This is a genomic window from Sphingobacterium lactis, assembly GCF_051951495.1.
Lineage (GTDB): Bacteria > Bacteroidota > Bacteroidia > Sphingobacteriales > Sphingobacteriaceae > Sphingobacterium > Sphingobacterium lactis_A.
In genome coordinates this window covers 1,499,460-1,730,145 of the sequence record NZ_JBNHAS010000001.1, presented here as the reverse complement: position 1 = coordinate 1,730,145, position 230,686 = coordinate 1,499,460, and the positions used below count along the sequence as shown (strand labels likewise).

Annotated in this window: 194 protein-coding genes, 4 tRNA genes, 1 other RNA gene and 3 riboswitches (2 of these 202 only partly in view); of the genes, 93 read left to right on the top strand and 106 right to left on the bottom strand. The window is 37.3% G+C overall.

Annotation, left to right across the window (positions count from 1 at the left end):
* The 3 genes from pyrF to ACP6L2_RS07410 all read left to right on the top strand — a co-directional run.
* Nucleotides 1-756 carry the 3' portion of an orotidine-5'-phosphate decarboxylase gene (pyrF, locus tag ACP6L2_RS07420; RefSeq protein ID WP_440508620.1) on the top strand. Its footprint begins 78 nt before the window's first position, so 756 of the gene's 834 nt are visible here — the last part of the coding sequence; the start codon falls outside the window, past its left edge; it ends in the stop codon at nt 754-756.
* 85 nt (nt 757-841) lie between these two features.
* On the top strand, nt 842-1,594 hold the full coding sequence (locus tag ACP6L2_RS07415; RefSeq protein WP_440508619.1) for a hypothetical protein: 753 nt from the start codon (nt 842-844) through the stop codon (nt 1,592-1,594).
* A gap of 1 nt (nt 1,595) precedes the next feature.
* Complete coding sequence (locus tag ACP6L2_RS07410; protein WP_344673796.1) at nt 1,596-2,198, top strand: hypothetical protein; 603 nt, start codon at nt 1,596-1,598, stop codon at nt 2,196-2,198.
* 110 nt (nt 2,199-2,308) lie between these two features.
* On the opposite strand, the gene ACP6L2_RS07405 is transcribed toward ACP6L2_RS07410, so the two are convergent.
* From ACP6L2_RS07405 to ACP6L2_RS07395, 3 genes are all read right to left on the bottom strand, one after another.
* Nucleotides 2,309-4,552, bottom strand: coding sequence for a TonB-dependent siderophore receptor (locus tag ACP6L2_RS07405; RefSeq protein WP_440508618.1), 2,244 nt, complete (start codon nt 4,550-4,552; stop codon nt 2,309-2,311).
* A 162-nt stretch (nt 4,553-4,714) separates the two neighbouring features.
* Nucleotides 4,715-5,857 carry a PepSY-associated TM helix domain-containing protein gene (locus tag ACP6L2_RS07400; RefSeq protein ID WP_440508617.1) on the bottom strand — a complete coding sequence of 381 codons (1,143 nt, stop codon included), beginning with the start codon at nt 5,855-5,857 and terminating at the stop codon, nt 4,715-4,717.
* 541 nt (nt 5,858-6,398) lie between these two features.
* Complete coding sequence (locus ACP6L2_RS07395) at nt 6,399-7,535, bottom strand: acyloxyacyl hydrolase (protein WP_440508616.1); 1,137 nt, start codon at nt 7,533-7,535, stop codon at nt 6,399-6,401.
* Between the two features lie 110 nt (nt 7,536-7,645).
* Here ACP6L2_RS07395 and ACP6L2_RS07390 point away from each other — a divergent pair, with 110 nt between their 5' ends.
* The 9 genes from ACP6L2_RS07390 to ACP6L2_RS07350 all read left to right on the top strand — a co-directional run bounded on the left by ACP6L2_RS07390 (nt 7,646) and on the right by ACP6L2_RS07350 (nt 18,021).
* Entirely contained in the window at nt 7,646-8,560 is a 915-nt protein-coding gene (locus ACP6L2_RS07390) for an AEC family transporter (RefSeq protein WP_440508615.1), read from the top strand.
* Between the two features lie 101 nt (nt 8,561-8,661).
* Nucleotides 8,662-9,627, top strand: coding sequence for a formylglycine-generating enzyme family protein (locus ACP6L2_RS07385; protein ID WP_440508614.1), 966 nt, complete (start codon nt 8,662-8,664; stop codon nt 9,625-9,627).
* Nucleotides 9,628-9,670: 43 nt separating this feature from the next.
* Nucleotides 9,671-10,984, top strand: coding sequence for a Gfo/Idh/MocA family oxidoreductase (locus tag ACP6L2_RS07380; RefSeq protein ID WP_440508613.1), 1,314 nt, complete (start codon nt 9,671-9,673; stop codon nt 10,982-10,984).
* Nucleotides 10,985-11,108: 124 nt separating this feature from the next.
* Nucleotides 11,109-11,993, top strand: a complete 885-nt coding sequence (locus ACP6L2_RS07375; protein ID WP_440508685.1) for an FAD:protein FMN transferase — start codon at nt 11,109-11,111, stop codon at nt 11,991-11,993.
* 31 nt (nt 11,994-12,024) lie between these two features.
* Nucleotides 12,025-12,948, top strand: a complete 924-nt coding sequence (locus tag ACP6L2_RS07370; protein WP_440508612.1) for a hydroxypyruvate isomerase family protein — start codon at nt 12,025-12,027, stop codon at nt 12,946-12,948.
* Nucleotides 12,949-13,046: 98 nt separating this feature from the next.
* Nucleotides 13,047-14,300 (top strand): nucleoside permease, encoded by a 1,254-nt coding sequence (locus ACP6L2_RS07365; protein ID WP_440508611.1) that lies wholly within the window; start codon nt 13,047-13,049, stop codon nt 14,298-14,300.
* An 11-nt stretch (nt 14,301-14,311) separates the two neighbouring features.
* Nucleotides 14,312-15,997, top strand: coding sequence for a GMC oxidoreductase (locus tag ACP6L2_RS07360; RefSeq protein WP_440508610.1), 1,686 nt, complete (start codon nt 14,312-14,314; stop codon nt 15,995-15,997).
* 18 nt (nt 15,998-16,015) lie between these two features.
* Complete coding sequence (locus tag ACP6L2_RS07355) at nt 16,016-17,440, top strand: Gfo/Idh/MocA family protein (RefSeq protein WP_440508609.1); 1,425 nt, start codon at nt 16,016-16,018, stop codon at nt 17,438-17,440.
* Nucleotides 17,441-17,451: 11 nt separating this feature from the next.
* Nucleotides 17,452-18,021: a gluconate 2-dehydrogenase subunit 3 family protein gene (locus ACP6L2_RS07350; protein WP_440508608.1), complete on the top strand. Its 570-nt coding sequence runs from the start codon at nt 17,452-17,454 to the stop codon at nt 18,019-18,021.
* Nucleotides 18,022-18,110: 89 nt separating this feature from the next.
* Here ACP6L2_RS07350 and ACP6L2_RS07345 read toward each other — a convergent pair whose 3' ends face one another.
* Nucleotides 18,111-18,845 (bottom strand): acyl-[acyl-carrier-protein] thioesterase, encoded by a 735-nt coding sequence (locus tag ACP6L2_RS07345; RefSeq protein WP_440508607.1) that lies wholly within the window; start codon nt 18,843-18,845, stop codon nt 18,111-18,113.
* 108 nt (nt 18,846-18,953) lie between these two features.
* Between ACP6L2_RS07345 and ACP6L2_RS07340 the strand changes: the two genes are divergently transcribed.
* Both ACP6L2_RS07340 and ACP6L2_RS07335 read left to right on the top strand, forming a co-directional pair.
* On the top strand, nt 18,954-19,220 hold the full coding sequence (locus ACP6L2_RS07340) for a hypothetical protein (protein WP_344673810.1): 267 nt from the start codon (nt 18,954-18,956) through the stop codon (nt 19,218-19,220).
* A gap of 67 nt (nt 19,221-19,287) precedes the next feature.
* Nucleotides 19,288-20,790 carry an NAD(P)H-hydrate dehydratase gene (locus ACP6L2_RS07335; RefSeq protein ID WP_440508606.1) on the top strand — a complete coding sequence of 501 codons (1,503 nt, stop codon included), beginning with the start codon at nt 19,288-19,290 and terminating at the stop codon, nt 20,788-20,790.
* Here the strand turns inward: ACP6L2_RS07335 and ACP6L2_RS07330 are convergent.
* The 3 genes from ACP6L2_RS07330 to lon form a co-directional block, all read right to left on the bottom strand.
* The gene (locus ACP6L2_RS07330) at nt 20,787-21,293 is read right to left on the bottom strand and encodes a ribonuclease H family protein (protein WP_440508605.1); all 507 of its coding nucleotides are present in this window, start codon (nt 21,291-21,293) and stop codon (nt 20,787-20,789) included. The two genes, ACP6L2_RS07335 and ACP6L2_RS07330, sit on opposite strands and share 4 nt — an antisense overlap.
* A 99-nt stretch (nt 21,294-21,392) precedes the next feature.
* Nucleotides 21,393-21,920 (bottom strand): FUSC family protein, encoded by a 528-nt coding sequence (locus tag ACP6L2_RS07325; protein WP_440508604.1) that lies wholly within the window; start codon nt 21,918-21,920, stop codon nt 21,393-21,395.
* A 377-nt stretch (nt 21,921-22,297) separates the two neighbouring features.
* Nucleotides 22,298-24,772: an endopeptidase La gene (gene lon / locus ACP6L2_RS07320; protein WP_440508603.1), complete on the bottom strand. Its 2,475-nt coding sequence runs from the start codon at nt 24,770-24,772 to the stop codon at nt 22,298-22,300.
* 333 nt (nt 24,773-25,105) lie between these two features.
* Between lon and ACP6L2_RS07315 the strand changes: the two genes are divergently transcribed.
* Nucleotides 25,106-25,747: a tetratricopeptide repeat protein gene (locus ACP6L2_RS07315; RefSeq protein ID WP_440508602.1), complete on the top strand. Its 642-nt coding sequence runs from the start codon at nt 25,106-25,108 to the stop codon at nt 25,745-25,747.
* 76 nt (nt 25,748-25,823) lie between these two features.
* Here ACP6L2_RS07315 and ACP6L2_RS07310 read toward each other — a convergent pair whose 3' ends face one another.
* Nucleotides 25,824-26,354 (bottom strand): helix-turn-helix domain-containing protein, encoded by a 531-nt coding sequence (locus tag ACP6L2_RS07310; RefSeq protein WP_440508601.1) that lies wholly within the window; start codon nt 26,352-26,354, stop codon nt 25,824-25,826.
* Nucleotides 26,355-26,387: 33 nt separating this feature from the next.
* A complete protein-coding gene (locus tag ACP6L2_RS07305; RefSeq protein ID WP_440508600.1) occupies nt 26,388-28,418 on the bottom strand; it encodes a M3 family metallopeptidase in 2,031 nt (676 codons plus the stop codon).
* A gap of 120 nt (nt 28,419-28,538) precedes the next feature.
* Between ACP6L2_RS07305 and ACP6L2_RS07300 the strand changes: the two genes are divergently transcribed.
* From ACP6L2_RS07300 to ACP6L2_RS07265, 8 genes are all read left to right on the top strand, one after another.
* Nucleotides 28,539-29,003, top strand: coding sequence for a hypothetical protein (locus ACP6L2_RS07300; RefSeq protein WP_440508599.1), 465 nt, complete (start codon nt 28,539-28,541; stop codon nt 29,001-29,003).
* Between the two features lie 268 nt (nt 29,004-29,271).
* On the top strand, nt 29,272-29,910 hold the full coding sequence (locus tag ACP6L2_RS07295) for a TetR/AcrR family transcriptional regulator (protein WP_440508598.1): 639 nt from the start codon (nt 29,272-29,274) through the stop codon (nt 29,908-29,910).
* A gap of 23 nt (nt 29,911-29,933) precedes the next feature.
* Nucleotides 29,934-31,235: a TolC family protein gene (locus ACP6L2_RS07290; RefSeq protein ID WP_440508597.1), complete on the top strand. Its 1,302-nt coding sequence runs from the start codon at nt 29,934-29,936 to the stop codon at nt 31,233-31,235.
* 18 nt (nt 31,236-31,253) lie between these two features.
* Nucleotides 31,254-32,147: an HlyD family secretion protein gene (locus ACP6L2_RS07285; RefSeq protein ID WP_440508596.1), complete on the top strand. Its 894-nt coding sequence runs from the start codon at nt 31,254-31,256 to the stop codon at nt 32,145-32,147.
* A 9-nt stretch (nt 32,148-32,156) separates the two neighbouring features.
* Nucleotides 32,157-33,074, top strand: coding sequence for an ABC transporter ATP-binding protein (locus ACP6L2_RS07280; protein ID WP_440508595.1), 918 nt, complete (start codon nt 32,157-32,159; stop codon nt 33,072-33,074).
* Complete coding sequence (locus ACP6L2_RS07275; RefSeq protein ID WP_440508594.1) at nt 33,067-33,813, top strand: ABC transporter ATP-binding protein; 747 nt, start codon at nt 33,067-33,069, stop codon at nt 33,811-33,813. Before ACP6L2_RS07280 ends, ACP6L2_RS07275 begins: the two co-directional genes overlap by 8 nt.
* A gap of 1 nt (nt 33,814) precedes the next feature.
* Nucleotides 33,815-34,921 (top strand): ABC transporter permease, encoded by a 1,107-nt coding sequence (locus tag ACP6L2_RS07270; RefSeq protein ID WP_440508593.1) that lies wholly within the window; start codon nt 33,815-33,817, stop codon nt 34,919-34,921.
* Nucleotides 34,918-36,039 (top strand): ABC transporter permease, encoded by a 1,122-nt coding sequence (locus ACP6L2_RS07265; RefSeq protein WP_440508592.1) that lies wholly within the window; start codon nt 34,918-34,920, stop codon nt 36,037-36,039. Before ACP6L2_RS07270 ends, ACP6L2_RS07265 begins: the two co-directional genes overlap by 4 nt.
* A gap of 36 nt (nt 36,040-36,075) precedes the next feature.
* On the opposite strand, the gene ACP6L2_RS07260 is transcribed toward ACP6L2_RS07265, so the two are convergent.
* The gene (locus tag ACP6L2_RS07260) at nt 36,076-37,185 is read right to left on the bottom strand and encodes an MBL fold metallo-hydrolase (RefSeq protein WP_440508591.1); all 1,110 of its coding nucleotides are present in this window, start codon (nt 37,183-37,185) and stop codon (nt 36,076-36,078) included.
* 279 nt (nt 37,186-37,464) lie between these two features.
* Between ACP6L2_RS07260 and ACP6L2_RS07255 the strand changes: the two genes are divergently transcribed.
* On the top strand, nt 37,465-37,758 hold the full coding sequence (locus ACP6L2_RS07255; protein ID WP_440508590.1) for a hypothetical protein: 294 nt from the start codon (nt 37,465-37,467) through the stop codon (nt 37,756-37,758).
* A gap of 772 nt (nt 37,759-38,530) precedes the next feature.
* The gene (locus ACP6L2_RS07250; RefSeq protein ID WP_440508589.1) at nt 38,531-38,776 is read left to right on the top strand and encodes a hypothetical protein; all 246 of its coding nucleotides are present in this window, start codon (nt 38,531-38,533) and stop codon (nt 38,774-38,776) included.
* Nucleotides 38,777-39,020: 244 nt separating this feature from the next.
* Here the strand turns inward: ACP6L2_RS07250 and ACP6L2_RS07245 are convergent, their stop codons facing one another.
* Nucleotides 39,021-40,412: an arginine decarboxylase gene (locus ACP6L2_RS07245; RefSeq protein ID WP_344673829.1), complete on the bottom strand. Its 1,392-nt coding sequence runs from the start codon at nt 40,410-40,412 to the stop codon at nt 39,021-39,023.
* 109 nt (nt 40,413-40,521) lie between these two features.
* Here ACP6L2_RS07245 and argS point away from each other — a divergent pair, with 109 nt between their 5' ends.
* From argS to ACP6L2_RS07230, 3 genes are read left to right on the top strand one after another with little or no spacing between them, the layout of a single operon-like run.
* Nucleotides 40,522-42,303: an arginine--tRNA ligase gene (argS, locus tag ACP6L2_RS07240; RefSeq protein ID WP_440508588.1), complete on the top strand. Its 1,782-nt coding sequence runs from the start codon at nt 40,522-40,524 to the stop codon at nt 42,301-42,303.
* Nucleotides 42,304-42,305: 2 nt separating this feature from the next.
* On the top strand, nt 42,306-43,379 hold the full coding sequence (locus ACP6L2_RS07235) for a Gfo/Idh/MocA family protein (RefSeq protein ID WP_440508587.1): 1,074 nt from the start codon (nt 42,306-42,308) through the stop codon (nt 43,377-43,379).
* Entirely contained in the window at nt 43,379-44,575 is a 1,197-nt protein-coding gene (locus ACP6L2_RS07230) for an NAD(P)/FAD-dependent oxidoreductase (RefSeq protein WP_440508586.1), read from the top strand. Before ACP6L2_RS07235 ends, ACP6L2_RS07230 begins: the two co-directional genes overlap by 1 nt.
* Before the next feature lie 10 nt (nt 44,576-44,585).
* On the opposite strand, the gene ACP6L2_RS07225 is transcribed toward ACP6L2_RS07230, so the two are convergent.
* From ACP6L2_RS07225 to ACP6L2_RS07215, 3 genes are read right to left on the bottom strand one after another with little or no spacing between them, the layout of a single operon-like run.
* Nucleotides 44,586-46,163 carry an ArnT family glycosyltransferase gene (locus ACP6L2_RS07225; protein ID WP_440508585.1) on the bottom strand — a complete coding sequence of 526 codons (1,578 nt, stop codon included), beginning with the start codon at nt 46,161-46,163 and terminating at the stop codon, nt 44,586-44,588.
* A gap of 4 nt (nt 46,164-46,167) precedes the next feature.
* On the bottom strand, nt 46,168-46,548 hold the full coding sequence (locus ACP6L2_RS07220; protein ID WP_440508584.1) for a GtrA family protein: 381 nt from the start codon (nt 46,546-46,548) through the stop codon (nt 46,168-46,170).
* A gap of 3 nt (nt 46,549-46,551) precedes the next feature.
* Entirely contained in the window at nt 46,552-47,211 is a 660-nt protein-coding gene (locus tag ACP6L2_RS07215) for a phosphatase PAP2 family protein (RefSeq protein ID WP_440508583.1), read from the bottom strand.
* Between the two features lie 278 nt (nt 47,212-47,489).
* Here ACP6L2_RS07215 and ACP6L2_RS07210 point away from each other — a divergent pair, with 278 nt between their 5' ends.
* From ACP6L2_RS07210 to ACP6L2_RS07200, 3 genes are read left to right on the top strand one after another with little or no spacing between them, the layout of a single operon-like run.
* On the top strand, nt 47,490-48,425 hold the full coding sequence (locus ACP6L2_RS07210) for a ring-cleaving dioxygenase (protein ID WP_440508582.1): 936 nt from the start codon (nt 47,490-47,492) through the stop codon (nt 48,423-48,425).
* Nucleotides 48,426-48,446: 21 nt separating this feature from the next.
* Entirely contained in the window at nt 48,447-49,061 is a 615-nt protein-coding gene (locus tag ACP6L2_RS07205; protein ID WP_440508581.1) for an alpha/beta hydrolase, read from the top strand.
* A gap of 1 nt (nt 49,062) precedes the next feature.
* Complete coding sequence (locus tag ACP6L2_RS07200) at nt 49,063-49,410, top strand: hypothetical protein (RefSeq protein WP_344673838.1); 348 nt, start codon at nt 49,063-49,065, stop codon at nt 49,408-49,410.
* Between the two features lie 84 nt (nt 49,411-49,494).
* On the opposite strand, the gene ACP6L2_RS07195 is transcribed toward ACP6L2_RS07200, so the two are convergent.
* The 6 genes from ACP6L2_RS07195 to ACP6L2_RS07170 form a co-directional block, all read right to left on the bottom strand.
* A complete protein-coding gene (locus ACP6L2_RS07195) occupies nt 49,495-50,175 on the bottom strand; it encodes a YoaK family protein (RefSeq protein ID WP_440508580.1) in 681 nt (226 codons plus the stop codon).
* 2 nt (nt 50,176-50,177) lie between these two features.
* Nucleotides 50,178-50,600 carry a DoxX family protein gene (locus ACP6L2_RS07190; protein WP_440508579.1) on the bottom strand — a complete coding sequence of 141 codons (423 nt, stop codon included), beginning with the start codon at nt 50,598-50,600 and terminating at the stop codon, nt 50,178-50,180.
* Between the two features lie 11 nt (nt 50,601-50,611).
* Nucleotides 50,612-52,528 (bottom strand): amidohydrolase, encoded by a 1,917-nt coding sequence (locus ACP6L2_RS07185; protein WP_344673841.1) that lies wholly within the window; start codon nt 52,526-52,528, stop codon nt 50,612-50,614.
* A gap of 18 nt (nt 52,529-52,546) precedes the next feature.
* Nucleotides 52,547-53,848 carry an alginate export family protein gene (locus tag ACP6L2_RS07180; protein ID WP_440508578.1) on the bottom strand — a complete coding sequence of 434 codons (1,302 nt, stop codon included), beginning with the start codon at nt 53,846-53,848 and terminating at the stop codon, nt 52,547-52,549.
* Between the two features lie 48 nt (nt 53,849-53,896).
* A complete protein-coding gene (locus tag ACP6L2_RS07175) occupies nt 53,897-54,550 on the bottom strand; it encodes a hydrolase (protein ID WP_440508577.1) in 654 nt (217 codons plus the stop codon).
* 393 nt (nt 54,551-54,943) lie between these two features.
* A complete protein-coding gene (locus ACP6L2_RS07170; RefSeq protein WP_440508576.1) occupies nt 54,944-55,345 on the bottom strand; it encodes a hypothetical protein in 402 nt (133 codons plus the stop codon).
* A gap of 199 nt (nt 55,346-55,544) precedes the next feature.
* Between ACP6L2_RS07170 and rnpB the strand changes: the two genes are divergently transcribed.
* Nucleotides 55,545-55,926, top strand: an RNA gene (rnpB, locus tag ACP6L2_RS07165) — RNase P RNA component class A.
* Nucleotides 55,927-55,973: 47 nt separating this feature from the next.
* On the top strand, nt 55,974-57,365 hold the full coding sequence (locus ACP6L2_RS07160) for a sigma-54-dependent transcriptional regulator (protein ID WP_440508575.1): 1,392 nt from the start codon (nt 55,974-55,976) through the stop codon (nt 57,363-57,365).
* A gap of 56 nt (nt 57,366-57,421) precedes the next feature.
* Here the strand turns inward: ACP6L2_RS07160 and ACP6L2_RS07155 are convergent, their stop codons facing one another.
* The 9 genes from ACP6L2_RS07155 to ACP6L2_RS07115 all read right to left on the bottom strand — a co-directional run bounded on the left by ACP6L2_RS07155 (nt 57,422) and on the right by ACP6L2_RS07115 (nt 67,558).
* Nucleotides 57,422-57,604 (bottom strand): hypothetical protein, encoded by a 183-nt coding sequence (locus ACP6L2_RS07155; protein ID WP_344673846.1) that lies wholly within the window; start codon nt 57,602-57,604, stop codon nt 57,422-57,424.
* Nucleotides 57,605-57,876: 272 nt separating this feature from the next.
* Nucleotides 57,877-59,058, bottom strand: coding sequence for a homoserine dehydrogenase (locus tag ACP6L2_RS07150; RefSeq protein ID WP_440508574.1), 1,182 nt, complete (start codon nt 59,056-59,058; stop codon nt 57,877-57,879).
* Nucleotides 59,051-60,115: a homoserine O-acetyltransferase family protein gene (locus tag ACP6L2_RS07145; RefSeq protein WP_440508573.1), complete on the bottom strand. Its 1,065-nt coding sequence runs from the start codon at nt 60,113-60,115 to the stop codon at nt 59,051-59,053. The genes ACP6L2_RS07150 and ACP6L2_RS07145 overlap by 8 nt, the downstream gene beginning before the upstream one ends.
* A 45-nt stretch (nt 60,116-60,160) precedes the next feature.
* Nucleotides 60,161-61,468 (bottom strand): O-acetylhomoserine aminocarboxypropyltransferase/cysteine synthase family protein, encoded by a 1,308-nt coding sequence (locus ACP6L2_RS07140; protein WP_440508572.1) that lies wholly within the window; start codon nt 61,466-61,468, stop codon nt 60,161-60,163.
* Nucleotides 61,469-61,724: 256 nt separating this feature from the next.
* Nucleotides 61,725-61,837, bottom strand: a riboswitch (SAM riboswitch).
* Between the two features lie 180 nt (nt 61,838-62,017).
* Nucleotides 62,018-62,449 (bottom strand): hypothetical protein, encoded by a 432-nt coding sequence (locus ACP6L2_RS07135; protein ID WP_440508571.1) that lies wholly within the window; start codon nt 62,447-62,449, stop codon nt 62,018-62,020.
* Nucleotides 62,450-62,612: 163 nt separating this feature from the next.
* Nucleotides 62,613-63,491: a 4-hydroxy-tetrahydrodipicolinate synthase gene (gene dapA / locus ACP6L2_RS07130; protein WP_440508684.1), complete on the bottom strand. Its 879-nt coding sequence runs from the start codon at nt 63,489-63,491 to the stop codon at nt 62,613-62,615.
* A 26-nt stretch (nt 63,492-63,517) separates the two neighbouring features.
* Nucleotides 63,518-65,536, bottom strand: a complete 2,019-nt coding sequence (ligA, locus tag ACP6L2_RS07125; RefSeq protein WP_440508570.1) for an NAD-dependent DNA ligase LigA — start codon at nt 65,534-65,536, stop codon at nt 63,518-63,520.
* A gap of 123 nt (nt 65,537-65,659) precedes the next feature.
* Nucleotides 65,660-66,691, bottom strand: coding sequence for a glycosyltransferase family 2 protein (locus ACP6L2_RS07120; RefSeq protein WP_344673852.1), 1,032 nt, complete (start codon nt 66,689-66,691; stop codon nt 65,660-65,662).
* On the bottom strand, nt 66,692-67,558 hold the full coding sequence (locus tag ACP6L2_RS07115) for a lysophospholipid acyltransferase family protein (protein ID WP_440508569.1): 867 nt from the start codon (nt 67,556-67,558) through the stop codon (nt 66,692-66,694).
* Nucleotides 67,559-67,633: 75 nt separating this feature from the next.
* Between ACP6L2_RS07115 and ACP6L2_RS07110 the strand changes: the two genes are divergently transcribed.
* The 9 genes from ACP6L2_RS07110 to ACP6L2_RS07070 all read left to right on the top strand — a co-directional run bounded on the left by ACP6L2_RS07110 (nt 67,634) and on the right by ACP6L2_RS07070 (nt 80,173).
* Nucleotides 67,634-68,245 carry a WbqC family protein gene (locus tag ACP6L2_RS07110; protein WP_440508568.1) on the top strand — a complete coding sequence of 204 codons (612 nt, stop codon included), beginning with the start codon at nt 67,634-67,636 and terminating at the stop codon, nt 68,243-68,245.
* A 57-nt stretch (nt 68,246-68,302) separates the two neighbouring features.
* Nucleotides 68,303-68,959 carry a hypothetical protein gene (locus tag ACP6L2_RS07105; RefSeq protein ID WP_440508567.1) on the top strand — a complete coding sequence of 219 codons (657 nt, stop codon included), beginning with the start codon at nt 68,303-68,305 and terminating at the stop codon, nt 68,957-68,959.
* Nucleotides 68,960-69,858: 899 nt separating this feature from the next.
* Nucleotides 69,859-70,416, top strand: coding sequence for an RNA polymerase sigma factor (locus ACP6L2_RS07100; protein WP_440508683.1), 558 nt, complete (start codon nt 69,859-69,861; stop codon nt 70,414-70,416).
* 65 nt (nt 70,417-70,481) lie between these two features.
* Complete coding sequence (locus tag ACP6L2_RS07095) at nt 70,482-71,615, top strand: FecR family protein (protein ID WP_440508566.1); 1,134 nt, start codon at nt 70,482-70,484, stop codon at nt 71,613-71,615.
* A gap of 270 nt (nt 71,616-71,885) precedes the next feature.
* Entirely contained in the window at nt 71,886-75,281 is a 3,396-nt protein-coding gene (locus ACP6L2_RS07090) for a SusC/RagA family TonB-linked outer membrane protein (protein ID WP_440508565.1), read from the top strand.
* 3 nt (nt 75,282-75,284) lie between these two features.
* Nucleotides 75,285-76,778, top strand: a complete 1,494-nt coding sequence (locus ACP6L2_RS07085; RefSeq protein ID WP_440508564.1) for a RagB/SusD family nutrient uptake outer membrane protein — start codon at nt 75,285-75,287, stop codon at nt 76,776-76,778.
* A gap of 7 nt (nt 76,779-76,785) precedes the next feature.
* The gene (locus ACP6L2_RS07080; protein WP_440508563.1) at nt 76,786-77,553 is read left to right on the top strand and encodes a DUF4843 domain-containing protein; all 768 of its coding nucleotides are present in this window, start codon (nt 76,786-76,788) and stop codon (nt 77,551-77,553) included.
* 10 nt (nt 77,554-77,563) lie between these two features.
* Complete coding sequence (locus tag ACP6L2_RS07075; RefSeq protein ID WP_440508562.1) at nt 77,564-79,033, top strand: PKD-like family lipoprotein; 1,470 nt, start codon at nt 77,564-77,566, stop codon at nt 79,031-79,033.
* A gap of 15 nt (nt 79,034-79,048) precedes the next feature.
* Nucleotides 79,049-80,173: a redoxin domain-containing protein gene (locus ACP6L2_RS07070; RefSeq protein ID WP_440508561.1), complete on the top strand. Its 1,125-nt coding sequence runs from the start codon at nt 79,049-79,051 to the stop codon at nt 80,171-80,173.
* A 111-nt stretch (nt 80,174-80,284) separates the two neighbouring features.
* On the opposite strand, the gene ACP6L2_RS07065 is transcribed toward ACP6L2_RS07070, so the two are convergent.
* The 7 genes from ACP6L2_RS07065 to ACP6L2_RS07035 all read right to left on the bottom strand — a co-directional run bounded on the left by ACP6L2_RS07065 (nt 80,285) and on the right by ACP6L2_RS07035 (nt 89,850).
* The gene (locus ACP6L2_RS07065) at nt 80,285-80,896 is read right to left on the bottom strand and encodes a sugar O-acetyltransferase (protein ID WP_440508560.1); all 612 of its coding nucleotides are present in this window, start codon (nt 80,894-80,896) and stop codon (nt 80,285-80,287) included.
* A 139-nt stretch (nt 80,897-81,035) separates the two neighbouring features.
* Complete coding sequence (locus ACP6L2_RS07060; protein WP_440508559.1) at nt 81,036-83,018, bottom strand: RagB/SusD family nutrient uptake outer membrane protein; 1,983 nt, start codon at nt 83,016-83,018, stop codon at nt 81,036-81,038.
* Between the two features lie 10 nt (nt 83,019-83,028).
* Nucleotides 83,029-86,538 carry a TonB-dependent receptor gene (locus ACP6L2_RS07055; protein ID WP_440508558.1) on the bottom strand — a complete coding sequence of 1,170 codons (3,510 nt, stop codon included), beginning with the start codon at nt 86,536-86,538 and terminating at the stop codon, nt 83,029-83,031.
* A gap of 94 nt (nt 86,539-86,632) precedes the next feature.
* A complete protein-coding gene (locus tag ACP6L2_RS07050; RefSeq protein WP_440508557.1) occupies nt 86,633-87,637 on the bottom strand; it encodes a FecR family protein in 1,005 nt (334 codons plus the stop codon).
* Nucleotides 87,638-87,653: 16 nt separating this feature from the next.
* Nucleotides 87,654-88,235: a sigma-70 family RNA polymerase sigma factor gene (locus ACP6L2_RS07045; RefSeq protein WP_440508556.1), complete on the bottom strand. Its 582-nt coding sequence runs from the start codon at nt 88,233-88,235 to the stop codon at nt 87,654-87,656.
* A 342-nt stretch (nt 88,236-88,577) separates the two neighbouring features.
* A complete protein-coding gene (locus ACP6L2_RS07040; RefSeq protein ID WP_440508555.1) occupies nt 88,578-89,210 on the bottom strand; it encodes a nitroreductase family protein in 633 nt (210 codons plus the stop codon).
* A 37-nt stretch (nt 89,211-89,247) separates the two neighbouring features.
* Nucleotides 89,248-89,850, bottom strand: coding sequence for a TetR/AcrR family transcriptional regulator (locus tag ACP6L2_RS07035; protein WP_440508554.1), 603 nt, complete (start codon nt 89,848-89,850; stop codon nt 89,248-89,250).
* Nucleotides 89,851-89,970: 120 nt separating this feature from the next.
* Here ACP6L2_RS07035 and ACP6L2_RS07030 point away from each other — a divergent pair, with 120 nt between their 5' ends.
* Nucleotides 89,971-90,810 carry a patatin-like phospholipase family protein gene (locus ACP6L2_RS07030; protein WP_440508553.1) on the top strand — a complete coding sequence of 280 codons (840 nt, stop codon included), beginning with the start codon at nt 89,971-89,973 and terminating at the stop codon, nt 90,808-90,810.
* A gap of 2 nt (nt 90,811-90,812) precedes the next feature.
* Here ACP6L2_RS07030 and ACP6L2_RS07025 read toward each other — a convergent pair whose 3' ends face one another.
* On the bottom strand, nt 90,813-91,643 hold the full coding sequence (locus ACP6L2_RS07025) for an alpha/beta fold hydrolase (RefSeq protein WP_440508552.1): 831 nt from the start codon (nt 91,641-91,643) through the stop codon (nt 90,813-90,815).
* A gap of 137 nt (nt 91,644-91,780) precedes the next feature.
* Here ACP6L2_RS07025 and ACP6L2_RS07020 point away from each other — a divergent pair.
* The 5 genes from ACP6L2_RS07020 to ACP6L2_RS07000 all read left to right on the top strand — a co-directional run bounded on the left by ACP6L2_RS07020 (nt 91,781) and on the right by ACP6L2_RS07000 (nt 94,621).
* Nucleotides 91,781-91,854, top strand: a tRNA-Arg gene (locus ACP6L2_RS07020).
* A gap of 203 nt (nt 91,855-92,057) precedes the next feature.
* Nucleotides 92,058-92,131 (top strand) — tRNA-Arg (locus ACP6L2_RS07015).
* A 70-nt stretch (nt 92,132-92,201) separates the two neighbouring features.
* Nucleotides 92,202-92,771 carry an adenylate kinase gene (locus ACP6L2_RS07010; RefSeq protein ID WP_440508551.1) on the top strand — a complete coding sequence of 190 codons (570 nt, stop codon included), beginning with the start codon at nt 92,202-92,204 and terminating at the stop codon, nt 92,769-92,771.
* Nucleotides 92,772-92,801: 30 nt separating this feature from the next.
* On the top strand, nt 92,802-93,800 hold the full coding sequence (obgE, locus tag ACP6L2_RS07005; protein WP_440508550.1) for a GTPase ObgE: 999 nt from the start codon (nt 92,802-92,804) through the stop codon (nt 93,798-93,800).
* 47 nt (nt 93,801-93,847) lie between these two features.
* On the top strand, nt 93,848-94,621 hold the full coding sequence (locus tag ACP6L2_RS07000; protein ID WP_440508549.1) for a TIGR02757 family protein: 774 nt from the start codon (nt 93,848-93,850) through the stop codon (nt 94,619-94,621).
* Nucleotides 94,622-94,639: 18 nt separating this feature from the next.
* Here the strand turns inward: ACP6L2_RS07000 and ACP6L2_RS06995 are convergent, their stop codons facing one another.
* The 7 genes from ACP6L2_RS06995 to ACP6L2_RS06965 all read right to left on the bottom strand — a co-directional run bounded on the left by ACP6L2_RS06995 (nt 94,640) and on the right by ACP6L2_RS06965 (nt 103,221).
* The gene (locus ACP6L2_RS06995) at nt 94,640-95,080 is read right to left on the bottom strand and encodes a GNAT family N-acetyltransferase (RefSeq protein ID WP_440508548.1); all 441 of its coding nucleotides are present in this window, start codon (nt 95,078-95,080) and stop codon (nt 94,640-94,642) included.
* Nucleotides 95,077-96,075 (bottom strand): type I glyceraldehyde-3-phosphate dehydrogenase, encoded by a 999-nt coding sequence (gene gap, locus ACP6L2_RS06990; RefSeq protein WP_440508547.1) that lies wholly within the window; start codon nt 96,073-96,075, stop codon nt 95,077-95,079. The genes ACP6L2_RS06995 and gap overlap by 4 nt, the downstream gene beginning before the upstream one ends.
* On the bottom strand, nt 96,075-96,698 hold the full coding sequence (locus ACP6L2_RS06985; protein ID WP_440508546.1) for a peroxiredoxin family protein: 624 nt from the start codon (nt 96,696-96,698) through the stop codon (nt 96,075-96,077). The genes gap and ACP6L2_RS06985 overlap by 1 nt, the downstream gene beginning before the upstream one ends.
* A gap of 183 nt (nt 96,699-96,881) precedes the next feature.
* On the bottom strand, nt 96,882-99,902 hold the full coding sequence (gene secDF / locus ACP6L2_RS06980) for a protein translocase subunit SecDF (RefSeq protein ID WP_440508545.1): 3,021 nt from the start codon (nt 99,900-99,902) through the stop codon (nt 96,882-96,884).
* 249 nt (nt 99,903-100,151) lie between these two features.
* Nucleotides 100,152-101,210 carry a glycosyltransferase family 4 protein gene (locus ACP6L2_RS06975; protein ID WP_440508544.1) on the bottom strand — a complete coding sequence of 353 codons (1,059 nt, stop codon included), beginning with the start codon at nt 101,208-101,210 and terminating at the stop codon, nt 100,152-100,154.
* Between the two features lie 4 nt (nt 101,211-101,214).
* Nucleotides 101,215-102,387 (bottom strand): glycosyltransferase, encoded by a 1,173-nt coding sequence (locus ACP6L2_RS06970; RefSeq protein WP_440508543.1) that lies wholly within the window; start codon nt 102,385-102,387, stop codon nt 101,215-101,217.
* Nucleotides 102,388-102,744: 357 nt separating this feature from the next.
* Entirely contained in the window at nt 102,745-103,221 is a 477-nt protein-coding gene (locus tag ACP6L2_RS06965) for a hypothetical protein (protein ID WP_440508542.1), read from the bottom strand.
* Nucleotides 103,222-103,433: 212 nt separating this feature from the next.
* Between ACP6L2_RS06965 and guaB the strand changes: the two genes are divergently transcribed.
* From guaB to nhaA, 3 genes are all read left to right on the top strand, one after another.
* Nucleotides 103,434-104,909, top strand: a complete 1,476-nt coding sequence (gene guaB / locus ACP6L2_RS06960; RefSeq protein WP_440508541.1) for an IMP dehydrogenase — start codon at nt 103,434-103,436, stop codon at nt 104,907-104,909.
* Nucleotides 104,910-105,092: 183 nt separating this feature from the next.
* Entirely contained in the window at nt 105,093-105,212 is a 120-nt protein-coding gene (locus ACP6L2_RS06955; RefSeq protein WP_440508540.1) for a 30S ribosomal protein THX, read from the top strand.
* A gap of 452 nt (nt 105,213-105,664) precedes the next feature.
* On the top strand, nt 105,665-106,834 hold the full coding sequence (gene nhaA, locus ACP6L2_RS06950; RefSeq protein ID WP_440508539.1) for a Na+/H+ antiporter NhaA: 1,170 nt from the start codon (nt 105,665-105,667) through the stop codon (nt 106,832-106,834).
* A 264-nt stretch (nt 106,835-107,098) separates the two neighbouring features.
* Here nhaA and ACP6L2_RS06945 read toward each other — a convergent pair whose 3' ends face one another.
* The 3 genes from ACP6L2_RS06945 to ACP6L2_RS06935 all read right to left on the bottom strand — a co-directional run bounded on the left by ACP6L2_RS06945 (nt 107,099) and on the right by ACP6L2_RS06935 (nt 111,623).
* A complete protein-coding gene (locus ACP6L2_RS06945; protein ID WP_440508538.1) occupies nt 107,099-108,151 on the bottom strand; it encodes a peroxiredoxin family protein in 1,053 nt (350 codons plus the stop codon).
* A 1,204-nt stretch (nt 108,152-109,355) separates the two neighbouring features.
* Complete coding sequence (locus ACP6L2_RS06940; RefSeq protein WP_440508537.1) at nt 109,356-110,651, bottom strand: DUF389 domain-containing protein; 1,296 nt, start codon at nt 110,649-110,651, stop codon at nt 109,356-109,358.
* 117 nt (nt 110,652-110,768) lie between these two features.
* The gene (locus ACP6L2_RS06935) at nt 110,769-111,623 is read right to left on the bottom strand and encodes an AraC family transcriptional regulator (RefSeq protein WP_440508536.1); all 855 of its coding nucleotides are present in this window, start codon (nt 111,621-111,623) and stop codon (nt 110,769-110,771) included.
* A 133-nt stretch (nt 111,624-111,756) separates the two neighbouring features.
* Here ACP6L2_RS06935 and fucP point away from each other — a divergent pair, with 133 nt between their 5' ends.
* From fucP to ACP6L2_RS06900, 7 genes are all read left to right on the top strand, one after another.
* Complete coding sequence (fucP, locus tag ACP6L2_RS06930; RefSeq protein WP_440508535.1) at nt 111,757-113,004, top strand: L-fucose:H+ symporter permease; 1,248 nt, start codon at nt 111,757-111,759, stop codon at nt 113,002-113,004.
* 16 nt (nt 113,005-113,020) lie between these two features.
* Nucleotides 113,021-113,353: an L-rhamnose mutarotase gene (locus ACP6L2_RS06925; protein WP_440508534.1), complete on the top strand. Its 333-nt coding sequence runs from the start codon at nt 113,021-113,023 to the stop codon at nt 113,351-113,353.
* Nucleotides 113,354-113,359: 6 nt separating this feature from the next.
* Nucleotides 113,360-115,024, top strand: coding sequence for a UxaA family hydrolase (locus tag ACP6L2_RS06920; RefSeq protein WP_440508533.1), 1,665 nt, complete (start codon nt 113,360-113,362; stop codon nt 115,022-115,024).
* Between the two features lie 35 nt (nt 115,025-115,059).
* The gene (locus tag ACP6L2_RS06915; protein ID WP_440508532.1) at nt 115,060-115,824 is read left to right on the top strand and encodes an SDR family NAD(P)-dependent oxidoreductase; all 765 of its coding nucleotides are present in this window, start codon (nt 115,060-115,062) and stop codon (nt 115,822-115,824) included.
* 139 nt (nt 115,825-115,963) lie between these two features.
* On the top strand, nt 115,964-116,821 hold the full coding sequence (locus ACP6L2_RS06910; protein WP_440508531.1) for a fumarylacetoacetate hydrolase family protein: 858 nt from the start codon (nt 115,964-115,966) through the stop codon (nt 116,819-116,821).
* A gap of 13 nt (nt 116,822-116,834) precedes the next feature.
* Nucleotides 116,835-117,665, top strand: coding sequence for an amidohydrolase family protein (locus tag ACP6L2_RS06905; RefSeq protein WP_440508530.1), 831 nt, complete (start codon nt 116,835-116,837; stop codon nt 117,663-117,665).
* A 5-nt stretch (nt 117,666-117,670) separates the two neighbouring features.
* On the top strand, nt 117,671-118,459 hold the full coding sequence (locus ACP6L2_RS06900; RefSeq protein WP_440508529.1) for an SDR family oxidoreductase: 789 nt from the start codon (nt 117,671-117,673) through the stop codon (nt 118,457-118,459).
* Between the two features lie 83 nt (nt 118,460-118,542).
* Here the strand turns inward: ACP6L2_RS06900 and crcB are convergent, their stop codons facing one another.
* Nucleotides 118,543-118,914 (bottom strand): fluoride efflux transporter CrcB, encoded by a 372-nt coding sequence (gene crcB / locus ACP6L2_RS06895; protein ID WP_440508528.1) that lies wholly within the window; start codon nt 118,912-118,914, stop codon nt 118,543-118,545.
* 343 nt (nt 118,915-119,257) lie between these two features.
* Here crcB and ACP6L2_RS06890 point away from each other — a divergent pair, with 343 nt between their 5' ends.
* Entirely contained in the window at nt 119,258-120,124 is an 867-nt protein-coding gene (locus ACP6L2_RS06890) for an AraC family transcriptional regulator (protein WP_440508527.1), read from the top strand.
* A gap of 352 nt (nt 120,125-120,476) precedes the next feature.
* On the opposite strand, the gene ACP6L2_RS06885 is transcribed toward ACP6L2_RS06890, so the two are convergent.
* Nucleotides 120,477-120,986: a DUF6702 family protein gene (locus ACP6L2_RS06885; protein ID WP_440508526.1), complete on the bottom strand. Its 510-nt coding sequence runs from the start codon at nt 120,984-120,986 to the stop codon at nt 120,477-120,479.
* A 167-nt stretch (nt 120,987-121,153) separates the two neighbouring features.
* Here ACP6L2_RS06885 and ACP6L2_RS06880 point away from each other — a divergent pair, with 167 nt between their 5' ends.
* The 3 genes from ACP6L2_RS06880 to ACP6L2_RS06870 all read left to right on the top strand — a co-directional run bounded on the left by ACP6L2_RS06880 (nt 121,154) and on the right by ACP6L2_RS06870 (nt 124,529).
* The gene (locus ACP6L2_RS06880) at nt 121,154-121,462 is read left to right on the top strand and encodes a hypothetical protein (RefSeq protein ID WP_440508525.1); all 309 of its coding nucleotides are present in this window, start codon (nt 121,154-121,156) and stop codon (nt 121,460-121,462) included.
* 134 nt (nt 121,463-121,596) lie between these two features.
* A complete protein-coding gene (locus ACP6L2_RS06875; protein WP_440508524.1) occupies nt 121,597-122,172 on the top strand; it encodes a HupE/UreJ family protein in 576 nt (191 codons plus the stop codon).
* A complete protein-coding gene (locus tag ACP6L2_RS06870; RefSeq protein ID WP_440508523.1) occupies nt 122,169-124,529 on the top strand; it encodes a M1 family metallopeptidase in 2,361 nt (786 codons plus the stop codon). Before ACP6L2_RS06875 ends, ACP6L2_RS06870 begins: the two co-directional genes overlap by 4 nt.
* 38 nt (nt 124,530-124,567) lie before the next feature.
* On the opposite strand, the gene ACP6L2_RS06865 is transcribed toward ACP6L2_RS06870, so the two are convergent.
* From ACP6L2_RS06865 to ACP6L2_RS06855, 3 genes are read right to left on the bottom strand one after another with little or no spacing between them, the layout of a single operon-like run.
* Complete coding sequence (locus ACP6L2_RS06865) at nt 124,568-125,116, bottom strand: GNAT family N-acetyltransferase (RefSeq protein WP_440508522.1); 549 nt, start codon at nt 125,114-125,116, stop codon at nt 124,568-124,570.
* Nucleotides 125,117-125,145: 29 nt separating this feature from the next.
* Entirely contained in the window at nt 125,146-125,790 is a 645-nt protein-coding gene (locus tag ACP6L2_RS06860; RefSeq protein WP_440508521.1) for a TetR/AcrR family transcriptional regulator, read from the bottom strand.
* A 52-nt stretch (nt 125,791-125,842) separates the two neighbouring features.
* A complete protein-coding gene (locus tag ACP6L2_RS06855; RefSeq protein WP_440508520.1) occupies nt 125,843-126,877 on the bottom strand; it encodes a helix-turn-helix transcriptional regulator in 1,035 nt (344 codons plus the stop codon).
* An 860-nt stretch (nt 126,878-127,737) separates the two neighbouring features.
* On the opposite strand from ACP6L2_RS06855, the gene ACP6L2_RS06850 reads away from it, so the two are divergent.
* Nucleotides 127,738-128,823: a slipin family protein gene (locus ACP6L2_RS06850; RefSeq protein WP_440508519.1), complete on the top strand. Its 1,086-nt coding sequence runs from the start codon at nt 127,738-127,740 to the stop codon at nt 128,821-128,823.
* A 72-nt stretch (nt 128,824-128,895) separates the two neighbouring features.
* Here the strand turns inward: ACP6L2_RS06850 and ACP6L2_RS06845 are convergent, their stop codons facing one another.
* Genes ACP6L2_RS06845 through thiS form a run of 7 tightly spaced genes read right to left on the bottom strand, consistent with a single transcriptional unit; the run spans nt 128,896 to nt 134,753 of the window.
* On the bottom strand, nt 128,896-129,609 hold the full coding sequence (locus tag ACP6L2_RS06845) for a HesA/MoeB/ThiF family protein (RefSeq protein ID WP_440508518.1): 714 nt from the start codon (nt 129,607-129,609) through the stop codon (nt 128,896-128,898).
* A 2-nt stretch (nt 129,610-129,611) separates the two neighbouring features.
* Nucleotides 129,612-130,730 (bottom strand): 2-iminoacetate synthase ThiH, encoded by a 1,119-nt coding sequence (gene thiH, locus ACP6L2_RS06840; RefSeq protein WP_440508517.1) that lies wholly within the window; start codon nt 130,728-130,730, stop codon nt 129,612-129,614.
* Between the two features lie 8 nt (nt 130,731-130,738).
* Nucleotides 130,739-131,512 carry a thiazole synthase gene (locus ACP6L2_RS06835; RefSeq protein WP_440508516.1) on the bottom strand — a complete coding sequence of 258 codons (774 nt, stop codon included), beginning with the start codon at nt 131,510-131,512 and terminating at the stop codon, nt 130,739-130,741.
* A gap of 18 nt (nt 131,513-131,530) precedes the next feature.
* Nucleotides 131,531-132,124: a thiamine phosphate synthase gene (locus tag ACP6L2_RS06830; RefSeq protein ID WP_440508515.1), complete on the bottom strand. Its 594-nt coding sequence runs from the start codon at nt 132,122-132,124 to the stop codon at nt 131,531-131,533.
* Nucleotides 132,117-132,707 carry a thiamine phosphate synthase gene (locus tag ACP6L2_RS06825; RefSeq protein ID WP_440508514.1) on the bottom strand — a complete coding sequence of 197 codons (591 nt, stop codon included), beginning with the start codon at nt 132,705-132,707 and terminating at the stop codon, nt 132,117-132,119. Before ACP6L2_RS06825 ends, ACP6L2_RS06830 begins: the two co-directional genes overlap by 8 nt.
* Nucleotides 132,704-134,518 carry a phosphomethylpyrimidine synthase ThiC gene (gene thiC / locus ACP6L2_RS06820; RefSeq protein ID WP_440508513.1) on the bottom strand — a complete coding sequence of 605 codons (1,815 nt, stop codon included), beginning with the start codon at nt 134,516-134,518 and terminating at the stop codon, nt 132,704-132,706. Before thiC ends, ACP6L2_RS06825 begins: the two co-directional genes overlap by 4 nt.
* A gap of 28 nt (nt 134,519-134,546) precedes the next feature.
* On the bottom strand, nt 134,547-134,753 hold the full coding sequence (gene thiS / locus ACP6L2_RS06815; RefSeq protein WP_440508512.1) for a sulfur carrier protein ThiS: 207 nt from the start codon (nt 134,751-134,753) through the stop codon (nt 134,547-134,549).
* 65 nt (nt 134,754-134,818) lie between these two features.
* Nucleotides 134,819-134,917: riboswitch (TPP riboswitch) on the bottom strand.
* 970 nt (nt 134,918-135,887) lie between these two features.
* On the opposite strand from thiS, the gene ACP6L2_RS06810 reads away from it, so the two are divergent.
* The 4 genes from ACP6L2_RS06810 to ACP6L2_RS06795 all read left to right on the top strand — a co-directional run bounded on the left by ACP6L2_RS06810 (nt 135,888) and on the right by ACP6L2_RS06795 (nt 138,487).
* Nucleotides 135,888-136,751, top strand: coding sequence for an EamA family transporter (locus ACP6L2_RS06810; protein WP_440508511.1), 864 nt, complete (start codon nt 135,888-135,890; stop codon nt 136,749-136,751).
* A gap of 51 nt (nt 136,752-136,802) precedes the next feature.
* Nucleotides 136,803-137,378 (top strand): DUF4256 domain-containing protein, encoded by a 576-nt coding sequence (locus ACP6L2_RS06805; protein WP_440508510.1) that lies wholly within the window; start codon nt 136,803-136,805, stop codon nt 137,376-137,378.
* Between the two features lie 96 nt (nt 137,379-137,474).
* Nucleotides 137,475-137,813: a PadR family transcriptional regulator gene (locus ACP6L2_RS06800; RefSeq protein WP_440508509.1), complete on the top strand. Its 339-nt coding sequence runs from the start codon at nt 137,475-137,477 to the stop codon at nt 137,811-137,813.
* A complete protein-coding gene (locus tag ACP6L2_RS06795) occupies nt 137,810-138,487 on the top strand; it encodes a hypothetical protein (protein ID WP_440508508.1) in 678 nt (225 codons plus the stop codon). The genes ACP6L2_RS06800 and ACP6L2_RS06795 overlap by 4 nt, the downstream gene beginning before the upstream one ends.
* 16 nt (nt 138,488-138,503) lie before the next feature.
* On the opposite strand, the gene ACP6L2_RS06790 is transcribed toward ACP6L2_RS06795, so the two are convergent.
* The 11 genes from ACP6L2_RS06790 to ACP6L2_RS06740 form a co-directional block, all read right to left on the bottom strand.
* The gene (locus ACP6L2_RS06790) at nt 138,504-138,977 is read right to left on the bottom strand and encodes a hypothetical protein (protein WP_440508507.1); all 474 of its coding nucleotides are present in this window, start codon (nt 138,975-138,977) and stop codon (nt 138,504-138,506) included.
* Between the two features lie 158 nt (nt 138,978-139,135).
* Nucleotides 139,136-142,408, bottom strand: a complete 3,273-nt coding sequence (locus ACP6L2_RS06785) for a carboxypeptidase regulatory-like domain-containing protein (protein WP_440508506.1) — start codon at nt 142,406-142,408, stop codon at nt 139,136-139,138.
* Between the two features lie 31 nt (nt 142,409-142,439).
* Nucleotides 142,440-143,414 (bottom strand): fasciclin domain-containing protein, encoded by a 975-nt coding sequence (locus tag ACP6L2_RS06780; RefSeq protein WP_440508505.1) that lies wholly within the window; start codon nt 143,412-143,414, stop codon nt 142,440-142,442.
* Nucleotides 143,415-143,420: 6 nt separating this feature from the next.
* Nucleotides 143,421-144,722 (bottom strand): fasciclin domain-containing protein, encoded by a 1,302-nt coding sequence (locus ACP6L2_RS06775; protein WP_440508504.1) that lies wholly within the window; start codon nt 144,720-144,722, stop codon nt 143,421-143,423.
* Nucleotides 144,709-145,806 carry a fasciclin domain-containing protein gene (locus tag ACP6L2_RS06770; RefSeq protein ID WP_440508503.1) on the bottom strand — a complete coding sequence of 366 codons (1,098 nt, stop codon included), beginning with the start codon at nt 145,804-145,806 and terminating at the stop codon, nt 144,709-144,711. Before ACP6L2_RS06770 ends, ACP6L2_RS06775 begins: the two co-directional genes overlap by 14 nt.
* Nucleotides 145,807-145,808: 2 nt before the next feature.
* Entirely contained in the window at nt 145,809-147,080 is a 1,272-nt protein-coding gene (locus ACP6L2_RS06765) for a hypothetical protein (RefSeq protein WP_440508502.1), read from the bottom strand.
* 10 nt (nt 147,081-147,090) lie between these two features.
* The gene (locus tag ACP6L2_RS06760) at nt 147,091-148,842 is read right to left on the bottom strand and encodes a hypothetical protein (protein WP_440508501.1); all 1,752 of its coding nucleotides are present in this window, start codon (nt 148,840-148,842) and stop codon (nt 147,091-147,093) included.
* 1 nt (nt 148,843) lies between these two features.
* Nucleotides 148,844-152,332: a carboxypeptidase-like regulatory domain-containing protein gene (locus ACP6L2_RS06755; protein ID WP_440508500.1), complete on the bottom strand. Its 3,489-nt coding sequence runs from the start codon at nt 152,330-152,332 to the stop codon at nt 148,844-148,846.
* Between the two features lie 120 nt (nt 152,333-152,452).
* Entirely contained in the window at nt 152,453-153,679 is a 1,227-nt protein-coding gene (locus ACP6L2_RS06750) for a FecR family protein (protein WP_440508499.1), read from the bottom strand.
* Nucleotides 153,680-153,820: 141 nt separating this feature from the next.
* Entirely contained in the window at nt 153,821-154,432 is a 612-nt protein-coding gene (locus tag ACP6L2_RS06745; RefSeq protein ID WP_440508498.1) for an RNA polymerase sigma factor, read from the bottom strand.
* A 187-nt stretch (nt 154,433-154,619) separates the two neighbouring features.
* Nucleotides 154,620-155,636: an acyltransferase gene (locus ACP6L2_RS06740; RefSeq protein WP_440508497.1), complete on the bottom strand. Its 1,017-nt coding sequence runs from the start codon at nt 155,634-155,636 to the stop codon at nt 154,620-154,622.
* A gap of 283 nt (nt 155,637-155,919) precedes the next feature.
* Between ACP6L2_RS06740 and ACP6L2_RS06735 the strand changes: the two genes are divergently transcribed.
* Complete coding sequence (locus ACP6L2_RS06735) at nt 155,920-156,504, top strand: hypothetical protein (RefSeq protein WP_440508496.1); 585 nt, start codon at nt 155,920-155,922, stop codon at nt 156,502-156,504.
* A gap of 514 nt (nt 156,505-157,018) precedes the next feature.
* Here the strand turns inward: ACP6L2_RS06735 and ACP6L2_RS06730 are convergent.
* Nucleotides 157,019-157,100: transfer RNA gene (locus ACP6L2_RS06730), tRNA-Leu, on the bottom strand.
* Between the two features lie 329 nt (nt 157,101-157,429).
* Here ACP6L2_RS06730 and ACP6L2_RS06725 point away from each other — a divergent pair.
* A complete protein-coding gene (locus tag ACP6L2_RS06725) occupies nt 157,430-157,942 on the top strand; it encodes a hypothetical protein (protein ID WP_440508495.1) in 513 nt (170 codons plus the stop codon).
* 102 nt (nt 157,943-158,044) lie between these two features.
* On the opposite strand, the gene ACP6L2_RS06720 is transcribed toward ACP6L2_RS06725, so the two are convergent.
* The 4 genes from ACP6L2_RS06720 to ACP6L2_RS06705 all read right to left on the bottom strand — a co-directional run bounded on the left by ACP6L2_RS06720 (nt 158,045) and on the right by ACP6L2_RS06705 (nt 163,103).
* Complete coding sequence (locus ACP6L2_RS06720; protein WP_440508494.1) at nt 158,045-161,086, bottom strand: SbcC/MukB-like Walker B domain-containing protein; 3,042 nt, start codon at nt 161,084-161,086, stop codon at nt 158,045-158,047.
* 3 nt (nt 161,087-161,089) lie between these two features.
* Nucleotides 161,090-162,316: a metallophosphoesterase family protein gene (locus tag ACP6L2_RS06715; RefSeq protein WP_440508493.1), complete on the bottom strand. Its 1,227-nt coding sequence runs from the start codon at nt 162,314-162,316 to the stop codon at nt 161,090-161,092.
* 104 nt (nt 162,317-162,420) lie between these two features.
* On the bottom strand, nt 162,421-162,696 hold the full coding sequence (locus ACP6L2_RS06710; RefSeq protein ID WP_440508492.1) for a SelT/SelW/SelH family protein: 276 nt from the start codon (nt 162,694-162,696) through the stop codon (nt 162,421-162,423).
* 8 nt (nt 162,697-162,704) lie between these two features.
* Nucleotides 162,705-163,103 (bottom strand): c-type cytochrome, encoded by a 399-nt coding sequence (locus ACP6L2_RS06705; protein ID WP_440508491.1) that lies wholly within the window; start codon nt 163,101-163,103, stop codon nt 162,705-162,707.
* Between the two features lie 221 nt (nt 163,104-163,324).
* Here ACP6L2_RS06705 and ACP6L2_RS06700 point away from each other — a divergent pair, with 221 nt between their 5' ends.
* On the top strand, nt 163,325-164,017 hold the full coding sequence (locus tag ACP6L2_RS06700) for a prolyl oligopeptidase family serine peptidase (RefSeq protein WP_440508490.1): 693 nt from the start codon (nt 163,325-163,327) through the stop codon (nt 164,015-164,017).
* A gap of 1,094 nt (nt 164,018-165,111) precedes the next feature.
* Here ACP6L2_RS06700 and ACP6L2_RS06695 read toward each other — a convergent pair.
* A complete protein-coding gene (locus ACP6L2_RS06695) occupies nt 165,112-165,597 on the bottom strand; it encodes a hypothetical protein (RefSeq protein WP_440508489.1) in 486 nt (161 codons plus the stop codon).
* A 192-nt stretch (nt 165,598-165,789) separates the two neighbouring features.
* Here ACP6L2_RS06695 and ACP6L2_RS06690 point away from each other — a divergent pair, with 192 nt between their 5' ends.
* The 5 genes from ACP6L2_RS06690 to ACP6L2_RS06670 all read left to right on the top strand — a co-directional run bounded on the left by ACP6L2_RS06690 (nt 165,790) and on the right by ACP6L2_RS06670 (nt 171,148).
* Nucleotides 165,790-166,290, top strand: a complete 501-nt coding sequence (locus ACP6L2_RS06690) for a hypothetical protein (RefSeq protein WP_440508488.1) — start codon at nt 165,790-165,792, stop codon at nt 166,288-166,290.
* Between the two features lie 16 nt (nt 166,291-166,306).
* On the top strand, nt 166,307-166,981 hold the full coding sequence (locus tag ACP6L2_RS06685; RefSeq protein WP_440508487.1) for a head GIN domain-containing protein: 675 nt from the start codon (nt 166,307-166,309) through the stop codon (nt 166,979-166,981).
* A gap of 187 nt (nt 166,982-167,168) precedes the next feature.
* Nucleotides 167,169-168,719 (top strand): glutamine-hydrolyzing GMP synthase, encoded by a 1,551-nt coding sequence (guaA, locus tag ACP6L2_RS06680; RefSeq protein ID WP_440508486.1) that lies wholly within the window; start codon nt 167,169-167,171, stop codon nt 168,717-168,719.
* On the top strand, nt 168,676-169,962 hold the full coding sequence (locus ACP6L2_RS06675) for an ABC transporter substrate-binding protein (protein WP_440508485.1): 1,287 nt from the start codon (nt 168,676-168,678) through the stop codon (nt 169,960-169,962). Before guaA ends, ACP6L2_RS06675 begins: the two co-directional genes overlap by 44 nt.
* Before the next feature lie 10 nt (nt 169,963-169,972).
* Nucleotides 169,973-171,148 carry an RsmB/NOP family class I SAM-dependent RNA methyltransferase gene (locus ACP6L2_RS06670; protein WP_440508484.1) on the top strand — a complete coding sequence of 392 codons (1,176 nt, stop codon included), beginning with the start codon at nt 169,973-169,975 and terminating at the stop codon, nt 171,146-171,148.
* A gap of 13 nt (nt 171,149-171,161) precedes the next feature.
* On the opposite strand, the gene ACP6L2_RS06665 is transcribed toward ACP6L2_RS06670, so the two are convergent.
* Nucleotides 171,162-171,629: a universal stress protein gene (locus ACP6L2_RS06665; protein ID WP_344673984.1), complete on the bottom strand. Its 468-nt coding sequence runs from the start codon at nt 171,627-171,629 to the stop codon at nt 171,162-171,164.
* Between the two features lie 154 nt (nt 171,630-171,783).
* Nucleotides 171,784-172,884: a redox-regulated ATPase YchF gene (gene ychF, locus ACP6L2_RS06660; RefSeq protein ID WP_440508483.1), complete on the bottom strand. Its 1,101-nt coding sequence runs from the start codon at nt 172,882-172,884 to the stop codon at nt 171,784-171,786.
* A gap of 268 nt (nt 172,885-173,152) precedes the next feature.
* Between ychF and ACP6L2_RS06655 the strand changes: the two genes are divergently transcribed.
* From ACP6L2_RS06655 to ACP6L2_RS06640, 4 genes are all read left to right on the top strand, one after another.
* Entirely contained in the window at nt 173,153-173,650 is a 498-nt protein-coding gene (locus tag ACP6L2_RS06655; protein ID WP_440508482.1) for a hypothetical protein, read from the top strand.
* A gap of 250 nt (nt 173,651-173,900) precedes the next feature.
* Nucleotides 173,901-174,857 carry a polysaccharide deacetylase family protein gene (locus ACP6L2_RS06650; RefSeq protein ID WP_440508481.1) on the top strand — a complete coding sequence of 319 codons (957 nt, stop codon included), beginning with the start codon at nt 173,901-173,903 and terminating at the stop codon, nt 174,855-174,857.
* Between the two features lie 51 nt (nt 174,858-174,908).
* The gene (locus tag ACP6L2_RS06645) at nt 174,909-176,693 is read left to right on the top strand and encodes an ABC transporter ATP-binding protein (protein ID WP_440508480.1); all 1,785 of its coding nucleotides are present in this window, start codon (nt 174,909-174,911) and stop codon (nt 176,691-176,693) included.
* A gap of 66 nt (nt 176,694-176,759) precedes the next feature.
* Nucleotides 176,760-177,734: a 1-acyl-sn-glycerol-3-phosphate acyltransferase gene (locus ACP6L2_RS06640; protein ID WP_440508479.1), complete on the top strand. Its 975-nt coding sequence runs from the start codon at nt 176,760-176,762 to the stop codon at nt 177,732-177,734.
* A 5-nt stretch (nt 177,735-177,739) separates the two neighbouring features.
* On the opposite strand, the gene ACP6L2_RS06635 is transcribed toward ACP6L2_RS06640, so the two are convergent.
* Both ACP6L2_RS06635 and ACP6L2_RS06630 read right to left on the bottom strand, forming a co-directional pair.
* Nucleotides 177,740-178,333, bottom strand: coding sequence for a DUF4126 domain-containing protein (locus ACP6L2_RS06635; protein ID WP_440508478.1), 594 nt, complete (start codon nt 178,331-178,333; stop codon nt 177,740-177,742).
* Between the two features lie 112 nt (nt 178,334-178,445).
* On the bottom strand, nt 178,446-180,356 hold the full coding sequence (locus ACP6L2_RS06630; protein WP_440508682.1) for an ABC-F family ATP-binding cassette domain-containing protein: 1,911 nt from the start codon (nt 180,354-180,356) through the stop codon (nt 178,446-178,448).
* A 52-nt stretch (nt 180,357-180,408) separates the two neighbouring features.
* Here ACP6L2_RS06630 and ACP6L2_RS06625 point away from each other — a divergent pair, with 52 nt between their 5' ends.
* On the top strand, nt 180,409-181,443 hold the full coding sequence (locus ACP6L2_RS06625; RefSeq protein WP_440508477.1) for a quinone-dependent dihydroorotate dehydrogenase: 1,035 nt from the start codon (nt 180,409-180,411) through the stop codon (nt 181,441-181,443).
* 89 nt (nt 181,444-181,532) lie between these two features.
* Here ACP6L2_RS06625 and ACP6L2_RS06620 read toward each other — a convergent pair whose 3' ends face one another.
* From ACP6L2_RS06620 to ACP6L2_RS06585, 8 genes are all read right to left on the bottom strand, one after another.
* A complete protein-coding gene (locus ACP6L2_RS06620) occupies nt 181,533-182,003 on the bottom strand; it encodes a copper resistance protein NlpE (protein ID WP_440508476.1) in 471 nt (156 codons plus the stop codon).
* Between the two features lie 148 nt (nt 182,004-182,151).
* Entirely contained in the window at nt 182,152-182,565 is a 414-nt protein-coding gene (locus tag ACP6L2_RS06615) for a CBS domain-containing protein (protein ID WP_440508475.1), read from the bottom strand.
* A 165-nt stretch (nt 182,566-182,730) separates the two neighbouring features.
* Nucleotides 182,731-183,381 carry a thiaminase II gene (gene tenA, locus ACP6L2_RS06610; RefSeq protein ID WP_440508474.1) on the bottom strand — a complete coding sequence of 217 codons (651 nt, stop codon included), beginning with the start codon at nt 183,379-183,381 and terminating at the stop codon, nt 182,731-182,733.
* Nucleotides 183,368-184,207, bottom strand: a complete 840-nt coding sequence (gene thiD, locus ACP6L2_RS06605) for a bifunctional hydroxymethylpyrimidine kinase/phosphomethylpyrimidine kinase (RefSeq protein WP_440508473.1) — start codon at nt 184,205-184,207, stop codon at nt 183,368-183,370. Before thiD ends, tenA begins: the two co-directional genes overlap by 14 nt.
* Nucleotides 184,204-184,836: a thiamine phosphate synthase gene (gene thiE / locus ACP6L2_RS06600; RefSeq protein WP_440508472.1), complete on the bottom strand. Its 633-nt coding sequence runs from the start codon at nt 184,834-184,836 to the stop codon at nt 184,204-184,206. The genes thiD and thiE overlap by 4 nt, the downstream gene beginning before the upstream one ends.
* Nucleotides 184,820-185,641, bottom strand: a complete 822-nt coding sequence (thiM, locus tag ACP6L2_RS06595) for a hydroxyethylthiazole kinase (protein WP_440508471.1) — start codon at nt 185,639-185,641, stop codon at nt 184,820-184,822. Before thiM ends, thiE begins: the two co-directional genes overlap by 17 nt.
* Nucleotides 185,642-185,699: 58 nt before the next feature.
* Nucleotides 185,700-185,793, bottom strand: a riboswitch (TPP riboswitch).
* A 74-nt stretch (nt 185,794-185,867) separates the two neighbouring features.
* Entirely contained in the window at nt 185,868-187,565 is a 1,698-nt protein-coding gene (locus tag ACP6L2_RS06590; protein WP_440508470.1) for an NAD-binding protein, read from the bottom strand.
* A 3-nt stretch (nt 187,566-187,568) separates the two neighbouring features.
* Complete coding sequence (locus ACP6L2_RS06585) at nt 187,569-190,895, bottom strand: TIR domain-containing protein (protein ID WP_440508469.1); 3,327 nt, start codon at nt 190,893-190,895, stop codon at nt 187,569-187,571.
* 391 nt (nt 190,896-191,286) lie between these two features.
* Between ACP6L2_RS06585 and ACP6L2_RS06580 the strand changes: the two genes are divergently transcribed.
* The gene (locus ACP6L2_RS06580) at nt 191,287-195,138 is read left to right on the top strand and encodes a TIM-barrel domain-containing protein (protein WP_440508468.1); all 3,852 of its coding nucleotides are present in this window, start codon (nt 191,287-191,289) and stop codon (nt 195,136-195,138) included.
* Nucleotides 195,139-195,198: 60 nt separating this feature from the next.
* Here the strand turns inward: ACP6L2_RS06580 and ACP6L2_RS06575 are convergent, their stop codons facing one another.
* From ACP6L2_RS06575 to ACP6L2_RS06565, 3 genes are all read right to left on the bottom strand, one after another.
* Entirely contained in the window at nt 195,199-195,933 is a 735-nt protein-coding gene (locus ACP6L2_RS06575; RefSeq protein WP_440508467.1) for a hypothetical protein, read from the bottom strand.
* A gap of 207 nt (nt 195,934-196,140) precedes the next feature.
* Nucleotides 196,141-196,686, bottom strand: a complete 546-nt coding sequence (locus ACP6L2_RS06570) for a hypothetical protein (RefSeq protein WP_440508466.1) — start codon at nt 196,684-196,686, stop codon at nt 196,141-196,143.
* Nucleotides 196,687-197,327: 641 nt separating this feature from the next.
* Complete coding sequence (locus ACP6L2_RS06565) at nt 197,328-197,852, bottom strand: YceI family protein (protein WP_440508465.1); 525 nt, start codon at nt 197,850-197,852, stop codon at nt 197,328-197,330.
* A 334-nt stretch (nt 197,853-198,186) separates the two neighbouring features.
* Between ACP6L2_RS06565 and ACP6L2_RS06560 the strand changes: the two genes are divergently transcribed.
* The 5 genes from ACP6L2_RS06560 (at nt 198,187) to ACP6L2_RS06540 (ending at nt 205,203) form a co-directional block, all read left to right on the top strand.
* Nucleotides 198,187-198,726 (top strand): DUF5025 domain-containing protein, encoded by a 540-nt coding sequence (locus ACP6L2_RS06560; RefSeq protein ID WP_440508464.1) that lies wholly within the window; start codon nt 198,187-198,189, stop codon nt 198,724-198,726.
* Between the two features lie 199 nt (nt 198,727-198,925).
* Complete coding sequence (locus ACP6L2_RS06555) at nt 198,926-199,330, top strand: hypothetical protein (protein ID WP_440508463.1); 405 nt, start codon at nt 198,926-198,928, stop codon at nt 199,328-199,330.
* A 162-nt stretch (nt 199,331-199,492) separates the two neighbouring features.
* Nucleotides 199,493-200,575 (top strand): efflux RND transporter periplasmic adaptor subunit, encoded by a 1,083-nt coding sequence (locus tag ACP6L2_RS06550; protein WP_440508462.1) that lies wholly within the window; start codon nt 199,493-199,495, stop codon nt 200,573-200,575.
* Between the two features lie 28 nt (nt 200,576-200,603).
* A complete protein-coding gene (locus tag ACP6L2_RS06545) occupies nt 200,604-203,765 on the top strand; it encodes an efflux RND transporter permease subunit (RefSeq protein WP_440508461.1) in 3,162 nt (1,053 codons plus the stop codon).
* Nucleotides 203,755-205,203 (top strand): TolC family protein, encoded by a 1,449-nt coding sequence (locus ACP6L2_RS06540; RefSeq protein ID WP_440508460.1) that lies wholly within the window; start codon nt 203,755-203,757, stop codon nt 205,201-205,203. The genes ACP6L2_RS06545 and ACP6L2_RS06540 overlap by 11 nt, the downstream gene beginning before the upstream one ends.
* A 90-nt stretch (nt 205,204-205,293) precedes the next feature.
* Here ACP6L2_RS06540 and ACP6L2_RS06535 read toward each other — a convergent pair whose 3' ends face one another.
* Nucleotides 205,294-206,076: a hypothetical protein gene (locus ACP6L2_RS06535; protein WP_440508459.1), complete on the bottom strand. Its 783-nt coding sequence runs from the start codon at nt 206,074-206,076 to the stop codon at nt 205,294-205,296.
* Nucleotides 206,077-206,594: 518 nt separating this feature from the next.
* Between ACP6L2_RS06535 and ACP6L2_RS06530 the strand changes: the two genes are divergently transcribed.
* The gene (locus tag ACP6L2_RS06530) at nt 206,595-207,257 is read left to right on the top strand and encodes an NAD-dependent epimerase/dehydratase family protein (RefSeq protein WP_440508458.1); all 663 of its coding nucleotides are present in this window, start codon (nt 206,595-206,597) and stop codon (nt 207,255-207,257) included.
* A 470-nt stretch (nt 207,258-207,727) separates the two neighbouring features.
* Here the strand turns inward: ACP6L2_RS06530 and ACP6L2_RS06525 are convergent, their stop codons facing one another.
* The 5 genes from ACP6L2_RS06525 to ACP6L2_RS06505 form a co-directional block, all read right to left on the bottom strand.
* On the bottom strand, nt 207,728-210,400 hold the full coding sequence (locus tag ACP6L2_RS06525) for a carboxypeptidase-like regulatory domain-containing protein (RefSeq protein WP_440508457.1): 2,673 nt from the start codon (nt 210,398-210,400) through the stop codon (nt 207,728-207,730).
* A 9-nt stretch (nt 210,401-210,409) separates the two neighbouring features.
* Nucleotides 210,410-211,288, bottom strand: coding sequence for a GLPGLI family protein (locus ACP6L2_RS06520; RefSeq protein ID WP_440508456.1), 879 nt, complete (start codon nt 211,286-211,288; stop codon nt 210,410-210,412).
* 88 nt (nt 211,289-211,376) lie between these two features.
* Nucleotides 211,377-211,730 carry a hypothetical protein gene (locus ACP6L2_RS06515; protein ID WP_440508455.1) on the bottom strand — a complete coding sequence of 118 codons (354 nt, stop codon included), beginning with the start codon at nt 211,728-211,730 and terminating at the stop codon, nt 211,377-211,379.
* Complete coding sequence (locus ACP6L2_RS06510; protein ID WP_440508454.1) at nt 211,723-212,271, bottom strand: RNA polymerase sigma factor; 549 nt, start codon at nt 212,269-212,271, stop codon at nt 211,723-211,725. Before ACP6L2_RS06510 ends, ACP6L2_RS06515 begins: the two co-directional genes overlap by 8 nt.
* Nucleotides 212,264-212,605, bottom strand: coding sequence for a hypothetical protein (locus ACP6L2_RS06505; protein WP_344674010.1), 342 nt, complete (start codon nt 212,603-212,605; stop codon nt 212,264-212,266). Before ACP6L2_RS06505 ends, ACP6L2_RS06510 begins: the two co-directional genes overlap by 8 nt.
* A gap of 179 nt (nt 212,606-212,784) precedes the next feature.
* Here ACP6L2_RS06505 and ACP6L2_RS06500 point away from each other — a divergent pair, with 179 nt between their 5' ends.
* Both ACP6L2_RS06500 and ACP6L2_RS06495 read left to right on the top strand, forming a co-directional pair.
* On the top strand, nt 212,785-214,917 hold the full coding sequence (locus tag ACP6L2_RS06500; RefSeq protein ID WP_440508453.1) for an HD family phosphohydrolase: 2,133 nt from the start codon (nt 212,785-212,787) through the stop codon (nt 214,915-214,917).
* Between the two features lie 113 nt (nt 214,918-215,030).
* Nucleotides 215,031-215,117, top strand: a tRNA-Ser gene (locus ACP6L2_RS06495).
* Between the two features lie 231 nt (nt 215,118-215,348).
* On the opposite strand, the gene ACP6L2_RS06490 is transcribed toward ACP6L2_RS06495, so the two are convergent.
* The 3 genes from ACP6L2_RS06490 to ACP6L2_RS06480 all read right to left on the bottom strand — a co-directional run bounded on the left by ACP6L2_RS06490 (nt 215,349) and on the right by ACP6L2_RS06480 (nt 218,558).
* Nucleotides 215,349-216,935: a DUF6119 family protein gene (locus tag ACP6L2_RS06490; protein WP_440508452.1), complete on the bottom strand. Its 1,587-nt coding sequence runs from the start codon at nt 216,933-216,935 to the stop codon at nt 215,349-215,351.
* 24 nt (nt 216,936-216,959) lie between these two features.
* Nucleotides 216,960-217,769, bottom strand: a complete 810-nt coding sequence (locus ACP6L2_RS06485) for a DUF5655 domain-containing protein (protein ID WP_440508451.1) — start codon at nt 217,767-217,769, stop codon at nt 216,960-216,962.
* A gap of 102 nt (nt 217,770-217,871) precedes the next feature.
* A complete protein-coding gene (locus ACP6L2_RS06480; protein ID WP_440508450.1) occupies nt 217,872-218,558 on the bottom strand; it encodes a RipA family octameric membrane protein in 687 nt (228 codons plus the stop codon).
* 496 nt (nt 218,559-219,054) lie between these two features.
* Between ACP6L2_RS06480 and ACP6L2_RS06475 the strand changes: the two genes are divergently transcribed.
* Together ACP6L2_RS06475 and ACP6L2_RS06470 are read left to right on the top strand one after the other, a co-directional pair.
* The gene (locus tag ACP6L2_RS06475; RefSeq protein ID WP_440508449.1) at nt 219,055-219,435 is read left to right on the top strand and encodes a PH domain-containing protein; all 381 of its coding nucleotides are present in this window, start codon (nt 219,055-219,057) and stop codon (nt 219,433-219,435) included.
* A gap of 313 nt (nt 219,436-219,748) precedes the next feature.
* Entirely contained in the window at nt 219,749-220,552 is an 804-nt protein-coding gene (locus ACP6L2_RS06470) for a sterol desaturase family protein (protein WP_440508448.1), read from the top strand.
* Between the two features lie 41 nt (nt 220,553-220,593).
* Here the strand turns inward: ACP6L2_RS06470 and catB are convergent, their stop codons facing one another.
* Nucleotides 220,594-221,241, bottom strand: a complete 648-nt coding sequence (gene catB, locus ACP6L2_RS06465; protein ID WP_440508447.1) for a type B chloramphenicol O-acetyltransferase — start codon at nt 221,239-221,241, stop codon at nt 220,594-220,596.
* Nucleotides 221,242-221,478: 237 nt separating this feature from the next.
* Here catB and ACP6L2_RS06460 point away from each other — a divergent pair, with 237 nt between their 5' ends.
* Complete coding sequence (locus ACP6L2_RS06460; RefSeq protein WP_440508446.1) at nt 221,479-222,009, top strand: hypothetical protein; 531 nt, start codon at nt 221,479-221,481, stop codon at nt 222,007-222,009.
* A 231-nt stretch (nt 222,010-222,240) separates the two neighbouring features.
* Nucleotides 222,241-223,221 (top strand): deoxyhypusine synthase family protein, encoded by a 981-nt coding sequence (locus ACP6L2_RS06455; RefSeq protein WP_440508445.1) that lies wholly within the window; start codon nt 222,241-222,243, stop codon nt 223,219-223,221.
* Between the two features lie 189 nt (nt 223,222-223,410).
* Here ACP6L2_RS06455 and ACP6L2_RS06450 read toward each other — a convergent pair whose 3' ends face one another.
* The 5 genes in view from ACP6L2_RS06450 to ACP6L2_RS06430 are tightly spaced (at most 24 nt apart) and all read right to left on the bottom strand, a layout consistent with a single transcriptional unit that may run on beyond the window.
* Nucleotides 223,411-224,973 (bottom strand): hypothetical protein, encoded by a 1,563-nt coding sequence (locus ACP6L2_RS06450; protein WP_440508444.1) that lies wholly within the window; start codon nt 224,971-224,973, stop codon nt 223,411-223,413.
* Between the two features lie 18 nt (nt 224,974-224,991).
* Complete coding sequence (locus tag ACP6L2_RS06445; protein WP_440508443.1) at nt 224,992-226,449, bottom strand: DUF4302 domain-containing protein; 1,458 nt, start codon at nt 226,447-226,449, stop codon at nt 224,992-224,994.
* Between the two features lie 24 nt (nt 226,450-226,473).
* On the bottom strand, nt 226,474-227,364 hold the full coding sequence (locus ACP6L2_RS06440) for a substrate import-associated zinc metallohydrolase lipoprotein (RefSeq protein WP_440508442.1): 891 nt from the start codon (nt 227,362-227,364) through the stop codon (nt 226,474-226,476).
* Nucleotides 227,365-227,388: 24 nt separating this feature from the next.
* Nucleotides 227,389-228,846: a RagB/SusD family nutrient uptake outer membrane protein gene (locus ACP6L2_RS06435; protein WP_440508441.1), complete on the bottom strand. Its 1,458-nt coding sequence runs from the start codon at nt 228,844-228,846 to the stop codon at nt 227,389-227,391.
* A gap of 17 nt (nt 228,847-228,863) precedes the next feature.
* On the bottom strand, nt 228,864-230,686 hold the final stretch of the coding sequence (locus ACP6L2_RS06430) for a SusC/RagA family TonB-linked outer membrane protein (protein ID WP_440508440.1). 1,849 nt of this gene lie beyond the right edge of the window; only the last 1,823 of its 3,672 coding nucleotides appear in the window; its start codon lies off the right edge, out of view — the gene reads right to left on this strand; its stop codon occupies nt 228,864-228,866.

Below are 230,686 nucleotides of genomic sequence, written 5' to 3'. Positions count from 1 at the left end.
AAGATCCCTGAACATTTATTAGATGAGGAAGATCCTATCTTCGCCTTTAATAAAGCCATTATAGAAGCGACTTCTGACCTATGTGTTGCCTATAAACCCAATATCGCTTTCTATGAAAGCTATGGTGTAAAAGGTTGGGAAGCACTTCGTAAAACTTCTGAAATCCTTCCTAAGGACTGTTTTAGCATTGCCGATGCAAAGCGTGGGGATATTGGTAATACCTCCAAAATGTATGCACAAGCGTTTTTTAATCCTGAAGTATCCGGTTTGGATTTTGATTCCATTACCATTGCACCTTATATGGGTGAAGATTCGGTAACACCATTCTTAGAATTTCCAGGTAAATGGGCAATTGTCTTGGCATTGACTTCTAATCAGGGAAGTTTGGACTTCCAGAATTTCAGTAATGCTTCAGGAAAGCAGTTATTTGAAGAAGTTATCGACAAAGTGAATACTTGGGGAACATCCGAGAACATCATGTATGTAGTGGGAGCGACCCGTGGGGATGCTTTCTTAAAGATTAGAGAACATGCGCCAGATAGTTTCTTATTAGTGCCTGGTGTTGGTGCTCAAGGCGGTTCCTTAGCCGATGTTTGTCAATATGGAATGAATAAGGATTGTGGTCTTTTGGTCAATAGTACTCGGGGTATTATCTACGCTTCCAAGGGCAAAGACTTTGCAGAGAAGGCTAGGGAAGAGGCTTTGGTCTTGCAGAAAGAAATGCAAGTAGAGCTTGAAAAGCATGCTGTTATTTAATTATTTCTAAAAGAAAATCTTACTTTTTGTTAAAATCTACAGGTTTGGCATAATAATTTGTAGGTAATTGCTGACTAATATCAACATGAAGAAAGTAAGCAGAATATATTATTGGGCTGGTTTATTAATAGGTGTAGGTATCATGAGCAGTTGTAGCTCTGTTTATTTACCAAATGTACCAGCCACCCCCATGTTCAATAATAAAGGTGAAGGCTATTTAGGAGCCCATGTTAATCCTAAAGGTAATCTGAGCGGAAATGCCGGTATTGCCTTTACCGATAATTTGGCATTGATAGCCAATGGTTCATATATGGACTATAAGTCCGATAACCACGATTTTAAACAATACCTCTACGAAGGAGGTCTTGGTTACTACACCTTAGTGGGTAAGAACAAACGTAGTGTCCTGGAATTTTATGCCGGTTATGGTCTAGGGGCAACCCAAGATGCCGATAAACGCGCTAGTACTACAGGTTCCGATCCTGTAGAATCCAGAGATGTGGAATTCAACAAAATATTTGTGCAAGCGAATTTCTCTTCCACCCGTAAAAACAAGATTAATCTTTTTGGAAAGAAACGTACCTTAAATTATGGTACAGCCATTCGATTAAGCCGTATTAAGATGGATAAATTCGAGTTAGACAACGAAGTTCATCCATTGGAAGAGAATTTATTTATTGAGCCGATCTTCTTTACTCGACTGGAAATGAGTAAAGGTTTACAATTACAATTGACAAATGGATGGAATATCGGTCTAATGGATAATCAGTATTTGAAGCCAGGAAATGCTGTATTTACACTTGGCTTGGTTTATAATTTTGGAAGAAAGAATAAATAATATGAAAAAACTATTGGGATTAGTAGCTGTATGTACCGTATTGCTACTTTCAGGATGTCAAATCAATAAAAAAGCACAGATTAAAGCTTTAGCAGACTGTGAATACGATGTGGAATCCGTTGAACAAGTGAGATTCAATGGTAAGAAAATTGAATCCTACAAGGGTGCAGATGGCAATTATAACATCTCCTCATTAGCTGGTTTAGCAGTTGCTTTATTTAGCAAAGAGCTTCCGTTGGAGGGAAAGGTGAACTTAAAGATTACGAATCCGGAAATTAAAAAGGCTGCTTTTAATTCTTTCAAGTACATCATTGAGATTCAAGGATCACCATTGTTTGAGGGAAAAGTAGACCAAAACGTGAATCTTTCACAAGGCGAAAGTGTTATTGTTCCCATGACATTTAAAGCTAATATATTCAATAAGGCTAAAGAAAATGGGTTTGAGCGGTTCTTCGACGAGATGTTTAATAAGAAATCTGAAGGATTCTTAGCTTTAAAGATTAAGCCTTCTATCAATATCGCTGGACAGAATATTTATTACCCATCCTACATTACAGTAGATAAAAACTTTGGTAAGAAGCTTTTTGATTTATTCGGGAAATAGAATCTGAAAACAATTAAAAAATCTTGATATATAAAAAACGCCGATAATTGCTATCGGCGTTTTTTATTTGTAACCAATTTTAAGTGAATTCCGCTTTAAAATAGAGCTTATTAAAATTTATAAGTTACTGTTGCAAGTCCATTCATCAGCTTCTGAGGATTGGCTGTTGTATAACCAATCCAAGACTTCTGATTCGTTAAGTTATCTAATTTAATTCCAAAGCGGTAATGACGAGTTTCGTAATAAGCATTAGCATTTACAATGAAATACTTAGGTAGAATGAATATGTTTTCTGATGAAGTCACAGCATTCCATTCGTTCATAATTTTATTGTCACTTGCATAGTTTCCTCCGATTCCAAAACCTAGACCATTTAATTTACCAGTCGAGAACAGGTAGCTAGCATAAAAGTTTGCCTGAAAGGGTGCTGCTGCGATATTTGGTCTTCTACCTTCCACATTCGCTGCTGCTTTCAAGTATTTGCTGTCATTATAGGATAACCCACCTAAAACTGAAAATCCTTTAACCAGGTACGCGTTTATTTCTAGCTCGACCCCTGTGCTCCTAAGTTTTCCAGTTTGATCTTGAATAGCAATGGTCGTGTTAGGTACAAGGGCGCCGGTATTCAATAGTGTGTTTTTTACTTGAATATGGTAATAGTTTATGGTGGCACTTAAGCGATCAGCGAACAGAATGGATTTTATTCCACCCTCAAACTGATTGGCCGTTTCCGGATCTGATAATTTGGTGTTGCCTAAGTTATCCGATACATAATAACCATTGCTCTTGAAGCTGTTTTGGAAATTTCCAAAAACTGATAATTTATCTTTTATGAATTCATAAGTTGCACCTAACTTAGGGGACCATGCCGATTGGGTATAACCTTGCACCTCATTTGTTCCGAGAGTAGATTTATCTGCTTGATTACTTTCATATCGAAGCGCGGTTAAGATGTTCAAATTTGCTATTGGGCTAATAACATTTGATACGTATGCGCTATAGGTATTCTTGATTCCAATCTGGTTCCATCTATTCATTTTGTCAAAATCGTAACCTGGTTTGTTTTTTAGCGTTTCATAAATGTTCGTAATAGCAGTAGCATTCATGGAGCTGTAATCTCCATTTTTTAAGGGCTGCCAATCAAATATTGTAGAGATAAAATGTAGGTCATTGTCCAAACGCATATAGTCAAAGCCCAATACCGTGCGGTTTTGGACTGATCCCCACTGATAGTCGAGATTAAAGTTTTGCTGGACTTGGAAGATATTCTGTTTGCTGTACTCTGTAGATTGATCCCCACGGGCAATTCCAATTTCTGTATCCGCTTGGTTTCCGCTAAACATTCCTTTTGGTGCCAGAGAAAAATAGGGGTTGTAACCTTTTGATGAGGAAATGGAATTATTAATGTGTGTATTTGATTTAATTCGATCAGAAATGTCATATGTCATGTGGCCAAAAACATTGTGAATGTTTGCTGTGGTATATAAGCCATCACCCGTATACGATTGACGGTAGTCGACCCCTAATAGCTTATATAATTCTTTCATGTTATTTGCGCCAAGCTGCGGACTCAGGTAAAAGAACAATTGTTCAGGCTGTGCTTTATTGGCATAAGCTTCGTAATCAAATGCCAATTTTAGTTTTTCATTTGCTTGATAGGTGAGGGAAGGGGCAATTGCTAAATAGCTGTTTTTAGCATCCGGTTTCTGAAATAGACCTTCATTTGTATACGCCGCATTTAATCGGAACAATAAGGAATTGTTTTTGCTGATTGGGCTATTAAAATCGATTTGTCCTCTATAGTAATTGTTATTTCCACCAATGATGGAGATCTGCGTGGCTAAACTGTCGAAGGGTTGTTTGGTAACCCGATTTATAACGCCTCCATATGACCCTGCATTACTACCAAACAAGGTAGCAGAGGGGCCTTTTAACACTTCAAGTTTCTCCAGATTAATCGCATCTATATTAGAAGTAACTGGTGCGATCAGGCCATTTCTCAATGGATTATTAATAAGGAATCCGCGTAGGGAAAGATAGGTGCCCCCATCTCCGGCTCGATGTGTGGAGTTCCATAGCTTTTGAAGACCAGGAATGTTACGGTAGCCATCGTCCACAGTGTATACCTGTTGGTTTTGTAGAAAGATCTTATCGATAGTAGAATATACCTGTGGGTTTTCAATGGCACGTAAAGGCATTTTATTGCTGAATTCACTATCCTTTTTTATGAATGTTCGGATCTGTACTTCATCTATTTTTTTTGTTTTTAAGGTGTCTGCAGTAGTGATTTCTGCTTGTTGTGCATAGCTCAATTGAAGAGCTAAAACAAAGAATAAGGTTATTTTAATTTTCACGATGTGTGTTTGGTTTTGAAATATTTATAAAATAGAATTATCAGCGGAATGCCTAGAGAAATCCAACTTAGTGCATCCCAAATAATCTCAGTTCCAGCTAATGCGGCGATTAAGCCAAACAAAGAGATTATTCCTAAAAGTATGGGCATTCCCCAGACTTGTTTAAATTTCTTTAAGTTCATTTTCTAGGGGGCTTTTTTCTTTAAATTGAAGTTTTGCTTTTCGTCTTGCCAGCCAGAGGTAAACTCCGGTAATTAAAATAACAATAGATGCGAGGTCAAAAATTGTCCAGATAATTTTCAAGGGTAGTCCGCCGTAATCGCCAAAATGTAAAGGTTGACTTAAAAAGAGGGCATTCACATACCAGGGCATAGGTCTGGCATCCGTGAATTTTCCTTTTTCAGCATCTATTAATACCGGTTTTAAAAGCTTTGATGTCATTTCTGTTGTTCCTCGCATAAAAACCGCATAATGATGTTTGCTGGAAAACATAGTGCCCGGAAAGGCTACTAATACCACTTTCATAGAAGGATCCTTCTCTTCTGAAATTTTTAGAGCTTGATCAACTGAGCTGTATTTAGTTTTAATGGCTGGCAAATCTTTATATGGAGCGGTCATTTCAGCCAATTGCCCTTGCTGCCATAGCCCAATAACGACATCTGAAAGGGTGTTAATTACTCCCGTGAATCCAACGACGACAAGCCAAGCTAAGGTGATAATACCTACGATGTTATGTGTGTCTAGCCACTTGAGTCTCTTGGATTTGTGTTTACGAACCATCCCAAATTCAAAATTCTTCATGATGGGCCCATATAACACAACCCCTGATACAATGGAAATGAGGAATAAGATCCCCATCAAACCCATAAAAAGCTTACCCGGTATTCCTGCGAACATATCCGTATGTAAACGTAACATGATGTATAGAAAACCTTCGTTTTTAGGCTCGATAAGTACTTTTCCATTAAATTCATTCATTAAGACATATTGGCTTTTTTCAAAGTCATCGTCTGGATGTCTGGTCAAATCAAATAATACTTGATTGGGATGCTCATCGTAATCCCAAAAGGCATACCTAACCTTTTTTCCTGGATTCCTTTCTTCCGCAATTCTGATTAATTCATCTTGACTCAGTTTCTGCTCATTAGGGTGCTCATCCATATGGATATCCATAAGAGCATGTTCGATTTCTTCATGAAAAATTAAGGGTAGACCCGTAAGACACAATAGTAGGAGGAAAACCGTACAGATTAAGCTTGTCCATTTATGCCAATTAAACCATCGTTTGGCTGTTTTGTAATGCATTTTAAAGCAAGTAAGTGATTGATTAGTTAATTTATTTTTCAAAATTAATTCTATTTAGAATCTTTCCAAATAGGCGGCAGTACAAATTTCTTATCTCGTTAGTTTATTTTCTTATTGCGTTGTTTTTTGCTTCTGATTTTAAACTAAATGTTCCGGGCAAGCCCTATAACTATTATGAATTCATATATATTTTAGAGAAGAGAGCAATCCTAAAAGAAGAGATTTCTAATTGAAATAACTAAGAAGTTTCGCTCTAATATCTGGTATTCAACAGCCTGTTTTCTTAGGGTTGAGCAGGGGTATAGCTAGGGTTTCACAGGGGTTTGCTTCGACACTCCTTCGGATCTCCTTCGGAACTCGTTCGGAACTCCTTCGGATCTCGTTCGGTTAGAAGCGAACGAGATCCGAAGAAAATCCATATAATATCCTTAGAAATTCCCTTAGAGTATCGAAGCAAACCCAAGCTTGATACAAGGTATATACGAAGTAAACCTTAATGAATTATAAGGCAAGCTTGTTGGTGAGAATAATTTAATCTTCTTTATTTAGGATCGCGGTTGAAGGTGTAGCCGACAGTCCACTCGATGAAATCCGCTTTTCCCATATGTGCTTTGATAGAAACTCCGGCATTAATGTTTTTATACACATAATAGCGAGCACCAGCGCGTAAGAAGAATTTACGGATTTCTCCGTTAAAGCGTTGGTTATGGATGTAATAACCCACATTTCCATTTAGGACCAAGCGTTCATTTAAGATATGGGCAATGTATAGGGATGGACCTCCAGATAATTTGGATCCTATTTCTCCAGTTTTATCACCAGCAATTTCTTGATCATTTCCTGAGGAGGAATAGAAAAGGTCGAGTCCTCCACCTAGTCGCCATTTATAGGACAGATGCCGGCTAGCATAAGCACTCAAGGTTGTTTTGAAAAATCGATGATCTAAATCGTCTCTTAGTTGCTTGAAGCCAACACCATAATTGACATGGTAGTATATCTTTTTGCTGTAAGGTTCCAGGACAGAATCTCTAATGATTTTAACATCAGGGTTGAACTGATAATTCACCGATAAGGTTGCTGGAACAAGGTTTACACCTTTATTGGGTAGTCGCATAGCACCATTCGAGAAATGGTGAAAGGCTAATCCTGCGCCAATTTTCCAATGATCGGTTAATTTATATTGTGCTCGGATTCCTAAGTCAATAAAAACATTGTTTTTAGAGCCAATGACTAAATTTAATGGGTTTTGTTCTTCGTTATAAGGTTTAAAATTTCCAGATAAACCTAGGCCAATGCGATAATCGTATCCCCATCGACTGTTTTCTTTAGGAGATATGGGAGTTTGGACAAAACCATAGATAGCAAATGGACTTCCGATAATATCGGTATTGAAGGTACTGGAGTATAAACCTATACCGTAGGTTGGATAGTTGTAGACTTGATAATATTGATCCTTTTTGGCTCTTTGTTTCCAACCGATTTTAAAATTTAAGCCATTGTAATAAGCACCTTCATAGGTGGTGTTTTTCAGCCCTTTTTGTTGTAAGATACCGCCATTCTCCACTTCAAATTCAAGGATAATAGGACTTTCCTTGATCTTCTCAGCGATTTCGGTCACTTGAGCCTGCAGGATGTACGGTATTAAAATAGATAGTAATAGTGTGTAAAATAGCCTCACTCGAAAAACAATAGTTCTAAATTTTAAAAAGAGCTCAAAAATAGTAATAACTTTGTCCCATTAAACCCATCAAGTGTCATTTTTGTTTCATTTGATAAAGATCTTATAGTTTGTCCAATTTTATTCTCATTCTTTTCTGCTTAGCAGCAGGAGTTCTTAGCCGACGCATGAATTGGGTAGCCAAAGATGGCTACAAAGCATTGAATGCTTGGGTATTGTATTTTGGTTTACCTGCAATATCCTTTCGATTTTTACCTAAGCTGCAATGGGACAACAGCCTTCTTTTTACCATGCTTGCTCCCTTTTTAGTCCTTTTGGGCAGTATGGCCTTCTTTTATTTCATAGGGAAGTGGATGAAGCTTTCGCAAAGGACCACCAATACGTTGATGTTAGTGGCTGGTTTAAGCAATACCTCTTTCGTTGGTTTCCCATTAATTACCGCTTATTTTGGTGTTGAGCAATTGCCGATAGGAATTGTGAGTGATCAAAGTACCTTTTTTCTCTTATCGACAATTGGGGTAGTCATCGCCCTGAAAGGTTCGCTGAAACCACAAAAGCATATTCCATTTAGTTTTATCCTTCGTCGGGTATTTTCTTTTCCACCCTTAATCGGTTGTATTTTGGCTTTGATTATCCCGAAGTTGATCGATTTGACTCCGCTGGATGAGTTCTTTGGTATCCTTGGTGCCACAGTTTCGCCCATAGCCTTATTTTCCATAGGTCTACAGCTTCATTTTGGTATCCAACGTAACGAAGTGCCAAATTTGATTTACGCGCTCTTATACAAGCTTATTTTAGGTCCTTTGCTGGTTTTTGGTTTGGCGTTGTTGATAGGAGGTAAGGGGATGATTATGAGTATCTCTATTTTTGAAATGGCGATGCCCTCTTTGGTGGCAACCAGCATTGTGATCAACCAGTTTAAACTGAATGCGAAATTAGGAAACAGCATTATTGGATTGAGTATTCCATTAGGACTTTTGAGTACTTACTTCTGGTATCAAATTTTAATTAATTTCATTCTGTAACACTAATGTTATTAATAAAATTGCGAGATTCTTTATCTTTATTGCAATTTAATCAATCTAAAACTGAGTATTTTATATTTTAAGGATTAGCGTCACATACTATGAAGACAGTACTATTCTTTGCTTTATTGGCAGGAATTCAAATTTCACATGCGCAGACAAAGCATGAACGTTACACACAGAAAATAGATGGCACAAGTTTAGAATTCACGATGGAGGCAATTCCGGCTGGTGAGTTTAATATGGGCTCTGCAAAATCGGCTCAGGCGGATGAAAAGCCTGTACATAAAGTAAAAATTGACCCATTTTGGATGGGTACCTATGAAGTTACCTGGAATTTATTTGAACCGTTTCTTTATAAAGATTTTGAAATCACGAAATCCGAAGGGGGACAAGTGCCTGCGAAAGTAGATGCTGTTACCCGTCCAACCAAGCCCTATTTGGATATGACTTTTGGTTTTGGAAAAGAAGGTCAACCAGCTTTGGCAATGACCCATTATAATGCTATTCAGTTTTGTAAATGGTTATATGTGCGCACAGGTGTTTTTTACCGCTTACCTACAGAGGCAGAATGGGAATATGCAGCACGTGCTGGTAGCAATACCGAATACTTCTTTGGAGATGATGCAGCATCTTTAGGCGATTATGCAGTGTTTAAAAGCAATGCAGAAGGTAAGACGGCTAAGGTAGGAACCAAGAAGGCCAATCCTTGGGGATTATATGATATCCTGGGGAATGTGTCAGAATGGACTTATGACCAATACCAAGAAGATTATTACAAGCAATTTGAAGGAAAAGTTGCCAATAACCCGGTAAATGTACCGACGCAATTATATGCCCATGTGGTTCGTGGTGGTTCATTTGAAAGTGAAGCCATCGACCTACGTTCGGCTGCCAGAGGGAAGTCTGATCCATTTTGGAAACAATTGGATCCACAGATCCCTAAGTCCAATTGGTGGTTCCCAGAGGCACCATTTGTGGGCATGCGTTTAGTAAGACCGGTCAATCAGCCTAGTCATGACGAGATCATGAAATATTATGATCAGGCACCTATTAAGGATTTTTAATCAACCTCATAAATTTAAATAACCTCAACTTAGATCTTTAAACATGGAAAGTTTAAAACGTAGAGATTTTATCAAATCTTCGTCTGCGCTTGTGGGTGCTGCTGCGATAACCAGCAGTTCCGTAGGACAGGTATTTGCTGCTGGCAGTGATGTCATTAAAGTAGCATTGATTGGGTGTGGTGGTCGTGGGACCGGTGCTACATTCGATGCCTTCAATTCTGGCCAAAATATTCAATTGGTGGCCATGGCAGATGCATTCCAAGATAATTTGGATAATACCTACAAAACATTAAAAGAAAAATTTGGCGACAAGGTCAATGTGCCTGATAGCCGTAAATATGTAGGCTTTGACGGGTACAAAGCTGCCATTAAGGATGCTGACGTTGTCATTTTGACCACGCCTCCTGGATTTCGTCCTATGCACTTTGAAGAAGCTGTAAAGGCTGGTAAACATGTATTCATGGAAAAACCTGTCGCGGTAGATATCCCTGGTATTCGTCGTGTTTTAGCAGCTGCCAAAGAAGCGAAAGCAAAGAAATTAAACGTAGTAGTTGGCTTGCAACGCCGTTTCCAAACGAACTATCGTGAAGCCATTAAACGTATTCATGATGGAGCGATTGGTGATGTTGTTTCTGGACAGGTATACTGGAACTCCGGTGGTGTATGGGTAAGACCTCGGAAACCAAACCAAACGGAAATGGAGTACCAGATGCGTAACTGGTATTATTTCAATTGGCTATGTGGCGATCATATTGTTGAGCAACATGTTCATAATATCGATATCGCCAACTGGATTAAAGGGAAATATCCGGTTTCTATCCAAGGTACTGGAAGTCGAGCACACCGTACAGGTAAAGAATATGGAGAAATCTATGATAACTTTGCTGTTGAATTAACTTATGATGATGGTACGGTGGTTTATAGCCAATGTAGACACTTTGAAGGGATCTCTAATCGCGTAGATGAAACCTTCCAAGCTACTAAAGGTAGAGTGTATTTATCTGCTGGTAATCAAGCGGTTTTATGGGATCATCAAGGTAAAGAAATCTACCGTCACGATCCTAAAGGTAATCCAAATGCTTACCAACAAGAACATAAAGAACTTTTTGCAGCTATTGCGAATGGTGAGTACAAATTTGATAATGCGGAATATGGTGCTTACAGTACCTTAACTGGTATTATTGGCCGTATTGCTTGTTATACAGGAAAAGTGATTAAATGGAACGATGCTATGCAGTCCAATATCGACTTAATGCCTGATCTGTACAGTTGGGATGCTATGCCTAAGATCGTACCGGGAGCTGATGGACTATATCCAGTAGCTAAACCAGGTATTGACGTGAATAAATTTATATAGCGTGTTAAGGTCTATTTGTTTGATCTTAACCCTATGGATTGGTTGCTTGGCGTATGCCCAGCAACCAATTTCTGCTTTACAGCGGTATGAGTTGTATGGTTAAGCACAAGGTACCGGATACACGATAAGCTATTACCACAAGTCGCCAATTATTACTCGAGCTAGTATCGATAGCATCTTTGAAGTTATTGACAAATCCATGTCCCTTTACCGCAGGGATTCCAAAATTAGTTCCTTCAATCTTTCTTCTAATAATCAGATTAATCTGGATCCCCACATGCAAAAGGTTCTTAAAAAATCCTTTCAGGTGAATAAAGAATCTAAAGGATTATTTGATATTACCGTAAAGCCATTAGTTTCACTTTGGGGCTTTGGACCTGAAAAAACGGTTGGTATTCCTGATTCTTCCAGTATTCTACAAACACTACAGTTAGTGGGTATGAATAAGTTGAAAATGAGTGCTAATAAACTAATCAAAATGACTCCTGGTATGCAGATTGATCTCAATGGGATTGCTCAGGGCTATACCGTAGATGTTCTTGCAGATTTTCTCAAAAGTAAAGCTGTGAAATCCTTCATTGTAGAAGTTGGTGGAGAGATTAGAGCTGAAGGTTACAAGCCAGGAAAGGAGAGCTATAAGGTCTTATTGCAAAGGCCGGAGCAGGCGCTAGGTGTAAAGGAATCCATTGTTGAACTAAAGAACATGGCTATCACGACATCTGGTAGCTATGAAAAGTACCGTACTGTAAAGAATTATCGCTTCTCGCACCATATGGATCCTACAACAGGGTATCCATTGAAATCAAACATTATTTCTGTTAGTGTCATTAGCAAGAAAGCAATGGATGCTGATGCTTATGATAATGTTTTTATGGCGATGAAACCACTAGATGCAATCGCATTTGCGAATAAAAAAAATAAAATGGATATTTATTTGATCTATTTGGATGAAGGAGTCGTAAAAGAGGCTTATTCCAAAGGATTCAAAAAATACCTAATTAGCAATTAATTACACAGCATAATTATAAACTAAACCTTCGATGAAACGTTCAGACTTTTTAAAAAATAGCTCTTTATTAGTAGGAGCATCGCTTATGACAAATCCATTAACTGCTTCAGAAAAGACTTCAGCAACCCAAGAGAGTGCTGCTGGTCAACCGTTCAAATTAGATTATGCACCACATCAAGGTATGTTTAGCTCATCAGCTGGGAAGAATTTCTTGGATGAAATCAAATACATGCATGACCTTGGTTTCCGCAGTATTGAAGATAATGGAATGCCTGGACGTTCTGTTGATGAACAAAAGAAAATTGGTGATCTATTAGCCCAGTTAGGTATGCGTATGGGGGTGTTTGTAGTCCCTAAGGGTGGAAACGGTGCCAATAGTTTGGCGGCTGGAAAGCAAGATTTTGTGGATATATTTTTGAAAGGTTGTCGTGATTCGGTAGAGATTGCCAAACGTTGTCATGCGAAATGGGTAACTGTTGTGCCTGGTGATTATGCTAGAAACTTACCTATTGGAATTCAAACAGCTAACGTAATTGAAGGTTTAAGACGTGGAGCTGAAATCTTTGAACCTCATGGGATTACCATGGTTCTTGAGCCGTTGAGTGATACGCCTGATCTTTTCCTACGATTCTCTGATCAGACTTATGAAATCTGTAAGGCAGTAAATAGTCCGTCCTGTAAAATATTGTTCGATGCTTACCATCAGCAGAAAAATGAGGGTAATTTAATTCATAATATGAACCTATGCTGGTCAGAAATTGCTTACATCCAAGTAGGTGATAATCCAGGACGTAAAGAACCTACCACCGGAGAAGTAAACTATAAAAACGTTTTTAAATGGTTACATTCAAAAGGATACAAAGGTGTTGTAGGAATGGAACATGGTATGTCAAAATCGGGCAAAGAAGGGGAGAATGCCTTAGTACAGGCCTATAGAGAAGTAGATTCATTCTAAAGCTAAAGGGTTTTAGTATTGAAACAAATTCGTTATCAAGTTTTGATGTTGCCTGATTATTTTTAACTTTAATTAAATTACCTTATAAACCTTTATCAATGTCATCAACCAATAAGTTTAAACTATCTTTCATGATGTTCCTGGAGTTTTTTATCTGGGGAGCATGGTTTGTAACCTTGGGTACTTTCCTAGGGAACACCTTGAAAGCAGATGGACCAGAAATTTCCATGGTTTTTTCTACCCAATCTTGGGGAGCCATCATTGCACCATTTATCATCGGTTTGATTGCCGATCGGTATTTCAATGCTGAGCGTATTTTAGGGGTCTTGCACCTCGTAGGTGCTGTCCTGATGTGGAAATTACACAGCAGTGATGCGGTAGCCAATTTCTATCCTTATGTATTGGGCTACATGGTTCTTTACATGCCAACCCTTTCTTTGGTGAACTCCATCTCTTTCCGTCAAATGAAGGATCCGGAAAAGGAATTCTCTGTAATCCGAATGTTTGGAACGATTGGTTGGATTGTAGCCGGATTATCCATTTCTTATCTATTCAAGTGGGACTCCGATGCAGGTATACAAGAAGGCTTATTACGTAATACCTTTATGATGGCAGCTATTGCTTCCTTAATTCTAGGGGTTTTCAGTTTCACCTTACCTAAAACACCTCCAGTAAAATCAACCGAGAACACTGGGAAGGAAAGTATTGGAAAGATTTTAGGTTTAGATGCTATTAATTTATTGAAAGACCGTAATTTCTTGGTTTTCTTTATTTGTTCCATTTTAATCTGTATTCCATTGGCTTTTTATTACCAATATGCGAATCCTTTCCTTACTGAAATTGGATTGGAAAATGCGACTGGTAAGATGACCATAGGACAAATATCAGAAGCGCTGTGTCTATTACTTTTACCTATTTTCTTTACCCGTTTTGGTTTTAAGAATACCATTTTATTGGGGATGCTATGTTGGGTACTGCGCTATGTGTTATTTGCGTACGGAAATGCAGGCGAGTTAACTTTTATGTTGATTCTGGGTATTGCATTGCACGGTATCTGTTATGACTTTTTCTTTGTTTCAGGACAGATCTATACCGATTCAAAGGCTGGTAAGGAATATAAGAGTTCAGCACAAGGCTTAGTGACCTTGGCAACTTATGGTGTTGGCCAATTGATTGGTTTCATCGTTGCAGGTCAGGTGAGTGAAATGTATATTAATTTGAAAGGAAACGACTTAGCCCAATACTGGCAAAACATCTGGTTAGTACCAGCGGGAATTGCCTTGGCAGTCTTCTTTATATTCATGGTTTTCTTCAAAAAGGAAAACGTGAAAAATCAATCTGAAACTATTTAAAACAAACAAAAATGGTAGATAATAATGTATATGATGCAATTGTTATCGGCTCTGGTATCAGTGGTGGTTGGGCAGCCAAAGAACTTACAGAGAAGGGCTTGAAGACAATTATGTTAGAACGTGGAAGAAACGTTGAGCATATTAAAGATTATCATGCACAAAAGAATACTTGGGAATACCCACATCGTGGAGGTAGAACCAAGCAGATGGAGGCTGATTATCCGGTATTGAAACGTGATTATCCATTAAATGAAAAGAATTTAGACTTTTGGGTAAACGAGAAGGAGAGTCCTTATACTGAAGTCAAGCGCTTTGATTGGTTCCGTGGTTATCATGTTGGTGGCCGTTCCTTAATGTGGGGACGTCAGAGTTACCGTTTAGGTGATTTGGACTTTGAAGCCAACTTAAAGGATGGTCATGGCGTCGACTGGCCAATTCGCTATGCAGAAATAGCGCCTTGGTACAGCTATGTTGAGAAATGGGCAGGAATCTCTGGTAACCGCGATGGTTTGTCAGTATTGCCGGATGGCGATTTTCAACCAGCCATGGATTTTAATGTGGTGGAAAAGGATCTTGCTGAACGTCTAAAGAAACAATATGGTGGAAAACGTCACTTTATCATGGGACGTACAGCCAACATTACTAAACCGCATACGGGCCGTATCAATTGTCAATACCAAAACCAATGTTGGTTAGGATGTGATTTTGGTGGTTATTTCAGTACGCAGTCTTCCACATTGCCGCCAGCAATGAAGACGGGTAACCTGACATTGAGACCATTCTCTATTGTTACCAAGATTATTTACGATAAAGACACGCAAAAAGCTAAAGGTGTAGAGATTATTGATGCAGAAACAAATAAAACATATGAGTTTTTCGCTAAGGTAATCTTTGTTTGTGCATCTGCATTCAACTCGACTTGGGTTCTGATGAATTCAGCTACCGACGTTTGGGAAGGTGGATTGGGAAGTAGTTCTGGTGAGCTTGGTCATAATGCGATGGATCACCATTTCCGCTTAGGTGCTGGAGGTCGCGTAGAAGGATTTGAAGATAAATATATTTTTGGGCGTAGACCAACAGGTTTATATGTGCCTAGGTTTGTAAACGTAGCGGATGATACCAAGAAGCGTGATTACGTTCGTGGGTTTGGTTATCAAGGGTCTGGTACTCGTGGTCGTTGGTCTGGAGAAATTGCCGAAATGTCCGTAGGTGGTGACTGGAAGGATGCGATGTGTGAACCTGGTAACTGGAATGTTGGATTTACGGCATTTGGTGAAATCTTGCCATACCATGAAAACCGTATTTTCCTTGATAAAACCGTTAAGGATAAATGGGGATTACCGGTGCTTTCCATGGATATGGAAATCAAGGATAATGAGCAGAAAATGCGTAAAGATATGACAGAAGAGATGAAAGAAATGCTTGAGTCTATCGGCGTGAAAGATGTTTACACCTATGATAATGGTTATAACTTCGGTATGGGTATCCATGAAATGGGTACTGCCCGAATGGGGCATGATCCAAAATCATCTGTATTGAATAAACACAATCAGGTATGGGATGCGAAGAACGTATTTGTAACCGATGGTGCAAGTATGACTTCTGCGGGCTGTGTTAACCCTTCATTGACCTATATGGCATTGACAGCACGTGCTGTAGATTATGCTGTAAGCGAATTGAAGAAAGGTAATTTATAATCAACTAAACAGAATAAGATGAGTAATTCAAATTCTAGAAGAACGTTTATTAAAAATTCGGCTATTGCAGCTGCAGGAATCAGTATTGTTCCTAGACATGTTTTAGGGGGTACTGGTTTTGTAGCACCAAGCGATAAGCTAGTTGTTGCTGGAATAGGTGTAGGAGGTAAAGGGGAGAGCGATATTAATGAATTCTACAAAAGCGGTAAGGCTGAAATTGCTTACCTGTGTGATGTGGATGACCGTCGCGCTGCAAACTCCGTAAAGCGTTTTCCAAAAGCAAAATATTACAAGGATTTCCGTGAAATGTTGGATAAGGAGCACAAGCATATTGATGCGGTATCTGTTTCCGGACCTGATCATAACCACGCATTGCATGCTTTACCAGCGATGCAATTAGGCAAACATGTGTATGTGCAGAAGCCTTTGACACATGATGTCTGGGAAGCTCGCGTATTAACTGCTGCTGCGAAGAAATATAAGGTAGTGACACAAATGGGTAACCAAGGGGCGTCTAATGATGGTCCTCGTTTAATCCGCGAATGGTTTGAAGCGGGTTTAATTGGCGATGTACATACCGTATATTGCTGGACAGACAGACCTGTATGGCCGCAAGGTATTTCATGGCCTAATCAACCGGCTCCAGTGCCTAAAGAATTGGCTTGGGACTTATGGCTAGGTACAGCACCTCGTAAAGACTATGTCGAAAAATTAGTGCCTTTTAACTGGCGCGGCTGGTGGGATTATGGTACTGGTGCATTAGGCGATATGGGTTGTCACTTATTAGAAGTGCCGTTCTCTGTATTGGGCCTAACCTATGTACAAGATGTTCAAGCTTCTGTAGGTTCAGTTTATGTGGATGAATTTAAACGTGGATATTTCCCTGAAAGTTGTCCACCATCGAGTCATGCAACCATGACCTTCCCAAAAACTGATCGTACAAGTGGACCTATTACCTTACATTGGATGGACGGTGGTATTCAACCGGCGCGTCCTGAAGAATTAGGAGCTAATGAGATTTTTGGTGATGGAGGAAATGGTATCCTATTAGTAGGTTCAAAAGGAAAGATCCTGGCAGATACTTATGGTAGAATACCACGTTTATTGCCAACCACGCGAGTAGAACAAGTAGAGCAGAAATATGCTCGAGTACCAAATGGCGAAGGCGGACACTATGCCCAATGGGTAGAAGCCTGTCTAGCAGGGTATGGAAAGAAAGAAGTTTCTGCACCATTTGAAATTTCAGGTCCATTAACTGAAGCCCTATTGATGGCAAACTTAGCTATCCGTGGAGCAGACTTGAAAATTGACGGTAAATATCCAGGACGTAGCTTGAAGCTATTATGGGATAATGATAACATGCGTGTAACCAACTTTGATGTCGTGAATCAATTCGTGAAGCGTCAATATCCAGCAGGTTGGGAAATTAATTATACATTATAAATTAAGCGATCATGAATAGAAGAGAAGCATTAAGAAATGTAGCTTTTATCGTTGGTGGTTCGGTAATTGGTGGTAATTTGTTCTTACAAGGATGTACCAGACCAGCATCTAAGGATGTAGCTTCCCTTTTTGAGGGGGATGCACCGGTATTCCTTGGGGATCTAGCGGAAGCTATCCTACCAAAAACTTCAACCCCAGGTGCTAAAGAAGCTGGCGTAGGCGATTTTATTCCAGTGATGATTCGCGATTGTTACGACGAGAAAGACCAAAAGGCCTTTATTGAAGGTTTCAATGCTGTCGATGACCGTGCGAAAAAGGAATTCAAAAAAGGATTTAATGAATTGTCAGCAGAAGAAAAGTTGCAATTCGTAAATAATTACGATAAAGAAGCTAAAGAATACCAAAAGAACAAAAAAGAAGAAGATCCTAATCACTTCTTTACCATGTTAAAGCAATTGACTTTAACAGGATTCTTTACCTCTGAAATCGGTATGAAGCAAGCATTGCGTTTTGTTAAGATTCCTGGAAAATATGATGGGAATTATCCATACAAAAAAGGAGATAAGGCTTGGGCCTTATAAACAAAACAAATTCATAAAAAAGGAGAGCTTTTCGCTCTCCTTTTTTATGTTTTACCAGTTTTCGATTCAAGAACTGAATATTTGATGACTTATCTTAATCCCAGTTTCATGAGGAAATGAATCTTATCTTCTTTTTGGACGTTGTACGTGACGGTATCTTCGGATTTTTCACTTTCATTAATCAATACCACATCATTATACTTGAGTTCTTTCAAGAAGTTCATCTCCAAAGATTTTATACTGCCATTTAAGATGATTTTAGGGTCCATCGCATCAAAGCACCATTCCATGTATTTGACGTTGTTGGCATGATTGACAATATCAAGGTCTGATAATTTAATTCTATACTCTGCAATGGTATGAAAAGGGATGGAGCCATCTACTTTGGCAACTGAAGCATGTGTACTGGATCGGTCAGAAAGAATATCGTGGTATTGGGAATCGATTGCTATTTTATCCGCTCGGCGAGTGGCCATATTGAACACCACCCATAAACTAGAAGCACGCACTAAGACTTGGTCGTGTTGTAACACTTCAAAGTTACGTAAGGTTCTGGATCCTGTAAATTCTTGAATCCAAGTGCGGATAGTAATCTTCTCCATGTATCGGGGTAAGGAATCCACCTCGATGAGCATCCGGCTCAATACCCAGGATTGTTTGGCTTTCAGCATGGTTCGATAGCCAAATCCGATGTTTTCTGCATGCTCACTAGCTGTTAACTGAAGGAGATTATTTAACTCACTAAATTTGATTTGTCCGTTCGGATAACATTGGGTGAAGTTCATCCAATAGTCCATTTGGAAAATCCCTTGTTCTACGTTCATATAATGCGAATGTAACTAAATTAATATTCTCTTAATGTTCTATGCGAAAATCTTGTCTAAATATACAGAAATGGCTAATTTAACGTTAGCTTATAAACACGAATTACCATGATTGGAACTTTAATACCGAAAGAAGACGTTGATAAATTTAAATTTGTCCCCGCCGAAATTGATAAATCCGCGCAATTTATGTCCAAATTGCAAAATGCATTACGATTGGGAAATGAGTTTAAATCCAAAACCTCTATTGTTTTTAATACAGAGGATGGCCCTAAACGTATTGAAACTACCGTCTGGTCACTAACAGAACGTTATATTCAGATAAAACATGGAATATTGATCCCTTTGAGGTCATTAATCGAAATAGAGTACTAAAATTTATTGAAAGAGAGGTCTGCCTCTCTTTTTTATTAGGCCAATTGGTTTCTTTCCCACACGAACTATGAAGAAAATACTTACACCCAATCAATTGCATTTGGTTGATCAGCAAACGATCAATAAGGAAGGTGTTAATTCTTTAGATTTAACTAAAAGGGCTTCTTCAGCAGCATTAATTGCTATGCTTGAGGATTATACTGAACTCCTAAAGGATCCTTTAGTTTTTGTTTGTGGAAAAGGAAATAACGGTGCCGATGGATTGCAAATAGCAAAGCTGCTCCAGCAATTGGGGGCTAAGCCATTAGTTTATTTGTTACAATCTGCAGAATATTCTCCTGATAATCTTGTTAGTCAAAAGGAGCTCGCTCATATTCTTCCATTCAGTCTGAATGATGAAATTATTCTGCCGGAACATGGATTTGTTATTGATTGCCTCTTTGGTTTTGGATTAAGGAAGGAATTGGATAGCTCTTGGAAATCCTTGATTGATCGTATTAATTCCTTTCAAGGAACGGTATTATCGATTGATATGCCTTCTGGATTAGCTAGTGATTCATCTCTTCCTATGGATAGTCCGTGTGTACAAGCAGATAAGGTCTACACATTTGAGCTTCCTAAATGGAGCCTTCTGATGCCCGAAAATGCAAAATATGCACCTGCTTTTCGAATAGTTTCCATTGGCTTAGATCAGGAAGCTATACAGTCTATGGAGACGCAAAATTATTATTTGGAAAGGGAGGATGCCCAAGAACGTATAATACCAAGATCCAAATTCAGTCATAAAGGAACGTATGGTCATGCATTAATCGTTGGAGGTAGCCTAGGTAAGATTGGAGCGCCATTGTTGTGCAGTAAAGCAGCTATGCGTTCAGGATGCGGATTGCTTGATGTTATGATTCCTCAATGTGGACAGTTAATTGTTCAAACTGCTCATCCAGAGGCTATGATCATACCAGATTCTGGAGAGGAGGTTTTACGAGATTTTAATCTTCCTAAAACCTATCAAGCTGTAGCTGTAGGTGTAGGAATGGGACAAGATGAAGAAACGATACGCGGCTTTGGCTTATTTCTTCAATCTTTAGATCAAGAGCAAGCATTAGTTTTGGATGCAGATGCTTTAAATATCTTAGCTAAAAATCCATTATGGCTATCCTATTTACCAAAGGGAACTATCCTATCACCACATCCGAAAGAGCTAAGTCGTCTCATTGGGGAATGGCACAGCGATGAGGAAAAGCTGGTAAAAGCAAAAGAGTTTACCCAAGAACATCAACTCATTGTTTTGATAAAAGGGGCTCATACAGCAATTGTCTGCCCTGATGGATCTGTTTATTTTAATAGTACCGGGAATCCGGGAATGGCTACTGCAGGTTCCGGAGATACATTGACCGGTATTTTAGTTGGCTTACTAGCACAAGGGATGTCCAGTACAGATGCTACAATACTAGGTGTGTACATACATGGTCATGCGGCTGATTTAGCCGCATATGAACTATCTGAAATTGCTTTGGTCGCTAGTGATATTACTCGCCATCTACCTAAGGCTTGGCTTGATTTAACGCATTAAATATCTAGACCTTTTTGTTCTTCTACTTCAAAGACCGAGTCTATTTTCCAGTTGGCTTTGTCTTTAGAGGCTTTTACAGCTAGCTGATCGCAACGCTCATTCAGTGGATGGCCTGCATGTCCTTTGACCCAGACTAATTTGATCTTATGCAATTTGTATAGGTTCATCAATCTTAACCACAAATCCTTGTTTTTCTTTCCCTGAAATCCTTTCTGCATCCATCCAAAGACCCATCGTTTATCAATGGCATCGATGACATATTTGGAGTCCGAAAATATAGTTACTTGTTGATTGAGGTTCTTTAAAGCTTCCAATCCTATGATTACAGCCAATAATTCCATGCGGTTATTCGTGGTCTTACGAAATCCACCAGAGAATTCCTTCTCTAAAAGTTTTCCTTGAAATTCTGGATTTGATCCTTGATAAATTGCTCGTAATATAGTGCCATAACCACCAGGACCGGGGTTACCGCTTGATGCTCCGTCTGTATAAAGTTCGATCATTATTACAAAAATAAGGATTTAGGATGAGGTTTTATGCCTAATCTATTCTGGAGTTGAACTTATTAAGCTCGTGTTTGGATTAAAATTGAGCAGTTCAAGCTATTCCGCTTTCATATCATAACGCTCCTTCATAAAATGGATAATACCTGAAGTGACAATAACAATTGCTAGACCAATAAAACATCCTAGCCCTACTGCCAAAGCTCTATAAATGGGCGTGAAGGTCAAGGCAGTGTGATGCGGTTCGATCATGATGATCAACAGCGCAACAATGGCCACCCTAGCCATGTTTAGAATATTCAATGCCCGACATAGAATAATCGTGATAACGATTCCTATTACTATGGAGTAAACTTCTTTTGGTAATAGCCAGACACAACCCATGGCGACCATTGAACCGACAAAATTAGATTTAAAGCGCTCAATGGATAATCTTTTAGAATCCTTTTCTTCAGGAGAAATCACTAAGATTATAGAAAGTAAAGCCCAGAAAACTTCAAACTGACGGTATTGTAGATACAGTAAATAACCGATCATAAAACCGATTAAACATCGGATAATATAAATCAACAGGGGAGAGGTTATTGCCCGTTTAATAAATCGGATTTGCTTTTCCGTGGCTGCCATGGCCGCAAAAATAAGCCTTATTGTTTGAATTAATAAATGAACCGCCCTAAAAAATCAAAACTGGACTTTCTGTGGGAGAAACGTCCAGTTTTAGTGGAATGATTATTTATTTACTAAACGTAGTAGGTGGGCAATGTTTGTTTACAATGGTGTTTTAGTTATTATTCAATAGGTATTCTAATTGGGCACATAATTAATGTTAAGAACATTTAATATGTAAGCTTGTTTTAATATACACTAATTTAACAGTGTTTTATGAGATTTGCAATACCCAATCTAAGGTATTTTTAAAATAATAAAGAAATAGGGCTTTTTATTGATTATTTCATAAAATAAATATGCGCAGTAATTTTACTGCGCATATTTTTTATACAATATTATTGGGTTTCTTTCGACTTATTCCGAACCAAATCTTTTGGATTGGCTACTTTATGATCCAAAAGCGCTAATTGAATAACTTCCTTCATTTCTGTAACATAATGGAAAGTAAGATCCTTAATGTAATCTTCTTTGATCTCTAAAATATCTTTTTGATTCGCTTTACACAAAATGATGTCCTTAATATTAGCACGTTTTGCCGCTAATATCTTTTCTTTGATACCACCTACTGGCAATACTTTGCCCCTTAAAGTAATTTCACCTGTCATAGCTAATTTTTGTTTTACCTTCCTTTGGGTAAATAAAGAGGCTAAGGCGGTTAACATGGTGATACCTGCAGAAGGACCATCTTTTGGAGTAGCACCAGCTGGAACGTGAATATTGACATCCCACTGATCAAAAGCTTCATAATCTATTCCAAATTCCTCAGCATGTGATTTTAAATAAGCCATAGCAATCAAAGCTGATTCCTTCATGACATCACCTAAATTACCGGTCAAGGATAATTTACCTTTACCAGGACTTAAGCTGGATTCAATAAATAAGATATCACCACCTACTGATGTCCATGCTAAGCCAGTAACTACACCTGCTGTTTCGTTATGCTCATAAAGATCCTTGTCGAATATTGGTGCACCTAAGATGTTTTCAATATCTTCTGCGGAAAGATTGGTGTCATATTCTTTTTCCATGACAATTCGTGTAGCAATACCCCGAACAATAGAACCAATCTTTTTCTCCAATCCACGTACTCCAGATTCGCGAGTATATTCTTCGATAATCTTTTCGATCATCTTGGGCTTTAGTGAGATATCTTTTGCTTGAATACCGTGCATCTCACGCTGTTTTGGCAACAAGTGTTTTTTTGCAATCTCGATCTTTTCCTCTATGGTGTAACCATTTACCTCGATGATTTCCATACGGTCAAGCAAAGCAGGCTGTATACCACTTAGGGAATTCGCTGTCGCAATAAACATCACCTTTGAAAGATCATATTCCATTTCTACATAATGATCGTAGAAGTGAGTGTTTTGTTCCGGATCCAAAACCTCTAATAAAGCCGATGACGGATCACCTTTAAAGTCAGAACCTATTTTATCAATCTCATCCAATACAAATACAGGGTTGGATGTTCCAGCTTTCTTTAAGGATTGAATAATACGGCCAGGCATTGCACCTATATAAGTCTTACGGTGACCACGAATCTCTGCCTCATCTCGAATACCACCTAATGCCATACGCGTGTATTTACGACCTAAAGCCTTCGAAATAGACTTGCCTAAGGATGTTTTACCAACTCCCGGAGGACCCACCAAACATAGGATAGGTGCCTTCATGTCATTTTTAAGCTTTAATACCGCCAAATACTCAACAATACGTTGCTTAACTTTTTCCAAGCCATAGTGATCTTTATTCAATACTTTCTCAGCACGATGAAGATCAAAATTATCCTTACTGTATTCTCCCCATGGAAGGTCTAACAATAACTCTAAATAATTTAATTGAACAGAGTAATCGGCAGCCGCAGGGTTAATGCGTGCTAATTTTTCAATTTCTTTTTGGAAATGCTTACTAACATCCTCTGGCCATTTCTTAGATCGAGCACGCTTTTTAAGTTCTTCCAATTCCAAGTCAGGGGTACTACCACCTAATTCTTCTTGAATAGTTTTTAATTGTTGGCTTAAAAAGTAATCGCGTTGTTGTTTATCCAAATCAACCCTTACTTTATTCTGGATTTGATTTTTCAGTTCCAACATTTGGATTTCGGTTGTTAGATGTTCTAACAATTGCTTCGTGCGTTTTACAAAATCACGTGTTTCCAATAAATCTTGTTTCTGTTCTAATTCAAGCGATAAATTGGATGATATGAAATTCACTAAGAAGGTTGGGCTTTCAATGTTTTTAATTGCAATTGCCGCCTCACTAGGTAAGTTTGGAGAAAGCTGAATGATCTGTAAAGCCAATTCCTTAACAGAAGAAATCAAAGCCTTAAACTCCCGACTCTTCGTTTTAGGTTTTTCCTCAGGAAATTTCTCTACACTAGCAATTAAATAGGGTTCTGATTGAAGTAATTCCTTCAATCTTACACGTTGTTTCCCTTGTATAATAACCGTGGTATTTCCATCAGGCATCTGAAGGATTTTGATGATATGTGCTACAGTACCTACTTTATTCAATTGATCAAAAGTAGGGTCTTCCACATTCATGTCTTTTTGGGATACCACTGCAATAGTACGATCGCCTTTGTAGGCATCTTTTACTAATTTGATGGACTTGTCCCTTCCTACGGTAATTGGAATAACTACACCCGGAAATAGAACGGTATTACGTAAGGGTAATATTGGTAGGGATTCTGGAATCTCTGCATTCCGTAATTCATCTTCATCTTGTTGAGTCAATAACGGAAAGAATTCTGTTTCTTCGTTAATGATCGGTAAAGTTTGATTGAAGTTGAATGGGTCGTTTTTGCTCATAAGCCTTATATCAGTATCCGACAAACTGTCAGTATGTCGAATGTAAATTCGTATTTATTTGTTGTACACCCTATAATGCAAGTGGAATGCCAAGCTTTATTTTTGGTACTATTTATGCTGTTACAGAGTCGATGCTGTTAAATAGTCAGTTTTAAGCAGGATTTGTCATCTAAACTGATCTTTTAAAAGGAAACAGCAGGAATGTGGAAATGTTTATAAATAATGATTGACTCCTTAAACTATTTCACGGAAATTTACTCTATAACAGGGTATTACTATTGATTGAAAAACTTTAATATATTGGATATGAATTTTAACTTTAAAAATAGAAGGATGAAAACGATGAGAATTGGTTTGGCGGCTGTTGCCTTAGCATTAGCAACCATGGGTGCTCAGGCACAAACAAAACAACATACGGATGCGAATGTGGCTGCAGGTGAGAAAGCCTTATTAGCAAATGATTTTAAATCTGCTGTAACTCACTTCCAAAAGGCTACTACAACTTCTGCTAGCGACCCTAATGTATTTCATTTGTTAGGTCTTTCTCAATATCAATTGGGTGATTACAAAAAAGCTGCAGCTAATTTTTCCAAAGCTATTGCTTTAGATGCGAATCATTTCTCTGCACACTATTACCGTGCAAAAGCAAATAATGTTCTTGCTGTAAACCGTGAGTCTAAAACTGCAGATGCTGAACGTGAGAGCTTATTGAAATCAGCAATTGCTGATTATTCTAAAGCGATCGCTTTAAAACCGAATGAAAAGAATTTATATCAAAACCGTGCTATTGCAAATCGCGACTTAGGTGTATTGACTGGTACTTCTGGTACAGCTAACTACAATAAGAAAACAGCAACAGATGCTTATAATGCTGCAATCGCAGATTACAAGAAAGTATTAAGTTATGATGCTTCTCGTAAGGATATCCAAACAGAAGTTAAAAAAGCTACTGTTTACCGCGATAACTTAAAGTAAGAATCTCTCCTTAATTGGATGTAAATAAAAAGGCTCAGCTAATCAATAGCTGAGCCTTTTGTTTTTGCCAATAGGGTTAATTCCTAATTTCCTTTTTATATGCTGATGGAGTAAGTCCAGTCATTTTTTTAAACTGACTACTTAAATGGGCAATACTGCTGTAATGCAATTTATCCGCTATTTCTGATAGTGCTAAATCATATTGCAAATACTCCTTTACCTTCTCTATTTTTAGTTTAATAAGATATTGTTCCAAAGGTTCTCCTTGCAATTCGGAAAATAAGCTACTGATGTAATTGTAATCCAAGTTTAAACGCTCTGCAAGAAAAGCAGAGGTTTTTAAAGCTTGTTCATTTTCCTTGTTTACCAATTCCTGTAAAGCCAATTTGATGTCTTCTAAAATACGTTGCTTACGATCTTGTAAAACCTCAAACCCTATAGCTGCTAGTTCTTTTTCGAATTCCTGGGTTTGCTTTTCACTCAATTCATTTTTAAGTTCCACAAAACCCATCTGAACGGCATGGAATGGTATTTCCAAACGAATCAATATCTGTTCCACCGCCATAATACAGCGCGGGCATACCATATTTTTTATTGGAAGCTGCATCCTTATAACCTTTGTTTTTCTTTAACGATAAACCTAATCAAGTAAGCCAGCTCTTTTTAATAAAGGCTCAACGGATGGTTCTTGTCCACGGAATGCCAAATACAGTTTCATAGGATGTACTGTACCTCCTTTACTTAGGATATTGTCCTTAAACTTCTTGGCTACTTCTTTATTGAAGATTCCATTTTGTTTAAAGTAATCAAATGCATCGGCATCCAATACTTCAGCCCATTTATAACTATAATATCCGGAGGAATAACCACCATTGAAAATATGGGAGAAAGAAGGGCTCATCGCATTGTCCTCAACATCTGGAAACAACACTGTAGATTTAAATTGTTCCACCTCAAATGGTTTTACAGCGGTAATGCCATTAGGATCTTGACCATGCCAGCCCATATCCAACAAGCCAAAGCTTAGCTGACGTACTGTTGCCATACCTTCCATAAAGGCAGCACTCTCTTTTATTTTTTCGACATATTCCATTGGAATAGCTTCTCCAGTTTCATAATGCTTAGCAAATAGATTTAAAGCTTCTTCCTCATAACACCAATTCTCCATGATTTGACTTGGCAATTCTACGAAATCCCAAAATACTGAAGTACCTGAAAGGGTAGGGTATTGCGTATTGGCAAGCATACCATGCAAGGCATGTCCAAATTCATGGAACAAGGTTAAAACTTCATTAAATGTCAATAAAGAAGGTTTGCTAGCAGTAGGTTTTGTAAAATTGCAGACTATGGAAACATGAGGACGCTCATTCTGACCTTCTTTTTTATATTGCGATTTAAAGGAGGTCATCCATGCACCATTTCGCTTTCCTTTTCTAGGGAAGAAATCCGCATAGAATATAGCAACCAATTCACCATTTTCATTGTTTACCTCAAATGTCTGAACATCGGGGTGATATTTATCGATGTTCTGAACCTCTTTAAAGTTGAGGTCATAAAGCTTGTTTGCTATTTCAAAGGCTCCTTGTAATACATTTTCCAATTTGAAATAAGGCTTTAGCTTTTCATCATCCAAATTAAAGCGTTGCTGTTTTAATTTTTCAGAGTAATAACTACCATCCCATTTTTCTAATTGTTGAATGCCATCAAGTTCTTTTGCAAATTGAGTTAATTCATCAAACTCGCGTTCTGCAGCAGGCTTTCCTTTAGCAAGTAGATCCTCCAGAAATGCATTCACTTGGTCTGGTGTTTGTGCCATTCGCTCTTCCAAAACAAAATGAGCATGTGAAGCATATCCTAATAATTGAGCACGCTTAAAACGAAGGCGAACAATCTTCAATACGATTTCCTCATTATTGTTGGCATTGTCTTGAAAAGCTTTTTTACCAGCAGCAAGGCTGATTTCTTTTCTTCGCTCTCTGTTTTCGGAATAAGTGACGAAAGGAATATAGCTCGGGTAATCTAAGGTAAATAACCAGCCATCCTTATCTTCTGCTTTAGCCATTTCTTTTGCGGCCTCGAGTATGCCTTCAGGAAGTCCTGCTAGTTCTGCTTCATCTGTAATCAATAATTGATAAGCATTACTATCAGCCAATACATGTTCGCCAAATTGAAGCTTTAGTACGGATAGTTCAGCATCAATTTCCCGAAGTGTTTTTTTATCCTCCTCGGAAAGCAATGCGCCATTTCGAACAAAATCCTTATAATTTTTGGTCAGTAAGTTGTCTTCTTCTTCTGAAAGATTCAAACTGTCTTTCTGCTGATAAATTTCTTTTATCCTTTCAAAGAGCTCAAGATTTAAGGTGATATCATTGCCAAGTTCAGCTAATTTAGGAGCTACCTCTCGTGCAATGGCATCCATTTCATCATTAGTCTCTGCAGATTGCAGGTTGAAAAATATATTGGAAATACGGTCCAATTGCATGCCTGAAAAGGCAAGAGCTGCAATGGTATTTTCAAAAGTTGGGGTTTCGTTATTCTGAACGATAGCATCGATTTCTGCTCGTGTAGCAGCAATAGCATCTTCAAATGCCGGTAAATAATCCGCATTCTGAATCTGAGAAAATGGTGCTGTATCGTAAGGGGTTTTAAAAGAATGATTTAAAATGTTCATGAAGGTAAAGTTACAATAAAAAAATATCCTAAATTGCGCTCAAATAACCACATCGGGATATTTTACCAAAACATTACGCAGCAATAAGGGTTTTTATTATAAAGGAAGGAATTCGAGAAAATGAAAAGAATATACAATGCTTTAGCTATAGCATTGGTAATAGCTGGATTAAGTGCATGTAACTCCCAAACATCCACTCAAAAAACGGAAGAGAAAGACACTTCCACCAACAACAACAAATTAGAAGATCTGCAAGGTACTTATGAGTACAGTCAAAATGGAGATACTATCAGCTTAAAATTAGCTGTACAAAACGATTCTCTAGTGGGAGACCTAGTATATGCGCTGAAAGAAAAAGATAAAAACATAGGTGTATTTCGCGGTGTCGTTCAGGACTCACTGATTGTAGGAGAATATTATTTCCAATCTGAAGGAATGGAATCTAAAAGAGAGACAGTTTTAGGCATGGTGCCAGAAGGCTTAATTGAAGGATTTGGTGAAGTTGTAGACAGTGAAGATGGTATGCGCTTTGTCGATAAAAACAACCTTCGTTTTGATCACGGAATGGTATTAAAGAAGAAATAGCATTTTGCATAACGATTAAATAAATTAAAAATATTGGTTTAATTTTCTCCAAAGTCATTGGAGAAGAAAAGTCTGTTATCTTAGTGTGAACAGACTTTTTTTGTGCTCTAATAAGTCTGTTGCTGAAATTTATTTTCATTAGTTGTTTATTATAATTTACTGTTCATCAGTATAATATAAAATTGGTCATTTGATTAAATCATTTGTTTAATTCAATATAATGTATTTATATTTGTGCTATTCAAGTATATAAGAAGGAGACCAGGAAATGAAAAAGATAGAAGAAGAACAAGAAAAGATTAGTACGGAAGAGAAAATTAAGGATGCTGCAAAAAGGGTCTTTCAGAAAAAAGGATTTGCAGCAACTCGAACTCGTGACATTGCCGAAGAGGCAGGGCTTAACCTCAGTTTATTAAACTATTATTTTCGAAGCAAGGAAAAGCTTTTTGAGCTTATCATGTTGGAGACCATCTTTGAGTTTGCCAAAAGTTTAATACTGGTGTTGAATGATGAGGATAGCAATATTATTCAAAAAGTTGAGATCGTTGCTGATCGATACATCGACTTTATAAAGAAGCAACCAGAGCTTCCAATCTTTATTTTAAGTGAATCCAGAAATAACATTGGTAATGTGCTTGAAAACTTACCTGTAAAAGAAATTCTTAGTAATTCGGTCTTAGTGCGTCAGTTAAAAGAAAAGGCAAAAGCCGGTGAAATGCGGGAAGTGAATTATGTGCATTTTATTATGAATGTTTTGGGGCTTATCATTTTTCCTTTTGTTGCTCAACCATTAATTATGGGAGGTACGTCGATGAGTTCAGAGGAGTTCATACAAATGATGGAAGAACGAAAGGTGCTAATCCCTATCTGGGTAGAAGCCATGTTTAAGACTAATAAATTACAATAAGTAGAATATCCAAATACTTATCCATGAAAAATATTTCTATAAAACTGGCATTTGTCTTTATGGCCATCAACCTGTGCTTAAGTCCAATGGTTTCCTTTGCACAAAAACCAGATAGCGTTCTCTCCATTGAAACATGCTATCAACTGGCCAGAGTAAATTATCCTTTGATCAAACAACAAGAACTTTTGGCTAACGCCAAAGATTTATCCTTGGATAATGCGCAAAAGGCTGTATTGCCACAGATACAGCTTGCAGGTCAAGCGACTTATCAATCAGAAGTTACGGAATTGCCGATCAGTATTCCAAATATGGACATCCCAAGCTTGAATAAAGGACAGTATAAAGTCTTTGCTGAATTAACCCAGTCCCTAACAGCCTTGCTTGTTTTAAAGGATCATAAAGAGCAATTGTCTGCTCAAACAGCCGTAGATAATCAAAAGTTAGAAGTTGAGCTTTATAAGATCCATGACCGGATTAATAACCTCTATTTTGGAATTCTTTTATTGGATAAACAAATAAGTCAAATTCAATTATCTAAACAAGATATCCAACAAGGAATTGATAAAATTGAAACTGCTATTAAAAATGGAGTTGCACTGAAGAGTTCTGTAAATAACTTAAAAGCAGAATTATTACAAGTAAATCAACGCTTAATTGGTTTGCAGTATGACCGTAAGACTTATGTTCAAATGTTAAGCTCTTTCATCAAGAAGGCATTGCCAGAAGATGTGCAACTTTCTTTGCCTGCTTCTATGAGTTATGTGCCTCATATTGCACGTCCTGAGCAGACTTTGTTCCAATTGCAGCGTGATGCTTTAAGTGCCCAGACGAAGCTAATTGATGCTAAAACCCTTCCTCAGTTAAGTGTTTTTGTTCAAAGTGGTGTTGGTAATCCTGGGTTAAATATGTTAAAGGCCGAGACTCAAGGCTTTTATATTGCAGGCCTTAAATTAGGGTGGAATCTGAATAACTTCTATACCCAAAAAAACGATAAAAGTCTAGTCGCAACCAACCAACGATTACTGTCCGTACAGGAGGAAGCTTTTGTTTTTAATACCGAGATGGAAATAGCACAGCAAGAAAAGGAGCTTCAAAAACTAAAATTACTTCTTGAAGCCGATAAGGAGTTAATCCAACTGAGAGAACAAGTGAAAAATTCGACGCTTAATCAGTTGAATTATGGTACGGCCAATACTAGCGATTACATTCTTGATTTACATGCTGTGGAACAAGCCAAACAAAACCAAGCCATCCATGAAATACAAATACTGATGGCTAATTATAAATTACAAATCATATCTGGAATTCCTTTGTCTAACAACTAACCTTGAAAAATAAATATCATGAATTATAAAATTGGGCTTTTCGCCATATCGCTTCTCGGCCTACTTTCTTGCAAAAGCAAAGAGGAAGCATTTGATGCATCAGGAAGTTTTGAAGCCATTGAAACCATTATCTCAGCAGAAGCGAATGGAACCATAAAATCATTGCATGTGGAAGAAGGAGAGGATCTGCAGGCAGGTCAATTGGTAGGTTATATAGATACGGTACAAACCTATCTAAAAATAAAACAATTAGAAGCGCAAATTGGAGCAGGCTTAAGTAGAAAGCCCAATATACCTGTGCAATTGTCCTCATTGAAACAACAAATTGCACATTTAGAAAGTGAAAGAGAAAGAACACGTAAGCTGGTAGCAGGTGATGCTGCTACACCCAAACAATTGGATGATATCGAATCGCAAATTCTAGTTCTTCGGAAGCAGCTTGATGCACAACAATCCTCCTTAGCAATCACTGATCAACGTATTGGAAAAGAAGTGGCACCCGTAGAAGTTCAAATAGCACAACTTCAAGATCAATTAGCGAAATCTAAAATCATCAACCCCATTCAAGGAACAGTCTTGACCAAATATGTGGAAGAAAATGAAGCTGCTATGATGGGTAAACCTCTCTACAAAATCGCTGACCTATCCGAGATTATTCTACGTGTTTACATCTCTGGTTCTCAATTACCGCAGGTGAAAATAGGGCAGAAGTTAACCGTACTTACAGATGATGGGAATGAAGGATATACTAAAACAGAAGGTGTAGTCACTTGGATTGCTGATAAGGCGGAATTTACGCCTAAAACAATCCAAACCAAGGATGAACGCGCCAATTTGGTTTATGCGGTAAAAGTCAAGGTTAAAAACGATGGTCGCTATAAAATAGGCATGTATGCCGAGGTGAAATTTTAATCCAATGCCATGTTGCATATTGATGGTTTAGAGAAAACCTATAATGCTGGTAAAGTGCTGGCAGTTGATCAGGTCTCTTTTGATGTTAAAAAGGGCGAACTATTTGGTCTTATCGGTCCTGATGGAGCTGGAAAAACCAGTATATTCCGCATATTGACCACCTTGTTGCTTCCGACAAAAGGGTCTGCAAAGGTAGCAGGTTTGGATGTCGTTGCTGATTACAAGCAAATCCGAAAAATGGTAGGCTATATGCCGGGGAAATTCTCCCTTTACCAGGATCTGACTGTTGAAGAAAACCTGGAATTCTTTGCTTCCGTTTTCAACACTACCATAGCTGAAAACTATGAGCTCATTAAGGATATTTACATTCAGATAGAGCCATTTAAAGATAGACGAGCAGGAAAGCTATCCGGAGGTATGAAGCAGAAGCTTGCCCTATGCTGTGCCTTAATCCATAAACCCGAAATCCTCTTTTTAGATGAACCTACCACAGGTGTAGATGTGGTCTCTAGAAAGGAGTTTTGGGATATGCTCAAACGCCTAAAAGGCCAAGGCATGACCATTTTAGTCTCTACACCCTATATGGATGAGGCGACTCTCTGCGAAAGAATTGCATTAATCCAAAACGGGAAGATATTAAAGATTAACACGCCAGATCAAATTATTGAAGATTACCCTCAAGACCTTTATGCTATTAAAAGTTCGCAAATGGGCAAATTATTACAAGATCTACGAGCGAATGAATTCATCAAATCTTGTCACGCATTTGGTGAGTATCATCACGTTAGTTTTCAGCAGGATGATTTACAGCAGGAAGCTTTACTAATCACTCAACTTGAAAAGGTGGGTCATCAAGGCTTGAAGATTCTAAAAATACGCCCTACGATTGAAGACTGTTTTATAGACTTAATGGAAAGCCATGGATAGAGAGATTGTCATCAAAACGGATAAACTAACGAAACAGTTTGGCGATTTTATCGCGACGAATGCTATTAGCTTTGAAGTCTTCAAAGGAGAGATATTCGGCTTTTTAGGTGCTAATGGAGCAGGTAAAACGACAGCTATGAAAATGCTCTGTGGACTATCTAAACCGAGCTCTGGGACAGCTAGTATTGCAGGTTTTGATGTCTATAAAGAAACCGAATCCATAAAAAAGAATATTGGCTATATGAGTCAGAAATTTTCCCTTTATGAAGATTTGACAGTGAAGGAAAATATTGAATTTTTTGGTGGAATATATGGTTTAAGAGGAAAGCTCCTGAAGCAGAAGCGAGATGAACTGTTACATACCCTAGGTCTACAGTCGGAACAGAATGAAATGGTATCTGCATTGCCTTTAGGTTGGAAGCAGAAATTAGCTTTTTCTGTTGCTATTCTACACAATCCTAAGATTGTATTCTTAGACGAGCCTACCGGAGGTGTTGATCCTGTAACCAGAAGGCAGTTTTGGGACCTAATCTATGCCGCTTCAGACCAAGGGATAACCGTATTTGTGACCACCCATTACATGGATGAAGCGGAATACTGTAACCGAATATCCATGATGGTGGATGGTGAAATTCGGGCTTTGGATACGCCTCAGAACCTTAAAAAACAATTTAATGCCCAAAATATGGATGAAGTGTTTTATACCCTAGCAAGGACTGCACAACGTAAAGGAGATTAAGATGAAGCAGTTCAAGTCATTCATAAAAAAAGAGTTCCATCATGTATTCCGCGATAGGAAAACTTTAATGATGTTATTCGGTATGCCAATCATACAGATCATTCTTTTTGGCTTTGCCATGAATAATGAGATAAAAAATGCCAAACTATTGGTCTGTGACTATGCACAAGATGAAGCGAGTATTGCCATTACCAGAAAGTTTGAAGCAAATAATAACTTTAAGCTCAGCAAAAGCATTTTAGATTATAAAGAGATTGAAGAGAGCTTTAAGCAAGAGAACCTGAAACTAGCCATTATATTTCCAGGCAATTTTCAAAATGATCTGCTTCATAAAAAACAAGCAGCTATTCAGATTATTGCAGATGGTGCAGACCCAAATACGGCAAGTACCTTACAGAACTACGCGGCTTCTATCATTAGAGATTATCAAATGAGTCTGACAGCAGGTCAAACCATTCCTTATAGCATTAACACGAAAGTACGCATGCTTTATAACCCTGAACTAAAGAGTGCACCCACCTTTGTTCCAGGCATTATGGCGCTAGTGCTCATGTTGATTTGTGTTTTAATGACCGCTGTATCCATTGTTCGAGAAAAGGAGATGGGCACTATGGAAATTTTATTGGTATCTCCAATCAATCCTTTCCTAGTAATTGTAGCGAAGGCAATGCCTTATTTCTTCCTCTCTTTGATTAATCTGGCGGTCATTCTTATCCTTAGTGTCACGCTGTTAGGTATGCCTATTCATGGAAGCTTGATTCTTTTGGTTCTTGAAAGTGCCTTGTTGATTATCTGTTCGCTTTCTGTTGGATTGTTAATCTCGAATTTGACCAATTCGCAGCAGGCAGCTATGCTCATTGCCATGATGGGCATGATGCTTCCTATTTTATTATTTACCGGTTTTATGTTTCCCTTGGAAAATATGCCAATCCCGCTGCAGATGATATCCAATTTGGTGCCGTCAAAATGGTATTTCATTATTATTAAATCCATTATGTTGAAAGGCTTAGGCTTTGCAGCTGTATGGAAGGAAACCCTCATCTTGTTGGCTATGACAGTTTTCTTGTTATTGCTAAGTCTGAAGAAGTTTAAAACCCGTTTAGAATGAGTGTGCTTTTATTTTTACTGCGAAAGGAATTCAAACAGATTTTCCGAGATAAGGCAATTTTACCATTGATCTTTATTGCGCCTATTATGCAATTGCTTTTACTGCCACTAGCGGCAAATTTTGAGGTAAAAAACATTGGTATCTCCGTCGTAGATCATGATCATTCCAGTTATTCTAGGCAATTGATTCAGCAAATAAGCGCGTCTGCATACTTTAAACTGCAAGATTATGGCAATTCCTATAGTCGTGGTTTGAAGCAAATAGAATCCGATAAAGTTGATCTTGTGTTAGAGATTCCAAAGGATTTTGAGAAAAATCTAATTCGAGAATCTGAGTCCGATTTATTGGTTGCAGTAAATGCTATCAATGGTGTAAAAGCTGGTCTAGGAGCTAGTTATATCAATCAGATTATACAAGGCTTCAACGCCGATATCCGAATGCGTTGGGTTAATCCTGATGGACAACAAAACCAAAGTAGCATTGATATCCGTCCCAGTAATTGGTTCAATCCAAATTTGATCTACAGTACCTATATGGTTCCAGGTATTTTGGTGGCTTTGGTAACCATGCTCTGCTCTTACATGTGTGCACTTAATATTGTCAAGGAAAAGGAAGTAGGAACCATTGAGCAAATCAACGTAACGCCCATAAAAAAATATCAATTTATATTAGGTAAATTAATTCCCTTTTGGGTCATAGGTCTATTTGTATTTACCCTTGGACTATTTGTCGTTGCACGCTTTGTTTATGGTATAGTTCCAGTTGGTAACATGTTTTTGTTATATGGATACCTGAGCATTTATCTCATTGCCATATTGGGATTAGGCTTATTGATTTCCACGTTTTCCGATACCCAGCAACAGGCTATGTCAATTGCCTTCTTAATCATTATGGTTTTTATGCTTATGACAGGATTATTTACTTCGATAGATAGCATGCCTGATTGGGCCTATTTTATTGCCAAGCTGTTACCCGTAACCTACTTTATCGAAGTGGTTCGGATGTTGGTTCTTAAAGGAAGCAGATTTGGCGATATTCAATACCACTTTCTAATAATTATTGCATTTGCATTTGTTTTAAATGGGCTTGCAATTTATAATTATAAAAAAACAGCCTAAGAAATACTTAGGCTGTCTGTTTTTATCAATGTTTTCTTAATCGATCCACCATTCCTTAAATTGATTTTCTCTTTTCAGATGGACTACTTGGCCAATCTGCGGTGTCCAAATGGGGCGATTCTTACGCTTTGCTTCTTTAGTAACACGAATTAAAGGCTCATCCCATGCATGGTTTGCCAAAGGGAATTTTGCGGAGTGAACCGGTAGAATGTCTTTTGCTCCCAGATCTTCTCCAGCTAAAACCACTTCCTCAGGCATCATGTGGATATATTTCCAATATTCGTTGTATTGACCATTTTCTAGGATGGCTAAATTAAAGGGACCATGTTCTTCACCAATGGTTTTAAAATGCTTGCCATAGCCGCTATCTCCACCAATGAACATTTTGTAATCATCTTTCTGAAGAACAAAGGCAGACCATAGGCTAGTATTTCTTTTTGTCCAACGACCAGCAAAATGTCTAGCCGGTGCGGCAGTGAATTTAAAACCATCGGTCTCGTAGGATTCACCCCAATATAATTCGTGGATTTTTTCAGCAGGATATCCCCATTTTTCCAAGTGTGCGCCTACTCCCAAGCTCGTTATGATTTGTTTCGTACGATCCTTAATTTTTAAAAAAGTTTTATAATCCAAATGATCCCAATGGTCATGTGTAATGACCAAAATGTCAATCTCCGGCATATCCTCCGCTGTGTAAGGATTAGTCATGTCAAAAGCTTTGATGCTGATAGGGACAGGTGAGGCATATTTACTGAAAACAGGGTCTACTAGAATCCGCTTTCCACCCAATTGTAAGTAATAGGAGGAGTGTCCAAACCAGACCAATAAATCATCGTTTAAATTTAGATTCTTCAAATCTGTGCGAATAGTTTCTAAGGGTTTGTCAGGCACATTGCGCTTATCTTTTCCGAAGAAAAAGGAGCGAAGCATTTCCACAAAAGAAACACCTTCCTTGATGGCAGGTGTATTTTCTAGATTAGCATAAACTCCTTCATGAAAGGTGCTGGTATGCTCCATACGAGATAATCGCTTTCCTGAAGCTAAAGATCCAACTTGATCACTTTTGCCCAAGAAATAATAGCCTAAAAAGCCAATTATAATAAGGGCCAAAAGAATGTATAACATACGTAGAAGTATTTTTTTCATAAATGCAGCGCGCAAGTTACTGCTTTATTTTTCATCTCATTGTAATTATTCTAAATGACAGTTTTTCAACGATTTTGCTTGCTTATTACCTAAAAATTTTAATGAATTATTAAGGTATTTCTTACTTAATATCAATTGAAAATTATTTTAATGGTTAACCAATATTAGCTCAATTAATATTGTATACTTGTAAAATTTCCGATACCAAATAAGGACTAATCACACCTTTTTGGTACTTGATTTTCAAACTAAACAGTGGAATGTAAAGAATTAATCAGAATGATTAATTGGAAATTAGAACGATTACTTTGTTCACACTATACCAATATGTTAACTAACTGTACAAATAACCCTGAAGCATTAACAAAAGCTTTGGAAAAACTTGATGTAAAACATCAAAACTACTTAAAAAATGAGGGTAAATGGCTTGTAGGAGGATTCAAGTCTATCGTTTCCTTTAAACCCAATCCAGATGCTGATGGAAAAATTCAAGTTTCTGTTAGGAGGGAAGTCTTTAATATGCTGCCTGCCAATGTCAAAGCAGATTTAAATCATTGTATAGATTTAAAATAAAAGTCATTTGAAACATGGCAATATAATGTTTCGAATGACATTAACCAATGGTTTAGGTGCTTGGCACTGCCTTAAAAATCGAATTTCAAACGTTTCTGTTTTCTGATGTCAGTTTGCTTCCATCGCGTTCTGATTTCTGATTTTTTATAGAAAGATTTTTTTGTCTCCTAAAAAAGTAAATAGCATAAGTTTTTAAGGAATTAAGGTTTTGCGGGCGATGCATGCATCGCCCCTACAGATAAAGTGAAAAATATAGCCAAAAAATATCCCTAACCGTAGGGTCGAAGCATGCTTCGACCGTTTCCCCATTTCTATCTCTAATCCACTTTCTGAGGTCTTTTGTCTGTTGTCTGACAGTCTCAAACAGCGGTTTCATTCGACACTTATTCGGATCTCCTTCGGAACTTGTTCGGAACTCCTTCGGATCTCGTTCGGTTCCTACCGAACGAGATCCGAACAAGATCCTTATCAAATCCAATGAAATTCCGTTAGAGTATAGAACAAATCTTAATCTGTCTTGAAGTCATAAGGAGCTAACCTTAGGAGAGAATAAAGGTGAGGATTTTTCCAAGTGTATTGCTCGTGTAAAGAATATATTTTGAGGGAGTTGGTTTTATTTAGGATTTTCCAATCTTTTGATATTTAGATGAGTTTCAGGAAAAATTCGTCTGCAATGGCGCACCCGTACACATTAGAATAACAATAATTTAACAGATAGGTTATAACAAATGCCCGAACTTTGTCGTTAGATAAACAGTGAAAAAATAAGATCATGATTCAAAGCAACACACCTAAACCTATCGATATTCGACTTGCCTTAAATGCCCTTAATAAAAAGTACAGTTCTTATTTGTCCACAGAAGGGAAATGGTTAAATGGCGGATTCGAGACGATAGTTCAATTTGAGGGGAACCCTGGGGATTCTCGCAATGAAATTGTCCATGTAAAAAAAGAAATCTACATGATGCTCCCTGCGTATATCCGGGAGGAAATAGCGACTTTTTTACCAATGGATTAAGATCAATGGCTAAAACAGGATATTGGGATTTTTTAGGATAAAATAAACAACAGTTGAAACGTATATTATTTGTTAATCCGATTAAATAGATTTTTAAAGCGATACAGGATGCCTCTAAGGCATATTATTTTGCAGATCAGAACCTAGAAAGTCCCATTCTTTCCACATCTAAAATAGAGTAAAATTGAAAAAAGCGATGCTACCATTGGGAAGCATCGCTTTTTTATTGAATTATTATATTGACCTATTGGTAGCCCAATAGTTTCATTACCTGTTTGGAATTTTGTTCTTCACCAAACACCTCATAGTTAAAAGTTTCGTCTCTATTTCGACGAATCAACACATGTTTAGGCGATGGCAACAGACAGTGGTGAATTCCACCGTATCCACTCAATACCTCTTGGTAAGCTCCAGTATGGAAGAAACCTAGGTATTGAACCTTACGTGTTTTCGGCATGAATACGGAGTTCATATGCGCCTCTTGGTTGTAATAATCTTGACCATCGCAAGTAATACCACCTAAGTTAACACGCTCGTATTCCGAATCCCAGTTATTGATTGGCAATAAAATGTATTTTTGGTTCAATGCCCAAACATCCGGTAAGTTGGTGATGAACGAACCGTCCAACATTAACCATTTCTCACGATCATTTTGTTGCTTACGACCTAATACTTTATATAGGATTCCAGAAGCTTCTGCAACCGTATATTTACCGAATTCGGTAATAATATCTGGTTCTACAACCTCGTGATGCGCACAGATTTGCTTGATGCGGTTCACGATTTCATTCACCATATACTCGTAATCAAAATCATGTACTAAGGAGTCTTTAAATGGCATACCACCACCAATATCCAAGGTATCTAAATCTGGATTTATTTTTTTGAATTTACAGTATAATGTAACATATTTTTCCAGCTCATTCCAATAATATGGGGTATCCGAGATACCCGAGTTAATGAAGAAGTGCAACAACTTCACTTTGAAATATGGGTTTTCAGCGATCTTACTGTTGTAGAAATCAATGACGTCTTCCATACGGATTCCCAAACGAGAAGTATAGAATTGTGAGTCTGGTTGTTCCTCCGCAGCAATACGAATACCTAAGTTACATGGCTCGGTTAATTCGATCTCATCATCATACATGTTGAACTCCTCTTTGTTATCCAAAACAGGGATAATGTTGTGGAATCCATCGTGCAGCATATCCACGATATACTGTTTGTATTGGTATGTTTTGAAACCATTACAAATGACGGTTATATCCTTTGTGACCTTGCCCTGGCGCTCTAAAGCATCGATCATAGGCATATCAAATGCCGATGAAGTTTCTAAGTGGATGTCGTTCTTTAAGGCTTCCTCTACGATATGCTTGAAATGCGATGATTTCGTACAATAGCAGTACTTATAGGTCCCGCGGTAATTGTATTTCAACATGGCAGTTTGAAATAAAATCTTCGCTTGCTGGATCTTTTTACTAATAATAGGTAGATAAGTAAAACGTAATGGCGTACCATACGTTTCTATCATTTCCATCAAATTCAAATCGTGGAAGTACAATTCGTCTTCGATAATTTCGAATCCGTCTTGCGGAAATCCAACACTTAAGTCAAGAAATTCCTGATAGCTCTGCATTTTTTGTTATTTTTGGCAAAGATATGCTTTCATACTGAATACATGAATAATCTAAGCGTTATTTTTTAAATTCATTATCAGAAGGTTAAGAATATTACGAAATATTTACATGGCAAAATCAATCCAAGAACTGCTTATTGAAAAGACTGTTGAAGCAGTAAATGTGCTTTACAATTCCACAATTGAGGCATCGCAATTAGCCCTTCAAGAAACTCGCAAGGAGTTTGAAGGACAACTGACCCTTGTTGTATTTCCAGTTACGCGATATTCTAAGAAGTCGCCAGAAGTAACAGGATCAGAAATCGGTGCTTATTTACAAGAGCAGATTGCAGAAATTTCAGCATTTAATGTGATTAAGGGATTCCTGAACTTAAGTTTCTCCGATGCCTATTGGATTAACTTGTTGAATACAGAAATCGCAAATGATAGTTTCGGTATTTTTCCTGCAAATGGAAAACGATTGATGGTGGAATATTCTTCTCCAAATACCAACAAACCTCTACACTTAGGCCACGTTCGTAATAACCTATTGGGTTATTCCGTAGCGGAAATCCTAAAGGCCTATGGTTATGATGTGGTTAAAGCTAATTTGGTAAATGACCGTGGAATCCATATTTGTAAGTCCATGTTGGCATGGCAGCGTTTTGGCAATGGTGAAACACCAGAGTCAACAGGCTTAAAAGGGGATCACTTGGTAGGTAAATATTATGTGGTTTTCGATAAAGCATATAAACAAGAGATTGATGCCTTAAAAGCAGAAGGGCAATCGGAAGAAGAGGCAAAGAAAAATGCGCCTTTAATTAAAGAAGCTCAGGCCATGTTGCAAAAGTGGGAAGCTGGAGATGAAGAAGTTATTCAGCTTTGGAAAACCATGAATGCGTGGGTATATGCTGGATTTGACCAAACCTATCAAAAGATGGGGGTAGATTTTGATAAATTCTATTATGAGTCAGATACCTATTTACTAGGTAAAGATATTATACAAGAAGGCTTAGAAAGTGGCGTTTTCTTCAAGAAGGAAGACAATTCAGTTTGGATTGATCTTACGGATGAAGGATTAGACCAAAAATTGGTTTTACGTGGTGACGGAACTTCAGTTTATATTACACAAGACTTGGGTACAGCTCAATTGAAATACGATGAATTTAAAATGGATGAGTCTATTTACGTCGTTGGAAATGAGCAGGACTACCACTTTAAGGTGTTGTTTTTAATATTAAAGAAATTAGGCAAATCTTGGGCTAATGGTTTATACCATTTATCCTACGGTATGGTTGATTTACCAACGGGTAAGATGAAATCGAGAGAGGGTACAGTTGTCGATGCGGATGATTTGATGAAGGAGATGTTTGAAACGGCGAAGACGCGTACAGAGGAGCTTGGAAAAACGGAAGGATTAGGCGAGGAGGAGAAAAACGAGCTTTACGAAACCATTGGAATGGGTGCTTTGAAATATTTCTTATTGAAAGTTGACCCTAAGAAACGTTTATTATTTGATCCGAATGAGACTGTAGACTTCCAAGGTCATACAGGGCCATTCATACAATATACTCATGCACGTATTAAATCGGTGTTACGTAAAGGAGATTTTCAGGAAGGGCAAACAGCAACACCTGAGAGCATTTCCAGTTATGAGCGCGATTTAATTCAGGCATTGGCAAGCTTCCCTCAAGTTATTGAGGCCTCGGCAAAAGAATTCAGTCCGGCACAGTTGGCGAATTTTGCGTATGAAGTAGCGAAGTTGTATAACAAATTCTATCATGAAGAAAGCATCCTGAAAGCTGAGGATGAAACGGCAAAGGCATTTCGTTTGCAATTGTCAGCATCAGCAGTAAGGATTATTGCGAAGAGCATGAATCTATTAGGAATTCAAGTTCCTGAACGTATGTAATTATGGATAAAATTAAAGTTGGCCTAATTGGGTTTTCCATTGGCGGGCATGTATTCCATGCGCCATTCATTTCGGAGAACCCTGATATGGAATTGTATAAAGTTACGGCGCGTAAAGCTGAACAACAAGAAATGTTGAAGGAGCGATATCCTTCAGCGACTGCTGTCATGTCTGCTGAGGAGATTTTTGAAGATACTGAGGTAGATTTGGTCGTTGTAGCCACTTCAAACGATGTGCATTATAGTTTTGCGAAGGCTGCATTATTGGCTGGAAAGCATGTGGTGGTTGAAAAACCATTTACAAATTATTCTGAGGAGGCAGATGAGTTAATTGCCTTGGCAAAGGAGAAAGGCTTGTTGCTGTCGGTGCATCATAATGCACGTTATCATTCCGATTATAAGACAGTGAAGAAGTTAATTTCTTCAGGCCGCTTAGGTCGCTTGACCAATTATGAGGCACGATTTGATCGCTTCCGTAATTTCCTGAGACCAGGAGCTTGGCGAGAGGAAAATCTTCCGGGTTCAGGTATTCACTATGATTTGGGAGCACATCTAATCGATCAGGCCTTACAAATCTTTGGACACCCAACTGCTGTATATGCCGATTTACGGGTGCAGCGAGATGGTGCAATGGCGGTTGATGACTTTGAATTTATCTTATCTTATCCACAAGTAAAAGTTTCTTTGAAGGGGCAGATGTTGGCTAAGATACCAACAGCTCGATTCGCCCTTTATGGCACAAATGGAACTTTTGTGAAGTGGGGTGTAGATCCACAAGAAGCCTTGCTTCGTGCTGGTAAGAGACCTGCGGATATTGCGAATTGGGGTGAAGAAGATGCTTCCATTTATGGCACTTTGTCCATTACGGAATCGGGAAAGGATGTTGAAGAACGAATTACATCTGAACTCGGTTCAGGCGAAGATTTCTATAAGAATATCGTTGCTGCGATTCGTGGTGAGGAGGAATTGTTTATTAAACCTGAACAAGCTAGAGATGTCATTCGAATTTTGGAACTGGCAGAACAATCTTGGGCAGAACAACAAGTTGTTTCTTTAGCTGGAGAATTGATTTCCTAATGAAAAACTACGATGCGATCATAATAGGTGGGGGTGCCTGCGGACTCATGTGTGCTGCACAAGCTGGTCTTTTAGGTAAGAAGACTTTAGTTTTGGAGCGCAATGATAAGCCTGGCGCTAAGATCCTGATTTCAGGTGGTGGTCGCTGTAATTATACGAACCTCTTTACCGATACGGAAAACTTCGTTTCGGAGAATCCCAAATTCTTGAATGCTGTTTTCAGTCAATGGACTGTAGATGATACAGTTCAGTTCTTTGAGAATTTTGGACAGATAAAAGGGCAGGAGAAGACCTTAGGTCAACTGTTTCCCATCAGCAATAAGGCTAAGGATATTGTTGCTACTTTTACCAATTTGTTGTATGACACGCACCAAGATATTTGGTTGAATACGGAAGTATTGGACGTAATAAAACTTGAAGCTGGCTTTGAGCTTTTGATCAATAAGCAAGGTAAAAGAGAAACCTTACATGCTCCAAAAGTGGTATTTGCTTCCGGTGGATTGCCTGTAGCTAAATTAGGAGCTTCAGATTTTGCTTTACGAATGGCGAAGAAATATGATTTGCCCATTATACCCACGGCACCTGCTTTAGTTCCTTTGACGATTACAGGGAAAGATGCTGAGTGGTATGCTTCTTTAGCTGGCAATTCTATTTTCTCTCGTGTTTACAACGAAAAGATTTCCTTTGAGGAGAACATTCTATTTACCCATTGGGGATTGAGTGGTCCTGCGATATTGCAGATTTCCTCTTATTGGCGTCCTGGTGAAATTTTTCATATAGATTTGCTTCCTAAGTTTAAATTGGAGGAAATCATCAAGCAGGAGCGTAATTCAGGTGGGAGAAGAATGGTTAGTCAGGTGTTGAACGATTATTTCACTAAGAAAACGGTTGAAGCTTTTGGAAAGTTCTTGCCGTTGGGTTTGAAAATAGCCTCCCTTAGCAAAGCAGATGCTAAATTGATCGTAGATACCATTCATAAGTTCAAAGTTAAACCTGCGGGAGATAAAGGTTATGATAAGGCAGAGGTGATGCGAGGTGGATTATCTACTGACGCACTGAACCCAAAGACCCTAGAAGTAAAAGGCATTCCTGGCCTTTATTTTGGCGGTGAAGCTGTGGATATTACAGGCTGGCTCGGTGGCTATAATTTTCAATGGGCATGGGCAGCAGGTTATGCCATTGCTCAAGATTTATAAATCGAGCGCCTTATTCCATGTAATCCTTAATTGCTTTCCTTCCGATGGGATGTGTCGCTTTTAATAGGTGATAGATATACCATTTCCGAATTACCTTTCCTGATCTTTTTTGTTCTAATGTCTTTACCAATTTGATTTCTTTAAAATCGTCTTGATAAATGCTTTTTGGATCGACATAACTATTGGATGGTGCAATGAAATAGGCATTTTCATTGACCTTTATTTCTCGTTGCATATGGTTTAACCAAGCGAATTTATGGAGATCGGTTATACGACCTAAGCCGATGACAGGAATATCCAATGGTCTAGCTACATAAAATAATATATGCCCTGCAGGAAACCATTTATGTACAAGAATTGCGGAATTATTAGCCATTATTTCCTGTTGTATATCCTTCTCTCGAAGATTCGCAAACTCCTCTCCAAACGCTCGCCAGCCTATCATATCCAACGTGACATCGGCTTTTCCCAATTCTTTATCATGATCAATAGCAAAAAAGTTCCCCGGATAAAACCATATCACTAAAACAGCTAAAATCATGATGATAAAGGTAAAATTGAGAACCGAATTAAAGAGTTTACGGATTTTGGGAACAGATGCCTGGGTGAGCCCTTGGTCGATAACAATAGCACTGATCAGCATAAATGAGAAGAATCCTGAACCTGTCCAATGCGGTAAGACTTGCTTAAATAAGGAAAGAAAAGTAGCAATCAAAATGATTGGTAATCCGCAGAAAAGCAGTAAACAGATATCGCGTTTATAATTATTGAATATGGCTCTACCTGATTTAAATAAATAGATCCCAATGCTAACGTAGAGAAATACTAATAAAGGATTATTATAAAAGATCTGACCTAGAAAAGCTTGAAGAAAGAAATGAGGTTGTAATCCTGCATGAAATAAGCTTACGCGTTGACTATGGAATTTCCAAGTGATAAAATCGTATTCTTGATTCCAAATCCATATGGGAGATAACAAGATTAAAGTGATAAGGATGCTTAAGTATAAGCTTCCTTTTTTCAATAATTGAGGTTGTAGAAATAAACAATAGGCTAAGAATCCAGGCCATAATACAATAGCGTGGATTTTACTCATACCGGCAATACCGATGCAGAGACCTATAGCTAATAGCTGCCAATTTTGATGTGTATTTCTACTTTCTTTAATGCTGCACAACATAAAATATAAACTGCCTAACCAAAAGGTATTTGCTAATACATCTGGCAAGATGAAAATTCCGGATATGACAGAAGTATAGATGGATGCTGTATAAATAATGGCAGCAATAAATGCGGCTCTTTCATTTAAAATTTGTCGCAGTATGACTGCTATTAACCAAGTGTTGAAGGCTGCTAATACGATCGGTCCCAACCGCATGGAAAAGGTATTGAGCCAGTGCAAGTTTAAAGTGAAGAAACGTATTAATTGACCAGTAAGGGGAGGATGGTCGAAGTGATTCCAATCGGGTTGTAAGGCATAGGTGTAGTAATACACTTCATCGTTGCCTAATTCTATTAATATTGCAAAAATACAGCGTATGATGGTGCTTATCAGAATAAGCCACCTCAATTTGATTCTAAATTCCATATCCTTATTGGAAGGTAAAGTATAGGTTTGCAAAATAATTCCAGATAAATACGATGCCTATGGCAATGAGTTTGCTGAAGTAAAATTTTACATTAAGTTTTTTGTGGACCAGGTATAGTACCAGGGTATTTAGGCTGAGTCCTACTAGACTCACCAAAAGAAACTGCATGAATTGATTCAATATCTGCGGATTCTTATTGGAAAAGGTCCAAATCCGATTTAGAAAATAATTATTTACTACGGCAAAGGAAAAACCAACACCATTAGCGACATATTTATTAATTCTTAATTTTTCCTTACAGATCCAAGTTAGTCCAAAATCAATAGCCATCCCTAAAAGACCTACCATGCCGAACTTGAGCATACTCCAGAACAATTTCCACATATTTTAGAGTTTAAATGACGGAGGTATAAAAGAAGCGGGAGATAGTTTTTTCTCTGCAGTAAGTTGTAAGGTTAAAGCATATAGGCAAGTAAAGCTTGTACCAAGCATAGACCCAAACCATACATCATCCATAAAATGTTGACCAAGGTATACCCTAGAATAAGCTGTTAGTGCAGCTAGAGGAAATGCTACTAAACCCCAAGTTTTATTTTTGGCGAAAATGGCTATGGCACATGCTAAAGCAAAAGCAGAAGTGGTATGACCGGAAGGAAATGCATTGTGGTGTGCTAGTTTTAACCAAGAGACACTGTGGAAGTCTGGGTCATCCTTCAGGAAATAAGCCGGTCTAAAAGCCTTAAATGTTCGTTTAAGCAAAGAACAGATAAGACCAGACCCAATATAAGTTACTGCAATAGCTACACCAAGCCTGCGAGAGCTCACAAAGAAAAGCAAAAAGGCTAAAGCAATCACAAAAATACCATCCCCAAATTGCGTGATAACGGTGAAGAAATAATCTGCTGCAAGACTATGTTGCGAATTGATGAGTTGAAAGGCTTGTGTTCGTGGTAAGCAACAAACCAGTAGACTTATAACGAGCAACCAACATATTACACAGTTGAAGAATACACTGTTTAATTGATACAATTTTTTTAATCGTTCCATTAGGCTAAATATTGAAGGACCTGATTTGTGATAAAATTATCAATTCAGTGTTAGGTGAATGTTAGCTTAATGGCTGTAAATGTTATGTTTATGTTATGTTCTAGCTGGTATAAGGTATAACACCTTAAGATGTTGAATAAACCTGGTTTTAATGATTAAAAAATTTAATAATCACTTCTTATCATACATCAATGTGTAGGCTTAAATGTATGTGCACCTTTGTATAAGTTAATTAAACAAATAGATTTTTTAATTGTATAAAAAGAGAGGAATATATTATGGAAAATAAAGTATTAGGTTTACACCACATCACAGCGATTGCAAATTTAGCACAACGCAACTACGATTTTTACACCAAGTCTTTAGGTCTTCGCATGGTTAAAAAAACAGTAAATTTTGATGATCCTGGAACATACCATTTTTATTATGGTGATGAAAAAGGAAATGCAGGTACCATCTTGACATTCTTTCCTTGGGAAGGAATAGGAAAAGGTAGAAATGGTGCTGGTATGGCGACTGAAATTGCTTATGCTGTTCCTGAAGGAAGCTTAGATTTCTGGAAAGAAAGATTTGCAAATGATAATGTATTGGTTGGTGAAGCTGTAGAACGCTTTGGTGAAATATACCATCCATTCTTAGATCCTGATGGATTGAGTTTATCATTAGTTGTTCCAAAAACTGTTGATAATCGTATCGGATGGTCTACCGAAGAAGTTGGAAAAGATGTTGCTACAAAAGGATTTCATAACACGACATTGACTTTAAATGAATTGGAGCCTACTGCTCGTGTATTGACCGATCTTTTAGGCTATTCACAAGTAGCTCAAGAAGGCGATCGCTATCGTTTTGCTACTTCAACTATCGATACAGCAAATATCATCGATATCTTGGTAGATCCAACAGCAAAACGTGGTCATAACACAGCTGGTACCAATCACCACATTGCTTTCCGTGTGAAAAATGATGCAGATCAAATGGAATTACGTGAAGCGATCATGAGTGCTGGATTACAAATTACACCACAAATTGACAGGGATTACTTCCACTCGTTGTATTTCCGTGAACCAGGAGGTGTATTGTTTGAAATCGCTACTGAAAACCCAGGTTTTGACGTGGATGAACCATTAGCAGAATTAGGTCAATCCTTGAAATTACCTAAACAATATGAAGGACACCGTAGCGAAATCGAAAAAGTATTACCAGAATTAAAATAAAAACTAATTAGGAGGAAGAATATGCATTCAGAAAATATTATTCAAGCTGGTAATACCAGCAATCCAAAAAAGGCATTAATTATGATCCACGGTAGGGGTGGAAGTGCAAGAGACATCATGTCTCTTGCACAATATTTACCGGTATCAGATTATTTGTTATTGGGTCCTGAGGCTACTAATAATACTTGGTATCCGAATTCATTTATTGCACCTGTTGCAAGTAATCAGCCGTATTTAGACTCGGCAATTGATCTTGTAGGTATAGCTGTTGAGCAGGCAGAATCTTTAGGTATTACCAAAGAGAATATTTATTTCTTGGGGTTCTCTCAAGGAGCTTGTTTGACTTTGGAGTACGTTGCCCGCAATGCAAATAAATATGGTGGTGCTGCTGCTTTCACCGGTGGATTGATTGGTGATCAGGTATATACAGGAAATTATAATGGACAATTTGATGGCACTCCGATTTTCATTGGTACCTCTGATCCAGATTTTCATGTTCCTGTAGAACGTGTACAAGAAAGTACAAACGTATTAAAAGGTATGGGAGCTGAGGTGGTGGAAAAAATTTACCCTAATATGGGGCATACCATTTCACAAGATGAAATTAATGAAGTAAATCATTTGATATTTAAATAATATGGAGATCGTACGAGTTTATGCAGATGAACATGGCGATACCTTTTTTGAAGATGTACATATCCCCTTGGTTGACCAAGGGGATATTGGTTTTCTATCAGAAGGTGTGCCTGTGAAGCAAGTTATCTTTAGAAAGGTAAAGCCAAGTTATGACTATGATTTTCATACAGCACCTCAAAAACAGTATGTTGTTCTGTTGGATGGTGAGATTGAAATTGAAACCTCATTGGGAGATAAGCGGGTGTTTTTTCCTGGACAGATCTTGCTGTTAGAAGATACAGAAGGTAAAGGTCATAAAACGAGAAACCTTAAAGAAGAATGGCGTTTTAGTTTGTTTATTACGGTGTAAAACAAATCCTATATAAAAAAGACGAGTCATGATTAATTATCATGACTCGTCTTTTTTATATAATTTGAATAATAGGACTTAAAATTATGAAACAGCCTGATGTTTCGGGAAAACAAAGCTATAATATAAGAACACTAATACTGCTGGAACAATCAATACGGAAAGACCGTATTTTCCAGCTAGTAATGCACCAAGTGTACAGCCTATTAGAAAACCAGAGATCAAGACCAGTACCCTTTTAAAACTAACTTTCTTTTCTTCTGCTTTTTCTTCACTTAAATAGGCATTACAGAAATCCAGGGTTGCTTTAGTGACATTTCCAGTCATTACCGTAGTAGGACCAAATGTGGATTTATCATAGAGTTTATTCACTGCATTTTGAATACCCATAGCAAACACAACAATCAGTACAACTGAAAAATTGAATATGCTCATTTGGTTATCATCAGCATAATTAAAATAAGCCATAGCTGAAGCTACAAGTAGAATTAAGCTCATTAGTAAATAAAGCTTACGTTCATCTTTTAATTTGTTGTTCAATACCCCTGTGAGGTATACGGCTAACACAAAGACTGGGAATGTAAGCAATATTTTAAAATCTGCTAGTTGAGGATTATTCATTAACTTATAGCCAAAGACTACAAAGTTACCCGTCACGTGGGCGGAGAATACCTCATTTCCTGCTGTAAATGTTGCTGTATCCGCAAATCCAGCAACAAAAACCAATAGGAAATTTGAAAGGGTTTTCAGGCTATTGTTTTCCATTTTTATTTGATTAATTGATTAAACATCCAATGGTCCATGGATATGGTACCAGGGCCTAATAATAGTAAAAGTAGCAGACTGATGCTGTACATATAAGGTATATCTCGAGTGACCAAATCATCTTTTCTATGGATGACAAAATAGCCAATTGCTGTTACCATTAATGCTGGTATAACTAATAATCGGGTAAATAAACCGGCTAACAAAAAGAATGGTAAATAAGCCATTGCTAATGCTGAGATAAAGTTATTCAGCTTTTGCGGTAACCCAAGTGGATTTGGTGTATCGTGATCTCCTTCGAGCTTTTTAAATCCATGTACTCGGATGAGTTCTACCAATAATAATATGCGGAAGCCAAACATGACCCAATTATTAAAGTTAGAACCCAAGTCAGAATACAAGACAAAAATTAATAAATCGTTCACTGTATTTTATTTTAAAAGGAGAAACACGAACAACCTAATGTTCCCCAGAAAGATGTATAATTCGTTACTGGAATATTGCTTAATCGAGCTACATTATGGTTATGTCCATGCACATTACAACTACCTATACATGCGTGGATAAATTGATTTTGTGCTTGAGCCATTGCTCTCGCTTTAGCCATATCCTTTCCATTTTTACCTTGAACAGACTCACCTAAACTTAGATTGTTTGATCCGGGATAATAACCATTGTATGATTTGGTTGGTGACCAATCTGGAAGAATAGGAAGTGGGGCAGGGGATTCGTTGGAGAAATCACCTTTCGCATATACAATTTTTCCATTGACAACGGTTAAATCAGCCTCGATTTGTTTGATTTCCTCTTGATCAACCTTGAAATAATCACGGTCTAATACCGTAAGATCAGCTAATTGACCAACTTTGATTTCACCCTTTTTACCTTGTTCATTAGAGAACCATGAACTTCCTTTGGTATATAAACCTAATACAGTTTGGCGATCCAGAATAGTTTCGTCTGAATAAATACGCTCACCACCAACTGTTTTACCTGTTGATAACCAATAAATTCCTATCCATGGATTGTAACTTGCTACACGGGTAGCATCTGTTCCACCACCTACTGGTACATCCATTTGCAAGATTTTCTTCACCGGAGGTGTGTGTTCTGCAGCCTTAGCACCGTAACGATCTACAAAATATTCTCCTTGGTAAGCCATTCTATGTTGAATTGCAATACCTCCACCTAATGCTTTAACACGCTCGATATTACGCTCATCAATAGTTTCAGCATGATCAAAAATCCAATGTAAACCATCAAATGGAATCTCTTTGTTTACTTTTTCAAATACATTCAAAAAGCGAGTGATACTTTCGTTGTAAGTCGCGTGTAAACGAAATGGCCAACGGTTTTTTACTAATAATTGGACAACTTTCTCTAGTTCCTGTTCCATAGTCTCAGGAAGGTCAGGTCTTGGTTGAAGGAAATCTTCAAAGTCTGCAGCTGAATAAACCAACATTTCTCCAGCTCCATTATGTCTATACATATCATCACCTTGGAACAATTCAACTTCTTTAATCCATTCATTGAAATCTTCGTATTCTTCTTTCGGTTTTTGGGTAAACAAATTGTAGGCAACACGTACGGTTAATTCATCGTTTTTATGTAATTCATCGATTACCTTATAATCGTCAGGATAATTTTGAGAACCTCCACCAGCATCAATTACACTGGTAATTCCAAAGCGATTCAATTCACGCATAAAGTGCTTGGTGGAGTTCAATGCTTCCTCATAGCTTAATTTAGGACCTTTTCCTAATGTAGCGTACAATATAGTGGCATTTGGGGTAGCAAGGATTAATCCTGTAGGATTTCCTTGTTCATCTTTTTGAATTTCACCACCTGGAGGATTAGGTGTGTTTTTGTCATACCCCACTGCACGTAAAGCTGCTCCATTCATTAAAGCACGATCATATAAGTGTAGGATAAAGACAGGGGTATCAGGAGCAATGGCATTAATTTCTTCTAAAGTTGGCATTCTGCGTTCAGCAAATTGTTGTTCAGTCCATCCTCCAACTACTCGTACCCATTGTGGATGAGGGGTGCGATCAACTTGTTCCTTAAGCATGCGAAGCGCATCTGCTAATGATGGAACTCCATCCCAACGTAATTCTAAATTATAATTCAATCCACCACGGATTAAGTGCGTATGTGAATCATTAATTCCAGGAATGGTTGTTTTTCCATGCAAATCAACGACTTTGGTTTTATCTTCAACATGTTGCATGACGGTCTTATCGTCAGCTACGGCAATAAATTTTCCATCCTTTATGGCTACAGCTGTAGCTTGTGGGTTTTCGGGATCTAGGGTATTGATCTTTCCGTTGTAAAAAATAATGTCTGCTTTCATGATTTTGTCTTTTTGATGTTAAAACTTATATTGAATGGTTCCCGATGCGGAAAAGTAATTCCTTCTTCCTGCTTCTTTTAGGAATGCTCCGGCCGTAAAATATGTCAGATCCGAACGGATATATAACTTGTCATTTATCTGATATTCTGGAATAAACTGCCATTGACTACCAATGCTTGAAGCCTCAATCTGACTTGCTGGAACAATGACCTGATTACTTACTGCATAGATACCATCTTCTGAACTGCTTCTCCAGAATTGCATATATTCTAAGGATAAACTCAATTTTTTACTTGCTTGAATACTGGTGTAGAGATGATAATTTGTTAAGTTTCTTGGACCAAGCTCTGAGTTTAACCCAAAATAGGCACCCTTAGGATATACTGGATCAAAGGTGTTTAGTTTGTTGTCTGTAGAATCGTGATCGCCACTGATGTATTGGGCTTTGACACCAATAGTGGGTTTTAATATGGCATCTTGCCATTGATAGCTAAGATTAGCGGATACGGTAGAACCTTGAATTTTCTTTCCTTCTTCTGCTTTGCCCATCTGACCTACGGCTTCAAAGTCATATTGAAATGCGCCTTCGTCTTTCCATACTCTTAAACCAAGCATGTGTTTGTTGGTTTTGTGAAAGTTTCGGTCATAAGCCTCCTTATCCCGATGAATCCCAATGTAATAAAGGTCAGCATTATGAATAATAGGAATTGCTTTTTGAACGGCATAAAGAGACCAAATAGTCTGACTATCATCCACAAATGGGTCGTTAAAAAAGCCTTTTTTTGCTTGTACATAAGTTCCTGCAAATGCATCTATACTGAAATTCTCTTTATTGTATTTGATTTTTGCTGCATCAAAAGAATGTCTGTTATTAGGTCCTTCTCTAACGGAGATTAACCGTTGTGATCCATAACTTAATTCCTGACGTCCCAATTTCAATTCCAATTGCGAATTATCAGTCTTTAATAAAGTACTACTTATATAGGCTTGATGAAGATCTAATATGTTCTCCTCTACCGGTGAAGGAGCTTCATTTAATCCATTTGCTAGGCCACTTTGTAATTCTACAAATAAGCTGTGTTTGTTATTATAGGTAAGTTTTCCATTTAATAGAAAACGGGTTAAAAGAAAATTCTGAGAATCTCCTTTAACCCATTCTCTATGGTCATAATGAAAATATTGCACACGAACTTCTCCTCCAGTTTTAACTTTCCAAGGATTTGTTGTTTGTCCATTGACTAGGCTATCCTGTGCTTGAGCAAAGTAAGAAACCAGTAGGAAAGATAAACTTAATAAAAGAAGTATAGTGTGATTTTTCATGTAATGTGATAAAAGGATATGACCAATTTTCAATGATGTCTTTATTTATTAATGCTCTTTATGCAACATATGTTTTGCATAATGAACACCTAATCCATAAGAACCACCACTTCTTTTGATAAGTTCGTTTACTGGATCATAAGTTTCAGATCTAGCCCAGTCACGTTGTAATTCTAAAACATACTGTACAGAAGTAATAGGAATTGTTCCTGCTTGAACCATACGTTGGATAGCCATGTTGTGTGCTTCTGCAGTAATGTCTCCACAGGCATCAGTTACAACATAAACTTCAAATCCTTCACCAATTGCCGATAATGCTGGCATGGCGATACATACACTAGTCCAAAGACCTGCCAATACAATACGTTTTTTACCTGTTGCTTGGATTGCATCATACGCATTTTGATCTTCCCATGTATTCATGGTTGTACGATCGATATAGTTATGGCTGGCTTGTGGGTAAACCTCTTCGATTTCTGGAAATACTGGACCTGAGAAAGTTTCTTCTGCTACGGTAGTAACGATAGTTGGAACATTGAATATTTTTGATCCACCTGCTAGAATAGCTACATGAGCACGTAGTTGCATCATAGGAATAGAATTCGTAGCGAAGGCCATTTGACCTTCATGATCGATTAGCACTAAAGCGTGGTTGTCTGGAGTTAAAAGACTTGCTGCTGGGGTTGGAGTTTTCGCTGACATGTGTTTTAATTTTTTTTTAGTAAATAGAATTTGTTGTTAAGTAAGCATGCTATGTAAGTAAATGTCTAAACATTTATCTACACAACAAATCTATACACTTAAAGTTTAGTGAAAATTGATTTATGTTAATAAATCAAGTTTTTTTGTGAAAACTTTAGTCTTTTTTAATCTTTTTTACTTCAATAGTGTGATTTATGACAAGTAATGGTTAAAAAAGTAAATCTCTTTAGTCAGAAAGAAATCAAATATTGCAATTCTTTATTGTTTAAATAACAGAATGAAATGTTTTGGAAAATAAAAAAAGGACCATAGCTCTAGGGAAGCTACGATCCTTTACTGGATAAGATCGGTTGTTCTAAAAAATTATTTTGTCATTCTAGCGGTATATAATTATTAAAGTTTGTGATCTGTTTTAGCTTCGTTTTTGATGTCTTTGATTTCAATAGCTTTAGAATCTTTAACTACTTTACCATTGATTAAGATTTCTAAACGAACTGAAGCTGGTTTATCTACCTTAGTTTTGATGCTCAAGGTTTCACCTTTTTTAGGTGCCTTACGAATCACGGTCACAGTTCTAGGTAATTTGTTCAAGTCTTTAGTGATGGTTGAATCTTTACCTTTAGAGTCTGTAACTGTTAGGGAAGTTAAAGCGATATTTGCAGTAGGCGAACTGATTCTATACGTAACACTGCTTGCTTTTGGTTTTACTTCATTTTTATTCTTGTCTTTACAAGAAGCGGAAACAACTAATAATGCAATGGCTAAAGCTGTTTTTAAGTAAATTTTAGTTTTCATGTAATTATATTTAAAAATAAGTTTTAAAAAATTAAATCAAACAAGTTGCGCATAAATGTTTATCCTAATACGAAAATATTACTGCCTTCGCTACAGCTTTTTTATAGAAATTTTCAAAAATATTCAAGTGCTTGATTGCAAACGATATAATCTTTCGTAATCGCTGAAACAATAGGTTTTTTTTGTACTTTTGCGCCTTGAAGCAAACTGATTCTATCGCTGTTTCTCCAATTCTGGGGAAAAAGAGGAAAGTCCGGGCAACATAGAGCAACACGCTTCCTAACAGGAAGGCTGCCCTTAGGGGTAGACAGCAAGTGCCACAGAGAATATACCGCCATCTTGATGGTAAGGGTGAAAACGTGAGGTAAGAGCTCACGGATTTGTATGGTGACATGCATTTCGGTAAACCTCGTGTGTTGAAAGACCAAATAGGTTATAAGAGTCGAGAGCTGCTCGTTCTCTGCCTTCGGGCGCTTATAATGGGTAGGTTGATGGAGATTATGTGTGAATGTAATCCTAGATAAATGATAGAACACCTCGAAAGAGGGGACAGAACCCGGCTTATTAGGTTTGCTTCTTTTTACTTTATTTATTAACTTATTGCCGCCTTATAATAGGAAAAGCTTATATGACAACTGTATTAATCATCGACGATGAAAGACCTATCCGAAGCTCACTTCGTGATATTTTAGAATATGAAGACTACAAAGTATTTGATGTTGATAACGGAGAAGATGGATTAAAAATCCTTAAAAAGGAGAAAATCGATCTTGTTCTTTGTGATATCAAGATGAACAAGATGGACGGAATGGAGGTTCTAACTACCGCTAAGGAGTTTTCCGATATCCCATTTATCATGATCTCTGGTCACGGAACTATTGAAACTGCTGTAGAAGCTGCCCGTAAGGGAGCTTTCGACTTCTTGGAAAAACCTTTAGACCTCAATAGACTTCTTATTACTGTAAGAAATGCCCTAGAAAAAGGATCTCTTGTAAAAGAAACGAAAGTCTTAAAACGTAAATTCTCGAAAACTAAAGAGATCTTAGGTAGTTCTTCAGGCATTAGCCTAATAAAAGATACAATTGATAAAGTAGCTCCAACTGAAGCGCGTGTATTGATTACTGGAGCTAATGGTGCTGGTAAGGAACTTGTTGCTCGTTGGTTACATGAGAAATCTACTAGATCCTCTTCTCAATTAGTGGAAGTGAACTGTGCAGCCATTCCATCGGAATTAATCGAATCTGAATTGTTTGGACATGAAAAAGGTTCATTTACTTCCGCTGTAAAACAACGTATCGGTAAATTTGAGCAAGCAAATAATGGAACATTATTCTTAGATGAGATAGGGGATATGAGTCTTTCTGCTCAAGCTAAAGTATTACGTGCATTACAAGAAAATAAAATTACCCGTGTAGGGGGTGAGAAGGAAATTGATGTTAATGTTCGTGTTATTGCGGCAACAAATAAGGATCTATTAAAAGAAATTGAAGATGGTAATTTCCGTATGGACTTATACCACCGCCTAAGTGTGATCTTAATTCACGTTCCGTCACTTGCTGAGCGTAAAGATGACATCCCTACGTTGGCAACTTCATTTTGTGAGGAAATCTGTGCAGATTACAGTATGCCAGTGAAAACATTCACTCCAGATGCGATGAAAGCCTTACAAGCATTGCCTTGGACTGGTAATATTCGTGAGCTTAGAAACATGATCGAACGTTTGATTATCTTATGTGATAAGAAAATCACCGAAGATGATGTGAATACCTTTGCCAACCCAGGAGGACCAGTAACACATGCTACCATCCTTGCTGGAAACTCATCCACTGCGAAGGACTTTGATATGGAGCAATTTACCTCTTTCCAAGATTTCAAAGATTACTCGGAATGCGAATTCATCAAATATAAATTAGAGAAGAACAACTGGAATGTCTCTAAAACGGCTGATGATTTAGATATTCAACGAAGCCACCTTTATAGCAAAATAGAAAAATACGGTCTTAAACGCGACCAAGAATAAATTAAAATAAAAGGCCTCCATACGGAGGCCTTTTATTTTAATAATCTTTAAGGATATTAATCGTTATATCTTCTCTTTTGACGACTATATAGTATATAGATCACCACAATCAACAATATTACGCCTATCACCACAAAAACTGTTGGTGATGTTTCATCCATCTCTCCTGTGTGGTTCTCCTGAGCTAATACGGCTAAGGAAAATACTTGGAGCAATACAAGAATACTCCACTTTCTCATGATATTTAGTTTTTTTAAGTTTATACAAACAATATACTAAAATTATACCACAAGCTTGTTTTTTGTAAAATTATTTTTATTTTATTGACTTAGATATTACTAATATCCTATAAATGGTCAGTATTTTCTCTTAAATTATTAATAGTTAACCTAATATTGTTGATAATAATTGTTTGACCATGCAAATTGATCAACAAAAAAAGAGCATCCATCCTAAGATCATGCTCTTTTCATAAATTATACGAGTTTATTATAAAAATTTTTATGCTAGATTATAAAATCTCTGCTAAGAAATTACCTTTTTGATGAATTAAATCTCGTTTATCAATAATTTCCTGAAGATTAATTGTTCCAATTACATATTTATGGTCATCGCTATAAAAACGTTCTGAGATATTGATGAATTCAACATTCTCTAATACATCTTCATCTTCATATCGTAAATAGACTTTCAATTCGTAATCGGTAGAATAGCTTAATTCCTGTGCATCAAGATGCTTCTTGTATTCGTATTTATAGTCGTAACGTAATGCGGCAATATCAGACAATACAGCCGATCCAGTAGGGTGGCCGCCTGCTCCTTTACCATAAAAGAATTGCTCATCTGCAAAGGCTGCCTTGACAAGAACACCATTGTTCTCATTCTCTACATTATAAAGAATGTTATTGTTGCTGATGAATTTTGGTAATACGTACAATACGACCTGGTGGTTTGAGATCTCCTTTGCTAATGGAATTAATTTAATTTTATAATTTTTCTCCCGAGCATAACGGATATCCGCATCCCCCAAGGTGTCAATTCCAAGGTTTAATATTTGATTTGGGTCGATATAAAGACCATAAGCATGTGAAGCTACAATAGCTAATTTGAATTTAGGGTCATAACCTCCCACATCTAATGTTGGGTCAGTTTCAGCAAATCCTAATTCTTGTGCTTTTTTCAATGCTGAATCATAAGACTGATCCTCATTGAAAATCTTGGATAAAATATAATTTGATGAACCGTTAAAAATTCCACTAACGGAATGTAACAGTTCGTTGTCATAATACTCTTCTAAATTTCTGATGATAGGGATACTACCACATACAGCACCTTCATACAATAAGGAAGTGCCATGTTGTTGTTGAATTTCTGTTAATTCTTCCAAATGTGTAGCAATCATTTTTTTGTTTGCTGAAACGACATTTTTACCTGAAGATAATGCGCGTTTTGTGATCTCAAAAGCTGCATCTGCATCATCAATTAATTCTACAACGGTATTGATCTCTGGGTCTTCTAAAATTGCATTAGCATCTGTCGTGAACAATTCCGCAGCTAATGTTCTTTTTTTATCGGCATTCTTGATGACGAATTTCTTGATTTCTAAGTTAAGATTCTTTGTCTTGATGATATCGTATAACCCTTGTCCCACCACGCCAAATCCAAACATTCCGATGGTCAGTTTTTTACTCATTTTCTTGTATTAAATTTAATTGATCTGCTTTGCTATTATTTTTTTCTAAGAAGTTGCTGATAACTTGTGTTAATGTTTTGGTCTCGATGAGGAAACCATCATGTCCAAAAAAGGAATGCAATTCATAATATTCTGCATTCGGAATATTCTTGGCTATAAACTCTTGCTCTTGCGGTGGGAATAGTACGTCCGAAGGGATTCCTACAACTAAGGTGTTGATACCCTCAATGCTGTGCAATACCTCCTCCACAGCGCCTCTATTACGTCCCAAATGATGACTGTCCATTGCTTTGGTTAAGTAATAATAACTTAAAGCATTGAAACGTTTCACCAATTTATCCCCTTGGTAAGCTTGATAGGAAGATGCCTTATAAGAATCCGTTTTATCGTGATCGGACTCTACTTGAGTTACACCATAAGCATTATAGGTACGATAGGACAGGAGAGCCATACTACGTGCGGCCTTCAATCCATTCTGACCCGCATCCAACTTTCTCTCATAGAAAGTAGGGTCTGCTGTCAATGCCAAACGTTGGCTTTCATTGAAGGCAATTCCCCAAGGGGAAAAGAAGGCATTCGTACCGATGGCTATAAGATTGTTGATCTTAATCAATTTAGATGCTGCCCATTCTAGCACTTGCTGACCCCCCAATGATCCACCGATAAGCGTATTGATTTCTTGAATACCCAAATGATTCGCTAATATCTGATGCGCTTGAACCATATCGCGAATAGTTACCTGCGGAAAATCTAGATAATATGGTTCACCTGTTTCCGGATTCGTGGTTAATGGATTTGTTGTTCCGTAATGTGAACCCAATACATTGGCACATACAATGAAATAATCCTTATCATTGAAGAATTCCTCCTCACCAAATAGACCAGGCCACCAATCAAAAACATCCGAATTGGCAGTTAAGGCATGACATACCCAAATGACATTCGATTTGTCCTCATTCAAGCGACCGTAGCTATGATAGGCAATCTGCAGACTTGGTAATTTCTTCCCACTCTCCAATGGGAATTCCTGACCATATTCATAAACTTGTAAACTCATCCGTTCTATATTATGCTGACCTAAAAAGGTCAAATAGGGAGTACCCTATTTGATCTTTTCAAATGCTTGTTCCAAATCAGCTTTGATATCATCGATATGTTCAATACCTACAGACAAACGTAACTGACCTGGGTAAACTCCTGCTTTCTTTTGATCTGCATCACTCAACTGCTGATGCGTTGTAGCTGCTGGGTGAATAATTAATGTTTTTGCATCACCAACATTGGCCAAATGGCTTATTAATTCTAAGGAATCAATGAACTCATTTGCTTTTTCCACGCCACCTTTAACGGTGAAAGACAATACAGCACCATAACCGTTTTTCAGGTATTTCTGCGCATTCTGGTGGTATGGGTGATTTTTCAATCCTGGGTAGCTTACTTTTTCCACTTGCGGATGTGCATCTAACCATTGTGCTATTTCTAAAGCATTATCCACGTGACGTTGAACGCGTAGGGAAAGTGTCTCTAAACCTTGAACCAATAACCATGAATTGAATGGTGAAAGGGCAGGGCCAAAGTCACGTAAGCCTTCTACACGAGCGCGGATAATGAATTGTATATTTCCAAAAGGACCATTCTCACCAAATACATCCGAGAATACTAGTCCATGATAACCCTCAGAAGGCTCGGAGAACTGTTTGAATTTACCATTGCCCCAGTTGTAATTTCCGCCATCAACGATAACTCCACCAATGCTTGTACCATGGCCACCAATCCATTTAGTAGCAGACTCAACCACAATGTTTGCTCCGTGCTCCAATGGTTTGAATAAGTAACCGCCAGCACCAAATGTATTGTCAACGATCAATGGAAGATCATGTTTTTTGGCAACTGCAGCAATCTTTTCAAAATCAGGAATATTATAACTTGGGTTACCAATAGTCTCAACGTAGATCGCTTTGGTTTTATCGTCTATTAATGCTTCAATATTATCTGCATCAGAATCTTCTGCGAAACGAGCTTCAATACCTAATCTCTTGAAAGAAACCTTGAATTGATTATATGTACCACCATAAAGATTAGATCCAGCTACAAAGTTCTCCCCAGACTCCAATATGTTTGTCAATGCAATAAATTGAGCTGCTTGACCTGAAGAAACGGCCAATGCCGCAACACCACCTTCTAAAGCCGCAATGCGTTTTTCAAAAGCGTCTGTTGTCGGATTCATAATACGCGTATAGATATTGCCAAATTGCTTTAAGGCAAAAAGATTTGCGCCATGTTCCGCATTGTCGAAAACATAGGATGTAGTCTGGTATAATGGTAATGCTCTAGAACCAGTAGTAGGATCTACTTCTTGTCCTGCATGAACTTGTAGTGTTTCGAATTTTAGGTTTTTATTTTCTGACATGATATGTGTAATTTTTAATGTGATAATATGTGTTTTTTTGCTAGCCTTTTTAGTCTTTGAGGGAGGTCGTCTTGATTGCTAATATATACAGTTTTCCCAGGCCTATGTTTAGGGAAGGTCTGATACATGAGGACGACTAACGCATTCGCGCTTGACAGACTGCTAAGCAAATAAGGGAATTTGTGTTTCTTACCGTCGGCTTTGCGACAGCACACAATAAATTAGATCTTGAAATTGTAATTGTCATAGTCTATTTCATTTATATGCTCCTAAGCATTATTGCTTCGGACAGGAATTGGCACCTTTTCAATTCTCTTGAAGGTTGCCAGTGGGTCATAGAGCCAGTCTCTCGCCACTTCTTTATAAATCAAGACCATTCTTTTGGAAGGTGTTGATTAGTGTACTACGATTGAAGTACGTCGCAAATATACTGTCCATAATCAATATTTGCAATCTTTTTTTCAAAAAAAGAAGAGCTTTCTATCGACTCTTGTGTAAAGAGATGCCGATAAAAAGCTCTTTTATAAGTTGTTATTCGTGTTTTGAATACTAAAAACCCGAACGCGTAGGCTCGCGCATTTCTACTATTTCATCAACGATATATCTTGAATTTCCTCGCCAAGGGATAACACCCTTATATTCTTTGTAATGTAAATCGAAAATTTTACCACTATTACGTGTTAGGATTTGATAAATGGAATCAGACTCAATGGAAAACTCAAATTCATTATTCGATAATCCGGTGCTGGCACTCTGCGTGCGCAAGCCTGTTTGTATCAACTTGCCTTCGTATGTTTTAAATAGATTCCCTTTCTTGACTGCAAAATTCAACTCCCCAGTTTTTACACCATCTCCAAAAACAAAATAATATTTCCAATAGAATGCTCCTGCAAGTACTAGTAGAACAATTAGAATTAACCAGCTAAAGAATTTCTTGATTTTTGAAGGTCCTTTCTCAGGCAGTTGGTTTGACTTTTCCATAGTGTTTTTTTGATTTCGTTCGCAAAAAGAATACCTAAAAATAAGAACTCCATTACATTATCTAACTATAAAGCGTATAATTTTTTGAATTGTAGATATCCTGTAGGCGAATGCGTGAATTAATAGAAAATGAAAAGGCCCTGATGTTGGGGCCTCTTATATATTAAGCAAGGATGCTCATTTCTTCTTCGATGGCTTGCTTGGTCTTTTCCGAAACAGGCACTAAAGGTAATCGAACTTGATCCGTTCCGTAGCCTTTCTTTTCTAAGATGTATTTTACACCCGCTGGGTTTCCTTCAACAAAACAAAGATCAATTATTTTTAAAGTCTCCAAATGTATTTTTCTTGCTTCATCAAAATTTCCTTCACGGCATAGATGGGCAAGTGCTGAAACTTTCTTCGGATAGGCATTTCCTAAAACAGAAATGATCCCTGCAGCACCCATGGCCATCATCGGTAAGGTAATGGGGTCATCTCCTGAAATCAAAAGAAAATCTTTTGGTTTATCACGAAGGATTTCACTGAACTGTGCAAATGAACCTGAAGCTTCTTTTGTTGCAACAATGTTTTTAAAGTCCTTTGCTAAGCGGATAGTCGTTGCAGGGCTCATGTTGCTTCCAGTTCTACCAGGAACATTATATAAAATGATTGGTAGGGGCGATGCCTCTGCAATTGCTTTATAATGTTGGTAAATACCTTCTTGAGTCGGTTTGTTGTAATAAGGTGAAACCGACAAGATCGCAACATAATCCAAAACGTCAAAACTTTTGATCTGCTCAACGATTTCTTGCGTATGGTTGCCACCGATACCAGCAACTAAAGGGATACGTTTATTAACATGCTTCGAAGTAAATGCCCAAACCTGCTTTCGCTCAGCTTGACTCAGGGTTGCAGTCTCTCCGGTTGTTCCTAGAGATACTAAATAATCCATTCCGCTCTCGATCTGAAAGTCGATTAAGCGCCCTAAGGTTCCGTAATCTACAGTACCATCTGCATTAAACGGTGTCACTAAAGCTACACCTGCTCCTTGAAGCTCATTCATCATTATATATTTTTGTATGCTATTTTTTATTTGTTAATCATCGCCAATAAATCGGATTCTGAAATTATTGGAACTTGTAATTTCTCTGCTTTTGCGAGTTTAGATGGTCCCATCTTATCACCTGCAACGAGGTAATTTAATTTCGCGGATATTCCACTCAACATTTTTCCTCCGTGAGATTCTATCAATGCTGTTAACTCCTCACGAGAATAATCTGCAAATACTCCAGATATCAAGAAGGTTTTACCAGCTAATCCGGTGCCCGCTAAAACAACTTCTTTTTCTTCGATTTCAAACTGTAGACCTGCCGATTTAAGCTTCTCAATCTCCTCCCAATGTTCAGGAAGATTTAAATATTCGTGTAAACTTTCGGCAATTCGTTGCCCAATATCTGGAACAGCAAGGATATCTAAAGCTGTTGCGGATTTTATGGCGTCGATATTTTTAAAATGCTGGGCTAATTTTTTTGCCACCGTTTCGCCAATATGGCGAATGCCTAAACCAAATAGAACTTTCTCAAAAGGCTTTTCCTTAGATTGTTCAATTCCCTTCAGCATATTATCAATGGACTTTTGTCCAAATCGTTCAATACCCACCAATTCATCAGAACGATCCTTTAGGCTATATAAATCAGATATTTTACGAATCAATCCTAAACGATAAAATGTTTCTATTGTTTCATCTCCCAAGCCTTGAACATCCATCATTTTACGTCCAATAAAGTGCTGTAATTTACCAACAATTTGTGGTCTGCAGCCTGCATCATTTGGACAGTAATGAACAGCTTCACCTTCCTCACGAATGAGGGGAGTGCCGCATTCCGGACAATTGCTCGGATATACGATAGCTATTGCATCAGCCGGTCTCTTTTCGATATTGGCAGCAATAATCTTCGGTATGATTTCTCCACCCTTCTCTACAAAGACCGTATCGCCTTCATGCAAATCTAGTCTAGCTATTTCATTCGCATTATGCAAGGAAGCACGTTTAACGGTCGTTCCTGCTAAAAGAACCGGTTTCAAGTTGGCAACAGGAGTTACTGCACCTGTGCGACCTACTTGATAACTAATACTCTCTAATATCGTCTCGACACGTTCAGCCTTAAATTTATAGGATATCGCCCATCGAGGTGACTTGGCCGTGAAGCCTAATTCCTCTTGTTGTGCAAAGTCATTTACTTTAATCACTATACCATCTATCTCATACGATAAGTTATGTCTTGCCTCATCCCAATAGTGGATAAAATTCAATACCTCATCAATGGAGTTACAAAGCTTCGTATGTTCACAAACCGGGAAGCCCCAAGATTTGACCGATTCTATACTATGCCAATGATCATGGAATTGTTTATTCCGATTATCACAATACAGGAAATATAAAAAGCAATCTAAAGGACGCTTAGCTACTTCTCCAGAATCTTGAAGTTTGATGGTTCCAGAAGCAAAGTTCCTTGGATTTGCATAAGTCTGGTCACCATTTTCCTCACGCTCTTTATTTAAACGAAGGAAAGCTGATTTATGCATGAAAATCTCACCACGAATTTCAAAATTCTCAGGATAATTGCCTTTTTTCAGTTGATGCGGTATACTGCGGATGGTTTTAACATTATTTGTTACTTCATCACCTTGGGTTCCATCCCCACGAGTGACTGCTTGAACAAGTTTCCCATTTTGATAGGTAATGGAAATAGATAATCCGTCGAATTTCAACTCCACCACATACTGAACTTGATCACCAATGACCTTACGAACACGAGAATCGAAATCTTTCAGTTCTTGTTCATTATAGGTGTTGCCCAAAGACATCATTGGCCAACGATGTTTTACCGTGTTGAAACGTTGGGTAATATCACCACCAACTTTTAAAGTAGGGGAGTTTGGGTCACGAAATTCAGGGTATTTGGCCTCAAGAGCCTCCAATTCTTTTAGTTTATGGTCAAAATCATAGTCTGATATGGAAGGTTGAGCGAGAACATAATACTGGTAGTTGTAATCGTTCAGTTCTTGAGTGAGCGCTTCTATTTTCGCTTGAATATCTATTGCCATAGACCACGAAATTACAAAATATTCTAGGGCAAAAATAATTTTAAGGAAGGTTTTGTGCAATCATGCAAAGTATTGCAAGTCCTCCGGAAAACAGAATAAACAGAATGTTCAGGAAGAATAGACTTAATGAAAATTATTTTCATCAAGTTCACTGTATTTATGGATTTTATTCACATAATAATCCCAAATAATGGAGTTCTTATATTGTCCTTTGTTATTGTATTTTTTAGGATACTTGGTTCTCTTTCTTGCGTTCCTAAAAAAGTTTCGGAAGAAATACTGATGTGCCCGACTAACTGCCCAAGCGTCTTTTCGCTTACCATCCACTAAAAACTTAATGAGAGCAAATAAATCCCACCACAACCGCATGGCTAAACGCCAGATCGCTTGTCCTAAGGGTAAGTTCTTTTGCATCATGACCATATTGTTCCTAAAGTTCAAATAAGTCTTTTGTGGATTAGAGGTATTCAAAGTGCCACCACCCACATGGTATATGAGGGAATTTGGACAATAGCCAATTTTATAACCCATTCTTTTGAGGCGCCAACACAGATCAATCTCTTCAAAATGCGCAAAGAAATCTGCATCAAAACCATTTGCTTCACGCCAAGCGTGCGCTTTAATGAATAATGCAGCACCGGTTGCCCAGAAAACTTCAATCGGATCATTATACTGCCCCTCATCTTTTTCCACCTTATCTAGAATTCTTCCGCGACAGAAAGGAAATCCAAAATAGTCGATAAAACCACCTGCGGCACCGGCATGTTCAAAATGACCCTTTTGATGATAGGATTGTATTTTTGGTTGGCATGCAACTAACAGCGGATCACTCTCCAATTGTTTAATAACTGGCTCAATCCAATTTTCTGTTACTTCGACATCCGAGTTTAAGAGTACGAAATAATCTGCGTCTACTTTTTCAAGAATAGCATTATAACCACCTGCAAAACCCAAGTTCTCCGTATTTTCCAAGATCGTGAACTTCGGGAAATTCTGACGTACATAGGCCAAAGAGTCATCCGTAGAGGCGTTGTCCCCTATAATAAATTCAATATTCGGATAGGTGCTGTTGAATACAGAAGGTAGAAATTTTTCTAGGAAAAATTTACCATTCCAATTTAGTATTACAACGGCGACTTTTGGGTATGCTGTCATTTAATTCCTTCTTTTACGCTTCCATCTGCGGTGTGACCAAAGCCAATATGCCGGCTCATCTCTAATTATTTGCTCCGTAAATTGATTCTGAATATGTGTGATCTCATGTTCAGGGTATGCATCTGGATTTTCTACTAAGGTGGTGAATTTACAAAAATAATATCCTCTTTTTGCTTTTCGTCTTATTTCACAATAAATCACTGGATTTTTCGTCAATCGGGCTATTCGTTCGGTACCTGTAAACACCAGGGTATCTTGGTTCAAAAATTCCATGAAATAATCCGAATCCTGATAGGTAGGAGTCTGATCGGAAACAAACATGCTGATATGTGGATGATTCTTCAACTTCACAATATGACGTAGAATTTGTTTCATTGGAACCATTGTCGCTCCAAACCGCGTTCTGATCTTATTGTGGACCGTATTAAATACTTTGTTATTCAGGGGTTTATAGATAATCAACTCAGGAGTATCCATCATTAAGGATAAGCTATGTATGGCCAATTCCCAATTGCAATAGTGTGCCGTCACGCCGATAACAGATTTACCTGCATCAATATGTCGATATACTTCCTCCGGATTGAGCAATTCTATCCTTTCACGAACTTCTTTGGCAGAAATACTAGCCATCTTAATGGATTCTACCAAAAGGTCGGGAAAATAACGATAGAATTTCTTTGCGATGGCATGAATTTCATCTTCGCTCTTTTCTGGGAAAGAATTTCGCAAGTTCTCATTCACAACTCGCTTACGATAACCGAAAATCTTGAATATCAGGAAGTATAAGAAGTCAGAGATCAGGTAAAGACACCAAAATGGAAGAAGAGAGAGTATATAAATTAAACCATAAACGAGCTTTTCCTTCATTCTTATTGTATTCTTCTTTACAAATATCCCTAAATAAAGTTATTTTTGCGAACATTTTAAAGTGATAATTGATATATGTCGCAAGATCTGTTACTTCCGGTTTTATATTTACCTAATATTTCCTATTTCAAAACCATAAAGGATTGGGAGGGAGATATTTTATTGGAACGATTTGAGAATTTCCCAAAGCAGACCTTTCGCACACGTACGCAGATTGCTACAGCAAATGGGGTATTGGAATTGATCATCCCAATTGTTCATGGTAAAAAGGAACGTGTAGCGATTAAAGATATACGTATCAATTACGACCATCCTTGGCAACGTCTTCATTGGTTGAGTTTGCAAACCGCATATCGCAGCTCTGCTTATTTTGAATTTTATGAAGATGATCTAGCACCCTTTTATGAAAAGAAATACGAGTTTCTTATGGACTTCCATGTAGAGCAACTGCAGACGCTCCTTAAATTGCTTAAGATTAAAAAGGAAATTCATTTTACAGATGCCTATAAGCGTGAAACGCCACAAGAAATCGATTACCGTTCTGCTATTCACCCGAAGTTAAAGAGCTTACTGGAGGAACCACAGCCTTATTATCAATTATTCTCCGATAAAAATGGTTTTCAACCTGATTTAAGTGTGATTGATCTTTTGTTTAGCCAAGGTCCACAAGCCAAGAAATTTTTATAGATTAGGCCTTTCAAACATTATACTCGACTTTATTGTTTATAAGTAAAATTACACTGCATGAAGCGACTCTTTTTATGCCTAATCTGTCTATGCTTGGGTTTTGCTGCTATGGCCCAAAGGGGGGCGGATACTATTCATTACCGTAAAGTTTACTACTTTGGTGGTACAGGCCTTTCTATTCCATTAGGTAAAACTAAAAATGCTTTGACAACCAAGTTTTTTACGGGAAGTATGGGCTTGGATATTTCGTTGAAAAATCCAAAATACTACCTTTTACCAACCTTGTATATGATGAGTTTTGGTTATGATGAACTCGAAAAGGATCCAGCTTATAACCGTCAATTAACAAACGGTCGTGCTACGATGTACACCTTAAGTTTAGCTGGTGGTATCCGTAGACAGATGAACCGACTTAATACTTATGCCTATGCAGGTCCAGGTGCAGCATTGAATTCAGAACCAAGAGCAAATGATAATGCGCAAACTCAAGTGGTGGATATTGAATATAAGTATAGCATTTCTCCAGCCTTTAAATTAGGGATAGGATCAGATTATAAATTCAAAGGCTTCTTCTTGGGATTCGAAATCGGCTATATGCGGAACTTTAAGAAAATTCAAGGAAATCCAGTACACGTGATGACCATGATGGTTGGTCTAAAATCAGATATTACAAAGATTAGTGATAAAGTTGTTGATGTAATTTCAGGAAATTAATAAAATTATCCTGCTGATTATTAAATGATTATGTTTTTTAATCTAAGCTTTTTATATTTTTTTAATAATTCAGATAATATTCATGAAATATTGTCGTTTTCAATACAACTAGATAAATAGAAATATTTAGGTTAATAATTGGTTTGGTAAATACCTGGAGTTCTCCGCTTCAGGTATTTTTTTTGTTCTATTTCAAGAATCACCGGTTAAATTGTTCTGTTTTTTTCCTTTTCTCTTTCCACTTTTTCCTTTCCACTTTCTGTTGTCTTTTGTCTGTAGTCTCACCGTCTCTCCTAGGGGTTTTATTCGAGACTCTAACGGATCTCCTTCGGAACTTGTTCGGATCTCCTTCGGATCTCGTTCGGTTCCGACCGAACGAGATCCGAAGGAGATCCCTAGTAGATCCAAAGAAATTCCCTAAGCGTATCAAAGCAAATACAAGTAATTCCCTAAGCTGATGTTTAGGAAGACAAACTCAAATACAATTATTAGAAAATAAATTTCAGAAACAAGATACTAAAAGGAAATAGCAGGCGTTTAAGATAGTAAATTCATAATTTCATAATTTAGGTTAATAATTGGTTTGGAAAAACACCTGAGGTTCCCCACTTCAGGTGTTTTTATTTTTATATTCTGTCCTTCGTGAATGTTGTATATATACAATTATAAGCTGATAAGTAGATGATTTGCTTAGCATAATTAACCTATTCTCATTGGATTGTCTCATTCTTAATACGTGAGATTAAAAATTCTTCTTTTTGTAGCAGTCTTGCTGCTTTATACGTTTTAAATTGACTAATTGTAAATATATTTTCTAAAACAAAAATTATTACGGTATATTTTCCGCTTCTTTGTTATAATAATTAATAATCTTTGTTTGTTTATCAATTTTAAACTTGATGTCTTCTGAACACAAAACCGATTCAAAATTAATAGACCTTATCCGGGAAGATCATATTGAGGCTTTTCATGCACTCTATAATCGCTATAAGGCAGCATTATTAGTATTTGCTGCACAAAGAGTAGATAAACTAATTGCTGAAGATTTAGTTCATGATGTTTTTATGGGTATGTGGCGAAACAGGAACCAGTTGGTTATAGCGGATGAAATTTCGGGTTATTTGTTCAAAGCTATGCGGAACCGCATAATTGATCATATGGCACGAGATACGCATGCCAAGAGGTACCTGGATTCTCTAGAAGAATATTCTTATAGTTTTTCGTTAACAGACGCTAAGATTCGTGAAGATAACTTTATGGAGCGCTTGGAGGATTTATTGAAACGCTATGGTCCGCAATATCAAACAATTGTTCACATGCGCATGCAAGGGTATTCCAATAAGGAAATTGCGGAGGCATTGGGATTGTCGGAGAAGACGATTCGAAATCAAACTTGGATGTTGATGAAGTATTTACGATCAAAAATCTGTCAAGCATTGTTATTCTTATTTTTTTAAGGACATGGCAGTAAATGAGCCGTTTATAAAAGAAGTGTGACGATTTCAAAACGAATTAGACCAATATGAACTTTGATAAAACGATCCTTTACAGGTATACACGTGGTCAATGTACCCCTTACGAAAAATTACTCGTTGAATCGTGGATAGACCAGTATAAGCTTCATGACGAACCACATCCGAAGGACATGTTGAACATGCTGCAATCTTTAGATAAAAAAGTGATCCAGAGTCCTAAGGTTCGACGGTTCAATTGGAAACCAATTTCGTTAGTTGCAAGTATTCTGTTAATAGTAGGAATAACGTATTATTTCATAAGTTATAAACAGCAGTCAGCATATGTCTTAGGGCAGTTAGCTGAATATAAGTCGCCAAAATCAAGCAATGCCGTATTGGTCTTAGAAAATCTTCAAGAATATAATTTGGATAGCCTCTCCCAAGGCGATACGCTGTATTGCAAAAACTATTTGATAACCAGACTCACAGGGGGTGAGTTGCAGTATATTTTGCATGATCCAAAGGCAGAGTCGTTGATGAATACTGTCCGAACAAGTCAAGGAGGCATGGTAAGCTTAGTGCTTTCCGATGGAACTAAACTCTGGCTGAATGCCAATTCAGAAGTTACCTATCCAATTCGATTTAAGGAAAATTTACGTGAAGTCAAATTAAAAGGAGAAGGTTATTTTGAGGTGGCTCAAGCTTTGAATAAGGATCATCGAGTTCCTTTTTATGTTCGTGGGGATCGGGAATCAATTTCCGTACTAGGAACTAAATTTAATGTGAATTATACCTCAGCGGAAGAGACTTTTCTTTTGGAAGGGAAAGTAGCTATTGCAAAGGGTAGCGCTGAAATGCCAGTTAATGATCTTGATTTTAATGTGGAACTTGTTGATAATCAGGTTTATTCAGATAGTTCTGTTCAGCCTGCATCTGATTTGTCTCAATATATTGATTGGAAAGATGGATTCTTTTACCTGAGCGAACAACCGCTACACCGAATTGTAGAAAAGCTTTCTTCATGGTATGGGATTTCAATTGAAGTCGATCCTTCCATAAGTGAAAGCATCCTATTTGGTCGAATTAGTAGAAAGAAAAGTTTGAAGGAAGTTTTAGAGGTTTTATCGGCAGTTATACCGATGGAATTCGAGTTGAATAAAGGAAAACTTTATTTAAGAGAATCAAAGCATTTAATTAATTAATCTTCGTTTCTTGTTATATGTGAGCTGTTTTTTTACTCATCAAAAAAATATTTTACATTTTATAAGGACATACAAACCATAAGTCCGTTTTCCATTAAAAGCTAATCGCTCAAGATTATTCACTTAAGCGAAATGGAATACACTTCCGATTGATAACCCTGATCAAGTTTTTCTTTCGATTTAGTTAAAGCCAATTTCTAGGAAAATATTCTATAGAACGATGTGCTTAGCCTAAATAAATAACCATTTATTCTAAAAAAAATTAAAATTATGAAAGGTAAAAAACGCCTGAATGAAAAATTCAAGTTTAGAGACACCTATGTTTCAAAACATCAGCGTTCTGCCATATTGCTCATTAATTTCTTAGTTCTATTTTTCATATCGATTTCTGCTTTTGGGCAAAAGGTTACTTTATCGGAAAACAATGCTAAGATGAGCGATGTGTTGGAGAAATTGCGACAACAGACACAATGTGATTTGGTTGGGGAACTGACCTTATTACAAAAGACAACTGCGGTGACCATCAAAGTAAGTAATATGGATATTCAAAAAGTATTGCTTGAACTTGAAAAAGACCAACCATTGAAATTTATTTTCAAAAACAACACCATTATCGTACAGCCCAAAAGAAGGGAGAATGAAGGAAAGACAAAAGAAGTTTCTCAACAAGGAGAAGAACAAGACTTCTATCGTTTACAGGGAAAGGTAACGGATGAAAAGGGTAAACCAATAGGAGGGGTAAACATTCAAGTATTGGAAACTGGTCATGCTTTAGGTTACACGCTGCCTAACGGTACTTATACGGTATTTGTAAAAGAGGATGATTTCATAAGGTTTTCGATGATGGGTTATGGTTCACAACATGTCGAGGTAAAGGGTAGAAAACAGATTCATGTCCGGATGAATTCCACCAAGACCGAAATCGAGGAAACTGTTGTGACAGGTTATACCAAAACTCGTCGGGAGGCTTTTACAGGGGCTGCCACCACCATTACTCGTAAAGAGCTTGAGAAATTCAATTCTGGGAATATTTTTTCCTTATTGCAGGCATTGGATCCATCATTTAAAGTTGATGAACGGGTACAAGCTGGTTCCAATCCAAATGCACTTCCTGAGATTAATATTCGTGGAATTTCCAGTGTGGGTAATCATGTTGTAAATACGCCATTGGTCATTTTAGATGGTTTTGAAGTACCCTTAGCAGCGCTATATGATTTAGATGTCAACCGTGTAGAGTCCATTTCGATCTTAAAAGATGCCAGCTCGACCAGTTTATATGGCTCAAGAGGAGGAAATGGCGTAATTGTCATTGAAACTAGGTTGCCAAAAGATGGTCGATTCACAATTACCTACGATTTAAGACCGGCTAGTTCCATAGTTGATTTATCGGATTATAATCTAATGAACTCTGCCCAAAAATTAGAATATGAAAAATTGGCTGGGATTTACAAGGCCACAAATATGGATGATCCGAATTGGGCGCATATGGAGCAGGAAATTTTTAATAACTTATACAATAAGCGTTTGCAGGATGTCAAATCAGGTGTTGATACTTATTGGTTAAAACAACCTGTTCGGAACACCTACTCCTTAGGTCACAGTCTACGTATGGAAGGTGGAGGAGAAGAGGTTCGATATAGCTTGGAAGGTAACTTTTCTGACTATAAAGGGGTTATGAAGGAGTCTGGAAGAATCCGCGGAGGAGCAGCTTTTAATTTGATTTATCGTATTCCCAATGTGATCACCTTTCGAAACGTAGCTTCTTACCAATATACGAAGGCTTATAACAGTCCATATGGTGAGTTTTCCTACTATACCTTATTAAATCCCTATGAACGTATTTTCGATCAAAATGGGAAATACATTGTCCGTTTTGGGGAATTAGGCCAGCATTATACCTTCGGTAATTTAATGTTTAATCCGCTTTATAATGCACAATTGGGGCATAGGAACGACAGCAGGGCACACTTTATCACCAATAACCTTGCTATAGAATGGTTTGCAAGTCCCAATTTTTTAGTTCGCTCTAGAGCGATGATTTCCAGGACAATTGAAGATAACGATCGCTATATCTCGCCCTTTAATACCCAATTTATTGATCAAAAAGACCCTATGAAAAAAGGATCTTATACCATTGGTAATACTGCCAGTTCGGCATTTGAAGGACGATTGGAGCTACAATATAGTAAGCAATTGCAAAAGCACCAGATCAATACCAGTGTAATTGGTGAGATCCGTGCATCCAATGTAACAGGGAACTCCTATCAATTAACTGGATTCATAGACGATCGATTTATGACACCGCAAATGGCACTTAGTTATGCAGAAAATACATTACCCAGAACCAAATCCGATCCCGTGCGAGAGTTGGGGGTAATTGGGAGCTTTTATTATACCTATGACAATCGTTATAATTTTAGTTTAACAGGTCGAGCAGATGGAGCCTCCATTTATGGTCCAGAGAATCGGTATTCTTCCTTTTGGAGTGCGGGTCTCTCTTATAATATTCATAATGAGAAATGGTTTAGAAGGGATTATGTTAATCGCTTAAGGCTTTTTGCAAACGTAGGTACTAATAGTTCCGTAAGTAATTTCAATGCCGGGATGGTTAATTCGGGATATGAATTTATAAGTGGTTTATTTTACATCAATCAATATGCTACACGCCATACTAGTCAAGGTAATTCAAAATTACGCTGGCCAGATCAAAAGCAGTACAGTTATGGTACGGATATCTCTGTTTTTCAGGACTTGTTGAATTTGAATGCAAATCTTTACAGCCGGGTCACTGACCGAATGATTTCTAATATTACGGTTGCCCCATCTTTTGGTTTTCCAGACAATACCTACTTTGCCAACCTTGGTAAAGTAAGCAACAATGGTTTTGAAATCAGTGCCAACATTCGATTGATGGAGCGAGAAAGTAATCAATTGTCTTGGTTTTTGACTCTTGGTGCAGTTCAAAATAGAAGTAAGCTATTGGAAATATCCAATGAGTTACGTGAGCTAAATGAATCTTTACTTGGTAGGGATCATAATGGAAATGTTATTAAGCCATCTACCTATTTTGAAGAAGGAAAATCACTTTCGATTATTCGTGCAGTTCCATCGTTAGGGATTGATCCGGCAACAGGAAGAGAAATGTTCAGAACCTTAAACGGTGATGTTACTTATACCTGGAATGCCAATGACCAGGTGGAGGTGGGAAATGAGGAGCCATTGCTCTATGGAAATATCGGAACTTCCTTTAATTACAAAGGCTTTTCCCTTCAGGTCATAGGAAACTATGAATTTGGAGGCGAAAAATTCAATGAGACATTGATGAATAAAATCGAAAATAACGATATCTATGTCAATGCCGATAAGCGGATTTTGGAAGAGCGATGGAGAAAACCAGGTGATATTTCCACCTTTAAGTCAATTTCCGATGCTAAAGTAACACAAATCTCTAGTCGATTTATCCAGCGTGAGAAATATCTCCGGCTTTCCTCCATCAACATCAACTACAATTTTGGCATGAAAACCTTGCAGCACTTCAAACTGCAACGATTGAAGCTTAATTTCTCCATGAATGATGTTCTACGTTTGAGCAATGTGGCTATGGAAAGAGGGATATCATATCCCTATGCTAGAGAGTATAATTTAGGTGTAATGATTCAATTCTAAGCCATGAAAAAACTAATATTATTAAGTGTATTGTCCTTGCTTATATGTACAGGATGTGAAAAATTTCTTAATGTCAACCCAGTAAACAAAGCCTACGAAGGAGACTTGTTCAAGGATAGGTTTGGATTCGAAACTTCTTTGGCAGGGGTCTATGCTATCCTAAATAGGGAAGCCTTATATGGCAAAGAAATGAAATATGGATTTATGGAAAGTATGGTTGGCACTTACAACAGTGTGAACTCCTCTCATATGTACTACCGATCCTCTAATTATCAATATGATTTTGGTGCAATTATATCCATTGTTAATAACATTTGGTCACAACATTATTCAGCTATTAACCAGGTAAATATCATGCTGAAATATGTGGATGAGCTACCTCAAGATCAAAATTATTACTTGATTAAAGGGGAGCTGTTGGGATTAAGAGCCTTTCTTCATTTTGGAATACTGAAGTTATTTGGTCCTGTAATTCCTGTAGAAGGTCTGTCAGCAAGTGCAATTCCATATCGTACTTCTTCCGAGGTGAAATTGGCAAAATTTTCAACTGCTGCTGAAGTTATAAATTTCCTTCAAAAGGATTTGGCAGAAGCTAGAGCACTTTTAGGAGAAGATCCTATACGGAAGGTGGCTAGAACAGCCAATCAAAACCAATATGTCTATGAAAAATACAATAGTTTAATTGACAATAGGGGATGTAGGATGAATTATTATACCATATTAGGTTTGCAGGCATTAACTGCTCAATGGGCTGGTGAATTACCAAAAGGGAGAGAATATGCAGAGGAACTCATCAAGGAATTAGAACCTCGTAGTAACTCCATACATTTAGCAACTTCTGGAGAATTAAGTTCCGACATTAATAAAAGAATGCCAATGGAATCTTTGTTCTCCTTGATGAATCAAAATTTATTAACACAAAATCATATAGTGAATCCTCCTTTAGAGGATAGTCGTCCTAGCAATGCGTCTCCGTTGCTTTTTGCGAACTATAATTATTTGTTAGGCAATCTGTACAATCTATCTGGCCAAGGTTCATTAAATGATTATCGACTTGTAAATTGGTTTACTCGAGCCGCTAATTCGACCGTAACTTGGAAACTCACCAAGTATCACTTTAATGTAAGTACACCTTTCTCCAATCTATATTATAGACCATATTTTGAGAATAAAATCATTGGACTACATCAAATTTATATGTTGGCAGCAGAAGAATATGCGGATAGTAATCCACAAAAGGCCGTTGAATATTTGAATAAAGTTAGAAATGCCAGGAATATAACCAACAATATCATTTATGATTCCAATAAAACAAGTAAGGTTATAAAAGACATGATTTTCGATGAACTAAGGAAGGAAAATGTAGGAGAAGGCATGTTGATTTCAGAATATAAAAGGCTTTATAAACCAATCCACAGAAATACCATTGTAGAGCCAAGAGTAGTCATATTCAAACTGCCAATTCCTGTGGATGAACAAACGTATAACCCTCAATAATAAGAAGATGAAAAGAATAATATTATTATCGATTAGCTTCCTTCTATTCTTGGGCTGTAAAGAACTTGAATTACAGGAATTTGATCTTAAGAATGCATATGTCAGCTTTGCATTACCAGATCGCTCAATTACTGCCAAAGAGCCTTTTTTAGATAGCACGATTTATAGTTTTGCAGTGGATACGGTAATTGGAATTAAATCAAAAACTTTGGCAATACCCATCAAAATTGGTGGTGTAGTAAATGCTAAGGATAGAAAATATAGCGTTGAAATTGACCCTTCTTCAGACTATGATCCTGAATTAGTAAGCCTTTCTGAGCCCATTATTCGTGCAAATAAATATGAAGATACCCTATTCGTCAGTATAAAGCGAGGGTCAGAACTACTTAACAAAGAGATGTCTTTAGTCTTGAGACTGAATTCAAATGAGAATTTTAATGTAGGACATCTCCACAATAGTCTTTTGACAATTAAGTTTAATGACATCTTATTGATTCCATTCTGGTGGAATGATTGGCAGATGTATTTTGGACCATACTACAAGGAGGTGTATCAACAATGGATGGTTATTTATCACCTAGGATCTGATATGTCATCAGATATCTATACCGGCGCACCTGGACCGATATATTTCTGGAAAAATATGCCTGAGTCCGTTGAACCTGAATGGTACCCGATTACATTTATGCATATCAGTTTGTTGAAGAAATATTTTGAAGACCATGTCGTATATCCAAACGGGGATAATACCCAAGAGCGGATTTTACTTCCTTAATTACTGAACAATGAAAACATTAAAATTATTATTATTAAGCCTCATCGTAATCAGTATTAGTTCCTGTTCTAAGGATTTAGGAAATTACAAGTATCATGATGTTAATGAGGTTTTAATTGACGGATTAAAACAGGGTGTCCATAATTCTGAGCGGATTTATGAACTTGCCTATAACGATACGTTAAAACTGAAACCTACATTCCGAGCAAGTATTGAAGGCTCAGATATGAGCCAGTTAACCTTTTTATGGAAAATTGATGGTAAGTTAGTTTCCGAATCTAACGAGTTGATCTATATAGGTAACACGAAATATGGAAAGTTACATGCAGAATTCACCGTTAGCAATGGGAAAACCGGAGTTGACAAGAAATACAATTTCTATATCAATGTTAGTAATCCCTTTATGTTGGGTTATTTTGTTCTTGCAAAAGATGCCAATAATGCTTCCCTTTTATACTGTAAAACAGTCGGACAAGAAAAATTGGGTTTTCAAAATGTTGTTATTCCTAATTATCCTTTAGGTACAAATCCAGTAGGCATTGAAGGATTAAGGGTGTATGGAAGTTCTGGAATAGAGTATTATAACAATTTGGTTATTGCAGTTCAGAATTCAAGATATCCTGTTTTTCAATTGGAATCTAGGGATTTTGTTCCAAACTTATTGTATAGCTCGAATAGTTTTGTTGGAGATAAGACAAATTTTGTTTTTGAACCTACAGAAATCAGTATGGATAGATTAAAAAACACGATTTATGCCGTAAATAGAGGAAAGATGCATGTGTTGCAACATGGTGCAATAGGATTACCAGCATTATATAACGATCCATTGGATTATGAAATTCCGCTTGGTGGATTAGGAGGGAATCACAATGAATCACTTTATTACTTTACCTTTTATGATGCGAAGAATAAACGGATTCGCGTAATGGATAACGGTTCCAGGCTTGGTATTCCCTATAGCTTTATCAATTCCTTTGACGATATAACAGATCCTGCTAAATACCCTAACCAGACTTATGTCACATCGCAATTAACGGAAATAAACTCAGCTAGAAAGTTTATTTACCTGATGCGGGAGGGGAATAGGATATTTTCTTATTTGTTGGGATATTCTTCAGCGAATAAACCGAATTCTTTTGAGCGAATCGCAAGTGGACCAATACCAGGTGATGGGAATATTAATGTGGTTTATTTTGAAACTGGGGATACCTTTTGGTACCTAGCGAACGCCAAGACGATTTATCGTGCGTCTCATTTAGGGTTGGAATTCCAAGAGCATATAAAACTTCCTAATGATGCTCCAGGCCATATTACCAAGTTTAAAAGAGGACAAGGGAAGTTGATGATAGCAACCTATGATGCAGGTTATTCAGGAGAGAAAAAGGGGTCAATTTATATATACAATGATAATACGTTGAAATTAGAGCAAGCGCTTCCTCATAGTGTAGAGGAGGTGGTTGGTCTTTATGTTGGAATTTAAACTTTAAAATTAATCATGAAATTTAATTATATCTTTTTATTAGGAATGTTCATTCTTCCTTTCTTAACAATGGCACAAACATCCTCATTACCAACATTTGAGTTGGAGGGGAAAAATATTAAAAACAGCAAAAAGCTGTATATCATGCACTATTCATATGCTGATGGTGAACCGATTATAGATTCAGCTGAGGTTATCAATGGAAGTTTTACGTTGAAGAAGGAATTTGCTGGTCCTGCTTACGCTGGTGTGCTTGCTCAGCATCCTATGTCGAACCCTAGTAATAATGAATTTTGGTTCTTTCTGAATCCAGGTAAAACAATTATTGATTTCAGCGGGGCGCCAAAAGTGGTGGGTGGCGATAAACTAACACAAACCTATATGGCTTATCAAGAAGAAATAGATAAGGACATTAAAAGTTTTAAAACTCCAGAATATGAGGAGGAAATGAAAAAGTTAGATAGCTTAAATGCTGTGGTAAGAGAATACGAAGCATACCTAAATGATACTTATGGAAGTCCGTTGAGTGTCACCAGTAAAACAACCATAGACTTCATAAAAAACAATCCGGATAACGGATTAAGTATTATTCTTTTGGATGAATTAGCAGGGCCCGAACCTGAAGTAGCGGTGATAGAACCTTTATTTAAGGGGCTGTCTGAAAAGGTTAGATCATCCTATATTGGAAAACGCCTTGCGAGTTTATTAAAAGGTCAGAGTTTGGTTGTGGGCGAGAAAGCTATAGATTTTACCTTATCCAACCCGGAGGGCAAAACAGTGAATCTTTCGGACTTTCGTGGAAAGTATGTTTTAATTGACTTTTGGGCGTCATGGTGTGTGCCTTGTCGCGCGGAAAACCCAAATCTTATTAAAGCCTATGATGCTTACAAATCGAAAAACTTTGAGATCATTGGTGTTTCTTTGGATAATCAAAAGAATGATTGGGTAAATGCCATAGAAGCGGATAAAATCAATTGGGTCCAAGTTTCTGATTTAAAAGGATGGAATAGTGCTGTAGCACAAGAATATGGTATACGAGCTATCCCAGACAATGTTTTAATTGATCCGAATGGCGTAATTATAGCTAAAAATTTAAGAGGCGATAATTTGCATACTGTATTGGAAAAACATATTAAATAAAGGATTTTTCTGTTGTTTAATAAATCAACAAATCGATTTGAAAAAATATAGGCCTGATTGATTTGTAAAGCACCTGAGATACCCCAACTCAGGTGTTTTTAATTTTAGGATTTAAATATCCAATTCTGGAAATGGTTCCGTTTTAAAGAAATATTTTTTATCATTTTCATTGATCTCTCGCAGGACCTTACATGGATTTCCAACCGCTACAACATTTGCTGGTATATCTTTAGTGACCACCGACCCAGCTCCAATAACGGAATTTTCGCCTATGGTTATTCCTGGATTAATTACTGTATTACCACCAATCCATACACGGTCATGAATGTGAATAGGTTTGGAGAATTCCCAGCCTGCAGTCCTTGTAATCGGATCAATAGGATGCCCAGCAGTGAAAATACTTACATTGGGAGCTATCATCACATCATTACCTATTTTGACTGCTGCTCCATCAAGAATCGTTAAATTAAAATTGGCATAAAAGTTTTCACCAAGTTCGATATTATATCCATAATCGCAGCGAAACGGTGGTTCTATATAAAAGCGACCAGTAGTTTTTCCGAGTAAGGGTTTAAGTAATTGATGACGTGCTTTTACCCGCGTAGGATCCATCTGATTGAATTGATGTAAAATGAGTTTAGCATGTTGTCTTTCCTTGAATAATTCGCCTTGGTTATCCAGAAATAACTCCCCGGCAATCATTTTTTCCTTACTTGTTTTCATTGGATGTAAAATACGATTTCTGGACAAGATAATATTCTAGATTGATTGTACTTGCTAATAAAAGAAAAAACCATAGCAAATTCCAATGAGGTGGAATTGCTATGGTTAGGGTTTTGGTAGGTTGAATTATAGAATTCCTCTATTGCATTGCTCCTTGATCCGCTACAATTGGCCAACCAGGGTTTTGATATAAACTTGAATTGGTTGGTGTGGCATCTGAAGAAGTAATCGTAAAATGATTAAATGCTATTGGACTTAAATAATGTGCCTCTGTCCAACGATAACCATTTAAAACCAAATTGTTGGCATTTAAATTAATGCGATATGGTCTTAAATAGGAGCTTTCGCTTTTTGCAGATACATTTGCTGTTTTACCAGGTGTATTTGGTTCTATTAAGACGGAGACACCTTTATTGGTAAACCATTTTTGCATTGGTCCCCAAACTTTAATCCCCTCTAAGATGACAGGGTTTGTCTTAAGCTGATCTAAAGCTCTCCATCGCTTTAAGTCAGCAAAACGAAAGCCTTCAGACATAAGCTCTAAACGTCGCTCTCTGCGGATATTAAATAAGGTTTTATCGGTAAGGATATTGCCTGCACTGTATGCAGCAAAATCTCGTTTGGCTTCTTCTTGCATATTTGTGTTATTAATCGTGATTTGAACATCCGAATTAACACCCGCACGTGTCCGAATCCGCTGCCAATAATCTAATGCTTTTGCATTTAAGGACTTATTTTTTAAATAACTTGCTTCGATATAATTTAAGTATGCTTCTACGGCACGAAAGACGATAGAACCTGTTGTACCAGCTGAACCTTCTGCCTGACCAGATAAATAACTCATTCCTTTTTTAAGTGCATAGCCTGTTACATAACGCGTTTCAGCAAGACCTACGATATCAGGATAGCCTTCTAGCATGGGACCTCCCGTCGTATTGTTTCTGTCGGTAAAGCGTAGTTCACGAGGCCCTTTCATGAAAATCTGCAATCTGTTGTCACGATCTGCTTTCACTGTAGAAATAGAGTCATCACCATGGTAACCAGAACCGGCAGCATAAATTGGTAGTCCATTGGACATCGTAAAGCTTTCAACCAAACCTCGGGTATATCCGGTATTTCCACCGTTGGTATTCATGTAATGGTTTACATTATGAGAAACATTTAAGGCTGCAGAATAGCTTCTCCAAAGGAGAACTTCACCATACTTGTTCATATCCATGTCATTGAACATGTTGAAATATGGGTTTGCCGAAGAATTATATCCATTATCCTTCGTGTTATTAACCAAAGGCACAGCATCCGCTACCTTTTCTGCTGCTTCCATAGCCTGTGTTAAAAAGAAATCAATTTCAGTATCTATGTTTAAGGTAAAGTTAGGATGGGACTTCTTTCCTGGCCAATTAGCTGATCCTGGAACTAGTGCTGTATTCCTATGGTACATTAGCCAAGTCGCTTCATATAATGCTACTCGAGATTTAAATAAATAAGCTGCATTTTTATTTAACCTATTTTGAGCATTCGGAGATGCTGATTTCAATAAGGTGATGGCTGAATCTAAATCCGAAAGAATAAATCTGGAAACCATATTTCGTGGTTGTCTCACTGAAGCTCCAACTAATTCGCCTAACTCATCTTTAAGGGTAGTTTTTATGATTGGAAAATCACCCAATGCTTGTACTTTATTGAAATATTCATATGCACGTAAAAAGTAAGATTCACCGATATAATGTTCAATATTTCCGGCAACACCAGATAGTTTGTTTGCTTTCCATTTTGGAACAACCTGTTCGATGAAATAATTAAGATCACGAATTCTTCCGAATTCATAATCACCACCGGCAGTGGGAACTTTCCATTCTCCTGGAACCCAACGTGTAGCATAGGAGCTGGTCATTTGATTATCTGTGTGATTATCATTGGCGAATGTACCAACACCCCAACCCCCATGTGTAGGGAAGTTGTATTTGGAAATGGTATATGTAGCCAAATCAGCCTCTGTATTTAAGTAATCAGAAGGTGTAATATTGGAGAGCGGCGCACGATCTAAGAAGTCATCACAGCTAGTGAAGAATAAACTGCCTAGTGCAAGCATGCTCAGTATTTTGTTGAACTTGTTTTTCATGTTTGCTAGATTAGAAATTGATGTTTAAACCAAATGAATATACGGTTGAGAATGGATAGGTTTTACCATCATTCCATCCGCCTAAGCCTACGGACTCTGGATCGAATACCTTAGCCATTTTTGTAAAGGTCAATAGGTTTTCTCCCGATAAGTAGAATCGAACTTTGGATACACCGATACGGTTCAGGATTGCAGGATTTAAAGAATAACCAATTTGGGCATTTTTCAATCTCAGATAAGCACCATTTTGAAGATATCTGGTTTGTGTGTATTGGTTTTTAGTCGTATTGAAATATGGTCTTGGTAAATAGGAATCGGTGTTTACACCTAAGATTCCATTTTGAACCATCAGAGAGTTTTCGTCACGGAAGAAGTCCATGTTTTCTTGGAATCCTGCAGATTGCCACATGCCTCCATTAGCTCCCCAGAAGTAAGGACCATTCGGCATGTAATCTCTTTTGCCAACACCCTGGAAGAACACACGGAAATCAAATCCTTTATAATTTCCAGATAAATCCAGACTATAACGGTAGCGAAGTTGACTATTACCAATAATACTAATATCACCATGTTCGTCTAATCTGTTTGATCCAGCAGAGATATTTCCATCGCCATTTAAGTCAGCATACATGATATCGCCTGCTTGCCATTTACTAGCAAAACTTTGCTTACTAGCAGCTAAATGGGCATCCATTTCCTCTTGCGTCTTGGCAATGCCTATGGTTGTATATCCCCAGATTTCTCCAACACGGCGACCATTATACCAATTGTTCAAGTTGCCTGTTAAGTTAGGGTATTTGGTAACCGTTTGTCTATCATCAGAAAGTACCCCTCTAATGTTATAATTGAAATCACCAATTTTATCCTTCCATGTTAATTCTAATTCAAATCCTTTGGAGTTCATTTCCGAGTTGTTAATTCGAGGAACTTCAGTACCTAAAATAACTGGTAGTTCAGGTGCTGGACCAATCATATTGAATGTATTACGCTGGAACACTTCGAAAGTCAATCCAAGTTTGTTGTTTATAGCCTGTAAGTCAAGTCCAATATTCCAACTGCTGATACGCTCCCAAGTTAAACTACTGGCAATTAGACCTGGAGCACTGGACGTATTGGTCTTTTGACCATTCAGTAACCAAGAACCTCCATTCACTGCAAATGGCATAATAGAATAGAACGGATACCAATTGTCGGTATATTGATTGCCCAGCTCACCATAAGAGCCTCTTAGTTTGAACATAGATACTTGATCTTTCCATTTCCAGAAGTTTTCATTGGCGATGTTCCAACCTGCCGAGAAAGAAGGAAATAAATTCCAACGTAAATCTCTTGGAAATCTGGAGGAACCATCGTAACGTCCGTTTACTTCTAGCAGGTACTTCTCTTTATAGTTATAATTCAATCTACCGAAGAACCCTGCGGTTGCCCAATGTTGGTATTGGCCGGAGGTCAAAGGATTTAGCGTTGCGGTATTAAGAGTTGGAATGTTGTCTGAAATAAGATCAGTCATGCTTCCGTTCAGCGTTCTATATTTATTCAGTTCGGAGTTAAAACCTAGTAGAGCTTTGAATTGATGATCATCAGCTATGCGAAAAGAATAATCAGTAAATAAATTGGTCGAGAAATATTCATCTTTACGATTGCTCTCAGAGACAGCAGTATAACCTGCAGCACTGTAACTTACTGCAACTGGGTATGGATTACCATCGGCATCATAACCATAAGCTTTTAAAGTTTCACCATGACCGTTGTTATTTGTTATTCGGTAATTTACATTTCCGGTAATATTCCAACCTGCCAAAGGTCGAACATTTAATTGTAGTTGTTGGTAAAGTAGATCTTTTACTGAATTTGTGCGACCTCCGTCTACCAATTGTGCTAGTTCACTAGGGTCTGAGAAATATCCATTGTCATCACGTACAGGAACTGTGGGCCATCTCCTTGCTATATTATGGTAATAAAGGTCATTCATATGACTTGCCTTATCATAATTCTCACGAACGAATCGTGTATTGCTCATAAGATCAATCTTATCATGTAACTTCACATTGATTTTGTTGGAAAAGGCGTAACGTTTGAAGTCATCTTTAGCATACTTATTCAAACCGTTTTGATCCATAAAGTTCAACGAGCTATAGAATTGTAATTTCTCTGTTCCTCCATTGGCACTTAATGTATGTTCATGGGAAGGGGAGTAGTCACGATAGAACTCATCAAACCAATTGGTATTGGCGTTTGAGCCACCGTAATATTGCCAGCGGCCATTTGTACCTTTAGTACTTACTGTCGTAATTTCACCATTTTGATAGGCAATAATACGGTCTAATACATCTTGTCCAAAAACAGCTGACTCTCCATCATTGGATTTAACCTCATTGAAATAATAGGCAAAGGTTTTAGAGTCCAACATTGTTGGTAATCCTCTCGGTTTACTGAGTCTAACGTTATTGTTGTAGTTCACAATTGTTTTCCCTTGTTTACCCGATTTTGTAGTGATTAATATGACTCCAAAAGGTGCTCGAGATCCATAAATAGAAGACGCTGCTGCATCTTTAAGGATAGAAATGTTCTCAATATCATTAGGGTTAATAGCATTAAGGTCACCTTCCATACCATCGATAAGAACTAAGGCTGAAGAGCTAGAACCTACCCCAATCGTACCGGTTCCACGAATATTTACATTCATGGTTTGGTTAAGTTCACCACCCAAACCCGAAGTCTGAACATTTAGTCCAGGAGCTAGACCTTGAAGTGCTTGACCGACATTTTGTACAGGTCTAGATTCTAATTCTTTACTGTCTATGCTAGATACAGCTCCAGTTAAATTTACTTTTTTCTGAGTTCCATAACCAACCACTATAACCTCTTCCATTTCGTTCTGTGTTTCTAACATGGTGATAGTCATATTTGCACCAGTAATACTCGCACTTGAAGTGGCATAGCCTAGTGATGAAATTTCCAAAATTGCTTTTGAACTCGACACAACTAACGAGAATTCTCCTTGTAAATTGGTTGAAGTTTTATTATTAGTACCTTTTTCGGTTACTGTTGCACCCGGAAGTGGAGCACCATTTTTATCTACAACACGACCAGTAGCCGTAAATTGCTTACTTTCGTTGCTAACAACTAGTTGATCAATATTCTGTTCTGCAGATGCTGGTTTTAAAAGGATTAGCTTGTCTCGGACTTCATATGCTACATTCTCGTTCGCCAAAATTTTATTCAAGGCATCTTGAACAGTTATTTCGGTCTGCACTAGGTTGATTAACTTCTTGTTTTTTAATAGGGATTCCTTGTAAACAATTTGATATCCGCTTTTCTTACGAATCTCTGTTAATGCTTGTTTGACTGTTGCATTTTTTAGATTCAATGAAATGGTTTGTCCAAAGCTAACTGCAAATCCCTGCAAGGCTAAGCAAGAAATAATTAGGGTCAGCTTGGAAGCCTTTGAAATCCTTGGCAATGATTTCATGCCAATTTCTTTCAAATGCTGAAAGCATGTTAGGTAATTTTTGTTCATACTGTTATAATGGTTTTAGGATTTATAAAATGGTGTTTTATTTACCTTATACCTATAAGAGTATAAAAGGGGTAGTTACCCTAAATAAAAAATATTATTTTTTGAAATTGATGATATTGTTGGCTAACTGCATACTGAAATCTCCAGATTTCTCTAAGAGTTGTAGAAGTTCAGGAAGTTTCTTTTCACGAGCCAAATAAATGGTGAAGTATTCTGAAGGAACCTCCTTACCATTGAATTCAAAATCATAGTATTTCTGAAGATCTTCCAGGATATGTTTTAATGTTCGATTGTTGTAATACAAATAGCCTTCCTTCCAGGCTAGTGTTTCCTCGATTTCACCTTCATTTAATTTGACAACTTCCGTATTGCCTTCGTTTATTTTGGCTAAGTCTCCTGGGAAAAGCTTTTTCAGCATTCCAGTTTTGTTTTTTAAGTTTATACGACCTTCATACAAAAGCGTTTCATCTTTAATATTTCCTGTTTTTACATTAAAAGCCGTACCTAATACTTCAATAGTTTGTAATTCGGTTTTGACTTGAAAAGGAGCTTTCTTTTCAGCAATTAAAAGTGGCTTCACTTCAAAATAGGCTTCTCCGGAAAGTGTTAGATATCTATCCTCCATGTAGTTTGCCTGATATTTAAGGCTGGATTTAGAATTTAAGTTTACAATAGATCCGTCTGGAAGCTCAACTTTATAGAATCCTCCAACCCCTGTCTTAATATTCAAAATGTCCTTATTACTTAAATCAAGTTTGGCAATATTTAATACCGTGAGGTTTTTAGATTTATTCTGATAAATCGCTTGTGTACTATTAGAATCTAAAATTAACTTATTGGTTTTTAAGGAGAATAAATCTTTTTGAGTGTAAGTCCCCTGATTGAAATCGGCAGTAAATTCCCTAGGTTGATGTATACTCATAGACTCATTGAGGCTAATTTTATTTGCATACATAAAGAAGCCTAATAAGAAAATCGTGCAGCCTAAGACAATAAACGTGATACGCTTATTTCGTTTCCTTCGCTTATCCTGTGCTATGGAATGTAAAATTCGATCATGAATTTCATTTCCAATATCTTCCTTTTGCGTATTATTCATAATCTAGTATTCTTTCTCAAAAGAATAACATGCAGGTTATTAATGTTAAAATTGATTTTCTTAATATGGTTAAAACTTTTGACATGTGGTATTCCACCGATTTGACACTCAGGTTTAACCGATATGCAATCTCCTTATAGGAAAGGTCCTCGTTTCGATTTAATTCGAATATGGTTCTACTCTTGTTGGTTATTTTTTCTGTAAGAACATAGTTTAGTTGACTTTCAATGTCTCGTACAGAAAATTGGTCATGTTCAACAGATTGGAAATCATAATCTTCTATCTCGAGGAACTCAAATCTCCGCATTTGCTTCAATACAAAAATACATTTGTTTTTGATACATACAGCAAGATATGCTTTAATAGAATACTTTATTTCTAGTTTACCCCTGATTTTCCAGAATTCTAAAAAGACATCATGCAATACATCCTTCACCAAATTTTCATTTTTAAGATACCTTAAACAATAGTCATGGAAATTTTCCCAATAAGTGAAATAGATCTCTGAGAAGGCCTTAGTATCGTTGTTTTTTAACCTGCAGAGCCAATCGTAGTCTTGATCCGAAAGATTAAAGGTTAGGGATTCGAGGTTTTTCATGGTAGATGTAAATAAATCAAATTGGTGTTATGTATGATTTATTGTAAAAGTACTGTATAATTTTATAATTCCAAATAGCATGTAACTTTTTTGATATTTGGTTTTTAGAGCTCATTTGTAATAGTTAAAACAATAAAAATGGTCTTCACTATTAGTAATGTTAATATAAATTGGGGGACAGCAATCATTTGAAATTGCTAGAATAAATGTTCTTAAGTGCAGTGGCTATTTCATTCTTATTAGAAATGTTAAACAAAAAAAAGACTACAGTTAGGCATATCCTTTCTGTAGTCTTTTAATTAATTTGACTTGATCTATATTTTTGAATTTGTGTCTTACAAACTAGTTGTAATTAATCACAAAATCTTCTTTTTGAACACGAACTTTTTTAAGATTCAATAACCAATCGTTTTCTTCATCGCGATAACCTAAAGCTAGAATGGTAACTGAACGTAGGCCTAGTTTTTCTAACTCCAGCAATTCATCCAGTTGCTGATTGATAAAACCTTCCATAGGAGTAGCATCAACCTTAAGCTCTGCAGCAGCTGCTATAGCTAAACCAAAACCTATATAGGCTTGACGAGCAGCATGCTCAAAATGCTGATCTTTTGATTGTGTTTGAAGTTTAGCAAACAATCCATTCTTATAATCGTCTGCAAATCCTGCAGGTAAGCCACGTTCGATTTCTTGTTGTTTGAAAGGTGCATCGACACGTTCTTTCGTATATTCATCGTATGCTGCAAATACTAAAAGATGCGAGCTATCCACAATTTGTGATTGATTGAACGCTATAGGTTGAATTTTCTTTTTTAATTCAGAATTGGAAATTTCAATGATTTTAAAAGGATGTAATCCAGAAGAAGTAGGAGCTAGGCGTGCTGCTTCTACGATTTGATCTACTTTTTCCTGATCTACTGCACGGCCACTCATCTTTTTAGTGGCATATCGCCATTGTAAGTCTTCTATTAAACTCATGTGTTACGGATGTTATATTATATGTGAAAAAAATGTGTTAAAATAAAATGGATTTGACATAGCCGTCTACTACATCTTCTAATGCCTTGGCTGAGCATACCGGATTAACACCCGGCAGTGCTAATAATTCAAATGCAACGACTCCATGTAAAAGAGACCATAGTGTGCGATATTTCAAACATTGGTCAATTTCCTTTTTAGGATTCTTAAGGCTTAATTCTTTAATCATAGAGCTAAAAATCCCTGATAATTGATTGATAGACTCTACATTTCTTGCTGATTCGCAAGTAGGGATTCCCAATCCAAACATTACTTCATAATGTTTAGGGAATTTTCCAGCAAAATGATAATATCCCAAACCTAATTGCTGAAATCTATCCTCAATGCTAGAATTGGGGTCAATATGTGCCAAAACCTCATTAAGTAAATTTTGAAAACCCTCTTGCACAAAGTAAGCTGTGATAGCTTCCTTATTCTCAAAATGCTTATAAATTACAGGAACAGAATATTCAATAGCATCTGCTATTTTGCGAATTGAAAGGTTCACCCATCCCTCTTCTTCAACGATTTCACGAGAACATTCGATGATTTGATTCCTCAATTCCTCATGTTGTCTTTGCTTTCTTTCTGATACGCCCATACTTAATTAGTTAACAGTGTTAGCAAAAGTAACAATGATAGATAATTGTTCAAACTTTTAATAAAAAACAAACAAAAAGATGACATTTTAATAGAACGGAAAATTGTTTTACCTTTAAATATGAACTTCTTGAAAAGTAAACGCAAGGTATCATTGGTCTTAGGGAGCGGTGGTGCAAGAGGCTTAGTCCAGATTGGTATTATACGTTGTTTAGAAGAGAAAGGATATGAAATAGATGAGATTGTAGGTTGCTCCATAGGTTCATTAATTGGAGCAGCATATGTGGAGGGAAAATTGACAGAATTGGAAGATTGGATGCGTAGTTTTACAAAACGCTCTGTTTTTAAGCTAATGGATTTTACAAATCCTAAGTTCGGTCTTTTGAAAGGAGTTCGTGTATTTGAATCATTAAAGGAAATCTTTCCTGACCGAGATATTGAAGACATGCGCATTCCGTTTAGAGCTATTGCAACGGATTTGAAGAATGAGCGTGAGATGATCTTTGATAAGGGGAGTGTTTACCAAGCTATTCGGGCTTCTATAGCTATTCCTGGTGTTTTTACAAGTATTGAATCAGATGAATGGAATTTGGTGGATGGAGGAGTGATAAATCCACTTCCAATTAACTATGTTAAACGTAAGCGCAGAAACATCGTTATTGCTGTCAATTTAGATGGTAAACCAGATGCTAAATATGGGCCACTACCGTTTGAAAGCAAGATGAATTCCATAGGGTTATTGCAAGAAGCTTATCTGATGATGCGCCGAAGACTTTCTAAATTAAGTGTAGAACTGTATAAACCAGATTTTCTGATCGATATTCCACATAATATTGGAGGTATTTGGGATTATGATAAAGCTTCCTTTTTAATCGAAAAAGGAGTGGAGTATACAAATAAGACCATACCCAATATTTCGACTAAAAAGAAAGCTGAGCGGGAGCAAAGCCTAGTTAAATAAGCTTATTCCGCAATATTTTGCAACATACTATTCATATGTAAATTGAATTTTTCTGGATCTTCCATATTCGGGAGATGTCCACATTCTTCAAATTCATAGTATTTAGCACCTTTAATACTATTGGCCATTTCCTCCATTAATTCTGCAGGAGTGATTTTATCTTCTTTTCCTCGAATCAAGATAGTAGGAACAGTGATTTTATCCAAAACCTCAGTAGTATCTGTTCTTGCTGCTAAAGCCAATAGCGTAGCACAGATTGCCGATACGCTGTTTCTACGAATACTACTTTTGATTAGCTCAATGGCTTCCGGTCTTTCTTCTATGGCTTTAGCACCGAATACATTAGATACAAAACCGATAGCATAAGGTCTTCTACCGTGATTTAATACGGCTTGAATGCCATCAAAACGTTTCTGCTTACCTGCATCATCGTCTGCTTTACTATGGGTATCGGAAAGAATTAACCCGCTAATTTTTTCTGGAAATAATTGGTAAGCACGCAAGGCAATGTATCCACCCATGGATACACCACAGATAACTGCTTTGTCAATTTCCATTTTGCGCATAAATGCACCAAGGTCTTTAGCAAATACATCGATGGAGAAGAAGCCGTGGCCTTTGGTGCTATTTCCCATTCCGCGGATATCAACTGCAATTCCGGTAATATTATCTTCTAAACTTTCCAATTGTTCCTTCCACATGTTTTTATTGAAAGGGAAGCCATGTAGGAAAATAATCGTTTGATCCCTTTTTTCGCTCGCTTTTTTAATATGGTAGGCGATACTAATGTCGCCAATTCGGATCTTGTTGCTTTTTATTATACGTTCAGCCATAAAATTAAATATATAGGTATCAACAGAATAGGGTTAATATAGTTTGAAAATGCTTAAAAAACGAAAAAACGATTTGGAAAATATAAAAAAACAGCGATATTTGCAGCACTTCAACGGACAATTAGTCCTGTAGAAATGCGCTCATAGCTTAACTGGATAGAGCATCTGACTACGAATCAGAAGGTTAGGGGTTCGACTCCCTTTGAGCGCACTTTCTTTATTTAAACTCATCATTTTTTCACGAATACTATAACAAAGTTACTGCCAGCTTTTCATCACTGTAAGCATTCTATGCGATATATTGCTCTTTCCTATGTTATATAAATATTAAAAAAAAGTTTGGTCAAGATTAATATTTCCTTATATTTGCATCACCAAAACGGAACGGTCAGATGACGTGAAGTGGAGGTTGACGCGCTCATAGCTTAACTGGATAGAGCATCTGACTACGAATCAGAAGGTTAGGGGTTCGACTCCCTTTGAGCGCACTTAGAATGAGCCTAATTCGTCATCGGATTAGGCTTTTGTTTTTTATGATCAACAATAAATAACATCATTATGCTAAACCTTGTATTATTCGGGCCTCCAGGAGCAGGAAAAGGAACTCAGTCCGCTAAATTAATTGAAAAATATGACTTACATCATATCTCAACAGGCGACATGTTTCGTGCTCATATAAAGGATCAAACTGAATTAGGTAAACAAGTAAGTCAAATCATTGCTGATGGAAATCTGGTACCAGATTCTATCACTATTGCAATGATCGAGGAAGAGATCAACAATAATCCTGATGTTAAAGGATTTATTTTTGATGGTTTTCCACGTACCGTTGCACAAGCGGAGGCTTTAGACAAGTTTATGGAATCTAAGAATATGCCTATTTCAGGTGTTATTGCATTAGATGTTAATGAACAAGAGTTAACTCAACGTATTGCTAAACGTCAGGAAATTTCGGGTCGTGCAGATGATGCTGCCGACAAGTTAAAGAGACGTATTGAGGAGTATTTTGGTAAAACAGTTCATGTACTACCTTACTACGAAGCTAAAGGTAATTTAACCAAAGTAAACGGTATTGGAGATATCCAAGCTATCTTTGGGGAACTTTCATCGATCATCGATCGTTATTAATAATAAAAACATTTTACTGGGAGAGGATTTATGGCTCAGGGGTCAAATTTTGTAGATTATGTAAAGGTATGCTGCCGCTCGGGGCATGGTGGATCAGGATCTGCCCATTTACACCGAGACAAGTTCACCGCTAAGGGTGGACCTGATGGTGGTGATGGTGGCCGTGGTGGGCATATCATGTTGAGAGGATCAACACAGCACTGGACTTTATTGCACTTGAAGTATCGCAAACACATTATTGCGGAGAATGGCCTGCCAGGTGGTTCTACACTTAAAACTGGAGCAACTGGTAAGGATGAGATCCTAGAAGTACCACTAGGTACGGTGGCTAAAGATGCAGAAACTGGAGAAGTGCTTTTTGAGATTACACGTGATGGTCAAACCACAATTCTTACTCCGGGTGGTCGCGGTGGTTTAGGTAACTGGCATTTTAAGTCGTCAACTGTTCAAACTCCTCGTCATGCTCAGCCGGGTATGCCGGGTAAAGAACAATGGATTATTCTTGAACTGAAAGTCCTTGCTGATGTAGGTTTAGTGGGTTTCCCTAATGCGGGTAAATCAACGCTACTTTCGGTTGTTTCGGCAGCAAAACCAGAAATCGCTGACTATCCTTTTACAACAATAGTTCCTAACCTAGGTATTGTTGCCTATCGAGATAATAAATCTTTCGTTATGGCTGATATACCAGGTATTATAGAAGGTGCTTCGGAAGGTAAAGGTTTAGGGCATCGTTTCCTACGTCACATCGAACGTAATTCGGTTTTATTATTTATGGTTCCCGCAGATACCGATCGCACGATCGCTGAGGAATACGATATCCTATTTAACGAATTGACTGCTTATAATCCCGAATTATTGGATAAGCCGAGGTTATTAGCCATTAGTAAATCCGATATGTTGGATGAGGAACTTGAAAGAGAAATGGCGCTTCAAGTGCCAAAAGGAATTCCTTATCTCTTTATATCCTCTGTCACCGGAAAGAATATACAACAGCTGAAAGATATGATCTGGAAAGCTATCAACGAATAAAATATAAAAAAGCAGCCTTAGAGCTGCTTTTTTATATTTTTGTACCTATGGACTTATCATTAAAGGATTTCTTAGACAAAAAAGTCTTGGAATTCAATCAACCTGATTTCATTCCAAATGATCCCATTTCCATTCCTCATCAATTCAGCAAACAAGAGGATATTGAGATTATGGGTTTCTTTGCTAGCATTTTAGCTTGGGGCCAAAGAAAGACCATAATTAATAAATGTAATGAATTGATCGAACGCATGGATCATGCGCCCCATGATTTTATTCTTCATCATCAAGATCAAGATTTAAAATCATTATTGGGATTTAAACATCGAACTTTTAACGATACAGACCTGTTATATTTCATTGCCTTCTTCAAACAACATTATACGCGCTTCTCGAGCCTTGAGGATGCATTTCTACAAGGAAGTCAGCTAGGAGAACCTTTTCAAGTAGAAATAGCCTTAAATCACTTTAAAACTTATTTTTTCTCCTTGCCTGATTTTCCTTTGCGGACGCGTAAGCATGTGAGTTCACCAGCTCAGAAATCAAGCTGTAAGCGATTAAATATGTTTCTTCGCTGGATGGTTAGAAAAGATAATGCTGGTGTAGACTTTGGGATATGGAAGAACATAGATGCAAAGGATTTAATTTGCCCTTGCGACGTGCATGTTGAGCGTGTAGCCAAGAAATTCGGATTAATGCAATCAGATAAAGTAAATTGGAAATCCGCAGTTGAATTAACAGAAAACCTCCGATCGTTAGATCCGCTTGATCCCGTTAAATATGACTTTGCTTTATTCGGATTGGGTGTAGTAGGGGAATTATAGGAAAGTCAAATAAATACTTTAGCCATAGAATGGCATGTACATTTCAGTATGCTTGCCAATACCTGGAATTTCATATTCATCGGAGAAGTATTCAAAGCCCATTTCTTCATAGAAAGGATAAGCTACTTCTCGAGCAATCATCCATAAATAATCCGCATGTAATTGTGTTTTGAGGTGCTCTATGGCCGCATTCAAAAGCTCCTTAGCATAGCCTTTTCTTCTTGCTTCAGGGATAGTTGCCATGCCTCTTAAGCGATAACCGGTATGAGGTAACTTAGGATGATTCGTCTGATGTATGGTCAATACCGCACATAGCTTTCCAGATTCATCATAATACCCGAGGTGAAAACTATCAGCTTTATCATCCTCAGGATTAATGCATAGCTGTTCGTCTTTACCGTTCTGTAAAACGGAACTCCGAATAGGTAGGGTATCAGCTGTTTTTATGAATCGGATCATTTATTAGCTAGTATTTGCAAGATATCAACCAAACGGTTAGAATAACCAAATTCATTATCATACCAACCTACAACTTTCACCAATCCCCCAACAATACTGGTCAATTGCGCATCAAATACACAAGAATAAGGATTGTTGATAATATCAACTGATACGATTGGATCTTCGGTATAAAACAATACATTTTTAAGCGAACCTTCAGCGGCTTCCTTGAATTTCTGATTGATTTCCTCGACGCTGGTTTCTTTCTGCAAATTACAAGTAAAGTCGGTCAATGATCCATTTAAAACCGGTACACGAATACCAGCACCCCCAAGCTTTCCATCCAAATGTTTAAAAACATTGGTAATGGCTTTGGCAGCTCCGGTTGTCGTTGGGATGATGGAAGCTGAAGCAGCTCTGGAACGTCTTAGGTCGCGGTGTGGCGCATCATGAAGATTTTGGTCACCAGTCATGGAGTGAACAGTGGTGATATAGCCATCCACGATTTGCCAGTTTTCATCCAAGATTTTAATCAATGGAGCCACGTTATTCGTGGTACAAGATGCATTGGAAAAGATTTGAGTATTCCAATCAAAATCTGCATCATTAATACCCAATACAACCGTAGGAATCTCTTTGTCTGGAGAAGGAGCGGAGATGATGACCTGTTTGGCTCCCGCTAGAATGTGCTTATTAGCTAATTCAGCTTTCACAAACAAACCTGTCGATTCCACCACTACATCAATGTCCAAGTCTCTCCAAGGCAGTTCCTGTGGGTCGCGCTTATTTAATATCTCAATAGATTTGCCATCAATGAATAGGTGATTCTGATCGTGCTTAACCTCACGGTTTAAAGGACCATGAACCGAATCGTATTTGAATAAATGCGCTAATGTCGCGGCATCCGCTAAGTCATTAATCGCTACAACCTCGATATTATCGATGTTCCTAATTAGGATATTTCTGAGGGTATTACGCCCGATACGTCCAAACCCATTGATGGCAATTCTCATTATAGATTAAAATCTGATATTACTTCGCTTATTGCTTTTTCGCCTTCCCAGTATTTCTTTAAAGCACCATCAGGGCCATAAACATAGTTTGCTGGGAATTGCGCTGGAATATGTATGCGTTGTACGAACTCTTGATTCTTGTCGTAAAGCATCTCCACATTTGGTTTTCCTTCTAATTCCTTACCGAAAGTCTGTAAGAAACTAGCCATTAAAGCCGGGTCATTCATCGATACATAATAGATGTTCACCCCTTTAACCTTGTCGTAATTTTTAGCTAATTCACGAGTTTCATTTTGACAGTGACCACATGAAGGATCGAATAGAATAAATACGGTATTCTGGCCAGCTTTGATATCTGATTTGGAAAATGGTAAACCCGAATTAACCTTGAAGAAGGTGAATTCCGGAATCGATAAATTAGCAGCTTTAACTGTCGGAGGAGCAGTAGCAGCAGTAGGGGCTTCCTGATGCGGTTGACCAGCATGTGCACTGTGATCATGACCTTCATGACCCGCTTGCTCCTGGGTAGTAGGCGTCTCTGCTTGTTTCGGTTGATTGTTACATCCAACGGCAAATAAGCCTAAGGAAATACTCAATAAAGGTAGGACAAACTTTGTTCTCATGTTTAATGATTAAGAATCAAAACTACTAAAAAATTAGGTTAGGCCAAGATTTAGCAAGGATAATATTCAGGAATCTGACATAAATAAAACATCAAAACACCTTCAAATTTCCATTCTTAGCAGATAAACAACAAAAAGCCCCAAAGGATTTCCTTTGGGGCTTTCAATATTTGTTAATCCAGATTATGGAGTGACAACTTTAACTTGTTTTTTCTCTTCTTCCTTAGCTGAAGATGCTAAGTGTTTTCCACGACTTAAGTCGAAGATAGCAGGAGCTGCTAAGAAGATAGATGAGTAGGTTGCTACAACGATACCAATTAGGATAGCGAAGGAGAAACCACGGATAACTTCACCACCGAATATAAATAATACGGCAAGTACGAAGATTACAGTTAATGAAGTGATCACCGTACGGCTCAATGTCGAGTTAATCGCATTGTTAATCGTTGTACCAATCTCTTCTTTATGTGCATTTGGTTTCTTCAAGTACTCACGAAGACGGTCAAATACAACAACCGTATCGTTCACCGAGTAACCCAATACTGTTAAGATTGCTGCTACAAAGTGTTGGTCAATATCTAATGAGAAAGGAACGATTCCATCCAACATAGAGAATAAACCTAACAAGATAATCGCATCGTGAATAGTCGCGATCGCAGCACCAGCAGAATATTGCCATTTGTGGAAACGAACTAAGATATATCCAGCGATTACAATGATCGATAGGATAGAAGCATAGATCGCACGGTCTCTAATATCACTTGCAATTGTAGGTCCTACTTTTTGTTGCGATAAGATCTCGTATTTAGAAACTTGAGCTTTGCTTAAGCCTTCGTTTAATTTTGCTAATACTTCTTTATCTGCAGCATCCGAAGTCTCCTCAATATGGTAAGAAGTCGTGATGCGTAATTGGTTTTCACTACCAAAAGTCTTAACCTCTGTTGTAGTACCAAATACATTATTTAAGTTCTCACGAATGTCTTCAGCTTTTACTTGCTCATCAAAGCGAACAGTATAAGTACGACCACCTTGGAAATCTACACCGTAAGAGAATCCTTTTGTTGCGATAGATGCAATAGAGATAACTACAGCGATTAAAGAGATGGTGTAAGCCACTTTTCTTTTCTTAACGAATTGGAAGTTGGCATTTTTCATCGTATGATCAGACCAAGGGAAAGATACTGTGATTTTCATTTCACGCTTCAACATGTATTCGAAAATTAAACGAGTGATGAAGATTGCAGTGAATAATGAAGTAATAATACCGATCATTAAAGTAGTTGCAAATCCTTGGATAGGACCTGATCCTGTAAAGAACAAGATTAAACCTACTAAGAAAGTCGTGATCTGCGAGTCTAAGATAGACGGCATTGCATGTTTGTAACCATCTGATACTACTTGACGCATGGATTTACCAAGAGCCTTCTCTTCACGCATACGCTCATAGATCAAGACGTTTGCATCGACGGCAGTACCCATGGTCAATACGATACCCGCAATACCCGGAAGGGTTAATACCGCATTTAACGATGCAAGTACACCCATCAAGAAGAATACGTTGAAGATTACAGCGATGTTAGCTGCAATACCAGCACGGTTGTAATAAGCAATCATGAACGCCATTACCACGATGATACCAACGATAGCCGAGTTTACACCCGAGTCAATCGCTACTTGTCCTAATGATGGACCTACGATAGCCTCTTCAACGATTTTTGCAGTAGTCGGTAGACGACCAGCTTTCAATACGTTTGCTAAGTCTTTAGTATCTTCAATAGTAAAGTTTCCTGAGATTTCTGAATTACCACCTGCGATTTCTTTTTCTACACCAGGAGCAGAGTAAACTACACCATCCAAAACGATAGCGATCGAGTATTTACCTTGAGCAGCCTGACCCGTTACACGTTGCCATTGACGAGCACCTTCAGCGTTCATCGACATGGAAACGATAGGTTTATTTTGTTGGCTGAATCCATCACGAGCATCGGTAATAACATCACCAGTCATGGTTGGACCATTCTCAGCACCTGTAGTTTTGATAGCATATAAAGCTAAGATATCAGCAGTTTTAGAAAAGCTCTCCGGTTTAACAGCCCATAATAGACGCATGTTTCCAGGGATAATACCTTTCACTTCAGGACGTGCTAAGTAAGCATTAACCTTTGCTGTATCTTTTAAGCTTGCATAGCCTACAATTGCACCAGGTGCTAATTCCATTTGACCTGATGGACCTTGTCCAACATTAGGGTTCAAAACAGAGAATAATGGGTTACCAGCCTCTAATCCTGCATTTGCAGCAGCATTGGAGTCAGCAGCATTTTTATTTGCACCTAGTTTTGCTAATAGGTTATCTTCTTTTTTAGTCGTGTCAGCAGCAGCAGTTGCAGTTGAATCAGTTGTCGCTACTGTTGCAGGAGCTTTTTTGTCCGATTTAAGTGCTGATGCTAAAGTATTGTTGATGTTGTCAAGAATACCATAAGCTTGCTCATTTCTGAATGTCTCATAGAATTCCAACTTAGCCGATCCTTGAAGCAACTTACGAACACGCTCTTGATCGTTTACACCAGGTAACTCGATTAAGATACGGTTAGTTCCTTGTTGGATTTGGATATTAGGAGAAGCTACACCGAATTTGTCAATACGCGTACGCAATACTTTGTAGGAGTTCTGGATCGCGTTGTCAGCTTCTCTGTTTAAGAAACTACGAACTTCACCTTCTGAACTTCCAGCTTGAATTGCACCTGCATTATCCTTCGTAGCGAAGAATGTTGCAATAGGCGTAGTAGCACCAGTAGCTTTGTATTCATTTAAGAATAATTCAATCAACGATGTGTTAGTCGTTTTGCTTTTTGCAATAGCAGTCTCTAAAGCCTTATTGAAGTTTGCGTCTTTTGGTTTGTTTGCCAAGTTGGTAATTAACTCGTCCAAGGAAATCTCCATGGTCACGTTCATACCACCTTTCAAATCCAGACCAAGAGCAAGCTCATTTGCTTTTGCTTCGCGATAGGTGAATTTTGCAATACCTATATTATACACCACTTCACTAGCGATGGAATCCAAATACGCCTTTTCCTTTACCATGTCTCCTTTGGCATAGTTTGCGGCATCTTTTTCAACTTTTCGTGTTACAAAAGTGAATGATAAGGAGTAGAGGCACGCTAGGGAAACCACTATCACCAAAAATTTAATCAGCCCTTTACTCATTGTCTAATCGTAATAAATTATGGTTTTTTATGTTCTTTTTTTAAGCTTAATAATATTTACCAAGAATCGCAAAGGTATAAAAAAAATGCATAATGAAAATAATTAAGCAAACTTAATCTCGAAAATTTTGTTATACATAATTTCACCTCCACCGAACTCCCAAATATAACATAGAAAAAAGGAAATGAATAGGTTATTTCAGCTCCTCTTCCAATGAAGATTGTAATTTTCTTGTTCCTTTGATTCCTTTTAAGGTCTTAATAGGGATTGATAAAGATCCCAATAGGCTTTAGCGGCAGTCTCCCAGGAGAATTGTCCTGCCCAAGCTTTTATGTCGTCCGAACGATCTTCTCCTTGAATGATTTTTTCAAGCTTATTTGTAGCAAAATCCTGTAAATACTCCACATCCATCGACTCCAAATAGAAGGCCTCTTTACCACCAATTTCAGGTAAACTGGTATAGGTCGATAATAAGACCTTCTTACCAAAACTCATGGCCTCAATAACAGGTAGTCCAAATCCCTCAGCCAAGGAAGGAAATACAAATAAGGAGCAATGCTTCAAGTAACTGTATTTCTCCTCTTCCGAAACTGGACCAGTTAATATAACTCGGTCTTCTAATCCCAATGACTTTGCTATGGACTTTATTTTTTGGTAATAATCCTCTTCTTGGATGATTCCACTGATGACCAACTTATAATTGTTGTTGACCAACAAATAAGGCAATACATGAAAATTCTTTTTCGCAGCTATGGTGCCAATACTAAATAGAAATGGCCCATCTATGGGTGATTCCTGTGATGCTAGGTTTATCTTGTCAGGGTCAATATTGCTCCCATTATAGATAACCTCAATTTTTTTATCGCCTAACTTACAATGTTTTTCCACATCTTCTTTGACAAAGTTAGAGATGGCTACTACAGCATTAGCACGGTCAATATTAGCCTGAACCTTGCCCAGGTATTTCTTAATCTTTGCAGGCGTTTTACCCTCGGCAATAAAGTTGAGGTCATGAATGGTTAAAACAACCTTGGTTTTTCCTTTTTTAGGAAGATAGGGGGAGAGTTGGTAATTGGCATGATATAGATCATATCCCTTCCAAGATGGTTTCAGGAATTTATCAATTGATTTTTGCTTGATGTATTTCTTGTCATCTCCAAAAACCAATTCTGCACGTTCGTTATGATAGAAAGATAGCTGCATATCCTGAGGTTTGCTATTTAATAAGGCATTCCCCAAGTTTAAGCAGTAAAAATATAAGCCGGTATGGCTATATTTCATTCTTTCGGTCTCAAAAACGACTCTCATATAACTATTGTGCTGGTTCCAACAGCGAATATAATAAGACTTTCTTTTCTAATTCCAGATTATAAAAACTCTGCATCAATTCTTGCCCTTGTTTGGCTACTTCATTGCGGTATGCTGGGTTATTTAATAAGTCCACAATGTAATTTGCAAATCTATCTGAATCATCAGTTACCAAGCAGCCACTATTGATCTTGTTAACCAGGCCGGTAACACCATATGAGTTGGTAACTACCGGAAGGCCCATTGATAGGGATTCCAATACCTTAATCTTAATGCCCGTTCCACTCAGCATCGGGCAAATGGAAATCTTAGAATTTCGATATGCGGCATCTAAGTCATCAACAAAGCCCAACTTATGGATGCTAGGGTGTTCTGTAACGTAATTGGCAATTTTACCTATAACCGCAATTTTCATTGGCGGTAACTTCGGTAGTACATTTTCAGTAAACCATTTTATCCCTTTTATATTATGCGGGTTTTCGCTTGCTACATAAATGATATCATACAATGGATCTTGCGGATGACTGCTGATGTCATCGAGTTTGTACCCAATAGGAATCAAATCCACCTTTCTTTGACAAAACTGCCCAAATATATATTTCTCCTCAATGGAGAAGGTCCAAATACTTTGGAACTTTTTGAGGATACTGATTTCCGATTTTAAATTTTTAGACGCTTTGCTACTGCTTTTTAAATCATCAACTTTTAATAAGCTAATAAAATCATGCGTATCAATAATGGTACGGGCAGCGTATGGTAGGTAATCCACCAATTTACCCCATTGAGCGTAACTAATGATGATGATATCGTATTTCGTTTCTTGCAGTACTTTCTTAAATTCTTTCCGCATAATAACGGAGGTCAAATCCACTCGGTTTTGCTCGAAGGGCTTTACAAATAGGTTTGGAAGTTTATATACAAAAAGGTACTTGAAAAAATCATCTCTTTTGAATTTTCGGTTGATGATCTTTAATCCAAGTTTAGGGTACTTGTTTTTAAAGTCTATTTCGGATTTATCGTCCCAATTTCCCCATATCCTTTCAGACACAAAGTCGGTATCAAATTGTTCATCCTGCTCACTGAAGAAGGCTAATAATTGTTTACACCTGGAAATATTGCCAGCATGACCCTTCATAGGGTTGTCTGGCATAAAATATAGGACTTTCTTTCGCTCCATAGACAGTAAGTTCAACGACAATTAAAGAGATAGTGCTACAAAAATGCTGAAAGAAGAGCTTACTTACTCGACAGACGTATAGAATCTTGATTCCAATCAAGACCATTTAGGTTGCGATTACTAACTTGGTTAATTGTTGTTGTTTTAAAAATCATGTTTGCCGTAAAGTTCTATCCTTTTCCCCACAATAACAAAAATATTACAAATTATTCTGACCTAAAAAAGGCATTGACTACTATGTGTATGCTGTTTTGTGCTGTGTTTACTACAGTTTATGTCGTGATTATCAGAAGTGATAAAGCACAAAAAAAGGCTTCAATATATTGAAGCCTTTTTGATTGAAAATAAATTCTTGACTTATTTAAGCACGAATTTCACACCGAAAGTGAAACCACCACCATCAAAGCCAGTATCGTTATTTAAACCTAAATAAGGTTTGTAGTCTAAGTGCATAGCGATAGGAATAGTAGGGATTTTGTATTCTAAACCTACTTGCGGACGGAGACCGAATCCTGTGCTAGACTCTCCTTTGTAAGACCAGATACCTACTTGAGCACCAACACCAGCATACCATGCTAAACCATCCGCACCAGGGATAGCTTTTTCGTATTGCCAGTCAGCACCGAAAGATACCCAGTGATTACGGAATGCTGCTTGTAACTGTAATGCAGAAACGTTTGTTAATGCAGTTTTGTATTGGATACCTACGTTAGAACCGTCATATCCGTCGAATACGATACCAAGAGCTGATTTGTAAGGAGTTTGCGCTTGAGCTTCAGAAGTAGCAAATGTTAAAGCTGCTACTGCAATTAGAGGTAAAAATAATTTTTTCATGTGAATTAATTTATTGTTTTCCATAAACCCAACCAGGTCAATAATTAACATTAGTTAGGTCCTTTCACGTCTTCCCTTGCAAATAGTCTGCCAAAATCCGTTGTATTTAATTTAATTGTCATTTAATTCGTTTCAGACGTTTATTTATTTTGCTGAAATCAATGAAAATCGTAACTTTGCCCTGCAAATAGGAAACCCCATTATTATTTGCTATGCAATTAGATCCACAAAAATTCGTACAAGAAGGCCTCACATATGACGACGTCTTATTAATTCCAGCTTATTCTGAAATTCTGCCAAGAGACGTTGATACGAGTACCTATCTGACAAAAAAAATCAAATTAAATATCCCTTTGGTGTCCGCAGCAATGGACACAGTAACCGGTGCTGATTTAGCGATCGCTATCGCTCAAGCAGGGGGTATTGGGATGTTACATAAGAATATGAGCATTGTTGAACAAGCTGCTGAGGTTCGTAAAGTCAAGCGCTCGGAGAGTGGAATGATCCAAGATCCAGTGACTTTATTAGAAACAGCAACTGTAGGTGATGCTTTCCAAATCATGCGTGAACATAAGATCGGTGGTATTCCAGTGATAAACCTGGAAAACAAACTTGTGGGCATCGTGACCAATAGAGATCTTCGTTTCCAAAAGGATATGGCTCGCCCTATCAGTGAATTAATGACTAAAACAAACTTAGTAGTTGCTCCTGAAGGTACGGATCTAATCAAAGCAGAAGAGATTCTTCAAAACCATAAGATCGAAAAATTACCAGTGGTAGATACCAATGGTTTATTGAAAGGTCTAATTACTTTCAAAGACATTCAAAAATATAAGCATTATCCAAATGCAGCTAAAGATGAACATGGCCGTTTATTAGTTGGGGCAGCAGTAGGTGTTACCCACGATACCATCGAGCGTGTTGATGCTTTAGTGAAAGCAGGTGTTGATGTAATCACAATTGATACAGCACACGGACATAGCTTAGGTGTAATCAATAAATTAAAAGAAGTAAAAGCACAATATCCAGATCTTCAGGTTATTGTTGGAAATATCGCAACAGGTGATGCAGCTAAAATGTTAGCTGATGCCGGTGCAGATGCCGTTAAAGTTGGTATCGGTCCTGGTTCTATCTGTACAACCCGTATCATTGCAGGTGTTGGTGTCCCTCAATTATATGCTGTTTATGAAGTCGCTAAAGCATTAAAAGGTACTGGTGTACCGCTTATCGCTGATGGTGGTATCAAACAAACCGGTGATATCGCGAAAGCAATCGCTGCTGGTGCACACACCATCATGGCAGGTTCATTATTTGCAGGTGTAGAGGAAGCTCCAGGTGAAACCATTCTTTTAGAAGGAAGAAAATTCAAGTCTTACCGTGGTATGGGCTCTGTAGAAGCGATGGAAAAAGGATCTAAAGACCGTTATTTCCAAGATGTGGAAGACGATATCAAAAAGTTAGTTCCAGAAGGAATCGTAGGTCGTGTGCCTTATAAAGGAACATTGGCAGAGGTAGTTTATCAATACATTGGTGGATTACGTGCTTCGATGGGCTATTGTGGAGCAGCAACTATTGAAAAATTACAAGAAGCTAAATTCGTTCGTATTACAGGTGCAGGTCTTCGAGAATCTCACCCACATAATATACAAATTACGAAAGAAGCTCCTAACTATAACAGTAGAGGCTAATAAGCACTATCCGGGGTATTGGCAGGCTGAATATTACATATTCAGCCTGCTTTTTTTTTAACCTATTCCGAAAGTATTTTTCAGGTGACATTTAATCCGGTATTTTTCTTTTTAACTCATTTTTAGTAGATTAGATGTCTATTTAAGTATTTTTTAATCACATTTTATCAAACAGTAAGAATTATGGGAAAAGGAGATAAAAAAACACGCAAAGGAAAAATTATCATGGGCTCGTATGGTAAAAAGAGACCTAGAAACCCTTGGAAAGGGAAAACCAACACCAAACCTAAAGAAGAAAAATAGACAATGTCGTTTTTATTAATCGGATAGGATAGCCTTCCTATCCACCTTAGAAAATCTAAAGGATTTGCATCAACAATTTTTATAAGTCAAATCCTTTAGATTTTACTTTCACTTAATAAACCAATCTATATAAAGAAACTCCCTTCCCCTCACATTGACTTATATTTTCCAAAAGAGGTTTTCCAAAAACCTTAAGGCGCACATTTTTATTTCTGTCAAAACGAAAATAATAGATTGAATTAATTATAGATATTATCTATGCAATAATTCTGAGCTGTCTAAGAACTATTCTATATTTTAGCCGAAATTCATGGTTTTAACAAGATTTTATTGTTGAACTATCAATAAAATTTATGGTTTTTGCCTAAAGTAAAGGTTCGTTCACTGGTGTGGAAGTTCCTTTTTGGGGTATTTTTATTCACCTAACTGTACAAAACAATAAACAGCTATATATGAACAAACTTATTAATCTAAATGCTTTTAAAGATTTTTTTCAATCGAGCAATGCGGGTGGTATCATGCTATTCCTATGTGTCATCTTATCGATGATCATAGCGAATTCGCCTTTAGCACCAGCTTTACAAAACTTATTGGACATACAATTAGGATTTGAAAATGAATCTGTTCATCTACGTTATCCCGTATTGTTGTGGATTAATGATGGATTAATGGCCGTGTTCTTTCTGTTAGTAGGATTGGAAATCAAAAGGGAAGTGGTAGAAGGAGAATTATCCTCACCTAAAAAGGCTTCCTTACCTATTTTATGTGCTATTGGTGGTGCGGTAGTTCCTGCATTAATTTACCTATCCTTCAATGCTGGTACTGAAACCGCTAGTGGATGGGGAATTCCAATGGCTACGGATATTGCATTTGCCTTAGCAGTGATCAATTTATTGGGAAATCGAATTCCTAGCAGTTTAAAAATCTTTTTAGCGGCATTGGCTATTGTAGATGACTTAATCGCCATTTTGGTTATCGCCTTTTTCTATTCCTCAGGTATTGAAATGTTCTACTTGATGTATGCGGGTATTGGTATGGTAGCTTTGATTATCATGAACCGTATGAACATATTGAATCCTTACCTATATTTAATTCCAGGTGTTTTTGTGTGGTACTTTGTGCACCATTCAGGTATTCATGCAACTATAGCAGGGGTGTTGGTGGCTATGTGTATCCCAACAAATGATACGGATGTGGAATCTCCATTGGAGCGCTTAGAGCATGCTCTTACCAAGCCTGTCAATCTTTTGATTATTCCAATGTTTGCTTTCGCCAACACGAATATAACCTTGGAAAAAGAGATGTTAAGTGGCTTAACTAACTCTCTAGGATTAGGTATTAGCTTGGGATTATTATTAGGAAAACCAGTAGGAATCCTTTTAACTTCCTTCATCTGTACCAAGCTAAAGCTGAGTAGTTTGCCGGAAGGTAGTACTTGGAGACATATTATTGGGGTTGGTTTACTGGCCGGAATTGGTTTTACCATGTCTATTTTCATCGCCATTTTATCATTCGGAGATCCATTGCATGTGTCTGAAGCGAAACTTTCCATTTTGATTACTTCTTTATTGGCAGGTGCTATCGGGTATTTCTCTTTGAAATCCAATAAAGTATATGAATAGTGGTCCTAGAGGAATATAAGATAGGCTCTTCGCGTAGTTTTGAGTTATAGGTAGCTATACTTGATAACCTGTTCTATCTAACAGCGCAGCAATCTCCTATTTCATATCTTATAGCTATTTTTAGGAATTAATAGAAAAGGGTTAAGTAAATCAAACTTAACCCTTTGTTTTTGTCCAATATTCCAGCTTAAGGAAAACTTTCAACTTGATTGCAGAAATTCTATTTAATCTAAAAATGCCAATTAATTCAGTTGTCTATCATTTTTAGATCTTTCCTTCCAATACTGACCATATTTTATCTTGATCTAATCCACCATTGTAAATTACCTTTCCCACTTGGTCTAAAATGAAAACATGGGGGACTCCATCTACACCATAAGCCTTGCTCACAGAACCATCCTTGTCCCATACAATATCATAGGCTGGTTTTTGTGTTCTGATAAAAGAATGCAAGTCTGCCTCGCTATCTTGGGAATTGACACCCAATATAGCAACGTTCTTTCCAGCTAGTTTTTCTTGTAAAGTATTCAGTTTCTTCACACCTTCAATACAGTACCCACAATTTTTTATATAAAATTCCAGGATAAGGTATTTCCCTTTATACTCCGCCAAAGATCTGCTACCATGCTGATTTGCCAGGCTCATGCTCCAAGAAGGAGCCTCCTGGTTTAATGCCAATTGAGCCAACGAGATTTTCTTATAAGGCTTAAACTCGCTATAACTGGAGGTGAACCAGCTCGTTTCATGAGGTTGTTTACCCTTCAAGGGTAGGTATTCGATTTTCGTTTTGACAAAATCTTTAGAACCTACGCGCTGACTGATTAGCTCTAAGGGTAATAAGGTTTTTTGATCTAAGTACACAATCAATAGGTTCTCCGCTTTTATCTTCATGGGATTTAATACCCCCGTTTTGCTCAAGAAATTTTGCCCAATATTTAGTTCGACTTTATATACTTTTTTTCCATTTAAACTCTCTTGGCTAATCTTTTTATCAATATCCTTATTGCTCTTGAAGCTGTTTAATCCCAATCTCCAGGTAACATAGGATATGTTGAATGTCGTGTTGGAATATATATCCTCCTCTTTAGGATGTTTTGCCACCTGAATCGTGCTGTCTGCCAAATCCAAAAAGAAATTTTCGGAACCATTATAGATAAATCGACTGTTTTTACCCTCACCCTGATATAGAATATACCTGTAGTCTTTTTTGTTGGGAAAAGATAAATAGAGCTGATTCGAAATGGTATCATACATTTCTTCAGATTCATAATGCAGATACAAGGTGGATTTTATGTAAAGCTCAGTTTGCTTAAGCATAGCTTGTTCCGCCCGATCTAAAATTCGCTGTACCTCCTGTGCTTGACTTGTTGTGCAAAAACAAATGCAAAAGCTTATTAGTAGAATTAATTTGGTTTTTACGAATAGGTGGTTCATAATATAGGTGTTTGATAGACCCAAATTACTGAATAAGCTATTCTGATTGCCTTAAAATTTGTTAAATGTGACGAACGCGCTGTTTTTTCTGGAACTAGGGTTCAATTCTATTCGGGAATACTTAGGTATAAGTATGATATTGACAGGATATGGATTCGAGACTCTCAAGGAATTTCCTTGGATCTGATAGGGATCTCCTTCGGATCTCGTTCGGTCGGAACCGAACGAGATCCGAAGGAGATCCGAACAAGTTCCGAAGGAGATCCGTAGGAGTCTCGAATCCAACCCCTAGCAAACTCCTAGCAAACCCTTAGGAAAGACGATGAGATTACAGACAAAAGACACCAGATTTTAGACATTTTGTGAGCTAACAGTAATGTCATTTCCAACTCAGAGCGAAGCGAAGAGTCTGAGCCCTGCGGGCAGTAGATAGTATTGAGTAATTAGACCTATGAGCGGTTAAAAATAATGCAACTTCCAACTCAGAGCGAAGCGAAGAGTCTCACTCCCTATCACCTTGAGGTCTCGTCATTGAGAGGCTTGCCGAACAAACTTCATACTATTAAAGGTTTTTTAATTCGTGCTATATGCGGGCGATGCATGTATCGCCCCTACAAACAATCGTGATTTTATTATTCCAATCCTCCATAGCCGTAGGGTCGAAGCATGCTTCGACCGTTAATACGTTCATACATCTAACCCGCTCACAGACCTATGAGCGGTTAAAAATAATGCAACTTACAACTCAGAGCGAAGCGAAGAGTCTTTCTTCCCCCACACAAGGCCTCGTCATCCTCCATCGTCGATGGAGGATCTTCAAACTATGCAATAAAGGCAACAAACTTTTAAAGTCTCTTGCCCTATTTTATGAGGTTTTTGATTGTGTCTAATGGATTTATCTGGATGCGGACGATGCATGCATCGCCCCTACAAACAATCGTGATTTTATTATTCTAATACTCCATAGCCGTAGGGTCGAAGCATGCTTCGACCGTTAATAGGGTTATTAATCTAACCCGCCAATAGGTCGATCTACTAAATAGTGGGATCTTAGTATCTAAGGATTTTCTTTTATTTCCCTTAAATACTAATCTGCTTTGATGATTTGAAAGCTTTCTGTATGAAATTTAGCTTGAAGCCAAGCTTTGAGTTTATTCAGATCATCATTGCTTATCTCGGTTTTACCTTGATACGTTAAGGTATTTTGATAGAAACTGCTGTCTGGTCTGATAATCACCAATTGTTTTCCGATCGAATATGGTGCTAATTTTGGGAAAAGGATATTGATTTCTTTCAGTAATTCCTTGTCATCGAAATTATAGGATTGTAATTCCTTGCGTAGATTTTGGATAATGACATCTTTCTCCGATACGTTCTTCGATTGTTGATTGATCTCAGCTAGGATATCCTTCTTGAGGTCAGTGCTATCTTGTCTGATTTTTAACGTGGTGCCCTGTAATCCGTAGTTTTCCAGTTTGCTGTTTAATTCTTGTAACTCATTAGGGGAGAATCGTTTGTCAAGGAATGCTAATTCAATCATCTTTGGACGGTTGTTGAAATAGGTCCTTTCGTAAATCAGCGTATAACCCTTGTTGTTAAATTCGGATTGGATAAACTCATTAACCTGTTGACTGTATTTCTTTTCTTGAAGAAGGGCATAAGCCAGGTAAAAGCTTGGAATTAAGATCACAATGATCAAGGTACTGATGATACGTGTTATTCTCTTTTCTTTCTGGTCGTCTACAAATTTAACCTTAGGGTATTTGAGTAATTTGACGATTAAGAAGGTGGAAATGCAGATAAAGAAACAGTTGATGATGTACAGGTACAAGGCTCCGCCAAAATAACTGAAGTTACCGATGGCTAATCCGTAACCAGCTGTACAAAGTGGAGGCATTAATGCGGTGGCAATGGCTACTCCGGGTATTGGATTTCCTTTTTCTACCCTCGTCAAAGCTATCACGCCTGCTAAGCCGCCAAAGAAGGCGATGAGGACATCGTAGATGTTTGGGGCGGTACGAGCAAGCAATTCGGATTGCGCTTCCTTAAATGGGCTTAAAAGGAAGTATAAAAAGGAAACAAATAAACTCACGACCGTTGCAATTCCTAAGTTTTTTATGGATTTCTTTAAAAGGTTGAAATCATAGGTTCCTAAAGCAAAGCCAGCACCGATAATAGGACCCATAAGAGGAGAAATGAGCATGGCACCAATAATTACAGCGGTAGAGTTGACATTCAAGCCTACGGAAGCTACAACAATCGCACAGGCTAGGATCCAAACATTAGCACCTCGAAAGGATATGCTGGATGTCACATTCTCTAATACTTTATCTTTTGCTTCTTCTCCGAAATGAAGGTTTAGGAAACGCGTAATCGTGTTCATGCAGTTCAGTGTGAATTTTCTGCAAAAGTAACAACTATTGTGAAAAATCGTTTGCTGAATTAACTAAGGTTAGATGAATAACTACATCGCTAATGGTGCAATAGCATAGGTTTTGAGCTATTGTTGCCTGAATTGCAGGGGAGTAAGTCCTAGGATGCTCTTAAAATTTTTATGAAAGCTCACGAAATTATTAAATCCACTATCATAACAAATCTCTTTAAGAGTCATTTTGCTGTTTCGGAGTTGGGTACAGGCATGAGAAACACGAAGTTCGGTTATGAATTGAACCGGCGTTTTACCAGTTTTCTGTTTGAAATAGCGGCAAAAGGAATTTTCGGTTAATCCTGCTAAGCTGGCTAAATCAACCAATTTAATTGGTTGTTTGTAGTTTTCTCGGATATAATCCATCAGGTTGTTCATCCGATGTTGGTCTTCTGATTGATGCAGCATCGCATAATTTTCTGAGGTCAACATTTCTTTTGGGGAATCCTGAATGCATTCCAATAGCTTAAATAAGCTAATGAGTTTATCTAAATTGCTGGCATTTAAAACTTGCTCAAAATGGTTTTTGATGAGTTTTCTATTGGTTTTGTTTATATAGTATCCACGGTCACCTTGATCAATTAATTGCTTTATTGCTTGCAATTCAGGCATAGCGAGCAGATTTTCAATTCCTAAATTCTTCTTGAAGTGTAAGACAATGCAGTTAATGGATTCCATTTCTTCCTCCTGGTCTTGGAAGGTGTCAAAAAGCCAATAATGAGGGGTTTGAGAAGGTATTAATACTGTTTCACCAGGCTGAATAGCCTTTATTCGATCACCAATAAACAGTGTTCCTGAACCATCTACGATATGCACAAACTCCAATTCCTCATGATAATGCCAAATCTGATGGTGTTTTGGTGCATAATCCCTACGCACCTGAAAACTCTGGTGGTATTGTTTGGGTAAATCAAGTTGTTTGATGATCATAGCTGTCCAATTTATTCATTTTTTACTAATAAAGCGCCATACGGATGATAAAATTGTTTATAACTAAGGTAAATTTCATTATAGATTTATGCCAAGGAATCCCGTATTTAGGATATCCTTTATAAATCCATTTATGAATAATAAGAGTTATACGTTCGCCATTGTTTTGATTACATCCCTATTTTTCTTTTGGGGATTTATCCATAACCTGGATCCAATATTGATTGCGCACTTACGAAGTGCGTTTAGTCTCAGTCATTTACAGGCGTCTTTGATTGATTCAGCTGTATTTGTTGCCTACTTTGTTATGGCAATTCCTGCAGGATTAATCTTGAAAAAATACGGGTATAAAACAGGGATTTTAATAGGTTTACTCTTATTTGCGATTGGCTGTTTCTTGTTTGTTCCAGCCGCAAATACCATGAGCTACCTGTTTTTCTTGTCTTCCTTGTTTATTTTGGCTTGTGGTATTACCATATTGGAAACAGCGGCAAATCCATATATGACTGTTTTGGGAGATCCTGCAAAAGCGACTCAACGCTTGAATTTCGCACAATCTTTCAATGGATTAGCCTCTTTTGTAGCGCCTTATGTTGGGGGATATGTTATATTGGCCAATCCACCCTTGTCCCATGAGGAGGTTGCTGCATTGGAAGAAAGTCAAAGGATAGCCTATATTCAAGCGGAAACTGCCTTAGTGAAAGGTCCGTATATAGTTTTGGGCTGTATCATTTTGTTGGCCGCCTTATTGTTTTTATTGATCAAGTTACCGGAGGTAAAGGAAGAAGGAACTGCAAAAAGTGGGTTTCTACATGCTTTTAAGCGTAAAAACGTTTCTTGGGCGGTGTTTGCACAGTTCTTTTATGTAGGTGCGCAAGTAAGTGTGCTAAGTTTTATCATCGTTTTTGCGACAGAAGTGGCAGGTATTAAGGCATTTGATGCTAAGGATTATGCGGCAATAGCGGGTCTATTGTTTATGATTGGACGATTTGTAGGAACATTCCTCATGCGTTACATCTTACCATCTAAGTTGCTGTTTATCTATGGAGCTATTTCTGCGGTCTTAACACTTGCGGTTATATTTAGCTCAGGCATGATGGCCTTATACTTTTTAGTTGCTATTGCCTTCTTTATGTCCATCATGTTCCCGACAATCTTTGCTTTAGGCGTGGAAGATACCGGTGCAGATACGAAATCTGCTTCCAGCTTAATCATTATGTCCATCGTAGGTGGTGCTGTGTTGCCACCATTGTTCGGGTATATATCCGATAGTACTGGGCATATGCAATATGGATACTTTGTCGTATTTGTTTGTTTCTTAGTGGTGATGCTTTTTGCTGTAAAAAATAAATCGAAAGTCGTAGAAACTGCTGCGTCTTAAATTGAAAATTAATAATATGAAAATACGCTATGCACTAGCTTTGGATTTGGTAGATGATCCAATTTTAATAGCCGAATATGAGCAATACCACCAAGCCGTATGGCCTGAGATTAAAGAGTCTATACGTACTGCAGGTATTGATAATATGGAGATATATCGATTTGCAAATCGGTTGTTTATGTTAATGGAAGTTAATGAAAGCTTTAGTTTTGAAAAGAAAGGAGAGATGGATGCTGCCAATGCTAAAGTGCAAGAATGGGAGCAATTGATGTGGAAATATCAACAAGCCATTCCAGGAGCTAAACCTGGAGAAAAATGGGTAATAATGGATAAGATTTTTGAATTATAATACTATATGAATAAGAAGAATTTGGCGTATCTACAGATACATCCAAAGGATAATGTTTTGGTGGCTTTACGCGATTTACCAGAGTCTAGTGAGATTGAATTTGCTGGAAAAACGATAGTGCTTAAGCAAACTGTAAAGGCTAAACATAAATTTACGATAGCTCCAATGTCTAAGGATTCGGAGGTGTTCATGTATGGAGTTTTGGTGGGTAAGTTGAACCATGATTTAGACGCTGGAGTACTTATCAACACAGAGAACCTTCGACATGCTGCGGAGGACTTTAAATTGGGCGATCGTAAGTTGGCCTGGACAAAACCAGATGTACAAGCCTTTGAGGGCAGAACATTTAATGGCTTTCATCGTAGCAACGGCCAAGTAGGAACCGCCAATTATTGGTTGGTTATCCCATTGGTGTTTTGTGAGAATAGAAATGTTTTGACGCTGAAGGCAGCTTTGGAAGAGAAATTGGGTTATCGAGTTCAAGCGAAAGATTACTCCAATGAGGTTGATGCCTTGATTTCCAAGTATAAGTCTGGTGCATCGGTAGATGAATTGATGGGTTTAGATTTACAAGCAAACCGTTCGGATTTAGGTAAAAACCGTTTATTTCCACAAGTTGATGGTGTGAAATTCCTAAACCATGATATGGGTTGTGGGGGCACAAGAATGGATTCAGATGCGCTGTGTGGTTTATTGGCTGGATACATTACCCATCCCAATGTAGCTGGTGCTACCGTATTGAGTTTAGGTTGTCAGCATGCACAAGCATCAATATTACGTGCTGAGATAGCCAAACGTGATCCACAGTTTGATAAGCCATTGTATATTTTTGAACAACAGTTGGAAGGTACAGAGCAGGATTTAATGCAGAAGGCATTAAAATCGACTTTTGTTGGTTTGGCACAAGCCAATGAGATGAAGCGAGCGCCTGCGGGATTGGATAAATTGGTCATCGGCTTGGAATGTGGTGGATCAGATGGTTTCTCGGGCATATCAGCTAACCCTACCTTGGGCTACCTGTCTGATATGTTGGTGAGTTTGGGAGGTTCTGTAATACTTGCTGAATTTCCGGAATTATGCGGTGTAGAACAAGAATTAAGTGATCGTTGCGAAACTGCGGAAATGGCGACTTATTTTATGCAATTGATGCAGACCTACAATGCTAAAGCGGAGGCTGATGGTTCAGGTTTCTATATGAACCCTTCACCAGGTAATATTCGAGATGGATTAATTACCGATGCGATAAAATCTGCTGGAGCAGCTAAAAAGGGAGGTACTTCACCTGTAACTGCTGTTGTGGATTATCCGGGTTTGGCAAATGAGCCTGGCTTGAATTTACTTTGTACACCAGGCAACGATGTGGAAAGTACCACCGCCGAGGTTGCGGCAGGGGCCAATGTGGTCTTGTTTACAACAGGACTAGGAACACCTACAGGGAATCCGATTGCACCGGTAATAAAGATTTCTTCGAATACGAAGATTTATGAGAAAATGCCGGATATCATTGATATCAATTGTGGGACAATCATTGATGGTGAGGAGCAAATCGTGGAGGCGGCCCACCGTGTCCTGGAGTACGTGATTGAGGTGGCAAGTGGAGAACGTTCGGCTAAAGCTGTATTGCTGGGTCAAGACGATTTTATCCCTTGGAGAAGAGGAGTTTCACTTTAATTGATAAAAAGTAAATAATAATAAATCAATATACTATGTTGAAGTTAGGGGCAAAGGTTGCTTTAATAACAGGAGGAGGAAGTGGGATTGGAAGAGCCATTTCCGAATTGTTTGCTGCAGAAGGTGCACAAGTCCATATCTTGGATTTGAATCCAGAAGTAGCAGCTGAAACAAAGGCTGCTATTGAGTCTACTGGAGGGCAATGTGAGGTGCATATCTGCAATGTTGCTGTTCAGGAAGAGGTGTTGACCGTGGTTGCGAAAATCGGAAGGGTAGACATATTGGTGAATAATGCGGGCATTGCGCACGTAGGGAGCCTTGAGAACTGTTCTGTTGAAGATTTTGACAGAGTGTTCCAAGTGAATGTGAAAGGGGCTTATAACGCTTTATTTGCGGTCGTTCCAGTGATGAAAGCTAATGGTGGAGGGGCAATTCTTAATTTGGCTTCTATCGCTGCGGTAGTAGGGATAACCGATCGATTTGCCTATTCCATGAGCAAAGGTGCTATTTATGCCATGAGTTTATCCGTAGCAAGAGACTATATGGCGGATAATATCCGTTGTAATTCTATCTCGCCAGCACGCGTGCATACCCCATTTGTGGATGGGTTCATCAATAAGAATTACCCAGGTAAAGAAGCGGAAATGTTTGAAAAACTATCCAAATCACAGCCAATCGGCCGCATGGGTAAACCGGAGGAAATAGCAAAACTAGCTTTATTCCTCTGTTCAGATGATGCTGCCTTTATCACTGGAAATGATTATCCTATCGATGGAGGGTTTATTAAGTTGAATAATTGAAATGAGTAGTTAGTATTTAGTAGTTAGTAATTAGACCTAGGGTCGATAAGCAAAAGGTCTAATAACCTATTTCAAGGCTGAAAATCTTTGAATCATACATCTAACTACTAAATACTTTCTACTAAATACTATAAAAGCAATGAAATTACTACGTTTTGGAGAACCGGGTCAGGAAAAGATTGGGGTTCAGATTGAAGGAAAGAATTATGATGTTTCTGCATTTGGTGGAGACTATGATGAGCAGTTTTTTGCGGAGAATGGATTGGCTCGTTTGGAGCAGTTTGTGAAAGCGAATGATGGTGAATTGATTGAGGTGCCTGCTGGTACTCGATTAGGTGCTCCATTTGCTAGACCATCCAAGATTGTGTGTATTGGATTAAATTATAAAGACCATGCTGAGGAGACTGGTGCAGCAATTCCTGCCGAGCCTATCATCTTTATGAAGTCCACAACTGCTTTGGTTGGTCCGAATGATCAAGTAATGATTCCAAGGAATTCCGTGAAGACTGATTGGGAAGTGGAGTTTGGGATAGTGATTGGTAAAAGAGCAAGTTATGTAGGTGAATCTGAGGCTTTGGATTATGTTGCTGGTTATGTTTTGCATAACGATGTTTCAGAACGAGAGTTTCAAATTGAGCGCGGTGGAACTTGGGATAAAGGTAAGGGCTGTGATACATTTGCGCCTATGGGGCCTGTGATGACGACTGCTGATGAGGTGCCTGATATCAATAACGTGGCGCTTTGGTTAAAGGTAAATGGAAAGGTTTTTCAAAATGGAAATACTTCAAATTTGATTTTTTCGGTGCCTTTTATCGTATCTTATGTTTCTCAATTTATGACTTTATTGCCAGGAGATGTAATTTCTACGGGCACACCTGCAGGAGTAGGTTTAGGATTTAATCCGCCAATTTATTTGAAACCTGGAGATGTTATTGAATTGGGAGCAGACCACTTAGGTGAACAACGCCAAGAGGTCATCGCGTATTCCGCTACTTAAAAGAGAATTTAAAATGAAAATAGACGCACATCAACATTTTTGGCTTTATGATCCTGTAAGGGATGCCTGGATATCGGAAGAGATGCAGGCTATCCGCAGGAACTTCCTTCCTAATGATATTGGGCAGACCTTAAAGGATAATGGATTTGATGGATGTGTCGCTGTTCAAGCCGATCAAAGTCCTCAAGAAACAGCCTTCCTATTGGAACTGGCTCAGGTGTATGCTTTGATAAAAGGTATCGTAGGTTGGGTTGACCTATTGGCATCGGATATTGATGAACAATTGGCTGCTTATAAACAACATCCCAAAGTAAAAGGTTTCCGACATATTGTAGAAGCTGAAGGGAATCCTGATTTTCTACATCAGGATGCGTTTTTACGTGGTATGGAAGCATTGACGAAGCATAGTTATACTTATGATTTATTGATTCGACCTAGGCATTATGCAAGTACCTTGAAATGTATTGCTGCCAATCCGGAACAATCTTTTATGTTGGATCACATTGCTAAGCCTCCCATAAAGACGCAAGAGTTTACTGAATGGGCGGATTTTATAGGTGAATTGGCCAATTTTCCAAATGTACATTGTAAAATATCTGGATTAGCAACGGAGGCTGATTGGAAGCGTTGGAAGTTGGATGATTTCAGTATTTACATTGAGCATGTGATTCAGTGCTTTGGTAAGGATCGCGTATTATTTGGTTCAGATTGGCCGGTCTGTTTATTGGCCGGTACTTATGAGGATAGTATTCGCATTGTGGAGGATAAGTTAGCTGATTTCAATCAGCAGGAGCTGAATGGCTTTTGGGGTGATAATGCGGTTAAGTTTTATGGATTAACATAATTGACATGAATTTAGAATTACAAGATAAAGTGATCATCGTTACGGGCGGGGCAAAGGGAATAGGTAAGGGGATAGTTATGGCCCTTGCACAAGAAGGCGCTATACCGGTAATAGTAGGTAGAAAATCTGTAGATAACGATAAAGTTAAAGCTGAAGTTGAAGCTTTAGGAGGAAAGGCATTAGCCATACAAGCCGAGTTGGCAAATCCGGAGGATTGCAAACGTGCAGTAGAAGAAACGCTAGCTGCCTTTGGTCGTATTGATGGTCTGGTTAATAACGCAGGTCTAAATGATGGGGTGAGTTTAGAAAAGGGGACTTATGAAGGATTTGTTCAATCTCTGCATAATAGCTTAATTCATTATTTCTTAATGGCGCATCATGCCTTGCCATCTTTGAAAGAGTCTAAGGGAAGCATATTAAATATCAGCTCGAAGACTGCAGAAACGGGACAAGGTGGAACATCTGGATATGCTGCGGCAAATGGAGGTAGAAATGCCTTGACAAGAGAATGGGCAGTGGAATTACTTCCTTCAGAAATTAGGGTGAATGCAATTATTGTAGCTGAAAGTATGACGCCGCAATATGAAAGCTGGATTCAGACATTGGATAAACCAGCTGAAACCTTGAAGAAGATAACCGATCGTATTCCTTTTCAAAATAGAATGACCACCGTGGAAGAAATTGCTAGTATGGCTGTTTTCTTATTGTCGAATAGATCGAGTCACACTACAGGGCAATTGATTCATGTGGATGGAGGCTATGTGCATCTTGATCGCGCTCTGATTAAAGAATAAAATTCAAGAAAATTGAATATATGGAGCTCCTATTGAAAAGATAGGAGCTTTCTTTTTGAATTTGGGATAAAATGCTGGTTTTTTTAAGCTCTGCTTAATAACAAACCCAACCAGACTGCGCCAATTCCAAGAAAAACGCTCAGTGCGATATAGAATAGGGCCAAGCCAATTTGATTGTTGTTAATTAGATTAAGATTTTCAGAGGCAAAGGCTGAAAAGGTTGTGTAGCCTCCGCAGAATCCAGTTATTAAAAGTAATTTCCACTCATTTTGTAATACTTGAGTTTTTGAGAAATAACCAATCAGTACACCAGTCAATAAACATCCTATGACGTTTATGGTAAAGGTTGCGAGTGGGAAATGACCATTATAATATTTCTGGACAAATTGGGTGCTTAGATAGCGTAAAATGCTGCCTGCGGCACCACCCAATCCCACCATGAGGACTTCTTTCATAGGTATAAAATGATTTACTACAACTCAAATTTAGGAATATCTTTGTTAAAGCAGTCCCAACAGGTAAAACAATTGCCTTTTTAGAAAGATATGGCTAATAAATTATTCGGTTAAGATTAAGGAAATTTACTGATATTGTCCATTCAACAGACATAAATGATTCCTTAAAAGGATTTTTCTTGTTTTTTGAGTAAAAAAATGCACTTCTTACTTATTTATTTGCGAATAGGATAAAAAAAACATTAGATTTGTTACACATGATAAATTCATGTAGCGAGCCAAGAGAATTATTAACGAAGTTAGATTCCAATATTATCATTTCGATATGGAAGCAATAAAAAACATGGAAGTTAAACATCCAATTGAATTTACCGTTCCAGCTTTAGGGGCAGGATCATTTTATATACAAGAAGATATTCGCAGTGACTTTTATAACCATTACCATCGGCATAAGGAGATTCAAATCTCCTATATCGTATGTGGAAAGGGTTCTGTGGTTATAGGAAATCTAATTCAACCCTTTGTGGAGAATGAGATTTATATCCTAAAGGCAAATGATCCACATATTTTTATAAAAGAAAACGGTTTAGAGGAAGATATTCACGTAATCCATGTATTCGTTGGTTTCGAAAAGCTTAAATACCTATTTGACTTACAGGAGCTGAATTCAATTCGGGAGTTTTTTAAATTCCTCGATACTTCTAAGAAATTAGAGCCAAAATATAGTTTGGGAATTAAAGACCGCTTTTTAGAGTTAAATAGAGCAGAGGGTATGAGCAAATTCAAAAAAGTATTGGATGTATTTGAATACCTTTTACAGAATGATTCGCATCTGATTTCCTTGTATTCCGGATTGGCAGACTCTAATTTTAACGATAAAGTAGGAGTGAGGATCAATGAGGTGATTCGTTTTAGTTTGGAAAACTTCCATCATGATATTACCATTGATGAGGTTGCAAAGCTAATTCATATGACCCCTTCTGCTTTTTGTAAGTATTTTAAGAAGCACACGATGAAAACATATGTAACCTTTTTGAATGAGATCAGAATAGAAAAAGCATGTCAATTACTTGTTAATAGATCAACAGAAAACATTTCAGAGGTAGCTTACTTGTGCGGATTCAATACAGTTGTGCATTTTAACAGGGTTTTCAAGCATAGTTTGGGTTGTTCACCAAGTGAATTTATTCAACAGCACACCGTAAATTAGACTCTTTTTAGAATAACATTCTTTTAATTAATTAAGAAATTGAATTAAAATTCAAAGGATATTTGGATTTTGGTTCAATTTTTGTTATATTGGGGTCTAACAATAAAAAGAAAGGTAAAATTTATGATTAAAAAAGAGAAAACGAAGAAAGAAGCCCTAGTCAGAAACCCATACTTATACTATGTAACGAATTGGGGATTCCCGGTTAATCAACCAAACAACAACCCTAGAAGTGTTAACAATAAAAGTTAACCCTTCTAAAAAACCAGAAAAACAAATAATTTTAGATGTGCTTTTTTAACAAAAAAGCATTTTGTGTTTTATAGAGTGTCGTATTTGCACCTTATCCCCATTAAAAAACAAAATCTACAGTCCTTTTCGGATTATCCAACTTAGCACTTTTCCTATTCTTTCCTACTGTAACATGCAATATGTTCGATTGTGTTTTGAAATCTTGAAACAGCAATTGGTTGGTTATGGAGATTTTATTGACCTGCTGTACTTGTGGGATGACAAAGTAGCACCAGGCCACGTCATCTTCTACCTCATAACCAACATAGCTTAGGTTTTTTGATTGGCCTTCTATTTTTATACGGAAATTATTACGGATATAATTAGCAATTGCGGAATCGGCTTGTGCCTTGTTCTTTGGATTGATAATGTCAATTTTTTGTTTTTGCTGATTCTTCAAGGTCAATTCTAAATCGTCATAAAAGATTCGACAAGAAATCTCCAATTGTTTTTTATTACTATTGAAATCTATGCTGCTGATACTGACATAAAAGGGATGTGCATAGGCTAGCAGTGTAATGAATAAGCTAGTTATAACACATAATATCAAGGGGTTAAATAATTTCTTCATGATTTATTTACAAACTAAAAGATTCCAATCTGAAGGAAAATGTTTACTTTTCCAGTGCCAAACTAATTAAAATTGTAATGAGTAGCCGTTTTATTCCATTTTTTTTACAATCCAGACTATATAAGTTTGTTTTCTTGCTGTCGTTTCTATCACTGTTAGGAGGGGGGATGCTGTTACAATCTTGTGAAAAAGATGAAGAACAACGATTTGCTGTATTTATCGGATTAAGTGATGATTATCTTGAAGAAATTGATGTGGAGAAAATGGAAGATCAACAAGCAAAGCTTGTTGTCAAAGATGCATTTATCAGTGTACTAAAAGATTTAAAGATCAATGCCGGTAGAACAATAGAGGTTATTCGCTTGCTACCTTTGTTTTTTCAATTAAATACGGAAATCACCAGTGAAGAAATGAAACTTTTGGAAGAAGATGACCGTATTGACTTCGTGGAAATTAATAAGGATAAAATCCATTAATTAGTGGTATTTAAATCAAAATACCTTTATTATTCTTTCTTTCTTATAAATTCCTTTTGTAATTATTTAGTTATACGGTTTTCGTTATTAAAATAATCTTAAATTTGTTTTATATAACAGGAATAACCTAAATAATGAGTGACTTCTCCATCTATTTTCAATTGGGATGGCAACATATCCTAGATTTGAACGGATATGACCATATTTTATTTGTACTAGTTTTGTGTTGTAGCTATACCCTAAAGGATTGGAAAAGACTTTTGTGGTTAGTAACTGCATTTACCCTTGGACATTCTATTACCTTAGCATTGGCTGTATTTAAGATTGTCAAAGTGGATACAGCTTGGATTGAATTCCTAATTCCAATCACGATTTTATTAACAGCAATATATAACCTTCCAAAACGAAGAGCCCAACGTAATCCTTGGATTCTATATAGCATGACCTTATTCTTTGGTTTAATACATGGTTTAGGATTTTCAAATTACCTGCAATCCTTATTAGGTCAAGAAGCATCTATACTAGTTCCATTGCTTTCCTTTAATATTGGATTGGAGTTCGGGCAATTAATTATTGTATTTTTTGTAATTCTACTCTCTGAATTAATGCTTAAGATCTTTCAAGTCAGTAATCGAGATTGGAGTTTCTTTTTATCATCAGCCGTATTTGGTATTTCCTTTATTATGGCTATTGAACGTTTACCACTATGAGAACATATAAACAGTTAAAAACAACCTTTGTTGCTGCATTAGCATTAGCAAATCTTCCATTTGCACAGGCTCAAATGCAGCCTAATCCAGGGTCAAACCATGGTAACAAGTTCGAACAATTGGGAACACTATTATCAGATCCTAATATTTTCCGTACGGCATCTGGTGCTCCTGGTGCAATGTACTGGCAACAAAAGGCAGATTATGTCATCAATGTGGAAGTCGATGATGTGAATCAAGTTCTAAAAGGTTCGGAAACAATTACCTATACGAATAATTCTCCAGATCCTTTAAATTACCTATGGATACAATTGGATGAGAATGAACATGCAGATAATGCTCCAAATAAAGTGTTTGACCAGAGTAGTCTTCGCGAGCGCATGTCCATGGATCAATTAAAGGCTATGGTTCCTGAGAAAAAGGGCTATGGTGTAAATATCCATAAAGTAAATGACGGAAATAATAAACCCCTAAAATATACCATCAATCATACGATGATGCGTATTGAATTGCCCACAATCCTTAAACCGGGTGCTAAGATGGTATTGAACATCGACTGGGATTATAAAATCTCTGATCGTATGGTAGAAGGTGGCCGTGGTGGATATGAATATTTTGCTAAAGATCAAAACTATCTATATACGATTGCTCAGTGGTTCCCTCGGATGGCCGTTTACTCAGACTTTCAAGGATGGCAGAATAAGCAGTTTACAGGTAGGGGAGAATTTGCCTTGGTATTTGGGGATTATAAAGTAAATATTACCGTTCCTGCAGATCATATTGTAGGAGCAACGGGCGAATGCCAAAACTATAGTCAGGTATTGAGTTCAACACAATTAGCTCGTTGGAAGCAAGCACAATCTTCTAAGGAGCCTATTGAGGTCGTAAGTTTGGATGATGCAAAAAAGGCAATGGGACAGAAGTCCACTGCTAAAAAAACCTGGGTTTATGAAGCAAAGAATGTGAGAGATTTTGCTTTCGTAACATCAAGGAGATTGGTTTGGGATGCGATGAAAGTAAATGAAGGGATTCCAGGTAATCAGCCTATGGCAATGTCTTATTATGGTCCAGAAGCTTATCCTTTGTACCGCAGGTATTCCACCAAGGCTGTAGCACATACCTTAAGGACCTACTCTAAGTTTTCCATTCCTTATCCATATCCAGTAGCGATTTCTGTTGAAGCTGCCAATGGCATGGAATATCCAATGATCTGTTTTAACTACGGCCGTGCAGATGAAGATGGAACTTATACCGAAGCCGTAAAATATGGTATGATTGGGGTTATCATCCATGAGGTTGGGCATAATTTCTTTCCGATGATTGTCAATTCTGATGAAAGACAGTGGACTTGGATGGATGAAGGATTGAATACCTTTTTACAATACCTAACAGAACAAGAATGGGATAAGGACTTTCCATCTCGTCGTGGTCCAGCGAATAAGATTGTGGACTATATGAAATTGCCTAAAGATGAATTGGAACCGATTATGACCAATTCAGAAAATATAGTTCAATTTGGACCAAATGCCTATGCTAAGCCAGCTACAGCACTTAATATCCTTAGAGAGACGGTAATGGGTAGGGAGTTGTTTGATTATGCTTTCAAAGAATATGCTAGACGTTGGGAATTCAAACATCCAACACCAGCTGACTTCTTCCGTACCATGGAAGATGCCTCAGCAGTAGATTTAGATTGGTTTTGGAGAGGTTGGTTCTTCGGTACAGATCCAGTAGAAATATCATTAGAGAATGTTACGCAATACCGCATGGCTGGAGGTAATCCCGCTAAAGCACAGAAAGAGCGTAAGGAAGCTTATGATAATGACCTGAATACTATTACTAGACAGCGTAATATGGAAGAAAATCTTTCTTTCTTAGTTGAAAAAGATACCTCCTTATTGGATTTTTACAATAAATGGGATCGTTTTGCTGTGAAGCCTGCAAATGAAGAGAATTATAAGAAATTTTATAGCACCTTAACTGCCAAAGAGAAAGATATCTTTGATGGTAAGATAGCTTTCTACGAATTAAACTTTAAGAACAATGGTGGTTTAGTTATGCCATTGATTATTCAATGGACATTTACAGATGGAACTAAAGAAGTAGATCGAATTCCTGCCTATATATGGCGTAAGAATGAAGGAGAAGTAACGAAGGTATTTGCCAAGAATAAGGAAGTAGCCTCTGTGCAATTAGACCCTTTCTCGGAGACTGCTGATATTGATGAGTCCAATAACTCTTGGCCTAGAACATCACAGCCTTCACGCTTTGAATTGTTTCAAGGGCAAGGACGTGCTGCCAGAGGACAATCAGCAGAATCAAACCCTATGAAAGAAGCAAAGAATTCCAATAAATAAGAAATTATAATTAAAGTTTGGACGTCTCTTTTTACTGATTAAGAAGAGACGTCTGTTTTTAATAGGCTAAATACAATCAGATCACGGAATTCGTAATTCCCTATCCACTCTCCATTTCTTTTGATTCCCTCTTGTTTGAAGCCCAGTCTTTTAGGAATAGCTATGCTTTTCATATTACCTGTGGCACAACAAATCTGAATACGCTGTAACTTCATGGTGTCAAATAGTTCTTGAATTAGACTTTTAACAGCATTGGTCATGATTCCCTGGCTTTGGTATTCTTGAGCTAACCAATAACCAATCTCTGTGCTTTTATTTATGTAATCTGTTTCTTTTGTTCCTATAAGACCTATTAATCGGTCATCATGGCAAATCTTATAAACAAAATCCTTATTGTTTTTTCGGCTTTCAATAGCCATTTCAATGAAGCCTCTACTGTCATCCACTCGATTAGTAAATTGAATGAAAGGAAGCCATTCGCCTAAGTAGGCTCGTTGGCTGTCTATGAGACGATACATTTTGGGGGCATCAGCAGAAACTAGAGCTTTTAAAGTAAATCCTTCATGTAGGGGAATGCGTTTTCTCATAAACATTACGAATGCTAGCGTGTTCTTTATTATGTTGGTTTTTTACACAGATCCAATACGTTGGAAAGTGCCTTTTTGATTCTTTCTTCGCCTTCTTCCTTGTTGATGTCGATGCCACAAAATGTACTACCATTTGACTTGGCGTGTAGGGCTAAGTAATATAATCCTGCAGTTTGTAAGGCTATAATCGCCCTAATGTCCACATCGTTATTAGAAATATCGGCTTCATATTTTTTTAGTAATTCTTCACCTACATCTTCGCGTTCATCTGCGATCATACGTAGGGCTTTATTGGGCTCTGATAGCTCCCATTGTAAAATGCGTTGCAATATTTTGTCTTGAAGCACAGCGTCAAATTGTCCAATAAGCAGGTCATCCATTTCTTGTTTACTGATACTATCCTTTTTAAGCAGTATGCTGATTTGTTTCTTTGCTTTTGTTTTCCAATAATCTTGTTCACGAAGATATATGCCGACCAATTTATCTAAACTGCCATAATAACTATAAACCAGCTTACGATCAACCTGTGCTTCAATGGCAATATTGGCAATTGTAAGACCAGGATAGCCTTTCTTTTTTAAAACCTTACCCACAGCAGCAACCATACGACGCATGGTTCTTGCCTTTTCTCTTATAGGTCCCGAAGTGACCTTCCTAGGTTTCTGTGTTTCCATCTTCTTTTTCATCTATAAAGAAAATAATCTTTTGTCTTTTTTGTTTTATTTATTAATTCTTGTTTGATTCTGATTCTGAATATTGTGCTAGATTCTTGGCAACCCTCTTTTTGATTCTATTTCTTAAGATTCGAGGAGAAATGACCTCCACACAATCAGCAAACCCCAGGATTTCACGCTCGAGTTCTAGGTTATGAACCACATCAATGCGAATAACAATACTTCCATCATCTTCTCTTTTTATCACTTGTTGTGAATGATGTAAGGGTTTAGTTTCTATATAAGGTGCTGTATTCGCCTCAAATTTTAAAACTATCTTATTGCCACGATCACGTTCAGTTTTTGATACACCTATGGTATCTGCAAAATAACGCTCAAAATTTACACCATTATAAGCTTCGAAATTAGACTTCGCCATTTCATCGATCTCTAGGATGCGATCCAATGCCAAGTTGGTTAAGCCTTGCGATTTCTTTTTCTTACAGATTAGAAACCATCTATTCCTATATTCTTTCAATAAATAAGGGAAATAAATCTCCGTATTTTCACTTAAAGAACGAAATGACTTATAGCGGATTAATAATGGGATTTCATTTTTTATGGCTTTATATAAGGGAGTAAGCCACTCTAAACCTTTCAACAAATTATTACCCTCCATCTGTACGATTCCTTCTTTATTGTCTTGCGAGGAGAGAATCTTGTTGTCCAGTTTAACAATCATCTCGGTCATTTCATTAAAGAATGAAAAACCATTCAATTGTTTTAAAACATCGAGCGCTTCCTTCATTTTATCCATATCGTTACTGGATATTGGTGAGTTGCTGATGCTATATTCAGGATCGGAGTAGGTGTAATATTTCTTATCTGTAACAACAATTGGAGCCTCGTATCCTAATTTATTGCTTCGCATAAGTTGGATGTCACCTTGTATGGTGCGTTTGCTGACTCCAGAATTTATCCCTTCCAATTCATAAAGACCATTGGCAACCTTCTCCATCAGGTTTTCCAATGTCCATTTTCGATGCCTTTGACGTAAGCATTCATCAATGATTTTGTATCGTATTAAGGCTAATTTATTACTTGACATGTTGGAGAATATCGTTTTTCACTTAATTAAATATACCTGTCTTTAATTAACTACGCAATAGATCTGCGCAGTTGTGCTGTTTTTATTTTTTATTTGAATTTATTTTTAAAAATATCTAACTGATTTACAATGTGTTTGTGTTTGTTTTTAGGCTTGATGATTAAAATGTTTTTATTGCGCAGTTCATCTGCGTATATGGCCATGCATCTTTGTAATGTCAAGTATGACAAATTAGTTCTTTGATGATAAGAAGCTTAAAGCTTAGAAGATATATGCCATTCATTTGGTATATCAGATTCGTTTATTTCAATAACATCCTAGAATGCTGTTTCTGTATAGCAGCTTAGTGCAATCCTCACAAAAGGCATTGTATACTGATGAAATTGAATGAGCAGTCTGCTTACGTGATCGGTAGTGGGTTCAATTCCTGCCTCCCATGTGGAGTAGCTCACCGGTAGAGCAATCACAACAGTTGCAGGTTCGAATCCTGCTCTTGTGAAAACAAGATAGCTAAATGGTAAAGCACCGCTGGTTCGCCAGCTCTTTAACAAACATGAAAGTTAAGCTTTCTTTAAAAAAGCAGGGCTTTTTGCTTCCTAGCTCAGTCTGATTGAAAAGATTTCTTTCAGTTAGACAGTCGTTAGCCTGCCTGTACTTAGCAGCTAGTTTTTTGATAGGCGGATAACAGAAATCAAACTTGATATTTCATGCTTTCGAGTATGTTTTTTTCAACGGTTGATTGGAGTTATCCCGAGATGAAAAACTACCTGCCTAGTCCGCGAGTGAGCGATGAGCCAGGAAGTAGAAAGTTTTTTAGAAAACGAATGAATTTAAATTAAATATAAAAGAAGATGAAAAGAATGATCATTAACAAAAACGAAGTAGGATTGGTGCTTAAGAACAATACTGTAAAGCGTGTATTGACTGAAGGAAAATACTGGTTAGGATTTGGAGAAACTGTAGTTCATTTTACTAGAAATGGAGAAGTTAAGACTGCCTATAATATCGATTTGCTAATGAGCATTCCGGAATTTGCAGCCTTAGTAGATGTCTTTGAAGTCGCTGACTTAGAGATCGGTTTATTGTATGTGAACAAGAACTTCCAAACTGTCTTAACTGCTGGTCGTCATTACTTCTGGAAAGGAGTGGTGGAGAACCGTGTAGAGAAGTACAATGTTTCTGAATTGGAAATTCCAAAAACTATCTCTAGAGATATGTTGTTAAAAGGTCCATTGCAATATTATGTTCGATCTTTTGAGGTGAATTCTGCTGAAAAGGCGTTGTTCTTTGTGGATGGTGAATTTGTCAAAGAATTAGGTCCAGGTAAGTACATGTTTTGGAAGAATAGCATTACAGTGGAGATCAAAAAGGCTGATATGCGTTTAAATACCTTGGAGTTAAACGGTCAAGAAATCTTGACTAAGGATAAGGCTCAGATTCGAGTAAACTTTACAGCGCAATATCAGGTGGTTGATTTGCAACAAGCGATCTTAGAAAATAAGGATTACTTGACTCAACTATACAACTTGATGCAGTTCGGTTTGCGAGCATATTTGGGAAATATGACCTTAGATGCCATCTTAGAGAATAAGGAAGGTATCAGCGATTATATCTTAAGCACCTTTGAAAAAGAAGTGAAGAACTTAGGTTTAAAGCTTTCTAAAGTAGGCGTGAAGGACATTATCTTGCCAGGAGATATCCGAGAGATTATGAACCAGGTATTGGTTGCTGAGAAAAGAGCGCAAGCGAATATCATCACCCGTAGGGAAGAAACAGCTTCTACGAGAAGCTTGTTGAATACTGCGAAATTGTTAGAAGAAAACAATATGTTGTACCGATTGAAGGAAATGGAATATATGGAGAAGATTGCGGATAAGATCAATTCCATCTCGGTTTCTGGAAACGGACAAGTATTGGATCAATTGAAACAATTGTTCGTGAAGTAAGGAAATTGGAGCAGGACTCCAATTTCTTTATTTATAAAGCTCCTAAGAAGAGTGGGTTTGATTCTAATTCCCTTAGTAATCTACGGTAATAAAATTCCATTGTAAGCTATCTATCAAGGTTAGTCTATTGCTTTCAACTGGTAAGCCAATAGCCAGTTTTAAAACTTGCAAGGCCATCATATTTCCAATCATGCCTGCCAAAGGGCCTAAAACCCCTAAACTATCGCAGGTCGGAAGATTGGAGTCATCCGTTGATCTTGGAAATAAATCGCGCAGATTCTTACTTCCTTGATAATTAAAAACCGTTAATTGTCCTTCAAAACTTTGGATACTTCCATATACCAGTGGCTTATTCCATTTAACACAATAATCATTGATCAAATAGCGTGTATCAAAATTATCTGTTGCATCCACGATGATGTCATATGTGGGAAATGTGCTATCAGCAAGTTCTTCTTCCAATCGGGTGGAATACAGCTCATAATGCAAGTTAGCATGAATAGCTTCAACAAATCGTGCAGCACTGTGAACTTTTGGTTTACCCACATCCTGTTCTTGATGAATGACCTGTCGATTTAGGTTGTGGAGCTCTACAATATCATGATCAACAATACCTAATTTCCCGATTCCTGCAGCCGCTAAGTATTGTATAATCGGAGAGCCCAATCCTCCTGCACCAATTACCAATACTTTAGTGCTCATGATCTTTCGCTGTCCTTCCACACCGACTTCCTCCATAAAGATCTGTCGGCTATAACGTTTAAAATTATCTTGCTCTGCTGCCATCGCTACACACCCGAATATACTTGATCCCAATCCTTCATTACCGGGTCATAACCATGCCCTTTAATCATGTCACGAATGGCTTCCATCGAACGTTCATCAGATATCTCAAATTGTTCTAAAGATTGCGGGTCTACTACATAACCACCCGGATTGGTCTTCGAAGCAGCACTCATGGTACTTACACCTAAAGGAACCACATGGTTTCTGAATCGTTCAGATTCCCTAGTAGAGAGCGATATTTCTAAGTCGGGATTCCAAATGCGGTATGCACAGATTAACTGCAGCAAATGTTTATCCTCCATGATGAAATTAGGTTCAATGATTCCCTCTGCCGGACGAAGCCTAGGAAAGGAAACAGAATACCGGCTTTGCCAGTATTTCTTTTGTAAGTAGTCAATATGCTTGGCATTGAGAACACTATCCACCCGCCAATCTTCCAAACCCAATAAAACACCTAATCCCATTTTGTGTATACCTGCCTGTCCTATGCGGTCTGGTGTTTCTAAACGATATTTGAAGTTTGATTTCTTCCCTTTGGGGTGGTATTCTTTATAAACCTCCTGGTGGTAGGTTTCCTGATATACCAGCACCGCATGTACACCTGCTAGTTGTAGTAATTGGTAATCCGCTAGATCCAAAGGTTGTACTTCGATGGAAATTTGTGCAAAATGTGGTTTTAATAAGGCTATTGCATTTAAGAAATAAGCCGTATCAACGATTTTATTGGCTTCACCAGATACTAGAAGTACATGGTTAATGCCCATTGATTTCAATGCAAAAGCTTCCAGGAGAAGTTCCGAATCTGAAAGGGTCTTTCGTTTAATCTTATTGTCCATGCTGAATCCACAATAAGTACAGATATTCTGGCATTCATTGCTTAGATAAAGTGGCGCATATAATTGAATGGTCTTACCAAAACGTTGTTGCGTCAAAACCATGGATTGTCTGGCCATCTCCTCCAAGAAGGATTCAGCAGCAGGAGAAAGTAAAGTTGCAAAATCATAAATATCCTTCTTCGATTTACGCAGTACTCGATGTACATCATCACTTGTTTTATGGTAGATACTTGCTTTTAAAGTATCCCAATCCTCTTGCTCGAAAATAGTACTATAACTGTTCATTTGCTGAATTAATCAAATAAAAAGGATGTTAAAGGGGAGGAGGCAATAGCCTGTTTGGCCACTTGTCCTGCTAAACCAGCCTCATAAGCAGTACGGCCTGCTTCAACAGCCAAGCGAAAAGCAATAGCCATACTTATTGGGTCTTTGGCAGCAGCAATAGCGGTGTTTACCAATACAGCGTCAGCGCCCATTTCCATAGCTTTTGAAGCATCAGAAGGGGCTCCGATTCCAGCATCGACGATTACAGGAACTTGACTCTGATCGATAATGATCTCTAGAAAATCAACTGTCTTTAAGCCCTTGTTGCTACCAATAGGTGAGGCTAGTGGCATCACAGCAGCTGTTCCTGCATCTTCAAGACGTTTACATAGTACCGGATCCGCATGAATATAAGGCAATACAACAAAACCTAATTTTGCTAGTTCCTCAGTTGCTTTTAGGGTCTCAATCGGGTCAGGTAAAAGGTATCTGGGGTCAGGGTGAATCTCCAACTTAAGCCAATTGGTTTCCATCGCTTCTCGTGCTAATTGAGCGGCCAATACCGCTTCTTCAGCAGTTCTAGCACCGGAGGTATTTGGTAACCAATTAATCTCAGGGGATTTCAGAAAGTTTAGAAATTGATCTTCTTCATCATGGGTATCCACTCGTTTTAAGGCCATGGTTACCATTTCTGAACCTGATGCTTTTATGGCATCCACCATAAGGTTTAGACTCCCGAATTTTCCTGTTCCTAAAAACAATCTAGAGTTGAATATTTTATCCTTGATCTGTAATTTTTCCATGAGACGTAGTATTAATAATTATTGATTTAGAAATAAGGTCGATGCGGCAATTCCATAAATTCCTATTTCTAGTAATGGCGCAATGTCTTGCTCTTCAATCCCTCCAATTGCATAAATGGTTGGGATAGCTATCTTTTCTTCATTTAATCGCTGAAGAATTTCTTGATAGCCTGCAAGCCCCAGTATCGGGCTTAATTTTGTTTTGGTGCTGGTAAACCTATAGGGACCAAGGCCAATGTAATCGGCTTTTTCCGCTATACGTTGCTTAACATCCTGAAAGGTATTTGCCGTTCCTCCTAAAATGATGTTTGATCCTAAAGACTCCCTAACTTGTGTTATGGATGCATCCGTAAGTCCGAGATGAACCCCATCAGCATTTATTTCGGGTTGGATTTCCCATTGATCATTAATGATAAGTAAGGACTGATATGCATCACAAAGTTTTCTCACTTTCAATCCCAATTGAATCAGTTGATTCTTTTCCGCTTCTTTCCAACGGATTTGAATGAATTTAATCCCTTGATCCAGGACTTTCTGAATACCCGTTAATTGCTCAGGTTTACTTTTTCCTTGGGAAATGTATTGATATATAGGTAGATTAAAATTAGACATGATTTAAGGTTTTACGGCGACAAGCCTTAAAAGTTTCCAAAGGATTTTCAGAATTCCAGATACTTCCCATTAATGCGACAGAATCAAATCCCATCTGAAGGGTCTTATCAATATTGTCTTCATTGACTCCGGACAAGCCTACTAAAGAGACTTGTTGATTTTTTCGGTCAGCAAGTTGAGGCACAACGGACTTGTTTAATCCATATCCAGGCTTTGATAAGCTTGGGAAGACTGGACTTATAAGAGCATAATCCCAAAAGCTACCTAAGGAATTAAATTCAGAAATATGATGGACAGAACAAGACAACTGATAATTTTTGAAACCACTTTTTGATATATTATCACGCAAATGGCTATTAAAATGAAGTCTATTGATTCCTAATTCGTTTGCCAAATGATGATGAGAATGTAATACCAAGGCATTCCTAAAACCCTTAGGAATGGTATTTATCAAATGGATGACCTCCATATCCGTAAGGTCGTATTTACGGATATGAAGATTTTCCAAACCATTTTCTAGTAATTGCAACCAGATTTTAGGTTCTAAAGGGTCATATTGCTCTTTGCTTATGACAATGATCATAAGTAGATTTCTTTACCACTTTCAATAAATTCCTGTGATTTTTCTAACATACCTTCTTCCGTTGCTTCTCTGATTTCTTGTGTGATTTTCATCGAGCAAAACTTCGGTCCGCACATCGAGCAGAAGTGGGCTACCTTAGCACCGTCAGCAGGTAAGGTCTCATCATGGAATTCCCTAGCTGTATCAGGGTCTAATGATAAATTAAATTGATCTTCCCAACGGAATTCAAATCGAGCTTTACTTAATACATTATCGCGATACTGTGCACCAGGATGGCCTTTAGCCAAATCGGCCGCATGTGCTGCTAATTTATAGGTAATAACCCCATCCTTTACATCTTTTTTATTCGGAAGTCCCAAGTGTTCTTTAGGCGTCACATAGCACAACATGGCACAGCCGTACCAACCAATCATTGCTGCTCCAATAGCAGAGGTGATATGGTCATATCCAGGTGCGATGTCCGTTGTCAATGGACCTAAGGTATAGAACGGTGCCTCATCACATTCTTCCAATTGCTTCTCCATATTTTCTTTGATCATATGCACAGGAACGTGGCCAGGACCTTCGATCATCACTTGAACATCGTGCTTCCAAGCTATTTTTGTTAACTCACCAAGCGTTTCTAATTCGGCAAATTGTGCAGCATCATTCGCATCTGCAATAGAGCCAGGACGTAGTCCATCACCTAATGAAAATGCCACATCATATTGCTTCATGATTTCACAGATCTCCTCGAAATGGGTATATAAGAAGTTTTCTTTATGATGAAATAAGCACCATTTTGCCATGATGGAGCCACCTCTAGAAACAATCCCAGTTACGCGAGCTGCGGTTAAATGAATATAACGCAACAATACCCCAGCATGAATGGTGAAATAAGAAACCCCTTGCTCAGCTTGCTCGATTAAGGTATCTCTGAAAACTTCCCAAGTAAGATCCTCAGGTACACCTTTCACTTTTTCTAAGGCTTGGTAGATTGGAACAGTACCAATTGGAACCGGTGAGTTACGAATGATCCACTCTCTGGTCTCATGGATGTTTTTTCCTGTAGAAAGGTCCATGATCGTATCAGCACCCCAACGGCATGCCCAAACAGCTTTTTCAACCTCCTCTTCAATGCTGGAACTAACAGAACTATTACCAATATTCGCATTGATCTTAACCAAAAAGTTGCGTCCTATAATCATAGGTTCACTTTCTGGGTGGTTGATGTTATTTGGAATAATAGCACGACCAGCGGCTATTTCATCACGGACAAACTCAGGAGTAATTTTATTTTTTGGAGTTTTAGCTCCAAAGTTTTCACCTGGATGCTGTTGTTTTAAGGATGCTGGGGCATTATCCAATTGTTCAATTCGTTGATTTTCACGAATCGCGATATATTCCATCTCAGGGGTTATAATCCCTTGTTTAGCATAGTGTAATTGGGTAACATTCTTTCCTTCCTTGGCTTTCATTGGTTTGTGGGAATAAGAAAAACGTAATTCATCCAATTTTGTGTCTGCTAGTCTTTCCAATCCATATTCAGAGCTGATTTGTTCTAGTACATCCACATCCTCACGGTCTAGAATCCACTGCTCACGAATTCGTTTCAATCCTTTTCTTACATCAATTGTTGCGGTTTCATCAGTATATGGACCAGAAGTGTCATACACGGTAATAGGCGCATTCTCTTCAAATCCACCTTTACTCAGTTTGGTAGGACTCAATGTGATTTCGCGCATGGCTACTTCAATAGGAAATAGCTTTCCTGGGATATATACTTTCTTCGAATTTGGAAATGGGCTGGTACTGATAGTCTCTTGATTCATAGTTTTAAAGCTTAAATACATGGATAGGTTAACCACCTTGGGTGGCTTTTATGATTAGAATTTGATCTTCTGCTTGTATGGAAGTGCAGGACCATTGGTCCTTGGGGATGACACGATTGTTTAGTGCAACAGCAATTCCACCTTTTAGGTCAGGGAATTCCTTCTCCAAAAGTATCGCAAGATTGGCTGGAGCCTCTGTAAATTGTTTCTTTTGTTGATTGATACTGATTTCCATTCCTTCGTTTATTAGATGATTTAATAAACTTTAGGAACGTCGTCAGCGGTGCAGATTCACACCCATGATGAGCTCTTACTTTTCCCTACGCTAATATGACTTAGATCAGGTTCAAAGGGTAATATCTCAGCCTGCAACACTTGCAGACACCCCTAAAGTTTCTACGAAGCTATGGATTATTATTTAAAATTAAAAATGTTAAGGATGGAATTAAGAAGTAGATAGGAGTAACTAGGATGTTGAATTGGATGCAATAGCTATTCTGTAGCAAGTTGCTAGGGAAAATGGTCTACCTTCCTAAGGTATTGTGTCGGATTAACCTTGAGTTTTATTCGAGACGCTTAGGGAATTTTCAAGGATCTGATAGGGATCTCCTTCGGATCTCGTTCGGTCGGAACCGAACGAGATCCGAAGGAGATCCGAACAAGTTCCGAATGAGATCCGAAAGAGTCTCGAATCAAACCCCTAGCAAACCCTTGGCAAACCCCTGTAAATCCCCTAGGAAAGACATTGAGACTACAGATGAAGGACACCAGAAAAAGATAGGAGATATGAGACCGCTACGCTATTAGATGTGAGATAGTAGACTATTAGACTAAAGACGAAAGACACCAGATTTTAGGTTTTTTGAGGGGAAGAGAAATTGGATTTTGGATAACGGTCGAAGCATGCTTCGACCCTACAGTTATGGTAATAATTGCCAATATTTTCACGATTGTTTGTAGGGGCGATGCATGCATCGCCCGCTCAACCTACACTCTTTACTGCTCAACCTATACTCTTTACTGCTCAATTGGTCTAATATCTGGTGTCCATTATCTGTTATCTAAAATCGGGCGGTCATTCCGTTCGTTTTCGTCGGAGATACATCTCCTTCCTTCAAACTCTCTAAGTACCCCCCCTAACTAACGTGTTATCAAGATAGTTCGATATTGGATAGTTAATAGCAACTCTGCGTAGGGGCAGCACTAAGCGCAGCGGAATGTCTGCCCGCGTAAAACGTAACGTTAGTATTAAAAAATGGAATTATTAAAAGGCTTGGAAATTGCCTTTAATTGATATATTTGCGATGCATCAGAATTTGTAGAATCCAGTATTTGGACCGTAGAGTTAACATGCTGCAAAACCCTAAAGATGAAGTTAAAATCCACTAATATTGCTGTTTTTGCAGCGCTTTTATCCATGGTTTGTGTACAGGGTGGTGCTTCGATTGCCAAGCAATTGTTTCCTGCTATTGGTCCGATTGGAACAACCACTTTACGAATTGGATTATCAGCTATACTTTTATACCTCATTAATCGTCCTCCAATATTTTCTTTTAATTCTAAACAATGGCTTTATTGTGCTATTTACGGATTAGGGATTGCTGCCATGAACCTTATCTTTTATATGGCAATACAGCGGATACCATTAGGATTAGGTGTGACGATTGAATTTATTGGTCCATTATTCTTGGCATTTGCTTTATCAAGACGATGGCTCGATGTACTATGGGCTTCGCTTGCTTGTGTGGGGATATTATTGATTGTTCCTTGGAATAGTAATGATATTGATATCATTGGATTGCTATTGGCTTTTACTGCTGGTACATTTTGGGCTGTTTACATCATTATAGGAGGGAAGGTATCAAAAATTATGGATGGTAGACATGCGGTTAGTACAGGCATGTTGATCGCTACTGCTTTTATCATTCCATTTGCATTATGGGATGGTTCTATCATGTCTTTAACTCCAGAACTTTTTCTTAAAGGTCTAGGAGTGGCTATATTTTCCAGTGCCCTGCCTTTCTCTTTGGATATGATCGCATTGGGCAGATTACCTGCTAAAACCTTCAGTATTCTTACGAGTTTACAACCTGCTTTTGGTGCTTTATCAGGTTTATTGTTCTTGAGTGAAAACCTCAGTTTGTTGCAATGGTTATCGGTGGGATGTGTGGTTTTAGCAAGTATGGGCACGACAATATTCGGAAAGAAAACTGCTGTTCAACCTCAAGAATAATTGTAAATTTTGCTAAATTCGATTCACATTAACCTATCATAAATAGCTAACATGAGTAATATAAAACTATTAACCGAAGAGGAATCCGATAAATTAATTCAAATATTACAACAACGATTTGAAAAAAATATGCACCGTCATGCCCATATAAAATGGGAGAATGTATCGGAAATATTGAATTCAGATGCGATCAAACTATGGTCTTTACAGCGAATGGAGGAAACTGGGGGTGAACCAGATGTGGTAGTTCTAGATCCGGAAAGTTCAACTATTTGCTATGTGGATTGTTCAGCTGAAAGTCCTAAGGGTAGGAGAAGCTGTTGTTATGATCAGTTGGCTTTGGATACCCGCAAAGAGCATAAACCAAAGATTAGTGCAGAAGGAATGGCTGAAGATTTTTTTATATCCATACTTACAGAAGAGGAATTTAAAATATTACAGACAATTGAAAAGTTTGATTTGAAAACCAGTAGTTGGTTAAAAACTCCTGAAGAGGTTAGGAAATTAGGAGGAGCAATTTTTGGGGATAGACGATACGACCGAGTTTTTACCTATCATAATGGGGCAGAGTCTTATTATGCTGCTCGAGGATTCCGTGCTAAATTGCTATTGGATTCAGAATTTTAAAGTATTTAAGCTTACCGATTTTAATAATCGGTATTTTTTTGCTTTATCTTATATACATAAGAAAATTATGTATATTTGAAATACTAATTGATGAAAATGAAGGATTCTAAGTTATTGAAAGGGACATTACAGACTATTATTTTGAAATTATTATCAGATAAGGACAAGATGTATGGTTATGAAATTACGCAGCAGGTAAAGCAGTTGACAGCGGGAGAGTTCATTTTGACAGAAGGTGCTTTATATCCAGCTTTGCATAAACTAGAAGCTGATGGATACCTGCAAACGGAGTCTGTAATAGTGGATGGACGAGCCAGAAAGTATTATTCCTTAACAGAATTTGGACAGAAGGAGCAAGTTAGTAAGATACAGGATGCCTTGACCTTTATTGAAAAATTACAATTGATTCTTAACTCAAAACCAAGCCTATCATGATAAGCAAGAAATTAAACAAAGCAGAATTAAAGACTTTACTTTCATTTATCGAGAAAAAAGGTCACCCATATGTGGATGTACAATTGGAAATATTAGATCACTTTGCCTGTAAGGTGGAGGATTTGATGAGTTCAAATCAGCATTTGGAATTATCTGAAGCAATGGATAAAGCTTATTCGAGTTTTGGCATTTACGGATTTTCTGAAATTGCTGATTCCTATGGTTGGGGATTGAATCGAAGATTCTTGCATAAGCTACCTGCCGAAATATGGAAATATATGAAGGGATGGTATAGTATTATTTTTATCGTCTATTTTTCTTTGTTTGGCTATTTTATTCCGGCGGATAGAACTCCTTTCTGGGATGGATTTATCGGTGGTGCAGTTGTGATTTTTATTCTGATGACCTTGATTTATATATTCAAATATCGACCAATATATAATAAATATATGCTTTATCGAGGTTATTTAGGGCTGATGATTCCTTTAATGTTTGGCAGTTCTGTTCTGTTAATGTCTGGATGGATAGGCGAGATTCTCCCAATAAATATTTATCATTTCTTTGTGTTTTTAGTCACCTATTTTAGCTACGCACTATTAACAATTTTTGAGAGAAATCTAAAATCCATAGTAAACCGAGTGGATGAGATGGAGTTGGAGACTTATTATTCCTAATATTTCAAACTAGTTTTTACGGGATGGTATCAAAGCCATAGATTATATATTTTCCATCTTCTTTCGTGACCCAAATACCGAATTGTCCACCCTCATGACCAGGGGCAGCTTCGTCTTTGTTGAAGATGGTATAGTAAACTATATGTAGATCTTTTTCATCGGGTTGCTTGACATAAATAGTTTTATTCCGTTTTAATCTAGCTAGTAGATCTGCACCAAACAACCTATTAAACTCTTTTTTATAAAAATCAGCAGCTGGAAGTTTATAGCCTTCATAATTCTTGGTAAATTCCTCTGAACAAGCATAACAATCAATTAGTTTTCCAGTGCGTGATTGTAAGGTCTTGATGTCCTTTTTCTCAATCCACTTGACCACCGAATCGGCAAATGCTAGAACTTGTTTTTCTTCAGTTTGTTTAGTTTCTTGTGCTTTGTAGGAGAAACTTGCAAACAATGAAAAAATACCAATAATTAAGGAAAAGCTTTTCATGTTCTTGTATTAATAGTTTTATCTAATTTAATAAAATTTCCGCTATTTTAAATCTGAAAACCTATTAAAATTGGTGTTAAATAGTTGATATAAAAATAACTCCGAATCAGAATTACTGATTCGGAGTAGGATTATATAAACTAAGAAGGGTATGGAGACTAGAAAGAATATCTTACACCTAATTGTACTTGTGCTCTAGAATTGAAATAATCAATGCTATAAGCCGTCCCTGGGTCTTTGAAAGTAAATACTGGCCAAGTGTTCTGATTCTGCTGTGGAGGAAACAGTGTTGGTGTTAAACCCACAGAACTGGTTGAATTGAAAGTATTAGGAGAGAAATATTGAATTCCCCAACTCTTACTGATTAAGTTGGTGACATTTACGACATCAGCAGATATAGTTAAAGCTTGACCTGATTTTGTAACAGGCAATTCATGTGCTATTCGGAAATCTGCTTGAACATTCCATGGCGTTCTGGCCATATTTCGCTCTGTAAATTGTCCACGTCTAGATTTTAAATAATCGTTGGAATTAATGAATTGATTGAATGCTGCAGCTTGTTGTACTGCTGTTTGTCCAGATGGAATGTCTTTGAAATACTGAATAGCTTCTTCAACTTTCGGGATATAAACCAAGCTAACTTGTTGACTTAAGCCTTGAATGCTGTTGTTGACAACACCATAAGTAAATGGAGAACCCGACTGTGCTGAGAAGAATAAGCTTAAATTGGTTCTTCCAGCACTTTTCCAAAGAAAGTCATAATTGATATTCGACATAAGTCGATGTCTAATATCAAAATTACTATAAGCCAATTTAGGGTTGTTTGGAACCAAAGATTGATTTAACTGCCAATTGGATTCCATGGAATTACGAACGCCATTGGATAGATCTTTGGATTCCCCCAAGGTATAACTTGCCGTTAAACTAAGTTGTTTGAAATTCTTGCTTACTGAGCCTGTCAAGCTATATCGATAGCCCTGGTTGGTATTGCTGAGGAAATATATGTTGGAGAATTTACTGTCTACTGTACCGTTGTAAACAGGTTGTTTTTTGTTTTGATCATAGCCATACCAAAGCGGGTTATCTTTACTGTTGATTTGTTGGAACATCACATCGCTGATACTTCTTGTATAGATTCCATCGAATGTGAATTTCCATCCATTCTCTATGGCATAATCAATCCCCAGGCTTGTACGAAATACCTGCGGCATGGTAAATCCATTATCGATTAAATCGACTTGCGTACGGCCGCTATTTCGGTCATTAATGACCGCTCCGTTTTGAGCAATAAAATCACCTAATCCATTCTGACTAGGTTTAATGGCATCAGAACCAGGAGTGAATGGTTTTTGATCTACACGCTGATCAAATGCACCATAGGTTAAACCAGTATTGTAGTAAGCATAAGCCAACCAAGCAAATGGAATTCGACCGGTGAATAAACCAGCACCCCCGCGAAGAACAAGATCACGTTCTTCCGTAACTTCCCAACGAAAACCTATTCTTGGTGATAATTGAACCTTGTTTAAGAAACTGTTGTTAATGCGGCTAACGGGAGAATACTGATAAGTTGTATTGAAATTAGGATCTGGCCAAATAGCATTGATGCGGTCAGATACCCCCGGTTTTTGTGGTAAGTGAGCAAAATCAGCTCGGATACCTGGTGTTACTCTAAAACGATCGCTTATCATAATTTCGTCCTGTGCATACAAACTGTACATATTGATGTTGAAGTTTGCCGCAGGATTGTCTAATATATAGGATCTGCTGTTGTTCGAATAATTGTAACTACCACGAACTCGGTAGGGGTTATTGCTGATAAAATCTTCTATGCTGTTATAATCAACACGACCATTCCAACCATTGACAAATCCATAATTGATGTTGTAAAGCTCATTATGGGTACCAAATAAGAACTTATGATTCCCTTTATTCCAGTTTAGATTGGCAGTAATCTCCCAAGTTTTTTGTTGAAGGTCAAAGATGCTGGCCTCTCGATCCGTACCTATATAGATAGTGGTACCTGGGCTTCTACCTTGTATTTGAACCTGTGGTAGGGTAGGATCGGATAAAGGGTCACGACGGTCTCTTACAAGGGTGAAACCGATGACAGCATTTCCACTTACGGAATTAGAAAACCTACTTTTCAATTCGGTCACTGTAGAGCTTTGGTTATTGGTCTGTTCAAATGCCATACTCGAGAAGCGGAAATCTTGTTGATCTCTATCCATGTGACTTGCGGAGCTACGGATGGTATTATTACGGATGGCCAATTGATGTTGCTCATTGATATTCCAGTCTAAACGATTAAAGAACTTGATGGACTTTGACCAATTGGTATACAAATCGGCTGTTCCAGCATCGAATATATTGCCATACCTGTTTTTTACGGTGTTCATGATGGAGCTTGCATCAGCAGCACTTAAGATATTTGCTGTTTCATTGCTTCCGACCAACAATTGGGTGGGGTCATTTCTTCTGCTAATTTCTTGATTAGAGAAGAAGAATATCCTGTTTTTAAGAATTGGAAATCCGATACGGAAACCAGCTTGATAATCGTGGAAATCAGCATTCATTTTCCCTAAATTACCAACTCTGTCAGATCCAGTTAAAGCAGCATTTCTACCAAAACCGTATACCGAACCTTCTATTTTGTTAGTACCTGATCGGGTAACTGCATTAATAGATCCACCCGTAAAATTTCCAATTTTAACATCGTAAGGAACTAAGTAAACCTGCATATCTTGTATGGCTTCAATGGAGATAGGATTTGTCCTTGTGGAGCTTCCTGCAAGACCTGAGGTACCAGTTTGACCACCTAAAGAAGGAGAGAAACCGATAGCATCGTTATTGATCGCTCCATCTATGGTGACATTGTTATAGCGGAAGTTGGTTCCCATAAAACTGTTGTCTCGACTCCGTTGAGGAGTTAGACGGGTTAGATCAGTAATGGATCTGGATACACTTGGCATGCTTTGTACCTCAGCTGCTGAAATATTCTTTCCTGCACCATAGGTATCTGCCCTTTGGCCAGCAGCCCGAACAGAAACAACCACTTCTTCTAATTGTTGGGATTCTGATTTCAGGATAAAGTCGATGTTTAATGCTCCACCTAGTCGGATTTGGATATCCTCTTTGACATCACTGAGCATTCCGACTCTTGAGGCTGTCAATTGATAAGGACCGCCAATCCGAAGGTTATTTAATGTATATAGACCATTTTTATCTGTTGAAAGGACATATTTAGTTCCTGAGGGTAAGTGGATGGCCGTAATGGTTGCATCGGCGATGACAGTACCATTGGCATCGATTGTTTTACCCGATAAGGAACCGGTTGTTTCTTGTGAATAAGCAAGATTGGCGAACCCCATTGCGAGAAAAATAAGCAATAGAAGCCTGTTCAACCATGTTGAGATATATGAAATATTCATAATAAATTCGATTTTCTTGTGCGCTTAAAGGTTAATTGAATGTTCGACCAATAATGTGTATTATCCCTGTTCCTGTTATGATATCATATTTTGTTGGCTGGATATACTGCGAGCCAACTCGGATTTCAAGCTTATCAACTATTCTTCTATCTCTCCAGTAATCCTGGATGATTATAGGAATGTCTTTGTTGTTAAGTGACTTTTCTGAATAGACATTTTTTCCTTCAGGAGCTAAAAACCGATAATCTTGTTTAAATTTTTGATCTTTACAAATATGCCATTCCACTAATTCAATTAGTTTTTCTTTGGGTGTCTCCACAATTTGCTCTAAACTGGAATAACCAGCATTCCGCATGGCAAGATTGGTTGGGGCATAAACAGTGAATTTTTCATTTGGTTTCCATTGTTCAGTAATGCCAGAAGATTTTAATGCTTGGTAGAATAAGGAAATATCGGAAATAGCTGATAAACCATCAAGCAGATTTTTGTGTGCATTGGGTAATAAAAGATTATTGATTACCTGCATCATTCCATTAGAGGCTTTTGTATCGGGCTGAAGAATTATGCTTCCATTTATGGTTAGCATGGTATCTTTCCCATATAACACTTTACTCAAGTAAGCTTCGGTGCCCAATAGCGTTTCTAATGGTTGGTTATATCCCATTTTTACCTTAGAAATGATTAATTCAGATTTTAAAATATGGTATTTTGTGATTAGCTCTAACTTGCTAGCATCTTCCATATAAACTGCTGCCGGATCTTTGTAGCCTGCATCTTTGAAGGCCTGGTCAGAAGAGGCAAGTAAAGTAAAAGGGCCTGCTTCCATTAGTGTTTTGGAGATGCCTGTTTTATGCAAAGAAGTCGCCAAAAATTGGAGACCAAAATTGTCTCTTACTACCTGATGTAATGTGTTTCTATCCTTTAGCTCTATTTCTGAAACAGTAGAATTACATGAATAAGCGAATAAGAACAGGAATGGAATATAGAATAATGAATAATGTTTCATGATGATTTATTTTTTAAGATGCCACATAGTGAATCCTTTAGGGACAAGGATTCGATTAACAACATGAATAGGACCTTGTAGTGAATTAATATCTGATTCAATAATATTTACATCATTTACATTACTGTTCTTATGAGATACAAAATATTTACCATCCTTTTTATTAAAGGAGAAATCAGGATAAAATACATAAGGACTTTGTCCCCTCGTCCTTACTATTAATTTTTTAAAATTAGGATTATCGAAAGCTGTTGAATAATGAACATAACCTTGCGTTCCTACTATTTCTATACCTAGGTTATTATTATTGAAGAAGAGTGAATTATCTATTCTGCTAAAATTGTGATTCGCTAATAAACTATCGATTGGACTAGAAGCAGATTCACCATAGTAAGCAGGTACTGGAACACGTTTGTAAAGTTTAATAAGATCATCTTCATTAAATATTCCAATATGATTAAATGCTTCATTTGTTGGTGCAAATAATGTTAGGTAAATTAAATCTCTTTTATACGATTGACTTTCAAAAACAGATCCAGGGAATATATAAAAAAAGTCTAATTGGAACTGAATAGGCAATTTAAATTGATAAAATAGATTTGTTTTAATTTCCTTGAAATAATTTGGCATACTGTATTCAATAGCTTTAATATATAAGGAAAAACGTTTGTCTTGTTTAAGTACATCAAGCATTTGAGTATCAAAAATTTTTAGAACATGATTAATTATCCATGCAGAACCTTGCTTTGTATCTATTTGCTTTAAGTAATTCCTTTCTTTTCCGTTTATTATAAGGCTCTTGTTTTTAAATGAAATGTAATGTTTATAAAAATAGGGAATGATCACATTTTGTGCACCAAAAGCTCTGGCGCTATTGTATACTTTATTGTGTTTTAATAAAGTTCGACAAGCAATGTCTAAATTGGCGGAAACGAGATTATTTTCATCGATTTTTTGATCTATTATATGGAACCTTATGATCTCTTGTAGTTTTTCAATATCTAAGCCTTTAATCTTCATTTCTGAATACCCAGCTTTTTCCATTGCTTCATTACTAGGGATTAAATAAGTAAATTGTGTTTGCGGATAATCGGATTTCAATATTTTGTCCATTCCAGCTTTTTCCCACACAATATAGAATAGACTTGCCTCTGTTTTAATAATATCAGTTAAAGATGGAGCATCTTTTTCTGGCACTTCTTTCCCGATTGGTTCTGGTAAAAACTCTTGTTTTTGGCAATTCGTTAAAAATCCTAAAAAAATAATGGAAATGATATACAGAATAATATTTTGTTTATTTGTTTTCATCTTTTTGGTTTTTATCTATTTTTGCTTCTGTTGGCAATACTAAAAGGTTGGATATACCATTCACTATACCATTTTCAGCTTTATAGTCTAATTCGGAAATTGGTTCTAATGATGATTCTCGATCTGGTTGATTTTGATTAGTTTTCCTATTATCAATAATAAATGGTTTACGAGGGGATTCAGTAGAGATTCCAAAGGAATAATTTTCGTCACCCCTAATTTTAGATTTGTAGTATGGTGCCCTATAATATCCAGAGCCGGGTAAATTTCCAAAAACATCCATGTCGGACAAGAAAAAATGATTATAAACTAGGTATACACTCCAAAACCTATTATGGAAATTTGAAGGATTCCAACTTTTGATTTGTTCTAACGTTATTTTTTCCTTTAAAAACGCATCATTAGTAGGAGCAAAAATGGTGAAAGGACCAGATTCACTTAGTTCATCCCATTTCCTCATTTGTTTGAGAAATTGGACGAAAAAAGAGTATTTTTCTTTCGATAATAGAATATCTTGTACTGAAGGTTTATACTTCAACACTTTATTTATAACATGTAATACTCCATTCGTCAAAGGGATATCTGTCCCTAGTTTTTGAATCGATGCACCATTTATATAAAAATCAATTATGGGGGTACAAGTACTACAACCTATAAAAAAGCGATTTCCTAAATAAACCTCTAAATTTGCCAAATTAGTATATTTATTATCAATCGTACCTGGGGGAACATCTGAATAATTTAGTCGCCTTGGAAGAATATGATAAGACAACATCATTTTTAAACTGTCCTGATCCATTGAAGCAAAATCAGAAGCTTTTGTAACTCCAATATCGTTAAAAGCTTTATTGCTAGGGGCGAAAAATGTATATGGACCTTCAGAAGTCAAGGTTTCTGTTAATCCAACCTGATTTAAGGCAGCATGGAATAACGTTAGTTCATAGTTATTCTTACTGAAGTCTATAATATTTGCTAAATTTTCGGATTCCTTAAAGATGTTTAAATCTTCATGTTTACATGAATAAAGACAAAATCCTATGAGAAATAAGAAATAGTAAATAATGTTTTTTAAAGGATTTTTCATGATTAATAAATTGGTTGTGGAAATTTTCGTTGAATACTTGTCAGAAAGACATGGCCATTTACAATCTCGATACTACTAATTAAGCTCATGCTTTTCGGATTATTAATGCCTGAGTGAACTTGTGCCGTTAGACCAGGCAAAAAAGTATTTCTATTATCGCTAGGTTTGTATTGGTTATTATCAAGTTTTATAAATGCATAGTTTCCAAGATAGGATTTGTATGGATGACTCAAATAAGAATGATCTGGAACTTCTGGGATTATACTGCTTGTTTTAGGGTCAATTGGGGGGCTGCAAAATTGGATATATTGCCATGTATCGTTAAATATTTTATTTTTAATATTTTGAATTACCGGAAATCCATAATATTTTGAAACTTTCGGGTCATTAACGGTATTGTATACTGTACCTGCAAATTGATAACTGAAGTTTGGCAAACGCGTATGAACCGTTTTTCCGGTGTTATCCAATCCAGGCTCTATAATCGATAAAAAAACATTAACGGTATCAACTATTCCATATTGAAAGGATTCATTCGGGAAAGGTACTGGTGTTTTAAATATATCTCCGGCCCCTACAAATCCCTTTGCACTCAGATTATAAAAATTTACATAGGAGATTGTGTCTGAAAAGGGTTGTTTATGGAAGTTTTCCTGACGAACATATAAGCCATTTTTCTTGGTCTTAAAATCTTTTTGTAGAATATGTAGTGTATAAACCTCACGTTCTGAAAGGTCAATTGTAGTGTCTAGAAATATAATTCGCTGTTGTTCATCAGGTAGTTGAGAGAATGGGATTGCGCTTATTGGTCTTGCCATAAATAGAAACCTTCTTTTACCTGCAGGTATCTGTGCCCAATTCGTCAAGTCAAATCCATTCAATATTGGAGCTGTAGGAACTAATTCCTTACCTGGATATTCTGGGTTAAATTTAGATGTACTTAACCCTGCATGAGCCGCATTTGGAGCAGCATAAAGGTTTCTTTTATCCAAATGATCCCCAACAACTAATCCAGAAATAGGTTTGCCCGTTTCATCAAATTCAGGATCAATAAACATACAGAAAAATGGTTGAGGCTCATCCTTATTTTGAAGGGTCAGTGTATAAGTCATGTTATTGAAAACACGGATATAGGCAGGGTTTTCTACTGTATTATACTCTATTTTTTCACATGATGAAAAGAGTGAATTGATCAGAAGGAGTAAAATTATAGGAAAGCCATAAAAAGCTTTTTTTGTTCTTCCGGAAAAGGCAATAATATTATTAATTTTCATAGCCATTGATTTATTTGGTGTGTTTTACAATCATGAATCTTGGTTTTTCTTGCTCATTGGTCTTACTTAAATCACCGATAAGGGCAATAGAATAGACGCCGGGTTCATGTACTGGGACTTTTCGATTAACCTTCGTATAAAGTGCCTTATTCCTAATTAAACTTTCACTGGAAAGAGGAGAAATATTTCTTAACCAATCCCCTGGAACACGTCCTATTTCCGATCTGAAAGCGGTGAAATAATAAGGAGAACCCTTAAAATCTGCTTTGCTAAATAATATAGTGGCGTAATTGTCGGTATAATTCATTTGATTCAAAGGGATATTCGCCCCGGTTACTGCATATCTATCGGTTAGGAAGTTTTGACCTTCTGAACTGGCTACTGTTAATAAAGGGAGCTGCTTACAGAAGTTAAAATAACGGAAATGGAAAAAATAGCTCAATTTCATTCTCTCATAAATGGCATTGTTTCCATTTTTATTTTGCCCTATATAGGTACTACCTGAAAGGTTATTGGCAGCAAGTGAGCCATGTATTTTATTAGCCTCATCGAGATGTAGCCATAAACTGTAGTTTTGTCCCGCCAATAGTTCTTTCTCTTCCGAATAAACCACTTCACCTGCTTTGTTTTTTACTTCTAAGAGGTGTTTCCCGGCTACTAAATGGATATATTCTGAAGATTGAGTAGCTGTGGTTGAAGCACTGATTTTTCCATCTATGGATAGGGTTAAATCTTGATTAATCAACGCATTTGCAAGTTGTAATCGGGTAAATGTTCGATTAAGAGGTTCTGAAATATCTGCTATTGTTCGATAACAATTTTGTACATTATTCATGTCATTTTTGCCAGAAGTCCAGGTAAAGTCATCTGGATGAACCACAATACTGTAAACTCCACCAGGTTGATAAGTTTGAATAGCACCATAAATCAATCCTGTTTGAGCATCATCAACTCCCTCCATATCTGAAGTTTTAGGGAAAATACTTACTCCTTGGGTTTGTCCTTGTCCGGGCAATTGACGGCCATCAGTACTTAGTACTTTAAATTGATAAGTACCATAAGGTACTTCTACATAATCCGACCATGCGTCAACTGCGATATTGGAAGTTTTCTCATTGACCGCTGTGCCATCAGCAAAAGTTAATGAAACTGGACCAGCAAGGTCTTCCATAGGATTTGTTGTAGAAAATTTTCTTGCCAAATTAATTATCCGAATCTTAAAATGATCAGGTTTACTTGGTGCGGTAATGCTTCTTGGAATTTCTACGTAATTTGTAGGGTTTTGTACTTCTGAAGTGTTATTCCGTAAGAAATAATAATCTTTTGCTTGATTCTTTCCGTCAGTTGCAGTAAAACCAAAAGGCTCTGCAGAAACCAATTCGGTTACATGTTTTACATGGCTCACTTCAAAATTTATTCCTGCACTATTCTTAAATAATTCTTGGGGAATGTCCCATATTAAACCTAATCGGCCGTCTTTTGGGAAATACTTAGTCCCAGGAGGGGTCGTTTCAATTGGAGGAATGTAGCCAGCTCTTCTTGGTGCTACAAAGAAATTGGTGAGTGAATCGCCATCAGCAATTAATTGTGGGTTTTTGGAGAGATTGACTAAACGGACCATGGATTTGTTCATATTGCTCAAATCCCTACGATAATCATATTTGAAGTCTGGATTTTCTTTTTTACAAGAAATGAGAACAGCCAATAGACTGAAAAGTAGCATGAGATTGATTGCTCGTTTGTTTTTTAGTATTGTTTTCATATTAAAATAGGTTATAGGTGAAACCAAACATCAGTTCGGCACCTCGTTTATAACTTCTATTGATATATTCATTGCCATACCATTTGCCACCGGTATTTGGATTCGCATAAACGGTCTTTATTGCTGGATTAAGAACATTCTTGGCATATCCCTTAAAGACAATTCGTTTATTTATCTTTTGTGTCAACACAAAATCCAACATGCCAAATGGTTGGGTATATAAGTCTGGTTCACCAGTTAAATTGATTTGAATTAATCGTTCTCCTACCATGTTGTATGTTGAGGTTAAATCTGTTCCCCAATTTTTATTGGTATAATTTAACCAGGCATTGATGCTGTAAGGAGCTTGCTCGAAGAGTGGACTGTTTTTAGGTGCATTTCTATCAACAGACCAATTCGCATTTAATCTTTCTTGAGTTTTCTTGATATTACTCTGAGCAATTAATAAGTTGGATCCTAGAAAGAAGTCCCTTGCTGGATCCCAAAAACTACCAAGATTCTTTACTAGTTCCAACTCTAAACCGTATACACGACCTCGGTTTGGATCATTCTGAAATTGAATGATTGGGTATTCTGGGAATTGAGACAAAACACCTTCCGTTCGCATGCTGTATACTTTTACCAATTGATTATCTATCTGTTTGCCAAAGGCAGAAATGGCAATTACTTCTCCTGCATTTGGAAACCATTCCCATCGGAAATCTAAGTTCTTTGTCGATTGATTTCTCAAGGCGTTATTACCTACAACAAGGCCCATTTGGAAAGCATCGAATTCAAACACATTGGTGATTTCCCTTAATTCTGGTCGAGCTAAGGTTGTATTGAAAGCTACCCTAAAGTTCATGTTGTCATGTAGGGTATAGGTCGCGTTTAAGGAATAAAAAGGCTTATAACCTTGCTTATACGCAGAATTCGGATTCTGCGGATTTAAGTTTACCGTTCCATCTGTTTTGGCAGCAAGTAAGGATGGGTCCAAAAACACATTCGAAGTATCTACTGAAGATTGTATATTGGTGTTTTCAAAACGAACACCCCCAGCAAATCTTAAATTCTCGAAGACCTTTAAGTCCATCATACCATAAAAGGCATTAGTCACATAAAATCCACGGTAATTGTTAGGTGATTTCTTAATGTTATATAAAAATCCTCCTACTGGAAAATCACCTTCCCCAACCGCAGATGTTGGAACTTTAATACCGACTACCTCATTACTAACCAGGCGATTTAGGTTTCCATAAACTTCATATAGTGGTTGAGTAGCAAATTGTTGATTGGCTCCTGGGTTTCCTGAAAAGTTAGAACCCGGTAGAAATAATACATTTTCACCAAATTCCCGTTCTCTACTTAAATAATTTCCTCCGACTTTAAATTCCTGTGTTGATCCGAATAAGCGAAATGGTATGGCTAAATCTGCCTTGTAATTGTAATTGACCTCATCTAATTTTCTCCAACGACGACCATTTGGATCGGCTTGGATAATACCATAAGGACCAAATCCATTCACATAACCAGAAGATAAGGCATAATATCGATCTGTATAAGTGTATTCAATTCCTCCACCTAGGTGATGTGATCCAATCCTTGGCATGGCAATAACGCCACCATACCTTGGTTTGTAATCTACCATGTTAACAAAGCGATAATCTGGGTCATTTTGCGATGAGGTTGAACTTGCGAGGTTATAACTAAGTTTTGGTGATAATTCCTTATTAGAAAACTTATGGACACCTTGAACATTAAAAGTATGCAAGGTTCTAAAAGTCTGTTTTAATGAATAAGTAGTACTATTGACTTCCCCTGGAAGACCAGCATAGTAGTATCCTCCGCGAAGATTAGAGGCCGTATTCTCTGCACCCCAACTGCCTAAATATTGAAAACTAATCTCATGAATAGGGCTGAAGCGATAAGCCAGACCCGTCAATGCACCATAATTTAAATTTTCATTTCCTGTATGCTCTTGATAGGTTTGGTATTTACCCATCACGATGTTGTTGGTCGTTGTAAAGTTTGGAATCTTTCGTTGACTGAATATTAAGGGGTTACCAGTAACAACACCTTGGTAAATGCTGTATTGTGTTAAGTCCCCATTATGGATGTTACTTGTCCGACGGTAATAGTTACCACCCAAAATTACTCCTAGCCTGTGTTTTCCAAATAGCTCGTAACTATTACCAAAGGTAGCTGAATACAATTGGTTTAGTGGAGCTCGTTGCGTTTGGGTACTTAAGATTGGATCAAAACCTTGCATCAATGAATTAATTCTTCCCACTTCTTGTCGAACATTGGGATTGTAATTGCTTTGAGCAATCATGTTCTGAATCGTGTTTAGACCATTGGGATATTGGGAAGAGAGATTTAAGAACTCAGATGACAAATTCTTTTTATTAATCCTGGTCCCCATTAGCCCCATATCACTATTCCAAAAGCTATTGTAATTACCACCAACGCCAATATTGGAATTGTATCCACTTTGAGCAATTACCTCAAAGGTCATTTCCGAAGGAATTGATTTCGTTTTTAATTCCACAATACCAGAGGCGGCATCTGCCGGCTTATCTGGTGTTACCGTCTTATAAATCGTGATATTATCTAACAAGGATGCTGGAACCAAGTCCAAAGGAATGGCACTACGATCAGGATCTGATGAAGCCAACCTTACACCATTTAATTGTCCAATAACTGAACGGTCTCCAAGACCACGAATGGCCACGTATTTATCGTCAGTAATAGTTACTCCGGATACTCTTTGTAAGGCTTGTGTAGTTGTTATACTTCCGGTACGCTCAATTTGTTGAGCCGATATCGCATCTTGTACAATAGAGGCTTTCCTTCGTTCTTCTAAGACAGCAATCTCAGTCCGGGTATTTTGACGTGCTTGGACAGTCACCTCCATCAACTTGGTGACCGATGGGTTTAATAAAACTTGAATGTTACTATCGCCCGATTTTACGGACTGTTCCTTGGTTTGGTAGCTCACATTCGTAAATACTAATATGTTATTAGTACCAAGCACGGTAATTTGAAAACTCCCATTAGGAGCTGTTACAGCACCTTGACGTGCACCTTTAATCCTTACTGATACACCTTGAATAGGAGTTTTGTCTTTTGCATCCAAAACAACACCACGGATAATAAACTGTTGTTGGACCACAGAAGAACTTGCTTTTTCATTTATTCTGTTGATAACAATAGTCTGGTTGTTGATGCTGTATTCAATAGGTAAATCAGCAAATGCTCCATCAAGAATCTGTTTTAGGTTTCCACGTTGTTGCTGAACCTTAATTTTAGGAAGATCTTTGAATTGGGTAGCATCAAACAAAAAGTTATAATTACTTTGTTTGCGAATCTGTTTTAAGATATCAGCTACTGAACTTTCCTGTTTGTTGAGGATTAATTCTTGACTAAAACTAGCGGCACTGACCTGCATCAATATACAGGTGAGTAAGACCATGCAAATTTTCATAATGCGCATGATTTGATAAAAATTCATACTTTTGTTTTGTAGTTAATTTTATTAAGAACTCTATGGATAATTTTTCTAGATTTAACTATGATTCTGCGGAAGATGTTGGTAGCATCTTCCGTTTTTGTTAAATGGTTTCGGTTAGTACTATTCTTGCAAAACAATCCTCCTTTCTTTAGCTAAGTATGTCACATGTAGGGTATGTATATTTTTTAAACTCTCTATGATCGTGGAAAGGGAAGCGGACTTAGAAAATACCCCTGTTAATCGAATATGTTGCAAACTCTTAGGATAGGAGATGTCTACTCCATACCATCTTGAAAGCTTCCTTGAAATACTTGATAAGTCTTCCTGTTGGAAATAAAAATCCCCGCTTTTCCATGCTAAAAGCGCATCTAAATCCGCATCTAACAGTTGGAAGTTATTGCCTAATCGTGCTTCTTGACCTGGTTTCAATAATAGGATTTCTGCACTTTCTTTAGCTTTAACCTGTACACTTCCTTCTACTAAGGTGGTACTGGTAAATGGCTCATCTGAATAAGCATTTACATTAAACTTGGTGCCTAATACCTGAATCTCTTGCTTATCAGTTTCGACAATAAAAGGTATTTTTCTTTTCTTCGAATCATGTACCTTTTCAATTTCAAAATAAACTTCCCCCTTCATGCTTATTCGCCTTTCATGTGATGGGAATTTCTGAGGATAACGAATACTGGATGTTGCATTCAGGATAGCTTTTGAACCATCAGGTAGAATAATTTGAAATCGTCCTGCAATAGGGGTGTTAATCGTGTTCAAAGTGGTTAATTGTGCTGATTTAGGAATCAGCGATCTATAAATTATTTCACCAGCTTCATTTTTTTCAATTTTTAAATGTGCATTTGGTAGTAAGATCTCCTCACTTTGCTCTGTAAGGGTGATTTTATCACCATTTGGAAGAATCAATTCTGCTTGATCACTGTTTGGATCAATACGGGTAATTTTATCAAATGTCTCAGGATTGGATGATTCCTGTTGCCAAAAGTTCTTTAAGAATAAAATGGAACTGATTAAGATGAGAGCAGCTGCAATAGAACTAATCCAATTGCTGGTTAGAGAAAATCTTTTTTTGTTTTCTTTATATGGAAGTTTAGGTGGGTATTGAATGAATTCAAGTTTCCTTGATTCAAATAGCTGGTAAAACTTAAGTTTTTCTTCATGGTCATCTTCGGGATCATTAGTTTGTTCTAGCTCTTGCCAAACCTCCCTGATGCAAGCTTCTAAATATGAACTATCCATATCCATGCTGAGGTATAGTTCTACTATTCCTTTTTCATCCCCGTCAGCATTTCCTTTTAGATACCGAATAACTGTTTCCTTTGATGGCTTGACCATTTTTTGTTGTTTTATTCTTAGGCTTTTTTTGCCTTCAAATAGAACAATGCGATTCTCAGTCTCTGCCACTAATGGAAAAGTTAAATTTCACGATTTGTTAATATTGAGCTGTAATACTTAATATTTACTTCATTTTGAACTTTAGGGAAGAAGTGGGAAAATCAAGTCTAAACTTTCACAAGTGGGGTAACAGAGAAAAACTATTAATATGACTTTAGGGAATTCTTTGAGCTCTTCACGGAAAATCTTTAATGCTGCATTCATATGATTTCCGATGGTATTGATGGCTAGTCCGGTTTTTTTGGCAATTTCAAGTTGACTCAATTCTTGTTCTCGGCTCATTTTGAAAATTAGCTTTTGCTGTGGACTTAGCTTCTTTAATGCCTCTTGATATTTGTCTTTAATATCTTTTAGATTGATTTGAAGCTCCTCAGTTGTACCTAATTGATTCAAGTCCATTTGATCCATTGGTTCCAAAACAATGGTCTTTTTTCGTGCATGGGCGATGACCTCTCGCCTTAAAATACCAAATAAATAATCATCCGGCTTCGAGATATCCTTAATCCGATTTTTATTTTGCCATAACTTTAGAAAAGCATTCATAGATAATTCTTCTGCATCTTCTCTGTTTCGCGTCATTTGAAAGGCAAAAGTTCGCATACGATGGTAATAGCGATCCATTATCCCCTTAAAGGCTAATTCATCACCATTTAACCACTGTTTCATGTATAAGTCTATTTCTTTACTTGCCATAGCATTTTAACCATTACTACAAATTTAAACTATCATATAGATTGTTGAATATTATGTTTTAGTTAAATTTTTGTTGTATTATTAGGTTTTGTGGAAAGTTTATAATCTAAAGAGTAGAAAGTAAATCTTAAGATATCAGCTTTTGTGTCTAGAAGGTAAGGAACTTAGATCGTATTATTATCCGAGTTTACCCACTAACATATTTTCCAAAAGGCAATTTTCGGAGGATAAAAGTTATAAGTATGGATACCATTATGGTGCTAATGGTAGCTAATGGAATAACCCATGCAGTACCAACGAAGGTTGAAATAAGTGGATGCAGGAAATTCAAAGGGATGATATGTGCCAAGTAAATCCCAAAACTATATTTGTCGATCAGCAGCACCCATTCAGGGGCTTTATTTTGTTTGCTTATTTCTCTAATCCATACAAATAATGCACCAGCAGCAATAGCCGTAGTTGCAAATACATAATTGTAAAAAAACGTGTTAAGTTTTTTAACATCTGTATTGAGCATTTGAGTCCCTACAGCAGCAATAACTACCATGAAAATGTAGATTAAGGGATAAATTAGCTTCTTGTTTTTAAATTTAAAGTCATATTGGCTCAAATAATACCCTAATACCAAATAACCAATATATCCCGAAAAGAAGGTTAAATCAAACTTAGGCATGACAGCATATAGCGGCTTGCTCATGAAAAACATGGATAATAGCCATAGAACTAGAAAGATTTCAATTTCCCTTCTTGAAGATTGTATTAGTATTTTGCGTAGAAAGGGGAGGGCAAGGTATAATCCAATAATCATATAGAGGTACCATAAGTGTGCATTGGCACCATGCAGAATCTTGTCCTGGCTTATTGACCAAATTTTTTCTGCTGATAGCAATTCAAATTTGGTGAACTTATAGAAATAATAAATTAAATAGATGATTGTCCAAAAGATAAATGGATACAATAACTTTGGAATTCGTTTTTTATAAAATGTCCATGTGCTTTCATCTTTTGGAATCAGCAGGGCACCAGAGATAATAACAAAAATAGGGACGGAACATCTTGTCGCAGCATTTATCCAATTGGCGTAGGTCCAGTCGAAAGCATGGGTATCAATTCGATAAAGAAAACCTGTAGAAGCATGGATCAAGACCACGAATATGGTCGCTATGACTCTTAAATAAACAATGTAGGTGTTCTTTTCTTCCATGCACTTTCCCCCAGTTAATGTTAGTTTTCGAATATAGAATATTTAAAGTAAAAAATTAACGAAAAAAATCAATTGATTTAATCTTCAGAAATCCAATTGAAACTGCTTGTTTTATTATTTAGTTTGAATAATTTTTAGTCTTTAAAAATTAAAATAAGCTCAATTACTTTTGTGTAAAGTATTAGTATCTAATTTGTTTTGGGAGACTTATTTCTTGAATATAGCACTTTCATTTATTAAATATTCTTCTTTAATTTGACCTTTACAAACCATTATTAAAATTGTGAAGAAAGTAATCGAAAATTTCTTACCAAGAATAAAAAAGTTCTCCAAGCGACTCAATGATGAAACTGCTTTGAAGAATCAACAATGGATTTTAATAGATGAAACAGGTCTGACAACAATTACCTATATTTTTAGAGATAAAAATCAACTTTTAATTTCAAAAAATGGAAATGTTGTAATTGGGGCTTGGGAATACCTCACTTCTGATAAGATCCTATTAAATTTCGAAGAAAATACCTATTTATACAGGAATGAATATTTTGATGATAAGTTATTGGCTTTAAAAAAAGATGGGGCAGAAATTTATAGTCTTTTTATTAATGAGGAATTTTTAAATTCTTTTAATAATGATATTGGAAAATTAGAATCATTTATCGTAGAGAGGTATAATAAAATAGAAGAGAATAATCATAATCAAGAAATAAGAAAAATTGTGGCGGAGCCAGAGAAAAACTATATATATGTAGATAATGAAACTTCAGAAACTATAAAATATCTATTTTTTCTTTTTTTGATTGTACTAATTATAATTGGCATTATTTTCTTTATAGAAAAGAATAAATATTTGGGATTCACTTTTTAATTACTTTCAATAAAAAAATCCAAGAGGATATAACTTTCTAAGAGTTATAATAAATAAAAGTTACATCAATTTTTTAGGAACAGCATAGTTGTTCCCTTCAAGAACCTTGTCTTCTCCATACCGCAATATACTCCTAATTGAAATAACAAGTAGCTATTAAAATTGTTAGAAGCTTAATAAACTTATGAATATTCTCCGGTTCCATAAATTGAGCTAAACCATTTGATAAGGAATATAACAGAATCGATAAAAAGATATCCTCCAACAGCAATCAACAATACTCCAAGAACCTTATTAAATTTTCTGTTTTTCTCCCCAATAAGGAAAACCCCAAAAGCTAGAATAAATGGGCTAAGAAATAGGTTAATACCTTCCATAAAAGAGAAATAATAGATTAGCAGAACAATAATAGTGAAATATTAAATAGAATCCATTCTCCCCACCCTAGGTCTTTCTACTAAATACTCCATACTATATACTAAAAAAGCTCGACTATTGTCGAGCTTTTTTCCAGTACCCAGGGCCGGGATCGAACCGGCACGAATTGCTTCATTGGTGTTTGAGACCAACGCGTCTACCAATTCCGCCACCTGGGCGTTTCCGTTTGGAATGATGCAAATATAGTGCTTCTACTTTATTCTCCAAAAAGAATTTTATCCAAGCCACTAAACCAACTGATTTTTAGCCTTTTTATTTTCAACATACTATAATTCCTCCCTACACATAAACATTCCTTAACCATATTTAACATTCCTTGTATTAAACTATTCGGCTCTTTTAAGCTCTTACAAACAAAGCGAATCGTTCTTTTAACATCTTACCTGTAAAGCTTAACAAAAGTTAACCTTAATTAACACAGAGCCCGTTAAACGTGCGATTAAATGTTAGCTCTAATAGATAAAGAGCAACATAAAAATATAACAATATGAAAAAGGTATTCGCCATCGCGGCACTTATAGCAGGAGTAACATTTGCAGCATCAGCGCAAGATAAAAAACCAGAAGTCCGTCAGGAAGTTCAGAAAGAACGTAAAATGAAGGTTGACCATCAAAGGAAAATAAAATCCCCAGAGGAGGTCGCCAAACTGAAAACGGAGCATATGGACAAAGCGTTGAAACTTACAGAGCAGCAAAAACAAGATATCTATAAATTCCATCTTGATAAAGCGAAAAAACTGGAAGTAAAACGTGAAGAGTTGATGAAAGCTCGTGAAGTACATCGCAAAGAAATGCGTGCTGAGCATGAGACTTTAAAGAAACTGTTAACTCCAGAGCAGCAAGAACTGTATAAAAACAAACTTGTTGAAGGCAGAAAGTATAGAGGTGACCGTGAAGGTAGAAGCTTTAAACACAGGGAAATGCGCCATAAACGTATGGATCGTAAAATGCCTGTCGAAAAAGAAGTTAAAGAAACTAATGTAAATAGTTCAAATAGTTAATAAGGTTAGTAATATTAGTTAGTGGTTATATGTTTAATTGAAGAAGGTCCTGCAGTGATGCAAGACCTTTCTTCTTTTATAAACCTTAAAATCTATCGAATGCTAGCTAACCGTTGATTTAACGATAGAACCTCTTTCAGGATCTTTTACCACCGTCACAGAGCTTGGAATACGCTCCTTAAGCTCCTCCACATGCGAGATAATACCTACAACTCGATTCTCTTGGTGCAGGTACTGTAAAGTATCAAATACCGTATTGATGGAATCTGCATCTTGTGTTCCAAATCCTTCATCAATAAAAAAGAAATTCTTATCCGATTTGTTCAGCGATTGTATGTTCTCTGCCAATGCCAAGGCTAAGCATAGAGAAGCCTGAAAACTTTGACCACCAGAAAGCGTCTTAACCGATCGTCTATATCCATTGTTCAAATAATCTATAACCTCAAACTCATTGTTCTCGTTGATGCTTAAACTCAATTGATTCCTGGTTAGGCGGTGAAAGCGATGATTTGCCATCTCGCACATCTGTTGCAAATGAATACTGGAGACATAATTTACAAAACCGTTTCCTTTAAAAAGATTTTCTAAGGTTTTTAAGTTTGCTGCACGATTACTTAATGCCTCAAACTCCTCCAATAACTTCTCTTTCTTGCCAAATTCTACTGAAAGGTGGTTTAATTCCTTTTCCAACCCTCCGGTTAATGCCAACTGCAATTCCAATTCTTCCTTCTTTAATTGGAATAAGGCATTTGTGGTTTCCAATTCTTCTTCACTGTAGGCTTTATTCGCCAAAAACTCTTTTAGAGATGTGATTTGAGAGGCTAGAACCTCCAACCGAACATAATATTGTTGAATATCTTTACGCATTTGCTCTACAGGGAGGGGGCGTTGAATGATCTGCTGAACCTCAATGATATCATTGAACTTGAACTCCTGTAGTAATTTGCTTAATTGCTCTTTTCGAACTTTTAATTGCTGATTATACGTGCTAAGCTGATCGATAGCCGATTGATATTGACCTACCACTTCAGCCAATTTCGTTTTATTACTATTGATTTTTTGATTTAGCGTTAAGTAGTTGCTTTCAACATGAATAACGTGGCTCTCCAAAGTTAACTTTAGCTTTTTGACCTCTTCGATGGATTGATTTGAATAATCTTTCAATTTCAGTAGCTGCAATTCATTGCTGTGTTGTTGGTTTAAGCCCTTGAAAACAGCTATTTCATTACGGATGGTTTCTAATTCTTTCTCGTATTTCTGGATGTTTTCACGAGTTCGATTAAGATCAGAATTTAACTGCTTTATATTGGATTCACGTTCCTGTATTTCCTCCTCGTTTTGCTTTAACTTTTGTTTTTGTGCTTCAAAAGCATTTGGGTCTTCTGCTGAATAACCCTCCCAAACAAACAAGGTTTTATGTTGCTCTACAGCTGATACCAAATTCCCATGTTCTCCCTTAATTTGTACAAGTTGCTGTCCTTTTGAGCGAATACCATGTGTTGCCAGTGTCAGACGTTCTTTTAGCTTTTGAAAATCATTTCGTTTGCTTTCCAATTGCTCACGCAACTCCTTGTTTTTTTGAATTTCCTCTTGTATGTGTGCAGCAACCATCGGTTGTGGATGATCCAATGCACCACATAGGGGGCATGGGTGACCCTTTTGCAATTCACTAGCAAAGCCTCCTAATCTTGCTTGAACTTGAAGATGTGTTTCCTGCTCTCTTTGTTGTTGTAATTGTACATCCAAAAGTTGAAGTTCTTTTCGGATCATATCTTCCCAATTGTCCGGATGGTATCCTTCCTGTCCGAAAATCGCCTCCTCTTTATTTATTTCTTCTGTTGAACGGTCGATTAGACTTTGTTGTTGATTCAGCTGTACAAAAAGTGTTTCCCTTTGCTGATACCATTTTTCCATCGCAAATAACTGCGTGCTATCCACTTTCTCAGCTTTTAACTGCTCTAAGGACGCTTCTGCCTGACTTAATTTTTCAACTAGGTCCTGCTCAGAAAGCTTTGTTCGTTCTACAAATGGACTGCCTTTTAGTAATCTTTGCTCAGAATCTGTAATTTTTCGTTCATTTTCCTTTAGCTGAACCAAAGCTTTATAATCGCTTACCTGAGTCCTGAAATTATTGAGATTAAGGTAGTCCGATTCAATCGCTCGAATTTCTTTTTCTAAATGATCTATTTCTTGCGATTGTCTTTCTTTACTACTTCTTAGGTTTTCAATTTTACGAATCAAAACTTCTCGCTCAGCATTTAAGGATTGTAAACTATTCAATGGTTCCCTAAAAGTATTTGCCGTTTGTTCGTATTTATTCAGTTCCTTTTCCTGCTTCTGTATCCGTTCTTTGCTGGAGAAGAGTTCCTGTTGTTGAGCTTCCTTTTGTTGCAATTCAATGCGTTTGTCCTTAAACTCCTGCATCTGTTGCACCTTGGCTAGTAGTTCCTGATAAGCCTCTCGACTACTTACCAAGTTTTCCTTAGCCTCCTCTAGCTCTTGTTTTTTAAGGGTTAATGCTTCTGCTGAGATACTCTCAAAACCCGATAAAGCACCTCTTAAATTCTCTAATTTTCGGTTATTGCCTACTTGTAAGCTGGAAACCTTAGGGCCAAGATCAAATTTGTTCAGCATAAAGATCTCTTTCATCATTTCTGAACGATCTTTGCCACGTAATTCTAAAAACTCCTTAAATTGACCTTGTGGAATGATGATGGTCCTACGGAAGTTAGGGTAGGAGAGGTTAGTTATCTTCCCGGCATCAGCAGATTCTAAAGGAATCCAAGCTTCATTTTTCCACTCATAAGCTGTGCGTTCAATAACTGTAGTTTCTTCAAAATTCTTCCGTCTTTTCCATTGCGCAACAAACTTGAATTTCCGTTGTTCAAAATTTAAGAATTCAAATTCAATAAGCGCTTGATTAGACTTCAGATTCATCATATTGTAAGCCCGTCTATCCGTTTTATTCAAACGCTCAGTTTCCCCATATAGGGCAAAGCTGATCGCTTCCAATATAGAAGACTTGCCCGAACCTACTGCACCGAAAATACCAAATAAGCCCGCTTCTGTGAGCTTATTGAAATCGATAACTTGTTTATCTTGATAAGAGTATAACCCTTCAATACTTAATAATAATGGCAGCATGTTTTAATCTTCCTTTTCAGTTCTTTCTGCAGATACTTCTTCAAACAATTGCATTAACTCCTCATTGGCTTCTTGACCATATTTCGACTTGAAATAATCCTTAAATAAGTCTTTCATGTCCTGGTCTAGGTTTACTTGTTTTCCTTCAACACTTTCTTGGAGGGCTTTTTTAACAATCGGGATAATATAAATAATTCCATCATGTGCACCATGTAATCGCTTCATATCCTGAGCGCTTAAGAAATTATCACTTTCAATAGTTAACTCCACCAGGCAATTAGGGTTTTCATGTAACCATTGAACTGCTTCATCAATTATTTGAAATCGCTTACGAAATAAGGGACGTCCAGTTTTTAATGGGACAGTATAGCTTTTCGCCAATTGATTGGGTTCAAGGTCAACAATAACGACTTGTTTCTCTTGCCCACTTTCGGAGAATGAATAACATAAAGGACTACTTGGATAAACAACTGGTTTATCAGCATGACCAATTTGATGCATCCGATGTAAATGCCCCAATGCGGTATATTGAATTTGATTTGGAATACTATCCGAATAAATCAAATCTGCATAACCTAGTTTTATAGGTTTTTCACCTTCTGGTTCCTCCAATATTTCTCCACCTCTTTTCAGCATGTATAAATGACTTGTTAGGATGTTAACGCCGTAGCTGTCGCAATATTGCTGCGCTAGGGAGGACCAGTTTTCCCTTAGGACCTCTTGCAGTTGTGCTGATTTATCCTCCAAGCCTAAAAATTGTTTTAAGCGAATTTCATTCGCAAAGGGTGTGACTAAGATTCTTGCAGGATAATAGTATTTGGGTAATTTGATTTCCATAAACCCTTTATCCGCTCGGATCACATCAAATGCTCCTTCCACAGTAATAGGTTTGATTTCCATGTCTGGATAACCAAAAAAGAAGATTCCACATTCCCGGGCTAAGGGGTCTGGTGAATCAATACGGTCCGGTGAATCGTGATTGCCCGCTAAAGCAATAACAGGTCGTTTACCATTATTAGACAGTTTTTTTAATGTTTTATATAGTAATTCTGTAGCCTCTACGGGAGGGTTGAAGGTGTCGTATAAATCGCCAGCAACTATCACCAAGTCTACATTTTCTTGATCAGCAATTTGACAGATTTCCGCCATAACCTCTTTTTGTTCCTCTAATCTGGAAAAGAAGTCCAGCTTTTTGCCTAAATGCCAATCCGCCGTGTGTAATATCCGCATGTATAATAAATTTGTTGGGGTGAGGATTAAAAGTACAGAATTTTCAGCAGCTTCTAGGTTAAGAAATGTGAAACTATCTGCCCATTGGGAACATGTCTGTTGTATTATCGGTCGGAATGACCTAAAGGTTTATCAGGATTTACCAGATTGCGAACCAACTGTTTAAGTTCTTTGATTTCGGGAAATCTTCCTTCACGTTTTCGGTCAAAAATAATTTCCTGATTCAGGTAGATTGTGTAACGACCTGCAATTTCACTTGGCTGCAGACTTACAGCATATAGATCATCAGAAAATGTGGTTAGTAACTCCTGAGCCATATAGGCTGCACGAAGTAACCAACCACACTTTGGACAATATTCAATTTGAATACTGGGCTTCATATCCAGAATTACTTGGTTTTTACCACCGTAAATGCTTCCGTTTTACCATTATGACAGGTGTTACAGCTAATGTTCTTCACCACACCTTCATGTTCATGTTTAAAATGTTTCTTATTGATTTGATTCGTCATTTTAATCATATAACGTGCTACATCTTTTTTCGGATTACTGTCTGAAGCAAAGTCTAAGCCGCGCTCTCCATTGGCTTTTGGTGCATGACAGTGGTTACACTTAACACCAAGGGACATATTAAACCCCTTCATGATTTTGTCTAACTCCTCGTGCGAAATGTTTTTTGGTAATACCTTTAGATTCTTTGGCTTTTCGTCCTGTTGAGCTGTGCTAAATGCTGTTAATCCTACGATTATGGCAAATACAGCCAACAAGGTTTTAATGGAATTCTTCATATATCTCTCGTTTTGAATGGTATGCACAATATACTAAGATTTTAAAAATTGTAATAGAATTGTCATGTAAAAATATAATGTACTTAAGCTTAATATTTTATCTTGAATAATTTGCCCATTAAGGGAGATGTCCTTATCTTGCGACCTTATTTTTAAAGATTTCACAGAAACTGAGCTGGGTTATCTGCTATGCAACAGGCATTTATAAATAAAAATATCCTATGAAAAGAATCACGTTTCTATTAACTATTATATTAAGTTTTACGATGATGTATAGCCAAGCTCAACTGAAAGCTGTACATGTAAAATCTGGATATTCCTATTGGGTAAGGGTTCCAAAGGATGTTAAAAAGAAAGAAAAACTACCTGTAATCGTCTTTTTACATGGCCGCAGTTTATCTGGTCATGACTTGAATCGAGTAAAACGTTATGGGGTATTAAGAGCGATTGAAAGAGGGAAGGATTTAGATGCCATTGTTGTTGCTCCACAAACTTCCAACGGATGGAATCCAGACAAAGTAATTGATGTATTAGACGATGTGTTAAAAGATTATCCTGCTGATGAGCACAGAGTTTATATCTGTGGAATGAGCATGGGTGGATATGGGACCTTAGATGTTGCTGGGAAATATCCCGATAGATTTGCTGCTGCAGTGGCTATTTGTGGTGGTGGAACACTATCCTACGCATGCAATCTTACCCAAGTACCCCTATGGATTCAACATGGAAGTGCGGATCGCGCTGTTCCAGCTTCTGAGTCAAAAAAGATTTACAATGCCATCAAGAAGTGCGATAAAAACGCTGATGCAACCTTAACTATCATTCCCGGTGGAACACATGGCAGTGTAGAAAGCTTATTCCACGGCGAAAAAATCTACGACTTTATGTTTAAGCATAGTAAGCAGGGGGATTGAGACGATCGAAGTTAGACAACAGATGATAGACATCAGATAATAGACGACAGATTTTAGACTTTGGCAGTCATCTTTTTTCTGCTTTAGGGATGGTTATTTTGAATGGAAAGGAGCGGTCGAAGCATGCTTCGACCCTACATTTATGGTGGCTAGGAACAATAAAATCACGATTGTTTGTAGGGGCGATGCATGCATCGCCCGCATAAAATAGAATCAAAATAATCCTTATTGAACTATTGTATTTTAAAAAACCGGGCGGACATTCCGTTCGCTTTCGAACGGGATAAATCCCTTTTCTACAAGCTCTCTCAGTACCGCCCCTACCATACCTATTACCTAGATAGTTTCCTATCCGCCCTATAGCACCTACGCGTAGGGGCAGCACTAAGCGCAGCGGAATGTCTGCCCGGATTGAAAAATAGTATTAGTGGAAATTATTAATTATTAGAAACCGGTCGAAGCATGCTTCGACCTACAGTTATGTTGATTAGGAATAATAAAATCACGATTGTTTGTAGGGGCGATGCATGCATCGCCCGCATAAAATAGAATCAAAATAATCCTTATGGAACTATTGTATTTAAAAAAACCGGGCGGACATTCCGTTCGCTTTCGAACGGGATAAATCCCTTTTCTACAAGCTCTCTCAGTACCGCCCCTACCATACGTATTACCTAGATAGTTTCCTATCCGCCCTATAGCAGCCACGCGTAGGGGCAGCACTAAGCGCAGCGGAATGTCTGCCCGGATTGAAAAAGTCATTTAATATCTCACATCTAACAGCGTAGCGGTCTCATATCTCATATCTAATCCCTATTTCTGTTGTCTTTTGTCTGTATTTTCATCGTCTTTCCTAGGGGTTTGCTAGGGGTTTGCTTCGAGACTCTAACGGATCTCCTTCGGAACTTGTTCGGAACTCCTTCGGATCCTATGAAATTCCCTAAGTGTCTCGAATCAAACCCTAAGTAATATGGAAGGAAATACAGTCTAAATACAATGGAATCTGGTCAGGTATATATAACAAAAAAGGCTATTCCCGAAGAAATAGCCATTATCGATGTTTTTAGAATTTTTGTTGTTGCCTTTAAAGAGTTTTATGAAGGCAAAAGCATCATAAATCCGATAAAAAAGGAAACCGAATATGCTGCGATAATAACAATGCTAGCGATGCCTATAAACTTATAATGGTTTCTTAGGAACTGAAAAGCATTTTCGATTTCTAAATCGTTGTTATATTCGACTGCATAGTTAATTTTTATGCTAAATTGATATAACCACCACATTGGGATGGCACAAATAAGCATTAAACCAACGAAAAAGAACATTGGAAATATCCCAATAATACTAGAAAATGGGTTGTCAACCGCTGGGATGAAACCGATGAAAAAGGCTATGATAAGAAGACAGTATACACCGATTAGGCATAAGGAAATCAAAGAGATTAATTTCGCCCATTTGGCGGCATCGACTAAGTAGCCCAAACTTTTATGATTGAGTTGGAAATTTTCATTGTTGTTGTTAACATGATTGTAAGGTGCATGAGAAGGGTTCGGCTGTTGTTGACTTTCATTATTTTCCATGTTACGCAGGATTAAAAGTTGAAAAAAATTATTGATTTAAGTACAAAACAATAATAATGATAAAACATTTAATTTAGATGAATAATCTGAAAAAATATTGCACACCTGGAAAATTTTATCTACAAAAAATATGTTAAAATTTTAATGAAGCCAATTGTTTTTATTATTTTAAGTCCATAAACCAGAAGAATTATGATTAAAGTACTTGTAATTGCCTTTGTGCTATTGATTGGAGAGGACTTGCGCGCACAGCAATTGGACTTGAATGCTGTACGTAATGACTTCAATAAGGGGGTCAAAGATGAGGCCTTGTGTAAACGTTATTTAAATCAGTTGGAGGAACATGCTGATTCGCCAGTTGAACGCGGATATGCTGCCGCTTTTCATATGTTTATGGCCAAGCATACCTCAAATCCCTTTAAAAAGATGGGCTTTTTTAAAGATGGCCGAGATCGATTAGAAAAGGAACTGAAATCTAATCCCAACAACGTGGAGTTACGCTTTATCAGATTAAGTATACAATACCACATTCCCAAGTACTTAGGTTATCATAACCATATAGAAAGTGACAAGGATTACTTGAAAAATAACCTCTATAAATTAGGTGATAAATTTACAAAGGAAAAAATATACCAATATTTAAAGGGTGCAAATATGTATTCTACCCAAGAATTAGCGTTATTAGGTAGATAACAAGTAAATTAGCATCATGAAAATTAGAGCCGTATTCGTATTATTTTTAAGTATTTGCAGTCATTTTGCCATCGCGCAAATCAATCAGACTATTCCGGAAATCAATCATTTAGAAGCAACAGACCGTATTTGGGTAAGTTTGGTTCCAAGCGATAGCAATAAAATAACGATCGAGGGTGAGCTAGCAGACAAAGTGGAGATGGTTATTTCAGGCTCTAGTCTTCGGTTAAAGATGAAGGCCGGTTATTTGATGAAAGGTAATCAGACACGTGTCGTTGTCTATAGTCCTTCTGTTACACAACTGGTCGCCAGGAAGGGTGCAGAACTTTATGTAGAGCAGGAAGAATTACAAGGCGATAGTTTAAATATTTCCTCTTATGAAGGGGCAAAAATCCGCGCCAAAATTGCCTCGAATGCAGTGAATGTGGTCTTAGCAACAGGAGCAAGTGTGGATCTGTTAGGAACATGTTCTAGCGTCATAGTGAACAGTACAGCTGGAGGGTCTTTCTTTGGGAAAGATTTAAAGGCAGAATCAGCCTATGTACGTCTAAATGCTGGTGGAAAAGCTGAGGTTCATGCAACGGAATCAGCCGATGTAGAAACAAGGGCAGGAGGGGTAATAGATGTGTATGGAAAGCCAACAAATACCAAACAACGTAAAATAGCTGGCGGGAAAATCAATTTCCGTTAAATATAATCGCAAAGAAAGAAAAATAGCCGTTTCGATCATTCGAAACGGCTATTTTTTTGTTAGTTGTATCGCGATAAATTGCCTTGTCAGATAAAAAGAATTGAATTTTGCTTTTTTTAGTTGGAAAAATGGCTAATTGTTTAAATTTCAAGCTTACAAAATCAATCTTGATTTGTAACTTTGCGCCATGTCAGAAAAAATAATCATTCTCGATTTTGGTTCTCAATATACGCAGTTAATTGCACGTCGCGTTAGAGAGCTTAATGTATACTGTGAAATTCATCCATTCAATAACCTTCCGGAATTTGACGAAACGGTAAAAGGGGTTATCTTTTCAGGTAGTCCGTATTCTGTTCGCCAGGAGGATGCACCTCAAATTGATTTCAAGGCTATTCAAGCTAAGTTTCCATTATTAGGTGTTTGTTATGGTGCGCAATACATTGCACAGCAATCTGGTGGTGAAGTATTACCATCCGAAATCCGCGAATATGGACGTGCGAATTTGCAATTTGTAGATCAAGAGAATGATTTGTTAAAAGGCATCCCAACTCAATCTCAGGTATGGATGAGCCATGGAGATACTATCAAGGAAGTTCCTAGTAACTTTACGATTATCTCTAGTACGGATAAAGTTCGTGTTGCAGCATACCAAGTGCAAGGAACACAAACCTATGGTATTCAATTCCACCCAGAGGTTACTCACTCGACCGATGGTCAAGTTTTATTGAAAAACTTTGTGATCGATATCTGTGGTTGTCATCAAGACTGGACTCCGGATACTTTTGTTGAATCAACAGTTCAAGATCTTAAGGAGCAATTGGGTGATGATCATGTTATTATGGCATTGTCAGGTGGGGTAGATTCGACAGTAGCAGCGGTATTATTGCACCATGCTATTGGCGATAAATTGCACTGTTTCTTCGTTGACCACGGTTTATTGCGTAAAGACGAGTATGAGCAAGTTTTAGCGTCTTACAAAGACATGGGCTTGAACATCAAAGGTGTTAATGCAAAAGAATTGTTTTATGGTCGTTTAGCTGGAGTTTCAGAGCCAGAACAAAAGAGAAAGATTATTGGAGCTTCATTTATCGATGTATTTGATGAAGCAGCAAAAGAAATACAAAAAGAGCTTCCTGAAGGCACAGAAGCTAAATGGTTAGGTCAAGGTACTATTTACCCGGATATCATTGAGTCTATCTCGGTAAAAGGTCCGTCTGCAACCATTAAATCACATCACAATGTAGGTGGTCTTCCAGATTACATGAAATTGAAAGTAATCGAACCATTAAAGACCTTGTTTAAAGATGAAGTTCGTCGCGTAGGGAAGACTTTAGATGTAGATCCTAATATTTTAGGTAGACATCCGTTCCCAGGTCCAGGATTAGCAATTCGTATTTTAGGAGATATTACAGAAGAAAAGGTACGGATTTTGCAGGAGGCAGATGACATCTACGTTCGTAATTTAAAGGAATCGGGATGGTACGATAAGGTATGGCAAGCGGGAACAATCTTTTTGCCAGTTCAATCTGTTGGAGTAATGGGCGATGAGCGCACTTACGAGCATGTTGTAGCATTAAGAGCTGTAGGTTCTTTGGATGGTATGACGGCAGACTGGATTCACTTACCTTATGATTTGCTAGCTAAAATTTCAAATGAAATCATCAATCATGTCAAAGGAATCAATAGAGTCGTGTATGATATCAGTTCAAAACCACCAGCAACCATTGAGTGGGAATAAACTAAAAAATATTTATAAACATTCCATCACAGCAGTATGCCTTGGGGCAATACTTGCTGTGAGTTCTTGTACACCAAAAACTACAGGGGTATTACGTAATCCTACGGTTCATGGTGGACAGACAGGAACTGAGGGAAATAAGCCTGGAAAGAAGGAAGACGAAAAGAAAAACGAGGATGTTAAAAAAGCTGAATTAAGCAATAACATTGCGCTTTTACTTCCATTTCAATTGGATAAGGTAGCAGGTACCAATGTGGTAGAGGCGGATGTAAAGCGTTCAGCTTTAGCATTGGATTTCTACCAAGGATTTCAAATGGGCATGAATGAGGCTGCTAAGAGAGGTAGTCAAGTGAAGCTGCAAGTAATGGATACACAGGATTCAGAAATGAAGAATGTGACCATCGCTTCTTCAAAAGAAATTGCAGATGCAAGCTTAATCGTAGGTCCTGTTTATCCAAAGGAGATTCGTTCCTTTGCTCGTGCAAATACCAATAAGAAAGTATTACAGGTTAATCCTTTGGCAGCAAGTATGCCTTCGGAATTTAATATCAGCAATTTAGTTTCCATTACGCCGCCAATCCGTATCCACATGCGTGCGATTGCGGCTGATATTGCCTCAAAATATCGCTCAGGTGATGTTGTCATTGTTTTTGATGCGAGAGATAATGATCACCGTCAATTTATCGATGGCTTTGATGCAGAGGTGAAAAGGATAAATCCGGGTATTATCATTAAACATATTGCTTCTACCAGTCAATTGGACCAAGCCATGCCTGATGTAGGCTATGCGTATGTAGTTTGTGGGACAACAGAAAAGACACAATTGCGTGCTTTTGTAAACAAACTAGATGATTTGGTTTCTTCTGGTAATAGTATTCGTTTATTTGGACATCCACTTTGGGATCGCATAGATTTCAATCCATATAATAACTTCTATCGTATGGATCCTACAATTTCTTCAGAAAGCCATTTGAAAGTATGGAGTTCCGAGGTTCAGAACTTCCAAAGAAATTATAAAGGTCAGTATAAAGTAGATCCTTCAGATTTTGCTTATAAAGGATATGATGCAGGACGTTTTTTTACCAATATATTGTTGAAATATGGTCCTGATTATGCAGAGAAGCTTGAAGGTGAAAAATACAGTGGCCTATTTTCTGATTACCAGTTTAGCTATAATGAGCAATGGGGATATGTGAATCAAGCGGTTCGTTTGAAAACATATCGAAACGGAACCTTTCAATAATTAGATAACATTGGAAATTAATAGCAAGCGTGTACTCCAGCAGATACGCAACTTTGAGCGTTGTCTGGAGTCTTATTCTTTCAAGGAGCCTTTTGCAAGGTTCTTAACCCAGTTTTACAAGCTGAATAAACAAATGGGTTCTTCTGATAGAAGGATGAACTCCCGCTATTGCTATAATTACTTTCGCATAGGAAAGGCTTTGTTATCCTTGAATGTTAAAGATAGGCTATGTATCGCAGAGTTTCTCTGTGAGCAGCAAAGCGCTGTTGTAGCAGTCTTACAACCGGAATGGTTGACTAGAACTCAAGAAAGTCTCCTTGCGAAAATAGAATACATTCAAAGCATTTACGGAGACTTTTTACAGGATGTGTTTCCATTTGCATCGGAATTATCACCAAGCATTGATCGGGATGCTTTTGTTTCCTCTCATTTCATTCAACCTGATTTATTTATCCGTGTTCAACGTGGCCAATTAGATCGTGTTGTTAAAGAACTGAATAAGCATGAGATTTCCTTTGAAAGTTTAGGTGAGCACACCCTGGTATTGCCGAATGGCACCAATCTCCAACAATTGCATAAAATCGAAGGATTATACGAGGTTCAGGATCTTTCATCACAGCAAACCTTAAATGGCGTTGATGTTCTCCCTAAGAGTTCTTGGTGGGATTGCTGTGCTGCTTCAGGGGGAAAAGCTCTGATGCTATTGGATAAAGAACCTGATATTAAATTATTGGTTTCTGATATTCGATTGAGTATCCTACGCAATTTAGATGAACGATTTGAGCGTGCAGGGATAAAAACCTATTACCGCAAGAAGATATTGGACTTAAGTATTCCTGTTACCCAACAGATAGGCGGGGAGCATTTTGATGCCATCTTATTGGATGCGCCATGTTCAGGCTCCGGTACATGGGGGAGAAGCCCGGAGATGCTTTCTAAATTTAAAGGTGAAGAGATCGCTCGATTCGCTGAATTGCAATTTCAAATTGCCAAAAATGTACTTCCTTTCTTAAAGGTTGGCAAGCCATTGATCTATATTACTTGCTCTGTTTATGAAAAAGAGAATGAAGCGGTAGTGAATCGATTGGCAGAGACCTACGGTTTGAAGATTGAGGCCATGGAATCCATTATTGGCTACAATAAAAAAGCGGACTCCATGTTTGTTGCCCGCTTGATAAAGCCTTAATACGATGATATTCTTAATCGCAGTTTAACGGTATAACCAATACCGGAATATTGGATTTGCGAATTAATGCTTCCGACACTGAACCCGAAAGGAAATGGTCAAAGCCTGTTCTGCCGTTATTTCCCATAATGATAAGGTCAGCTGTCCACTCTTTAGCCACGTTCAAGATCTCATCACGAACATCCCCCACACGATTAAACGTAAATGTTTCCTTTGCATCGGTAAACTCAGCAGCTACCCGATTTAAGTAGTCCTGAGAAGCTTGTTGTTGTATCTCGGATACTTCAGGTACAATGATAGGTTGTTGACCCAATAAAGGGTCTACGCCATAGGATGCCGGTGAAGTAGGAGGAACAACAGTAACCAATGCTAATGATGGTTGAATGTTCGTTACAATCTGCCTGGTATAATCAATCGCCCGTTGCGAACAAGGGGTATCATCGATTGCTAATAATATTCTAGAAAATTTTAATGATGCCATGTCTCTTAGATTTTAATCGTCTATCTAATATACAAATTTATGAGGACATTTGTTCGCTCATGTATTGAAATCTAATACGGATAACAAGGATTAATACCATAAAAAAAAGGATTCCCAATATTGGGAATCCTTTCATATGTATTGTTGTTTAGTTCTAAACGTTAAAGCGGAAGTGCATAATATCACCATCCTCTACGATATAGGTTTTACCCTCCACAGAAAGCTTACCTGCTTCTTTCACAGCAGCTTCTGAGCCGTACTGTACATAGTCGTTATATTTGATGACCTCGGCACGAATAAAGCCTTTTTCAAAGTCAGTGTGGATTACTCCTGCAGCCTGAGGTGCGGTATAACCTTTCTCAATAGTCCATGCACGAACTTCTTGTACACCAGCAGTAAAATAAGTCGCCAGGTCCAATAAAGAATAAGCAGCACGGATTAATTTATGTACACCTGATTCTTCTAAACCAAGGTCTTCTAAGAACATTTTGCGCTCTTCGTAATCTTCCAATTGCGCAATCTCCGATTCAATCTGAGCAGAAATAACCAAAACCTCTGCATTTTCATCTTTTACAGCTTCTTTTACGCGATCAACATAAGCATTTCCTGTATTTACAGATGCTTCGTCAACATTACATACATAAAGAACTGGTTTAACAGTCAATAAGGTTAAGTCTTCAATAAATTCTTTGTCTTCTTCCGAAATAGGAGCAGTACGAGCAGATTTTCCGGATTCTAGGTGCTCTTTTACAACAGAAAGTACTTCATAAGTACGTTTTGCATCTTTGTCGCCACCTGTCTTAGCCATTTTTTCGACTTTCTGGATTCTCTTTACAACCGTATCTAGATCTTTTAATTGTAGTTCTGTATCAATAATCTCTTTATCGCGGATAGGGTCAACAGAGCCATCTACGTGGATGACATTACCATCGTCAAAACAACGTAATACGTGGATAATGGCATTGGTAGTACGGATGTTTCCAAGGAATTGGTTACCAAGACCTTCACCTTTAGAAGCACCTTTTACTAATCCGGCGATATCAACAATCTCGATGTTATTAGGGACGATACGTTGCGGGTTTACCAGTTCAGCTAATTTATTCAAGCGAGCATCAGGGACAGTAATTACCCCAACATTCGGTTCAATAGTACAGAAAGGGAAGTTCGCAGCCTGCGCCTTAGCGTTGGATAAGCAGTTAAATAAAGTTGATTTGCCCACGTTCGGTAGGCCTACGATACCACATTGTAATGCCATAAGAGATTTTATGTTAAAAATTGCGACAAAGATAAGAAAAGGAAGCCATAAAAAGGAAAGCACATCGACTGAATACTCATCAATTCAAATTGGATAGTAATTTATCCAAATAATGGAGAAATTTTCCTGCTCAATGGCTTGATAATAAGGGTTTATTAAACTTTTTACAAAATTTAACATTTTGCATATTAATCCTTCCAGGTCATTGAAAAGTCATAGAATTAAAATTAGGCAGACTATAAGAGCTGTCAACTAGAAGGAGGAGCTTATGAAAAAGTTATTTTACTTAGCATTATTTTTTGGGGGATTGGCTTTTACACAGCCTGCGAAAGCACAGATAAATGTAAGCTTTAACATTGGCGTACAACCGCAATGGGGACCCGTAGGTTATGATTATGCACGTTATTACTACATGCCTGAATTGGATGTGTATTACGATGTAAACAATCGCTATTACCACTATTATGATGGTCGCCGTTGGGCATCACACCGTACTTTACCAAGACGTTATGGACATATTGACCTATATCGTACTTACAAAGTAGTGATCAATGATGCAAACCCTTGGAGAAACCACCGTAGTCATTACGACCGTTATCACCGTTATTCACGTAACTATTCACAAGTTTCTATGCGTGATGGACGTGGTCATAACAAATACTATAAAGATCGTGAAAAACACTACCGTAAAATGGAAAAGGAGCATGTGAAATACCATAAGAAAATGGATAAAAAATATAGAAAATATAGAGGTGACCGAGATTAGTGAGGTATGTTAATTAAGTGTAGCTGCTTCTCCTGTATGGAGAGGCAGCTTTTTTTTATCCCTTTATTATCTAATCGTTAATTAAATAAGAAACTATAAATGGAAATCTAAGTAATTGATTCTAAAGCGATCAAATAAGGTGGTTCACTGTGGTTAATGACCTACTTTTGGGGAAGGCTCTTTGAATGTTACTTTTTGTATTCTCATATTATTTGTACTTTTGAAAAAATTTTAATTCGTCACATTCGCTATGTTGAAAAAGTTCTTGGTTGTTGGTGTTGCTGTCGTTTCTATCCTCGCTGCCTTTTCATCTTGTAATAACATTGTTGGTTCCACCAAAAAGATCTTAAATGACTCTACAGAAGTCAATAAGGAAGAAGATAAATTGGTGCAAAAACAAGATACTGTTAAATTGATGGATTTATTGGACTCACTAAATCGTGGTAAAATTGTATTCCCACCTTTAGATTCCTTAAATAAAATTGATCCTAAAGTTGCGAAACGCCAATTTCGAGATAGTATTTACCGCGAATTAAACAAAAAGGACAAGCATATTTACTTGACTTTTGATGATGGACCATTGATTGGTTCGAGAGCAATTGATTCAATCGCAACTTCCAAAGCTGTTAAAATCAATGCATTTTTAGTAGGTAAGCACGCCAATATGAGCAAGCGTTTGAAGAATGATTATCAACGCTATATGAATAATCCATTGGTGGAATGCTATAACCACAGTTATACGCATGCTAATAACCGTTTCCATGTATTCTATAGCAATCCAGATGCTGCCGTAAATGATTTTGATAAATGTGAGGAAGACTTGGCCTTGAAACATAAAATCATCCGTATGCCAGGCCGTAATATTTGGTTATTCGATGGTACTAGACGAATTGATTTGAGTTCTGGGTCTCAAACAGCTGACTTATTGGGTGTACATGGCTATAAAATTTATGGTTGGGATGTGGAATGGAAAATCAATGGCCTATCTGGTAATCCAGTTCAATCAGTAAATGAAATCTATACCCGCATTAAAAATATGCTTGGTAATAAATCAACTTTAAAACCAAATAATGTCGTTCTACTGATGCACGATGATATGTTCCAAAACAAAAAAGGACAAGCATTGCTAAGTAGTTTGATCGATAGCTTAAAACAACATAAAGACTATAAGTTTGACTTTATGAGCCAATATCCGGTGAAATACTAGGATATTTCAGCTTCAGTTAAACTTTTAGGATATAAATAAGGTTTAACTTGTATGACCATAAACCAACTGTTTAAAAAGATTCTTCCTTTTACTAGACCGTATAAGAATCTTATTTTCTATACCATTCTGCTTACTGTGGTCGGCTCCTTTGCGGCACAGGTCAATGCATTTATCTTAAAATATACGGTAGATACGATCAGCGAATTGTTGATTAACAAAACCCCACTGAGGCAGGGATTGTCCTTACTGGGTATTATTTCAGCTATTCTTTTGGGTAAGGAGATTCTCTATTCCGCTGTACAGTTTGGTCAGAAGTTTTATGGGGAAAAGTTGAGAATTATGATCGCTAGAGATTTCTCTCAAGCCATTGTTAATAAGATTCTCACCTATAAAATGGCGTTTTATACCTCCAGTCTAAATGAATCGGGTAAGCTTCAAACACGTATTGATGCCGGAATTAGCTCCTTAACCCGCTTAGTTCAAAATTTCTTTATCGATATTCTACCGCTATTTGCCAACGCCATTGTTGCTTTGGTCTGTATGTTTTTGGCTAATTTTTATGTGGGTTTAGTAGGCTTGTTTATTATTCCGATCTATTTTTATGTTTCCCAAATGCAGGCTAAACGCCTTTCCGGCTTTAGACGGAATATGCGTAGTTACCGGGAGAACAAGAGTAATCAGATTATTAATTTGATTGATTCTATTACTGTTATTAAATCCTTTGTTCGGGAGGATATCGAGGCAGAGCGACATAAGGTAATTCAATATGAGATGACCGAAAATCAAATGGCTACTCGGAAAACAAGTTTTCTATTTGATAGCATCAAAGGATTTATTGAGCAGATTGGTGTTGTAATTGTCATCATCTTAACGGCGTATTTTGTATTGAATGAGCAGATGTCTATTGGTGCCATCATGTTTCATATTATGTTGTTCAATAACGTATCTGCACCAATCAGACAGTTGCACCGTATTTATGATGAGGTAAATGATGCACTGATCTATTCAGAGAGCTTTTTTGACATTTTAGAAGATGATGCACAGCAAGAGCCATCAGGATCGTATAAGCCTTCCTATATAAAAGGCTGTATTGAAATAAGAAATGTTGATTTTTCCTATCCTAATGGACATCAGGCATTAACTGATGTGAGCATGACCATTGAACCAAATCAAAATACAGCATTGGTTGGTCTATCGGGAGCTGGGAAAAGTACCATCATTAATCTCTTGGATAAATTCTATGAACCTAGTGCCGGACAGATTCTATTGGATGGAGTAGATCTTAGGGAATATGATACGGATTATCTGCGTGAGAATGTAGGTCTGGTATTGCAGCGTAATCACATATTTAAGGGAAGTATTGCTGATAATATTCGCTACGGAAAGACAGAAGCTAGTTTTGAAGAAGTGGAGGAAGCAGCCAAGAAGGCTTACATACATCAGCAGATACTGGAACTGCCCAATGGATATGATTCTGAGGCACACTTGTTATCTGGAGGACAACAACAACGGATTGCCATTGCACGTATGTTTTTGAAAAATCCTCCAATTATCTTCTTAGATGAGCCAACCGCTAATTTGGACGCCATTGCCACTGAGCAGATAAAGAATAGCTTAGATGCTATTAAAGTGGGGCGTACTGTGATCATTGTTTCCCATAGCATTTCTCAAATCATCGATTCGGAACATATAATCGTCATGGAAAAAGGTAGGGTAGTGGAAGATGGTACACATGAGGAATTATTCGATAGACATGGAACCTATCACCAGATTTTTAGTGCCATGGCCAATAGTCTCAACATTCATAAAATCACGGAATCGATGAAGGAAGATTAGTACTTTTAAATTTAGGCGTGTTTTTTGTGAAACAATAATAAAAGATCTAGATTTAGACATTTTGTTATGCTATACCTGTTATTAAGAAACTTCGTTCGATTTGGATTAAAATGGTATGTCACGGATTGGCAATTGAAGAATTTGGAGTTTGCTGATCTAAAGCAACCTGCGTTAATTGTTTCCAATCACCCCAATTCTTTTTTTGATGCTTTAGTCATTGCGGTTCATGCACCGGCAGATATACGTTTTTTAACTCGAGGAGATATCTTTGATAAGCCTTGGGCAAACTGGCTTTTACGCTCGGTATTTATGATTCCCATTTACAGAAAGAATCAAGATGAAGAGATCAATATTAAGAATGCCTTCAGTATTGATGAATGCGTCAAAGAGTTGACCAAGGGAAATAAGATATTGATCTTTCCGGAAGGTATTTCCAGAAATAAATTGACTTTGCAGCCATTCATGCATACAGGCATGCGCATGCTTATTGAACGCTCCATTCAAATGGATGTGCCACTTCAAATACAGCCTTATGCGATTGGTTATAGCTCATTTGACCATATTCCAAAAGCTGTTTCCTTAGAAGGTATGTCTGCAGTAGACTGTACCAATTATTTGGAAGGTCCAAATCAAGTCAATACAACACAACTCATTTCCGATTTAAGGGATAAACTGGAATTCAATCTACCCGAGGGTTTTATTGCGGAGAATCACATCAATAGAACCAAGAACGAATGGATGCGTTTGCCAGCTAAAGCAGGTTATTATACGCATAATTGGTTCTATCAAATCGTCAAAAAACAGGTTAAAAAGAAAACCGAAGGAACGATATTTTATGATTCCTTAATGTTCGCAGTCCTATTATTTACTTATCCGGTCTTGGTGTTTGTTATTGCTTTGATTTTTGCTAATCTAGTAGGTTTTTGGACAGGTGTGCTGTTTTTTGTGCTGCTTCCATTTTTAGCTTATTGTTGGGTGAATCATCAACCTATCAAAACAGCGGAAACCCAAGAAGAGGAAAGAAGCAATCAATTGCAGTAAGACAGCTATTGTAAGGCTTTTGGTTTTCGTTGAATCTTCTTTGCAAGACGCTTTCCGAATTTGACAATCAGGAAAAGTATAAAAAGTACAAAGATAATAGCCAATACAGGTAAGAAGATAGCAACTACACTCATGATGCTGGATCCAATAGTTTCTAGGGTAGATACAACCGGATTAGCAATACCAGCAGTAGTGGCAGTAGATGCTGCTCTTGTACCCGCTAAGGCCGAACTAATGCTCGCGGCAGTACCTCCACCAGCAATAATGGCTAATGACCATTGCGTCCAAGCATTCAATTCCGTAAACTGAGATGCAACCAATAAAGATCCGGCAATAGTTGCTAATGGCACGGAAATGCTATCTAAAAGATTGTCGACATAAGGGATGTAATAGGCTAGAATTTCAATTACCGTAGCTAAACCAGTGGCTATAACAGCAGGCAATCCACCAATCCAAGCATAGCTTTCATTTTCGGGTATCCAGCCTAAATAGGTACCTAGGCTGATGAAAAAGATCGGTAGAAAGATACGAAAGCCTGTAGCAGCAGCCAATCCTACTCCTACGAAAAAGGATAGTATATAAGGAATATATTCGGTCATCTTTGCGAATTAAAGATTATATCATAAATATAACGCAAAAATGCTTCCAATAAGCAATGGTTTTCAATTTAAACTGGGGTACTGTAGTTGAAGTTTAGAATTAGAAGGATTTCTATCCTTCTAATTCCATGATTTCTTCTGCTAATTTTTCCCAGTCTGCTTGTAAATGATCTAGGGTTGCTTTTTCAGAGTTGTAATTACGTGTATGCTCTTGTAGTTTAACGGCATCACTATAAATCTCTTCTTTGGCTAATTCTACTTCAAGATCCTTTACCAATTTATCTTGAGTGGCAATTTTCTCTTCAAGAGCAGTTAATTCCTTATTCTTTTTTGATAAGATACGTTTGCTGTCTTCCGTAATCGGAGCTTTTTCTTTCTTCGGCTCTTCTTTTATTTTCTTAGCTTCTGCAGGTTGAGGCTTGGAAACACGCTTAGAGCTCCACTCTTCATATTCTTGGTAAGTACCAGGGTATTCTTTAATCTGTTTGTCCTCAATAAACCAAATCTTATTAGCTATATTCTCTAAGAAATAACGGTCGTGAGATACCACAACGAATGTTCCTTCATATTGCTGTAAAGCTTGGATTAGGATATTTACAGAAGCCATATCCAAGTGGTTGGTAGGCTCATCGAGTACTAAGAAATTAGCATCAGCAGTCAGTGCTTTTGCTAAGGCAACACGTGATTTTTCACCTCCTGATAAGACCTTAATTTTTTTGAATACATCATCACCAGTAAACAAGAAACAACCTAAAATAGAACGTAATTCTGTTTCAGTGTGTTTTGGTGCAAATGCAACAAGCTCTTGTAAGAGGCTGTTCTCCAAGTGTAAGGCTTCTAATTGATGCTGGGCAAAGAAAGTCTGGGACACGTTATGTCCTTTAGTAGATTTTCCTTGGTATTCTTTGTCGGCATCTGCAACAATACGTAATAAGGTTGATTTACCCTTTCCGTTGGCACCGATTAAAGCTATTTTATCACCTTTCTCAATTAGTGCATCGGTGTTTTTCAGGATTTCCAGGTTCGGATAGGACTTAGAAATGTTCTCTACCGTTACCACATGCCTTCCCGAAGGTTTCGAGAATTTAAAGCTGAAGTTTACTTCCGGATTATCATCATCTACTTCGTCGACTTTTTCCATACGGTCTAAGGCCTTGATTCTAGATTGAACCATCTTTGCCTTACTTGCCTTTGAACGGAATCTTTCAATTAAACGCTCTTCTTGTTTAATCTTAGCTTGTTGATTCTTGTATTGATTACTTTGAATCTCTTCACGCATGGATTTTTCCTCTAAATAGAAAGAGTAGTTTCCAGCATATAAGGTCAATTTCCCTTTGCGGGATTCCACGGTCTTATTGATGATGCGGTCTAAGAAGTAGCGGTCGTGAGAAACGATGATAATTGCGCCCTCAAAAGCTTGCAGATAGTTCTCTAACCATTTAATGGACGGTAAGTCCAAGTGGTTGGTAGGCTCATCCAGTAATAAGATATCGGGAGTTTGTAAGAGAATACGAGCAAGCATAACACGCATACGCCATCCTCCAGAGAAGGTAGCTAAAGGTCTTTTTTGTTCCTCTTCGGAGAAACCCAAACCAGCGAGAATCTCATGTGCTCTAAATTCAATACTGTAACCATCCAAAGCTTCAAACTCCGTTTGTTTATCGCTTAATTTATTAAGGATATCGTCAGAGTAATCAGTTTCCAATTTCTTTAGGAGATTTTCAATCTCCGTATGCAATTGGTTTTGACGCTCAAAAGCTTCCATAGCAACATGGAGTATGCTTTTATCGGAATGGTAAGAAAGGAGATCTTGGTTTAAATAACCTATCTTTAAATCCTTGGCCATAGAGATTGAACCGCTTGTTGGGGAATAATCACCAACAATAAGTTTCAATAAAGTAGATTTTCCTGCACCATTGGCACCTATTAAACCAGCCTTATCTCCAGGCTTGATATGCCAATTTGCCTCATCGTAAAGCGCCCTTGACCCAATTTCAAATGTTAAGTTATTTATAGATATCATTTCGGATGCAAAAGTAATGAATATTTCTGCATCTTTGGCTACCTTTGCATTCATGTATAAGCTCATAAAACCATTTTTCTTTTCAATGAATCCTGAGAAAGCACACCATACGGTGACTGGAGGACTTCATGTATTCAATAAGATTTGGGGCTCCAATGCCTTATTGAAGTCGCTATACTGTGTTGAAGACCCACGTTTGGAAACGAAGGTATTTGGATTGACCTTTAAGAATCCTGTTGGGCTTGCAGCAGGTTTTGACAAGAACGCCGAATACATTTCGGATATGTCTAAATTGGGATTTGGTTTTATTGAAATCGGTACTGTAACGCCTAAACCACAGCCAGGTAATGATAAACCACGCATGTTTCGTTTGGTAAATGACTCGGCATTAATCAACCGAATGGGCTTTAACAATCAGGGAGCTGATGTGGCGGCAGAACGTTTAAAGCATCTAAAAAATAAAGATGGTTTGATCATTGGTGGTAATATTGGTAAGAACAAAATCACACCTAATGAAGAGGCTGTAAATGATTATATCTACTGCTTTAAAACCTTATTTGATTATGTGGACTACTTTGTTGTCAATGTCAGTTCACCGAATACACCTGGTCTTCGAGATTTACAAGAAAAAGAACCACTTAAGAATATTTTGCGTACGCTGCAGAATCTAAATGAGGAGAAAGAAAGTCCAAAACCTATCTTATTGAAGATAGCACCAGATTTAACCGATTCTCAATTGGATGACATCGTGGAGATTGTCGTAGATACAAAGATTGCAGGAGTCATTGCAACTAATACCACCATATCAAGAGATGGCTTACATTCTGATCCCGAATTGGTGAAAGAAACAGGTGGTGTAAGTGGTCGACCGCTTACCAAACGTTCTACTGAAGTTATCAAATACTTATCGGACAAATCTAATCGTGCATTTCCAATTATTGGAGTAGGGGGTATCCATTCTGCAGAAGATGCTATTGAGAAACTCAATGCAGGAGCTAGCTTGATTCAAGTTTACACTGGATTTATTTATGAAGGCCCAGCATTGGTAGCTAATATCTGTAAAGGTATTTTGAAAAATAAAGCATAAGAAGTAGCAAATAGCTGCTCAAAAGATATAATAAGAAAAGCCGGATTTATTCCGGCTTTTCTCATATTAAATAGTTAGTGTATAAGGCTCTAATTTTGTTTCTTAAGAACGTAATGGTCTTTTAACGGACCCTCGATAGGTTTCCCATCTTGATCTAATGAAATCAATTGATTTTCACCTACGCGTAATTTCATGTTGACTTCCTTTCCCATCAAGTGTACTACACTTCCATTATCATGCCACATGAATTTACCTGTATCTTCGATTTTTGTATCTCTCTCTTGGTAAACACCTGTATAACTGAATGTACCATCGTTGTTCAAAACCACTGTGGTTTCAATACCAGGGCAGTCAGCACATGGATATACCCCTTTATAGGTTCCATTCCAATCTAAAGAATTCTGTGAATTGTGTTCGTGGTCGATGTGTTCATGCGTGGTAGAGTCAGGAGCTACCTGATCAGCCGTATCTTTGCTCTCAAATTGCTTGTTGTTATTTGAGGTACATGAAGCGAGCGCTACTAGAAAAAAGATACCGGCGAATATGCTTGTTTTTTTCATTGTACTATAAGTTGTTTACCTAAAGTACCTAAAAATCTTTATTAATAAGCTCAATATTAGTATTTTGTTACAAATTATTTTCTTATTGGCTTAATAAAGACCTACAAATCTGGCTGTCTGTAGGTCTCTATTTAACTATTGACCAAAATTAGTATTGATCGATAAAGTATTTTAATAAATCAGTTGTTGTAACGATTCCCACCAACTCGCCATCATCAACAACTGGGATGGAATGGAAAGTATGATTGGCTAAGGTTTCCGTCACATCTTTGATGTTGGTGTTCGAACTTACCGTCACTGGACTTTTTGCCATCAGTTGAGGTATGCTATACATATCATATACGACAGTTTCAATATCGTCCTCCTCATTGACATCAGCATAACTAATCTTCAATAAATCGGAATAACTGACTACGCCCACTAACTTCTTGTCCTCGACAATAGGGAGGTGTCGGATATGATACTGCTTGAATAATTTCTCAGCATCGTATAAACTATCTTTTGGTGTCAAGGTAATTAATTCCTTGCTCATAATCTGGGATACAGGAACGCGTTGTTTCATGCTGTTTGGATTTTATGTTGTTCAAATTAATTGCTTCTCTCTAATCCAAATATCCTTGAAATGATAAGCATTCTCAACGATGGAAATTATATCCAAATATGATTCCCATCCCTTGAATTGAATGGAATATTTTGTATCTTGAATAGCCTTGTTTTTCCCTAAGAATTACCAGATACGATTTGTATAGGCAGCATCCCAAAACTGAAATTCCAATTGACTAGCATTTACAAATGCTTCAAACATTTGCTCTCGAAGTGCTTCTGTGGTATTATCGGCCATCATATCAGCATAATATTGCGCTTTCCTTACACCTTCAGCGAATTCCTCCGAACTGTAGGTATCAATCCATTTCTGGTAAGGATTATTTGCTGTTTCCTTTTGAAGAATATAGTTTCCTACCTCCTGATAGATCCAGAAACAAGGTAAAATGGCAGCTACAGCCACTTCAATAGGATCATATGCTACTGTACTTTTTAGATAATGCACATAATGGTGGCAAACAGGTTCCATTGGGATCTCCGCATGTGGCTGCAATCCAAATTCCTCAAAGTAGGAAGCATGTAAAGCTGATTCCACAATTAAGGCGTTCTTTCCAAACTCAAAAAAGTCCAATGCCATTTGGTTATCCTTGGCCTTAGCACCCAATGCTGCTAGTGCTCGTCCATAATGCTCTAAATATTTGGAATCCTGTTGCATATAGAATTGAAATTTATCCAATGCTAAAGTGCCATCTTGTAATTCCTGAATAAAGGGCATCTGTAATATGCTATCATAGATGGGTTGAATCTTTTCCCATGCTTGATCAGTCCATTTCATTTGTGCGTAATTTATGGGGGTTAAAGAAGTGATTTAATGGTCCATGTCCCTTGCCGATAATTAGATCTTTACTAGCTAAAATAGCTTGGTAAACATAGGCTAGACCGTTCTCTGTTGCTTCTGGTAAAGTCTGTCCAATTGCCAAGTAAGAGGCAATGGCAGAGGATAAAGTACAGCCTGATCCATGCGTGTTTTTAGTGTCCACTTTCTTGGATTCAAAGTATTGAGCCGCTTGACCATGCTGAAGTAAGATGCTGGTTAAGATATCCGATTGCAAGTGCCCACCCTTTAGTAGGACGGCTTTTGAGCCCATTTCCAATAATTGATCCGAAACAGCTTCCATATCTTGAAGCTCCAATACGGGTTTTCCAACCAATACAGAAACTTCATCCAAGTTTGGGGTAATGATATCAGAAAGAGGGAAAAGCTGGCTCTTGATAGCTGAAATCGTGTCATCCTCGATAAGCTTATGTCCGCTGGTACTTACCATTACCGGGTCAAATACAATTTTACCTTTATAGTCTTTTAAAAATTCAGCAATGATTCCTACAAGCTCTGTGCTATGTACCATGCCTATCTTAATGGCATCGGGGTATATATCTTCAAAGATGCATTCCAATTGTTCTTGAATAGCCTTTGGATCAATAGCGAATATATTCTTGACCCCTTGGGTATTTTGAACGGGTAGCGCGGTTAAGACATTCATGGCATAGCAACCTATTGCAGAAATGGTTTTGGTATCTGCTTGTATTCCTGCACCACCTGAACCATCGAAACCAGCGATGCTCAGAACGGTAGGAACAGTTTTATAAATTCTTTCACTCATATTAATAAAGCTTTTAATGATTCAGCAGCTGCGCGAGGATTTGGGCTAGAACAGATGGCTGAAACTACTGCAATGCTATCTGCACCTGCTTTATAGGTGGCTGCTGCCGTATCCATATTCATATTACCAATGGCAATCAAAGGTAAATCTGTTAATTGTCTTATTTGCTGAAGACCATCCAATCCCCATTCTGTGATGGTATTAGTTTTTGTTTTCGTCTGATAAATAGGGCTTACACCTAAATGATTGACCGCCTGAATTTGCGAATCATCTAGTTGATCCAATACTTCCAAGGACCAACCAATTTGAATGGAATCGCCTAATTTTTCCCGAATTTCTAAAGGAGAGGTATCCGATCGTCCCACATGAATACCCCATGCCGCAACCTCCTTTGCGATTTCAACTTGATCATTTATGATTAAAGGAACTGCATGCTTATCGCAGAGTGCCTTGAGTTGTCTAGCATGATCAAGGAATTGATGATAGGACATATCCTTTTCTCGCAATTGTATGATATCCACCCCACCATAGATGGCTTCTTCGGCCACATGTAACCAAGGCTTATGAATACAAGCCTCTTCCGAAATAACCAAATAGAGTGGGAAGGGGAAGTTAGGATGAATAGGCATATCGCTTTATTTTCAATTTATCCTCTAATGTGGCGGTATCCATTTGATAAAGCTGATCATAAAGATTCATCTGTAGTGAACCAGGTCCATTTGATTCCAATGCGGCAAGCTCCCCAGCAAGACTAAGAATAGCAACTCCAGCTGCTGCCTCCTCAAAGGGATTCAATCCTAAGCCGAGGAAAGCACCTATTATGGCTGTAGAAGAGCAACCCAATCCAGTAACTTTCGTCATTAAAGGTGACCCATTGTTTATTTCGATAATCTCTTTATCCGATACGATGTAATCAATCTCTCCAGAAATACATACTATAGAGCCAAAGGTCTTGTTCAGTGACTTTGCAGCATCAATAGCTGTGCTGCTTGATTCCGTACTGTCAACACCTTTAACCGTAGCCGTTTCAAAGCTGTGTAAAGCCATGATTTCTGAAGCATTTCCACGAATGACCGTAGGACATAACTCCAGCAATTGTTTTAGTGTTTCATTACGTAGCTTGGATATTCCTGCACCAACAGGGTCTAGTATCCAGGGTTTATGCAATTCATTGGCACAATCTGCTGCAAAGATCATGGCTTTAGCCCATTCTACATCCAAAGTACCGATGTTAATGACCAATGAATTTACAATCTGAAGCATCTCGGGTATTTCCTCTTTAGCATGCGACATAATAGGTGAGGCACCTATAGCCAATAGAGCATTGGCAGTATTATTCATCACAACAAAGTTGCTGATGTTTTGTACTAACGGACCTTTCGTCCTTAAGTGTGCTAATTGTTGAATGATGTTGTTTTCCATTAATATTATCATTTAATATATTAATGGCTTTTGGGTAGATGAGGAGAAATATAAGCTAGACGATAGCTAGCCAAACTATTTCGCTTTTCCCTACGGTGGTATCAACCACATCAGGTTCAAAGGGACTCTCTCAATTCTTCTTCAGAATACCCCTAAAGCCATATCAAAGATAAGGTTTATTATAGGCCTTTCAAAATATAGGACAGCCATATTGCTGTCATGATAAGCCGCGTAAAATCTATTTCTTCAATGCTGCAAATAGCGTTTTCAATCGAATAATCGTATCCCTGTCTTTTTGTCTTTCGCTTTCTGATAAATCCTCCCAGGCGATCAATGATGGGTGAAGTTTAAGTAAATCATCACGTTGATTTGCAAAATCCCAACCTTGCATATAACGATGTGCCATCCATCGATTATGCTCGATAATCGCCAATCGTTCTAACTCTTCTGCATTGAAAACCAGATCTTCATCCTTCGGGTCTATCAATGGTCTTTTGGTCAGTAGTAATTTATAGATGATGTGGTCAGCTTGAGTTCTGCTGGCATCTTTAGCATCTTCCGATAGGGTTAACCAATCAGAAGTATAGCTGCTACTTTCCGAACTGCTTCCAGCCAACAATTTGCGGTAATCATCATGTATGGCCTGCGCCAGAATATCCTGTTTTTCTCCTGTTATGAATTCTACATGGCAGGTATCCTCCATATTTCCAAAGAAATATAAGCGATCCATTTCCTCTTCTTGGCTAATTAAAGAGCGTAATCCTTTGCCTTCAGTATTTAGACAGAAAATAGGGAAGGAGGAGAAGCCTTTGGTTTTATACAGTATCTCAATAGCATGATTTAAATTGCTCTGGTCATCATCCGAAGCTACGATAAACAAGGTATTCTGATTGTCCTGTTGTAATTGATTTTCTTGTAAAAGCTCTTGATAAGAGCCTTTAAATTCTTTGAATTGAATAGGATAAACATGATCCGCCTTTGGGAATTGTTCCTTAAAATTATTCCGATCACGCTCAGCTTGGTCTGAATAAATCAGTATTTCTAATTTTTCATCCTCATGTAAATGAAAGATGCGTAAGGTTTGAATCATTAAGGCTTTTGCATATTCGCCATAGCCCAAAAAGATTACTTTTTTTAGCTGTTGTATGTCCCAGTCCTTATCGCGAAATATCAGCGGAAGTTTAGCGAAGAATGCCCTAGCGACCATTTTTTGAATATTGAAGAAGTGCATTTCCATATTGGATTGCTCGAAACGCAAGCCTGCATTTTTCATTAAATCAATTAGCCTAGGGTTTCGTAAATGTATGTAGCATTTTAGCAGTTGCTCGGGTTTACATTTGCGATAAATCTCCTGCGTAGTTTCCATAATCTCAATGACAGCCTGCTCATTCTCCAAGAAAACAATTAATCGTTTGGCTCTTTTGATCCTTGCTTCCATTAATGTGTTCTTTTCCTCAGCATCTCCAATTAATACCAAATGGCCTTCCTTTTTTACGCTGTTGATATTCGCATGCTCAGCAGTCCTTTCAATAACGATTGCCTTTTCTTGCTGATCATCTTTCAGACTATGCAATAGCTGCCTGCCTTTTTTCGAGATTCCAATAGTGACAGTATGCTTATTCTTAAAGGATGCAACTAAGAGATTATACTGTTCTGAAAATACTTTCTGTATGATTTTAAAAGCCCCAAACAATAGAATACCTATGGCAAATACCTTAGCAAGAATTAATTCCCAAGGCACATCCTCTTGTTCTAAGGAAGTAGAAGACGGATCACCACCAAAAACAATCTTGATGATGCGGTAAATACGATCTGGGAGATATCGTAGTGTATTACTCTCGGGGTAAAGCTTGGACAATCCTATCCAAGACAAGAGTATTAAACAGGCAATAAATACAATTCCAAATAATCCTTTTTGTCTTCTTGTGAACTTCATTCTTTATTTGTTTAGGTTTTGTCTAGCTTCTTTTAATAAGCTTTCTACCTCAGCTTTTAGTGCTTTGTCTTTTATTTTAATTAATTGTTTCTCGGTGATTTCCATTAGGCGCTTTCCGATAAATTGCTGATCAGGTATTGCACTGAAATGCTTAGCCATCATAGCTCTCGCTAAAGGATGATAATCATAAGTAACTCCCAATACCTGTAGGTTTGAAGCATTTTTAATCGGGAAGTTTTTATGTAAAATATCCAAGATTTTCACATTCGAATTTGGTGAAATGCTCCGTGTAAATGGATCTTCAAAATACCAGGTATTATAAGTCCCACTGCTATCGGAATAATTTAAGATAGCACCTGTTTCCTCATCATATTTCTTGCCATAGAAACGCTCCAAATCTTTTGCCAATTGGTCTTTTGGAATCTCCACCTGTCCTGGGATTTCCCAAATAAAGACACTACTACCATCCATCAGTGATTCCCTCGTCATGATTTTCTTATCACCAGGCATAATGTAGATGTTGTCAAATCGTTGATTGATAAAAGGCATGGTCAACACGTTGCCCGTTTTCGCGTCAATAATCTTCAACATATAGCGTGATGATTCACCATCATCCTGTACGAAGATTTGCTCATCATCCTTCGAGAAATAAAGGAACTTGGCGTATTTACTTACACGTATGGTTTGTCCAAAGGATTTCTTTTTCTCTAAATCCCATAAACGGATATGATTGGCATCTTCTGAAATAGCTAAAACATTCCCTTTCGTATTGAAGACGATGTACGGGTATTCAATGGATTTAAATTTTAAAATAGGCGAGTAGTTCTTTGTTTCTAAGACTTGTGCATTACCAGATCCATCGACGATAACCAAATGATTTCCCGAAGGACTAAATGCACCGCTACTTAAGCTTTCTTTGCCTTCTTTCAGCACTTTTTTACTAGAGATATCCAATACTCGCCAATGGTTGGGATTCACAATGATGGCAAGTTTCAAGTCCGAAGAAACAGCAAAACCCTGTATATCCTTATCTTCTTTGTATTCAAATAATTGTTTTCCAGTTGCAATGTCCCAGGCAGCAAAGCTCTTACTTCCTGTTCGAGTTAATACCTGTGTTTGCTCTTTATTGAACAAATACAACTTAGCCTCCGCTTGAAAAGGTTTTCCCTTTGCTTTTCCTGTTTGTGCATCGAAGATATAAGACTTACCGGTTTTTCCTTTCACCAATATATTTTTGGATTCATGCAGAACCATCATCGTCACAATTTCCTCTGGGACTTTAATGAAGCCTACTTTTTTCTCACCCGTACTTAAATCCAACAAATCAATTTGATTTTGTTTATGGTAGGAAACAAAGGCTGTTTGATCGGTTAAGCCTGGAATAAAAACATTCATATTAGCCTCTTCGTAGTACTGGCCAATATTCAGTGGAAGAGCCTTTCTATTCTCTAAGAAAGTCTGCTTGCTACTGCTGTTTAAGTTCTGCGTCCAATCAGGAGATGTATATTCCAATGTTCTAGGATCATTCTCTAAAATCTTGGCTAAACCAGTAAAGAAAAATAGGTTTCTCGGTAATTTGGTTGTTTTTACAAAACTACCCGTAGTTGGATTGTATTGATCAATACTTTGATCATTCCCAGCAAAGATTTGATTTTTATCCGAGAAGCCAGCATATCGGTAATCCGTCCTGCTGAAATTAGCCCAAGAAGCACCATTTATAAAGTTGAAATAAAAGATACCCTCTGAATTCTGTATAACCATTTGTGAACCATCTTTGGAAAAAGTTGGTCGTTTAAAAGTTTTATTGAGTTTTTTCTTATCCAATTGCTTAATAGCTCCAGTACTGATATCGAAAAAATAAACTTCATAGCTTTCTCCCAAAGATGCTTCCATTACAATTCTTTTGGAGCCCGGGTCAAAAAATACCGTAACAGGGTTCATATCTTTCGATTGATACAAGATCTGTTCGGTTTTTTGCTGGGTATTGTATAAGATGATATCCTTGTCTTTCTTAAAAGCAATGTATTGGCCGTTAGGTGCCACATCATATAGTGCTATAAAATTGCTGTCCGGATTTTCCCTTAGGACTTCTTTCTTATCATTGGCTATATCATAACGAACGATTTTGTAATTGTCTGCAATGACATAAGTTCGGTTGTTCGCATCAAATAGGGGATACCTAGCCTGACTGGTAAAAACATCATCTACCTGTTTGTGTAATTTACGATTTACGGCATCCCAAATTTGTAAGACCTGTTTTAATTGACCCACATTGGCAAATCCCACTAACCATTTTCCATCAGGAGAAAAGCGAATATTACCATAGTTCATATTGGGTAACTGCATCAGGTCTTCTTGAACAGCTAGCATAGAGTGGGCAAATAACTTGGCACTTTCATCACCTCGTCGTGTTGCCTCAGCAATATAAGCCGCACCATCCCCATATTCACTTTCCGTCAGCTTATTGATTCCGGAAGCATATAAGGAACGCGCTAAATTTCGTAAGGCAGAATTACGTTGGTTCCAAGCAAAAATACCTGCTATGACCGCCAAAATCGCTAATGCTGCAATGGCAGTAGCAATCTTCTTCATCCGTCTGTTTTTCTGACGGATCTTCTCTAATTGATAAGCCTGATCCCTTTTCGTCAATTCACTCAATGGAACTTCCAGGATACCGGCTATTAGTTTTAAAAGCGCTAAATCAAGACGTTTTTTATATTCTTCTACCTCAGCTTTTATTTGATGTGCTGGGACATTCTTTTCATGCAAATACCGACGATAGGCTTCTGCTGAAGTAAATCCTTCGTCTTGTGTATTCGGAATACGTACATCTGCTGCTAATACCTCCTCTGGTTTAGCGTAATCTATTTGCCCATCAGGACTGATGGCAAACCGTAATTCATCAGGAAAACATTGCTTCTCGGTCTTCACATCACCATACTCTGGTTCCCCAGAGATGATTAAGGCCATGATCTGCTGTGATTTCCCGGTCTGTTTAAAATACTTGATTTCATCCCTAACGTAGGTAGAGTTAGCGGAGCGAGGAGAACTTAGGAAGATGAGGTACTCCGATTTATCCAATGCAGAGGTTAAGGAATGGCTTAAACTGGAACTCGCTGATAACTCTTTTTCATCTTGAAACACCGGGTAAATCTGTCGGGGAATTTCCTTTCCTGCTTGATTCTTTTTGCCTATTAAATCCTCGGGGATCTCATAGGTCTCCAAAGCATGGTGCAACCAATCTGCCCATTTCCGCCCTTCACCCTGGTTATTCCCATGACTATAACTGATAAATGCCTTGTACTTCTGTTGTTGATCTTTGTTTTCCATCGGTTAGTGCGTATATATCATGATAGCTTATTTAGGAAATATGTTTGTCCGTCAATTGCCTTGACAAAACACATGTTCTCTTCTTAATTTTTTCGGTCTTTATTGCTAAACACAAAAACCAATCCTTTTTTTCATTTAACAATTCTTTCTTTTCTCTTTTTTTAAGTAAAGTAGCCTGTGCGTTAAAGCATTTGGTTTTCGGAAGACCTTTTACTTAAAATTTATTCAACTATTGTAGTATATATCATACATTTCAGCTCTCATGTTTTGTAACTTATTAATAACCGTCGTTTATTTTCTGTCAAACTTTACTACCTTTAGGCACCTAATTTTAAAACATACGATTACAATCGAAAAACAGTATTTGAAGTAATTATATTGATCGTATAACATGCATAACAAACACACTAAGGTGTACTGGGCAATAGCTTGTTCGTTGTTTTTTGCCAGTCCATCTGTGGCTTTGCCACATCAACCTCAAACCATTGTCTCCCAACAACCCGGAGATTTACACATTCTTTCTATTTCTAAAATTAATCCAACAACTGTTGAACTGTTATTATCCAATAATCAACGGATAACGATGGATTTTTACGGAAATAATATCTTTCGCTTATTCCAAGATAATAATGGCGGGATACTTCGTGATCCACAAGCCAAGCCGCCAGCTCAAATCCTGGTGGATAATCCAAGGAAGAAATTGGAAGAATTAACCGTCAAAGACGAAGCAAATCTTGCATCTATTGAAACGGAAGCTATCCGTGTTGAATTTGATAAGGCTTCGACTAAATTCAAGGTATACAATAAGAAAAACAAGCAGTTGGTTTTGGAATCTGCTGCTGCAACTACTTTTGACAAGAAACAAGTCAACCTAAAATTTGTAGAACATCCTGATGAATATTTCTATGGTGGAGGTGTTCAGAATGGACGTTTCTCGCATAAGGGTAAATCCATTGCCATAGAAAATACCAATAGTTGGACTGACGGAGGGGTAGCATCGCCTACACCTTATTACTGGTCAAGTAAAGGTTATAGTCTCATGTGGTATTCCTTCAAAAAGGGAAGATATGACTTCGGAAATAAAGAAAAAGGCATCGTCAATCTTCAACATGAAACCGATTACCTAGATGCTTTCATTACCGTAAGTGATTCGCCAGTAGGTCTATTAAATGATTTTTATCAATTAACTGGTCATCCGGTATTACTTCCTAAGTTTGGTTTCTACCAAGGACATTTGAATGCATATAACCGCGACTATTGGAAAGAAGATCCAAAGGGAATCTTATTTGAAGATGGCAAACGTTATAAAGAAAGCCAGAAAAATGAAGGCGGTACGAAAGAGTCCTTGAATGGTGAAAAGAACAACTATCAATTTTCGGCTCGTGCCGTAGTAGATCGTTATAAAAATCACGATATGCCATTAGGTTGGGTATTGCCAAATGATGGATACGGTGCTGGTTATGGACAGACAGAAACTTTAGATGGTAATATTCAAAACCTTAAAAGTTTTGGAGAGTATGCTCGTGAGCATGGTGTGGAAATTGGTTTATGGACGCAATCTGACTTACACCCTAAAGATTCCATTGGTGCCCTTTTACAACGCGATATTGTTAAAGAAGTTCGTGATGCGGGTGTTCGTGTTTTGAAAACAGACGTTGCATGGGTTGGAGCTGGATATTCTTTTGGACTAAACGGTGTGGCGGATGTTGGTCATATCATGCCTTATTATGGGAATGATGCTCGTCCTTTCATTATTTCTCTAGATGGTTGGGCAGGTACGCAGCGTTATGCTGGTATCTGGTCTGGAGACCAAACAGGTGGTGTATGGGAATATATTCGTTTCCACATTCCTACCTATATCGGTTCAGGGCTTTCTGGTCAACCAAATATTACCTCTGATATGGATGGTATTTTCGGCGGAAAGAACAATACGGTGAATACCCGTGATTTCCAATGGAAGACTTTCACACCTATGGAATTGAATATGGATGGTTGGGGTTCTAATGAGAAATACCCGCATGCATTAGGTGAACCGGTGACCTCCATTAACAGACATTACCTAAAGTTGAAGTCCGAGTTAATGCCTTATGCTTATAGCATTGCTAAGGAAGCCATCGATGGTAAACCGATGATCCGTGCCATGTTCTTGGATTATCCAAACCAATATACGCAAGGTACAGCTACGCAATACCAGTTCCTTTATGGACCGAGTATCCTTGTAGCACCAATATATCAAGAAACTAAAGTTGATACCCTAGGCAATGATATCCGCAATGGTATCTACCTTCCTGAAGGTAAATGGGTCGACTATTTTACAGGTGAAGAATATGCAGGAAATACGATCCTGAATAATTTCGATGCTCCTATATGGAAATTGCCAGTTTTCATCAAACGTGGTGCAATTATTCCGATGACGAATCCGAATAACAATGTTAAGGAAATCCAACAGGATAAACGTATTTACGAAATCTACCCATACGGAAAAACCATTTTTAATGAATACGATGATGATGGAAGAACACAAGCTTACCAATATGGTGCGGGTTCGACTACTTGTATCGATTCGGAATTGGATGAAAAAGGCAATGTGAAGATTGCTGTATTCCCAACCGTAGGTGAGTTTAACGGACAAGTGAAGGATAAATCGACCGAATTCCGCGTTAATGTTACGAAGAAACCTAAACGTGTGAATGCTTACATCGGACGCAAAAAGGTAAGCTTAAAAGAGGTAAATACATTAGCAGACTTTAATGCTGGCGAGAATGTTTATTTTTATGATGCACAGCCTAACTTAAACAAGTTTGCAACTGCTGGAAGCCCGTTCTCGAAGGTTGCAATCGTAAAAAATCCATTGGTTTACATCAAGGTCGAGAAGGTAAATACCATGGAAGAAGCTGTTTCTGCAGTCATCAATGGATTTGAATATGCACCAGCAAACACTTATTTGAAATCTACAGGAGCATTGACTGCTCCAGCTGATGTTCAAATTACCGATGCTAATACCAAAGCCTTTACATTATCTCCAACTTGGACAAAACAGGCAAATGCAGATTATTATGAAATCAAGTTCAATGATATGCTTTACTCGCATATCCAAGATACTACACTTTTATTTGAAGGATTAAAGCCTGAAACAGCTTACCAATTCCAAATCCGTGCGGTCAATAAAGAAGGTGCTTCAGATTGGAAAGATTTCCAAAAAACAACGAAATCTAATCCACTTCAATTCGCAATCACAGGTATTACGGCTAAGACATCTGTTCCAAATCAAGGTTCAGAGGGTGTAAACAGGTTGTTTGATTTTGATGAGGGTAACATGTGGCATACGAAATGGGGACAAAAAGCTGTTCCTTTCGATATGATCATTGATCTTCATTCGTTCAACCAATTGGATAAATTCCATTACTTACCTCGTTCTGGACGCGGAAATGGTATCTTATTAAAAGGTGAGGTGTTCTATAGTGCTGATCAGAAAAACTGGACAAAAGCCGGTGACTTCAATTGGGAAGCAAATGATACCGAGAAACGTTTTGAGTTTAAGGATAAACCAAATGCTCGTTTCATTAAGATCAATGTTAGTGAAGGACTTGGTGGTTTTGGTTCTGGTCGTGAGCTTTATGTATTTAAAGTGCCAGGTACGGAAAGTTATAAGCCAGGAGATATCAATAATGACCGATTAATTGACATTAATGACTTAACATCTTACACCAACTATACCGGATTACGTCAAGGTGATGCTGATTTTGAAGGTTATGTAAGTAATGGTGATATCAATAAAAATGGATTAATCGATGCTTATGATATTTCAGTTGTTGCCACGCAATTAGAAGGAGGAGTAGAACTAGATGGTCAAGATAAATTAGCGGGTTCTTTGAGTATCAGTACGCCAAAAGCAAATTATGCGAAGGATGAAATTGTAGAAATACATGTTAAAGGAAATAAGCTAGCTGCGGTAAATGCCTTAAGCTTTGCATTGCCTTATAGTCCTCAAGATTATGAATTTGTAGGTATTGAAAATATCAAATTAAAAGGAATGGAGAATTTAACTAATGATCGTTTGCATACCAATGGTCAGAAAGCGCTTTATCCAACCTTTATCAATATCGGGAACAAGGAAACCTTAAAAGCAGATAATGAGGATATCTTTATTATCAAACTGAAGGCGAAACGTGCTGTTAAATTCAATTTAAAACCTATTGACACCATTTTGGTAGATAAAAGTTTAAATACCATAAGCAACTAATAAATTAAATAAGTTATAAAGCCTACTTACTGTGTCAAGCAGTAAGTAGGCTTTTTTTATTTAACGATCTTTATGTTTTAGATATTTCTGGTATTCTGTTGCTGTTAGTCGATCTTTGACCAGATCTTCAATGGCCTCTTCTCGCATCACATGAGCAAAAAAATGATCATTATTGGCGAGGACAATTAGTGGGGATGGAGTTGAAGTTTCTGCTAATTTTAAATTCTCCTGAATAGCGTCTTTTGCAGACATAGCTTGCTTCATAAAAGCGCTCGTCCATATCAAAACAATGACATCATTCGAAGATGCCTGCTGATCGCTAAGTCCTAAATCCATTATATTACTTAATTTTTGTAAGTTCCATTTTTCATGTTGTGTAGGTTTAACGGAACTGGGTATGTATTGGTCAAACCTGCCTAAAACAGTCCAATCCAAATTTCCTGTGATTGTTCCTTTAGCATAGCAATTCGCATGGTAGGATTGAAGCTTGCCTTGTTTGAAATAAAGAATTTGCACTGGTTGATAAGCATCTTTTACCGTAATAGAGTCCACCAATGCCATATAACGAACGCTGGCTGTGTCCGTAAGAATTGCTGAGCTAAGTGGAGAATCAAATCCTTTCTTTAATTTTTCAACGTTTTTTGCATATAGGGGTTGATCAAATTCCTTAATGGATTTTATACCCATAGTACGCATTAACATGGACTGACAGGAACTGAAACTGAAAAGAATGAGCATGCTTAGTGAAAATAAATATGCGGTATTTCTCTGTTTAACTTTAGGTATAACTTTCATAACGGGTTGTTTAAATTAGTTTTAAGCTTATTAATAGTAAAGTTAAGTATTGATTTTTATCGCAAAACCTAATTTTTGTTAAAAATAAGTTTAAAAAAAAGGCAGAGGTTTACTAAGTATTCCGAGAAATAAATGGTTTACTAGGCATACATTTCCCATAAAAAAAGGCAACCCGAGAGTTGCCTTTGCTATAAAGATTAAATACTTTTAAAAAGAATATCCAAAACCAATGTATGGCCAGTAAGGGATAAAGTCACCTGATCCAAATACTGGTGAGAAACCAGCACGGAAGCTAAATCCACCGTCAACCGGTTGGCGACGATATCCAAATGTTAGATTTCCTAACACATTGCTAGCTGAACCACCGTCTAGAAAGAAAACTCCATCACCGTCACCTTCTTGTTCATCTTTAGCGTTAGCATGAACAAATGTAGCTCCTGCACCCATTTCAAAGTAGTTTCCTTTTTTACCCAAAAGATAGTTTACTCCAATTGGAACAGTTAACACACTTACATTGTCCACAGAAACATAACTAATACCCACACGACCACCTAAGCCATTTAAGGTATTCTGAAAACGGGTGTCGTAATTAAAAGAGTAAGTAATCCCTGGTCCTAAAATCTCAAAGTAGACATTCTGTGAACGTCTCCCCGGTTCATACGTGTTTGGATTGCGCGTATTTGCATCCTGTGCAAATGACGAAACAGCCAGTCCCAAACTTAATAGTGTAGTAGTAATTGCTTTTAATTTCATAAATTCCTTGTGATTAGTTCTTCAAATATAATGTTAATTATTGACCTAAGTTAAATGTTTATTAATTATAGTTTAAAACCAAATTTGCCATATATCTTAGTTCTCCATCAAACGTTAAACGATAAAGAACTGCTACAAAAAGATTTAAAACACAATGAGCCATTTTTGGTTAATATCAACTGTAGACAAATGGTCATAATTATAGCTTTAATGTTTCTTTCCATTTAAATAGTTAGTTCATTTTTAAGACTGTTTTGCAAGTGAATAGTTTAAATATTCCATGCGTTTTATTTCAGTTTGCTTCATGTCCCTTTCGGATTTTCCATGGATCTGATAGGGATCTCTTTCGGATCTCGTTCGCTTCTAACCGAACGAGATCCGAAGGAGATCCGAACAAGTTCCGAAGGAGTTCCGAAGGAGATACAAAGCAAACCCTAAGAAAGTAGGGTTAAAACCCTTAGAATGTAGGAAAATAAATAAAGATGAAATGAAAGTGAAAACTTAATATTTATAATAGAGAATGAATATCGGACCACGATATTTAGGGACTAGGCCATTCTGTTAAAAGTAAACATATGGGTTATCAAACCAAAAAAGGGCTGGATAAAAATCCAACCCTTTTCAGAAATATGAAAATAAAATTATGCTAATATGAATTGTAATTCAGCTTGGAATTTCACATCATCACTTACCATTACACCACCAGTTTCTAAAGCTGCATTCCAAGTAAGTCCGAAGTCATTACGGTTAATTTTACCAGTTACGGTATAACCTGCTTTTTCATTACCCCAAGGATCTTTGCTGATACCACCAAATTCTACATCGAAAGTAATCGGTTTGGTTACTTCTTTGATAGTAAGATCACCAGTTAATTTAAAATCTTCCTCATCTACTTTTTCAATATTGGTAGAAACGAATTTAATAGATGGGTGAGAAGCCGCTGCGAAGAAATCTTCACTTTTTAAGTGTTGATCACGTTGCTCGTTGTTTGTATTAATAGAGTCAGTTTTGATGTCTACAGTAATAGATGCATTTTCTAAACCTTCGCCATTGTTTTCTACTTGAATGTCGAATGCTTTGAATTGACCTTTAACGGTAGAGATCATCATGTGTCTTACTTTAAATTCAATTTCACTGTGTGCTGGGTCTAAATTCCAAGTTGCCATATTCTTTTTCTTTTTAATGTTATTAAATATTTTGTTTTTTCTTTTTGTTTGTATGACAAAGGTATAGGCTTTCCCAAGGCTGCACATTGATGTATGTTAAGAAATGAAAATTTAATATGATTAATAATTTCTTAACAAAAAGAAGGGTAGGGGTTATTCTAAATATAAATACTTATTTCAATGAATATTTTTTATACTTGCGCATCTTTAGAAAGAAAGTATCTTTCTAAAGTTTATAAAGTCTCTGTTTCATGGAATGAATACAATAGACCTTCCCTTAAAATCAGAAATAGAGAAAAACCTTTTCTAAGTTCACTGACATTAATAATACAACATGAAAAATAAAATATTAGCTGGTATACTACTTTTGTCCTTATTGTCTTGTGGTAAAAAGGAAGAATTGGAGCCAATTAAATATCAGGGAATGTTTAAAGGAGATGTAGGTAGAAATGGTTTCCATGTAGAAAATACGCCTTTACAAACTCCTGTAAAATCCAAGGTAGGTCAAGATTTGGAACTTGAAGTTGTAATAGATGGTGGAAGTGGAGAGAACAGACCTGGAAATTATACCTATAATTATAAATTAGATATACTGCTTTCTAATATTTCCAAGGGAAAGCTTATCGAATTGTTTTCGGATCGTGATGATTCAAATAATAGAGATTTCGATCGTGTTAAATTAGCCGTCTTTGAAAAGTATTATTCTACTGTTGTCGATAAAATTTATATGGCTCCTGCTAACAAAAAAGCATTGAAAATAAGTATTGACGACATAAATGGTTCTGTAGTAAAAGGAAGTGTTAAAGGCTATTTGTTCAATACTGCCGATTTAAAAGATAGTATTTTGGTCGATGCAAACTTTATTACAGATTAAGAAAATAAGGTTTTAAACTTCCATTGTAACCTTTAAAGTGTTAAGCTGTAGAATCTTTTGAAGAAAAGGCTGCATCAGTACTTGATTTTTAAGGATTTTTTAAGCTGAAACGATTAAAAAAAGGTTGACGAAAAGATGACAGTTAAATTCTGTTAAAGGTATTTAAAATATTTAATCAGGTAGTATATTTGACGCCGTAATGAAACAGCTCATCACTATAATTCTTTTTCTAGGCTTCCTATTAATTAGGAGCGGGAATAGTCATGAGCTCATCAATTATTCTGATCGACCAACGATCAGTTTTATGGATCAACACAACCATATTCATCATACCAATCAAATCCATTTTAGTTCCAAGTATCATTATACACAACAACATGGATCTGGTTCAACAAATAATAATGATCAGGTAGTGATGGATCATGATATAGAAGATTTCCAAATGTGGAAAGACTACCATTTGCAGATGGCCTTATTTGCAGGGATTATTTGCTTTTATTTCTTACGCTTATTCCCCGATTCGCTTCCTCAGCGATTGGCTATTCATAAGCTTTTACAACAAACACAGCCCATATTTATTTCGCAACGCTCTTTGCGAATTTAATACCCTTTTTCCTATCAAGTTCGAGGATTCTAGATTGCTATAAGTTAGGCTAGGGTAAGTTGCTGCATTTCTTTTGTTTTCTACCGTCCTGTTCTTGGTAATGGAGGATTTATCCTCTCCAATCTTTACAACAATCAAATCAAACATCCATAATTAATTAGCATGAACAGAGTTTTTGTATTCATGGGCTTACTGGCTATGTTTAGTCAGGTAGCTTGTCACAGCGAAAAAACAGAAAAAGAAGAAGAAGTGAAGTATACTGTTTCTTCAGCAGTAGAAATCGACACATCCTTTACCAAGGAATATGTGTCACAGATCCGGTCCGTACGTAATATCGAGCTACGGGCGATGGAGAAAGGTTATTTGGAGCAAATATTAGTAGATGAGGGTCAGTTTGTGCGGAAAGGGCAGTTATTGTTCCGCATAATGCCAAGAATGTATCAAGCCGAATTGGACAAGGCGATGGCTGAAGTTCGAGTAGCAGAAATTGAAGTGGAGAACAGTAAGAATTTGGCGGATAAGCAGATTGTTTCTAACAATGAATTGGCGATGGCAAAAGCAAAATTGGAACAAGCGAAAGCAGAATCAGCCATTGCACGCTTACACCTTAATTTTACAGAAGTAAGAGCTCCATTTGATGGTACGATCGATAGAATTCCTTTGAAACTTGGAAGTTTAGTAGATGAAGGTGAACTGTTGACTAGTCTCTCTGACAATTCGCAAATATTTGCCTATTTCAATGTGTCTGAACCGGAATATTTGGATTACCAAACCCATGTTGCCAACCGTGCAGATAATCATGTGCATCTTCTCTTAGCAAACAATGAGTTATTACCTGAATCCGGAATTATGGAAACTATTGAAGGAGAATTCGATCATGAAACAGGGAACATAGCTTTCCGTGCGCGGTTTAATAATCCCAATAAGTTACTCCGGAATGGGGAAACCGGAAAAATTCAAATGACGGTTCCCATGAAGCATGCCTTAATTATTCCACAAAAAGCAACCTATGAAATCCAAGATAAGAAGTATGTCTTTTTGGTCGATAAACAAGGAAAGGTTAGTTCAAAAGAGGTTAAGATTGCTGCTGTACTTCCTGATCTATATGTGCTATCGGGTGGATTGAGTACTTCCGATAAATATCTTTTAGAAGGACTGCAAAAGGTGAAAGAAGACGAGCAAATCAAGTACAGCTTGGTCGCTCCGAAGGATGCCATTTCCAATCTAAAAATGCGAACAGAATAAGGTCATAACGAAATAAAGAGATAGAAATATGTTTAATCGATTTATAAAACGGCCGGTTCTGTCCATCGTGATCTCCTTGATCATTGTGTTCTTAGGTTTACTGGCCATGGTACAACTACCAGTTACACAGTTTCCTTCCATATCACCACCGAAGGTGAATATTACTGCGGAATATCCTGGAGCGAATAATGAACTGATGATTAAATCGGTGATTATTCCATTGGAGCGAGCTATTAATGGTGTGCCTGGTATGAAATACATGGCATCAGATGCTGGTAATGATGGTGAAGCTACTATACAAGTGGTATTTGATTTGGGTACCGATCCTAATCAAGCCTCTCTAAATATTCAGAATAGGGTTGCCTCGGTTGTCAATAAATTGCCGCCAATTGTGGTTCGTGAAGGGGTGAAGATTACGCGTGAAGAATCCAATATGTTGATGTACATTAACTTGTATAGTGAGGATAAGAGTTTAGATGGAAACTTCATGTACAACTTTGCGGATATCAATATCGTATCCGAGTTGAGGCGTGTGCCAGGAGTTGGGGTTGCGGATATTTTGGGTAACCGTGCTTATGCTATGCGTATATGGCTGAAGCCAGACCGTATGACGGCCTATAAAATTTCAGCGGAAGAAGTAATGAAGGCATTGGAAGAACAGAGTTTAGAAGCCTCTCCTGGTCGTACAGGAGAATCCTCAGGTTTGAAGTCGCAGTCCTTTGAATATATTCTAAAATATCCTGGACGTTATACCACCGAAGCCGAATATGGCAATATCGTATTGAAGGCTAGTTCAAATGGTGAGCTTTTGCGGCTAAAAGATGTTGCAGATATTCATTTCGGATCGGCTATGTACGATATCTATTCGACATTGGATGGGAAACCATCCGCAGCTATCGTATTAAAGCAATCCTATGGTAGTAATGCTTCTCAGGTCATTAAGGACGTTAAAGCCAAAATGCAAGAGTTGTCACAGAGCTTTCCAAAAGGTTTGCATTACGAGGTCAGTTATGATGTTTCGCGATTCTTGGATGCTTCCATGGAGAAGGTGGTGCATACCTTGGTGGAAGCCTTCATTCTGGTTGCTATTGTGGTGTTCTTGTTCTTAGGAGATTGGCGATCTACTTTAATTCCTACTATTGCAGTTCCAGTATCCTTGATCGGAACGTTTATGTTCATGCAATTCTTCGGGATAACGATCAATTTAATCAGCTTATTTGCCTTGGTATTGGCTATTGGTATTGTTGTCGATGATGCGATTGTCGTCATTGAAGCGGTGCATAAGAAGATGGAGGAGGAGCATATTTCGGCCTACAAAGCGAGTAAGCGTGCCATGGGAGAGATTGCAGGCGCTATTGTTGCCATTACCTTTTTGATGGCTGCCGTGTTTGTACCTGTAGCCTTTATGTCTGGACCAGTAGGTATATTCTATCGACAATTTGCCATTACCATGGCGACCTCCATTATCTTATCGGGTATAGTGGCTTTGACTTTAACACCTGCACTCTGTGCTATCATGTTAAGGAATCATCATGCCGAAAACAAAAAGCAGTCGATTATTGACAAGTTATTGGCAGGCTTTAACCGTGGATTCGATAAGATATCCTTTCGGTATATGGGCGTATTGAAAAAGATTGTTAGCAAACGCTTGTTGACCTTCCTTATTCTCATTGGGTTCTGTATTGGGGCATTCTTCTTAAACAATTCAGTTCCTACAGGTTTTATTCCTTCAGAGGATCAAGGGATGATCTATGCCATTATACAGACTCCTCCGGGATCCACCTTAGAGCGTACGAATCAGGCAGCAAATAAACTGCAAGATGAGGCGGAAAAGATAGATGGTATTTCATCGGTATCATCCTTAGCGGGCTATGAAATCTTGACGGAAGGTACTGGAGCCAACACAGGAACTTTGTTGATTAACTTAAAGGATTGGTCGGAAAGGAAGGAATCTGCGCAGGAGATTATGGAGCAGTTAGAAGACTTAGCCAAAGGAATCCCAGGGGCATCCATTGAATTCTTCCAGCCCCCAGCTGTTCCAGGCTATGGTGCTGCAGGTGGTTTTGAACTTCGCTTATTGGATAAAAATGGAACGAATGATTTCCAGAAAATGGAACAGGTCAGTAAAGACTTCGTGAAAGAGCTAAATAACAGACCGGAATTATCCTCAGTTTTCACCTTTTATTCGGCAAGTTTCCCGCAGTATATGTTGAAGATTGATAATGATATCGCCCAGCAAAAAGGTGTATCGATTGAGAATGCGATGAACACCTTATCCACCTTAGTGGGTAGTAATTATGAGACGAACTTTATCAAATTTGACCGTCAATACAAGGTGATGGTTCAAGCATTACCAGAGTATAGAGCATTGCCTGAGGATGTGCTGAAGTTGTATGTCAAGAACGATAAAGATGAAATGGTTCCATTCTCTGCCTTTATGCGCATGGAGAAGGTCTATGGTTTATCGGAGATCACGAGACACAACATGTATATGGCATCGGAAATTTCGGGTTCAGCAGCTGCAGGCTACAGTTCAGGGGAGGCGATTAATGTGATTAATGAAGTTGCCAAGAAAACCTTGCCACGCGGTTATGGCATTGACTGGGCTGGTATTTCTAAGGATGAGGTAGGACGAGGAAATCAAGCTATTTACATATTTTTGATTTGTTTGGGCTTTGTTTATTTGATCCTAGCAGCACAGTATGAGAGTTTTGTTTTACCATTTGCTGTGATCCTGTCCTTACCAGTTGGGATATTCGGGGCATATTTTCTCCTGAAAATAATGCATCTGGAAAATAACATCTATGCACAAGTCGCACTCGTGATGTTGATCGGTTTATTGGGTAAAAATGCGGTGTTGATTGTGGAGTTTGCTTCACAGCGGCATAGCCAAGGGTTGACCATTTTAGAGGCGGCGATGGAAGGTGCGCAGGTACGTTTTAGACCAATCTTGATGACCTCATTTGCATTTATTGCAGGTTTGATTCCTTTGGTATTGGCTACTGGTCCTGGAGCCTTAGGGAACAGAACAATCGGTGCAGCAGCAGCAGGAGGGATGCTCTTCGGTACACTATTCGGGGTGCTGATTATTCCAGGTCTCTATTATATTTTTGGAACCATTGCATCCCAAAGGAAATTAATTAAACACGAAGACGAATCACCTTTAACAGAAAATCTAGATGGTCACTAAGCAAATGAATTTGAAAACTTGGTTGGGGATAGGTCTAGTTGGCCTAGGTCTACATGCTTGTAAAGTACCTCAAGCCACCCAAAAGAAAGAAAATAAGCAGTTGCCTAGCAGTTTTGAGGAAGATAAATTGCCAGCAGACACGTTAAATTCGGCCAATGTGAAATGGCGTTCCTTCTTCTCGGATCCGGCATTGGTGGATTTAATAGATACCGCTTTAAAAAATAATCAGGAGCTCAATATCACTTTACAAGAATTGGAAATTGCACAGAATGATGTGCTCTTGCGGAAAGGTGCATTAAAGCCTATTGTTGGCTTGAAAGCAGGAGCTGGATTGGAAAAGGTGGGTAGATATACTTCTCAGGGAGCTGGAGATGCAGCCACGGAGATAACACCTGGTCATGAAATGCCTGATCCATTGGGCGATCTGAGTATTGGTGCCTTTGCGCATTGGGAGGTTGATATCTGGAAGAAATTGAAAGATTCAGAACAGGCGGCAGTAAATCGATACTTGGCAACTGTAGAAGGAAAGAATTTTGTGTTGAGTTCATTGATTGCGGAAGTGGCTAATTCGTATTATGAACTATTGACTTTTGATAATCAGTTGGATATCATTCGTCAGAATATTCAGTTACAAGAAAAGGCATTAGCAGTCGTAAAAGCACAAAAGGAGGCTTCTAGGGTAACGGAGTTGGCTGTCAAGAAGTTTGAGGCAGAGCTGGCAAAAACGCAAGGTCTTGAGTTTGCTACTTTACAACAGATTAAGGAAACAGAAAATCGAATTAATTTTCTATTGGGTCGTTATCCTCAAGTGATTAAACGTTCAAGCGTTGGTTTTATGGAGCAAGTACCAGCGATGGTAAAAACGGGCATACCGAGTCAATTATTGACAAATAGGCCTGATGTGCTGCAAGCAGAACATGAACTGGTGGCAGCGAAGTTAGATGTACAAGTCGCTAGAAAAGAATTTTATCCATCATTGGATATCACTGCTGGTCTAGGCCTTCAAGCTTTTAAACCTAGCTATTTATTCCGTTTACCAGAGTCTTTATTGTATAATTTGGCTGGTGATCTTACAGCTCCACTGCTGAACAAGAATGCTATTAAAGCTGAATTTAATTCAGCAAATGCTAGGCAAATTCAAGCTATTTATGCTTATGAGCGAACTTTGTTGAATGCCTATACAGAAGTCTCTACGCAACTTTCCAATATCCAGAATTTGGAAGGTGGATATCAATACAAGAATAAAGAGGTGGAGGCATTGAATAAATCCATGGAGGTGTCAACAGATTTGTTTAAGGCTGCAAGAGCTGACTATTTAGAAGTGTTGATGACCCAGCGTGATATTTTAGATGCCAAGTTGGAACTGGTAGAAATCAAAAAGCAACAATTAAGTGCCGTAGTAAATGTCTATAAAGCATTGGGAGGGGGTTGGAAATAGCGGTATGAAATCAAGAATTTGGTTTGATTAGTTGTGGGGGTTGCATCGAAAGGTGCAGCCTCTATTTTTTGTAAATAGTATTGATAAAAGCTATTCCCTGTTGGAGGAGATTGATTCTGTCTTCATGATCAATTTTTGATAAAGTTGATTTGAATCGGCTTTTTGGGAGATTTTTCTACGAATTAAATAAAAAGTTAAACAAGCAAATGAGGCCATCATTAGGATGCATATTAATATCATTCCACCAAGGAATTGGTATAATATGGATCCTTTAACGTAAAGGTATTCCTGGGAGAGGAATAATCGGGTTTGATTAGGGTCGTTTTTATGAACGAATAGAATGGGCTGATTGCTTTCAATAATATCGCTGGCACGTTGAATGATATCTTCTTTCTTTTGGTATGTGTCTAATTTTGTCCAAAGTGGAAAATACCGACGAAGGGCTCTTTTCTCCATCGTATTGATGGTGTTTCCTTGGTGCAAAAACTGATAATTTGCTGTCACATACGCAAATCCACTACTTTTAAATCCCTGGAAGTTATGGGCTTCAATCTCTTGGATTTCCATTTTTGTCTTATTCCAATTCTTATGACTCCATTGAAACTCTTGAACCTTAATGTAAGGCGAAATGGATAAACAGATCTGCAAAAGAATATATACCAACACAAAGGTGCTGTAAAGTTTTATAAAAATGGTTTTGGGAATTCTTCGCGTGCGGAAGTTTACAGTACAGACTATTAAGAGTGTAATAATAAGGCTGTATAAGGCAAATCTTATCGGAAAAACGAAGGAAACAATTACCAACAAAAAAATGGACATGATGGTCTTACCAATGCTGTCGCTTACTTTATCTCTTTTTCGTTTAAATTCCAAAATAGCAATTCTTGTTGGGTCAAATATAATTGCTTTTTAGGTTGCTGTTAAATATAACGAGCGTATAAATATAAATAGTCGTACAATGTGCTATTTTACCACATTTAGCTTAAAAATTGTTGTCTGGCATTCCTTGTTATGATGGAAAATTAGATGTAAATAAAATAAACTGCTGGTTTTTTCTTTCAATTACCTAAATAGGTGAAAATTATGGTTTTATAAGCTAATAATTTGTGTTTATTAAGATTGATTCTATGGCTATTTTAGGCTAGAAGCATTTGATGTTAATGGAGTTAATTTATGGTGTAAGGAAATTGGATTTTTCAGAATTGTTTGTAGGATATTAAGGAGAAAAACACCATTTGTTGCTTAATAAGTGCTATAATTTTAATGGATAACGAGTTATTTTTTATCATATCCGGTAATAAATGTTAGTTTTTTAGTTTTGATGGCTGAATTGGAACAATTTATGCGATTATGATTTTTATCTGTCGAATAGATATAACAAGAGTTCAACTATGAAAATAAAGGTCATAATAACGGGGTCGACTGGTATGGTTGGGGAAGGGGTTTTGCAGGAATGTTTGGTTAACCCATCCGTTGAGGAGATCCTATTAATCAACCGAAAGCCTTATGCTATTCAAGATCCTAAGGTTAAGGAGGTTATTTTGTCCGATTTCAATGATTTATCGTCATTAGGGGACTCTTTAAAGGATTATGATGCTTGTTATTTTTGTGCTGGAGTTTCCTCCATTGGCTTATCGGAAGATGAATACTATAAATTGACTTATTCACTGACGCTGAATTTTGCAAAAAGTATAGCTGCGATCAATCCGAATATGGTTTTCTGCTATGTTTCAGGTCGTGGTACAGACAGCAGTGAAGAAGGCCGGGTAAGCTGGGCTCGTGTAAAAGGAAAAACCGAGAACGATTTGATGAAACTTCCTTTTAAAGCCGTGTATAACTTCCGCCCCGCATTTATGAAACCTACCGAAGGAGCAAAAAATATCAAACCCCTTTTTAAGGTTATCTCTTTTCTATATCCCATCATGCGCCCTTTTAATAAAGCATATTTTTTGACCTTGACAGAAGTCGGGAAGGCAATGATTAATGTCTCACTTGACGGCTATAACAAAAATATTCTGGAGATTCAGGATATTTCATTTTTGGCCAAGGAATGAGGTGCCCGAAGGGCAGTATTTAGTAGTTAGTATTTAGTATTTAGACCTATTGGCGGGATAATAAAATTGGTCTATCAACTTAATACTATTTTTTCATCGGGCAGACATTCCGCTGCGCTTAGTGCTGCCCCTACGCAGGGCTGCTATTGGGCGGTTAGGAAACTATCTAGGTAATACGTATGGTAGGGGCGGTACTGAGTGAGTTTGAAGAAGGAGATTCATCTCCAATGAAAACGATCGGAATGTCCGCCCGAGATAATTCAATTTAAGGAATTTATGAGAATTTAATTTTAAGCGGTCGATGCATGCATCGACCCTACAAACAATCGTGAAAATATTGGCAATTAACCTCATAACGGTAGGGTCGAAGCATGCTTCGACCGTTTCCATAATTCAATAAATTTTCTATCTAACAGCGCAGCGATCTCATATCTTATGTCTAACAGCGCAGCGGTCTCCACAAAGCGGTCTCATTTAAAATTAAACACCGCCTTCAACACGGCTGTTCTTCCTCTTAACTGATACTGGTTATGCTGTTCTATATTGGCATTAATCAAATAAGTTTCATAAGTTTTGATATTGGCTAAGTTTTGAAGATTTAGCTCGATATCGGTATTTAGTTTTTTGATGCGGTATCGGGCGAAGGCGTCAAGGAAGACATAGTTGATGTCGTTCATGCCTATTTGCTGAACGAATTGATGTCTTGCAGCAAAGCGAAGGTATAGTGCATTGAAAGAGTATATGGGTAAAGCCAAGTTTTGGTTGATATGGAAAGTTTTTCGGCTTTGATCTGGACCTGTTTGTACTTGACGGTTATCGGATAGGTTGAAGGAACCGTTGTAAGAAAGATTGAGGCTTTTCCATACTTTGGTTTCAATGCTACTGGAGAATCCGTAATTAAATTGTTTATAGGCAAGTAATCCTTGATTAAATAGGCGATTGTAATCGGTCATCGACCAGTTTGCTGCTAATTTTAAAGAGCTGGCCAAGGAGAAAATAAACTTGTCAAATCCTACTCTGGCATTCACCGTATTGATTTGGTTTTCTCGATCAATTAATTGGGTTTGGGAGCTATTTTCGGTAATCTCATCAGCCATCATGCTGCTGGAAATGGATTGGCTATAGCTAATACCCGCGTTAAAAAACATCATTTTGATGGTTCGAGCAAGGCGATAATCCAAGGAAAATCTATTGCTTCGGTTCTCATTGATGTCTGCAATATTGTTGGATAAGCTTCTGTAATTACGAATCAATACACCTCGATACACATTTTCTATGTTTCCAAAAGTATTTCCTCTACTGGCAGTGAATTGTAAGTCATCTTCTGTTCCAATGAAATACTTAAAGTTAAAGCTTGGTGTAAATAAGAGCTTATTCTGATTTTCATCGATGCGAAATAAATCATCCTGATAGCTGGTGTATTGCAAGCTCAAGGGGAGGTCTAATTGGATAGAAAAACGTTTCTTAATCCATTCATATTGGGCTTTGGCAGTGATTTGATATCTGGACCAATCCATAGCATTTTGCATGGAGTCTTGCAGGAGGTTCGTTTGCTGTCCGTTTTCCGAAATGGCAATATGAGAATTTAAGTTCTGTTTGTCCAGTAAAGCTCCAATGGAGTAATTCTGAATGATGGTTTTGTTAGGTAGTCGATAGCCTAGGTTCGCTGTTGAAAATAGGGTTGGGACTTCTACATATTGTATGCTTGCATCATAAGCTTGGCCTTGGTTTAGTTCATTTGGAAATACACCAGGCATCAAGGTTAATGTTTGTGGTTTATTGCCATAATCCATTTGCCAATTAAAGTCAATGATATGATCCTTCTTGATTTTAGGCACATAGCTAAAGCGGTTAGAGAACCCCCTTATTTTATGATCTCGCTGACCATGATTTCTTAGGTCATTGCTAAGGATATCTGCTATTCCTTCTTCTGATTCATACTCGAAGGCCAACTGGTTGTTGATATATTGCTCCTCTGTGTTTTTACTGGCAGTAAAACGTAAAGAAGTCAACCAATCGGTTGTTTTTGCCTCTTGTATTTCATTCATTTCAATGATAGACCCCGAGCTTAGGTATTTGGTAGTTCCTTTGAAATTGTTTTTTATTCCACCATACATGGTTTGGATATTGGATTTTAACTGCCAATCCTTTTTTAAGTTGACTAGGTTGTTGGCATTTAGGGAGCCTTGATTATTCTGCAGATAATAGGTCGCATTGATGGCTGGATTTCCAATTGTTCCTAAGGATAGGAGGTTGTTTATCGGAGACTGCCCAAGTTTTGCTAAGATAGAAGCCTGATTAAAACCTATGAAATCAGAGCTTAGGTTATTACCGACATTATTTCCCTGCAATACATTCAGCATTTTGAATTTCTTGTTGAATAAAATGCTGTTAACTTCTGTATCGTATAATTTTGGTATTCCAGCTCCTAATTTTACCTCACCAGTCATTTTTAGTTTAGCATCATTCTTAATCACTAAATTGAGCGCGACATTATCAGAAAATCGCTTGTTTTTTAAGACCTTTAAATGCTCATGATTATTGATGACTTGAATGTCTTCCACCATTTTATGTGGGATGGTTCGCGTACCGATGCTATACCGGTCATCTAATAGGTCATCTCCATCGATATAGAAATTGGAGATGGGTTTTCCTTGGTACTTAATAGATCCATTTTCCGAAACCTCAATACCAGGCATTCTTTTGAGCACATCGCCTATGGAGCGATCCATACCTGTAGCAAATTTCTCCACATTATAGGCAGTGGTGTCACCATAACGCTGAATGGCGGGTTTAGATTTGACCACAATGGAATCTAATAGCGTGCTATTGGGTGACATAAGCAATGAAACCTCTTCTTGGAAATTTACCAACTTATGGATTATTTTTTTATACCCAAGATGATTAACTTCCAAGTAAGCGCCAGTACTTGCCTTGCTAGCATTAATGGTAAAATGACCATTGCTATCGGATGGTTTAAATCCAATTATCTTATCTTCTGCCGACTTCAATAGAACACTGGCAGAAGGTATGGGTTTATTGGTTTTTTTATCCAATAGATAACCTTTTATGCTTTGGGCATGTCCAAGCAGGATGGATCCAAGCCAAGTAAGGAGGATGCTGATGAAGATTCGAAATACCATTCTAAGAAATTATGGTTTTAATTCAATAGGGTTATTCGTGATTTTGGATGGTTTATAATTTGGATCTGAGGTAATGGAAATACCTTTTATACCGGAAGCTGAACTGCTTGAGCTGGCTCTTGCTCCAACGACTATGTTTGTTATTTTAGCCCCAGAGCGCGTAGTTGTTCCAATTTTAGATTGCATGTATGCTTGCGGATTGGCTTCGTATGCTTTCTGTAATTTTAGAATGTTTTCTTCCGTAGATTCAATAGCACCCATTGGAAATTCAATTTTAATATTCGTGTCCTCAGGCATCTTATCAAATCCTTCATATTCAAATGAAACTTCGTTTTTGTCATCGGAAGCTGATAAAATTAAGCCTGGTAAGCCATGTAATTTCCAAGGCCCATAAGGGAAGGGTAATTCCGTAGTAAACCATGCAGTATAATGACGACCTTTGAAATCTGTGGTCGCCTTTTGGCAGGTATATCCACCAATTTCTTTGGTTTCCTCATGGATTTCCCAATCTTGCTCTGGATATTTCGTATCTAAAATAAAAAAATCCATAGCCACCCGAGGTATTTCCTTTAAGCTTTTATCATTTGTGTTTAATAAAATGTATCTTGAAATTGGACTAGCCGATTTGGTTAATTTGATGTTACCATCAAATCCGGCACTTGCTTGTATTTTTTTAATTTCTTCACTGACACGGCTGTTGGAATAACTGGTGTAGTAAGTACTGTGTTGTCCTAAATAAGTTACTACTTCATCGCGTATGGGTTGATCGCGTTGGTTCGTGTCATTGACATGTTTAAAGTTGTAATGCACTTTAGCCAATGGTTTCTCTTGAGCAGATAAACTGAATGCTGTGAGTAGGGTGGCGAAGAATAGAATCGACTTTATCATAGTATTGTTGTTTTTTAGTAAAGCTACGAAATATTAGTAATACTATATATAATAATTCTATTTTTTTTATAAAAGTGCGTTGGTAGTATTAGGAGTGTAGTTTTTTAGTTCTTTGCAGTTCTCGAAGTCGGAGAATCTTATGGCATAAAATGATAATAAAAATGATATAGATAAATTGGGAAGCGAATTGAATAGCTGTTTTTATTTGGATATCGGATACACTTTCTTCTAGAGCTTTGCTTACGAGATAATTGAAAGCTATTCCAAATATGGCTCCAAAGGCAAAACTAATTAAGCTGTATTTTCTAGATTGAGTAACACGTTGTTGTGCTTCTTCAATTGCTTGAATTTTAGATAATACTTGTTCATCAAAATCTTGAAAAGGCATTTTTACTTCGGCCATTTTCATGATTTGCTTTATTTTATTTTCCTGATTATCCATAGTATTCGTGTTTTAATAAGCTATTCAATTGTTGGGCTAGGCGTTTTCTTGCTCGGTGCAAGATGACCTTGCAGTTGCTTTCTGTCCATCCGGTTACTTCTGTTAGTTCTTTTAGAGAGAGTTCTTCCAAGTAAAACAAGCGGAGTGCTAATGCTTCTTGTCCGGGGATTCGGAGTAAGGCATCATTGATCACTTGTTTTCTTTCCTCAGCGAGAATTTGATTTAAAGCATGCTCTTCAAATTGAACATCTTGGACTTCAGAGTCTAGATTCAATAAGTCATTTTTATTTTTTTGAAGAGCCTTATAAGCAGTATGGACCACAATTTTATAGAACCAAGTACTGAATTTTGCTTCTTTTTTAAATCGGCTTAAAGAGAGGTAGGCTTGAACAAAGGCTTCCTGTGCTACTTCTTCGGCTAATAGTTCGTTTTTAACCAGAGAAATGGCAATGGCGAAAGCCATGTCCTTGTACGTATTGATAAAATACCCATAGGCATGGCGATCTCCAGAAAGGACTTTGTCGATGTAAAGACTATCCATTCAGTTGATTTTGATCCTTTTCTTTAATTCCATCTGCAATGATCATTGATCCACCAACCGTCAACAAAGTGATACCGGTAAAGATGAATCCTGGCCATGAGCTGTTTGGAAGGATCTGTAGTTCGAAGATCAAACTGGAGATAAGGATTCCCACTCCAAATCCGATAATTACTATACCTAGTTTTTTCCAAGGAAATGGTGAACTTGGTAGTTTTGGAATTGGTCCGCCTAGTTTGGTGATGGTCTCTGAACGGTATTTACTAATGAAGAATACACAGAGGACCACGCAGATAAAAAAGGCGATCGGGATAAAAACGGCTAATACTTTTTCCATGATTTATTGAATTTATCCATTAGTGCTGGCAAATGAATAAAAGGTTACAAATTATTAAATATTTTCTATTTTGATCTAAAATAGAGGTGTCATTCAGTCTTTTGGGCTTTGCGCCATAAAAGAAGCTGTTTTGCACGAAATTAATTACATTTGTTGAATAAGTGTATTAAATCGATATTGTGGCAAAGCTGAAAATCAATTACCCAAAGGATAAACTACAAAATAATTCTACCTTGTGGAAATATGGAATGGTGGTGCTTACCATCGTTTTAATCTGTATTTTCTTGCCAAAGCAACCACGTTTTAGGTATGAATACCAAAAAGGGAAGCCTTGGAATCATGAGAACCTTACTTCACCATATAATTTTGCTATCCTAAAAACACCAGAAGAGCTGACAAGGGATAGGCAACATATTCTGAATACGGTTCAGCCTATCTATAACTTGAACGATGTAGCCAGTAAGGAGCAGATCGATCAGTTCAATACCGATTTAAATGAAAAATGGCAAGCTAGTCAACTGGATTCTACGGAAGGTGCCGACATCAATAAGTATCGAGCCGTTGGGAATGCTCTGCTCAATTATATTTATGATCGTGGGGTAATTTCCCTCAATAATCGATACCAAATAAAGGGGGATGATTCCTTAAAGAATGACCCTACAGCGATGGAATATAATTTTGTGCTGGTGCATGATAACATCGCCCAGCAGAAAAATACAGTCGATTCCTATACCATCGAAACGGCCAACCACTATATCAAGGATGCTTTAAGCAGGAATAAGGATATAGGGCATAAGGCCTGGCTTGCCGAGATTCTCAAGAGTTATATCACGATCAATTTCGTGTTTAACGAGAGCCAAACGAATAAGGTTGAACAAAATGCTCTGGCAAATATTTCGACCACCCGGGGGATGGTACAGAAGGATGAATTGATTGCCGAACAGGGTAAAATCATCAATAACGACAGTTACCAGAAGTTAGAATCCCTGAGGAAGGTTTATGAGGATGAATCCAGGATATCTGGTGAGCAGAATCTGGTCACCTTTGGGCATTTTATATTGATTTCATTGGCCATGACCTTGCTCATGGTGTTTTTATATTTCTTTCGAAAGGATATTTTCAATAATAATAGGCTGCTATTCATCATATTTATTGTGATACTGGTGATGCTGGGGGTACTGAGTTGGGCTATCAAGATGAAGATCCCAAGCTTGTATTACATACCTTATTGTAGTGTGCCGATCATCTTTAGGTTGTTATTTGATACGCGGATTGCTTTGAATATTCACATCCTGATGGTCCTAGTGGCAGGTTTGTTTGTGCCAAATAGTTTTGATTTTGTGTTCCTGCAATTTACCGCCGGTATGGTTGCTATTTATAGTATCAAGACTTTAGTGAAAAGGGAGCAGTTCTTGGTGTCTTCGGTTATTATTTTGGCTACCTATATTATGGCCTATGTGGGACTGGTATTGACGCGTAATGGCACATTCTCCAGTATCTATTGGGTAGATATCCTTCCATTCACAGTCAGCGTAGGATTGACCCTATTGGCTTATCCATTGATTTATGCTTTCGAGAAGTTATTTGGTATAGTTTCGGATTTGACATTAATGGAATTAACGAATTCCAATTCGAGATTACTTCGTGAGTTATCTTTAAAAGCACCGGGTACTTTTCAGCACTCGCTACAGGTAGCTAATCTAGCGGAGGCTGCAATTTATAAGATTGGTGGTAATCCATTGCTGGTTAGGGCAGGGGCCTTGTATCACGATATCGGGAAGATGATTAATCCGCTTTACTTTATCGAGAACCAAAAGACAAATGATAATACGCATGAGGAACTAACACCGGAACAAAGTGCACAAATTATTATTTCCCACGTGCTAAAGGGGATTGAAATGGCTAGGAAACATCAAATGCCAGAGGTGTTGATTGATTTTATCCGTACGCACCATGGTACGACCAAAGTGGACTACTTCTATAACCTTGCTGTAAAGGATAATCCGGATAAGGTGATCGATGAGTCTATATTCAAATATCCTGGCCCTGTGCCGTTCTCTAAGGAAACGGCGGTGCTTATGATGGCTGACTCGGTGGAAGCTGCTTCAAGAGCCTTAAAAGAGCCTACAGAGGAATCTATCAATAACTTAGTAGATAAGATTATCGATCATAAGCTGATGCAGCGTCAATTCGCAAATTCGAATATCACCATGCGTGATATCACGGAAGCATCGAAGATTTTCAAGGCGATGTTGAAGAGTATTTATCATGTTCGTATTGATTACGATCTGAGCAAGAAGAAAGATTCATAAAAAATATATTGAGATTCAGCGGGTTGGGTTATAGGGCTTGAAAATGTTAAAAAATTAGTAAAATCGGCTTTGTAGAGTAAAATAATTACTTTATGTTTGCACTGTCGAAACACGGAGAGGTGCCTGAGTGGCCGAAAGGAACAGTTTGCTAAACTGTCGTACTGGAAACGGTACCGCGGGTTCGAATCCCGCCCTCTCCGCAAAGATAAATTAAAACCCACTGAGAAATCAGTGGGTTTTGTTGTTTTAGAAGTTTAGGGGAATGATTAGGGGATTTTTTATTTATACTTTAAACTAAGCAATAAAAATTAGCTCATAATGTTAAAAAACATCATTAAAAAGTCTGAATAGTGGCAATTAAACAATAAAAGGCTTGAATATACTTTATTTATGCTACTTGCTCAATGGAAATACTTGTGGAAAAAGACGAATTAAGGTAAGGCAACAAAGCCAAATTGACATTTATAACCCGCAAATTCCAAACTTCTATTAGTAACATGAAAAAAAGTTATTTTGCTAAAGAAAGGAATATCCTGCTTCTTTCCCTTATCAACCACGGCTATAAATAATATTGTGTGATTTGACGTTTTTAAAGGTTTTAAATAATTTGCATTCTTATATTTATCAGCTTTTAAATGATCAATAAACTGATCTAATAACTTTTCATCTTGCTTTAAAGCCATGCCGCTGAAATTCCCCTGTTGAAATAAATGACTCAGACTTGACGAGGATTTCCCCATTTTAACATGCATAAACGTGTTAGTATTACAGTCATACACATCACATACTTCATTTTGGTCCTTACCTATATATTTTAACTTCGCATCAGAATGTCCTAAATCAAAAAGATATCTTCCTTTTAATGCATCACAAATTTCTTTATTATATTCTGATTCTTTGATTTTACTTTTTGTTGGAATTGGCAAAAATAAACTTGTATTAATAACTCTTTTTTTGAAGTAGTCACTTATTAAAGCATAAAAAGTTGGGGAGATTTCATACCAGCTTCCTTCAGAAAGAATATATCTATTCCCGTGTAAATCTACTTCCCATGACAATGATCTCTCCAATAACCAAGTTCTTCCCTTATCTCCTTCTTTAATTTCATGAATTTTGAAATTGTCCAGCGTATCGATGGTTATTTTTTTTCTTTGATCTCCAACGTTCTTCTTCCAGTCCGATATGGACGGCATTTCGAAAACATTTTTTTTATCTAAATGTGTTCCATCTCCAGTAGTAAATGCAAATCCTTTAATTTCAACATCCTCACTAAAAAATACTGGGGGAATAATATAAACTTCATCCAGCTTCCCACTTTTCAGTTCTTTTGCAAGCAATTTACGCAACTTCTCTTCTTGTTTTTTATCTCGTACAAGCGAAATATTATCAATCCAGGGATAGTCTTGCTTGTATGTGTCTTTTAGATATAGTCGGTATATTTTGTTGACATATTTCTTTAATTCTGCAAGCGAGCTAATTGGTTTTCCTGTTCTTAAGCTATCACGACCTTCAAAACTTTCTCCTACTTCCAATTTTCTGGGAACCTTTCCTACAATTCCTCTCAATATCTCTCTTTCCTTATTAATTTCGAAATCCTCTGGTGTAGTCCCAACAGCTGCTAGCCGCTTTGTTTTTTGAGATTTCAATTCTGGTTTAGTGGTATCTAATTGGCGTATTTCTTCTTTAGGAATTGTATTAATTGCTGTTTTTAATCCAAAATTATATTCAATCTTAGTGAGATCAATCAAGTGCATCCCCATTCCAAATGGTATAGCAAAATACCGATTTTTGACTTGGATTATCACAACAGCATAAGTAGAAGAATTTTGGAATGGATTAGACCCTAGCTCAAAACTATCTACAATAAACTCTGCCCAGTCTGGAGTATTCCTAGTACTAGCTTTATAATAAAGCGTACATCCGTTCTCTACTTTACTCTTAAGCCGTTGTTTAAAAAGTTTTGTAGGATCTGTCACATCTTCTTTTAAAAGATATATTGTCGGTTTTATTGGTGTCATAATCGATTAGTAATTTTATAAACTTTAAATTGCCTGTTTTATCAAGCTCATGATATACTCCAAATCCTTTGTGTCCGCAACAACAACTTCATAATCACCATTACCCCAGTGTCCTACAGCAGATACATCTCTCATCAAATCTTTAGAATCATCTAAATCACCAGACTTACAATTAATAAACAGCTTCAAGCTATTCTTCAACACCACGATATCCACAATATTTTTATTTTTTTTAAAAGCAATGTATAACTTCTTCGCTTCTATATCTACATCAGGCACTAGATTAACTATAGCTTGCTTATATGCCTCATACAATTCTACGACATCATCACTTTTATCTTTCAAATGATCGTCTTCAGTAAATACCTTTATTTCTCTAGTTACCTTGGCAATCTCAGAATCAGATACCCCTTGTACCTGCTTGATATTTGGTGCTGATTTTGTCTTTTTAATAGGATTAATAAGCACAATATCATTTTCATATTGTTTAATTTCCCACAGTTCAATAGCCAAATCCTTAAAATTAGTAGACTGTTTTTGTACCTCAGTGAATGAAGTAGAAACAAACATCACCTTGGATTGTGACCAGTCCAAATCGTTACGTTTGAGAACCTTAGATTGGGTTTCATTATATTCAATTATGAAATCAGCCTTATAGTCCAACATTAGATTGAGATAAGAGATACCCTGGTCCACCACTGAATAACTCTGACTACGCTTATATTCGATAATCACAAAAGCCTTATTCTCTTGATCAAATGCCAATGTATCTATTCGATTGTGCTTGATACTAAACTCCGACTTAATTAAGGTTAATTGGGCTATTTGTGACAAATTGGATTCGAATATTCGTTGTATGTCTTTTTCAAGCCTAAAGGACTTTTCATTTAAGCTTGATAATTTATTTTTATTGCAATTGAAAATAAGCATAGAATATTATTTTACTTTTGTTAGAAAGCCACTTTTCATTATAAAATGAAATCTAAAAATAAAAAATAATAAAAAAACAATTGTTATTAAAAGAATTGAAATACTTTCAATTTTTAAAATTATTTTACCATCATTTAGAGACCTGAAAATTATTTGAACAACATACAAAAAGTAACTTAAACACCACCAAATTAAGCAAACTTGACCTATTACAATATTAATTTTAGAGGGAGAAAATTTACCGCCATGTGTCGAAAAAACATTACTATCTAGACTATTTCTTTCTATGTTCATATTTCCCATTACATTTTCAAATGGTATACCCAATTTCTCGTAATGTTTATGTTCAAAATTAACAATACCTTCTTCATACACTTCATACCAAGCCTTAGATCCCTTTGCCATACAAATCCATATAATTGACATAATAATTCCAATTACACTTATAACTTGTCCCATAATCAATGAATTAACAGCGGGATCTTTTTCTTTAGTATACGTTTCTAAGATAAGGTATCCGTGTCCTGTAAAACAAAGAATCAAAAAAACAGATAAAAATACTGATCGTTGCCATAAGTTGGCAATCTCTAAATCTCTACATCGATATAATTTATCTAATACTCGTTGAAGATCTTCTTTCGTTGATTTGCTGTCGGATACTACTGGTTGTTTCTTAAAATTAAAATTTATCATAATTAAAGCTAATATTTTGAATATATAATATTGTTTTTTCTACTTCTATTTTGGTATTTTTTGAAATAGTATCGGCCTCTCCTTGCAAACGTTTTGCTTCTGCTCAATTACTTGCAATATGTTTCACTATTTCATTTTGCTTTTCTATTGGTGGTAGTAAAGCTTCAGATCGCGTATTGTCTTAATCCCTTTATTGTTCCTAATAATGAAATTTACATAAGAGATCAGAACACATATTTTTATACTGGTCAATATAATAATATTGAAAATATTAAAATAAAGGGAACCCTTTTTTAAGAAGGTTTTTCAAAAGTTTTATTAACTTCTCTAATTTGATTAAAACAAAGTATTACCAAATGTATAATTAGAATTGGAACATGGGTTTACTTTAATACCAAATCAAACTTTCAAAGTAATACATTCAAAAATAAATACATAAATTACCCCCCAAATACGAATAACCTAAATTATTTTAAAAACCAATAAATTATTATCCATGGGACTATTTTCCGCATTAATGGGCAACGCGGGTGTTGCAAAAACTGAGGAACTTAATTATGAGTTCGGCAATTTATTAGTTGACAATGAAACAATTGAAATTGGCTTCAAACTAATAAGAGATGTATTTCTATTCACTAATAAAAGGCTTATTGTAGTAGACAAGCAAGGGCTGACAGGGAAGAAAATCGAATATAAATCAATCCTTTACAAAGGTATCTCACGCTTTAGTATTGAAACCGCAGGACACTTTGATTTAGATGCTGAACTTAAAATATGGATATCTGGGGAAACTCAACCAAGTATCCAGAAAAAATTCAATAAGCAAGTCAATATATATGATTTACAAAAAGTATTGGCAAGTCATATTTTAAATTAAAAAGCAATTCAATTCTCATGAGAAATTGAATAAATCAAAAACAGTATAATAAGAAACGTAGAGCTTATTCATTTCCAGGATAAGCTTTATGTTTTAATAAAATTTCCATCGAACAATCTACCCAATAACATTCCCAAATCTCTCTCAAAAAAACTTCTTTGTAAATTAAATTATTCTTTATAATTTAATACTTTAATTCTATCTGCCAATTCCAATTAATTCATGCTTGTTCCAAGCATAAATATTTATCTAACACCATTATTATTTCGACTTGCACTTATTTCAACTGGTTAATCATTAAAACACCAACGTTATGGAAATGCTCGAAAAAATCCTAAACATCAATTCTAATTATGTCATAATTGGATTATTGGCCTTGTTCTTTCTGATGGAGCAAGTGTTATCCAATCCATTTTCTTTCCGCCGGCGCGGAGAACATTTAATTCAGAATTTACTATTATTAATTTCATTGACCTTACTCAACCTATTTGTCTTAGTATGGCAAGTAAAACTTATGGAATGGCTCAATGCACAGCGAATAGGACTGTTGTTCCTATTTGAATTACCAATATGGGTAAAACTCATTGTGAGTGTTATTCTGTACGATTTTACGACTTATTGGATACACAGGGCGGCGCATAAGGTGCCTTTGCTATGGCGATTGCATCGAGTGCACCATAGCGATGTCAAGATGGACTCTTCAACGACCTTCAGATTCCATCCGTTGGAAATGATCTTGGTTTATCAGGTTGGCAATGTGCTCACAGCAACCTTGTTTGGTACCGATGTATTTTCCATGGCCTTATATTACTTTATCCTGAATATCTTTTTATTTCTTGAACACGCCAATCTCAATTATCCTTCTTGGATCAATAAAACCTTCGGTTTACTATTCGTTATGCCTGATCACCATCGTGTTCACCACCAACAAAATCAGTTCTATACCGATAGCAATTATGCCGATATTTTCATCATTTGGGATCGCTTATTCCGAACCTTCAAAACATTAACTCGCTCAGAAATGAAGTATGGACTAGTCGAATTTGAAGATCCAAAGCGACAAACATTTATGTACCTGATGAAAAGCCCGTTTATTGATCCAAAGGATAAGGAATAATTCTACTCTGTCAATTTTGAAAAGTTCAACATTTCTTGAAATTAAAGAAGTGAGTTTGAACTGTCTCTAGATTGATAGAATTTATAAAGAAGCTCTATGTCATTTGAACATAGGATTGGTATGGCATCACGCAGCATATCATCGTTCCAATCCCACCATTTCATTTCCAGGAGCATTTCTACATGACGATCAAAAAATCGCATCTTGATCAATTTTGCAGGATTTCCTCCAACAATAGCGTAGGGGGGAACATCTTTAGTGACTAAAGCTCGACTACCGATTACAGCACCATCTCCGATTTTAACTCCCGGCATGATCATCGCTTCACTACCAATCCAGACATCATTACCTATGATGGTATCACCAGCTTTCTTAAAGCCATCCTCGCTTTGACTAAAAGTTTCAACTTCTGGCATATAATAAAATGGAAAACTTGATATCCAGTCATACCGGTGTCCTTGATTACCGGCCATAATAAAGCTTGCACCACTGCCAATAGAACAATATGAACCGATTATTAATCGGTCAACATCATTTCTGTCTGGGAATAAATATCTAGCACAATCATCAAAAGAATGACCATGATAATATCCAGAATAGTACGAATACTTGCCTGAAATTATATTAGGATTGGTAATGTGATCTTTAATTATTTTGCCTTTGAAAGGGCTTTCGAAAAAATTATTCATTTTAAAAGCATTTAAAAATTAACAATAGAAATACAAGCAATAAATTATTGCTTCCAGTTACGATATGTTGTTAAATAATGCTAATCTGATAATTTCATTAGCTAAATATACGAAAAGTTTGAGCTATAATGTAAATTATCTCTAAACTTAAAATCCCCAAAACATCAAAGAATGGCTTCATATTTGTTACACCTTTAAGACACTAACTTAATAGTTTTTCGCACAAATACACATATCATGAAATTAAAATTTCTTATTTCCGTCTGTCTTATTCTTATTGGTTTATCCACTTCTCAATCTCTATTTGCCCAATCGACACCCAAAACAATTCAATCTCCAAACAGAGATCCTCAAAATGTCTTAAAAGGGAAGTGGTTTATGGATTTATCCCATTTGGGAGAGGACCTAATCATTTTGAGCAAATCGAATAAATCCAATAGCAGCATTAGCTTTTTGGATAAAGGACAAATACTATTAAACATTAACGAAGATGGAGCTAAAGAAACTATTAAAGCGAAGCAATCGGCATGGGTTAAAATTCGGAAGGATCTTTCTGATCAAGATTCTAATGAAGAATTAAATGTTCCTAAAAAAACGATACAGTTTAAACAAACTGATCCAGAAATGAGTGCCTCCTTTATATTCAAACAATTTTTTGAAGATGCAGAAGTCCGTGCCTATTATTTTAAAAAGGAAAACCTAATCTATTTGAAATCTACTTTACCTATGAAGCAGGAAGGTCCACGGAATATTCCAAATCCTAATTAAAATTCATCATAAAATCTCCATACTATACCTATTTTGTCCTGTTTTTTTAACATTGGTTAAAAAAATTCATAATTCCTCTTCCTAACTTAGCACCGCTTATTTCTAACCCTGTTATTAATCCAATTTTTAATATCAGGAGAATCTAATAAGCAAGCATAGGAAGAGAGGCAGCAGGCAACATGCATCTACTGTCTTTTTGATTTTTAACAACACAATTAAAACAAACAAAAAATGGAGAATAAAAAAGGTCCAGTTTCCCAATTTTTAGAAACAAACTTCTTGCATTTCAATGCTGCTACAGTGGTTGATGCGGCAAAAGGATATGAGGCACACCTAACAGCAGGAGGGAAGATGCTAGTTTCCTTAGCGGGAGCTATGAGTACGGCGGAACTTGGAATCTCTTTAGCAGAAATGATTCGCCAAGGAAAAGTCGATATCATTAGCTGTACTGGTGCCAATCTTGAAGAAGATGTCATGAATCTTGTGGCCCATTCACATTATAAAAGAATACCAAATTACCGTGATTTAACCCCTCAAGATGAGTGGGATTTATTACAGAATAAATACAACCGCGTTACGGATACCTGTATCCCGGAAGAAGAAGCTTTCCGTAAAATCCAACATCATATTGAAAAGATTTGGAAGACCGCTGAGGAAAACGGAGAGCGTTATTTTCCACATGAGTACATGTATCAGTTACTATTAAGTGGTGTTTTGAAGGATGAATATGAAATTGATCCTAAGAACTCTTGGTTATTGGCTGCTGCAGAGCGAAATTTGCCAATCGTAGTACCAGGATGGGAAGATTCTACCATGGGTAATATCTTTGCTTCCTATGTGATTAAAGGCGAGTTAAAAGCCTCTACGGTAAAAAGTGGAATTGAATACATGGTTTGGTTAGCCAACTTCTATGAGCAGAATGCCGTAGGCCATGGTATCGGTTTCTTTCAAATCGGTGGTGGTATTGCAGGTGATTTCTCCATGTGTGTTGCTCCTATGTTAGAGCAGGATATGGAAAAACACAATATCCAAAAATGGCGTTACTATTGCCAAATCACCGATTCTACAACTTCATATGGTTCTTATTCCGGTTGTATCCCGAATGAAAAGATCACATGGGGAAAACTCGATGTCGATACACCTAGTTACGTCATCGAATCAGATGCTACAATTGTGGCCCCTTTAATTTTTGCCTGGATCCTAGGTCAATAATTAGAGGTCATAAATACACACATTAACTATCCTACATATTGGGCTGGACATTCTTGTTCGGCCCTTATTTTTTTATTCCTGTTTTTAATTGCAGTTATAGGCATTTGGCTATTAATGGTTGATAATAAATAAAAAAGCCTGACGACAATTGCGCCAGGCTAACTTTATGAAACATTATGGAAAAATTACTTATTTCGGAACTATTCCATCCACTACAAACTGCCTATTCGTTTTTAAGCTTTTCATTTGAATTCGCATAGGTTGATTGGCTTGTAATGCCGGTAAATAGTTGATATGAGTTACAGCATCATCAAAGTTCTTTAAGAATTCGTAGAGCTGAGGCCATATTTTATGAGCTGCACTGGTGTTTTCAGGAACTTTCATTGAAACTGATACAGGATCATCGAATCCGTAAAACTTATGATCGGTAAAGGTGATAAGGTCCACCTTAAAGGCAAGAATGTTATTGGTATATTGTATGGAGTCCTTTACACCATTTTTGTCCATCATAATTTTATATTTGGCCAATAAACCTATATGGATATCCAATTCATAGGCAACAAAGAAATCCCTACTCTTAGCGAAATCAAATTCAAATGAGGTGATGTTTTTATCCGGATTTAATTCTTTTGCCTTATTTCGTATGGCTAATAATTGTCCTTTCAATTCTGGGGACCATCCTGCACTATAATTGGCATCAGAAGATAACTTATCAAAATCTATTTTAAACTTTGTTGGAAGTTTTACTCTGTTCACAATATCATATATCATCTTTTCCTCGATGGTAGCTTTTGAAAAGTAAAACTCTCTTTCAAGCGTCTCACCCAATTCAAATGTTCTTTCTTCCGTAAATGAATAGAATGGTACGGTCTGTTCCTTCATATCCACCAATTTTTCCTGATTGTTTTCTTGGATTAATGCCTTGTATTTGGTCCTTTCAGCATTCCACACCAAGCCCTTTAAAATCACATTTTTGATAGGAACCTCTTTATTGAATCTTAATGTGTCACCCAAGCTAGACGTGATATAGGATAGACCATGGCTAACAGTCGGTAAATAGGAGGTCGTATTATTTTGCCAGTCCACTTCACTTTTTGCATTGGAATAAAATAACCATGTTCCTGAAAAATTAGGGTCTACAACCATCTGTACAGGTTTACCTTCTACATCAAAACTGATAAATGGAGTAGCATAATAGAAACGATCTTGCGCTTCATAATCCTTCTGAATCCCACCATCTGCAATATATTTTGCTTCTTTAGATGCTGGATCAAGAATGCGAACCGTCAATTTATCGCCATATTGAATACCTTCCAACTCAAAACCATTTTCATGTACCTTGGTGAAGGCGTAACTGTAATCAGCTCCTCGAGTTAACTCGCTCCCGAGATCCGTGATGATGGAGGAAAATAACGAGGATTCTGTAAAATCTATTGTTGCCGTTACTGGGGTAGTCGCATATTTTACATCAACTTCCGCAGGTGTTGCAAATTTTCGGCTTTTACCAACCATGTTAATTTTAGTACCCGACCCCTTAAAAAAATAAAAAACTTGTTTTACCTCATTTCCCTTTGGGGTTAAAGTCACCTCCATTACACCTGCTTGTTGAAATGGTGTAAGGTATTTAGCCTGCAATAAACTATCCGTTACAGGATTAGCCTTCTCAATCTCAAACGTGTTAAAACTATCTTTTTTACAGGAACTCACCGCAAAAATCAAGGTAAGTAAACTGATATATATTATCTTTTTCATGTTCTGTTTGGTTATAGGTTAGTATGGTCTTCCCTCAAATAAAACCTCGTTCGCCCTTTTGTCATAGAATGCAATTAATAACTCCCTATTAGATTTAGTATACCTCAAGGAATATTCCCCATCGACCACGGAATTCTTAAAGGCATTTTTTAGGTTTGGAAATTGTGCCGCATACACAAATTGAGGGCCTTCATAATACATCGTGAACACCTCGTCGTTATTGAAAGTATATCTAAACTGGTATGGAAAACTAAATTTATTATAGAATTCATCAGCTGCTTTTGAGCTTGGTGCTGGCGCATCAGGTCTATCTGTATCAAATAAACCTAGGTTAATATTAAACATAATCCGTTTTTGAATACTTTTAAAATCAAGTTTTACACCGTAAAAACGAATTGAAGAAGTGAAAATCCCCAAACCAATTCCAAGGTCTGATGAAACGGTATTCCCTAAAAATTTCATGACCTGTCTGTAATGTGGCCAATCCAAATTATCTGCTACAAATCCATGGATCCAATTGGTATTATTGTAAGGGATCTGTATGGATGAATAAGCTCCTGTCTGGAACATTTTGAATGCGGATATAATCGGAAATTCTTGCTCGACCACTTCCAGGTTTTTACCCTGTGAATCGTAAGCCTTTATTTGTCCGCTTTCTAATCTTAACTCCTTGACAAAGTGCCCATCAACCTCATAAGCTTCCCCTAGGAGAATACTGTTGGAGCCATTGTAGGCCAATCCTGATTTATGAATGTATATGGAGTCCTGATTAACCTCTTTAGCAAAAACTATTTGCCTTTGATCCAAACTTATGGTCATCGTACTTAAGGTATTCCCAGTCTTTACATGGAGACCTACCTTACCTTGGTTTGCTTTACTAAAGGCATCAATGACCGAATTGTATTGCTTCCCATTCATTAGCTCGCTTTCATCCTTATCCGTTGCCCTGATCAAGAAAGCAGTGGTGTTTTGCAAGTTACCTTTTAAGTAGATGGTGTCCTGGTTAGTACTGACATCCTTAAAAGAGTATTCGGTGTCGACACGATGTCCCCATCCCATATCTTGACCTCCATTTTCCATGGTATTGGGGTCAGCAATAAAATGTAGATAGGAGTAAGTAGAAAAAGAAATTGTAGTTAATGAAGTGAACTTCAGGTCATAAGCACTGACATTAGGTTGCTCACGCATTTCCTTTGTGAAATCTCCAACCATCTTCACACGTTGATTAGCTCTGTCAAATTGCATGAAAAAGGAAAATCCACCTTTATTGGTTGGGTTTTTCTTGATATCTGGATAAGCTAAAAACTTCCATCCCGATTTACTTGTTGCCAATAGAGAATCATAATTGATAAAATTATGGTCAATCTTATCTGTGGCTATATTTGTTAGGTCTTGACTCTTTTGGCACCCTGAAATTAACAGGAGACCTACACTCAATAATCCTAAACTTGTCTGAATAATATGGTTTAATTTCATGGTTACTGCGGTTTATTGGTAGAATTAATTATTCTCGTTGATATAACTGCTAATGCCTGCTCTGACATCGGTTTGCAATTGTCTAAAGTCAATACTCCATTTGTCTTTAAAGTATTCCACCACCAACTGTTCTTTGATTCTCAAACGCTCTTTTCCTGCAGCGGAAGAATTGCTGATGATGTCATTATATGCCTGCTGTCCCTTCACCAATAAAAAGGCAATAGTCTCTACAAAATCCTCATCTGATGATGCCATTGCATAGTTTCTAACAAAACCTAAATCAAATGCTTCCTTGTCCGAGTAGTTATGCCAAGTCGCTGTATAATACTCTGGGTTTACAAATTTGAACTGTTGCGAATACAATTTTGTCTGGTGTAGGATATGCGCCGTTTCATGGTGTACCGTATAATTGGTATTGATGGCAAATTGCTCATTTGGAGCATATTTATTGACATCCATAATGGTGATTTTATTGGCACCCTCTGCCTGGCCTAAAACCATAGTCCCGTCATTATTATATTGGGCACTACCAACCAATACCCAGAGTTTAGGAATGATTTTTTTGACAAAGGTACTGTCGCTATTTTTCAGGTAAGGATTGGCCATACAAGAAAGTACAAGGCGCATAGTCGGTATTACGTAATCCTCCTTTGGTGGGGTAGTAACCTTCATATAGTCAATCTCAAAAGGGTCGTATTGATATTTTACAGCGATGTTAAAAGGCTGTGTCAAATTACTTTTTATCCATGCATCAATTTCCGGATTACCTTCAGGTTTATAGCCACCCAAGTTATCAATTGGATCATTAGGCAAAGCTGCATCCTTATTACATGAAGTGTATGAAAATACTAATGGGCAAAGCAAAAGTGCTATTAGTATTCGGATGATATCTGTTTTTATAATGTTAGCTTTCATTTTGTTCATCATTTAAATTTTTAATTATCGAAGGTTCCTTTCTACACCACTCATCTGTACTTCCAATGGTATCTGTAGAATTCTCCTAGGGTCATTGGCACCCACAACAACAGGAGCAGCTTCATCTTGAACGATGTGATGTACAGGAATTCGATGCCTGATCATATCCAACCAACGCATTCCTTCAAAAGCAAATTCACGACGCTTAAAGTCTAATAATCCAGCGATGTAATAATCGTAACGTAAGGTGGTTGAGCCAGTCTTGAAAGCCTCTTTTAAATTTTCCTCAGTTAAATCAGGAATACTAGATCTATTGGTAATTAGTTTTTTCTTGATGTACAAGTTGAATAATTCCAATGCTTTGGCATAATCTCCGGTTTCAATACTAGCTTCCGCCCAATTGAACAATACTTCATCTGCCGTTAATAAAATGGCAATGTTGTAATTCTTTTGATTGAACGAATAGCTTCTGAATTTTGGAATGTTATAAAAATTCTCTTGACCATAGAGGTTCCATGCATAATTTGTACTTGGAATAGGAGGGGTCTTCCACATAAACGCTGTAGCAAAGGCGCCATTTGTGCCATACCTCAAATAAGGATATCCATTGATTTGTGATGGTGTGGTAGCCATCAAAAGGTTTGTAGGCTCTGCAGTGGATGACCAGGTTTGTTCCAAAACATAGTAGGGAAGGATTTTATACTTCGCGACATCTCGAATACTGTTAGATATAATATCATTACCTGGAAATACCAATTTGCTGTATTTTTTTACAGCCTCATAATCCTTCTTGAACAAAAAGAATCTGGTTGCAAAGGCTTGTGCCGAGCGCTTTGTAAAGTGATAGGCGGTAGCATCGGTATTTGCTATTGCATCATCATTTATTAATGGAATTCCGGTTTCTATATCCTGCTGAATCTTCTCATATAAATCTTTGACATTGCCACGCTCGTATTTTTTAATCACTACATCCTCCACTTCAGTTACATAGGGAATTCCTGGATTAGCTTCTGGATTCACATCATTATAAGGTCTGGCAAAGAAAACACTTAGCATAAAATGTGCATAGGCACGACAAAGTAAAGCTTCGCCTTTATAGGGTAGAAGTTCCTTCGCATCCTTTTGCTCCTCGATATATTTTAAGGTTTGATTAGCTGCGGCAATAGCTTTATAACAAGCTGCCCAATAAAAATCTGGTGAATCCTCTCCGTTGCTCTGTATATTCTCGATGAACTTATATACATCACGGTTGACAGGATTTACCACTGAACCACCAAATGGCCCTTTATCCGTAAAGTTGTCACTCATACTTTCCGACATCATGACATATGATGCCTGTGGATATGCGGTCGCCAATAGCTCTCTCGCTGCTTGCGGTGAATTTAATATGGCTCTATTGTCCGGATCAACTTCTAAATACTTGTCACAGGCAGTGAAAAGTAAAAGGGACAAGAGGCTGATTTTTGTTATCTTAAATTTCATGTTTGTTCGTATTAAGGTTAGAATCCCAGTTTTACTGAAAAGGTATAATCGCGTGATAAAGGAAGTGCAACACCTCCAGAAGCGAAGAACTCAGGGTCTTGACCATTCAATCGCTTGTCTGCATAGATCAAAAACATATTATTCCCCACTAAACTGATGGTCGCTGTTTTAAACTTGATGGAATTCATCCATTTCGCTGGAAGATTATAGCTTAGACGTGCTTGTTTTAGACGGACAAATCCACCATCAGCAACTCGTTGATCTGAAAAGTTATAAGCACTGTTTGGAAAGGTGCCATCCAGTAATTGCGCCTCTCTTCGTCCTAATATAGAAGGTACTTCATTATCCGAATTAAGAACCCAACGATTTAAGAAATCCCATGAAAGAGCATTTAAATCTGTGTAATTGTCGAAAAAGGCAGGGTTCATTCGGATTTTGTTTCCCATAGAACCTGTGATTAGAACATTTAATTGTAGATTTTTATAGCTTAAAATATTGTTGAAACCTCCAGCAAGGGTAGCATCTAATGGCCCCTCGTAAACCAAGTTGTTAATGAATGGAGAGTTCATATAGACGTTACTGCTTGATTCCCCTTCTTGATTCACAAAAACAGGAGCCCCGTTTACCGGTGAAAGGTTCAAGAACCTTACGGAGAATAATCCCCTTTGCGGATATCCAATGACTGCACCTCCATTAGGTGAACTCAATACATTGATGGTAGGGTTGCCTCGTAGATCCTCAATCTTCGACTTGTTGTATCCCAAATTTAACGAAGTATGGTATTTCCATGTATCGTTTTTAACGATGGTGGCCCCAATAGTAACTTCCAATCCTTGCGCCTTAAGGTTCGCGTAATTGGCGGTTTTAATGGTTTCACCTCCTATGGAAGATGTCCTTAAATCACCGATTAAGTCAAAACTATTATGGGCGTAATAATCTACGGTTAATTGATAGCGACCATTCAAAAATGACATATCTGTTCCCAAGTTCCACTTATACATCTTCTCCCAAGTCAATTCGGTATTGGCTAATCGCTCAATATTCATGATGGGCTCATTCTGGTTCAAATACGGACGTGGAGATAGTGAGTTACGAAGTATTAATCCCGAATTCTTGGCTATACCAATACTACCAACTAAGCCATAACTTGTTCGAAGTTTTAATGTAGAAAGTACTTTTTGCTTATTAAACCATGGTTCGCCATCTACGTTCCAGGATGAACTGACATTCCAAGTTGGTAACCAACGACCAATGCGGCTTTTACCTAAAGCATTGGTACCGTCATAGCGAACAGTTCCTCCAATATTAAGTTTATCGCGGAAGGTATAAGTTCCTGTCCCTGCGAAGGCTAAATAACGCTCAAAAGTAGGCTGTGCACTGTAATAAGTTTCACCACGACTGGCATAATAGTAAAAGATGGCTGGATCTATATTTGGAATACCACCACGATCATACTGATAGCCTACGCCTCGGTAATCTGATGTATTTCGCTGAACATAACGTAGTTCTTGGAATGCAAAAACATCCACGCGATGGTCTTCTGAAAACTTCTGATTTAAGTTAAGGGAATTACGGAAGGTATAGTTATCCATATCAATAGCATTTCTATTGCGGAAACCTCCATATGGCAAAACAGAAACTGGTTCTCCTTCCACATTATTTAAATCGCGGAATAAGTAAGGGTTTTGATTAGCGATGGTAGAATTTTGACCATCTTCATCATATACAGAACCTGCACGAAATGCTCTAGGCATATTGGAGGCCTCTTGAATAATGTGATCTTGTGAAGTTTTGATATAGCGATAAGCCGCATCCAATGAGTAGGTTAGGGTAGGAATGA

Coding starts and splice junctions, on each gene's coding strand:
- ACP6L2_RS06975 (WP_440508544.1), bottom strand. CDS start 101,210: ATGAGAGTCGTTTTTGAGACCGAAAGAATGAAATATAGCCATACCGGC.
- ACP6L2_RS07115 (WP_440508569.1), bottom strand. CDS start 67,558: ATGAAGGAAAAGCTCGTTTATGGTTTAATTTATATACTCTCTCTTCTT.
- ACP6L2_RS06905 (WP_440508530.1), top strand. CDS start 116,835: ATGAAAATAGACGCACATCAACATTTTTGGCTTTATGATCCTGTAAGG.
- ACP6L2_RS06450 (WP_440508444.1), bottom strand. CDS start 224,973: ATGAAAAAGATAATATATATCAGTTTACTTACCTTGATTTTTGCGGTG.
- ACP6L2_RS06665 (WP_344673984.1), bottom strand. CDS start 171,629: ATGGCATCATTAAAATTTTCTAGAATATTATTAGCAATCGATGATACC.
- ACP6L2_RS06525 (WP_440508457.1), bottom strand. CDS start 210,400: ATGGTATTTCGAATCTTCATCAGCATCCTCCTTACTTGGCTTGGATCC.
- ACP6L2_RS06590 (WP_440508470.1), bottom strand. CDS start 187,565: ATGAAGTTCACAAGAAGACAAAAAGGATTATTTGGAATTGTATTTATT.
- ACP6L2_RS06565 (WP_440508465.1), bottom strand. CDS start 197,852: ATGGCAACTTGGAATTTAGACCCAGCACACAGTGAAATTGAATTTAAA.
- ACP6L2_RS07285 (WP_440508596.1), top strand. CDS start 31,254: ATGAATTATAAAATTGGGCTTTTCGCCATATCGCTTCTCGGCCTACTT.
- lon (WP_440508603.1), bottom strand. CDS start 24,772: ATGAGCAAAAACGACCCATTCAACTTCAATCAAACTTTACCGATCATT.
- ACP6L2_RS07310 (WP_440508601.1), bottom strand. CDS start 26,354: ATGCAGCTTCCAATAAAAAATATGGTATGCCCGCGCTGTATTATGGCG.
- ACP6L2_RS06835 (WP_440508516.1), bottom strand. CDS start 131,512: ATGGAAAAATTACAGATCAAGGATAAAATATTCAACTCTAGATTGTTT.
- ACP6L2_RS07055 (WP_440508558.1), bottom strand. CDS start 86,538: ATGAACAAAAATTACCTAACATGCTTTCAGCATTTGAAAGAAATTGGC.
- ACP6L2_RS06520 (WP_440508456.1), bottom strand. CDS start 211,288: ATGATAAAGTCGATTCTATTCTTCGCCACCCTACTCACAGCATTCAGT.
- ACP6L2_RS06690 (WP_440508488.1), top strand. CDS start 165,790: ATGATTAAAGTACTTGTAATTGCCTTTGTGCTATTGATTGGAGAGGAC.
- ACP6L2_RS07150 (WP_440508574.1), bottom strand. CDS start 59,058: ATGAGTAAAAAACTGACCATCGGAATGTTTGGATTTGGCGTGGTGGGA.
- ACP6L2_RS06760 (WP_440508501.1), bottom strand. CDS start 148,842: ATGAAAACAATACTAAAAAACAAACGAGCAATCAATCTCATGCTACTT.
- ACP6L2_RS07255 (WP_440508590.1), top strand. CDS start 37,465: ATGATTAATTGGAAATTAGAACGATTACTTTGTTCACACTATACCAAT.
- thiH (WP_440508517.1), bottom strand. CDS start 130,730: ATGAACAGTTATAGTACTATTTTCGAGCAAGAGGATTGGGATACTTTA.
- ACP6L2_RS06575 (WP_440508467.1), bottom strand. CDS start 195,933: ATGAAAGTTATACCTAAAGTTAAACAGAGAAATACCGCATATTTATTT.
- ACP6L2_RS07205 (WP_440508581.1), top strand. CDS start 48,447: ATGCATTCAGAAAATATTATTCAAGCTGGTAATACCAGCAATCCAAAA.
- ACP6L2_RS06435 (WP_440508441.1), bottom strand. CDS start 228,846: ATGAAATTTAAGATAACAAAAATCAGCCTCTTGTCCCTTTTACTTTTC.
- ACP6L2_RS06910 (WP_440508531.1), top strand. CDS start 115,964: ATGAAATTACTACGTTTTGGAGAACCGGGTCAGGAAAAGATTGGGGTT.
- ACP6L2_RS06615 (WP_440508475.1), bottom strand. CDS start 182,565: ATGAAACAACGCGTTCCTGTATCCCAGATTATGAGCAAGGAATTAATT.
- ACP6L2_RS07155 (WP_344673846.1), bottom strand. CDS start 57,604: ATGAGAAAGTGGAGTATTCTTGTATTGCTCCAAGTATTTTCCTTAGCC.
- ACP6L2_RS06445 (WP_440508443.1), bottom strand. CDS start 226,449: ATGAAATTAAACCATATTATTCAGACAAGTTTAGGATTATTGAGTGTA.
- ACP6L2_RS06900 (WP_440508529.1), top strand. CDS start 117,671: ATGAATTTAGAATTACAAGATAAAGTGATCATCGTTACGGGCGGGGCA.
- ACP6L2_RS07215 (WP_440508583.1), bottom strand. CDS start 47,211: ATGGAACGATTAAAAAAATTGTATCAATTAAACAGTGTATTCTTCAAC.
- ACP6L2_RS06705 (WP_440508491.1), bottom strand. CDS start 163,103: ATGAAGAATTCCATTAAAACCTTGTTGGCTGTATTTGCCATAATCGTA.
- ACP6L2_RS07245 (WP_344673829.1), bottom strand. CDS start 40,412: ATGCAGAGCTATCAGGAATTTCTTGACTTAAGTGTTGGATTTCCGCAA.
- ACP6L2_RS06695 (WP_440508489.1), bottom strand. CDS start 165,597: ATGGAAAATAATGAAAGTCAACAACAGCCGAACCCTTCTCATGCACCT.
- ACP6L2_RS06475 (WP_440508449.1), top strand. CDS start 219,055: ATGGGACTATTTTCCGCATTAATGGGCAACGCGGGTGTTGCAAAAACT.
- gap (WP_440508547.1), bottom strand. CDS start 96,075: ATGAGAATTGCCATCAATGGGTTTGGACGTATCGGGCGTAATACCCTC.
- ACP6L2_RS07340 (WP_344673810.1), top strand. CDS start 18,954: ATGATTGGAACTTTAATACCGAAAGAAGACGTTGATAAATTTAAATTT.
- ACP6L2_RS06630 (WP_440508682.1), bottom strand. CDS start 180,356: ATGATATCTATAAATAACTTAACATTTGAAATTGGGTCAAGGGCGCTT.
- ACP6L2_RS06995 (WP_440508548.1), bottom strand. CDS start 95,080: ATGATCCGATTCATAAAAACAGCTGATACCCTACCTATTCGGAGTTCC.
- ACP6L2_RS06880 (WP_440508525.1), top strand. CDS start 121,154: ATGCTGTTACAATCTTGTGAAAAAGATGAAGAACAACGATTTGCTGTA.
- ACP6L2_RS07035 (WP_440508554.1), bottom strand. CDS start 89,850: ATGGGCGTATCAGAAAGAAAGCAAAGACAACATGAGGAATTGAGGAAT.
- ACP6L2_RS06635 (WP_440508478.1), bottom strand. CDS start 178,333: ATGACCGAATATATTCCTTATATACTATCCTTTTTCGTAGGAGTAGGA.
- guaB (WP_440508541.1), top strand. CDS start 103,434: ATGCAATTAGATCCACAAAAATTCGTACAAGAAGGCCTCACATATGAC.
- ACP6L2_RS07270 (WP_440508593.1), top strand. CDS start 33,815: ATGAAGCAGTTCAAGTCATTCATAAAAAAAGAGTTCCATCATGTATTC.
- ACP6L2_RS07335 (WP_440508606.1), top strand. CDS start 19,288: ATGAAGAAAATACTTACACCCAATCAATTGCATTTGGTTGATCAGCAA.
- ACP6L2_RS06830 (WP_440508515.1), bottom strand. CDS start 132,124: ATGTCTAATTTTAATCTACCTATATATCAATACATTTCCCAAGGAAAA.
- ACP6L2_RS06855 (WP_440508520.1), bottom strand. CDS start 126,877: ATGTCAAGTAATAAATTAGCCTTAATACGATACAAAATCATTGATGAA.
- ACP6L2_RS07290 (WP_440508597.1), top strand. CDS start 29,934: ATGAAAAATATTTCTATAAAACTGGCATTTGTCTTTATGGCCATCAAC.
- ACP6L2_RS07300 (WP_440508599.1), top strand. CDS start 28,539: ATGAAAAGAATATACAATGCTTTAGCTATAGCATTGGTAATAGCTGGA.
- ACP6L2_RS06545 (WP_440508461.1), top strand. CDS start 200,604: ATGTTTAATCGATTTATAAAACGGCCGGTTCTGTCCATCGTGATCTCC.
- ACP6L2_RS06970 (WP_440508543.1), bottom strand. CDS start 102,387: ATGGAGCGAAAGAAAGTCCTATATTTTATGCCAGACAACCCTATGAAG.
- ACP6L2_RS07000 (WP_440508549.1), top strand. CDS start 93,848: ATGGACTTATCATTAAAGGATTTCTTAGACAAAAAAGTCTTGGAATTC.
- ACP6L2_RS06675 (WP_440508485.1), top strand. CDS start 168,676: ATGATATCAGTTCAAAACCACCAGCAACCATTGAGTGGGAATAAACTA.
- ACP6L2_RS06710 (WP_440508492.1), bottom strand. CDS start 162,696: ATGAAGCCCAGTATTCAAATTGAATATTGTCCAAAGTGTGGTTGGTTA.
- ACP6L2_RS06470 (WP_440508448.1), top strand. CDS start 219,749: ATGGAAATGCTCGAAAAAATCCTAAACATCAATTCTAATTATGTCATA.
- ACP6L2_RS06700 (WP_440508490.1), top strand. CDS start 163,325: ATGAAAAGAATCACGTTTCTATTAACTATTATATTAAGTTTTACGATG.
- ACP6L2_RS07185 (WP_344673841.1), bottom strand. CDS start 52,528: ATGAAAGCAGACATTATTTTTTACAACGGAAAGATCAATACCCTAGAT.
- ACP6L2_RS07220 (WP_440508584.1), bottom strand. CDS start 46,548: ATGTGGAAATTGTTCTGGAGTATGCTCAAGTTCGGCATGGTAGGTCTT.
- ACP6L2_RS06650 (WP_440508481.1), top strand. CDS start 173,901: ATGTTGAAAAAGTTCTTGGTTGTTGGTGTTGCTGTCGTTTCTATCCTC.
- thiE (WP_440508472.1), bottom strand. CDS start 184,836: ATGCCTATTCATCCTAACTTCCCCTTCCCACTCTATTTGGTTATTTCG.
- ACP6L2_RS07140 (WP_440508572.1), bottom strand. CDS start 61,468: ATGTCAGAAAATAAAAACCTAAAATTCGAAACACTACAAGTTCATGCA.
- ACP6L2_RS07070 (WP_440508561.1), top strand. CDS start 79,049: ATGAAATTTAATTATATCTTTTTATTAGGAATGTTCATTCTTCCTTTC.
- ACP6L2_RS07305 (WP_440508600.1), bottom strand. CDS start 28,418: ATGAACATTTTAAATCATTCTTTTAAAACCCCTTACGATACAGCACCA.
- ACP6L2_RS07060 (WP_440508559.1), bottom strand. CDS start 83,018: ATGAAAAACAAGTTCAACAAAATACTGAGCATGCTTGCACTAGGCAGT.
- ACP6L2_RS06555 (WP_440508463.1), top strand. CDS start 198,926: ATGAAACAGCTCATCACTATAATTCTTTTTCTAGGCTTCCTATTAATT.
- ACP6L2_RS07315 (WP_440508602.1), top strand. CDS start 25,106: ATGAAAACGATGAGAATTGGTTTGGCGGCTGTTGCCTTAGCATTAGCA.
- ACP6L2_RS07120 (WP_344673852.1), bottom strand. CDS start 66,691: ATGACAGCATACCCAAAAGTCGCCGTTGTAATACTAAATTGGAATGGT.
- ACP6L2_RS07355 (WP_440508609.1), top strand. CDS start 16,016: ATGAGTAATTCAAATTCTAGAAGAACGTTTATTAAAAATTCGGCTATT.
- ACP6L2_RS07075 (WP_440508562.1), top strand. CDS start 77,564: ATGAAAACATTAAAATTATTATTATTAAGCCTCATCGTAATCAGTATT.
- thiM (WP_440508471.1), bottom strand. CDS start 185,641: ATGATAATATTAATGGAAAACAACATCATTCAACAATTAGCACACTTA.
- ACP6L2_RS06810 (WP_440508511.1), top strand. CDS start 135,888: ATGAAGTTAAAATCCACTAATATTGCTGTTTTTGCAGCGCTTTTATCC.
- ACP6L2_RS06955 (WP_440508540.1), top strand. CDS start 105,093: ATGGGAAAAGGAGATAAAAAAACACGCAAAGGAAAAATTATCATGGGC.
- ACP6L2_RS06620 (WP_440508476.1), bottom strand. CDS start 182,003: ATGAAAAAAACAAGCATATTCGCCGGTATCTTTTTTCTAGTAGCGCTC.
- ACP6L2_RS06480 (WP_440508450.1), bottom strand. CDS start 218,558: ATGATAAATTTTAATTTTAAGAAACAACCAGTAGTATCCGACAGCAAA.
- ACP6L2_RS06780 (WP_440508505.1), bottom strand. CDS start 143,414: ATGAAACATTATTCATTATTCTATATTCCATTCCTGTTCTTATTCGCT.
- guaA (WP_440508486.1), top strand. CDS start 167,169: ATGTCAGAAAAAATAATCATTCTCGATTTTGGTTCTCAATATACGCAG.
- ACP6L2_RS06585 (WP_440508469.1), bottom strand. CDS start 190,895: ATGGAAAACAAAGATCAACAACAGAAGTACAAGGCATTTATCAGTTAT.
- ACP6L2_RS07030 (WP_440508553.1), top strand. CDS start 89,971: ATGAACTTCTTGAAAAGTAAACGCAAGGTATCATTGGTCTTAGGGAGC.
- ACP6L2_RS07200 (WP_344673838.1), top strand. CDS start 49,063: ATGGAGATCGTACGAGTTTATGCAGATGAACATGGCGATACCTTTTTT.
- ACP6L2_RS07325 (WP_440508604.1), bottom strand. CDS start 21,920: ATGGCAGCCACGGAAAAGCAAATCCGATTTATTAAACGGGCAATAACC.
- ACP6L2_RS07235 (WP_440508587.1), top strand. CDS start 42,306: ATGGATAAAATTAAAGTTGGCCTAATTGGGTTTTCCATTGGCGGGCAT.
- ACP6L2_RS07370 (WP_440508612.1), top strand. CDS start 12,025: ATGAAACGTTCAGACTTTTTAAAAAATAGCTCTTTATTAGTAGGAGCA.
- nhaA (WP_440508539.1), top strand. CDS start 105,665: ATGAACAAACTTATTAATCTAAATGCTTTTAAAGATTTTTTTCAATCG.
- ACP6L2_RS06765 (WP_440508502.1), bottom strand. CDS start 147,080: ATGAAAATTAATAATATTATTGCCTTTTCCGGAAGAACAAAAAAAGCT.
- ACP6L2_RS06550 (WP_440508462.1), top strand. CDS start 199,493: ATGAACAGAGTTTTTGTATTCATGGGCTTACTGGCTATGTTTAGTCAG.
- ACP6L2_RS06785 (WP_440508506.1), bottom strand. CDS start 142,408: ATGAATATTTCATATATCTCAACATGGTTGAACAGGCTTCTATTGCTT.
- ACP6L2_RS07080 (WP_440508563.1), top strand. CDS start 76,786: ATGAAAAGAATAATATTATTATCGATTAGCTTCCTTCTATTCTTGGGC.
- ACP6L2_RS06685 (WP_440508487.1), top strand. CDS start 166,307: ATGAAAATTAGAGCCGTATTCGTATTATTTTTAAGTATTTGCAGTCAT.
- ACP6L2_RS06570 (WP_440508466.1), bottom strand. CDS start 196,686: ATGAAATTAAAAGCAATTACTACTACACTATTAAGTTTGGGACTGGCT.
- ACP6L2_RS07400 (WP_440508617.1), bottom strand. CDS start 5,857: ATGCATTACAAAACAGCCAAACGATGGTTTAATTGGCATAAATGGACA.
- ACP6L2_RS06530 (WP_440508458.1), top strand. CDS start 206,595: ATGAAAATAAAGGTCATAATAACGGGGTCGACTGGTATGGTTGGGGAA.
- ACP6L2_RS07145 (WP_440508573.1), bottom strand. CDS start 60,115: ATGAGTTTACAAGTTTATGAATATGGTCAGGAATTCCCATTGGAGAGT.
- ACP6L2_RS07280 (WP_440508595.1), top strand. CDS start 32,157: ATGTTGCATATTGATGGTTTAGAGAAAACCTATAATGCTGGTAAAGTG.
- ACP6L2_RS06515 (WP_440508455.1), bottom strand. CDS start 211,730: ATGGATAATCAGGAAAATAAAATAAAGCAAATCATGAAAATGGCCGAA.
- ACP6L2_RS07350 (WP_440508608.1), top strand. CDS start 17,452: ATGAATAGAAGAGAAGCATTAAGAAATGTAGCTTTTATCGTTGGTGGT.
- ACP6L2_RS06645 (WP_440508480.1), top strand. CDS start 174,909: ATGACCATAAACCAACTGTTTAAAAAGATTCTTCCTTTTACTAGACCG.
- catB (WP_440508447.1), bottom strand. CDS start 221,241: ATGAATAATTTTTTCGAAAGCCCTTTCAAAGGCAAAATAATTAAAGAT.
- thiC (WP_440508513.1), bottom strand. CDS start 134,518: ATGAATCAAGAGACTATCAGTACCAGCCCATTTCCAAATTCGAAGAAA.
- ACP6L2_RS07410 (WP_344673796.1), top strand. CDS start 1,596: ATGAAAAAACTATTGGGATTAGTAGCTGTATGTACCGTATTGCTACTT.
- obgE (WP_440508550.1), top strand. CDS start 92,802: ATGGCTCAGGGGTCAAATTTTGTAGATTATGTAAAGGTATGCTGCCGC.
- ACP6L2_RS06490 (WP_440508452.1), bottom strand. CDS start 216,935: ATGACACCAATAAAACCGACAATATATCTTTTAAAAGAAGATGTGACA.
- ACP6L2_RS06935 (WP_440508536.1), bottom strand. CDS start 111,623: ATGATCATCAAACAACTTGATTTACCCAAACAATACCACCAGAGTTTT.
- ACP6L2_RS06460 (WP_440508446.1), top strand. CDS start 221,479: ATGAAATTAAAATTTCTTATTTCCGTCTGTCTTATTCTTATTGGTTTA.
- ACP6L2_RS06940 (WP_440508537.1), bottom strand. CDS start 110,651: ATGAACACGATTACGCGTTTCCTAAACCTTCATTTCGGAGAAGAAGCA.
- ACP6L2_RS07295 (WP_440508598.1), top strand. CDS start 29,272: ATGAAAAAGATAGAAGAAGAACAAGAAAAGATTAGTACGGAAGAGAAA.
- ACP6L2_RS06560 (WP_440508464.1), top strand. CDS start 198,187: ATGAAAAATAAAATATTAGCTGGTATACTACTTTTGTCCTTATTGTCT.
- ACP6L2_RS07175 (WP_440508577.1), bottom strand. CDS start 54,550: ATGTCAGCGAAAACTCCAACCCCAGCAGCAAGTCTTTTAACTCCAGAC.
- ACP6L2_RS06945 (WP_440508538.1), bottom strand. CDS start 108,151: ATGCTTAAGCAAACTGAGCTTTACATAAAATCCACCTTGTATCTGCAT.
- ACP6L2_RS07380 (WP_440508613.1), top strand. CDS start 9,671: ATGGAAAGTTTAAAACGTAGAGATTTTATCAAATCTTCGTCTGCGCTT.
- ACP6L2_RS07040 (WP_440508555.1), bottom strand. CDS start 89,210: ATGAGTTTAATAGAAGACTTACAATGGCGATATGCCACTAAAAAGATG.
- ACP6L2_RS07160 (WP_440508575.1), top strand. CDS start 55,974: ATGACAACTGTATTAATCATCGACGATGAAAGACCTATCCGAAGCTCA.
- ACP6L2_RS07345 (WP_440508607.1), bottom strand. CDS start 18,845: ATGAACGTAGAACAAGGGATTTTCCAAATGGACTATTGGATGAACTTC.
- crcB (WP_440508528.1), bottom strand. CDS start 118,914: ATGAAAGAAGTCCTCATGGTGGGATTGGGTGGTGCCGCAGGCAGCATT.
- ACP6L2_RS07365 (WP_440508611.1), top strand. CDS start 13,047: ATGTCATCAACCAATAAGTTTAAACTATCTTTCATGATGTTCCTGGAG.
- ACP6L2_RS07250 (WP_440508589.1), top strand. CDS start 38,531: ATGATTCAAAGCAACACACCTAAACCTATCGATATTCGACTTGCCTTA.
- ACP6L2_RS06770 (WP_440508503.1), bottom strand. CDS start 145,806: ATGAAAAATCCTTTAAAAAACATTATTTACTATTTCTTATTTCTCATA.
- tenA (WP_440508474.1), bottom strand. CDS start 183,381: ATGAAATGGACTGATCAAGCATGGGAAAAGATTCAACCCATCTATGAT.
- dapA (WP_440508684.1), bottom strand. CDS start 63,491: ATGAATGAGCTTCAAGGAGCAGGTGTAGCTTTAGTGACACCGTTTAAT.
- ACP6L2_RS07100 (WP_440508683.1), top strand. CDS start 69,859: ATGTCTTCTGAACACAAAACCGATTCAAAATTAATAGACCTTATCCGG.
- ACP6L2_RS07415 (WP_440508619.1), top strand. CDS start 842: ATGAAGAAAGTAAGCAGAATATATTATTGGGCTGGTTTATTAATAGGT.
- ACP6L2_RS06580 (WP_440508468.1), top strand. CDS start 191,287: ATGCATAACAAACACACTAAGGTGTACTGGGCAATAGCTTGTTCGTTG.
- ACP6L2_RS06805 (WP_440508510.1), top strand. CDS start 136,803: ATGAGTAATATAAAACTATTAACCGAAGAGGAATCCGATAAATTAATT.
- ACP6L2_RS06885 (WP_440508526.1), bottom strand. CDS start 120,986: ATGAAGAAATTATTTAACCCCTTGATATTATGTGTTATAACTAGCTTA.
- ACP6L2_RS06655 (WP_440508482.1), top strand. CDS start 173,153: ATGAAAAAGTTATTTTACTTAGCATTATTTTTTGGGGGATTGGCTTTT.
- ACP6L2_RS06890 (WP_440508527.1), top strand. CDS start 119,258: ATGGAAGTTAAACATCCAATTGAATTTACCGTTCCAGCTTTAGGGGCA.
- ACP6L2_RS06845 (WP_440508518.1), bottom strand. CDS start 129,609: ATGGCAGCAGAGCAAGATAATTTTAAACGTTATAGCCGACAGATCTTT.
- ACP6L2_RS07135 (WP_440508571.1), bottom strand. CDS start 62,449: ATGGAAAAGTCAAACCAACTGCCTGAGAAAGGACCTTCAAAAATCAAG.
- ACP6L2_RS06725 (WP_440508495.1), top strand. CDS start 157,430: ATGAAAAAGGTATTCGCCATCGCGGCACTTATAGCAGGAGTAACATTT.
- ACP6L2_RS06925 (WP_440508534.1), top strand. CDS start 113,021: ATGAAAATACGCTATGCACTAGCTTTGGATTTGGTAGATGATCCAATT.
- ACP6L2_RS06965 (WP_440508542.1), bottom strand. CDS start 103,221: ATGAAAAAATTATTTTTACCTCTAATTGCAGTAGCAGCTTTAACATTT.
- ACP6L2_RS07010 (WP_440508551.1), top strand. CDS start 92,202: ATGCTAAACCTTGTATTATTCGGGCCTCCAGGAGCAGGAAAAGGAACT.
- ACP6L2_RS07045 (WP_440508556.1), bottom strand. CDS start 88,235: ATGAAAAACCTCGAATCCCTAACCTTTAATCTTTCGGATCAAGACTAC.
- ACP6L2_RS06775 (WP_440508504.1), bottom strand. CDS start 144,722: ATGAAAACAAATAAACAAAATATTATTCTGTATATCATTTCCATTATT.
- ACP6L2_RS06985 (WP_440508546.1), bottom strand. CDS start 96,698: ATGAGAACAAAGTTTGTCCTACCTTTATTGAGTATTTCCTTAGGCTTA.
- ACP6L2_RS06750 (WP_440508499.1), bottom strand. CDS start 153,679: ATGGTCAAGCCATCAAAGGAAACAGTTATTCGGTATCTAAAAGGAAAT.
- ACP6L2_RS06455 (WP_440508445.1), top strand. CDS start 222,241: ATGGAGAATAAAAAAGGTCCAGTTTCCCAATTTTTAGAAACAAACTTC.
- ACP6L2_RS06505 (WP_344674010.1), bottom strand. CDS start 212,605: ATGGAAAAAGTATTAGCCGTTTTTATCCCGATCGCCTTTTTTATCTGC.
- ACP6L2_RS06715 (WP_440508493.1), bottom strand. CDS start 162,316: ATGCGGATATTACACACGGCGGATTGGCATTTAGGCAAAAAGCTGGAC.
- ACP6L2_RS07180 (WP_440508578.1), bottom strand. CDS start 53,848: ATGAAAAATCACACTATACTTCTTTTATTAAGTTTATCTTTCCTACTG.
- ACP6L2_RS06920 (WP_440508533.1), top strand. CDS start 113,360: ATGAATAAGAAGAATTTGGCGTATCTACAGATACATCCAAAGGATAAT.
- ACP6L2_RS06915 (WP_440508532.1), top strand. CDS start 115,060: ATGTTGAAGTTAGGGGCAAAGGTTGCTTTAATAACAGGAGGAGGAAGT.
- ACP6L2_RS06510 (WP_440508454.1), bottom strand. CDS start 212,271: ATGGATAGTCTTTACATCGACAAAGTCCTTTCTGGAGATCGCCATGCC.
- ACP6L2_RS07260 (WP_440508591.1), bottom strand. CDS start 37,185: ATGAAAAAAATACTTCTACGTATGTTATACATTCTTTTGGCCCTTATT.
- ACP6L2_RS07065 (WP_440508560.1), bottom strand. CDS start 80,896: ATGAAAACAAGTAAGGAAAAAATGATTGCCGGGGAGTTATTTCTGGAT.
- ACP6L2_RS06800 (WP_440508509.1), top strand. CDS start 137,475: ATGAAGGATTCTAAGTTATTGAAAGGGACATTACAGACTATTATTTTG.
- thiS (WP_440508512.1), bottom strand. CDS start 134,753: ATGGAAATCAGTATCAATCAACAAAAGAAACAATTTACAGAGGCTCCA.
- ACP6L2_RS07050 (WP_440508557.1), bottom strand. CDS start 87,637: ATGAATAATACGCAAAAGGAAGATATTGGAAATGAAATTCATGATCGA.
- ACP6L2_RS07230 (WP_440508586.1), top strand. CDS start 43,379: ATGAAAAACTACGATGCGATCATAATAGGTGGGGGTGCCTGCGGACTC.
- ACP6L2_RS06870 (WP_440508523.1), top strand. CDS start 122,169: ATGAGAACATATAAACAGTTAAAAACAACCTTTGTTGCTGCATTAGCA.
- ACP6L2_RS07110 (WP_440508568.1), top strand. CDS start 67,634: ATGTCGCAAGATCTGTTACTTCCGGTTTTATATTTACCTAATATTTCC.
- ACP6L2_RS06740 (WP_440508497.1), bottom strand. CDS start 155,636: ATGGAAGAAAAGAACACCTACATTGTTTATTTAAGAGTCATAGCGACC.
- ACP6L2_RS07105 (WP_440508567.1), top strand. CDS start 68,303: ATGAAGCGACTCTTTTTATGCCTAATCTGTCTATGCTTGGGTTTTGCT.
- ACP6L2_RS07170 (WP_440508576.1), bottom strand. CDS start 55,345: ATGAAAACTAAAATTTACTTAAAAACAGCTTTAGCCATTGCATTATTA.
- ACP6L2_RS06745 (WP_440508498.1), bottom strand. CDS start 154,432: ATGGCAAGTAAAGAAATAGACTTATACATGAAACAGTGGTTAAATGGT.
- ACP6L2_RS06795 (WP_440508508.1), top strand. CDS start 137,810: ATGATAAGCAAGAAATTAAACAAAGCAGAATTAAAGACTTTACTTTCA.
- ACP6L2_RS07090 (WP_440508565.1), top strand. CDS start 71,886: ATGAAAGGTAAAAAACGCCTGAATGAAAAATTCAAGTTTAGAGACACC.
- ACP6L2_RS06540 (WP_440508460.1), top strand. CDS start 203,755: ATGGTCACTAAGCAAATGAATTTGAAAACTTGGTTGGGGATAGGTCTA.
- ACP6L2_RS07025 (WP_440508552.1), bottom strand. CDS start 91,643: ATGGCTGAACGTATAATAAAAAGCAACAAGATCCGAATTGGCGACATT.
- ACP6L2_RS06850 (WP_440508519.1), top strand. CDS start 127,738: ATGATCATTAACAAAAACGAAGTAGGATTGGTGCTTAAGAACAATACT.
- ACP6L2_RS07225 (WP_440508585.1), bottom strand. CDS start 46,163: ATGGAATTTAGAATCAAATTGAGGTGGCTTATTCTGATAAGCACCATC.
- ACP6L2_RS06825 (WP_440508514.1), bottom strand. CDS start 132,707: ATGATCATTGTCATAAGCAAAGAGCAATATGACCCTTTAGAACCTAAA.
- ACP6L2_RS07385 (WP_440508614.1), top strand. CDS start 8,662: ATGAAGACAGTACTATTCTTTGCTTTATTGGCAGGAATTCAAATTTCA.
- thiD (WP_440508473.1), bottom strand. CDS start 184,207: ATGAGTGAAAGAATTTATAAAACTGTTCCTACCGTTCTGAGCATCGCT.
- ACP6L2_RS07195 (WP_440508580.1), bottom strand. CDS start 50,175: ATGGAAAACAATAGCCTGAAAACCCTTTCAAATTTCCTATTGGTTTTT.
- ACP6L2_RS07275 (WP_440508594.1), top strand. CDS start 33,067: ATGGATAGAGAGATTGTCATCAAAACGGATAAACTAACGAAACAGTTT.
- fucP (WP_440508535.1), top strand. CDS start 111,757: ATGAATAATAAGAGTTATACGTTCGCCATTGTTTTGATTACATCCCTA.
- ACP6L2_RS06755 (WP_440508500.1), bottom strand. CDS start 152,332: ATGAATTTTTATCAAATCATGCGCATTATGAAAATTTGCATGGTCTTA.
- ACP6L2_RS06440 (WP_440508442.1), bottom strand. CDS start 227,364: ATGAAAGCTAACATTATAAAAACAGATATCATCCGAATACTAATAGCA.
- ACP6L2_RS07330 (WP_440508605.1), bottom strand. CDS start 21,293: ATGATCGAACTTTATACAGACGGAGCATCAAGCGGTAACCCCGGTCCT.
- ACP6L2_RS06790 (WP_440508507.1), bottom strand. CDS start 138,977: ATGAAAAGCTTTTCCTTAATTATTGGTATTTTTTCATTGTTTGCAAGT.
- ACP6L2_RS07360 (WP_440508610.1), top strand. CDS start 14,312: ATGGTAGATAATAATGTATATGATGCAATTGTTATCGGCTCTGGTATC.
- ligA (WP_440508570.1), bottom strand. CDS start 65,536: ATGGCAATAGATATTCAAGCGAAAATAGAAGCGCTCACTCAAGAACTG.
- ACP6L2_RS06865 (WP_440508522.1), bottom strand. CDS start 125,116: ATGAGAAAACGCATTCCCCTACATGAAGGATTTACTTTAAAAGCTCTA.
- ACP6L2_RS07085 (WP_440508564.1), top strand. CDS start 75,285: ATGAAAAAACTAATATTATTAAGTGTATTGTCCTTGCTTATATGTACA.
- ACP6L2_RS06875 (WP_440508524.1), top strand. CDS start 121,597: ATGAGTGACTTCTCCATCTATTTTCAATTGGGATGGCAACATATCCTA.
- ACP6L2_RS06860 (WP_440508521.1), bottom strand. CDS start 125,790: ATGGAAACACAGAAACCTAGGAAGGTCACTTCGGGACCTATAAGAGAA.
- ACP6L2_RS06625 (WP_440508477.1), top strand. CDS start 180,409: ATGTATAAGCTCATAAAACCATTTTTCTTTTCAATGAATCCTGAGAAA.
- ACP6L2_RS07095 (WP_440508566.1), top strand. CDS start 70,482: ATGAACTTTGATAAAACGATCCTTTACAGGTATACACGTGGTCAATGT.
- ychF (WP_440508483.1), bottom strand. CDS start 172,884: ATGGCATTACAATGTGGTATCGTAGGCCTACCGAACGTGGGCAAATCA.
- ACP6L2_RS07210 (WP_440508582.1), top strand. CDS start 47,490: ATGGAAAATAAAGTATTAGGTTTACACCACATCACAGCGATTGCAAAT.
- ACP6L2_RS06720 (WP_440508494.1), bottom strand. CDS start 161,086: ATGCTGCCATTATTATTAAGTATTGAAGGGTTATACTCTTATCAAGAT.
- ACP6L2_RS06640 (WP_440508479.1), top strand. CDS start 176,760: ATGCTATACCTGTTATTAAGAAACTTCGTTCGATTTGGATTAAAATGG.
- argS (WP_440508588.1), top strand. CDS start 40,522: ATGGCAAAATCAATCCAAGAACTGCTTATTGAAAAGACTGTTGAAGCA.
- ACP6L2_RS07265 (WP_440508592.1), top strand. CDS start 34,918: ATGAGTGTGCTTTTATTTTTACTGCGAAAGGAATTCAAACAGATTTTC.
- secDF (WP_440508545.1), bottom strand. CDS start 99,902: ATGAGTAAAGGGCTGATTAAATTTTTGGTGATAGTGGTTTCCCTAGCG.